We start from the raw sequence: 230,686 nt of genomic DNA, 5'->3' as shown, positions 1-230,686 counted from the left end.
TCATTTTCAAGTTCCTTTATACCTTCCCTCACTGGTGCCCTGCTAATGCCCAATGCTTGGGCTACTTCAGTTTCTAATATATGGTCCCCTTCCTTATATACACCTGCCAAAATAGCTTCTTTGATATATTCAACTACAATACTGCATAAGTTCTCTCTTTTATATTCAGATGAGCTGATTATCATAATTCACCTCCTTGTGTACAAGATATTCACTGAATGTAGTAATCATGACGAAAATCATTAGTCTATTGTCGACAATCTACATGTCTATGCAAGTAAATATTCAACATTATTTTTCATAATCCTTCTTCTATTTCTAATTTTTAGAATTTTTATTTTTCTCCCTAAAAGCTTCCACAAAAAAGAGTAAAAACTTTTTGAAATAAAAGTTTTTACTCTTTTACATAATGAAAAATATTCATTTGCATCCTTGTTTCATCGCTGATCTAGCCAATTTGCTCCATCTGTTTTTGATAAACAGGTGAAACCGCCTTTACAAATTTTTTCTGGTAATCATTCCAATGCCCCAATATCTTCTTGGCCTTGTCGCTTTGGGTATAGAGATAGTGCTTATGAATTAAGTCTTTTACCAGTTGCACGTCCTTTGGGCTCTCAAGGCGCTCTATACTCACCATGTCCAGATTACATCGATCTCTAAACCCATTTTCTTCATCCAACACATAGGCGACCCCACCACTCATACCTGCACCAAAATTTCTTCCTGTTGTGCCGAGGATCACGACAACGCCTCCTGTCATATACTCACAGCCATGATCTCCAACGCCTTCAACTACTGCAACGGCACCGCTGTTTCGTACACAAAACCGTTGACCTACTCGCCCAGAAATATAAGCTTCACCAGCGGTGGCTCCGTACAGCAGCGTGTTTCCAGCAATGATATTTTTACTAGGCTCAAAGGTAATTCCCTCAGGAGGAATCACGATGATCTTTCCTCCTGATAATCCCTTGCCCAAGTAATCATTGGCATCTCCCTCAAGCATTAGGGTTAAGCCCTTTACCGTAAAAGCACCGAAACTCTGTCCTGCTGACCCTTTTACTCCGATCATTACTGCATCCTCTGCCACTCCCTGCTCCCCATAGTATCGTGCAATTTCCCCACTGAGCATGGTTCCAAAGGAACGATCTGTATTTCTGATCATCAAATGGTGGACGATATTCTTTCCTTCTTCCAATGCCAACAGAGTATCTTTTAAGATTTTATTATCTAATAACCCGTCCTTATTAAACTTCTGAGGAGCTCCGCATTTCCCTGCAATACGAGAAGGTAATTCTGGTTTATATAATAAAGAATATAAGTGGCAATCCTTAAGTTTTCCCAAATTGACCTTCTCAATCTCCAAAGCATCTACTCTGCCAATCATTTCATCCATGGTCTTGAATCCAAGCTGAGCCATGTATTCTCGGACTTCTTCTGCTACAAAGGTGAGATAGTTCATCACATGCTCAGGCTCACCCTTGAAGTTTTCCCGTAATTTAAGATCCTGGGTTGCAATACCTGCTGGACACTTATTGAGGTGGCATTGTCTACAGACCACACATCCAGATGCAATCAATGGCGCCGTAGCAAATCCATACTCCTCTGCTCCCAACAGGGCGGCAATCACCACGTCTCTTCCTGTTAGCATCTTTCCATCCACCTGAAGGGTCACTTTACCTCTTAAATTGTTTAACAAAAGTGTCTGCTGGGCTTCTGCCAACCCTAACTCCCATGGCAATCCAACATATTTCATAGAACTAATGGGCGCTGCGCCAGATCCTCCATCATGACCACCAATCAGTACAAAGTCTGCATGGGATTTTACAACGCCTGCTGCTACGGTTCCAACGCCCATTTGAGACACTAGTTTTACGCCCACCCGTCCTTCTGGGTTTGCATTTTTTAAGTCAAAAATCAACTGGGACAAATCCTCAATGGAATAGATGTCATGATGTGGAGGTGGTGAGATCAAATCAATCTCAGGTGTTGAATGTCGAACTCTGGCAATTTCAGGCGTTACCTTATCGCCTGGCAGATGACCCCCTTCCCCGGGTTTCGCGCCCTGAGCTACTTTGATTTCTAGCTCGTTACAATTCACCAGATAGTTGATATTTACCCCAAACCTTCCTGAAGCCACCTGTTTTACAGCACTCTTGAGGTCTTGGCCTTTTCCATTCAAGGCATATCTCCGTGGATCTTCACCGCCTTCTCCACTATTGCTTGCGCCACCCAGCCTGTTCATGGCAACGGCCAAGGTTTCATGACACTCCATGCTCAATGAGCCAAAGGACATTCCTGAAATTCGAAAGCGTTTTAATATATTTTCTACTGGTTCTACCGATTCCAGTGGAATGCTGTTTATCTTTTTAAAGTTCAATAGACTGCGAATGGTAGCTCTCTTTTCATTTTGTGCATTCACCTCATGGGCATATACCCTATATTTCTGCAGATCTCCTTCTATACTTGCTTTTCTCAAGGCACGAATAGCATCGGGATGCAGGATATGATATTCTCCATCCTTCCTATAAGATAATTCTCCTCCTGCATCCAGCTTTCCAAATTCACGATAAGCGCGTTGATGTCTAGCCAGCACTTCCTTGGCGATTTCATCTAATCCAATACCTGAAAGTACTGCCGGCGTATCTGTAAAATATTCCTCGATCACCTCTTGATGGATTCCTATGGCTTCAAAGATCTGGGCTCCACAATAGCTCTGTAATGTGGAAATTCCCATTCTTGAAATAATCTTCAGTAATCCTTCAGAAATCCCATCTCTATAATGGATAAACGCTTCTTCCAAGCTTGTAAGTTTTTTATTTTCCTTCTTTTCCACCATATGGCCGATAGACTCAAAAGCCATGTAGGGATGAATTGCCTTGGCACCAAATCCAACCAGCAATGCCATGTGCATTACATCCCTTGCATCCCCCGCCTCAACGATTAAATCTACGGCTGTTCTGAGCTTCTTTCTCACCAAATGGTGATGAACAGCTCCTAATGCCAATAAGCTGGGAATCGGCGCATTGTACATATCTACATTGCGATCACTTAAAACGAGAATGTTGTAGCCTAGCCGTACGCTCTCTTCTGCCCGCTTACATAAATAATCCAAGGCGTGTCTTAATCCATTGCCTTCATGGTCTGCCTGAAAAATACAAGGAATGGTAGCAGAGCGGAAGTCCTCTGTATACAGACTGCAAATACCTTCCAATTCATGACTCAGAATGACAGGGTGTTCTAGTAAAATGTATTTATTATCTTTTTCAGTTTCGATTTCATCCAACAGTTTTCCATGGGTGCCTATGAACTGGATCAGAGACATAATCAAGGCCTCTCGAATTGGATCAATGGGTGGATTGGTTACCTGAGCAAATTTCTGCTTAAAATAATTAAATAATAGCTGAGGACGCTCAGATAGTATGGCAAGTGGCGTATCTATTCCCATGGATCCAATAGGTTCTTTTCCATTTTCAGTCATATAACAAAGAACTTTTTCTAATTCTTCCTTTGTAAACCCGAAAACCAACTGATTCCTATGCAAGGTTTCAAAGCTCATTTTCTTTCCATCAAAAGGCTTCTCAATGTCTTTTAATGTCATTCGATTTTTCTCTACCCAATTGCCGAAGGGCTTTCGTTGATAAGCCGCTGCTTTTATTTCTTCATCTGAAATAATTCGACCTTCTTCTGTATTCACCAATAAAATCTTTCCTGGCTGAAGACATCCCTTTTCTAAAATTTTCTCGGGTGCTATGTCTAAAACGCCGATTTCTGATGCCATAATCACCAAGTCGTCCTTGGTTGTGATATATCGAGCGGGCCTCAATCCGTTTCGATCTACAGTTACACCCACTTTTATCCCATCAGTGAACGCAATGGTGGCAGGTCCATCCCATGGCTCCATCACCCTGGCATGATACTCATAAAAACCTCTTTTTTCCCTGTCCATTTTATAGTCGTTTTGCCAAGCCTCTGGGATCAACATCATCATGATGTATTCCAGTGAGTGGGCATTGGCTGCAAACAGCTCCACCGCGTTATCAAAGGACGCCGAATCACTTCCTCCTGGCTCCATGATAGGTAATATTTTAGAAAACTCTTTGCCAAATCGCTTTGAACGCATCACGCCCTCCCTGGCCTGCATCCAATTGATATTCCCACGAATCGTATTGATCTCCCCGTTATGGGCAATATAACGGAAGGGCTGTGCCAGCTTCCATGAAGGAAAAGTATTGGTGCTATATCTTTCATGGATCATCACAATAGCCGTCTTCATCATGGAATTTGTCAGATCTGCATAGAATTCCTGAAGCCTGCAGCCAGCAATCAAACCTTTGTAAATGATGGTTCGACTAGAAAGGGAGCAGATATAAAAACTCTCTGTATAGGGTTTTTGTGTATCACGGATCGCTTTCTGGGCCCGCTTTCTAACCATTAGAAGCTTTCTTTCAAATACTTCTTTGGTTTGTTTATTCCTATCGATAAAGATTTGTACCACCACGGGTCTGGTGGCTCTAGCTGCTTCACCACAGGCCTCCTCTTCGATGGGTACAGTTCTCCAACCCAGTAGTTTCTGTCCTTCCTCCTTCAGAATCCTTTCTACAACCCCCTCACAGAATATACGACTGTGGGGCTCTCTAGGCAGAAAGATCATTCCTACCCCATAATCCTCATATTCTGGCAGCTCAATATCCAGCTTTTTGGCTTCTATCTTCAAAAAATCATGGGGAATCTGCATTAAGACACCTGAGCCATCTCCAGTAGTAGCATCTGCGTCCACAGCCCCACGGTGTTGTAAATTTTTTAGTATTTGTAATCCCTGTTGGAGAATTTCATGGCTCTTCTTCCCTTTGATATGCGCGATAAACCCTACCCCACAGCTGTCCTTTTCCATACTAGGGTTATACAACCCCTGCTTCTCTGGTAATCCATTTCCACTCATTTTATTTCCCACCCTTTCAGATTGCAGTATATGGAAAGCCAAAACTGCTGGATCATAGATTTTGTTAAATTTTTATAATTTTCAGAAAAATTTTATAGAAGTTATTTTATCATATTTATTCATTCCATTCAATAATATTCGAATAATTTTTCATCCAGCTTTTCTTTTCAATCCAAGTTCTTTCAACGAATTTTATGAAAACGTTATCCTGGCACAACGATAAATTATACTATGTTTATGCATTTTTATTCATTATTTGTATAATCATATCCTTCTAAACGATCTAATAAGCGCCTGCATGCTTATATTTCAGATTGACATGTCTGCCACAAGCTGTATGGATTACGCAAAGAAAATAGTGCTTACCTTGTATTCCTTCACTACTTTGCATATAATATCAATTAGTACATATAAGGATGTGAAACCATGGGTCATAGAAATCTTTCGTTGAGTCTATTCCTAACTTTAATCCTGACTTTTTCAATCTTATCTGGGTGTTCTGGACTATGGGAGAAATCAGAGACTCTACCCGAAGCACCTATAGAAGAGAACGAAAATCCACCTGAGGAAACAGATCCTGCCCAAACCCTATTGGATCAGATGAGCCTTGAAGAAAAAATTGGTCAGATGTTAATTGTTGGCTTTCAAGAAGCTTCTCCTACGCCACAGACGCAACAACTGATTCAGGAGAATAAGGTCGGTGGCTTCATTTTGTTTAAAAGAAATTATAAAGATTTTGATACAGCCGTCAGCCTGACAAATCAACTCAAATCCTGGAACAGCCAAAATCCTTTGCCTCTTTTCATTTCCGTAGATGAAGAGGGCGGTACCGTATCACGGCTGCCCGATGGAGGCACCAAATTTCCTGATGCTAGGCTCCTAGGACAGATAGATGACCCCAATTTAACCTATCAAATGGGACAAGTCATAGGCAGTGAGTTAAAAGCGATGGGTGTCAATCTCAACTATGCTCCTGTCTTAGATATCGTTCTATCGAAGGAGAATAAGCTGTTGATTCGCAGAGCCTTTGGCAGCACCCCAGACATTGTTACAAGACATGGATTACACTTTATCCAAGGTCAACAGGAAGCAGGCGTTATTGCAGCGCCCAAGCATTTTCCAGGCCATGGTGATACTGTGGTAGATTCCCACGGGAAGCTTCCCAAAATCATGATTGAGAAGGACCTGCTGCATCGTCGCGAACTCATTCCTTTTCAAGCAGCCATTGAGGAGGGTGTGGATGCACTCATGGTGGGTCACTTGGCCTTTCCTCTCATAGACCCATCAGAATTGCCCGCCACTAAATCTGCACTGATGATGAAAGACCTATTGAGAACGGAATTGGGCTATGGAGGCTTAATCATCACCGATGATGTAGAAATGTCAGCCTATGTAGGGAAGGAAAAAGATTTAAAAGAATCCATCTTGTTGTCCATAGATGGCGGCGCAGATCTTTTCATAGCAGGACATACCTATGATACTCAGATAAAAATTTTGGACATTATCAAAACAGCCGTCCAAGATGGCCGTATTCCTGAAGAACGAATCAATGAATCTGTTCTAAGGATCATTCGAACAAAAAGCAAATACCAACTGACCAATGAGGCTATCGATGTGGAACAAGCAAAACAAAATTTTGGCACAGGAGAAAATAAACAAGTACTTGAAGAAATCACAAGCCGATCAAAAAACAGAAAATAGCCAGAACCTGGCTATTTTCTGTTTTTGCTCAAAATCTTAATGGCCTACCGTCGTAAAAAACTCAAACTATTCGGATGGACTATAGGGGCGTGCATTGCACGTCCATTTTCGTTGTCAATTATTCTTTTAGGCACCCAATGGGCGCCCCTAAAGCTGGGAAACAATCACGTCCGTCTCCAACTCTCAACCTCATCCTATTTTTTTACTACATCATATAATGTCGTCCTTCGATGTTGCAAAAGCGGCAGCTCTCTCCGCACTTTCTTTACCAATTCTAAATCGATCTCACCATAAAGAATAGTTTCTTGCGCATTGGCTTGAGCGATCACATCTCCCCAAGGGCTTACGATACTGGAATGGCCATAGGCATGGTAGGATGCTTCCATATTTCTTGCAGGGGATGCAGCCACAAAGTATACTTGATTGTCTAATGCTCTAGCCTTTATCGTAATATCCCAATGGGCCGGCCCTGTGGTCATATTAAAAGCCGCAGGTACGATGATAACTTCCGCGCCCTCCAAGGCCATCAGTCTCATCAACTCTGGGAAACGCATGTCGTAGCAAATGGCAACACCCATTTTACCAAAATCCGTATCCACCACGGTAATATCCTCACCATAGCCTAGTGTATCAGACTCTTTGAATCGTATCTTACCTTCCACATCGATATCAAAAAGGTGCATCTTTCGATGTCTGCCAATCAATTTCCCTTTTGGGCCAAATATGAAAGATGTATTATAAATGATATCCCCTTCCTGCTCTGGTATAGAACCGGCTACTAGATAAATTTCCATCTCTGATGTCAAAAGGGATAGGCGTTCTGTCGTTTTTCCCGGATAGGTTTCAGCATATAAAGGAAAGTATTTGTTCTCGTAGGGACAGTTAAACATTTCTGGTAAAACAACCACTTTCGCACCCTTTTCTGCTGCTTCTCGAATCATCGATTCCGCCTTTTCTACATTTTTCTCCTTATCTTCCGTCACCATCATTTGACAAATGGCAATCTTAAATCCCATTCTATCTCCTCCCCTATATAACATTCCTTATGTTCTTATTATATCGTTCTTTTCTTTAATAATAAATATTCTGTATATAGCTAGTTCCAGAGTATCTATGGACAAATGGTGGTATAATGATAATATATTCTTTTTTAAATCAATGAAGGGAGTGCTGCAAATGAGCTTAAGTGCATTACATACACTGCTCCAGGAGAAATTTTCTCAACTACACGGTGAGTTTATTTTAGAAGAAGATCATATTCAATGGATTTACGAAACAGCAACAGCGGAAGAGGGACAGGATGAAAGATGGGATGCATACTGTGAGGTGCGAAAAGCCATAGAAACTTTGATCGTAGAGTCAGGCTATCGCATCACAGAGGTAGGCGATTATGATCAGATAATATATTTCACCATTTATGAAGCACTGCCTATGGAGTAATTTATATGTATGAAAGAAGCTATAGCACAGCTATAGCTTCTTCCTATTTATGATCTTGGTTTTATAAACATTTGTGTCCAGTAGGTACTGCCTTTGCTGTTGACAGCATAGCCCACACCAATCTCAGTGAAGTTCGGACTTAGTATATTCTTACGGTGGCCTTCAGAGTTCATCCAGCCTTTCACAACTTCCGCTGGTGTTCTCTGTCCCATGGCAATGTTCTCACCGGCATAAGAATAACTGATACCAAATTGTTTCATCATATCAAATGGTGACCCATATGTTGGTGACGTATGGGAGAAATATCCCTTGTCCCTCATATCCATCGATTTATATCTTGCAACTCTAGATAACTCCCAATTTTCCTTTAATGGCTGTAAACCATTCTTTGCTCTCTCCACATTAACCAATCGTACTACTTCCTTTTCGAAAGTTTCCTCAGGGCTGTCAGCAGGTATATTTACTTTCATCCCTGGATAAATCAAGTTGGTATTTGAGATTTGTGGATTTGCTTGAATGAGCTCCTTCACACCTACTTCATACTTCACTGCGATCTTCCATAATGTATCTCCTGATACCACAGTATGGGTACTGACTGCAGCTTCAGCGTTGATTGTATTTGCTGAAACAAATAGGAGACAAGCTAATGTCGAACCAATTAACAGTTTTTTCATGTCTTATTCCCCCTTTTGTACAAGTATAAACTATATACCTACCGGGGGTAACCCTCAAAATATGGAATGCAATGAATTGTTAACCAATTCGTTGCATTTTATTAACAATTAGAAACAGACATAGATAGCACCTCGAGCCGCATAGGTACCGATCACGGGACCCATGGAATGTAGGAGTATCTCCTTTGGATTGACCTCTGCCTTTAACATTTCTATGAATTCGTTTGCCCGCTCTAAACAATCCGCATGGGTAATCCCAATCACCCTATCAGAGAAATCAATATTCTTATTTTTAATTGCATCAATGATATATCTTAAGGCCTTCTTTTCGCCTCTTATTTTTTCTCTTACCTTAACCGATCCCTCTTCCTTATCTACGTAAACAATCGCCTTTACATTCAACATGCTGGCAGCGATATAGGAGAATTTGCTTACCCTTCCGCCTTTTACCGCATTTTCCAAGGTCTCTAAATACACAAGCGTATCCATACTCTCTCGATATTCCGTTAATCTCTTTATGATCTCTGATTTAGATAATCCCTCTTTCACCAACTCGCAGGCTTTTAATACCTGCATCCCTACCCCTAATGACCCATTTTTTGTATCAAAAGCTGTTAAAGCCTCGCCAATAGTTTCTTTCAGCATATTCACCGTTTGATAGGTTCCACTAAGGGCTGAGGATAGGTTGATGGAAAGAACATGGGTATATTCCTTCAGACTTTCTTGAATCATATGTAACACATCTCCAGGTGCTGGCTGGGATGTCTTCGGCAAAGTCTCGGCAGTACTACACTTCTCATAAAATTCTTTATGGGTAATATCTTTGCCGTCGGTATAATCTTTTCCGTCTATAAAAACATGTAGGGGTGCAACACCGATATCATACTGCTCAACCAAATGTTTTGGCAAATCACAGGAACTATCCGTTATAATTTTTATACGCATTTTGATCCTCCTAAAGATATATAGTTTAACTTTAAACGACAAGAATCGATATTGCAATTATTTTTTTAAATTATCTCAAAATATAAATTCTTCCTATCCTTTATCTTCTATCCTTTGGAAACATAAGGATTCCCTTTGATGAAAAATCGCCATTCAAAGTCCCTGGCCTCCTCTGCATAGTCAATATTGATTCTTTTAGACACACCTATATCAAATTCCTCTTTCAAATTTATATTCTCGATAAAAATTCTATCTCCCGTCAAAGGCTCACCATAATTGTTCTTTGTGATTCCCATGGCCCTGCATAGCTTTCCTGGTCCATTGGTCAGATTAATGATTTGACTTCGTTTTAATGTTTCAAGGGGCTTTCCATAACGATTGATACTCATTTGCTCGATTCCCTGTACAGGTTCCAACCCCCTTAGAAGCACCGCTGCACCTTCCCCTTCCCTGCCCGTCACCACATTCATGCAGTAGTACATTCCATAAATCAAGTAAACATACACATATCCTCCAGACCAAAACATAACCTCCGTCCGTTCTGTTCTCCGATTATTATAGGAATGGGCAGCCTTATCTATGGCTCCAATATATGCTTCTACCTCCACAATTTTTCCTTTTAATTCCACACCCTCATTCCGATGGACCAACACCTTCCCCAATAACCCCTTTGCTACTTCTAATGTATCTCCTTCGTAAAAGCTTTTCGGAAGCTTGCCCATGTTTGTCATCCTTTCTTATGTGAAAACACTACTTTTTACTGATATTTTATTATTTATTTTATCAAAAATCATTAAATGTAATCAGCCTCTTTTCCATCATCATTCTTTCGAATATATACTGCTAAAAGTTAGAATGTTTATTTATATTTATATTTCTAATACGCTAGTATATGCTTGTTCTAACTCCTCCTAGGCTGACTCTCACATTGAATATCCATAGAAAACACCTTATTAATCAGAAAAGCCACATTGCTAATGTAAACATTCCTTCATTAAATATGACTAATTCTTATTATTTTCTTGCAATAACTCAACTTTGCGAAATAACATAGTCACTGATTGGATCGTTAACTTAGTAGGCGTATCGATTTGAGCTTAGTAGCCCTGACAATTTATCTTTGTAAACATCTTACATGATAAACCTCGCTATCTTAGAGTCGTGAAGTGCATATGTCTACTTTAATATTTTTCAAAGAAATTCGACATAGAAAAAGGGCCAACGATTATGCCCTTTTTCTGTAAACCATTATTCTAAATTTTGTTCTTCACATCAATTCGCTGATCTCCTAGTCCTCGGACTCCATCTACACGCATTTTTTTATAAACTCTACTAAAAATACACTGGCTGCATTACTAAATAAGTTGGATGTAAAATCAATTGCATGAGTTTTAATAAAATTTATCAGATTATTCCTATCTTTCTTTATCGTGTATTTATAAGCATCTTTAACGGAATTCAATTCATTTGAATCCTTAGGCAGCTTATGTATCATTTCAAAAAGCTCATTTTCTAATAAGTCCCAGTTAACAGGATCTTTGTGAATATGTGCCTGAACTATATTTCCATTCCCAACAGTAACAACAGAATTAATAATATTCGTGTTTTGTCCCATAATGGTTTCCCCTCAATCATAATTTTTCTACTACTACACGATTTTGATCTCCCATTGTCACAACAGAATTTTGAAAATCAATGATGACATTCGAATTCCTATTATTAGCACAACTTTGCAATACTTCCATTACCTCATCTAAAAATTCCCTATTTTTAAAATTAAACCTAAATACACTACCAGAGTTCAACCCAATAGTCAGATTATCTCCTCTGTTAGCATTTCTAGTATGAACCTTATACAGAATATATCCTCCATATCCCGCAAGTAACATTCCCAACATTACACCAAAACTGCTATCCACCGTAAACAGCATAAGTCCAAATACAATTAATACAAAAGCTAAAATAGGATATGGTTGTTTTGCTACGGGTGCTATTGAAACTTGGGAAATGTTGCTAATCTGTATGAAGTAATCTTTAAAAGATAAAACATTCCCCTTAATTTGCAAGCTAGGTGTATTAATAGCCTTCTCTTCATTTTGTAATAGTTTTTCAAAATTGTTTAGTAGTTGTTCAAAGTTCATATGTACCTCCTTATATACGGGTAATCGCTATAACATTTTATTTATAAAAAATTATATATATATTATTCAACATGCAAGATACTACACCTTCAACAATCATGCGACAAATAACCTCAATTATCGACAGCATTTTCATAGAAGTTAATGTAAATAGCAATTTATAGTTACTTATTGTCCTTTACTATTTAAATATCCTAAAGAAATAGTACTTCCGTGTCATATGGAAATTTTATACCACACCTAATCACGACATGCTAATACTATCCTGAATTTCATAGAGGCGGGGGCTGGAAGGGAGTCCTCATATCCAATCAAAAGAAAAAAGCCTTATATAGAGAGTATATTACCCTATACATAAGGCTCTGTATTAGATGCTAATTGTAACAATATCATTCTAGAGATATAGAATATCAAAAACTCCTGATGTTGTTTCTCCTACATACCTCTGATATGGAGGGTGGTGCGTTTTTAAATAAACTCAACTTATTCGTCTGCCTAAATCATTGTTTGGGTTTAAGTGAATCAATACCAATTTTAATAGATAGTTTATCTAAGTCTCCTAATGAGTCCCATTTAAGTCCTTTTTCGATTATTCCTTTTAATCTATCATGCTTAGTCCTTAATACTAGAAAATCATTAATTTTATTATCTGGCACTATCTCTTCAATTTTCTCCAATAGCTTATTTAGTTCCTCAATGTTAGATGTAAGATTATTATCTTTTATTGATTTATACACGTTTTCAGAGTCTATTTGGCTTATTGTTCCGTCATATAACGTTTCGTATTCTTTTACTTGTTTATCATAATCTGACGTACACGACGTTAGGATAAAGACAATCATAAACATACTAACAATTAAACTTAGACTTTTTCTATTCATATCACCAGTACCTTCCTTTGAATACGTGTACTTTATTTATTCAGGTATCCCAATAAATGGTGTTATATCAAAGCCACTAGTTTCGTAGATTACTTCTTTTAACAAATAGGCTATTATTATTAATATGACTCCTGCTATTATATACTTCATTGACCTTGATGCAGTAACAAAAACTGGGAGCTTCAAGGATGCATAATATAGAGAAGTTCCTATCCATAAAGCAAAAACAAAACTCATTATTTTTATCGGAAATAAATATCTAATGTCAGGCACTCCACTGTATATAAGCGGAAATATATATCCTACAATATATCCTATTAAGTAATACTTCCATCTTTCTTTAACAACATTGATTAATTTCTCCTTTTGCACCATATCACTCCTATTTTTCTAAAAACCTTGGTAATCTTGATCTAAAGAATCGCTTTATCACAATGCTCACCAGCGTATCTTATAGAGTTTTCAATGATTTTCTGCTTCTCTAGGATGTTACCCCATTCGTCATAGGAGTACCTATTTACTATATTACCATTTTCACCCACCAATTGCACTACATCGCCATGACCGTAAAAAAGCCTTAAATATAGAGAGTATATCCCATATACATAAGGCTTTATTTTAGATTCTCATTATAACAATATCATTCTGATATGCAGAATATTAAAATCTCCTGAATAAGGTTTTTATTACAAGTCAAAACTCTTCACATTAACTTGTAACATATGCTTTATAATATGCATCTAAGAATTTATCTGGTAATCGTAATCTACAGTAATCATCAACTATTTTTAAACTTTCTCTTATTGACTTCTCATCACTATTAAGAGAACATCTTTTTCCTAGAAATTCTGTTATAGTCGCTTCTTGAATTCCAAATACAATCCCAGCTCCAAATCTCCCATATCGGTCATCTAGATTGCATTTAAGTAAGAAAGAATTATATAACATACAGGCTACTTCCTTCTTATCTGTATCTAAATACAACATATTTGCCTTGTATCCAAAATAAGTTTCAACCAAATCATATAGTTTATTAACGTCCATTATTACACCTCACTTCCTTTACTTTTTAGGAGTCATAGTCATTGTACTAGGATTATACACATAACCATTTTTTTTAAGATAATTATATTCCATCCCCAACGCTCCAGTATCTCCTATAGGATTATGAGAGAATGAAAATGTTTTTCCTGCATTAATCCCATCATCAAGAAATGGCTCGTTAAACAATTTAAACATGCTATCGTTAGTTAAACTAAATTTTGTCTTTATTTTACCCCATTCCTCGCCTAGATCAAAGTATGCATATCCTAAATCCTTTGCTTTTTGAATATAGCTCGTTGGGCCTCCACCATCATATTTCCCAAGCATAACCTTATTACTATATCCATTATGTATTCCACTATTATTAATTTCAGTATAGTCTTTTATTGGTATTTTAGGAACACGACTAAGCAATCCTTCAGCAGCTGCTAAAGTAAGGTTAATTACTGCTTGCTTTATAACTTCTTTAGATGCCCCACTTTGTTCAAAGTACGCCTGAAAATTGTTTAATGCATCAAGTTGCTGTTGCTGTGTAAGTTTAAAGAAGCCTTCATCAAACATGTCAGAATGGTCCTCTGAACTATTCTGATATATTAAATAGTATTCTGGAGATTGCATTGCTTTTAATTGCTCTTTAGTTATGGTGATTTTAGAGCTTGGTAGTAAATCATCATAATCTTGATAAAAGCTTATTGTAAGAGTACCTTTGCTATCTATAGTTTGAATAACAAAAGAGCCATTATCGCCTTTAATTGTAGTACTCTTACTCGTCCCACCTGCAAACATTCCCGTTAATGACAAACCACCAGTAGAGGCTAATAAAACCGGTCTTTTACCATTCATTACATAATTGCCAGTTGCTAACGATGAATAGTAACCTCCTGTACTTGATGTACTACTACTTCCATCCACATCATCTGTACTCTTCCTATAATGAATATTGGCCGCCATTACTGCATTAGAAACTGCGATACCCACTGGATTTCCAAAGAAGCTACTTATGACTGTTCCAAAACTACCAGTAACTTTGGAAGAATCTTTACTACTACTTTCACCACTTCGGTCTCTATCTCTATCTTTCGTTTTTTCTGCACCGCCACTTATTGCACCTGCTATTCCGCCCGCTATGCCACCTGCTATCCCTCCTATTATTGCACCTATTCTAGAATGGCCTGTCGGGTCGATATACATGATTGGCTCATTGTGAGCGTAGGTATAGAGATTTAGACTTAATGGGTCATTTAACTGACCTTTATAAGTATCCTCTGTCAAGAATCTTGCTATCTTTGGATCGTAATATCCTTAATGAGATAATAAGTGCTTCAAGCCATTGATTGTCCTATATTATTCAATTCAATACTATTCCTTGGGTAAAAGTTCTCTTTTAATTGATTTTCCAGTGCTTATTAAGAGTAAGGCCAACGAACGTTGTCCGTTGACCCTATGTTTAGCTATTCAATTGTTAACTCACTACAGAATTATTATTATGCGACGAGTTTAAGTGCTTAATGTATCTGACAAACAGTACAATTGAAACATCTTGATGGGCAGTCTTACTAGGTCTATGTTTTTGAAGCCACTTTTGATTTAATTATGAAGTGAGTAAGAGGAAGTTAGCCCTGTTAAAACAATAGACTAGACAGCACCATTTTCTCCCGTCTTCTTGTTATTCTCTGTCATCAATGTAGAGAGCCATTTTTGATAAAAAGAGTAGTAATAATCTTTGGAAACTAACTTAGGTCAAGAGTCTTCCATCCAGCTAAAATGATTTCATTTTGGAGACAATTAAAAGCTTCTTTTGGGTCTGGATATTCATCTGACTCTTTAAACTCAAATCTTGTAAATGGTCTTGTAAAAAACTCAATAAAGATTGGATTTGCACAAATATCCCTTTGCCCTATGCATTTATCATTGTTTTTTATGTTAGCCAACTTTTCATCATCAAGTTTTTCAGTTCTTTTCCTGTACTGTATCCAATTTTCATTACATTCTTCGAAATCAATGAATTTTTCTTCACCAGCTTCATCACTATAATTAATACCTTTAGATGTAATACTTTTAATTATTTTCATAAATCCTCCTCAAATGCTCATTAATCTCCCCAGAATTGGTCTTCATTAATGTAATTTTTCCATCGAACTTCACTCCAGTCAGGAAGTCCTGTAGGCCCATTTCCCTGTCTAACTTTAATTTCTACAGGTATCCCTGTTTGCTGACTTGCAGCATACCTATGATGTCCCTCGACTATATATCTACCTTTCCCAGGTATTTCTACAACTTCAATAGGCTCTATATATTGCCCTGTTTTGAGTTTATTTGCATATTCTAACACTTTTTCTGGATTAACTATGTCTTGGGTGGGCTTAATATCATTAAAAGTACTTCCAACGATATCCCTGCCTTTGCCAGTTGTCCCATAGGCTTGCTTATATGTTTGCCCATAATCTGCTACTGGCTTTGACGGATTTGATGATGTTGCAGTTGACTTTGGCCCTGCAACAGCTTCAGCTGTCGCAACTGTCACCATTAGGTATTGCTTGGATACTACTCCTACATCATATGCTGCATAATACTGGTCATAGTTCTTTTCGAATGGGAAATTGTAATCTTGTGGTCTTTTCGGAGCATATGCGGCACCATCAGTGAACCCAGTCATTATAGCTCCATCATTCTCTGTCACATACCAATCATATGCAGTTGCAGTAAATCCATATTTTGTAACAAGGGCATCTGGATTAGAACTTCCAGACGTCTTAGTAGAGCTACTACTTGTTCTAGAACTTCTGTCCTCTTTTTCCTTTTTTGAAGGTTCAACAATATTTGTTGCTTTGCTTTGTGAACTTGTTGTTGCTGGTTTAGAAGTTTGCGTACTAGCTGGCTTAGATTGTTGCCTACTTTCTTGTTTTTCTCTTTGTACATCTGCTATCGTGAGGTCTACATTCGGCTTACTAGTCGTTGTTGGTTTAGTAGTTGTAGTAGTGGTGGTTTTTGTGGTGGTTTTTGTGCTGGTACTAGTCTTACTGCTTTGACTCGTACTACTTTTACTGGATGTACTCTTAGTTGATGTACTTTTACTTTTCTCTCTATCATCTTTAGTGATTCCAATAGTTTCCTTATGTCCACTTGGGTCTATGTACATGATTGGCTCATTATGACAATAGGTGTATAGGTTCAGACTCAGTGGGTCACTTAATCTTCCTCTGTAAGTATCCTCTGTCAAGAAACGTGCGATCTTAGGATCGTAATATCTTGCATTGAGATAGTAGAGATCCATTTCTTCATCATAGCGATATCCAGCATAAGTATATGGATTAGGTTTTGAATATGTCTTTTCCTTGATATTTCCAAAGGCATCGTATTGATAAGTTCCAAGGACCTTGCCTGTTTGATCTGTAAGGGCTGTCACATCACCATGGGCGTTATAAAGATAATATGCCCGCTCATTGTTGGCCGTTCTCGTGATAAGATTGAGCCCATAAACATTTTCTGCTAAAACCTTACCCGACCCATCGGTTTCCAAAATGACCTTCGTACCATCATATATATAGTTAGATTTTTCTTCGGCAATTCCTCCTGTTTCAGCGTTTACAGAGGCAATAGATTTTTTATCTCTAAGACCTTCCATGTTATATCCATAAGTGATGGTCTTATTCCCTGTGACTGTCTTCATCATCTGGTTATATTCATCATACTGATATAACGTGATTTCAGTGGTTTTTCCGTCTCCTGCTGTTGAGAAGAATATTCCCTCTAATTGATTCTGGTTAACAGCCTTTATTTCATGGATTGCCTTGCTCACAAGGTTGCCGTTGGCATCATATCTATATTCTGTTTCTGTGGTCTTGCTTATTTAAGACAAAAAAAGAATAATGCGACAGGGTAGAACCGTCCCCATGTCGCATTATTAAAAACAACAGGGACTTCCTACAGCTTTCCCTACCGTTTATCTTAGTGGCAGACTGCACAGCCTTTGTTTCAAGCTATTTTTTATACTGCATAGTATATTTACATGTTCCTAAATACATATGCTGGCTAAAACTTATTTTAAAGCGTCATCCCAGGCAACAGATACGTAAAAAAATTCCCCCCAAAGAAAAAAGCCCTATATATAGAGTATATTACCCTATACATAAGGCTCCGTATAAAATTCTAATAGTAACAATATCATTACAGAATATCAAAATATCCTAGTGTCGTTTCTCCTGCATACCGTTGAAATGGAGGGTGGTGCGTTTTGTTATTTAGATGAAGTAAAAGAATCAATTATTGACTGACTACAGAATTTAGTGCCATTTACTCCATCCCCTCGACATCTGATGGCAACTATATTTATACAATAAGTGTATCAATATTAATGTAAGCCAATGTCATTATTCTTCTAAATCCCTATAATTATTGTTCAATTCAGTTAATTTTACAAATAGTTCCGTTGGTGTTTCCATATCCCACCCCCATACTCTAAATGCATTTGCGAAAGAATTTAAATATCTATCTGCTTTTGGGGGCAAATTTCCCACTTTAGCTTTTTGTAATAATGCCTCTAATTCTGGTAAAATGACATTTTCAAGCTGTTCCATAGTACTTTCTCCACTTATATCCTTTTTTCTTTTAACTATTTCCGCCTTGCACAAGTTAATACAATTTATAATATCAACTTGAAAACTATTAATTGTATATTTCATGAGATGCCTCCTCTTTTATTTTGGTATTACTACCGTTGGATTAGGAACATAAAACTGGTATCCTCCACCAGGTTGCCCAAAATTGGGGGCTACAGTACCCTCAAGTATAGTCGTACCTTTTGGGATTACATACGTATCCATATATTGATATGTGTTACCTGATGGTAATGCTAAGTCTGCACCGGGGTTTAAAGTTTGATTGGGAGTATACCAATAACTTTTTCCACTTGATGTTCCACCATGATAGCGATATACTGTCACATCATCTGCTAGAGTTGTCACCTTAGCATCAGATGTAAAAGCATTTTTAACGTTTTGTTGGAAATTGGAATTTACATTTGTTTTTATAAAGTCATCGACAGTATTAACCGTAGCCTTTGGAGCACGACTAAGATATCCTTCAACTACTGCAAAAGTAAGGTTAATTACTGCTTGCTTTATAACTTCTTTAGATGTCCCACTTTGTTCAAAGTACGCCTGATAATAATTCAATGCATCAAGTTGCTGTTGCTGTGTAAGTTTAAAGAAGCCTTCATCAAACATGTCGGAATGGTCTTCTGGACTATTCTGATAAATTAAATAGTATTCTGGGGACTGCATAGCTTTTAATTGCTCTTTAGTTATGGTGATCTTAGAGCTTGGTAGTAAATCATCATAATCTTGATAAAAGCTTATTGTAAGATTGCCTTTGTTATCAATGGTTTGAATAACAAAAGAGCCATTATTGCCTTTAATTGTAGTACTCTTACTCGTTCCACCTGCAAATATTCCCGATAATGACAAACCACCACTAGAGGCTAATAAAATCGGTCTGTTACCATTCATTCCATAATTGCCAGTTGCTAACGATGAATAGTAACCTCCTGTACTTGATGTTCTATTGTTTCCATCCACATCATTTGTGCTCTTGCTATATAATATGTTGGCAATATTTATTACATTGGAAATCGGAATATTAACTGCATTTCCAAATAAACTACCTATAGCTGGATTAAAATTTCTAATATCATCAGATGATACAGAACTACTTCCGCTACGACTATCTCTATCACTTCTATCCCTATTACTTTTATCGTTCTTCCATTCCTTGTCCATCATATGGCCGCCACCACTGGTATTTGTAGCCTCTTGACTGTAATCGGTGTAGTCTTTGTCTCCAGATGTGGTGCCTATGATTTCTCCAAATCGATTCCACACATAGGCAAAGCCTGTGGGGTCATAGTATCTGATTGGATTATTAGCACAATAGGTATAGAGATTTAGGCTTAGTGGATCACCAAGACTTCCCCTGTAGGTATCCTGGGTGATGAATCTGGCGATCTTAGGATCGTAATATCCTTAATGAGGTAATAACGTCGCTTTATTAAAAAGATGCATCTGATTCTACATCTTTATGTCTAGTCGTATACGATTTCAAATACCATTCCTAAGTCCATTCTTTCTCGAATAAAGTTTTCTGCAATAGTCCAGCAACCGTCTTTATTCTTTTGCAAGGAACAGTCTAAACAATGTTCTAAGATCGACTTGGTAGCATGTTCTGTTATTATGAATGAATCAATACCTAGTATTCTTCTATCAAGCTCATGGCATCTCTTTATAACATCTATAGCATCTTCAGCCACAAATAGATAAGTATTCCCACGGATAGTTGCTTTACTTGAATATTCATTTTCAATTTCATCCATATGACCGACCCCATTCCGATTGCCTATTCATAATTTCTGTCTTTACTAAAGTGGCATGCTCTTTAGAGCATACCACTATCTGTATTTTATCATGCTGTTTATTTACTGGAAAGAGTTGGATGGACTTACTCTGTCTTATTCTTCATCATTCCATAGATGATATTGACTAATCTTCTCATGATACAGATTATGGCTTGATGCTGAGTCTTTCCTTCTGACATTTTCTTTTATTAGTCGTCCTGCTTTTGCACTATTTCAAGCTCTTAATTTCAAAAGAATATCTACATCAAGAGACTTTACACTTTCAAGTTTACTGTTTACAGTACAAGGAACGTACTTTGAATTATCAGCATTTTTATACTTGGCTATTTCATCATCACTAATTCCAGTAGCGTCTTGAAAAAGATACATTGCGTTTACTGCCCTTGATAAAGCTTCGGTATCTAATACTGATATTTCAATTTGTGGTTTACAATCTTCAAGCATTGAAGAATAATCCATTACAAAAAGTGCCTGTTCTTTTTTAATTTCCTCCATTAGCCAGTCTTTTGTAATCTTTATATATCCCATTTCATCAGAAAGCGGTAAAATAAAGTTATAATCATTTTTATGACTGGCGAAAACCTTTATTTTAGTTGCAATATTCGATATTGGCTTCTTTGAATCCTTATCTAAAACTAAAATTTTTATTGTATCTGGAAATATACTCACTGGTTTTACCTACTTTCTACTTTAATTTGAATATTTTACTCAAGTCAACAGGTATTGACTGTTCAGTAATAAGCTCTACACCTGTGCCACCTTCAACATTACCGCCATATCTGAATTTAATGCCATTGGTATTAAATTCAACCCTATACATCGGCGATTCTGTAGCTCCAAATGGATTTTGTTTACCTATTTGAAGCCCTTCTTCAGCACCAGCAACAGTATCATATTTTACTGGAGATACAAACACATCTTTAAGGTTTCCTGCCCTATCAGTATTCGGTATTGTTCCAGTCTTTTTTATTACATTTAGCTCGCCTTCACTAACATATCTATAACCAGTGCTTGTCGTTCCCTCACCTGCTTTTTTATATGCATCTTTATAGTCTGCTGCTGGCTTTGTTGGATTACTTGCTGTATTGTTCTTAGCAGTATCGCCTGATCCTGCTCCCAATAGCTTTGTGGTTTGATATACAACTGAATGTTGCTGTCCTAGGAAAAACATGTCAAGATACTCGCCAGGATATCTTTCCATTAAATCTTTTAATCGTTCTTCTTGCCATACTACTTTCACGTCGTATCCATTGGGTTTGAATGTAATCTCTTGCTTAGTCAATGGTTCGTTGGGACTGGCTACTCCATCAGAATATGGACTATTATACAACAAATATACATCTTTCAATGTTACTTTCTGACCTAAATACTCGTCCGCTAGAACATAGTCTCCATGTACTTCGATATATATGTTTCCTTTTTTATCTAAATACACCTGATTTCCATATTTCGTTAGCTCCCCAGCATCTTTATGGACTATTGTTGGATTTTTATAATTATTCGTCTGGTAAGAATAATACATTACTGTACTTTGTGCATTATTTCTATTTTTTGTATCATCCACATCATTTGTGCTCTTCCCATATAAGAAATATGTCGCCTTTAATACATTGGAGATGGAGATACTCACTGGGTTTCCAAAGAAGCTGCTTATAGCTGTTCCCAAACTACCAGTAACATTGGAAGATACTTTGCTGCTACTTCCACTGTTTTGGTTTTTATCTCTATCTCTTTCCCTATCCTCTCTCTCATCATCTTCAATCCTAGTTCCTCTGATTTCTTTGTGTCCGCTAGGGTCTATATACATGATTGGCTCATTGTGAGCATAGGTATAGAGATTTAGACTTAATGGATCGTTGAGGCTTCCTTTGTAAGTATCCTGTGTGATGAATCTGGCAATCTTAGGATCGTAATATCCTTAATGAGGTAATAGGTCTTTTATTTTTAACGGTGTGCTTTAATTACACACCTTCATTTTATCATGCTGTCTGCTTACTGGAAAGAGTTGGATGTACATACTCTGTCTTATTCTTCATCATGCCATAGATGATATTGACTAATCTTCTCATGATACAGATTATGGCTTGATGTTGGGTCTTTCCCTCTGACATTTTCTTTTGGTAGTAGTCATAGAATATTGCATTCACAGGCTTATCCTTGTTCCTCCCACAGCATACTTGCCTTGATGCTAAGTCATGAAATAGGGCATACAGCTTTCTATTGCCCTGTCTATTTCTAAAGGACTTATCCTTATCCCCTGAGGAATATTTAACGGGTGCGATTCCTGCATACTTTGCCAGTTTATCTGCATTTGAGAATCGGTGTATATCTCCTATCTCAGCCACCAAGGATGCAGCTGTTACTAATTCTATCCCTATCATGGTTTCTAATTTGTAGCCTAATCTATCCATGATATTCTTGATCTCTAACTCTATCCTTTTGATTTCTTCATGGTTCTGTCTTAGCTGTCTTACTGTTGTAGATACCATAAAATCTCTGCTGTCTTGTAGTTCTGTGGATGTGTCTCCATCTCTTTCTATAATGGATAGGATTTCCTCTGCCTTCTTTGTGGAGAAGAATCCACTGCTATGGACTCTAAGTAATTCTCCTAGAATTTCAACTGTCACACCCTTTAGTTTAGAGGGGGAGGGATAGTGTTCCCAAAAGGCTAAGGCAGAGTTAGAATCAAAGACACTAAAGAACTTCTTATAGCTTGGGTAGTGATGGGTGATATAGTTGTGAAGCTGATTTTTTAATGCTGTGGACGCCTTTACGATAGCGCTCCTTCTCCCCACTAACATGGATAATGTCCAGCATATATCTTGTGGGTCTGCGTTAGGAAGTTCATTTAGTCTGCTTACTAGCACCCTTGCTACACATAATGCATCATGACTGTCTGTTTTATGGGTAATGGATTGATTCTTTCTCTCTGAGCTACTTAAAGACGCATCCACCTTCTTTACAATCTTCTTCTTTCCTAGGAGATATACTGCTAATGCTCTCCCTGATCCTCCCGTATCTTCTAATCCAAAGATTGGTGTCATTCCCTTCCCTGTATGTTTCTTGACTTCTTTCAAAAGTTCCTCATAGGCAGGGGGAGTGTTTTCAAAGGTTATCTCTCCTAGCTTTTCACTAAAACAATTAACAATAACAGCGGTATGCGTTCTTTTATGGGTATCTACCCCCACATAAATCTGTTTCAGCTTTGGATGCATATCAATTACCTCCTTCTGTATTGTTTTTTCAAAGTTGTTTCCCTGCGTACATTTTAGAATGTCAGCACCCTTAATAACAGCGTAAAGCAGTATGCTTCGCATCGATAGTTAAGCTAATTCACTCTTCTGCAAGGTTAAAAAGTTCTTACATCTACTATCAATGATTGATACTACATGTAAAGACTTTTAATAGGGGTACATCCCTTTAGGTTTTATTAATGGCACTTGCATTGTAGTGTAAGTCTTTAGAACCCACAAAGATATTAACAGCCAATTTATTTCAACCTAAAAGGAATGTGATCTAAAACACCTTACTTCCCCATCTATCTATTTATCATTCTATGGATATTATATTAAGAGCCATTTGAAAATAAAGAAATCGAAATAATTATTTTGGGAAAGGATACTATTTCACAATTCTATTTCTCTTTACGCAGTTTTTGAACTTTGTTGAAGAGGGGTTTAGATATTATAGAAGGGATAGAAGAAGTGTTTTTAATTCTATTTTTTTCTTTTCTACCATCATAAGTCATAACTCCAATGTATGTGCTATTGGTCAATATATAACATATTGAGGTTCTACTCCATCTCTTAGGATATGCTCTAGAACATCCAGAACTGTCTCCAGTGATGTCAGATGTATTATTTAAATGTTCTGCTATATAACGATAACTTTTTCCTTCTGAGTACATCTTAAAAATTGTCTTTATAATCTTTGCTTCATCTTCTTTCACTAAATATTTACTGTCTTTAACCTCATATCCGAATGGAATCTTACCACCTGCATATTTACCTTCTCTCGCTGTAGCTAATCTTCCTGTCTTTGTTCTTTCATTGATAAGATTTTTCTCAAACTCTGCAAAACTACCTAACATTTGAAGTATGAGCATCCCTTGCGGTGTCGACGTATCAAAACTTTCAGAGACGCTAATAAATGCAATCTCATAAGGTTCCAACTCATCTTCAATCATTATTAATAGATTCTTCAAATTCCTATGAATTCTATCTGCTTTAAAAACTACAATAGCATTTACTGAGCTTTGTTCATCACTAATAAATTCTAGCATCTTATTGTACTGTTCTCTTTCATCAGTTGTGGAACCGGATTTTGCTTCATCATAGAATATATTTATTAGGTTCCAATTTTGGCTAATACAATATGCTTTAATTCGCTTTATTTGTTCATGAATAGAAGTATTATCTTTTTGTGATTCTGTACTAATACGAGCATATCCCACAACGTTCTTAATTTTTAATTCCATAATAAAAAAACCTCCCTAATACAATGACCATATGCTTTCATATGGCCATTGTACTGGGAGAGGAAATTATTGTACATAATATTTTTGAATAAATCTATTTTTTCATTATCCCATCTTAATCTATCTTGTGATATTTATTATTGAATCCTACCTGATTTGATAAATACACGCCAAAGCTAGTATAATAAGACTAAGACAGAGGTGTACTTTCGACTCCGAATTATGGCTACATAATTTCAAATATTTTGCCATAATATCAAACATACATATTGAAAAGGTTATGATCTGAATACAATTTAGAATTTATTTTCCCATCAATTAAAAGAAGGTGCCATACATTTGAGAATATGGCACCTTCTGCTATAGCTCTTTTGTTGTACTAATACTCAAATTAGGAATCTTTGATTTAATTTTATCAGCAAATGCTTTCAGTTCAAAATCAACTGCTGTTTTGCTAATCGTCTTATCAGATTCAGAGCGTTTTAAAATAATGTGATTTAAGCTATCATTATTTCGATAGCTAATCATTAAAAAGTTTCGATAAACCTTATCAACTTTATTTTGTCCTGTCATTCCTCCTACTACTGCGCCAGCAGGTCCTAATAACGCTCCCCCTACTAAGGCCCTTTTTAAAACTCCTTTATTAGTATTAATTATTTCAGATTCTGACTGTAGTGCTACGTTTTCTATCTTTTCTAATGATAATTTTACATTTCGCTCCTGATGTCTAAACATTAGATATTCGTTATACAACTCAACTATGTACTCTACGTTATTAATATCTAATCCCTCTATACATATCAGCTTTTTTAGAACAACCAACCCACTCTTTTTAGCTACTATCTTACCAACTATTGCTGCAATAAGAACAGCAACTAATAAAAAAAGTAGGAAATACAATAAGAAAACTTCCATCTACTTTAAACCCCCTTAATTTGATTGACTAAATTCTTAATAACATGATTGTACCACAATACGTGCTACTTTTTGTGATATTTTTTGTGTTATATTATTACCTCTTTTTTTATAATATACTTTCAACTAAGGGAGGTCTTAGAATGGATAAAAAGATAATATTAAGGCCAAAGACGGATACTACAACTACTTTTACTGTAAGAATCAAACGGGACTTACTTGATAAATATGACTCATTAGCAGAAAAAAGTGGCTATTCTCGTAATGAATTAGTGAATATGGCAATGGAGACCTATATTGATCAGGTTCAATTTCTTCCTAATGATTCTAATCCTAGCAGTTTAAAACTCAAAAAAGTAAAGAAAAGAGAAGATTAAATGAGTTCGTCGCTTTTAAACACCATTATCTTCTCTTTTGCTGTTTTTGCTATTTGTAGATACTTCATTGTTGGCCTCTAGAGCTCTCAGATGCTCTTAAATCGTTCTCTAACTTCATTAATCATTACTTCATCATACCTTTAAATTAAAATTGACAGGATAGTCTGTGTAGCTCTTAAATAGGTTTTTTATTTGGTATTTAAGCATAATTTTCACTAATAAATGCTCTCGTGAAAATTATCAAGTCTATTATACAGGAAAATCTCATCAAAAAATCTTTTCTTGTGTTCAGCTAAAACAACGATTATCTCTTCTTTATTTATTTCATCAGTATCATTTATAATTTCAAGTAGGTTCAAGCTGTCTCTTCCTTGTGTTTTATTAAGTAACACTAATTTCTTTTCTTCAAATAGCATTTTACTAAGAACATCTATCATTGGATTAAGAAGCTCTTTATTTAGTTTTTCAATATTTTCAATCAGTTTTTTTATGTTTATACCTTCTTCGGATTTCCAATAGGCATATTGTAGAATCCATTTATATACAGAACTATTCCCAAAGTTAAACATGCTATGCTTTTTAGTAGATTTTATATATTCAATTTTTTCATTCCTAAATGAAATATTTATAAATCTAAAACAATGAAAGCATAATAGTGACTCTTCATTCTTCTCTAAAATGTATTTTCCACTGCTGTCACAATAAGGACATTGAATCTTTTCTATTCTTATATCATTCATTTTTATACTCCTACTTTCTTAAATATAATAATAGGCTACTAAAGAAAAGAATCTATAGAAGTTTAGAAAGAGTATTTTTTAAAAAAGAAAATGGTGAAAAATCGAAGATTTTTCTATGTTATATTCTTTTTCTTTATATTTTTATTTTAATATTTTTTCTAAGTATTATATTTAAATATTATCATAAAATGACTACCATAACTTATTAAGTGTCTACCTAATTCATAAAATGTCTATGTTTTTTTACAAATAGTCTACCTTTGATTATAAAATGTCTCTTTAATTGCAGAACTAGACCTTATATACACATAGAATGAATACCTAAAAGAAAAGAGCCTTATGTTTGTTTTCTAGGCTCATCTATCAAAGCATCTTTAATGAGTTCGTATTCTGTTTTTTTACCTCTACCATTTCCTGTATGCTTTTTTATAAGTTGCATTTCTTCAAGAGTTTTGAGATTTCTTTGTAATGTTTTTTCATTTAACCTTAAGTCATTGCATATTTGAACATTAGAAATTCTATTAAAACCTCTTTTTATGTTATATGCCAAGTAATAATACAGTATTTCCAGTAATGCGCTTGGAAAGTATCCATTATAAAAAAAATCTCTACATATTCTTATGAATTTACAGTTATCGTATAAATCAATATCACCATAAATTGGATTTAATCTTAGGCGTTTTCCAAACTCATAATCATTAAATCTATATCTAATACTATAAAGATTACTTTCCTCAACTCTGTAAACCTTAATAACTTTCATTTCTTCAATTCCTTTCAAAACTTTTCTTGCTGTCTCAAGATGCCTCATATTTATATATTTAGCCACTTTCTTGAGATGAATTTTGGGTTTCTTATCCCGAATACTTCTATTTTGAAATAGTTTTATAATCCCTAGCTGAATTTTGTAATTTCCATCAAAGTTATTCGAGTACAGAAATTCTACCGGTATTTTTACAAAGTTGCGATCGTTCTTATTTACAATTATGACTTTTTTAATTTTCTTTTTACGTTTACCTTTTTTATTGTTTTCTCGAAACTCTGGTAGGTTAATAAATTCCATTATACTCATCGCTTTATTTGTATTCAAAATACTACCTCCTTCTCTTCATCTGTCTATTAATATTATATTAATCGCTCTTTAAATATAAAAAATCTTAAGAAATTTATATAACAGAATCACATTTAAGAAATGATCATCTCAAAGCGGATTATCAACATTTATTTATCTAATGTAATACATATCCTGCCTATCAGTATTAAATCTTGCATAGCCTTCGCTTTTCCTTTTTCAAAATGATAGGGAGTTGAGATGGGATTACACATATCCATTTAAAAGGAAAAAGCCTTATATATAGAGAGTATATTCCCCTATACATAAGGCTCTGTAGTAGATTCTCATAGTAACAATATCATTCTAGAGATACAGCATATCAAAATTTCCTAGTGTTGTTTCCTCTGCATGCCATGAATATGGAGTGTGATGCGTTTTTAAATTCACCTTAATACACAAACACCAAGTATTTTGCATGTATTCTTTAAAATCACCACACAAGATATGGCTTGCACTAGTATTGCGATATACTATATATATTAAATTTATTTATGCATAACCTTCATCATTGTTTTGGCTTAAATCTATCAATGCTATCTTTAATAGATAGTTTATCTAAATCATCTAGTGATTCCCATTTAAGCCCACCTTCAATTACTTTCTTTAATATATCATGTTTTGTTCTTAATAACAAAAAATCATCAAGCTTATCATCTGGCAAGATTTCTTTAATATGCTCCAATAATCTATTTAGTTCATCTAGATTAGATGTAAGATTATTATCTTTTATTGATTTATACACATTTTCCGAATCTACCAAACTCATCGTTTCATCATATAACGCTTCATATGCTTTTACTTGTTTATTGTAATCTGAATTACACGAAGTTAAGATGAATACAATCATAAATACACTAATTATCATGCTTATATTTTTTTTGTTCATGTTTTCACATCCTTATCTTAGTTATTAATCATTTACGCACTCAGGGGATAGCCATGAAATCCATTCTTTAACTTTTCTAATTGCTTTTCAGCTTCTTTTTTAAAATACTCTTCAGTTTCTCTCCTTACACTCTCCTTCAAAATTTCATAGTTTGTTTTTGATTTTTCATAATTACTATTAATCAATTTAACTTCCATAATTCTTGTAAGAATCTTAGTCTGCAATATTTCATTATTAACTTTTTCGTTATATACTTTAATATTGGTTTTTGAATGTTTATCAAATTGTAAGTCTAGCTCCTGCATAAAAGTATTTCTTGCATACTTATCATGGATTAAATATTTATAGTCACCTAAATTCTTAATTTGATTAATAGTAACCGTAATCTCTTTTTCCATTCCGTACTTTATTATATCACTTAAATCGACAGCGAACTCATCAATATGGTTTGATTCAAATTCAGAAATAAATTCTTTCAAGTTTTTTGATTTAAAATGCTCTATATAGTTAACACCCGATTTTAAATTATCTATATAATCAATCCCTTTATATCTATTAAGTTGAGTTTCGAGGTCCGAAATTCGATAAGACAAAACCGATTCTTTAAATAAATATCCATCATTTTCAAGTAAAATCCTTTCTAGTAGATCATTAACATATTGATTTGCTCGAGCTTGTATTTCATCCTCTGATATTCCAATTGGCACTGAGCCTGCCTTTAACTGTTTAATGTCTTCTAGCAATGTTTTATGTTTATATTTAGAAAAATCTGGATCTATAGAAGCAATTATTGCACTCCACCTTGTTGTGCTGCTACCTAAAATCGATGACCTACTGCTTCCATCCACATCACTTGTACTCTTTCTATAGTGAATTTTGACCGCCTCTAATACATTAGAAATTGCCATACCTACTGGATTTCCAAAGAAACTACTTAGGCTAGGTCCCAAACTACCAGTAACATTGGAAGAACCTTTAGTACTACTTTCACCACTTCGGTCTCTATCTCTATCTTTCGTTTTTTCTACAACGCCACTTATTGCACCCGCTATTGCGCCCGTTATGCCACCTGCAAGTCCTCCTGCAATTGCACCTGTGATTGCATCTATTCTTGAATGTCCTGTCGGGTCGATATACATGATTGGCTCGTTGTGAGCGTAGGTATAGAGATTTAGACTCAATGGATCGTTAAGCTGTCCTTTGTATGTATCTTGCGTGATAAATCTTGCAATCTTAGGATCGTAATATCTTGCATTGAGATAGTAGATATCCATCTCCTCATCATATCGATATCCTGCATATGTGTATGGGTTTGACTTTTGATAGGTCTTTTCCTTGATGTTTCCAAAGGCATCATACTGGTAAGTTCCAAGAACCTTGCCTGTTTGATCTGTAAGGGCTGTAACATCACCATGGGCATTATAGAGATAATATGCCCGCTCATTGTTGGCTGTTCTCGTGATAAGATTGAGCCCATAAACATTTTCTGCTAAAACCTTACCCGACCCATCGGTTTCCAAAATGACTTTCGTACCATCATATATATAGTTAGATTTTTCTTCGGCAATTCCTCCTGTTTCAGCGTTTACAGAGGTAATAGATTTTTTATCTCTAAGACCTTCCATGCTATATCCATAAGTAATGGTTTTATTCCCTGTGACTGTCTTCATCATCTGGTTATATTCATCATACTGATATAACGTGATTTCAGTGGTTTTTCCGTCTCCAGCTGTTGAGAAGAATATTCCCTCTAATTGATTCTGATTAACAGCCTTTATTTCATGGATTGCCTTACTCACAAGGTTGCCGTTGGCATCATAACGATATTCTGTTTCTGTGGTCTTGCCTGAAATCTGTGCCGCTTCATTTACCAACTGATTTAGATTATTGTATGTATAGTTGGTAAGTTTAACGGTTCCTCCTACTACTTCTATCTGGGATGTTCTGTTTCCTGCTTTGTCAAAGTCAAAAGTAGTCTTTGCTCCATTCGGCTCGTTTACTTCTTTTAACCTATTCATGCTATCATAGGTATAGACTGTAATTCCCCTTTTATCGATTTTGGTCAGCTGGTTTCCATTGTCATCATAGGTATAGGCATATTCTTCAATGATCGTGCCATCTGCCTTTTTATTCACGAGTTTTGTTACTTCTCCCCGTTTGGAATATTCATAAGTTTCCGATATTCCTCCAGGGTATTTGATTTCTTTCCTGCTGCCATTATCGTAATAGGCATACTGTGTTGCTTCACTCTTATTCTCTACAGTCTTTAGCCTTCCTGCTTTGTCAAAGGTCTTAAACGTAATATTCCCCTTTGGATCCGTTACAGAACTCTTTATTTCTCCAGTTGCTACACCCTCTATGAGGTCATAGGTATATCGAATGATTCCTTGTCCTGGAACATCTTTCGTAAGCAACCTATTTTCCGCGTCATAGCTCATGGTTGTTGTTCCTTGGGCATCGGTCATTAGAAGAATATTGCTATTTGAATCATAGGTATATTCTTTCTTTGTTTGCCCATTCACAACTTCCCTTTTAACCCTGCCATGAATATCATAACCATAGTCAAATTTCTGTCCTTTTTGATCTACCTTTGATTTCAGATTTCCGTCACCATAGTATGTATAACTGATTACCTTGTCAGCTTGATAAATGTAGTTCCCTTTTTCACCTGATCTGCCTTCGGGCATGATTTCCTTAATCAATACATTACGGTTGTTATATTCATAGGTTACGGTATTACCGTTTCCATCTGTCTTTGTGATCATGTTTCCATTGAAATCATATCCATACTTTGTCCTGCTTCCATCAGGCGCAGCAACCTCAATCAACTTATTATCCTCATTATAGCTGTAGGATATGGTTCTGTTATTCTTGTCTGTTTTCGCCACCATATTTCCCACATCATCATAGGAAATACCTTCAATTTTTCCCATTGGATCTTTGGTGTAAATCAACCTGTTGTTTTTGTCGTACTGGAATTCAGTTATATTTCCAAGGGCATCTACGTCTTTGATCTGTTGATGATTATCGTTATATTCTAATTTCCGTATGACCTTTCCGTATGGATCCTTCTCTTCAATCAATCGATCAAGAGGATCATATACTTTCGTATACTGATTGCCTCGCCAATCTGTTGTGAGGATGATATTTCCATTCAAGTCATAGGTATATTGATTAAGCTTATTGACGCCTGCTACCATGTAGGATTCTGTCTTCAATCGATTTAATTCGTCATAAGTAAATGTTGTTATATTTTGATTTCCGTCCATTTCACTTAATTGATTTCCATTATGATCATAAGTATATTTTATGGTAATGGCATTTTCGTTGTTTGATCCGCTTGTGGTTTTGCTTAACAATCTGCCCAGTTCATCAAACACATTTTTTGTTTCTCTTCCTGATGCAGCGTTTGTACGAATCAATCTTCCTGCTTTATCATACTGGTAGCTTTCTTTATATCTCTCGATGGTATTATCAAAAGGATATTCGACACTGGCTATACTTCCAAAGGTAGTGTAAGTATACGTCATCGTGTTGCCATAGTGATCCTTTTTACTTATCATGTCGCCTAGATAATCATAGGTGTTTTCTTCTAAAATGATCTCCGCTACATTACTGTTCTTTTGTCTGCTAATACGCAGCATATTCCCATCTGTATCATATTTGTACTTCGTAATGACACCCTTGCCGTTGGTTTCTGATATTTTCCTTCCCAAGGCATCATATTCATACTTCATGCTATAAGGTTTGTTTCGATCTTTAGACACAGGCTCAACAACTGTTTTTAGATTTCCTCCCAAATCATAGGTCATGAATGTACCATAACCATTCTTATATCCTAAAGCATCCATTTCTTTTGTTACTTGTCCCATCCTATCATATTGATAAGCTTTGGATACGATGCGTAACCACTGACCTTGTGTGTTCTTATAATAATATTCTTTTGTCAGCACTCTTCCCATCAGATCATAGGTGTACACCAAGCGATTCATTTGATCAAAACCAAGGAGTGCATCATAATTCTTAGGCGTTACTTCTCCTATTTTTCTTCCTGCAATATCATATTGATAATAGGATACTGCACCTAGTGGTTTCTTTGTTTTAACAAGGAGGCCCCTTTTGTCGTATTCATATTCCGTAACATTTCCATTGGAGTCAATCACTTTGATAGGCTGACCCTGATAGTCGTAGAATGTCTCTGTCGTAATAGCTACTGGCTTTCCGCTTTCATCTATCCTATGATTGATGATCTTCTTCTGATTATTGTTTTCATCATATTCGTAGGTTACTTTTATGCCTTCAGCATTGATGACTTCTTTTAAATTTCCATTTTTATCATAGGCATAGGTGACTGTTAAAGGAATCGTCGTGTTACTTCCACTGTCATATCCATATATATCCCCGCTTCGGACTTGTAGGGTTTCTGTCTTTTTCTGCTTACGATGATTGTATGTATACGCTGTAATCTTTTTATTCTGGTTGTCTATGTATTCTTCTTTTTTGATCGGATTTCCATCTCCGTCATATGTGTAGACAATCTTTCCTCCACTGCTTCTTCGTTCCTCACTTATCCTTCCATTTTTGTCATAGAGGTAACTGAAAGTAATAAGATTCTGAGGTTCATCCTCAAGATAAACGCCATCTATCCCTATCTTTACCCCAACTTTTTTCCCAGATCGATCATAGCTATAGGCTCTATATGTATAACGCAAGTTATCATTCGTATGATCTAGGGGGATATACTCCTTGATTAAACGGTTTAACGCATCATAATAATAGTATGCAGTACTACCGTTTTTCAGTGTCTTGGATTTAAGCTTTCCATTTAAGTAATAGGAGCTACTTTCAGCGTTTCCATCGGGATACTCTACCAAAGTAACATTGTCCATATAATCATAGCTGGTGATGGTAACTGCCTTATCCTTATGATTAAGATATTGGGTATACTTGACTTGCTTTTTGTTATCGAAGGTCTTTGCGTATTCGTACTCTTCTAAGGTTTTCGCCTCTCCATTTGCTGCTTCACAAAATTGCACCTTCGTACGTCTGTCTAATTTATCATAAGTATAAAGATACATTCCTCCAGAAGGAAGCAGCTTGGTCTTCATGTTCCCATAAACATCATAAGTATATTCCGTTCTATGGTTCATAGGATCGATTTCTGCCTTTAGAAGTCCATTTTCAAAGTACTCGTATCGCCTGCCATAATTTCCGTTATATCCATAGTTTATGGTATCATCATCTGCGGCTGCGTATTGATTTGGTTCTATTTCCTTTATTTTTCTTCCAAGCACATCATATACAATTCGTTTTGTTTCCCCCTCGTGTTCTATGATCTTTACCAGTTGTCCATTTTTGTTATACAAATAATTCGTGGTGTACCCTTTCGGTGTTACTTCTTTTGTCTTCCAGCCAATGGCATTATAGTAGAGAGTCGTTACATGATTTTCAGCATCCTTTATGGTCTCAATATTTCCATATTGATCGTAGCTATATGTAGTGATATTCCCTTCCGGATCTGTTTCACTTTTGAGCAATCCTTTTGCTTTCCAACCGTTGGCTTGACTCTCAGCATTCGAATAGTACGTATAGGTGGTTATTGCATAGTTTTCTGGATTGATGACATCATTTGGATTTACAGTTAGTACACTCAGCGGTGAAAGCAATTGTTCTAGGTTCTTTTGTTCTTCGCCATATACCGATTCAAGAACCGTAGCTTCATTTTCATCCTTCATTTTCCAAGAAAAGAGATCTTCGATATCGAACTGATTAATATGCTTTTGCTCTTTCCCATATACAGATTCAAGAATCGTAGCTCTGCTTTTGTCCCCTGTTTTCCACGAAAACATATCCTCTAAGCTGAGCTGTGTCTCTGCTTCTCCGTAGACATAACTGGCAACCGTATAGCTTTGAGGAATAATGACTGTATCCAATGCTTGGTCGCTACCAATAAAAGATTCCAGTTTTTTTAATAGATATACCTTGCTCTCATCGTAGATGTAATAGATTACTTTTCCTTCTTGATCTGTTTCTTTAATAAGATTGTTTTTCTCATCATATGCCATGGTCTTGGTGCTTCCATCGGGATAGGTAATTCTCGTCACATTCCCTTTCAGATCTATGTCATAGAAGGTTTGGTTACCGTATTCATCTTTTTCTGATTTTACGTCACCAAACTTATTTTCACCATCTGTTAGATGGTATTGGGTTTCTTTTACACGTCCTTCCGGGTCCTGCAGTTTTGTAATATAATTGCTCGCATCATACCAATAGACCCAAGTCCGAGCACTGCTATTTTCTACAACCGTTGTCTTTTTATTTGTCGTGTCATACGTATACATAGCCACACTACCATAAGCATCCACTGCCTGAATCACTTTTCCTTGATCATATCCGGTCGTATGATTATAGGTCAGCTTTTCTATAAGGGTATTGTTGTGATCCCTAATTTCTGTAAGGTAACCATGGCTATCATAGCTATACCTCATCTTGCTTCCTGCAGGGTCTGTAACCACGCTGAGTAGCCCATTCTGATAATCATATACTGTGATTCTGCCTATTGGATCCTTGATTTCACGAATCTGTCCGCTGCCATTGTAAGTAACCTGATAGGATCGTCCCAACTGATCCGTTATAGATGCTATTTTCCCAGTGCTGTCCACATTGATATTTACTTCGTTGCCCCTGGGGTCCATCATACGTGTTAAGAATCTCTGTTTATTAAAATAATATTTATATTGATCCTTTGTAGTCAGTGTATAGGTTTCATCGGCATTTTTGATAAATATACTTCGATTGTCTTCTGGCTTATAGGTACCGTCTGATTGCTTTTTAAACATCTGTACACTGCCATTCGGAAGGCTTACCCTGATATTATTTTCCCCAAATATGCTGCCTTGAAAGCCAAAGGTCCAGCCCCGGCCCATACTTCCTTTTTCTTCATCCTTGGCATTATATGTCCTACTAATATTAATCTTAAATCCTGGGGCATCCATCTCCATATCATTGACTGTAAAGGAATAGTTCCCGGTGGCTGGATTTACACCACTTTCTCCATAGTGGATTTGTTCTTTAATTTTAGAAAGCTGATCCATCGTATACCAAGAATCATTATTAAACGCATTGTCTCCAGGGTCTAAAGGATCTCCCTCCGGATTCACATATGGATCTGGCTGTGGTTTGACATTGCTTAGAACTCCATATGCATCCATCCTGCCGTTTGAAGTTACCTTTCCTTGTAAGGTGTTGCACACTACAGCATTGTTCATGATTCTGTCTGTAATTTCCCTGTAGTTAAGATTTTTTTCATAGCTTTTTAACAATGCTGCAACACCCGTTACCAGAGCAGTACTGGCTGAAGTCCCTGTAAAAGGTCCATAATTATTTTCTGGCATTGTCGTAAGTAGCTGTTCCCCTGGTGCTGCAATATCAATGTATTTCCCATAACCAGAAAACTTACTCCTCACCCCTTCATTATTGATGGATGCAACACCCAGTACATTCGGCAAGTTGAAACAAGCTGGATAGGTAGGATGTGTCAGGGTATCTCCGCCTCGATTTCCAGCAGCCGCGATAAACAGTATCCCACTATTTTCTATAGAATCCTTTAAGGCATAATTGTTATCTGAGCCTCCAAAGCTGCAGTTTATAATCTTTATTCCCTTCGACATGGCATATTCAATGGCTTTTATAGCATCACAAGTATAGCCTGTTGTGCCATGGATAAACTTCAACGGCATAATTTTAACTTCCGGTGCTACACCTATCGTTCCCTTTCCATTCGCCTGCGCTGCGATAACGCCCGCCACGGCTGTACCATGCATATCAAAATTTGCACCGTCATACACACTGTTATCCCCATTAAAGAAGTCCCAGCCATGTACGTCATCTATATATCCATTGCCATCATCATCAATACCATTGCCTGCTATTTCACCAGGGTTAGTATATATATTCCCTTTCAAATCTTCATGATTAACATCTATTCCTGAATCAAGCACCCCTACAACAATCTCCCTGCTGCCTTTTGTCAGATTCCAGGCGGGAAGGACATTAATATCAACACCTGCCCTGCCAATTTCTCCTCCTATTTCCTGCCCAACATTATATAGTCCCCACTGCTGTTCAAATAAAGGATCTGCTGAGGCAGCCACTATGGTAAGTTTATAGTTCGGCTGTATATATTCAATTTCTGATGCCTTGTTCAGCCTTTGGACCAACTTATTCAGATCTTTTTCTTCTGTCTCAAGCACATCAATATTTAAATGTTTGAAACGATACCTTGTATCAAGTCTTCTTAGTTTCAATTCATCTTTTATATTTGCTTTTAGTTTCGATATTCTTTCCTCTGCTTGCTTGGGCTTTTTATCTTTATCAAGATAAGAATCTAAATTCATCAAAATTTGACTGCCAGCACTTTTAGAGTCTAAATCGGATGTGTCCTTATACTTAACAATAATCTGATTTGTTTTGTTGTAAACAGCGCTCATTACAGTTTCTTCAGGTATATCTCCTAATAATTCTATTTCTTCGTTTTGGCCGTATACACTATCAAATACTGTATCCTCTATTTCATCATCTGTATTGTTGTTGGAAGCCTTCATCTGCTGAATGAAGCCGGACACATCTATTTTACTTAAAGCGGATACCGTCTCCACTGTAAAAATATTTGTAAAAAGAAACAGACATACAAGCAGCCTAGCAATATATGTAAATTTTCTTTTCATAGGGTCCCCCTTTCTACCTACTTAGTGGTATATGTTATGATTACTTCATTTGTTGTCTTTAGCTTGAATCGTATGCTGTTGATTACTCCTGTATAGGCTTGTCCTTGGGGAATAATCATATGTTTTTTAAACTGCAATATTCCCAGTTGATTTTGTATGACTTCAATATCTGTCCCTATGATGTTCCCTGAGTTTTCATCTTTCTTTGCAGTCAAACTCGATACGTCTGTAATTTCCAGTTCATCTGGGTTATAGGTTAGCGTAAATACATGGCCTTGGAAGTTCGTAATATTAGAAGCTGTGACAACCAGATCCCTTTCTTCTCCAACAGCCCCAATTGCTCTAAACGCTTGGGTAGAACTACTGGTCATAGCAGTTACTGGCTCACTCCATGGACTGACACCAGTCTTGTTTTTACTCCGTACTCTATAGGTATATTGGGTATTTGGTGTCAAACCTGTATGAAGATATTTGAGGGATGCTCCAACCCCTTTGACTACATCTCCAATCTGTACCTCGTATTCTTCTGCATCAGCTACACTATTCCAGGTTAATAGTACTGTAGATGTTGTCGTTGCTGCTGTTATATTGGTTGGGATTGCAGGATCTAGCGACATGGTTTTGATCGTTATCGGTTCACTCCATTGACCAGGTAAACCTGCTTTTATACTTCTTACCATGAAGATATGGTCTGTATTGGGAACAAGGTTTTTATGGGTGTAAGCCGGGGTAGTTAAATCAGTTATGATTTGATCGCCAATTTTCACTTCGTATCCATCAGCTCCCACAACATTTCCCCAAATCAATGCGATTTGATCCTTTGCTCGAATGGCCCCTATGTTTTGTGGTACCGTATTGCCCTCGCCTTGGGTTAATACAAGTATAGGTGTTGTAAATGCACTGGTTCCCTGACTATTGACAGCTCTTATGCTAATACTATATTGTGATCCTTTCAATAACCCTGTGATTGTATAGGTAGTACCATTGATGTTTCTGATGGTATTTCCATCTACTTTTAATTCATAGCTTTCGGCATTGGCTACACGATCCCATGATAAAGCGATTTCTGTCTCTGCACCGTTGGCTATTACATTTTGGGGTTGGCTTAACGCATAGGTAGAAATTGTGAGTGGATCACTCCACTGACTTACCTCGCTATCGTTCTTAGCCCTTACTCTATATGTGTGGCTAGAATTAGGACTCAGGCTCTCATGAATAAATGAGGTATTGTTTCCGTTATCAATAACTACACCATCGGAATCTATCTCGTAGCTTTCTGCATTAGTTACTGCATCCCAAGAAACCGAAATCTTTGCATCATCGGCTTTTCCTTGAATGTTTGAAGGTACTGTAAAGATATCTGCCTTTGTTCTTACAATAATGAGCCTGCTCCAGTCACTGTAGCTGCCATCCTTTACTGATCTTATCCGGTAGGTGTGTTCTGTATCTGCTATCAAATTATCGTGTACATATTCTGATAAAGCTCCTGTATTTTTGATATTTCCATCTGCTTCTACCTGATAGGTTAACCCCGGAATCATGCTCCAAGTGACAGTTATCTTTGTTTTTAATGGCTCCACCACTATGTTCTGTGGTATAGGGAGGGCTTCATCCTGGGTGATGACGGTTAGCATGTTACTCCATTCACTCTTCCCTGCGGGGTTAATACTTCTTACCCGATAGCTATGGCTAGTATTGGGTGTAAGTCCGGCATGTACATAGTTTGTACTGTTTCCGTTGGATAGGATATCGCCATCTACCTCTATATCATAGGCTGTAGCTCCGTTTACGGAGTTCCAAGTCACAGTAATGTTATTTCTTGTGGCAAATGTATTGATATTAGCTGGTGCTTGCGGTGCTGGTGGAAGGGTTGATTTACTGATGGGCTCACTCCATGGTCCTGCTACATTTCCATTTTTACCTCGAACCCTATAGATGTGTTCTGTGCCTGTGATAAGGCCTGTATGGGTAAAGCTTGTCCCCTGTGCCGTGCCAAGGATGACTCCATCCCCTTCTATCTCATAGGAGGTTGCATAACCTACTAAATCCCAATGAATTGTAATGCTGTTCATCTCTGCAGTAGCAGTAAGCTCTCCCACCTTTGGTGGCGGCGTAGCCAAAGTCGTACCCGTAGCTGGAGCACTAAACCCGGTTTCAACCCCTGCCTCATTCTTTGCTTGTATTTTATATGAATAGGAAGTTTGAGGAGATAGATTTCTTACAGTCTGTATTTTGTTATTGGGTCTTATCCACGTGGGAATCGTTGTCTCATCTCCAGCAGACGTTAAATACTTATTGGTAGCCGTATTCACGATCTGGTATACGGTAGCTATTGGATTCGTATCATTTATTTCAATATCCAGTGTGTAAGATGTTGCATTCTTGATAGAAAGATTGGGCATAAGAGCTTTTGTATAAATTGTTTGAGTGGTGCTAGATGCAATATTACTAATTGCATCCCTAGCTTCAAATTTCACCGCATATCCTGTATTAGGTAATAGAGAACCTTGCGTGTAGGATGTGCTAGTAATCCATGAACTAATATTTGATCCTATAGTATATCGATAGGGCGTAGCATGTAGGCCTGAAAGGCTATCCGTAGCAGATCCTGTTACCGTTATTTGATTTGGAGAAGAGTTAACACTTACAGTTCCCAAGACGGGCGACGACTTATCAATCTTGAATCTAACAAGTGAAGTGACAGTAGCTATTCCATCACTTACTTCGAACTTAATCGAATGATTTCCATCACTTAATGAAGTCATATTTATTGGATTAAAATTTACTGTTTTAGCTGTAGCTGTATTAGTTACAGTTTTTACCTCCCTTGCTGTGGTCTCAGTATCAATATAGTATTTACATGTCACATTATTATTATCTTTGTCGGAAACTATAATGGACGGTACAACGCTAGTATCATTCTTACCATAATATTTATTTTCGATAGGATTATTTACACTTAAAGTAGTTAGATTATTCTTTACTGCTCTTTGTATTGTAATATTTGCGCTTCCTGAACTATATGGGTAAACCAAAATAATGCTATTACTTAGACTAAAGTCAATAGCTCTATTATACTGATAAACATCAATCTGCCCTGGACAATAAATAGTTACACTACTACTTCCCGATACTATTAACATACGATAGTAATATGTACTCTCATCATATGTAATTCCAGTATCTGAAGAACTCTTAAAGTATTCTCTATCATCATCCCAACTTGATGTTGCATATACTTTTCCGCCAGAAAATTTGTATCCTGAACCGCTACCTCTCGTTACATTTGTTAATCCTGGAATATCTTCCCACACAAGATTTGAAGGCTTTAATGCTCTTTGGATTGTAATATTTGTACTATATGAAGCATTTGCCATATATACAAGGATACTCTCAGTGCTTGGTATAAACTCTACAGGTTTGTTTATTTCAAAAATTCTAACCAATCTATCTCTGTCCTTAAGTATTTGAACACATGGACCATTATTCAACTTGATAACACGATAATAATATCTGCTATCATCGTAAGTAATACCTGTATTAACTGAGTTTTTAAATCTTTCGGTGTCTCCAGTATCTTCCCATTGACCTTTATATACTTTTCCGCTACTGAACCAATAGCCTGATTCACATAAATTTACATTAGTAAGACCAGGGACATCTTCCCAGACAAGATCTATTGCCGAAGCCTCTGCATTGTGAGGTATTAAAGCAAATACACTAATAACTATCATCATCAGTGCAAGACATTTCTTACCAAAATGTCCATTTTGCCTTTTACTTTCTGCTCTCGATATTCTTCTAAAACCAAATATTCTCAATGCTTATCCCCCTTTTCAACTCTTTAGTTTTGAATGTCTTTTTGACTTAACAAATTAGCTTCTCTCCTGAACTCTCTCTGCTCAGAAAACTGCCGTTTACTATGTTTACTTGGTGGTATAGGTTATAGTAACTTCATTGGTTGTTTTTAATTTGAATCGAATACTGTTGATCACACCGGTGTATGCTTGTCCCGCTGGTATATTGGTTAGCTTTTTAAACTGCAGTATTCCCGGTTGATTTTGGATCACTTCTATATCTGTTCCGACAATATTGCCAGTATTTTCGTCCTTTTTAGCGGTTAAGCTTGACAGATCCACAATTTCTATTTCATCTGGATTATAGGTAAGTGTAAAGGTATATCCTTTAAAGCTTGTGATGTTAGACGCTGCGATTACTAAGTTTTTCTCTTCTCCTATGCTACCCATTACCCTATATTCCTGCTGCGTGCTGTTTGTTGTGACTGTAATAGCATCACTCCATGGGCTTAAACCTGTTTTATTTTTACTTCTTACTCTATAGGTATGTTGACTATTGGGTGCTAATCCGCTATGTAGGTATTTCGTAGTGAGTCCAATGCTAACAATTTCATTGTCTATTTGAACTTCATATTCTTCTGCATCTGATACACTATCCCATGTTAGCAGTACTGTAGAAGTAGAAGCTGCTGCCGATAGATTACTTGGGATGCCAGGGTCTTCCGTCATGGTTTTTATGCCTACAGCTTCACTCCATTGTCCAGAACCATCTGCCGTAGCAATTCTAACCCTATAGGTATACTCCGTATTCGGTTGTAGGTTCTTATGAAAATATGTATTACCTGTTATTCCTGTGATCACCTGATCACTTATTTTAATCTCATATCCCTCGGCGCCATTGATTTTCTCCCATATCAATGTAATTTGATCCTTGGTCGTAATAGCAGATATATTTTGAGGAATTCTAGTGCTTTCTCCCTTTGTTAAAACCGTAATAGGTGTGGTAAACCGACTTGTCCCTTGGGTACTTACAGCACGGATAGATACAGTATGCTGGGTTCCCTTCAAAAGTCCCGTAACTGTATAGGAAGTTCCTGTAATGTTTTTGATGCTATTTCCATCTACCTTTATTTCATATCCATTGGCGTTTGATACTGGACTCCAAGATATATTCAATTCTGTCTCTGTCGTATCTACCACTATATTTTGTGGCTCAGGGAGTATATAGGTTGTTATGGACAAAACTTCACTCCATTGACTTACCTCTCCGCCTCGTTTGGCTCTTACTCTATAGATATGATTTGTACTTGGTACAAGCCCTCTATGAATAAAGGATGTGTTATTTCCATTACCAACAACTACCCCATCCACTTCTATTTCATAACCATCGGCATCTGTTACAGCTTCCCAAGACACCCTTATCTCCTTATCACTGGCATCTCCTTGAATGTTTGAAGGTACTGTAAAGATATCTGCCTTTGTTCTTACGATGATTAGTCTACTCCAATCGCTGTAGCTGCCATCCTTTACAGATCTTACCCGGTAGGTGTGTTCTGTATCTGCTATCAAATTATCGTGTACATATTCTGATAAAGCTCCTGTATTTTTGATATTTCCGTCTGCTTCTATCTGATATGTGAGGCCAGGAACTGTATTCCATGTGATAATTACCTTTGTTTTATATGGCTCTACCTCTATATTTTGTGGTATGGGGAGGGCTTCATCCTGGGTGATGACGGTTAACATATTACTCCATTCACTCTTCCCTGCGGGGTTAATACTTCTTACTCGATAGCTGTGACTGGTATTGGGTGTAAGGCCAGCATGGACATAGTTTGTACTGTTTCCGTTGGATATGATATTGCCATCTACCTCTATATCATAGGCTGTAGCCCCATTTACAGAGTTCCAAGTCACAGTAATGTTATTTCTTGTGGCGAATGTATTGATATTAGCTGGTGCCTGAGGCACTGGAGGAAGGGTTGATTTACTGATAGGCTCACTCCATGGCCCTGCCACATTTCCATTTTTACCTCTAACTCTATAGACGTGCTCCGTACCCGTGATAAGGCCTGTATGGGTAAAGCTTGTTCCCTGTACGCTACCAAGGATGACGCCATCCCCTTCTATTTCGTAGGATGTTGCATAATTCACCAGATTCCAATAGATTGTAATACTATTCATCTCCACGGTGGCAGTAAGCTCTCCCACCTTTGGCGGCGGCGTAACCAAAGTCGTCCCGGTAGCTGGGGCACTAAATCCCGTTTCAACCCCTGCCTCATTCTTTGCTTGTACCTTATATGAATAGGAAGTTTGGGGAGATAGATTTCTTACAGTAAGTATTTTGTTATTGGGTCTTATCCATGTGGGAATAGTTGTTTCATCCCCAGCAGATGTTAAATATTTATTGGTAGCCGTGTTTACGATTTGATATACAGTGCTCGCTGGGTTATTATCAGCAATTTTAATATCCAGTGTATAGGATGTTGAATTTTCAATACTAATCCTTGGTACTTCGGCTTTTGTATAGATCGTTTGTGTATTAGATGCAATATGTCCCTTCGCATCCCTAGCTTCAAATTTTACAGTGTAGGCCGTATTCGGTGTTAGAGATCTTTGGGTATAGGTTGTACTGGTAATCCATGGACTAACATTGGACCCTATAGTATATCGATATGGCGTGGCATTCAGGCCTGAAACGCTATCTGTTGCAGAGCCTGTAACCGTTATTTCATTTGCAGATGAGTTAATAGTTATAGAGCCTAAGATAGGTGCTTTATCCACTATGAATTTGGCACTGGAGGTGACAGTAGCTAGTCCATCCTTTACTTCAAATTTTATAGTATGAGTTCCCTCGCTTAACGAGGCGATACTTATGGGGCTAAAATTAACCGTCTTAGCTGTAGCTGTGCTAGTTACAGTTTTTACTTCCCTTGCAGTGGTTTCCGTGTCAATATAGTATCTACACGTCAGCGTTTCATTCTCTTTATCTGAAACGACAATGGAGGGTATGATGTTGGTTTCATTCACACTATAATATTGGTTTTCAGTAGGTGCATTGATTGTCAATGTCGGTTTTGCATTGCTTTCAACGAACCATGTTTCTCCATTGTCCAGCATAATCATACTGCGTCCGTCGGCCAAGCGTACCATCGGATTCCTATCATCTTTAACCTCAATTGGAATAGATATGGTACTCCATTCGTTTTTATTGTAGTTGTATATATATCCTGTCTTTTTTTCATCATTGCCAAGCACAAGTATGTGTTCATTATCCAAGATAGTGCTTACAGATGCATTGTTGTAGCCCATGGATGGGTTATCCAGCATTTTAACTTCATTTGTTACAGGATCGTAGATATTAATACGCCCTCTCTCAGCGATAAACACCTTTCCATCTTCCATAACTTCCATAGTAAGGCTAGTAGACTCCCAAAATCCTACCAATGTTGATTTTTTTTCCCATTTTGTTTGACTCGGATCATATATCCGAATATCGTAAGTACGAGAATCACGTCCAAGATCGTTATTGCGAATATATCCCCCGGCAACCATAACTCTCCCATCTTTTAAGGTTTTCTGCCTATGATGATATATGTACGCAACCGCCCCTCCCCAGCTGAATTTATTGGTAGACGGATCGTACAACCAAGTTTGATCGCCTGCCTCCAAATCTTGAATCCAACTCTTCCATCCGCCCGTAATAACGACTCTGCCATCAGGAAGGGTACTTTGTTGATGATACCGCCTATTTTCAGGTAAGTTTGGACCTTCTGTCCATGTGTCGGTCTGCGGATTGTAAAACCAAGTTTTATTTCCTCTACATGTTGCACTGTCATATTCTCCTCCTGTAACCAAAACTCTCCCATCCTTAAGTACACTTACTCTAGCCCCACTGCCAGCTGCCTTGGCTACTTCTGCAGGCATATTACTGCCCTTTGCAAATGTCACCGTAGGGGCCTCTGCAAAGGCTATCAATGATCCTTGAATGCTAATACCCATAATGGCCACCATTAACATTGCTATTCTGATTAAAGTTTTCATGTCAAAATGTTCATTCTTTTGTTTGCTTTTCGGACCCATTTTTCTAAAGTTAAGCATTTTCAATATTTTTTCCCCCTTGCTTTATATTTACTTCACACCTCGGACCACTTGCATAAGACCAAATGTTTCCATAATTTTTTACATAATAATACATTTTATATGATATATGTAATTTTAAGAAATATCTAACAATTATTTTCGCAACTTTCGACAGCAAAATCTATTACTTTTGATTGACACTCCCCAGTTTCTGCTATATGCCCTTCGTCTGCTATTATTCAAACAATACCTCCATAATCTACTCAAAGCTGAATTACAAATACCAATGCTTCATAAATATCATTATCCTGGGTATTGCTTTCAGATATCGTTCTAGTTGACAATATCTTCTTTTTCAATATGTCCCTTTTCATCCAAACTGCATAAATTGATATGGGAAGTAGCTTTGAAAAAAGGTAATATATAAGAAGATTCATGGAGGTGTGATTGTGTTGGGCGGTTTGGTTCCTTTTGGCAGAAGACCTGGCGATTTAGAACGACTATTCGAAAGAATGTTCCAAGATGATTTTGGTTTGGGCTATCTTGCAACGGGTATGAAGATGGATGTAAAAGAGAACGATGAAAACTTTGTTGTGGAAGCTGAAATTCCAGGGATCAACAAAGAACAGATCCATCTTGACTATCACAACGATTATCTGACCATATCTGTTGAAGAAAATCGGGAAGTAAACGTAGAAAAGAATAGCTATGTAAGAAAAGAAAGAAGATCTGGAAGGATGGCAAGATCCGTCTATGTAGGCCCCATCGCTGAAGATCAGATCAAAGCAAAGTATAGCAATGGCATTCTGACCATAATACTTCCAAAAACCAAGCATCCAAAGATAAAAAAGGGTATTCACATTGAATAACAATAAAAAATCCCATGTTGTCAATACAACATGGGATTTTCATTATGCCATCAATAGCACCAAAATACCTAACAATATTCGATAGTATGCAAAAGGTGCCAACTTTTTCCTTTTGATATAGCTCATAAACAATGCGATGACCAGCAGGGCCACAATAAAAGATACCACGGTTCCTACCAGTATAACCATCCATTCATAAGGTGTATAAGCAAATCCAGCCTTCATAAGCTTATAGGCCGCAGCCCCCATTAGGGTCGGTATGGCCAAAAAGAAAGAGAATTCTGCTGCCACTTCCCTGGATAAGCCAAGGAATAATCCCCCAATAATGGTAGATGCAGATCGTGACATGCCCGGTATCAGGGCCATGCACTGAGCCACCCCAACAATGAAAGATTGACTGAAGGTCAACTCATCCGTGGTACGTACCTGTACCCTTTTTAATTTTGCCTCTGCAACCAGCAAAAGAATTGCCCCCACAATCAAAGCAATAGAAACTGTCGTTGGATTAAAGAAATGGGCATCGATATAATCATCAAATAAAAATCCCAGTATTGCTGCAGGGATAAAACCTACAATAACCTTGGTCCATAATCGGAATACGCTCCTTGCCTGTCGAATATTATTGGCCTTTGGAAAAATCTTATCTTTAAAGTATAGAATTACTGCAAAGATTGCACCCACTTGAATGGCCACGTTGAACACGTTGGCAAATTCCCCTGTAAAGTCTATGTACTTACTGGCGATAATGAGATGCCCTGTAGAAGAAACTGGTAAGAATTCAGTCAGTCCTTCAATAATGCCAAGTATAATTGCTTTTAAAATCACCGTATTTCCTCCTTTTTCGTTATTACCTCCATTAGCGTATCACGATAATATATGTAAATCAAGGGCAAGAAATTCCATCAGAGTCTTTTATTGCCTTACTCTTTTGAATCAATTCAGTGGTATGGACTTTTGAAAATGTTGATAATCCTTCATGGTCTTCCACTCGCCACCCCAAGTCCATCCGCGATCCTTGAAAGCCTTGTAGCAGACATCCCCCTTGATGATCATTCCTTTTCGAATCTCCCCACGATCCAGATAGCTTTTCCCTGCTGCAGGCGATACTTTTTCCCCTTTCATATAGGGATTTTGTATGGGATTAATATCGATGGCAACTCCATAGCTGTGCTTTGATAACACCCCCTTGCTGTCTGCCACATCTCTGAAATTAAATGCCGATGTATTGTTATTCTCCATGGATAAATCGTCATTTCCTTCATATTCATCCACCAATCGTATTTTCTCTATAGGAAACTTTGCTTCATATAAGATCTGAAAAATCTCCATGATCTCTTTAGCAACAGTCTTATGGACCACCAGTTCTCCTTCATGGCTCTGGTCATCAAATCCCCAATATAATACCCTCACATAAGCCAGCTGGTCCATAGCCACAGGACTTTCAGGCTTCCAGGATACACCATTCATATTCTTCATTACCCCATCAGGCAGAGAAGCAACCGAAAAGCTTACTCGTTCTTCTTTTTTGCTGACTTCAACGGTACTTTCTTGTGATACATGGGTATCCGCTGCCTTTACGACTTCCACTTCTTGAACCTTGGTACACCCAACGCTCACAAGCAAAGAGGCTATTATCACAACAATTGTTAATATATATTTCACAGCATAAGCCTCCTCATAGATACGTGATTGTAAAAGCTTATATTTTAGACGAACAATTCACAACGATCCCCTACAGGATAAAATACTTTCATCAAAATCTACAAAACAAGCTTAAGAATAAATGAAAATAGAGGAGTTACAAATTTTCGCACTCCTCTAAGCATATCATATTTAACCTATAGAATAAACAGCGCCACAATCAAAGTTGCCACAAAACCAATACAGACAGGTATTATGTTTTTTCTAACCAAATCCAGAGGGTTTACATTACAGATGGCAGCCACAGGAATAATTCCCCAAGGGATAATGGTTCCTCCCCCAACCCATATGGCTGATATTTGCCCTAAAACAGCTAGAGCTCCTTTATTTACCTCAATGGCAGATGAAAAAGTCTGAGCCAAGGCACCTACCAATGGCAGTCCTGAGAATCCTGAACCATCTAAACCAGTGATCCCACCAATCACCATTTGAATTACAGCCACTGGCAGTTTAGAGAGCTGAATCCGATCTGCTAAATATAACCCCATATCCGATAATAACCCCGTAGCATTTTCACCAAGAATTTCTTTGGCTGTACCTTCGCTGCCCAAGAAAAAGAATGCACCGATGATAATGACTGGAGCAAACACCTTAATCCCAAATCCAAATCCATCTCTAATATAATCGGTAATTTTTTCAAAAGAGCTAATAAAATTATGCTGTATGATTGCTGTAAAGCTCATAATTAAGATGGCTGTACCGCCTACCAATGCCGTTGCATCTCCACCTCGTAGTTGGTACTTATACATGATAAAAACATCTACTAGGAATGCCAGCGGCGTACTCACCGCCACCAGCCAAACACCCATGGATAATTTTGCAGGCTTCTCCATTTCAGCTGTTGCCGCTACGGTCTCAAAGGTCTTCATCTCCTTGCGCATCATGAAATAAGAACATCCCACCGTTACAACACTCATCGTCAACCACAAGGGTATGCTGGCCTGGATCAGTTCCATAGGATTTGCTATGGCAGCTGCCTTTGCCGTAATGGCTGGTGCTCCTTGGATAAAATAGTCACTGGATAAAGCAACACCATGGCCGAAAATATTCATGGCTACAGCTGCCCAAATGGCAGGTAAACCAGCTCTAATAGCTCCCGGCAGCATGATCGCCCCTACCAAAGCCACGGAAGGGGATGGCCATATAAACCAAGAGAAAAGCATCATGACAAAGCCCAGTCCAAAAAACGCCACCGTTGGATTCGTCATCCACTTCTTAATAGGACGCATCATCAGTTCGTCTGCACCAATATCTCTCAGTGCATGGGACATGGCAACAACCAAGGAAATAACCACGATAATTCCCCAAAACTCTTTTCCTGCGGCAATTAGCGCATTGTAGATTACCTGTACACCCTTCACAAGACTTCCTGAGGATGCATAACCCATGACAAAGAGACCTATGATACATGGCAATACCGTATCTTTTCGAAAAGCCATGGTCACCATCACAATCAAAACCATAAAAATGTAAATATAATGCAGCGCCGTCAGTTGAACCATATCTTTTTCCCCCTTATTGATATTGCCTGCTTTGATTTCTAACCTTATCTATAAAATTATGAACAAAGTGGTGTTTCTAAAATCTCAATGTCTACTTCTTCAACCAGCTTCATGTTAAATACATCTGTTAATCCCAACGCCTTCACCCTGTCTTTGAGTATCTCTACCTCTGTGGTATAAAGGCCTTTCTTTTTCATTCTCTCGAAATAGATGGAGCCTGAGAAGGTATACTTTTTTCCCATTCCCTCTTCTGTAGCCATCATTTCCCTTACAAAGGCAATGGCATCCCCGATAGCCAATTCTGTTGGCAGCTCCAGCAGTTCTTTTTCAATGACATATCGAACGCTATTATGACCCGCCAAAATCCCTGTCACAATGGCTTCAGTGTGACCAACCAAGAGCCCTGCCTTTTCTCCAGCGCAGAAAAGATTGTCGATTCCGTCTACCTTCAAGTCATTACCACGAGGTGCCATGCTGAAGTATCGCATGGAGTTTCCTTTTCCGCCAGCATAGGGATCTTCATATCTTGCATATTCAAAACCTGGAACTTTTCTTAACTTTTCCAGAGGAAAAAATGGTCCCATCAACTTCGCATGGCCTGTATCCAACAGAATGATATTATCTTTAAACTCAGGAAGCGCATACTGTTGACAAGCTTTTGCGTCCAAATGGTTCTCAATCAATTCCTCTGGCAACGGAACGATAACCACACCTTCTCGATTTAATTCTTCTTGTATTTCCTGGGAAAGTGATTCCTTATAGAGCTTGCATGCGCCACTCATGGCACCTATCGTACCATCTGCCTTCTTTCCAACCATCTCTTCAACCCCAGCCAGTTTCGCAATGCTTACACGGCCTCCAAAGCTAGGACATCTTAGAATGCACATGGCACAACCATTTCCATATTTCGAACAGTTCCCCATAGGTCCAGCAGTTCCCGTCGTATCGATGAAAGCATCCCCTTGAAAGCTACGTCCAGTTTGGTCACTGACTGCTACTATTTTTGAGCCATCCATCTTCACTTTATCGACTCTGGCTTCAAATATGATTTCGACACCTAATTCCCTTAAGTGAGTCATCACAGCCCCATGAGTATCGGCAATGTCATATAAATTTACATGATGATGACCTGGAAATTCAATATTTTTATGTCTTGCTTGCTGATCACATATTTGAAATAGATCTCCACCGCCCATGGCGATCATTTCTTCCGTAGCAGCAAACCTACCATTGTTTCTCATGATTCCACCAACAAGTCCTGTACCTAGAAGCATATCTGTTCTCTCTAATAGCACCACTTTGGCACCAGCTTTTGCAGCACCAACGGCAGCAGCACAGCCTGCCCATCCTCCACCAATTACCACAACTCTTGCCATGAATAAACGCCTCCTTCGTATTTACACAAAAATAAAAGCAATTGGCGCAGAACACCAATTGCTTGTCTCACAAAAACAGCACAAAAAAGCTTATGAACACAAACAAGATAGCGCTCCACCAGCGTCACTGGTGACAGTCGCAGGACTCTTAACCCTGAAACCAGGAATAAACTCTAGAGCGAATTTATCCTTCGGTGCCATCCCCTTTCCTCTAGGATCTTCGACTGCTCTACCGTCTTCCCTAGACTACTCTTGTCAGGCACACCTCTATCATGCATAATTATAAAGTTATTTAATATAATAATACACATTGTACTTTATGTCAACACAAATTATAGAGCCTAGGTACTCTACCTAGGCTTACACATTAGAATCTTACCTTATTATGGATGGCCTGGTAAATCTGTTCTGGAGTTAGTCCTGACGCCTCAATAATAGAAGTCTTTGCTTTCAGACCTTTTGACAGGTTCATATTATTTAAGTCTGATACAACGATGGCTTCATAGGCATCACTGGTAATATCATCCAAAGTATCATTTCTATACATGGTTCGTACATCATATCCTTTTTGCCCCAGATAATCCCTTACTTCTTCTAAATTGTTTTCTACAACAATTTTCTTTTTCATCCTATCTATACCTCCTACTTTAGATTATTCTCTATTATTATGTGCATTCTATTTTGAATTATATGTGGCAAACCTATAGATTTTGTAGTAGGATATAACTGAAATTAACATTTGGAAGAAGGTAGTATATGGATTTACATTATCTCAAGCTGTTTCATATTGTAGCAACAAATCTAAGTTTTTCCAAAACTGCTACCCAGCTGCATATCAGTCAGCCTGCTATTTCAATGCAGATAAAAAAACTTGAAGATGATTTGGGCATGCCTTTGTTTGATCGCCTCGGCAGACATATTTATCTCAATGACCATGGTAAGCTTCTTTATGAGTATACGAATAAAATTTTTCATCTTATAGAAGAAGCTGAAAATAAAATGCAAGAAATGGAAGACAACATCTGGGGCAGCTTATTTATTGGATGCAGCAACGCATCCGCCATTTTTATAATGCCTGAAATTATCAGTCAGTACAAATCACTTTATTCACGGGTAAGCATCAATCTTCAGCTTGGCAATACCTACGAAATCCACAATCTGATGAAGCTCAATCAGATAGATTTTGCTATTATCGGTGGTGCTGTTGCGGAGCATCCAAACATCCGTTATCATAAAGTTTGGGAAGATCGCGTGGTTTTGGTAGCTTCCCCTGAAAACAGTCTAGCGAATTCAAATGCACCAAACCGCGATCAACTACTGGAGCAAAATATTATTACCCATGATTACCAATCCAAGCTCTATGAATTCGCGGAGTTGATTTATAAGGATCTTTCCTTGCACTTTCAGCCCTCCATGCTCATTGGCAGCGTAGAAACCATCAAATACTTGGTGGAAGCAAATCATGGCATTGCCATCCTGCCCTATATTGCAGTAAAACAAGAGCTCAAAGACGGCCGCCTCAAAGAAATTAAACTGAAAGATAAATGTTGGAAATATGATTATCACATGATCTATCATAAAAGCAAAGAAACTGTTCCTTCTATGATAAAACTTATCCATTTGGTGGAGAAGTATTTTGAAGAAAATAAGGAAAGACTTACATATAATGAATAGCTCAGTAGAAAATCATGTGCCCATAATTTCGTATATATTGAAAAAACTCACCATTTTGGTGAGTTTTTTCAATATATCGTCAGGCATTTAAAGGCAATTCTATCTTAAATACTGCACCTTTGTCCCCATTGTTATAGGCTATGATTTTCCCTTGATGGCCTTCCACAATAGCCTTGGTAATGGATAATCCGATGCCTGTATTTCCATTGTCTCCCTTGTAGAAGCGTTCGAAAATCTTTTTCATTTCCCCAGACTTCAAGCCAGGTCCATCGTCCATAATATATATTTCTACCTTTTTATGTAGAACATTACATTCTAAACGGATGTCCTTTTCCGCATACCGAATAGCATTGGATAAAATATTGATAAAAGCTCTATTCAACTTTTCCCCATCGAAGCAGCCTATATGATTCCAATCTCCTCCTAAATGAAAGTGGATCCCCTTTTCATCAGCCAATGCCTTTACACTCTTAATCGCAAGATTTATTATTTCTTGAAGGCTAACTTTCTCGTAACAGAAGGTTTCTTCTACATTATCCAATTTCATAAGGTACATCATTTCATCTACAATTTTCTTGAGTCGTTGACTTTCGTCAATGATGATTTCTAGACTCTCCTCCATTTCTTTCCCCTCGACAACGCCATCTTTGATGGCCTCTGCATATCCCTGAATAGACATGAGAGGTGTTTTGAGCTCATGGGAGGTGTTCTGCAAAAACCGTTTTTGCTGATTATCATACTTTTTTAGCCGGGCTGTCATGTCTGAAAAGCATACTGCCAGTTCTTCAATTTCATCTCCAGTTTTAATAGATACAGTATCCTTATCGTCTTGCAAAGAGAAATAGGTCATGTGATGTTTTAAATCACGAATAGGCTTCGTAAGTTTTTGCTGCAGAAACATACCCAAGACTATAGCAATAATTGAAGCAACAACAAAGCTTGCCATTTGTGTTCTATTCAATAGGCGATTTAGTTCCATCAAGTCTTTTACTTTTGAAAACAGTATTACATTCCCCTTCAAATTTCCCTTTTCATTGGTAATGGGCACACGTTCCATCACATAATCTCTCGTTACAACGCTGTTCAGATCACCCAGCAACCTCAGTGTTTTTTTGTCTACCTCTTCTATGTTTGTATAGACGACACGGTCATTTTGATTAAATACAATCACTTTGGAATCAATGAAGCGCCCTGCCACCTTTAAGTTTCGTTTAACAATAATATTTTGCCTAAATTTTGGATCTTCTAGAGATACTTTTTTTAGTGTTTCAGCAATGGATTTGGCCTCTATTCTCATTTGATCCCTTGCCTCATTTATCAAATACCGATGAAGTAATTGTCTGAAGGTAAGTCCTGTAATTAAGAAAGTGACAATCAAAAGGATAAAATAAGTGATCTGTATTTTCTGTCCAATTTTCATAGCTTTACCCATCGATACGGTAGCCGTATCCCCATACGGTAGTAATTGTAAGTATCGCCTCTACCTCTTCCAGTTTTTTTCGCAATCTTTTCACAAGATCATCGATCACCCGCATATCGCCTAGGTAATCATAGCCCCATACCTTTTCCAGTAGTTGCTCCCTGGTAAAGGGTACATTTTTATATTTCACTAGAAATTCAAACAAGTCGTATTCCTTGTTTGTCAGCTTTAGTTCAAACCCATTCTTTTCCACATAACGTCGATCACAAATTATTTTGATATCCTTCACTATCAATTCTTCTACTTTATCCATAACACCTTTATCCAGACGCTTAAATATATTCTTGATCCTCACAACCAGTTCTCTTGGACTAAAGGGCTTGGACAAATAATCATCTGCCCCTAGCTCTAAACCTAAAATACGATCTACTTCTTCATCCCGAGCTGATACGAATATGATAGGAATCTCGCTATTCTTTCGAATCTCTCTACACAACTCCAATCCATCGATTCCAGGCATCATGATGTCGAGCACGAGTAGATCTGCCTTTAATCTTACAATTTCCGAAATTACATTTTGTCCATTTTCAAAAAGTGTAACCATATAGTTCTCTTTTTCCAAATATTTTTTAATCAAATCTCGAATATTTCGTTCATCATCAACAACAAAGATATGCTTCATCCCATCACCTCCACAGCCTCATTATATCATGAACTTTCTTCCATCCGTAATTTTAATATTCTTTTACCATAATCATATCAAGGGGATACTCCGTAAAGTATCCCCTTGCCTGCATTCATTGTCCTATGAAAGAATATTGATGATTTCTTCCAACAGGTTCACCTTATCACTCAGTTTGTTATCAAACTCTTGACCCAAGGAAATAATTTCATTAGCCAAGGTTTCTGCATGATCTGTATCTCCATTTTTCTTTGCTTCCTTTAATGATTGTCGTGCCGTCTTTATCTGGTTATGTACTGCCTGAAGCTCGTCGTTAAGGTCTTTAAGCTGTGCTCTCACTTCTTTGGCTGCCACCAACGACTCCTTATTGCCGTTTTCCTTTGCTTCAATGTAGAGGTCTAGCATGGTGTCATGTTTTTCGACAATCTCTTTCCGCACATCAAGTCGTTCCATTCTTAGCTCGTTGATCTGATGAATTTCATCCTGCAGTGCTCTGAGCATTTCCACTTTGGCAGTTTTTGCTTGATTGTCTGCAGTCTCTGCTGCATAAGCACTTCCCATACTGGCAAAAACCATTATTCCTACCAAAAACATCATTAACATTTTCTTCATTTTTTTCTCTCCTTTGCATTTGGTTTTGGTGTTTGTTACAACCTTATTATAAGAAGAGAATTGGGAATAAAATTATGACAAATGTGGAAAAAGTATGTGAAAATATATTTATACCATATCATTTCACCCCATAGAACTCCCTGGATTTCTCTAATACCTTTGCTCGTTCTTGAATGCAATACATATAGACCCTATGGAGTGCTCTGGTAATTGCTATGTACAATAGCTTTATATCCATCTCCGTATCTGCATAGGTCGATGGATCTACACGATGGATGAGTACCCCATCAAACTCCAATCCCTTGGATAAGTAGGATGGAATCACCACAACCCCTCCATGGAAATCTGTTACATGGTCACTGATCAAATGAATATCCTCAAATTGATCCTTTAAGCACTCATATACCATTTCTGTGCTATGGAGATCTTTACAAATCACAGCGATAGATCCGAAATCTTCCTGCTGCAATGCCTTGATTTGATAAACCATCTGTTGGAGAACTGCTGCCTCATCTTTACATTGATGAAGAATAGGCTTCTCCCCATGTCTGAAAATAGGTTCAGCCAACACAGCCTCCAAACCCTTGCATTGTTTAATCACTTCATTGGCTAAAGCTACGATTTCTATGGTTGACCGATAGCTGGTCGTGAGGAGATGATAGTTATACTCCTTGTCTTTAAACACCTTCTCCATGGTTTTTTCCCAGTTATTGATCCCTCTGTAGGAATAAATCCCCTGGGATAAGTCACCTACGAAGGTGAAGGAATCATTCATGGATATCTCCCGAAGCACGCTCATCTTAAACTCATCCAGATCTTGTGCTTCATCCACTACGATATGGGCGTATCGATTTCTATCCTCTATGCCAAAGAGCTTGATATGGATATATGCCAGAGGGCCTAAATCCTCATTCTCATAGACATTTTTGATAAGCTTCTCCAGGGTATGACGGCAAACCTCTGCATACATATCCTGCCCTATTTTGTTAGCAAATGCCTTCTCCAGCTCTTCGTCCTTATCAAATAGACTTCTATAGAATTGGAAGGTATCAGGTTGCACAATTTTTCCAATGTATTCTTCTATGACAACAGGAAGGTTGTCTTTGATCTTTTCAAGCTTTCTATCCCTTTCGTCGTAGAGGGCGATGATATCCTTTCGAATGGCCTCTATATCTTCTGCTTGATTTTTTATGGTACGGATCTTTTGATCATAAATTGCTTCTATTCTTTCATGAACTTCCTTGATATCCTTTTTCAATCTTCCTTTCAGATAATCATGCAACTTGCCAATCCTTTGCACCAAAGACAAATGTACACTACTGGTCAGAAACACCTCCTGAATTTTTTCGTAGGTAAGCAAATCTATACCTTCCATCGATAAATTCACCGAGGGCAACAGGCTGCGTTCCAATTGCTTCAAGCGGTTATCAATAACTTTCTTAAATAGTAAAGAGCCCTTCATCCTCGATGCGAGAGTGATCGTCTCCACTTCCTCTGTATTTCCGTTCATCAGCAAGTTTAATTTATCTGAGCTTTGGGTGATCCCGATCTTCTTATGAAGCAACCCCAAAGCCCAATCCTCGAAGGTTGTTTGAAAAACATTTTCTACGCCTAAATCTGGTAATATGTCGGAAATATAGTTCAAAAACAATTTATTCGGTGCAATGACCATGTAATTTGCATCGGTGTTTCTTCGATTGTTATAAATAAGATAGGCCATCCGATGGAGCGCAATGGTGGTCTTTCCACTTCCCGCTACGCCTTGCACCACCAATGGTCGAATCATTTCACTCCGAATGATCTTGTTCTGCTGATCCTGTATGGTGGCCACAATCTCCTTGAGTCTTCCTTGTGTCGTCTTGTTCAGGGCCTCTGTCAGGAATCCGCTCCTCCCCTTTAGGCTGTCTTCAATTCTATCTTCTGAGGTCTTGTCATCAAATATTTCCTTTAGTTCCCCCTCATCGATTTCATATCGACGTTTTAGAAACATGTTCCCCTTGATTTCTCCAGAGGGAGATTTATAGGAAACCTCCTGGCTATGGCTACTATAATAAATATCTGCAATGGGTGCTCGCCAGTCAACCACCACTGGAACTTCTCTGTCACGATCGTGAAGTCCATATTTTCCAATATAAATGGTTTCTCTTTCTTCCCTTCGATTTTCTTGAAAATCAACGCGTCCGAAATAAGGATTGTCTTTGCTCCTGTTTAGGCTCCCAATATCCTTGGTAGCAATGTTATAGAGCTGCTGATTGGCAATCAATCTTTCATCGGTTAAACTCCTTACGGATTTTCGTATTTCTTTTAACCGTTCCTTTAGAATCCCCTCATATTCCTCAAGGAACTCTTTCTCTCCTTCGATCCATTCAATCGTTTCCTCTAAATGATCTTTTTCTAACTGATAGTCAGGATGATTTGTCACCGGCATATCCTAAGCCTCCTCTTCTTTCAATGTAAAACAATTTTAAGAGAAAAGCGCTATATTTTCAAATCTCTCCTTATCTTTTGTCATAGGCTTCAATTCTTCAAAATAATGTATGATGTTTTTTTCTTAATTTTTCACATTTTTTCTTGCCTATTTGGCATTTTTTTGATAAGATAGTGATGTTCAAATTATCTTTTTTTAATGACATGAAAGGACAGTTCGTTACGACGAACTGTCCTATTTAAATGAACAAAGTTGCCTATCGGCAATTTGTTTTCGCTAGGAAACCCTAGGTTTCCTTCGACGCCTGCGATGCAGGCTGAGCACCTTCCTAAATACGGCAAAGGGGAATCCCCTCTGCACACCCCATATCTAGGAAATTGAAGAGCATAATTTCCTAGATATTAAAAAACTATGCTTGCATATGATTTACTTTTATTCCATCTAAACCTTCCAACTGGTCTGCCATGTTCCGAATTCTTCCCATGTCTGATCGAATATTGAGGGTGATCAATCCATGGTTTACTTCTCCAGGATCATGAATCCCAAACCTTCCAATGATAATATCTCCATTCTTGGTTAATATTTCTTGTACCTTTGGCGCAGAATCTGTCCGATGGTCTACGCGGATGCTCATAATACTTAAATGATCCATACCTCTACCTCCTATCTCGTTTTATCTGGTATTTTAGACAAATCCCACAAAATATATGCATAGACTTTAAGCGATTCCATAGAGATAAAGATAGAAAATGAAAAATATCAAACATCCAAATACAGAAGATAGGAAGTTTACCATATTGTTTTGAAGCCAAGCAATCTTTTGAATATGTCTATACACCCCCTCAAAATCCTTCTCATTTTCGAATATTCCCAAGAATGAATCGAAAAAACCACCCAGAATCCCACTGATAGAAATTAATCCGTAGATTTGTCCCGCTATCGGAGGCAACCATCCCAGCCAACTCAGGATATAGACCATCATAAGATAGCCTAGAAATCCTATGTAGCCTCCCAGGGTTCCTCCAAGCGTGATCCCTCCAGATACCCCTTGGGGTACCACCTTTAACTTATAAAGAGAGTAAGTTTTTGCTGGAAAAAGCGTTCCCGTCTCAGCACACCATGTGTCGAAAAGGTTGACAGCGATGGCTGTGATATAGATATAATAATACACAGGCTCATGCAGCAGAAAATAAAGAAAAGCCGACACAGCTGCAAGAAATCCGTTGGCAGACAATTGTTTCCAGTTTCTCGCTGATTTTTCCTTAGATTTAATCCTTTTTTTATAATCTGTTTGCAGCTTGGTCAATAAGCTTCCCGTTAACAAAAAGTAACCCAATGGAAAGAGCCAGAAAAATCCGTTTATGCCGCTGGCTAACCCAATTAACCACAGGGCAGCAAGAGCATCCAGGGTGATCCATTTTAGTTTATATATACTCCAACCCACAGTAAAGATAAGGATGGATATACTAAAAATATAATATGTACTAGGCATGATAGCCTCCTTTATGATAAAACGATCTTAATATTTTATGTCATATTGTTATTTATTTTATCAACGAAAATATTTTCTAAAGATAGACGATATTATATACTAATACTATAGTAAAGTTAATCAATAACATTAACTTCAATATTTAAGGCAGGTGAATCCATGGAATTTGAAAAAATGAAAGACACCATCCATCACAGAATATCAAAGCCAGAAGGAACCTTTCAACGTTTCTCCATCCTGGTTCCTATTGTTAAAGTTCAAGGAGAACTTCACCTTTTGTTTGAAGTTCGCGCAGCTCATTTAAGAAATCAACCGGGAGAAATTTGCTTTCCTGGTGGTAAAATAGAGAAAAACGAGACGCCTGAAGAAGCTGCTCTTCGTGAAACCTCGGAGGAATTAAATCTCGGCATAGAGGATTTAGAAATGATTGGTCCATTGGACTATGTGGTCACTCCATTTAATACCATCCTCTATCCCTTTTTAGGTACCCTACTTCAAACAAATGTTGAAGAAATTCATTTTAATCCGTCGGAGGTTGGCAGTATTTTTACAGTGCCCTTGGATTTCTTCTTTAACACAGAACCTGAAAACCACTTTATTTATATCAATGCTTCTGTTCATGATAATTTTCCCTTCCATATGATTCAAAATGGCAAAAACTATAAATGGAAAGTAGGAAAATATCCGGAACTTTTCTATGAGTATAATGGCCACATCATTTGGGGAATGACCGCACGAATTGTAAAAAATCTAGTGAATATCTTAAAGGAAGAAATGTAATTTTTCTTCCTTTTTTATCACTTCATAGATGTAATCACTTCATGAAGCACTTGAATATGGGCCGGTGTGGTGCCACAGCACCCTCCGATGATGTTTATCCCCAACTCCGCAAACCTTCTGCCATAGCAGCCCATTTCTTCAGGTGTAAGGGAATATACCATCTGATTTTCAATTTTCTTTGGCATACCAGCGTTAGGCTGGACAATCCAATATCCTGAAGAAGTTTGAATCATTTTTTCCATCACCATCAGCATATCCGAGATATCACTGCCACAATTGCTCCCTATAATATCTGCCCCCTTCTCCATAAGACATTGAACAACTTTTTCCGGAGTGCTGCCATCGAAAGTCTTTAAACCCTTGCCAAAGCTCATGGAGCAAATGGTAGGTATGTCTTTTATATCCTTTACAGCCTTCACTGCCAAAAGAGCTTCCCTTAAGTCTGTCATGGTTTCTATATTGATCAGTTCTACACCTTCGTCGATCAGAATCTTTGCCTGCTGATAAAATGCCTGGTAGATCTCTTCTTCCCCTACATCATTCCACCGCTTTCCGACCGGGCCTATGTTTCCTGCTACGAAGCAAGCATCCTTAGCAGCTTTGTAGGCAATGTCCACAGCCTTTTGATTGATATCCATCAGCTTGCTTTCCATCTGAAAATCTTTGAGCCGTATACGGTTTGCACCAAATGTATTAGTCTGAATGATATCCGCACCCGCCTCAATATATTCTCTATGAATTTGAAATATAATGTCAGGGCACTCCAAATTGAAGCCTTCAAGGCATTGTCCCATTTTCAAGCCTCTCGCCAATAGCATGGTTCCCATGGCCCCATCAAATATTAATACCTGTTCTTCCATGCGACGGTATAATTTCTCCTGCATCATCCTTTTCTCTCCATTCTTTCTTAAGATGATCTACTCCTTTACAGCTTTTCCTATTTCTTATCCTTTCAGCAGTTTTCCTAATAATTCCTGCAAATATCCAAGATATTTTTTGCATTCGGGAAGGATTCTATGGAATTATTTCGAATATCTAAATATCATACTGTTGTAGGAGGTCTGATCTATGAAGAAAAATATTCTGGGTGCTACGGGCATCGAGGTAACCGAACTATGTTTCGGGGCATTGCCTATCGGTCCCCTTCAAAAAAATGTTCCTTTGGAAGAAGCCGCTGAGGTAATTGCCTTAGCGCTAGAGAAAGGAATTGGCTTTGTGGATACGGCTCAAATGTATAAAACCTATCCTCAAATTCGCCGCGCTTTGGAAAAGACAAACATCCGCCCTGTCATCGCTTCGAAATCTACGGCTTCTTCTTACGAAGAAATGGCCGCTGCCATAGAGGAAGCCTTAGAAGAACTTAAATTGAACTATATTGATATCTTTCACCTTCATGCTGCCCGTCCTGGTATTGAGGTATTTGATGATCGAAAAGGTGCCCTCCAATGTCTGCAGGACTATAAGGCAAAGGGTTTGATTAGAGCTGTTGGAATCGCCACCCATAATGTGGAGGTTGCCAAGTTCACGGCCAATCGAAACGACATTGATATCCTTTTTCCACTCTTAAACTATGAAGGCAGAGGCATTCTCGGCGGAACGTCTGAAGAAATGCAGAAGGCTGTAGAACAAAATGCTGAAAACGGGAAAGGTGTCTATCTGATGAAGGTTCTTGGGGGTGGTACCTTGATGAATAGCTTTGCCCATGCCATGGAATTTGGAAGAGGTGTAAAAGGTTCTTCATCCATTGCCCTAGGTATGGTGAGCAAGGAGGAAGTCCTATATAACGTTGGATATTTCCAAGGAGAAACGAATCTTGAGGGTATTCTCCAGATAAGGAATATGAAAAATCCAAAGGTTACGAAATTTAACTGCAATGGATGTAGGAGCTGTATAAAAGTCTGTCACAGCAATGCCATCACCATTGAGGATGATGGGAAAGCCCATATTCACACCGATCGATGCATCCAATGCGGTTACTGCATGTCTACATGTCCTCAGTTCAGCATACGGATGGTATAAATATAAACAGATAAGCTCTGGATGACGATCCAGAGCTTATCTGTTGGAGCAAATGCAATCCGACCTATTCCTTTAAGGCGTATCAGCTTCAATGGGGAGAGAGCTGGGAATCAAGAAAAATAATTATTTTATTCTTTTGAGCATGGCTTTCACCACATCATCAAAGGGTAGCTGCCCAATTTGCGCCATAATATTGTCGATTTCATTTTTTTCCTCTTTTTTTAGAGACCCCCTGAGTACGATACTTACCACTTGATCTGCGTCGACCAGTACAGAAAACACATTTAAAGACCCAGCTAAAATCCCCAAGATCACGAGGGCCTGGGCTGTAGTCAAGCGTCCGTTCACTCCTACAAGATTATTCTTCCTGCCTATTTTCCCTTGTCCCTTCAGATCATGTTTTCCCAACTCCGCCATGGCTTCCTTCATCAGCATATCCAACTGATCAGGTGAAAACACAAAAACGCCTCCTTAATCATGTCTGTAGTATCTATCCTGGTATAACGATGGGAGCCGCTGGGCCTGGCGTTCCCCGGCCAGTTCCGAAAATAAAAATCAATGCAATTAGAATAATCCATAAAAAATCAATTTTAAAATCCTCTGCATTGGACAATATACTCCCTCCCTTTTATTAGTATTATATTAATTTTCTACACGTCTGTGACTAAATTAAAGAATCTGTTAGGCTATTATATTGATTTTCAATAAAAAAGGACCTGCTTTTTATACATGCAGACCCTTAATGGACAATAATCAAATATAGTATCACAACCGGACTGGAAATCTCGCTCCTACTGTTGTGATCAATACTTCGTAAGGATCGGCGCCCTCGCCGTTCCGTGGTTTTGAATCCCTATCTTTTTCGGAACGATGGGGGCATCACTCCTCACTACAGAAACATGATTTGCAGTGGTTTTGTAGGGTTGGACGGCCCTGTCCAACCGTTATTGCTATGTCACATTTCCCTGCAATTATTCATTGGTCTGTTCTATTGCTAATTTTCTTTCTTCTTGAATCAATTCCAAGAAGGTCTTCAAAGAATACATGCGGGGTACGCCTTCTACTTCCTGATTGTAAGGCTGATCTCGAAGGTATACGTTTACTTCACCTTCCATCAATTCCTTTACAAAAACTGGGGAATCATCGATGGCATAATCAATATCCAAACCCTTGCAGGTTTTTACCTTATCTCTTCTTGGAACGACGCTGATGCCTTTACCTATATGCTGTTCGAGCCATTGGTAGCATTGTAAAAGCACTGATTTTCCAGGGGTCTGGGGTCTCGCTGTAATCGCATAAAACTCATACTGGGGATCTCGGATCATTTCCTGTAGGATTTCTCTTTCCTCTTCGGTAATGATTGGCTCCAAGCCTTCCCACATATTTTCTATACTTAAGATGGTTTTCCACACCTCCATGGCCATTTCTTGGGAAAGACCAATGCCAGCCTCGGAATAATTCCAATGGGTTACCACCGGTACAAGGGGGGTTCCATATTTTTCATGGGCAGCAGATAGATAGAACTTTGTAAAATTCGATAATACACCATCCATATCCAGCATGATGCGGATCGGTCTATGAGCATGAAACATAGCTGTCCTCCTGACTATAAATAAATATAATTTATATCATTAAAGCCTTTTAATAAATCAAGTTCTCTCTTTTGACATGTGAACAGGATCACTTGATGATTTTTTGCATATCCATAAAGATAATTCAAAACAGCTCCCAGTCGGCCCTCGTCATACTGGACAAAGGCATCATCCATGATGACTGGCACTGCTGCTCCGTCAAAAATCAACTTCGTAATTCCCATTCTCATGGCGAAATAAACTTGATCCCAGGTACCATTGCTGAAATAGTCCATTTCCTTGATCTTATCCTCCACTGGATCTACAATCTTCACATGATATCCTTCTGAAATCTTGAGTTCATCGTATTTTCCCCGGGTGATTTGTCCTAAAATTTCTCCCACAGAATCGTTTAGTCTTGGTCCAAAGCTCCGCTGAATCTCATGAAAAGAGTCTTCGAGCACCTCCAGGCTGCAATCTATGGCAGCAGCCACCTCTTCTAGCTCCAAGATTTGTGCTTCCACGATCCCTATCTCTTCTTCAAGTTCTGCCACGCTGCGACTATGGGAAAAGCGATGCTGGATGTGATGCTCAAGGTCCTTGATTTGCTTTTCTAGTTCAATCAACTGCTGATGGCATTCCTTCAATTTTTCTTCCAAAGCTTCCTCTGTTGTCCCTTCCTCTAATACAATCAGATCTTCAAAAGCCTTATGCTCCTCCTGAATAGTCTCAAAAGATCTCCCTTTTAACAGGCTTTTAAAGGTATCCTCCAAGGAGTTCTTGTTTCTCTCCAGGTCGCTGATTTCCTTTAAGCCCTCCGACATTCTGGCTATACCGTTTTCTATCTCTGTCTCATCTATTGTGATGAGCTTCAATTGATTCTGTAAATCCTTTTCAATTTCTTCTCTTTGCAGCTCAATCTGCCGGATCTTTTCAACGATATCTCTAAGTTCTTTCTCCGTCCTTTCCTGTTCAGAAAGAATTCTCTTATAGTTTTTAAAACGCTCACTGAAGGTTTCTAGACTATCACAATCCCATCGGGTAAAAATTCTTTGCATATCGCCCTTCAAAACCTTCAGTTTGTTTCTTAATTCCTGTGTACTCTCCCCATTTATATTTTTCTTACGCTCTTCGATACGAATCCGAAGTTCTTCCATGTGATTCTTCTTCTCTGTGTATCTCATCATGTGGGTCCGAAATTCTTGGAAATCCATGATTCCAAGGCGATAGTATATCTCTCCAAGCTTTTTTCGAATCCCTTCCATTTCTTTCGCTATACTATGACTATCTCCAATAACAGAGATTTCTTCCTCAACATCTATCAGTTCTTTCCATACCTTTCTTCTAGCGAACCATCCGGAAATCCCTAGCAGCAAACCGATCCCACTGGATATGTAGAAGGAAGGGTTCATCTTCAAGCCGCCAATAACGCCTACGATCAAAGCAAGGATACCTATCCCTAAGGCGAAAACACTATTCTTTATTTTGCTTTTTAACATCTTCCGTTTGAGTTGAAGATGCTCTCTTTGCTGGTCTCCAGACAATTTCGCCTTCAGTTCTTTAAGCTGTTCTTCTTTGTCATAAATGTCCAATTCCTCATTGGGAGTCACGTCCTCAAATTTCCTTAAGACGCCTAAATTGTTTCGCTCCCCCCGTAATTTCATCTCCAGTTCCTGGATTTCGTCTACCAGAGCATCCCAATTCATTAGGCGCTCTTCTAATTGTTTCCTCTCATGAATCATTTGCGTCAGCTTGATCTCCAGATCCTCTTCTACATCATCTTTCTGGAAATGCTGGAGATAGGCTCTTTTCTCTTCATACTCGGCTTTTATCATTCTCGATAGTTCTGTGAACTCCACACCTTGTCTTTTCAATTCCTTCCATTGTCTAAACTGGTGTCTTAAATCGAGGATATGAGACTCATTGATCTCCTTAAACACCCTCTGTTTTTCCTCAAGGGCCAACGTCAACGCCTTGATCCGATCTGAATAATGACGTAACTCCAGATACTCTCGTTTCTGCTCTATGATGCGAAGTTCCCTTTTTTTCTTCTCCAAATCTATGATCTCATCATTTAAGGCTTTCTTTTGTTCGCCAATACGATTCAAAGTCATCTGATCATGAATGTTTTCTTCTTGGAGGTTCTTTGCGGTTCCCCAGGCTTCCTTTAATTTTTCATAGGCTGCCTTCATCTCATCCAATCTTCCCATTTTCCGCTGGCCTATCAAACCTTTGCGGGCCAACTGTAAAGCACTCATGGCCTTATGATATGAGGTATCTTCATCTCCCGTTTGATGAAGATTGGTTAATCGCTTCATGATCTCATCCTCTTTGTCCCGTTCCACTTGACTATGAAGCTGCTTAATAAATACTGTCTTTTCAAAGGCCTCTTCCCCCATACCAAAAAAAGATAGGCCTGGTTGGTCTCTATCAACAAAACTTATTTCATCCCCGGAAATGGGATCTAGAATAAGGATGTCGTCCTTCTTTTTCTTTTCTCCAAAGCTTCTTTTAATCAGAAACTCTTTCCCTTGATCATCTTGGAAAAGCAATTCACCTGCTGCGTCGTCTCCATTCCAAGGCAAAAACCGCTTCCGCTCATTATCCCTGATCTCTTTCTTGGAAGACCCCAGCCCATACAGCATCGCCTTCATAAAGGTTTGCAGTGTTGTTTTCCCTGCTTCATTTTCACCGTAAATAATATTTAATCCATCCTCCAACTGTATCTCCAGATCCTTCAATTTACCAAAACGTGCAACCCGTAGACGTTTTATCTTCACTCAATGTTCACCTCCCCTGTACCCAATGCTTGAATTCCTAGCTTCAATGCATTCTTTATCCGCTTCTTTGTTTCTTCATCTTGAGTTTGACTTAACCTCTCCATCATATTTCGAATGAAGATGCCCCGAAGAGAAAATTCATTGGCCAAACCTTCATAATCCAGGGCTAGCGTAGTTTCATCCACGATTTTTACATTGTGAAACGTAGAAAACAACTTTTCTCGCAAAACTTCTGGATGGATGGTAAAACCCTCTTTTACTTCCCCAGTTAGTATGATCTTATATAAATTCTGGGTTCTCTCAGAATCAATAATTTGTTCCTTGATCTTTTCTGAAATTTCTTCATAAGTATCTAACCCCTCTATGTCCACTTTGACTACCATATACTTACGTTTGCAAATCTCTCGATAAACCAAATCACATCGACTCTTTTCCAAAGTACCCAGGAGAATTCCCTTGCTGCCTACCTCATCGAAGCCTCTTCCTTCTGGATTTCCACTATAGGCCCAGAAGGTCTCCCCTGCCCTCATGATGCCAGAAAAACCATGCTTATGTCCCAAGGCCAGATAATCCAATCCACTATCACTGATCATCTTCTCGGTAATTGGATTGTAATCACTCCCTTGTCCCTCGGATACCACCTCACCATGAAGTACCATAATGTTGAGCATATTTTTGTCTTCCACTTGAAATCCTTGGATTAAGGACTGCTTTTCATGGGATTTTGAAAAACCCACCCCATAGACACATAGATTTAGTTCCGGAATGACAATCCCCTTTAAATTTGAGTCAAAGATATGGACATTCTTGGGCCACTGTACAAGATGATAATAGGATTTGTACGTATAGGGATCATGATTGCCTGGAGAGATAAATACCCGGACGTTCGAAATCTCTTCAAATTTTTTCATGATATGATCTAGGCTTGTTTTCATGACCCGATCATTATCAAAAAAATCTCCGCTGATCAGCAGCACGTCCACCTGTTCCTCCTTGACCATCTGCACAACCCTGCCAAAGGTCTCTCTTAAGTCCTCCTTGCGCTTTTCAGCCTCTACACCTGCCAATTCACGAAAGGGCGTATCAAAATGAAAATCTGCACAATGCAGTAGCTTAACCTTTTCCATACCCATGCCTCCAAATGTTGTAATGACTATCTCCATTCTAACATAAAAGCATTAAACATTGAAATAGAGTGCCCTCTGGGCACCCTATTTCAATCGTAATCCATCTTCTGTTTGCTCTACCTTATTTTGTTTCAACAAGGCTCCTATAGCTCGCTTAAAGGCTGCCTTGCTCATGTTCAAATGATACTTAATCTGCTCAGGACTGCTGTTATCGTTTAAGGAAATAAATCCGTTCTTCTTTTCCAAAATCTCCAGCAGGGTCTCTGCATCTGTTTTCATTTGCTTATAGGCCGCCTTCCGAGGAGAAAGGGTCAGCTTTCCATCCTCCCTTGCCGTCACTACTCTGGCTTCAACTACATCCCCATTCCGTATATCATGGAAATATTCATTCTTAGGGATCAGACCTACATAACGATTATCCACCGCTACAAAAGCGCCGATTTCCTTTTTCACCTGATAAACCGTTCCTGTAACTTGATCTCCATTCTTATAAGGACTGTCTGTGGTTAAATACTTTTCAATGTCAGTGGTGGAACTAATCCGCCCGCTTTTATCGATATATAACCTTACAAGATAGCTTCTGCCCTCTTGCACCTTATATTTTTGCTCTCCAAAGGGCAGAAATAAATCCTTTTCTAAACCCCAATCTAAAAACGCTCCAATATCAGAAGTTTGTACTACTTTCAAGTATGCCAAATCGCCCACTTCTGCCAAAGGCTTCTTCATCGTAGCGATCAGTCTATCCTTGGAATCTCTATAGATAAATGCCTCTAATTCATCACCTTCCTCAACCTCTTCTGGAAGCTGATTATTGGGTAGCAATATGTTATCCTTTGGGTCCTCTGTACCTGCATCTAAATATGCACCAATTGCAGTGAAATTTGCTACTTTCAATTTATTAAATCTGCCGATCTCAACCATGTATTGTTCCACCTTTTCCTTTTTCAGCTTTAGTTATAGGTTTTCCTGAACCTACGACTTTTAATCAAATTCTACCACATCTTACCCATAATGCAAACAGATTCATGGGAAGGAAGAAAGAATTGATATACCATTCCATGATTTGATATAATGATACATAATCTATGAATAATCAAAGGAGAGAGAGGATGAATCCAGTGATTTGTATCGACGGTGTTGTAGGCTGCGGCAAAACAACTTTAGCTGAAATTCTTGAACAGGAACTAAATATTCCAACCTTCCATGAACTGTGTAATCCTGATACAGAGATTCTCTTGGATAAGTTTTATCGGGATAAAACCCGCTGGGCCTTTACCATGCAGATTCATTTTCTCAACGAAAGATTTCGAATGATTAAAGCCGTACATAAAAACGGCGGCGGTATTCTAGATCGTTCTATTTTTGGTGATCGTATTTTCGCCAGCATGCTTTACGAAGATGGCTTCATGAGCAAGGAAGAGTACACCACCTATGTTACCTTATTAGATAATATGCTGGAGCATTCCCTTCCGCCTCGGCTAATGATTTATTTAAAATGCTCTGTAGATCAAGCCATCAAGAATATTCAGACCCGAGGCCGTGAATATGAGCTCATTGTACCCCGTAAATACTGGGAGAGACTAAATGAAAAATACACCCAGTGGCGCCATGAATACGCTTTATCACCCTTGATTGAAATCGATGTGGATGCAGTGGACATTCTTCAAGAAAAGGACAAGATTGTAGAAATCATCGAAAAACACTTGGCTTCATCCCTGTCATCGCTATGAAAGAACAAGGACCAAAGGACATGCCCTTTGGTCCTTATTGATATTCTATTCTTTAAAACTTTCGTGCCACACTTCCTGTAACTGGATAGGAATAATCTACCCCATCACAGGATTTCACCACGGCTATGATTGGGAAAATCAACGCACCTACAAGCAATATCAATAAAAGAGGAATCCCGATAAGTAGAATGGATAGAATGCCAAATACAACGGTCAGAATCCCTACCCCAATCTGAAAAATTAAGGCTTCTTTTGCTTGATTTTTTACGAAGGTATCATTGGTTAATATCAAGATTACCAATGGTGCCAATATGGGTAAAGCCACCACCCACCCAAGGTGGGCAATCGCACACAATAATTTTTGTTCTGTGGTCATCATCATCTTTCTCCCCTTTTCACTTTAATCTTTTCCTCTATATATTATTACGGATGATTACTTGAATTGTCTAGTTTTCTATAGGAAATAAAAAAATGTAAAATTAGGTATTTGGAGAACAGTATAGAAAGAGGGCTAAAACTAGCCCTCTTTCCATCGATTTTTTCATAGATTCATTCATAAATAACAATCTCACACTATGCTTATAGGCACCTGTAACCTTTTGATAAAAATTCGACTCGTTGTAGGTCACCTTCATTATTTCTTTTTCAAAACCGGTATCCATATTTCGCTTCTAAAAGTTGGTGAACTTACATCTTTATGCTCGTTCCACAAGATTTCTGGCCCTTCTGTCTGCTCATAGTTTGAGGATGGGAACCATTCGGAATAGATACGCCCCCAGATATCTTGCAGCGTATCAGGAAATGGTCCCACTGCTTCGAATACAGCCCATGTTGAGGTAGGAACTTCGAGCTGCGCCAGGTTATCTGGACACTCATTCTTCGTTGCCACGCCTATATAATGATCAAGCTCTCCTTTTTCCTCCATTCGCCCTTCAGAAAAGTTCGTGGATGCTTGAATCAGCCCCAAAGGCGCCACATTGGAAAGTTGTTTAAGTTTATTTATTAACTCTTCATTTAAAGTTTTCCACATAGCGGCAATCTCTGGATTCACGCCGTGGAAGATGATAGGCACTCTTTTCTTGATACCCACTATGCGAAATGCGTCTTTTTCTTCAATGCGATAGTTCATTTCACTTCCTCCTTTAATAGATAATTGAAAGGTCATTCGTGGATAGGCTTTTAGTGATTGACCATTATTTCTAGCCTCTGACGGTGTTACACCATGCAAACTTTCAAAAGCTCTTGTAAAAGAGTCTGGTGAGTTGTATCCATATTTAATTGCAAGATCAATAATCCTTATGCTGCTGTTGTTAAGCTCAAATGCTGCAAGGGTAAGGCGTCTGCGACGGATATACTCCGACAGCGTAACACCTGCAATGAAAGAAAACATTCTTTTAAAATGATATTCCGAGCAGAAAGCCAGCCTAGCTACTTCTTTAAAATCAATATCAGTCGTAAGATTTTCTTCAATATAATTTAATGCCCCATTCATTTTTTCAAGCAAATCCATTTACATGACCTCCCTCTCATGAATAGCATAACAGAAATTAAATCTACCGATCCGACATTTCGTGCACAATTATGTAGGGTTCATTCATTTTCACGCGTATAACAAGCAAATATGCAGACATAAAAAAATTATTCAAAACGCATAGTGTGATAACAGGTAAATTTATCTAGAAATTTCCATGTCCTTTATAGTAAAACACTTTCAACTATGATATTATATTTAGAGAGTCTAAATATTTATTTTCTCTCATATATTCACTATAATTCATTTTCGAAAAGAGATGTTTACGATGTACAAAATGCTGGAAAAAAAAGATCGACTCTTTGCTCTATTGTTTTCAAATGCTGTGCGTAAGGATGTTATCACCATCGCCTGGCCTGTTTTGATTGAACTGCTATTGGGTTCCCTGTTTGGAATGATCGATATGATGATGCTGGGTAGACAGAGCGATCCTGCAGTTGCAGCTGCCTCTGTATCCGCTGTGGGAATTACCAATCAGCCTGTTTTCATCGGGTTATCCCTCATTCAAGCCCTTAATGTGGGCGGAACAGCCATGGTGGCTCGTTATCTAGGAGCTAAACAACATGAAAGAGTTGAAGATACAGTAAAACATATCATCTTATTAAATCAACTTTTATTGGCTTTACCCATTTCTCTATTGGCCATTATTTTTACTGATCCCATCATGGCTTTCGTGGGTGCGGAGGCGGATACCCTTGCCATCGGCAGAAGCTACTTTAGGATCATCATGGTTGGATTCATTTTTCAAGGCTTTACCTTTGCCCTATCCGCTGCCCTTCGAGGAGCCGGAGACACGAAGCTTCCAATGAAAGTCAATCTACGGGTAAATTTTATAAATGTCCTCGGGAATGCCCTACTGATCTATGGTCTATTGGGTTTTCCTAAGCTGGGTGTAACGGGTGCTGCCATCTCTACTGCAGTTTCCAATGTGTTGGCAAGTATTATCCTTCTTCGATATATTTTGAATGGCAGAAGCATTATTAAAATCAACCTCACAAGTTCCTTTCGATTAAGTAAGGATATCATATATAATCTGATAAAAATTGGTGTTCCTGCATCCTTAGAGCAAATGGCTCTACGAATAGGTATTTTTCTGTTCGTAAAAGTAGTTGCCGCTTTGGGAACAGTTACCTTTGCAGCCCATCAGATCTGTTTGAGTATTTTAGGCCTTTCATTTCAGCCAGGTCAAGCTTTTGGCATCGCTGCCTCTTCCCTTGTGGGCAGAAGCTTAGGTGCTCAAAAACCTGATAAAGCCCAGGAATATGCCCGAGAAACAAGAAAAATCGGTTCTATCATTTCCTCCTTCATGGCGTTTATTTTCTTCGTATTTGGTCCTCAAATTGTGGGATTATATACAAGAGATCCTGAAATCATCCGAAGTGCGTCCACGGCTCTAAAAGTTATCGCTCTGGTTCAGCCCTTCCAATCTTCTCAGTTTATTCTGGCGGGTGGACTCCGTGGCGCAGGTGATACCGTATTTCCTCTGTTCTCTACCTTTATTGGTGTTTTAGGAGTCCGTGTCGTACTCTCCTATATATTGGTCAGCGTCATGGGTTATGGCCTTGTTGGCGCCTGGATGGCCGTTTTTGCCGATCAACTGGTCCGTTGGGCCCTCGTATATTTTCGCTTTCAATCTGGAAAATGGAAATTTGTCACCATCCGTTAATTTCCCATGTCCTAGTTTTCACGGTCTTATACTTCTTTTCTAGGAACAACATCCCATTTTATTTTTGTGACCTATACCTTATTGAAAAAAATCCTTAGTCATATACAATAATATTAAACCCCAGTCCTCTAACTGCATTGTACCATTAGATTTTTCTAGGAAAGGTTATGGCAAAATGGATAAAATCACTTTATTAAAAATGATTTACGAGAAAGAATCTGCAGTCAATCAGGTTGATGACCAAAATATATCATTAGAAGACCTCATAAGCGGTGATCGTAAACTTAGAAAGCTTATTTCTGACTTGCAAAGTGAACAATTGGTACAGTATACAAATTCAAAGATTACCCTTACCAATATGGGTAAATACCTAGCAAAGATTCTATAAGAGCTGGCATGAACTGAATAACTCATCCCCTCAAAAATAGACAAGGCTTTCTATCTTTTGCATAGAAAGCCTTGTCAACTTCTATAGAAACGGTTGTATCCGTATTCCATTTAAAATAAACCTATCGACGCTTTTACTCGAATCCTTCCACCTCTTCAGGCATTGTCATCTCTGTGATTTCCACCTTTCCTAAAGCTGTAGATATTTCTACTTCTTCCCTTGTTCCATCGATCTCATAGGCAATCTTTAAATGCCTGCTATCGATCATAGATATCTCGAAATGATCAATTTGCTCCTGGTGCATAAAGTCTTCTCGAATGCGATCTCTCAAGCTCTTTACCATGAATACATCAAATCCTGACAGGTCACCCAGATAACCAGATATAAACTCTCTTAGTCGTTCATTGACTGTAAGGATATGCTTTAGGGTCATATCTCTACGAAAATTTTCCAAAGTGACAAATAGTATCATTGTAATGAATCCTGCAATAATAATAGAGCTCAACATATCCTATCCCACCTTCACTAAAAAATTTTCTTATTAAAATTTTACCCAAAAAAACCATATACAAGCAAGCAATAATAAAAATCTTTTGAAAATTAAACCAACGACTTCTTATGTCCATTTATTTTGATTCATACTTTAATTCAAAAGTATTAGCAAAAAATACCTTGTTTTTTTGTTTACTTCGTTGGTAATCTAGAATATGATAGAATATACTATAAATACCACATTTTTCTTAGGAGGTGTCTATGGGTACAGTCGCTGCTTTTTTTGATATTGACGGAACCCTTTATCGTGATTCTCTCATGGTTGAGCATTTCAAAAAGCTCCTTAAGTATGAAGTAATTGATGCCGCCCTTTGGCATCATCATGCAAAACATACTTATGAAGACTGGGATAAACGACAAGGTAACTACGACGATTATCTTTTAGAATTGGCCCAGATCTATATTGATTCCATGAAGGGTCTGAATAAACACAACATAGATTTCATTTCTGATCAAGTTATCAATTTGAAGGGAGATCGTGTTTATCGATATACCCGTGCTAGGATCGCCTGGCACAAATGCCATGGTCATAAGGTGATTTTCATCTCTGGAAGCCCCTCTTTCCTGGTAGAAAAAATGGCAAAAAAATATGAAATCACTGATTTTAGAGGCACAGAATATCTTCTAGATGAACAGGATAACTACACTGGAGAAATCGCGCAAATGTGGGATTCTGAAAATAAGCACAAAGCCATCATGGAATTTGTTGATCAATATCAGATTGATTTATCCCAAAGCTATTCCTACGGTGATACCAATGGCGATCTTGCCATGTTAAAGCTGGTGGGTCATCCGATTACCATCAACCCTACCAAAGAACTCCTCCAAAACATCAAGCTGGATGAGGAGCTGAGAAAAAAAATTACCCTTATCGTTGAACGGAAAGATGTCATTTATAAGTTAAATGCGGATATTGAAATCTTATAGATAATGATCGAGGTGCTATGCTTTCCCATAGCACCTTGTTCGTTTCTTGGAAATGAAGGAAATACTACAAATGGTATCGAATACTTTCAGCAAAGAGTGGAAGGAGGATCATCTATGAAATCAAATATCTATAGTACCTTACTCAAGCTTGTCCAATGTCCAAGTATTACTGAATCACCTGATGAAAAAAATATGGCCCATGTCATATATCATATATTAAATGAATTCCCTTACTTTCATGACAATCCCAATCATCTTGTGCTCCACCATATTCCCGAACATGATTTGTATTCCATCATTGCCCTACTGAAAAATCCTAGCCCTACAAAGAAAACCATCATCTTACTGAGTCATTTTGATGTGGTAGCCGTTGATGAATATGGATATCTCAAAGACTATGCCTTTGATCCAGCATCACTGATCAAAGAGCTCCACAAGGTGAATCTTCCAGATGATGCTCGAGCCGACTTAGATTCTGGAGATTGGCTCTTTGGCAGGGGAACCATGGACATGAAATGTGGCCTGGCCATCGAAATAGAGCTTCTCCGTTACTATGCTATCCATCCCGAAAAATTGGATTGCAATCTGTTATTGCTAGCTGTACCTGATGAAGAGGGAAATTCCAGGGGGATGCTGGGATCATCTTCAAAGCTACTAGCCCTGGCTGATGCCCACGATCTAGATTATCGCTTGGTCATCAATACAGAGCCTTTCTTCCCTTTATATACGGGAGATACAAAAAAATACCTCTACACAGGCTCCATTGGTAAGCTTCTACCCATGATTTATTGTGCTGGGAAAGAAGCCCATGTGGGTGAACCCTATTCTGGTCTTAACCCCAATTTGATTCTTTCAGAGATTAACCGACGAATCGAAGCAAATGCCCAGTTTTGCGAATCCTGGGGCAGCTTTGTCACACCACCTCCATCCTGCCTTAAACAAAAGGATTTAAAGGATTCTTATTCTGTACAAATTCCAAGGGCAGCAGTGGCTTATTACAATTGGATGATCTTACGGGACACACCCCAAATCATTCTAGATAAGCTGAAAAAAGTTGCTGAAGAAGCGATTGCTTCTGTTCTTGATGAAAGAGCAAAGCAAGTAACGGCTTACCTCAGTAAATCCTCTTATCCGCTTCAAATCCCTCCATGGAAAGTAGAAGTAAAAACCTATGAAGAAGTCTATCAGAGAGCCCTAGAAACCCATGGGGATGTGTTGATTCAATATTTAAATCAAAAAATTCCTCAATGGATTGAAGCAGGCGTGAAGGATGAACGGGAATTGACCATCAAAATCGTTGATGCAACCTATGCCTATTATCCTGAGAAAAATCCTTTGATTATATTACTCTTTGCACCTCCCTATTATCCCAGTTGTTTTAATGAAGGACTAACCAATGATGAGGCAGCGGCCTTAGCCTTGGTGGATGAGCTCATTGCCTATGCCCAATCTGAATTTGATACAACCCTTGAGCCGTGTGCCTTTTTCCCAGGGCTCTCTGACAACAGCTATTTTGGGGTAAAGAATGGTCAATCCATTGTCCATGAATTCAAACCTAACATGCCTCTATGGGGAATCTCCTATGATCTGCCCATCGATACGCTGGAAAAGCTCAATGTTCCTGTGATCAATATCAGTACCCTGGGTAAGGATCCCCATAAATACACAGAACGGTTAAATCTTCCTTATTCTCTGACCGTAACACCGGCAATGATGATGAAAGTCTTAGAAAAAAGATAATAATGCCATGGGGCCGAAGGACCCCATGGCATTATTGTGTAGCTGTCTCTACGATGCTAATTTGTCTGTCCGTCGCATTTAACTCCCCTTTGACGCCTAAGGGAATCGTCAGCTTGTAGTTTCCATGACCACATTTCCAACCCATGATGGCAGGTTTATTCAATGGCACAACCAAATCACTGATAACTTCCTCCAAAGTTAAGCTATCTTCTGGGTTTTCTGGTTCATAATCCAAAAATTCCCCCAAAATAATTCCTGCTGCCTCCTGCAGCTTCCCTGCCAGTCTCAACTGATTTAGCATCCGATCTATGCGGTAAACACCTTCGTGAATATCCTCTAAGAAGAGCAACTTTCCTCTTGTATCCAGTTCAAAAGGTGTACCCATGGTAGATGTGACCAAGGCAAGATTTCCTCCGACGATTTCTCCATAAGCTCGCCCTTCTACAATGGTTTTCATAGTGTCCTCCTCAGGATTTTTCAACTTTCCTAAAGGCTTCTCCCAAGAAATTGCTTTTAAAAATGCTTCCCTCGTATACTCGTTAAAACCCTCTGTAATCATATCTGAGGTCACCATAGGCCCGTGGAAGGTCACTAGCTTTGCTTCCTGTAAAAAAGCAATATGCAGTGCTGTAATATCACTATAGCCTACAAACACTTTAGGATTTTTTGCAATCACATCGTAGTCAATGCGATCCAGAAGCCTTCCGGATCCGTCCCCACCACGCATGCAAATGATTCCTTGCACCCCTTTATTCTGAAACATCTGATGAATATCCTTTAGCCGAATATGATCCTCTCCAGCTAAATATCCCCTTTTGTGAAATACAGATTCCCCCAATGTCACATGAAAACCCATGTTTTGAAGGACTTGAACGCCTCTCTCCAATTCATCTCTAGTCGATGGTCCTCCTGGGGCGATGATGCCAATGGTATCTCCTGGCTTTAATGGCTTCGGTTTTGATTTCATTCTTATTCCTCCTGTTGTATATGCTCCATATCAATTGGTTTTGACACTAACCTAAACAATATCAAGGTTACACCTGCTGCTAAAAGCAAATTAACCCACACTGGCAATCCAATCGCTACACCTACGTATCCTACAGCAGCACCCACGGCACCCATTAAGGCATAAGGTATCTGGGTATTCACATGATCCATATGATCCGATCCTGTAAACATGGAGGACATGATGGTAGTATCAGAAATGGGACTACAATGATCTCCAAATACAGAGCCGCCAAATACAGCTCCGATGGTGGCAAATAGGAACGTCATAGGATCAATCCCAGCTGCCAAGGACGACTCATGGATCATGGGTAATACAATGGGCATCATCACAGCAATGGTTCCATAGGTGGTTCCCGTAGAGAAGGAAATCATACTGGCAACGATAAAGGTAATAAGTGGTATAATCCCTGGAGAAATAATCCCCTGGGTAATACTGACAATATACTTTGCTGTTCCCACTTCTTTGATGGCAGAACCGATGCTCCATGCAAAGATTAAAATCAATGTACCATAAACAATGGCTCGCATTCCTTCCATACAACCTTTGAATATCTTGTTGGTAGAAGCAAGGTTTTGTATTCTATAGAGTACAATGGTGATAAACAATGCGCCAAAGGAACCCCAGCACAAGGCAATAGACGTACTGGCATCGGCAATAGCCGCTGTAATCGATACGCCAGGCCATCCTCCAGTCTTTATCATAAGGAAAAGGATCAGGAACACCAATGAGCCAATGGGAATAAAGAAGTTCATCAGCCTTCTTGGACATTGATGAGAAGGTATCAGTTCTTCATCCATCTTTGTTGCACTTAGAGGCTGCGCACCATCCCGAAGAATTTTCCCTGTAGAAATAGCTCTCCTTTCAGCTGCAAGCATAGGTCCATAATCTCGTCCTGACCAGATGACATAGGTAAGCAGAATGAGGGCAACAATATTATAAAAAATGTAAGGAATAGATTTTACATAAGCACCATAGGTTGAATAGGTGATACCCAATGCATCAAATTGTGCACCGATCTGCCCCGTCATATAAGCAATCCACGAGGATACCAAAGCGATACAGGCTACTGGCGCCGCTGTAGCATCTACAATATAAGAAAGCTTTTCCTTGGAAATTTTATAGTCTGCTGTAATAGGACTCATGGCGGTTCCTACCACCAACGTATTTACATAATCTTCATAAAATATAATGAATCCTGCAAGTTCCGTGGCCAGCAATGCTCCCTTTCTGCTTTTGATTTTTGATGTTATCCATTGGACGACGGCATCAATACCGCCACCAACCCACATAATCCCTACTAAGCCACCCATGGCCAAGCCTGTTAATACAATACGGGCTCCCCAGGGATCTCCTAGATTGTTCCATAGCATTTCCACCGTTTTTCCAAAGCCTGTTACAGGATTTCCGCCTGCCAACATGGTCGCTGCCACCCAAATTCCAATGAATATCGATGGTAATACTTCCTTTGTAACAAGACATAATATGATTGCAATCAATGGGGGCAGTAAAGAAAACATGCCAAAGCTTGGTGCTGGTGCTCCTTCGCCACCATCTGCAAAGGCTGTGCCTCCCATGACCAATAGGAAAACAGCCATGATCATCACCAGTACTAACCCTAATCCTCTGGTTTTCATACTTCTCATAAATACCCTCCTTCTCTTTATTGGATTCTATAAAATCAACTTATCCCCTCCTTTCTTCAAATTCTTCCACAGCTTCATCACATATCCACCCTTCAGCCACAAAGGTTGTCTCGCCTGTCAGATAAATGTTTTGAACTTTTGGGACCATCTGCCCGATATTTATTTCAAGAGGCCCCCCCATAGTCAAAATTTGTACGGAAGCCCCTTTCATTTTTCCCTCCAGTGCCAAGGCGATCGCCACTGAGGCAGAACCTGTTCCACAGGCCAAGGTGATATCCTCTACACCTCTTTCATAGGTCCGTACAAGAACACTGTTATCTTCGAATATTTCATAAAAGTTTATATTAGCACCCTTCGGAAAGCTCTCATGATAACGAAGTCGCCTTCCTAAAGCCTGCAGTTCACCTAAAGGTGTATCTTGCAATCCTTTGAAAGATACCACTGCATGGGGCACGCCCGGGTTTCCCAATTCTATGTAGGTCCAAACCATAGGCAGCTCTAAATCTATATTCTTTTTCATTTCAATGACCGAAGGATCATTTAGCTTGATAGATACTTCCCTCCCTTGAACTTTCGCTTCTACATGTCCTGCCAAGGTGTCAAAAATCATATGCTCCTTTCCAATCCCTTTTACATAGGCATATCTTGCCATGCATCGGGCCCCATTTCCACACATTTCACCCTCGCTCCCATCGGCGTTGAATATACGCATGGTAAAATCGACTTCTGTTCTGGAAGGTTCCAGTAAAAGCAGTCCATCTGCCCCTAACCCTAAGCCCCTTCTGCATGTAGATTTGGCTATTTTCTTCAATATTCTGTCCTCAAACCTCCTATCTCGATGATCAAGAATAATAAAATCATTTCCAGTACCATTCATTTTTGTAAATGGAATTAGCTGTTTCATGGGTAGTCCTCCTTTATCATGTCGAAAAAGAAACCATTTTTATCAGTATATGTGCCCCCTTATAAGGATGTGACTCTTATTTTTTAAGATTCATCCCTCCTACCATTGAACACTTTTCTTTCCTTGGGAATATGATAGTAAAAGGCATATTTATTCCTGTTACTCCGTTATCACAGGTTCGCGGGAAAGGAGACGACTTATCATGTATTTTATTCGCAATAAGATTGCCGACCGTTTAGGCGGTAAGGATTTTGATACATCGAAAAAAAGCTATAAGTTTATGAAAATAAAAAAGGCCAAGGCTGAAGCCATGGCTAAACATCCGGAGATTCCTATTATAGACCTTGGTATAGGCGAGCCTGATTTCCCTGCTGATTCCATGGTGGTAGACACTTTAGCTGCTGAAGCCGGTAAGTCAGAAAATCGATGGTATGCAGACAATGGTATTCCGATCTTTCAAGAAGCAGCCGCCAAGTATTTACAGCAGGTTTATAAGGTAAATGATATAGATCCCCATACAGAGCTTCTTCATGGGATTGGAGCAAAATCCATCTTAGCCATACTCCCCCTATGCTTTATCAATCCTGGAGATATTACCCTTACGACAGTCCCTGGATATCCTGTCATTGGGACCAATACAAAACACCTGGGCGGCGAAGTATATAATCTGCCCTTGTATCAAGAAAATAATTTCTACCCTGATTTTTCAAGCATCCCCGATCACATTTTAGACAGAGCGAAGCTTCTATATATTAACTATCCCAACAACCCCACAGGTCAAGTAGCCACGAAAGAATTCTACAGGCAGGTGGTGGACTTTGCCTATAAAAATGATATCATCGTCATTTCCGATGCTTCCTATGGTGCCATCACCTTCGATGGTTACCAGCCCTTAAGCTTTCTATCGGTGGATGGGGCAAAAGAAGTGGGTGCTGAGGTTCACTCTTTATCCAAAGCCTTCAACATGACTGGCTGGCGCCTCGCCTTTATCGCAGGCAATGCCAAGATCATCGAGGCCTATGGCAATGTGAAAAACAACGCTGATTCTGGTCAGTTTATTGCTATTCAGAAGGCCGGGATCACTGCTTTAAATCATCCAGAGATCACCCAAGTCAACTGCGATCGGTATTCCAGAAGACATGAATTACTAGTAAAGGCCTTACGAGAAGTAGGCTTTGATGCAGAAAAACCCAAGGGCACCTTCTACTGTTATGTACCGATCCCCAAGGGTACCAAGTCTGGAATTGTCTTTCAAAATGCAGAAGAGGTCTCCAACTACTTGATCAAGGAAGCCCACATCTCCACCGTTCCATGGGACGATGCAGGCCCATTTCTGCGATTGTCTGTTACATTTGAAGCAAAGGACTACGAGGAAGAGAAGAAGATTATTGAAGAGCTTAAGGATAGATTGTTAAAGCTTGAGTTAGTATTCTAATCTAAAAAGACCATATTATCATACGGATAATGATGGACCCTGCTTGCCTTAAACTTTAATTAAGTCAATCAGGGTCCATCTTCATCGTATATATACAAAATCACCAATATATGTAATAAAATGGTATAATGGTATATAAAAGTTATATCTTATTGTAAAAAGATGAGACAAACTTAACGGTCAGAAGGAGTCGTCCGATCCTTGTAACACAGGAAATCATAACTTTTTGTAGGGAATGCCCCCTGTGGCATTCCGTTTATAAAGCAGGGATATAAGCTAAGATCAGATACAAACTAAATTTATAATTCTTATCAATACTCAAATGCTATCCCATTAATTTTGTAATCTCTTTACTACTTAGGCTTTTGGATAGTAATTCAATGAGATATTCATCATCTTTGTCTCTGTAACAGTTTGTCGTCTTTTCCCAGTCAGTATATGTCCCCCAAATAAATGATGACCAGGTTTGATTTATAGTACTGTCCTTTTTTATTACTGTAACTAGCATCTCTTGAAGCAACAAATCAAAGTGTATCGAAAATTCTTTGTTTGATAAAAACAATACATTTTTTATAGTTGTCGTATTTGCTGGACCATATTCAGACAAAAAATTCAGTATTTTTTTGCTAAAATCGGGTAAAGAGGCGGTTTGTTGCTTATGTGGCTTAAGTAGATAATACAGTTCTTTAGAAAGATACGTAGTCCTTTTTCGATAAGCTTTACAGTGAAATACTTCACGTTGCTCTATTAAAGTTATTATTGCATTCCAATTTCCACCAACCTCATCAATAGCAGGCAAGTATTTATTAAGATTGCAAGAAAGTATTCCATACGTATTCATATAGTTTTGCAGATTATTTACAGCTAACTCATCAGAAACTTGATCCGTATTCACAATATCACCTTGCTTTCAATTATTTTTCAATAGATTTCTTCACTAAAATAATATATTTTATAGTTGTATATTACTATACGTCTATAAAAACTCCTTTATTTTTTCCTATGTAGTAAACACCCATATCCTTTTGAATTCGTATATGGAAATGAATAAATTTTTACATAGTTCTTCTGGGAGGGTATCAAATGATTAGTGTTAGCCAATATTGGAATCCCAAACAAGCATTATTAAAACAAGCTTTAAAAGAAGGTCAAATTGAAGAAGCAAAAACATTATTACATACATTGCATTCTGCTGTTCATTCATCAGAAATTTATGAAACACAGGATTCTTCTTACATGGATGAAATCTGGGAAGACTTGAATGAAAAAGCTTTCCGCACGATGCCATCCATAAAAGATGTTACAATTGCATGGAATATTTGGCATATAACTCGTATAGAGGACATAACCGCCAACCTTTTAATAGCTGATACAGAACAAATATTAAATGATGAATGGCTAGAAAAATTGAACACCCTCGTTAAGGATACGGGTAATGCAATGAGCGATGAGGAAATCATTTCTTTCAGTAATGAAATAAATTTGAAGGAATTGCAAAACTATCGTAATTCAGTTGGTGTTCGAACAAAAGAAATCATTGAAAACTTGAATCAGGAAGATTTAAAACGTAAATTTAGGCAGGCTCAGATAAGTAGAATATTGACTGATGGTGGAGTCACAGAACATCCCAAATCTATTTGGCTGCTGGATTTTTGGAGAAAAAAGACCGTGGCTGTGTGAGTTATCAAAATATATGACAAAAACATAGGATATAAAAAGAACACCCGGGAAAACATGGGAAGCCTTGGGAAGTCTGGGGAACAGGCGGGACAACTCAAAACTAATTGACAGCTATTTTGAGAACTGTAATAGAATTGTAACATTTAATATTAAAGTGTTCTTAAAGCCTTTAAATATAAGACTTTGAGGACACTTTTTATTTTTAAGCAATTCCGCAAACGGAGCAATCTTCTCTATTTTATTTAAGGTGTGCACACGCGGCGTTACTGAGCGTTAGTCTTAAAAATTATAAAAGAGTAAAACACAGGAAGGATAAGCGTTAGAAGAAATTTAAAAAGCTAAAAAGAGCGTTAATGAGTGCGTAAAAATAATTAAAAATACTCAAAAATCAAAGTGACAAAACTCTCTTTTCTATACAAATGTGTCACATAGTAATAATATCAAGGCTTTCAGCAATTTTAAAAACTGAATTTTAGGATGCAGTAAAAGGACAAATTTCATGTATAGTCATTGTATATTATGAATAATTATGCGTAAAATTTCTTCCTGCAATCAGCTTAAATTCCTATATAAGAAAAGTCAATACCTTATAATACATGAACTAAAATTCAGAAGTGCTTTGTATGTATTGGTATTGTGAATTGATTGTATAATTTAGACATCAAAAGAAAAGGGGGTTAGGGTATGAAGGATAATTTGATAAATGAATTAAAACAGAAATTGACCCCTGATTTAATTCCCTATCCATACAATGAATGGGCGGAGATAATCGGGTCGGAAAATTTATACGAACTTGCTCAAGAATTAGGAGGAGCAACTGTCTACATTCCTAAACCTGAAATACTAATCAGGGAAGTGAGAAATAAGTCAATTCAGGAGGAATTTACAGGATTTAATTACGGAGAGTTATCCAAGAAATACAGACTGTCAGAAAGATGGATAAGAGAAATATGTGATAATAAGGGAGGAAAATAAAAATGATAATCAATCAACAGAATTTAAGAGACCTTTTTACGAACTTCAATGCAATCTTTAACAAGACCATTGAGGAAACGGAACAAAATTATTTAAAGGTTGCAATGGAAGTGCCTTCAGCAAGTAGTGACGAAAATTATGCATGGTTTGGACAAATTCCAAGCATGAGGGAATGGATTGGAGACAGGCAGATTCAAAATTTAAGTGCCCATACTTACACCATTAAAAACAAGGATTTTGAGCTTACTATTGCTGTTAATAGAAATGACATTGCAGATGATAAAATCGGCGTGTATAAGCCTTTAATTCAGGACATGGCTCAAATGGTACGCCGTCACCCTGACGAGCTTGTATTTACATTGTTAGGACAAGGCTTTACAAACAAATGCTATGACGATAAGATTTTCTTTGCAGACAATCACCCTCAAGGGGATAGTAAGTTAATTCAGAGCAACAAAGGAACTAAAAAGCTAAGTGCTACAACCTATGCAGAAGCAAGAGCACAAATGATGACCATTAAGGGAGATAACGGAAAGTCGTTAAAAGTCATTCCTGACCTTCTCGTTGTAGCTCCACAAAATGAAGCGGTAGCAAGGCAAATTTTATTTGCTGAGACCATCGGAGGAAGTACCAACGTCAATAAAGATACTAGTGAGCTTTTAGTTGTTCCAGAGCTTGCAGACCACCCTGACCAATGGTATCTACTATGTACTAAAAGAGCTATAAAGCCTTTAGTATTCCAAGACAGACAAAAGCCTAAATTCGTTTCTTTGGATAAGGATAATGACGATAATGTATTCTTTAGAAAAGAGTACATATATGGCGTTGATGCTCGTTGCAATGCAGGCTATGGATTGTGGCAGTTGGCTTATGGCTCTACAGGAGAAGTTGCAGAATAAACAGAAATATAGGGGCATCTCTTGCGGATGCTCCCTCCCCTATCACTAAGAATAAAAGAGGTGAAAAGCGTTGAAAAACAATCTATTAATAATCGCTAATACCATTGATGTAAAGGGCGTTCCTGATGAAATTAAGATATTGCCTTTAGGTTTTGTAAAGTCTCAAAAAGGTGACTTCTATGTTGATGAAAACTCCTACTACTCCATGAAAAATCAATTTAAGAATAGAAACATAGATTTAGTGGTGGACTATGAACATCAAACATTAAAGGACGTGCAAGCTCCTGCGGGCGGTTGGATAAAGGAATTAATTTTAAAGCGTGACGGTATATATGCAAAGGTTGAATGGACACAAAGAGCGAAAGAGTACCTACAGAACAAAGAATATAGATACCTCTCCCCTGTTGTGTTAGTCACCAAGACGGATAAAAAAGCCGTAACGCTTCACTCGGTTGCTCTCACAAATACCCCTGCCATAGACGGTATGGAGGCGATTATAAACAGTATGAACAATACCATTGAAGGAGTTGAAAACATGGAAGGATTAGAGGAAACTAAGAAAGCTGATGACTTAAACAAAACAACGGAAATGTCAGAGAATCTTTTTACGGTTGCTGTTGAGTTGGGACTAAAGAAAGATGCAACCATAGAGGAAATATTAAAGGCTATCAAGGACTTAAAGAAAGACAAGACAGAAAGTGAGATAGTAGCCAATAAGCTGAGACTTGAGAAAACTCAATCAGAAAGTCAAGAACTGGTGCAAATAGCTCTATCCATAGGGCAAATATCAGAGAGTCAAAGCGATTGGGCAATGCAAAGGTGTATTGATGATGTGGAAGGCTTTAGAATGTTTGTAAATGGAGCATTTAAAAAAGAATGTGACAACCTTCTGCAAATGGCTCTAAGTAGTGGCAAGATAGCTCCATTCCAAAGACAATGGGCGGAACAACTTGTATTAAAAGATATTGATAGCTTTAAAAAGTTTGTTGAGCAGGCGTTGCCAGTCGTACCAACGGGAGAACTGCAATATTTGAAAGATGACAACTATTCCAAGGGTGGAAGTATTTCCAAGAATGGAAACAGTGTAAGTGATTTATTAGGACTTACAGAGGCAGAAGTCAAAAAATATGGAAGATAAGCTCTAAAATGCCCTGTAATTTAATTTTAGATGCTTGAGTGATATTTCATATCTAAAAATAGATTTACACCCGTTAACACGCGTGCTAACGCTGTCAAAAATGATTTTTAAGTGGACAGGGGGTGCAATATGAACAGCATAAGATTAGAGGGTGACGTTGCAAGGTTGACAAAGACTTTAAAAAACATGGAAAACACTGATTTTAAAGGCATTAACCAAGCAATAGCAGAGAGTTTGAGAACTACCACAAGGGAAAGATTTAAAGACCAAAAATCACCCTCGGGAAAAGAATGGAAAAAGTCTATCAGAGCAAGGGAGCAAGGTGGAACAACCTTGTCAGATAGTGCAAGACTTAAAAATTCCATTAGGTCAAAGTCTGATGAGAGCAGTGCAGCAGTCGGAACAAATACCATATATGCACGCACTCATCAGTTTGGAGATAAACGGACTATAAGAGCAAAAACAAAGAATGGATTAAAAATCAGAGTGGGAGGTAAATGGTTTACCAAAAAGCAAGTAACGATAAGAGTTCCTGAACGACCTTTCCTTGGTATTAGTAATGAGGATACAAAAGAAATTCAATCAATCTTAGAGGACGCTCTGAGAGATAAATAAATCTATCGTTATCCTATTCTTATTCTCAAAATATTTGTCAAAAATGTTTCACGTGAAACATATAATATATGTTTAAACATAAAAAATATGTTTACAAATGCGTGAAATTTGATATAATAGGAGTAGGAGGTGAGCTTGTGGCAAGAAAGACATTTACAACAACTATAGATGAAAATGTTCAAAAGGATTTCAAGATGTCTTGCGTTAAGAACGAAGTCAAAATGAATGATGTTCTTGAAGCTTTCATGAAGGCTTACTCAAACGGAGAATTTAAAGTTGAGATTGAGTTAAAAATTAAAAAAACCAAGTAAAAAGGAAGTCCACCCTGTCGCCAAACAAGAATTGGACTCCCTACTACGACAACACCCGTAAGGGCATTGCTATATTTTATTTTAGCATACTCCGCGGGGTTATACAAGGAGGCGTGCAAATGAATAATCTTATCGTTGATGAGAAATATTTAGAAAAACTCGTTACTATACTCAATGAGTTTATTGACGAAATAGGTCTAAGTAGTAGTTTAAAAGTGGTAATAATCGAAGCTGAAAACAATCTTGATAAAAAGAGAAGGACAAGGCGAGACTACGGCAAATTTAAGGTTAAGACATCACCATATATTGAAGATGTAAAGAAAATGCTAATAGATGGAATGAGTTATGCCGATATTTCAAACTTTTTAAAAAGCAAGGGCGAAAGTATTAGTAAAGCTTCTGTAGGTAGATACGCTCAAAGATTTTTCGACAACTTAGAAAGTAACAATCCTCCAACGAAGGGAGGAGCTTTCTAATGACAGATGCAGAAAGACAACAAATGTTTCAGAATACGGAATTCGATTTAATGGCTATAAAACAAAGTGGAAATTACTTGGTAGCAAAGTTTAACAAGCTTTCCGATAGGGACAAAGAAGATGTTTTGGACTATTTGAATATGAAGCTGTCCCATGAGTCAAAAAGAAATGTCAATACCCATGAAGTATCTAAAAAAACTGTTAAAGACAATGTTATAACCTTAGATTTTGCAAGCAGAAAGCCCAAAAGAAAGGGGGCTTCTGTATGAAGGTTGCAACAGTAGAGCAATTCAAGGTATTAGAGTTTATTAAACAAAATTTTGAGGTTGAAAAAGTATCGTTGGAGCTACTGAATAGGTACTCTATCAAAGTAACTGACAAAACAGGTCAATCCCTTGTTTTTAAGTATTCAGAGAATACAATTCTTTGGGAGCAAGGAGGGAGCTTGTAATGGATACTATTCAAAGAGAGAATAGCGTATTATCAAATATCTTTGAAATAAGCGTAAACTATGACAATGCAAAAGAGCTTGTTTCAAAATACTCCAAGCTTCCCGAGTATTGGAAAAATGAAATATACAACAAAGTAATAGAGTTGTTTTCTTTAGAACCAAAGCAAAAAGGTAGGAAACCAACAAGCATTGGAGGTCTTTATGATAGACTTTCCCCAAGCTCAAAAAGAGAGGTAGCTAAACAAGTAAATAGAGCCTTGGAAACTGAATTGAAAAATAATAGGTCATACACAGAACCAATACCAAAAACAGTTGCAACAAACAACGTCATCATGTTAAACTTTAAGAAAACAAGAGGTAAAAACAAGGAGACGAGAGCGGTGTCTAATAGTTTTGTTGCTTATGAAACTGATTGGTGTTTTGGAGTTAAAGGATATTTAAGGCACAAATTCAATTGCAAGGATAAGAGCAAAGACAACTTGGATAATTTAATACAAGACATGGAAACGGCTTTAAGAGGGATAGCGAGCGAGGAGACTATTAAAAATGACCCGAAATATAGACAGTGTGCTAATAGTCGAGCACTCGATATTCCCATAAGTCAAACCGTGACAGAAGCTCAAAAGAGAATCCTTCAACGGATACAGAGTACTTGTGAATCCGAGTTGCTTATTGACTTATGTAATGACAATACAATCAGAGTTAAAAACAATTGGAATGCGTGCTTAATATTTGAGTATGTCCCCTCAAATGGCGAAATAATAATCAGAGGAAACAATTTGGACGTTGAGAACTACCTCAGAGGGTTAAATGTATATTTTTAACACAAACCAATAAATAATAATTAAGGCGAAAATGTATATTATGTACATATTCGCCTTAATTTATACATTAAATTTTTGACAAAAATCTTGAGACTTTTTGCCAAAAATTTTGAGCGGCTACAGGCTGGTATACTTCTTATGCCTATTACTCGTCATCAAATTGTCCACTTAAACGATTGTAACAAACTAAAAAATAAATGTAAAAATGTCGTATGAAATGAACATGGCTTTTTTAAATCGTAGCCCCTGTTCTTTATATTGTGCAAATAGAAGTTAATATTTCTAAAGGGAGGAAAGAACATGTCCTATGCTACCGAAGTAATAGTAAACTCGCTAGTAGATCGTATTTCGACAATGCAGGAGGTGCAATCTATTGGTATCAGCGGTAACAAAACGCCACTCCCAAAAGCGGGTGAGGGTGATATCGATATTTTTATATATTGTGATTTAATACCCGAGCTTGAGAAAAAACATGCTTTGATAGATCCATTGGCTGACCTATTACAAGAAAGGAAACTCAATGTTTTTGAAGGAGAACACTGGGGAATTGGAGATTTTGTACTCATAAATGGTGTTGAAACCTGGTTAATGTATTTTACCGTAAATGAAACTTTAAGTGATATAGAAGCTATATGCAATGGAGATTATCCGGACAAATTGGATAATTACTATTATCCGATAGGCCGCTGCGCCATGTTAAAAAATATTAATGTTTTATATGATAAAAATGATTTTCTCTATTCATTGAAACAAAGATTATTCAAATATCCTGATGAATTAGCAGAAAAGCTTATACAATATCATCTGAATAAACTAGAAGATGTAGAAGATTTAGAACGTGCTGTAATTAGGAAAGACGTACTGTTTTATCACTTTGCAATGGATATAGGGATTGATCATTTTCTTCAAGCCCTGTTTGCTATGAACAGAACCTATTTTCCTAGTCGAAAAAGAACACTGCATTTCATTAAGGATTTTAATATAAAACCTGAAAAATGTGGTGAAAGATTATTAAAAGTTATTCAATTAGGTAGTTATTCTGAAGGTATTGAACAATCTTATGCATTGTGGAATGATATGACCAGTGAACTGAAAAAAATTCATATTGGTTAACTTATTCCTTCTCACTGTCTCATTTGGTGTACATTGGTCGTTTCATTATACATCATAAAAATTTATTTGGAGGAAGATAAAATGGATACTATCCCAGAAACGATCCATAAGGTATTAGAACAATATTTTCTTTTACTTGAGATGAAACTACCTAATTTCCTTGAAGCATACTATCTTTACGGTTCTACCTCATTAGGAGAATTTTATGATGGATTTAGCGATATTGATTTTATTGCGCTCGTAAAGCGGAAAGTAACTGCAACAGATATGCGTATTCTGAAAGAAATTCATAGAGATATGCAAAGAAGGTTTCCCAAAGCAATTTTAGACGGAATGTATGTAATGAAGGATGATTTAGAATCTCTAAATAATGGCGAAGCTTCATGTCCTCGCTTTAATGACGGCAAATTTCAAGGTTTTAGGACATTTGACCAAAATTCAATAGATGCTTATCAATTAAAAAAATATGGCATCGCTATGAAAGGTCCAGGTGCTGAGTATTTTACCTATGCTGTAAACTGGGACATCTTAATGAATAATATGAGAGATAATCTTAACACCTATTGGCAGAATTGGGTAAATGATTGTAAAAAGTTCTGGTCTATCAAATATATAGGTCTATTTACCAGTTTAGGAATGATTGAATGGGGTGTTCTAGGGGTTTCTCGTCTTTATTATACATTCAGAGAAAAAGATATAACCTCAAAGATCAGAGCAGGTGAATATGCGCTAAAGATAGTTCCTCAAAGATGGCATAAGATTATTTATGAATCAATGAGATTACGGAAAGGTAACAAAAAGTCTTATTACAAATCTATTTTTGAGAGACGAAAGGATGCTTTAGGCTATATCGAATTCATGACACAAGAAAGTAACAGCCTTTTTGATGATAAAAAGCCCCTATTAAAGAGAGGATGATATTTTTGAAAAATAGCAATCTGCAAACTAGCGTCTATACCATTGGTATGTTATTCGTCATTATTATTGCCTCTATGAATGTTTTAAATTATACAGTTCCTAAAATTATTTCTTATTTCCTTCTACTCGTAGCAGGAATACACTTCTTCCTGCTATTTACAGGAAAATATAAATAAATGTAGTTTAAATCCTTAAATAGTGCGAAGCAGGCAAAAGGAACGACGAGGGCGTCGTTCCCTACACTACACCAGATTCTGTGATACTAAACGTACGCCCTTCACAATTGATTTCAGCCATGGTGCCATATGGCAATACGGTAATCGGCGCCGTATGGCCAAAGTTCATGTTATATAGAATTGGTAAATCTATCAGCCTCAACTCATCTCTTATAACTTTTAAAATAACTTCCTTATATTCTTCGTAGAAAAGATTATCATAAGGTTTTGCAAAAAGAATTCCGTTGATTTTCTGTAGTATCCCTTGTGAGCCATAGTTTCTCAACCAGTACTCCACATATTCGGGGCTTGGTTTATCCTCGGATGTTTCTAAAAACAAGATCTTATTCTGCCATTCATCAGCTGAAGGCCAAATTGCTGTTTCTTTTAACATCTCAAGCACCTCGATACAACCACCGATTAAGGGGCCGTTGGAAAGCCCCTGGCCTTGTAGAACCTCGTATCCATTGTTCGGCTGAACTTTTCTCTTAGTATTCTTGTTTTTTTCTTCCCATGCTAAATACTCACTTGTCCAAATTGGAGATGGTTCAATTTTTCCGATTACGGCATTATCGAACAGCACCTTTTCAATCCAATGCTTGGTATATGGAAACATCTCAACATTTTCAGCAAAATCCGCTAGGATAGATGGGCCATAGAAGCTTGAAATACCAGCTTTATAGCAAATCATATGAGTTACTGTAGTATCGGAGTATCCCATGAAAATTTTAGGATTATTTCTGATCACATCGAAATCAATGTATGGCAGCATCCTAACGCTTTCATTCCCTCCAATACAGGAGAAAATTGCCTTTATGGATGTATCTTCAAAAGCGCGCATGAGATCCTCTGCCCGTTTTTCTGGATGGTTATACACATACGTTGAGCCTTTCAATGTATGGGGCATTTCAACAACCTCCAGGCCAAACTCGTCCTGTAATCGCTTCTTGCCAATGTTATAACGCCATAAGATATCGCTGTCTCCAGCACCGCCCCAAGACAGACTGACCGTTGCAACCTTATCTCCACAACTCAATTTTTGGGGTTTTATTAAGCTCATTTGCCTTACCTCCTTTATCAGTAATTTACTTTGCAGGCACATAGCCTGTTTTTTCAACAAGGCTTTGGCCCTCGTCGGATAAGATCCAATCCATAAGTTTACCTACATTTTCATTGGTATTGGATTTCAAGGTCACAGCATACACTGGAACGGTAAAAGGATATTCTTTACTTCGAACGGTTTCTGTGGTAGGTTTAACTCCGTCGATAGAAATGTATTTAATCTGGTTGTTTTTGATCATTGTAGACGAATAGTACATAAAAGAATATCCAATCGCATTTTTCGCATTCTTATAGCTCGATACTTCGCTGATGATCTCCCCCATGCCTCCTGCATAAGTTTTTTTGGTTGGCGCCAACATTTTAACGTCCTTCATCACCTTGTTTTCCATGATCGTCTGGCTTCCAGAGTTTTCAGGGCGTTGATAGGGCAATATCGTTTTGCTTTTCCCACCCACTTCTTTCCAATTGATGATCTTACCAGCATAAATATCCTGTATCTCCTGGATGGTGAGATTCTCCACTGGATTTTTTACATTTGTGAAAAATACAAAGGCCTCGCTTCCAATGGGTGTCAGTACAAACGCATCGCCCTTATCTTTTATCATCTCCACTTGGGCTTTCGATGGTTCTGCCACAAAAATAATATCGGACTCCCCATTTATCAATCTTTCGTAAGCACCAGTGGTCTTGGAGCACTGGACAATATTAAAGGGGTACTGCTGACTAGAAACAAAGGCCTCGTAAACATCCTTTTCATAATTATCCATATTGTTCTTATAGTAATCGTCAAGGCCTTTGTATACGGCTTCCACAAAGGCTCCATACACTGGATAGGCTGCTGTGGCTCCATCTAGTCGCGGCATTTCATCTAGTTTCTCAAATTGAAGGGATGCTTTTCCATCTAATCTGGCCAACCCATTATTCTTCTTAAAAGGAGCTATTTCCATCAAATCAAATTCAGTCAAATCATTTCCCACCGTTGATTCGCCGTACTGCAATTCAGTGATACCATCCCGTATAATATCTTTATTGCTGATACCAATAAAGATGACCACAACTACACTTAAGGCAGCAAATGAAATTTTCAAATTTCTCGCCATCTCATCCTTTATAGATGTTCTTGCTATCCGTTCATTTAGAAGAAGGCCAACGACAAAACCTAAATATCCCGATATCTCTGCAACTGGCATAATATAATGGAGGCCAATAAAGGCAAGAATAAAATCAAAAATAATAAAGAATGGGTTTTTAAAGGCATAGATTCCCCACCACTGCGAATTGTAATTGCCATTTGAAAGGGCCACCGCAAGAACTGCAAAGATTAGGGCATACACAATAGGAAATAGGGGTGTCAAATACCTCACTTTGGCAGCATCTGTTTTCTCTTTAGACTGCTTTGAGAAAATATATCCAACCACGCCTCCTACGATGAAGGAGCCTAAAAAAGCCAGTAGGATATACATGAGGCTTGCAGCATCCTTTCCCAGACCTGATATCCTTAAAACCTGGCCCAGACCGATAAGCCCTAACGTAAGTAAAATGGGAATCATAATCATCTGGGCTGCCAGGGTAGAAATAATGTAGTTTTTATTCGATTTCATAACGATCCTTCCTTTCTATAATCCTTATATATTAGACAACTCAATAAAAAATCCCTTCTTAATTCCTAAAAAGGAAATAAAAGTAAGGTCTTGAAAGATTTTTACAAGTATGATATAGTTCTAAATAATTTAAGGAGTGAAGGAAATGAAACGATCAAAACAATCTAACAACCTATTCATCCATCATCATCACAGCTAGGCTTGTTTTATGGAAGAAATTAAATTCTCCATAGATACAGGCCTATAGGTATTTGTAGGAATTGTATCTGTGGTGATGGGATTACATTATCGTCGTATATTTACCCATGCAGATACAATAACTGCATGGGTTTTTATTTTCACAAAATGAGAGGAGCGATATATAATGAAATTTAGTGCAAAGCCAGTAAAAGGAACCTTTGATGTCTTACCAGAGGATATGGAGCTTCGTAATTGGGTTAGAAACGTGATTAGTAATGCTTACCTTTCAAGAGGGTATACCCAAATCGAAACGCCTTGTATTGAGAATCTAGATTTGTTAACCAACAGTGAAGGCGGGGAAAATCTCAGTCTTTTGTTTAAGATCCTCAAACGCGGCAATAAGTTGGACTTCAACGACCTATCTGAGAATGCCCTATGTGATCTGGGACTAAGATTTGATCTGACATTGCCATTAAGTAGATTCTATGCCAATAACAGAAATGAATTGCCCATGCCCTTTAAAGCTTTTCAAACAGGCTATGTATGGAGAGCTGAAAGACCTCAAAAGGGTAGATTCCGCCAATTTACCCAGTGTGATATAGACATTATTGGAGATAAAACAATCTATGCTGAGATCGATTTAATGCTAACCGTACCAAAAGCATTATATGATTTAGGATTTAGAAACTTTACCATAAAGATTAATGATCGAAGATTATTGAAAGAATTGGTATTGGCTGCTGGATTTACAGAAAGCCAATTTGATACCGTGTGCATTTCTTTGGATAAGACAGATAAGATAGGTACATCTGGTGTAATCAGCGATCTTCAAACGAAGGGATTCGAGGATGATACCATCCGACAATTAATCAGCAGCTTAGAAATTGATTTAGAAAACTTCGATAGCCCTTATGCTAGAGATTTGAAGAAGATTATGGATGTCACTGCTAAATATTATTCGATTTTATTTGATCCCACCCTGGTAAGAGGTATGGGCTATTATACAGGGCCCATATTCGAAGTTGTCAGTGATGAGTTTAAAGGTTCCATCGCAGGAGGCGGAAGATATGACAATTTACTAAGTAAGTTCCAAAATGAATCGGTTCCTGCCGTCGGTTTTGCCATTGGGTTTGAACGAATCGTTGCCATACTAAAGGAAAGGGGCTTTACCATACCCAAACGAGATAAAAGAAAAATTGCGCTTATCGTGCTTGATGAAACATTTACAGATAAGGCCATTGCACTTTCTGAAAGCTTAATCGCTCAAGAAAATATCGCGGCTATTCATTATGTAAATAAAAAGAAACTGGGAAAAAAGATTGAAGCTTTAGAAAAGGAAGGCTACGAAAAGATTCAAATCGTTGATGAGAACACCACAGAGGAAAGCTTTAAATCTATATAAACAACAAAAGGATCATTTGCTTTATGTTAAAGCAAATGATCCTTTTACTATGTCAACAAACATCTCTACAGCTCATTAAAAAGTCTTGTATTTCTCTTTTTTGGCACCACAAACGGGACATTGGTCTGGCAGATGATCGGCAACCGTATGTCCGCAGATCGGGCAGACATGAATATTGCCAACTTCCATATCCTTGCCTTCCTTTGCTGCATTTTGAGCTTCCTGGAAAAGTTGGGCATGGATTTTTTCAGCCTCCAGTGCATAGTGGAATGCTCTCTCTGCGCCCTTTTCTTCCTGGAATCGGGCTGTATGTAAGAAAACTGGATACATTTGCTCAATCTCATGTAACTCCCCATCAATGCCACCCTGCAAATTTTGAACTGTTTTTCCCATACCAAAAACTGCACCAGCCGTTACACTGAAATCTACTTTCTTATCACCCAGTTCACGGAAATGGTTATCTGCATGAGCCTGCTCTGCATATGCAATCGCTCTAAAGAGTCTTCCTATATTTGGAAAACCTTCTTTTTCTGCTGCATCACCCCAGATAAGATATCGCATGTGGGCCATGCTTTCTCCGCCATAGGCCGATCTTAGGAAATCCGCTGTCATATCATTCTTTACCACCATGTATTGGTACCTCCTTATAGCTTTTATTCACTACAGGAGTATTTCCAAAGTACTCTTCCGCTAAACAAGTATGAACAATTTTCTAGTTTTTCATCACCATTCGAAATTCTTCTGTGATTTTTCCTGCATTTCCCTTCGTGCATTTTCCGCAGTATATCGGTCGTTGAATTCTCCTGGTACTTTTATAGATGCTTCCACAACGTTTACAGGCATAAGTATATCGATACATCTCTTCATTAAATTTTGCTGTGACACAATGACTGTTGAAAATGTTCTTCAATACCTTTGTGAAAATCTCCCCATGTCCATGCTTCATCTTTCCTTGCTTATATAGATAATAATGGGCAAGCTCATGCTTTAGAATCTCAATCAATTCTCTTTTCCCGAATTTATCTGCATATTGTTTGTTCACATGGATGATGGCTTGATCTAACTTGGGTTGATATCGGATATTGGCACCAGAGGTTTTCAACCGATTGGACCATGTTACTTCTCCTCTATATTCTCCCTGTGCATAATAAGCATAGATCTTTTTTGTTATCCACAGCAAATCCCGTTCATACAATTCATCGATTTCTGAAATCTCTTGCAATAACGCCTCTGTAAAAAGATCACCTTGCTCCAATGTGCTCTCTCCTTATGATGTGAATGTTTCTTTTTCCCTTGTGCATAATAATATTATCACATTCTGAATAGAATTGTTGAATACTTTTTAAGGAGGATGGCTATGACAAGGAAAACCAAAAAAGGAATTGTGGGTAAAAAAATACCTACCCTCGATGACCGAGAAGAAGTAGGTGTTGGGATTAGCTTTACACAAGAACATGTAGCCGATGGCGATGCCATTGAAAACCTTGTAGAGAAAAAGAAAAAACAGCAGGGCTTAGAATAATAGATGCAAAAAAATTTGGGCACGATATCGTGCCCATTTCCATAGCAGTTTTCCGAACTTGAAAGAAAGGAGTAATTTCTTTCATGCTTTATTAATTCTAGCATTTTCCAAAAATCCCTTCCAATTTTTCAAAAAATACAAAAAAATCTTTCAACTTTATTCGCCATTATCCTCATCTTCAGTTAGAATCCTGTCGTAATTTCCAGGCTGCTTATGGCATATGCTATGATATTCACAATATCTACAGATTTTTACATCTGTTTGCTCTTTATGATAAGCATCGAAATCAAATGCTTTTATTTCCTTAATCATACTTTCCAAAAATTTTTTATCCTGTTCATACAATTCAGTGGTATATGCAAGCTTGATAGCTTTACCTGGATGGTTGGGCTGCCAATAAATCATGTGAATATTTTCAGGTTTGACAGTTTCTCTAAGTATGGCAGCACCTGCTTCCACCATCAAAAAGCGATAAAGAATGGTCTGAAAGCTCCGTTGTACTTTGGGCAAGGAAAGAATTTTTTCCTCTGTCTTCCAATCGAAAATGGTCACTTTTCCCTCTCGATCTACCCTGATGAGATCATATTTTCCCTGGAGCTTTACCTCCCCTTTGTGTAGTCGCAGCTCAAATTCAGGAAAATACTGATTTTCTGGGAGCACTGGCAGAAACAGCTTTAATGCCTCCATCCATTGATGAAGGGTCTTCTCCTGATGTATTTTTTCAATACCTGTAGGAATACCTAAAAAATAGCGTTCTGCCAAAATATGAAAAAGCCTGCCTTGCTCCTGTCCATGGAATACATCGGAATTCGCCAATCTGTTTAATTTCCAAGTCAGTCCCTCTAAATATCTTTTTTTAAATCGTAAGGGACAGCCTTGAAATAGCTGAAGTCCATACTGACTAAAATAAAGCTGCTCAAGTCTAGTTTCCTTCATTGGTTCGCTTCTCCTCAATGTAGTTTTTCAATATATGAAAATAGTGGGAAGGTGTCACGTTTTTTCTCCCAAAATCTGAGTCATAGGCTTCGTGGCAGGAAAACAGCAGATTTTCCTTTGCCCTGGTAATCCCCACATAAAGAAGCCGCAGTCTTTCCTGAATGGTTTCGACGCGGGCCTTCTCGATAGGAGATAGAGAATGGACTTCTCCTAAGAGCACATCCAGCTCTGCCTTGGCCACAGCCGTAGGATTCTTATAATCTTGTTTGAGAAACCAATAATCACTTCGAAATTTATCCTCCAGCTTTGCTGGGAATTCCTCCGAGGTCATACAGGTAAGGTATACGGTATCAAACTCTAATCCTTTGCTTTTATGATATGTAATCAAGTTGATGGTACCTGGTTCTGCCATAAATCCGTTTCGCTCATAGACTAAATTTGCGAAATAGTTGTAAGTATTTCTTATGTATTTTAACTGGGCGGCCAGCTCTGCCATTCTCCAATTTGGATTGAGAAGCATCATATATTGAACATCCAAGGCCACCTTTTGTGCAATAGCTATTTGTTCTTCATCAAAATGCAGGCATTCCGCAATATGCAGTATCAAGGCTTCTGGCTCCACTGTACTGGCCTCCATAAATCGCTTCAACATATAAATATTTTCTAGCAGCTGCTTCCAGTTAGGACTGTCCAAAATTTCACGGGGTACTTCCCTTTCCAAGATATCATGGTCCATAGGATAGAAAATATTCTCTAAGTAACAGTTGGATAGGAATTTCAGTAAGCCCTCATCTTCCTTTATCTCTACCTGCAGGTACTGGATCAGCAAATGGATAAACTTTTCTTGGTCATCGGGATGGGCAAGATAATCAAGGATACATCCCAAAGCCTCTGTTGCTCTCGCTCGTTCCTTAGGAAAACTGCTGACCTCCCTATAGGGGATCTCCTGCTGATCCATGATTTCCTTCATTTCATCCATGATATATCCATTTGGAATCAATACTGCAATGGTTTTTCCCTTATCCCGTTGTTTTTCAGCATTCTTGGCAATCTTGAACAGTTCTTCTCTCCGGGTTTTGGCTAGGATTTTTCCAATGGTATAACCCTCAGGTTTGGGGTTTGGGAAGGGATCATCCTCTCCGACGGGAGAAATCATCTGGGGTTCGAGACTATCTCGGCATAATGCCATGGGATGCAGCTCCTGGGACCATTCCACCAGATAATTGGCAGTATCAATGATGTCCTTTGAGTTTCTACTGGAAACTAATATTTTACTGACTTGGGTTTGGGGCTGCTCACAATATCGTTTAAACAACTTGGGGTCTGATACGGTAAAGGTTGACATGATACTCTGATTGCTATCTCCTACCCGAGCTAGATTTCCCCTTTTTTCTGCAAGTATTCGCAATAGTTCCTCTTGGAGAATACTGGAATCTTGTGCCTCATCTTCAAAGATATAGGTATATTTCTCCTGAAATCTTTCCCTCAAGCCCTCATCCCGCTTCAATAAATCTATGGATTTCACGATAAGATCATCAAAATCAATCATTCCCATATGACGTAAATACCGTTCATATTTATCGTACACCGCCAAGCACATCCGTAAAAGGGAATGCTGGGGCAGCTCTTTTGACAGCTCTGGAATGCGGTGAATATCAACACCTCTACATTTCAAATAGGAGATCATTTCTTTGCATACATTGTTGATCTTTTTCGTCCATTGATCGACTTTCAATTTCACCTGCAGACTTTTATCCTTTTCGTGAAAAGCAATGAAGCTCTTAAAAATAGCATCATTTTCTTCGATCCACTGGGCTGTTTCTCGCTGAAGAATGCGGTTCTGCTCAATCTCATCCAAAGGGATAAACGCATCTGTTAGAAATAAAGCCTCCGGCTTTTCTTTGATAATCTTCATGGCCAAGCTATGGAGGGTCATGACGTCAAAACCCTTATTTCTGGGAAGCCCCTGCTGCTCCAGCAAATCTCCTATTCGGATCTTAAAGTTGGTGACCGCCGAATTCATGTAGGTGACAATCAGGATCTTTCCAGGTAAATGTCGCTCTTCCTTGATGAGGTTTGCCGTCAGCACAGCCAAGGTGAAAGTTTTTCCCGCCCCAGGTACAGAAGGGACCCCTAACAATCCTCCGCGATAGTCACAAACCTCTTTTTGTCCTGGTCTTAATTGAATGTCTCTCATCGACAAATTCCTTTCTTCATAGGTTTTTCTTCACCCTATGATTTCAATATTTTCCTGCCGCAGATTTCCCATAATTCAACGCCCAATATCCCCTCCTGCTCATACCCATGTTTGCTGTAGAGGCTCTGCGCAACAATGATTCTTGCACCACATCGATTCATCAATCTATTCACTGTAATTCCCAGCTTTCTTTTTCTATGATACTGGTCAACATCATCATTCCACGGCTGATCACGATCCCACTTGGGTGAAAATACATGGGGATTGGTTAGCTCCTTCACGTCACTGCTGGCCCATTCCTCAGACAAGACATCACTCCAAATTTGAATTTTTTTCTGATACCCAAAGGATAAATATGTATAGGGTGTCACTAGAATTACCTGCTCTGAATGCCGCTTATGATCAATTTCTTCCAGGGTTTCTGCGGATTTCATCCCCTTTTTGATGGCATCGATGAACCATCGATTGATTTCAATATCTTTATCTCCAAGAGAAGCCATGACCATCCGGAAGTTCCCAGCCGAATCGATGAGTTGTTTGCACAAGGACCCTTGTTTCTCCGTATGGGGTAAGAAAATAAGCACTTCCCCAAAGAACTTCTGAAAGAAATATTCAATATCTTGGATTCCTCCATTTATATAATTCATAACCCAGCTCCTCAGCAGTTCATATCTCTTTAAAGCGGCTTGTCCGATCCTTCTTGCAACGGTCTCGTCTATGTTTTCTACCATGGGAAGCTGATAAGGTCTGTTCTTCATGATTTCCTTTGTCAGCAACTGGCTGCGGATGAGGTCTAGATCTAATAGCACCGACAACGTTACAGCCACATCCTCGGGGTTCGTGTAGCAGTCCCATTGGGGATGGGCAAGAGATGCCATCGTAACCAGTGCTTTGATATACACCTGATCCATTGCCCTTTTGTTTCTAGCAACACTAACCAAATCATACCCCGCTTTTTCCAATTGATGCCGTAAAGTGTACGCTGTTACACTGTCCATTGTTGGGCATATGACTGCAATTTCCCCAGGTGCCACCCCAGACTTTAGCAAGGATAGAATTTTCTCTCCCATACTATTCAGCATCTCACTTCTCAAATCATTTTCTATCCATTCTAGGTTGGGTATATCCATATTCACGGATTTTTCGTGAAATAAGATATGATTTTTCAATTGATACCCTAGCCGATGGAGATTGCCTTCACTGGTATGACATATTTTTAGCTCTACTTGTTCACATAAAGGAAAAATCGTTTCCTCTATCAGCTCGGGACATGCCCCTAGCGCTCGAGTCACTTCACCATCGGTATTATAGGACAGCACACTCCCCTTCGTTCCATCCAAGAGGTCATGGATGAATCGAACTTCTGCTGGTACCGCCTCTTCCAGATCATCTATAATCAGATAAGGATTTTGTCTTTGCAGTATCTCTCGATATTGCTCTATACCTCTTAAATATCGATCATAGATATAGACTGTCATGCCATAATCCAGAACCCCTTTTTTAAAGGTCTCTTCCATGTACTGGTTACAGATTGCCTGCATCTCTCCATAAACAAGGGGATTTATTTTTTCCTGGCTTGCCTGGGTGCTAAATAGAACTTCTCCAATCCTTTCCAAGTCCACATTTCCCATGGCCGCCTTGGACAAATTATGTATCAGCTCCATGGCGATCCGATCCTGGGCAGCCCGAACATCTAGCAGGCGGCCTCTCCTTCTATGCTCGTCCACAATCCGCCCCATGAGGCTTTGAGAGGTCTCTATGGTCATAAAAACAGGTTCTAACCGGTGGGATTCCATCCATGGTATTTCCTGCTGAATCAATGGCCAGTATTTTTTCAGTTCCTCCTGAGCAAACCCGAAATAGGAAAATAGTTTAAGCTTAGCCGAATAGCTAGGGCAAATGGATTCTTTCCACAGCTGTGATTGTCTCCGATTTCGCAGCAATACCAGAATTTGGTGGGTGCTGATGCCTTCTTCTATCCAGCTCCTATATTGATTCATCAGCATGGTGGTTTTGCCACTGCCTGTCATGCCTCTATATAAAGTAATCCTTCTTGCCCTCATTCAACATCCCTACTTTATCAATGGTTTTCTAGCTTCTATTTTACCATAAGTTCACATCTTTGGTATCAGTATTCCTGCCATGGGCAATACTTGTAATACATATTACACTTGGAGAGGATTCTTTTATGGAACAACCGATGATACACAGCTATAAAATGTATTTTATCCACCCTTTTATCTACGAAGACAGAAATTACGCCAATATTGTCAAGTGCCTGCTCCATGAAGAAAGCCAATGGAAGCTAAAGGTTTATCAAAATAGCAATGTTGAGGATCATATCCGTACAGAATACTTCCTTCCCCACATTATAAAATTTCTGTATCCTACCATGTACTTAGATGAAAAAGAAAGAAAAGATGTGGCGTCCTTACATCCCCATATGCTGAAGGAATTGAGCAGTTTGGATTTTACATTAAAACCAAATATATTAGAGACCTATCGATCTTTCGAAGTCCTATGTGATGAAGCTGCCTTTCCTCTAACCTTTGAAAATATCTATCTAAAAATATTTCATGGTGGTGTAGGTTTTCTCTATTTCTCCATTGCCTGCAATAAGGAACAATTGGCTCTAAACGATCTGATTCAAATCAATCAACTGATGCGTCCCATTCGTCCCCTCTATAAGGACTATCCTATGGCACGAATACAATTTAAGAAAAACATATCTTTGTTCACCCTAAAGGATCTTCTGGATACCCTTCTTGGTGAAATTAATGTCTATGACCATAAAGAAAATATCTATAATATTTATATCGATCGACTGATTTTTTATAGTTATGTATGTGTAAAAAAAGATTCCTTGGCCACAGACCAATGGATTTGCGAGCGAACAGACCTATTGGAAGCTTTAAGAAGCTGCAGTCTGTATGAACCAGAAAAAGAAAATATGACGTTGTTAAGCCAATCAGATCAGGATCAGGTCTATTTTTCCCGCCATAAATCCTCCATCTACGGCTTTAGCAAGGAAGGTGGTATTCTTTTAGCTGTAGACAGGGACCTGAAAGGCGATGAAATCTTACCAAATATCTGTGAAGCCTATATTCCCTGTTACTTTTCCACCTATTATCTAGACATCTTGATCCTTGGCCTATATCAGCGTATTTCACTGATTAACTATTGTAGAAAACTCAGTATGTTAAAATCCCTCATTCACTATAAACAAACGATCGAACATATTCGTTTTGAAATCCTTAAGTTCACCAATACAGCCTGGTTTACTCAAATTACAAATTCAGAACTAGGTATGGCCATCTGGAAACACTGGTTTACGTTATTTGAGAATGAAGCTCTTTACTGTGAGGTAAAACAGGGTCTGGACGAACTGGATGATTTCCTAGAAAACAAAAGACAACACCGCTTCAGCCTCAAGCTAGGTCTCATCACTGCCATCACCATCCCGCCCACATTGATTTTTAGCTATGTGGGTAATGATTTTGATCGATTAACCTTTTCACAATTACTTCATCCCAAGTTCTTAATCAGCTCATTCCTTTTGTTCCTGGGAATGCTAGGCTTACTCTTTGCGATTGATAAGTTCCATAAAAATTGAAATAGAATAGAAGGGATGTCCATAGACACCCCTTCTATTCTATTTCCCTATATTCCATATTTCCATATTTTTTCATACAAGCTAGATCGACTGATATTTAATATTCTGGCAGTCTCGGTCCGATTTCCACCCGTATTTTTCAAACAATCAATAATGGCATCTTTTTCGGCTTCCTCTAAAATATCCTTTAACTCCCGTTTTCCACCACTATGGATACTGGCCTCTGACTTTTTCAGATATATTGGTAAATGATTGATTTGAATCTCTTTTCCATAGTCTACCAAATTCGCAGCTCGTTCCAGGACATTTTCAAGCTCTCGGACATTTCCTGGCCATCCATGGCTTTTGAGCTGCTTCATGGCTTGAGACGATATACCTGTTACATAGTTTCCAACTTGTTCACAAATTTTTGTCATCAAATGCTGAATCAAGAGTTCTAAATCCTCAGATCTTTCTCGTAGGGGCGGGATCGTGATGGTCATCACATTTAAACGATAATACAAATCCTCTCGAAACTCTCCTTTTTCCACCATCTCTTCCAGATTCCTGTTGGTGGCAGCAATAATTCTTACATTCAATGGAATATTTTCTATACCGCCTACCCGTTCAATCTCCTTTTCTTGAAGAACCCGCAGCAGTTTTGCCTGCATGCTGTGGGGCATATCACCGATTTCATCTAAGAAAATACTTCCTCCGTTGGCTAACTCAAATTTTCCCTTTTTCCCGCCTCGCTTTGCCCCAGTAAAAGCGCCTTCCTCGTAGCCAAAAAGCTCTGACTCCAATAGTTCAGCTGGTATTGCCGCACAATTCACCTTGACAAAGGGTCCCATGGCACGATTGCTTCGACCATGGATCGCATGGGCGAAAAGCTCTTTTCCAGTACCACTTTCCCCTCGAATCAATACATTGGAATTGGTATGGGCCGCTTTTTCACCTAAATATTTCGCTTCTTGTATCTTCTCGCTGCTCCCTACAATGCTATCAAAATTATATTTTACACCACTGGCTTGTCGCAATGCATCTTTATAATACTTTAATTCTTTTTCGATTGTGTTGATTTTATTTGCCAAAATACCCACTTCTTTCAAGTCCTTAAACATAATCTTCCCAATAACACCAACCACTTTTCCTGCCTTTATGATAGGAATACGCATAACCACAATATTTTTACCCTTTATCTTTTGAATCTCTCCAATTTCTTCTATACCTGTCTTAGCTACAATATGGAGTCGGCTGCTCTCAATAACCTCTGTCACGTGTTTCCCAACAACATCCTCTTTCTTCACCCCAAGATAGTCAGCATAGGCGTTGTTCATCATGGTGACTACACCATTTTCATCTACTACTACAATACCGTCATAGGCATTGTCTAATATGGTCTTTAGTATTTCTGAAATATGCTTTTCCATTTCCAATTCTTGAGTAACTCTTTTTAAATCTGTGATATCTTGAAATACCGCTACCGCCCCAATAATTTCTTTCTCCTTGATAATGGGTGTCCGATGAATCATCAGTTGTCTATCATTAAAAACTTCAATCTTTTCCAATTCCGCTTTACCATTTTTTATGACTTCAGGCAGCCTTGAATTCGGCAGTACTTGATATATACCTCGACCCAGACTAGCTTCCACTTTCGCACCCAATATCTTCTCAGCAAAGTTGTTGTAAACAATGATTTCATTGTTTTTATTGATGGCAACAATGGCATTGTCTGCAGAATCAAGAATCGCGTTTAATATGTCATCGTGTTCTTTTACAAATACTTTTTTGTTATCCAAATGATCTTTCACCAGCATAGGATATGCCTCCCTAAATGTGCCAAGCTTATAATTTTATTATATCATAATTCTAAAATCTCCAATGGAAAACTATGCAGCATCACGATTTGTTAAGAAGTGCCATATAAAATTTTTTCCTTTCATACAAATTCTTGGTGCTACAGTCAACCATTGTTTTCATAGGTCTCGAATATTTGGTGAATACTAAAATATATCTATGAATTTTATCCAAAATTTTATAGATATTATAACATCATTCCCTGTCCATCAAAACAATGGATTCATCCTAAAGGAGGGATAATGGATGAAAAAAATAAATCCATCATTAATCACATTGGCTTTGGCCTTCATGTTGGTCGGTGGAGGCGTAACCAATGCTTTCACGCCTATTGAAACTAAAAATCTCGTATATGATCGCGAAACACTATTCAAAGCTCATATGCCATCCTATTCCAGGCAATGTTAGTCTTTCTTCCTTTCTCTATCCCTATACAGAAGAAGAATATCACTTTATAATATAAAACAAAAATATCTTGTGACGAAAATCACAGGATATTTTTGTTTATAACATTGACAATCATTCTCATCGAGTGTATGATTATCTTGTAATAAATGCACAACTTGTGCTGTTCTGATGATAATGATTTTCATTACAGAATTGTATTAATTATTAATTTTATTTATAGGGGGTACATAGCATGACATTAGATTTAGCCACAAAAGGTCAACAAATTGAAGTGGTTACCATTCCCGATGCAACCATTAGAGCCCAAGCCATTCGATTGGGAATTTATGAAGGTGCGAAACTGATCTGTTCAGAAAAACTTCCTGCTGGTCCTGTAATTTTGCAAAATAGAATGCAGGAAATTGCCATAGGAAGAAATTTAGCCAAGAAAATAGCGATTAAAGCGTTATAAAAACAAGGGGGTACTACAATAATGCACTGTCATAATCCTGTTTGCACCATGGAGATTCCTGAAGGGGCTCGAAAAATCGTCCTAGCTGGCAATCCAAACGTAGGAAAATCTGTATTCTTCAATGCATTAACCGGCATGTATGTTGACGTTTCAAACTTTCCTGGAACAACTGTTGATATAAGTGTGGGCAAATATCAAGATGATGTGGTCATGGATACACCGGGAGTTTACGGCATCTCCTCCTTCAATGATGAAGAAAGGGTAGCCCGTGATGTTATCCTTTTTGCTAATGTGATTCTTAATGTAGTGGATGCTGTCCATTTGGAGCGAGATTTGTTTCTAACGCAGCAAATTATCGATATGGGTACTCCAATGGTGATTGCCTTAAATATGATGGATGAAGTAAAAAGAAATGGACTAAAAATTGATATAGATCTTCTTTCCAAGGAGTTGGGTGTGGAGATTATTCCTACAACAGCCATTAAGAAGGAAGGCATGGAAGAAATGAAAGCTGCTTTGGGCAGAGCTAAAGCAGGAAATCAAATTCCTGAAATAAAGGCCTTAATGGAAAAAGTTATAGATCAAGTTGATGTAAATGCAGAAGCACTTCTTGTAGTGGAAGAAGACGAAAATGTTCTTGAACGCCATAATCTAAAGAATCAATATGGTAATCGTGAAGAAATCTATAAACTTAGAAGAAACCGAATTGATGGAATAATCGAGGCCGTTGTCTCTACTACGGATCAAGGAGCATCCTTTCGGACAAAACTTGGCCGATGGATGTTGAAACCGATCACAGGTATCCCGATTCTTTTCCTAGCACTGTATTTAACTTACCAAGCAATAGGCGTGTTCGTAGCGCAGACCGTGGTAGGCATCACAGAAGAAATCATCATGGGACAGTATTACTATGATTTCATCATGGGCATCATGACAAAGATTGTAAGCGAGACCTCTTTTATAGGTCAGTTGCTAATCGGTGAGTTTGGCGTTCTTACCATGGCACCCATTTACCTGCTAGGTTTATTGCTGCCTTTGGTAGTTGGTTTCTACTTCATCTTATCCATCATGGAGGATTCTGGATATTTGCCAAGGATTGCAGCCTTGGTTGATCGTTTACTCACGGGATTAGGCCTCAATGGCCGCGCTATCATTCCTATGATCCTTGGTTTTGGTTGTGTAACCATGGCCACCATTACTACGAGGCTATTGGGCTCTAAAAGAGAAAGATTTATCGCCACCATGCTATTGGGGCTAGCAATTCCTTGTTCTGCCCAATTAGGTGTTATTGTGGGATTAATTGCACCTCTAGGCGGAAAGATTGTCCTTCTCTATTGTGCAACCATTTTCGTTGTTTTCGTACTAACTGGAACGGCACTGAACAAAATTATGCCTGGAGAATCAACAGATCTGCTGATCGACCTTCCACCGTTGAGAATTCCAGTTCTATCAAATGTTTTAAGAAAAACATATATCAAGTCCAAAATGTTTATCATGGAAGCAGGTCCTCTTTTCGTACTAGGTGCGATAGTAGTAACTGTACTTCAATATAGCGGTGCTTTGGATGCCATCATGAATACTTTTGCCCCAATCACCGAAGGCTTCCTAAAGCTTCCAAAGGAAACTGCTCAGACCTTTATCATGGGTATCATTCGCCGTGATTTCGGTGCAGCTGGATTAAACGACTTGGTTTCTCAAGGGCTATTAAATCCATTGCAAACGGTTATTGCCTTGGTTGTGATCACATTATTCGTACCTTGCATTGCAGCCATCATGGTAATCTTTAAAGAAAGAAGCTGGCAGGAATCCGTCTTGATCTGGATTGGAAGCTTCGTGATTTCCTTCCTAGCTGGCGGTTTACTGGCACAATTCGTATTATAAAGGTCTAGCCCTTCGGGCTAGACCTTTTTTATAGACATACAATATAAATGATGCATCTTCTTTATTATTTGCTGTAATAGCAGTCTTCCATCCATTTTAATGGATTTGTTTCAATATACGGGCAAATATTTTGATATTCTTGCTCATTTCGTATGACATGATCATAAAACAATTTCTGCCATATTGAATAACCTATCTGCTTTGTCACAAATCCCTTAAATTGATTAATAATCCGTGATATGGTAGGGGCGTGCATTGCACGTCTATCTTCTTTGCCACGTAATACTATAATCATATGTATATGGTTAGGCATAATGGCATACTTGTCAATCATGACATTTTCATATATTCTTGTTATGTTTTCAATCCCTGCTGCTACAATAGTCCCGATATTGGATAAATTGGGACGCCCACTGGGCGCCTCTACATTATCTTCCCATAACATACAGCGTTTATCCTTAACACATATAGTAATAAAGTAATAGCCTGCTTGCGAATAATCATAATTCTTCAAACGTACATTCTTTCGATATATCGGTTTGCTCACATCATCACCTACTAAAGGAAACATAGATGTTCTGAGTTTTAAACAAAACCTCTTTTTATCTAAACAATACTTCTATATAAGCCTTCATATATTCCGGCAGATCCGGTGGACGACGGCTGGATATGATGTGACCATCTACTACCACAGCCTCATCCAGCCAGATGCCTCCTGCATTTTCCATATCATCCCGAATACCTGGCGTACTGGTGATGTTTCTTCCATTGAGGATCTTTGCAGATATAAGTACCCATCCGGCATGACAAATCTGTCCGATAGGTTTTTTCGCTTCGTCCATCTTCTTTATCATCTCCAGTACTTCAGGAAACCTTCTAAGCTTGTCAGGAGCCCATCCTCCTGGCACAAGGATTCCATCATATTGGGCTGGATCTACCTCTCCAAAGCTGTAGTCTGAATAGGCAGGCACACCGTATTTCCCAACATACTGTTCCTTTGCCTTTTCCCCTACAACATCCACTTGAACACCCTCTTCTCTCAGCCGTAATATGGGATACCACAGTTCCAGATCCTCAAAATCATGATGGATCAAGGAAATTACCTTCTTTTTTTCCCCTTTCATCTCTTCCCCTCCAAACACATTTAAGTTATTCAACTTTCACACATTATTTCTTTGCTTTACTATTTCTTCATAAAACTCTCTTTCCCTTCATCTCTATGGCTTTCCCATTCACTTTATTCCTCTTGTTCTAGCATCCTTGCTTTTCTATTGCACGAAAACATTTCTTCTCCTCTTGCTGTTCTAATATGAACATGAGGATGGTGAAAACAATGCCTACACAACCCATAAGAAGCCACGCCAGCTCAATACTGGCATAGTTCAAAATCTGCCCCATGCCAATGGGTCCTAAGGTCTGCCCCATACCAAAAATCATTGGAATCACAGCACTCATTCTTCCTCGATGAGATGCTGGTGTGTGGTTGGCGATAAAAGGTGCCGTGCTGATGGCCAGCAAAATTTCTCCCAAGGTAAAGATGAAAGCAGATACAAAAAAGTGGGCTAACCCATTGAACAGGCCCAGCATACCAAATCCGATGGCATAGAGGCCTCCCCCATAAACCATTCGTCGTATGCTTTTTGATTTTTGAAAGTAGTAGGTCACCAAGGGTGTAAAAAGAATGACAATCAATCCGTTAAAACTAGCCAAACTGCCATAGTACTCCGCCTTATGGGCAGGAAATTTCTCCAGCATGTGGAGGGGAATCAAGAAAGACCACTGAGAGTAGACAAAGTTAAACCCAAAGATAATCAATGCAAAGTATACCAAAACTGGCCTTTTTGCAAGAACTGCAAATATGGATCCCTCTTCCCTTCTCTCCAATGCACGGCTTTCGTCGGTAATTTCCTCCTCTGCTTTATGGATCGTTTCCTTAATAAATAGAATCACCAAGCTAAGAGACAACAGGGCAGTAAATGCATCCCCAAGAAATATCAATGGAAGATGATTCTCATAGAGCATACCCCCAATAAAAGGTCCTATGGCAAAACCAAGATTCCAGCCCATGTAAGAAAGGGCATAGGCGCTTTCTCGATTTTTGGGCGTAGTGATATCCGCCATGAGGGAATCATGGGCAGGCCCTGCCGTCACCAGACAGGCAGCAGCAGCCATAATCATATAGATCATTTTCATAGATGGTGCCATGAAGCTACAGATGATGTAGAACAAGGCCGCCATACAATCGAAGAATACGATCACTTTTTTTCTTCCTATGGTATCTGCCAGTTTTCCGCCAAGCATAGAAGCTGGTAGAAATAGCAGTCCTACAGCGCTAATATATACTCCTGCCAGTTGATCTGATAACCCAATGCTATCTTTCAGTATAATAGTCATCAACGGCATCACAAAGCAACCTAATGCGTTGATGATCCTTGCAATAAAAATCACATAGACCTCTTTAGGCAGTCCTTTGTAGGGATTTAATAGTTGTTTCAAATGCTTCATGTACTTTGTTCCCTCCTTTTGTGGTTAATAGTTAGACGATAGTGGTTTGTATTTTCACCACTAACTACTAACCTCTATCCTCAAACGAAAAAAAGCCACAGCTCACCCCTATGCTCTAGAAACACAGGAATGCTCTATGACTTTTCATAACAACATATAGATATCACAATCTATACAACATGTAATTAAAAAGCCATAGTGTCGCAACGACCCTACGGCTTAAAATATCAGATAATGAAGAATACTCTAATACCCTTGATGAAGGTCGTCTTTCTTATTCAAAAAATCAAAAACTTCTACGTAAACAATCAAAGTATTTCTCATAAAACGCGACCTCCTTCTCATAAAAAGTTATTTTCATATATAATATACCACAAACTGGTAAACCTGGTCAATCTTTTCCTAAAATCATTTTATTTCATTAGCTTCTTCAGCCAATGAATCCGTTCCCCATAAGGTGGAAATGCCAATGGAATACTGAATTTTGTCGTTTTTCTCATGATGCTCTTATGATGGGAGAAAAGATCGAAGCTATTTTTTCCATGATATGCCCCTATCCCCGATGCCCCTACCCCACCAAATGGTATATAAGGAGATGCCACATGGGAGAGGGTATCATTGATGCAGCCGCCACCAAAGGAAATTCTCTGCATAACTAGATCCTGTATTTCGCGATTTTCCGTAAACAGATATAAGGCCAATGGCTTTGGCCTCTGATTGATCCTATGAATTACATCATCTAGATCGTCATAGGGTATGATTGGTAAGATAGGTCCGAAAATTTCATCGGCCATCACTGGATCTTCCCATGACACTTGATCCATAAGGGTAGGAGCCATATACAAATCATCGAGATCATAATTGCCGCCAGTAATAATCTTTTCCTGTTCTAGAAGATTCACCAGCCGTTTCAAATGTTTTTTATTGATAATCCTACAGTAATCGGGGCTAGAGGCTGGATTATCACCATAAAATTTTCGTATCGTCATGATAAGTCTTTGCATTAGCTCTTCTTTGACCTCCCTATGTACCAATAGGTAATCAGGAGCCACGCAGGTTTGTCCTGCATTTACAAATTTTCCCCAAATAATTCGCTCTGCGGCAACCGCCAAATTTCCATGCTTATCTACAATACAAGGACTCTTCCCTCCAAGCTCCAGCGTCACGGGAATTAAATGCTTAGCTGCTGCCTCCATCACAATCTTGCCGACAAGTACACTGCCCGTGAAGAAAATATAGTCAAAATCACTGTTGACCAGGGCTGTTGCCAGTTCCCTATCACCGATGATCATCCGGACATATCTCTCATCAAAACATTCTCCGATCATTTTTTCCATGACCTTTCCAACATGGGGTGCGTATTCTGAAGGCTTCAGCACGATGCAGTTCCCCGCAGCCATGGCTCCAATCATCGGTTCAATCATTAATTGAAAGGGATAGTTCCATGGTGCAATAATCAATACAGTACCATAGGGTTCTGGATGGATAGCGCTTCGGGCACCAAAGTGTACCATAGGTGTCTTTACCTTTTGTCCCTTGGCCCACCCTCTGATATGTTTCAGTGTGTATCCAATACTATCTTTCACATAACCGATCTCAGTGGCAAAAGATTCGAAAGGGGGTTTTCGCAGATCTTTATGCAGAGCTTCCATGATTTCACCCTCATAGGATTGGATGGCATCCTTTAATCGTTTCAATTGTTCTATGCGAAAATCTACATCTTTCGTTCGTCCCGTTTCAAAGTAATCCCTATGAATTTTTAAAAATCCTTTTATTTCATTGCTATAATCCGTTCCCACGGAACCCACCCTTTCTTTATCATCATTCCATTTTACTCATTCCTCAATCTTTTCTATTTAAACAGTATTTTACTGTAGATTTCTGCGATATATCGGCACATAAGTTAAAGCCCCTTGGATGCGGGTACTCTCCATCAAGGTGATAGCCTTCACCCCTACAGTCTTGGACTCCACCATGATCTCTTTTGACAGCTCTCCAAAAATTTTTTGTAAAACAATCTCTCTCCCTAAAGTGATGTGGGGTTTTAATCCTTTTTCCTCCCGAGGATAGCCTCTTTCTTCAAGGCTCTTCTCCAGCTTGGCAAAGAGCTGCTGAAGAATCTGCCTTCCTTGATCAATTCCAATCCAGAGGATTTTTTTGTTTCCCCTGGGGAATTCCCCTAAAGATCCTAATGTCATTTGAAAAGAATTTGTCTTCTCAGCCGCTTCTTCCATCGCTTCCTTGATTTTCTCCACATCCACCGTAGAAACTTCTCCAATAAATCGCAGGGTCAGATGTAGGTTTTCTATCCTAGTGAAATTCCCCTTTTCACTATAATTTCTTACTTTCTGCTGTTTTTCCCTTAAATATTCTTTTAACACCTCATCAAGTTCTATGGCAATAAATACCCTCATTTTCTCACACTCCAATGATTTATAATATCTTTCATTATTTCCATTTTCTAATCAAATTCTAATCTTTCTTTAAAGATACTTTAATGCTCCTATTCTATACTAACTATATCAAAACAATGATAGAAAAACATTGATTTTCAAAAACCCTATTATCCTAGTCGTTTCTTCTATCAAAAAATATTTGGAGGGATCAATATGTCAATCACATTAGAAAAGATCGATTTATTAAGGGAAAGAGCCAACGTAAGCTACCAGGATGCTAAAGAAGCTTTGGAACAATGCAACAATGACCTTGTAGAAGCATTGGTATACTTGGAAAAGGGAAGCAAACTTCGTCCTGAAAAGAAGACCTACTGTGAAAGCAAGTTTGTAGCCACCGTAAAGGATGTTCTTCGAAAAGGGAATCAAACAAAATTTGTCATCAAAAAAGATACTGAAAATATTATCAATCTATCCGTTACAGCTGCCGTCCTCATCACCATCGTAGCTACACCGGTTGTAGTGATTGGATTACCTGTAGCTTTACTCACAAAACATAAGATCAAGATTGAAAAAAATGATGGGGAGGATCTGCAAATCAACAAGGTATTAGATAAAGTATCTACAGCCGTTAATGACATGACAGATAAGCTTCGCAATGAGGTTTCTCCCCAAACAGAAGAAAAATAATAAAACCTGAATTCTTTATCTGAAATAACCTACATGGCTATGTAGGTTATTTATGTTTAATTGTGAAAGAATACGATATAATGGAAGAAAGAGTATGGATGAATAGGAGTGAAGTACATTGGAGGCCCCCAATATTTTGATCGTAGAAGATGAAGTAAAAATTGCCCGCTTTTTAGAATTGGAACTACAATATGAAGGCTATGATGTGACGTTGACCCATGATGGCCGATCAGGTTTAGAAAAAGCACTCCAGGGAACTTTTGATCTTATCATATTAGATGTGATGTTACCTGGGCTCAATGGGATGGAGGTTTGCCGTCGTATTCGCCAAAGCATGGAAACTCCAATCATCATGCTTACTGCCAAAGATGACACGATGGATAAGGTCATGGGGCTGGATCTAGGTGCCGATGATTATGTTACCAAACCCTTTGCTATCGAAGAACTCCTGGCTAGGATTCGAGTAGCCTTAAAACGTAAAAAAAGCCAACTTCAATCGTTGAAGCCGCTTTCTGTCAGCGGTTTAAAATTAGATTTAGAGCAACATCTAGTGACATTCCAGGATGAGATCATCGACTTAACCAAAAGGGAGTTTGATTTGCTAAAATACCTTATGGAGAATCAGAATATCGTCATGACGCGAGATCGGATCCTGGAAGCAGTATGGGGATACGATTATCTTGGAGATACCAATGTTGTAGATGTATATATACGATATCTACGAAGTAAGATCGATGAAAAGTATCGTCGAAAATTCATCCATACCATTCGAGGGGTGGGATACCTTTTCAAAGATGAATAGTCTAAAAAAGATTTTTCGACTGCTATATCAGCTTATTCGACTGATTTTTTATGGCATAAAAGTACTGTTCAAAACTCTTCCTCATTTTTTCACTGGTATGGGTCAGATTTTGCATGTTGTGGGAAAGATATTCAAAGGGGCTAGACAGCGAATTCGGCGACTTTTTCGCTTCTCCATCACCTTTAAAATCACAGTAGTCTATGCTTTCATTATATCTCTCCTGTTGCTCTTGTCTAATGCCAGTATTCTCTTAGGCTTTCGCTTTTTTCTATTAGAACAGCTTGGCAAGGATATAGAGCGAAATAGTCAATTTATCTTAACGGATTATATGGATGATACTGGTCAAATCCCCCAAGAAAAAATTGCCAATTTAGCGAAACAAGAAAATCTACAGGTTCATATTTTTGACGGCAAAAATGAAATCATCTACACCACAAACAATGACGCCAATAATCTCCAACTCATTAGGCAGCTAGATACCCCTATCGTCTTGGATCAAAGGGATAGCCAATCCATGATACTAACAAAATCCGTTTCCATAAATGATGAAGACTTCTTCCTTCAGGTGGAAAAAAATATGCAAACTGAAAATACGTATATTCAGATTTTAGCCCTTGTATTGCTGATCGTAAACGGTGTAGGCGCCATCATTATCCTCATCATCGGCTCCCGCATTAGCAGAAGAATGTTGAAGCCCATCGAAACCATGACTGAAACCGTTAAGAACATTACCATCTATGATCTGAACCGTCGATTGGATGTAAGGGGCTCCCAGGATGAATTGAAGGAGCTGGCGGAAACCTTTAATGAAATGTTCGATGGCATCCAGTCCTCCTATGATCGTCAAAATCAGTTTGTATCCGACGCTTCCCATGAGCTAAGAACACCTATTGCAGTGATTCAAGGCTATGCCAACCTGTTGGATAGATGGGGAAAAGATGACAAGGCCGTATTAGAAGAGTCCATCGTTGCTATCAAGGGTGAAGCAGAAAATATGCAGTCCCTTATGGAAAAGCTGCTATTTCTAGCTAGAAGTGACAAAGGCCTGCAAAAGCTAGAGATAGAAGAGTTTGTTTTGAACGACTTAATGCATGAGGTTGCCAAGGAAACGCGGTTGATTGATACTGTCCATGATATCCAGTATATATCAAAAGAAATGATTGTCATTCAAGCAGATCGCAAGACGCTGAAACAGGCATTGAGAATTTTTATAGACAATAGTGCAAAGTTTACCCCTCCAGACGGGATCATTCGCCTAGAGACCTATCTTCAGAAAAAGCATATTGTTATCGTTATTGAGGATACGGGAGCCGGCATACCAAAGGAGGATATTCCCCATATTTTTGATCGTTTTTATCGCTCAGATAAATCCAGGACAAAGGCCAGTGGTGGTCACGGTCTTGGATTGTCCATAGCCAAGTTGATTATTGACAGGCACAAGGGACGTATTGAGGTAGAAAGCACTGTTCAGGTTGGTACCAAGATAAGAATCTATTTGCCTGTGTCACAGGTAAAAAAATGAAAATGTTCCTATTGTAGGGTCGGACGACCCTACAATAGGAACATTTTGTCATGCAAACTACCAGCGGATGGGCAGAGTCGTCCATCCCTACAGCCTCATCATTCTACGACAACATCCAATACACCCGATTATTCTCTACCTGGGATCGAATTTTCTTCTGGTCTGACAGGGCACCAAGGTGGGCCATGATGGTGGTATGGAACAGATAGTATTGGCCTAGATTGGTACACTGAATCTCGTAGGCATCACAAACGTTTTGTACAAGTTCTTCAGAAGATTGCTGCTCTACCAGAAGAGCTTCAATACACTGATCGATCTCCTCCAACACCTGTAGATTTATTTCTGCGATTCCTCTGGCATCTTGAATGGGTCCACTGTGGGAGGGGATATACCATTCATACGTCGTACCCTTCAACCAATGCAAAGTTTCCCTATGTTTCTGAATATCCATATTAAATGGAATCTTGTGTTTACGCAATACTTCCTCTGCAACAAAAACATCGCCGCAGAACAGCACATCATCGATTTCAATACCAATTTGATTCATGGAATGACCTGGTAAAGGCAGAATTTTTAGGGATATTCCCAGTACATCCAAAGTCTGTTCTTCCCTTCCAATCACATAGTCCACAGGGGAAGGCTTCCCCATCAAAAACTTGTTCTGTAGTTCCTTCACTGGGTTTGCCCCTGAGAAAAGATACATGGGTTCAAAATAAGGATACTTGATGGCCGCCTCTTCTATGGCAGGAGCATAGATCATCGCTCCTGTTTTTTCTTTAATATAGGCATTTCCACCAAAATGGTCCGCATGGGAATGGGTATTGATCACCGCTCTCAGGGTAAGTCCTTCTTTTTCCAGCAAGTTCACAATCTTCTTCCCTACCCCGTCCTCTAAGCCTGTATCAACGAGGATCGCATCTGTACCATTGACAATACAGCCTATGTTCACCACATTGGGTATGTAATAAATCTGATCCTTAATCCTCTTTAGTTCCATTGGCTTCCCTCCATTTTCAAAACATCCTTCTATAATTTCACAAATCATTTTATTGTTATTCTTTTGTCATAAATAAGCTTATTCTCTGCCCATATCATCTCCATATCTTTCTGAATCCCTACATAAATAACAGAGAAACCCCAGCCACGGTAATCAATGCTCCGATAATTTCCTTCATAGACACCTTTTCCTTAAATACAAGGATAGAGACTGGAATGATCAATATCCGATTGATGGACATGATGGTGGATGCAACCCCTGTGGTCGTATACTGCACCGCCAAAAGGGAAAATGATACTCCTAAAAATGGGCCAAAGAATGCCCCGATGGTTGTATTTCTCATAGCAGTAAAATCCTTGAAGGATTCATAAATTTTACCCCAGCTTTTCGCAAATGTAACGACCACGGCAAATCCAATGATTCCTGCGATAATTCGGATCTGGGTAGCAGCAAAAGCATTATAATCACCCATACCATATTTGCTTAAAATCAATCCAAAGGCTTGACCCAAAGCACCGATGAAAGCATAAAACAAACCCTTTATTGGATGGGAAAGCTCTACCTTTTTCTCCTCCGTTGTTCCTCTTACCAGAATAACCAAAGCAATACCGCCTATGGTGATAAACATTCCCAACAAATCCATCAGGGTTAAGGTCTCTCCCATGAGGATAAAACTTGTCAATGCAGTAATAGGTGGCACCGTAGCCATAATCAACATAGAGATTCTAGAACCAATCTCTACATAGGCTTGGAATAAGAATAGGTCCCCTATGACGAAGCCTACCATCCCTGACAGAGTCAGCCAAATCCATGCTTCCCGGGTAGCATCCAAGGGTAAAAACATACCCCTAGAAAAAGAGGTATATAAACCAATCAAAACAAAGGCTATAACAAGACGAATAATATTTACTGATAATGACCCAATTCTACGACCCGCGCTTTCAAAAGCCACTGCTGTGATCGTCCAGCATACTGCCGTAATAACAGATGCTACCTCTCCATAATGTCCTTGAATCATAGTTTTCCCCCATTTCCGAAATTATTTTACCTATTCACACCCTAAATCAATATTTCGATATACGAATGATTGATGAAAAAAATAATTTCACTTCTACATAAAATGTTTACAAATACGTCTATCTACATCATTTTTATGAAATCGTATAACAGCTTAAGCCCATAATAAATAATAATACTTCCGCAGATCCAATTGATCCAACGCAGCACCTTACTATTGATCATACTTCTAAAAGTAGAAACAACAGTCGCTAAACCCATAAACCATGTAAAAGATGCAGCACAAACACCATATATAAATACTTTGGAAGCCTCTGGTGGCAAAGATGCGCGAAATCCTCCCAGAAGAAGAGAACCGTCTATCAACGCCTGGGGATTTAACCAGGTTACAGCAAAACAAATTGCCGCTGTTTCTAAGAGTGTTTTGTTAACATTTACACCTTGATGAATCTTCGGCACTGATCGTATCAACCCAAAACCTATGTAAATTACTGCTGCACCTCCAACCAAAAGAATCCCCTTTTTTAAAAGAACAAATTGATCCATTAATAGCCCCATGCCAAAGAAGCAGGCAATAGCAAGGGAAATGTCAAAAAAGGTTGTAATCAGTGCCACTTGATATGCCCGCATTCGTTTCATACTTACAGCGGTATTGATCACATATAAGTTCTGCATCCCAATGGGTGCCACATAGGCAAGTCCTAGCATAAAACCCTGCAACAAATATGAGTACATGTTTCTCCCCCTTTTAGATCTTCCTTGATATCCAGCCGTTTCTGTTCTCTCTTCTCCAAGAGAAAATTCCTCCCCTCCAAGTTCATAAACAATCCATATTGTAGTTATTATAGTAGTGCTTACACTTGATGTCAATAACTTCTAAATCAAAAGACGTCCACTTAGGACGTCCCTGTCTATCGATGTTTACTCAGATCGAATAGCCTCTAAAGAACTCAGATTCATAGCCCTTCTGGCTGGAGAGAATCCAGAAATAATGCCTACCATGGTAGAAAAAGCTAAGGCGGCCATGGACAGCTGAATGGGAATCACTGAAATACCTGTGCTGCCACCCATACCGCCTAAGAATCCACCCCCGATCTTATTCAGTCCTAAGGAAATCAAATAGCTTAGCAACAGTCCCAGCAGGCCGCCGCCAAAACCAATCATTCCTGCTTCCAATAAGAACAGCTTTCTGATATCTGTCAAATCTGCACCTAAGACCTTCATCACACCAATCTCTCGAGTTCTCTCATAAATACTCATCACCATCGTATTGGTAATGCCGATGGCGGCAACAAATAAGCTCACTGCTCCGATGCCTCCAAGAATGGCTTGCATCTTCCTTGAAGTTTCTTTCATGGATTTTAACATGTCCGTCAAGCTAAAAGCTTGGAAACCCATGGCTTTGATCTGTTCCTGCACGGCTTCTACCTGGTTGATATCTTTCACCTTTACACTCACTCGTTCATACTGATCGTCTTGGCGGTTTCCCCTTCGTCGCTGCGCTTCTCCAGATTCTGTTCTTTCGCTTTCCTCGATAATTTTTTTCAAAGTATCCATATGCATGTAGGCATTATAGTCCTGTTCATTCTGGCTTTCCTGAAGAATTCCTACTCCTTTCACTTTATAGAGCTTTGGTGGCTTCTGATCAGGATTTCTCTCGGCGCCTGCCATTCGCCTTTCTCCGTAGTCCAAGCTGGTGGTTAAAGTCAGCTTATTTCCTATCAAATCCACCTTAGGAGGTTCTGGCCCCATAGGTCCGAACTGTGGATTTCGAAGGCGAGGGTTATAAAAATTCATAGCCGTTTGTTTGCCGAAGACAATGGCATCTTTATCCGATTCCATCAATAATCGTCCTGTCTCCACCTTAAAATCAAAAACCTCCATGAGTTCTGGTTGAATACCAGTGACAGGAAGATTTCCCACCATTTTTCCTGCTACAATACGCACATAGGCTGTCTTGATAGGCATGACTCCCTGAACGCCTGGAATCTGACGAATACTATTCACTGCATTGTCATCCAGCTTGAGTTCTTTTCCTCCGCCAGGTGCCATACCCTCTCCGTAAAATCCATAATTGTTCACGTCGATCAAATTTAAACTGCCCATTCTGGAAAGCTGCTCTTTAAAACTGTAATCCATGGCAATACCTAAAGATAGCATGACAACAATGGAACTGGTTCCAATCACGACACCCAAAATCGTAAGGAGGGTTCTGGTCTTTCTTCGCAGCAAGTTGCCTAAGGCCATTTTGAATAAATCCTGATTATTCATCGGCTGTCACTTCCTCCAGCTTTTTCTTACGCTTTCTAAACCAAACAAATCCGCCGCCACCGGCTCCCAGTAAGATCGTAATCACAATTGCCCAAGTTTTTTTAGATAATCCCTTTTTGGATTGGGGCATCTCCATGGCAGGATCATCCATGGATTGTTCCGGCATTTCCATGACCTGAATTTGAAATTCCTTTTCTTGGATGTAATGCTCACCGATCTCGTTATCATATTCAAAGATTACTCTACCCGTTAAAGTCCCTGTCTTGTTAGGAATGATGGTTGCATCATAATAATCGTCCTTACCAGCTTCTAAATTCCCTACATATAGACTACCATCCCTTATTTCAAAATCTCCCTCCGTTCGTATCATCAAATTCCGAATTAGAGCTCTTCCTACATTGTAAAAATCCATTGAAATTCCTGTAGCTCCCCCCACAAAATTCTCCGTGGGCACTTCCGCATCCGATACAAGAAGCTTTACCTCTTGTATAACCGGAATACTGATGACCTCCTTGGCCGCCAATTTTTCTCCTTTATGATCCTCATATTCAATGTCTGCTGTTACATTGTAGGTTTTGTAACTGGCATCTATCTTAGGCTTCAGTGTTAGGGTCTTTTGTACCCTTCCGCCAGCAGCAATCTCATCGATATAAAAGGAATTGCTGCTGCCAACAGGAGAAAATATGTTGTCATCGGCACTAAGACTTACCTTTATATTTCGCACGGCATTTCCTCTGTTCGTATTCAAGAAAGAAAGATTTAGAGAAAAAGCCTCTCCTGCTTTTACAAATTCTCCATCGTAATCATAATTATCAATAATAATCTTGGGTACACCACTCTTGGAGCCCTGATCATTGACCAATACACCCACGTATTGACTGATGCTTTCGGTAGTTTTTGTCTTTCCTTTCATCACGTCATAGGTAACGTTGATTTTTACTGGGTAATTCTTTGATTCAATCCCCTCTTTGCCAAATAGGACGAACTCAAAATTCCTGCTTTCCCCTGGCATTAAGCTCTTAATATTTTTTACCGGAGATGATTTGGGCAAAATCTCATTTCCCCCATCAACACTTACTTGTATTCCTTTTGCTTCTGAATCACCAATATTTTTCAGATCAAAGGAGATCTTAAAGTCACTATTTGTACCAATCGTTCCTTCAGGATATGTAATGTTATCAAAAGAGAAATTATTTTCACCCTCTCCAATGCCATCCACAGGAAGATATATCTTGGTCTCATTCTTATAGGTTTTGTTATATTCATCCTTATAGTTCATGGTAAGATCTAAACTATAAGTCCCGCTTTCCATGTCGGAATCCGCAGCAATTTCAAAAACAACACCTTGCTGTTTTCGTCCCTCTAGCACTTTTATACTTTTGGTGTCTACAGTGTTTCCCAAGATTAGCCCGTCATTGGTGAAGCCCCCCAATCCCACGTCTATATCCTTTACAGTCAAATCTCCTGTATTCTCAATATGCAGGGTAACGGATTTCGTCTTACCACTAGTCAGCTTTTTACCTTCTATCTCTACCCTATTTAGGTGTAAAGAAGGTATCTTCAGCTTGTTTTCTATCTTTACATTTATAGTAATTGATTGATTGTACGTGCTTCCGCTTCGACTGGAGTATTCAATGCTAAACTTGAGAGGATAAATCTTCTCTTCCACATTGGTTCTGACTTTAAAATAGAAAACTGCCTCATCCATAGCATAGCCGTTTATTTGGTAAATCTTCCTTTTGGTAGCCATCTCATCAATGTCAAAAGGGTAGCTATTTGGATCATCGATGACAGGTGTGACCATTACATTTCTCGCTAAACCGCTGCCGTTGTTTTCTATGGGGATTGCCAGCCGCACCTCTTCTCCTGCTTTGAAGACAGGCATTTTTGTATTTTTCCCAATCACAAGATCAGGACTTCCCGTTCCCCCTTCAGCATCCACAATACTTATAGGGTAGGTTGCCATTACAATTATAAAAATAAGTATATAAATAAGTTTCCTTTTCATTCCTGTTCCTCCGCTTTTATCAGACTCTTTTCTTCGACTTTTTCAATGTTACCATCCAAAATATATACAATGCGATCTGCAAATTCGGCAATGCTTCGGTCATGGGTGACAAGGATCAGAGTCTGTTCATATTCCCGCGCCATCCTGAGCATGAGAGACATGATCTCCTCTGTTGTTTTTGAATCAAGATTGCCCGTGGGTTCATCGGCAAAGATAATAGGTGGTTTACTGACAAAAGCCCTGGCAATACCCACCCGCTGCTGTTGTCCTCCGCTCATCTGAGATGGTTTATGGGCAACGTGTTTTTTGAGGCCTACTGCTTCCAACATCTCCAGCGCCATTTGCTCTCGTATCTTTTTCGGTATGCCCCGAAATGTTAGGGGTAGACTCACATTTTCCAGGGCAGTCAAGGCCGGTAGAAGGTTATAAGACTGAAAGATAAATCCAATATTCTTTTGGCGAAACCTAGTGATTTCCTTCTCACTCATTTTTTCAATTTGCTTTCCCCGGATTGCAATGGTACCTTTTGTTGGTTTTTCCAAACCTGCCATGATATTTAAAAGGGTCGATTTCCCTGAACCAGAAGTACCCAAAAAGCAGCATATCTCCCCTGGATGAATCTGTAATGATATATCGTTTAATGCCACAACCCTCTCTTCCCCTACCCTGTACACTTTCCGCACATTCTGGATATTTACCATACTTGTAATAGGGATCCCTCCTTTTAAAAACAGTATAAACTGGCACAATAAATCTGGACTACCAGATAAAATGAAATAGCCTTCTCTTTTAAAGACGTATTTCCTGTCGATTTTGTTTCACTTTTCCAAGAAATTGTTGAAAAATCAAAAATAAAACCCTTGAAACATTCAAGGGCAATCTTTTAAATGAATATTTCTTCCTGATGGCTCCGCTTCATGCCTAGACCTTCGAAGAGTCCTGCATATTCCTGAGGTGACTGGGTAAACAATACTTCCTGCTCATTTTCTTTTGCAAGCTTTAGGATTTCACCCACCATGGCAGTGCCCACTCCTCGCCGTCGGTATTTATCCTCTACACTCAAGAAATATAGTCCTTGTGCCGTATCGTCCATTGCTAACAAGGCAGCCGTAGCTACGATTTCTCCGTTCCACTTTCCAACATAGCACTTATATCGAGATTCTCCATGGGTCATCATACCCATGACCATAGATTGTGCTTCGTTCTGTTTCTCCTTAGGTACATCATAGTTTTTTACCACCCTACCACACCATTGATACAGCGTATCTTCACTTTGTATTTCCTCCAGTTGCACTTTTATGTCGAGAACACCTTGACCCTTATATCCATAAAGAAAAATGTATCGTCCCTCATAGGCTCCTTGAGGAATAAAATAAGTACCCTTTCCATCTTTTGGGAAGCTTTGCAAGAATAATTCCTTTTCCCTATTGTTTCCCTCTATCAATTCCTTTGGAGTACCTGCCACAATACCAAACCATGTTACTTTTCCCCACTCAACAAAACCACACTTTTTTGCCAAACCGGGAGACATATTATTTCCTTCCACAATCTGGAGAAACGGCATTTTCCCCTTTTCTATGGTCTTGGATGCAAGATCAATAGTCACATCTACGGCATATCCCTTTTTCCTGTGGGTATCCTTGGTGTACATGATTCCCATGGAATCATCATCATGGATAAGAACCCAACAGGCGATTTCTCCATCCACATAAATCGCTGAAGAGGGTCGCTCTTGTATATCCCTCCGAATGGTTTCCAGGCTCTGTTCATTTCGATAAGTGTAAAAATGGTCTACAACGGCTGCATCCTCTAGAGCAATAGACTGTACAGGATTCTTGATAAGCTTCAAATTTAAATTCTCCTTTGGCATATAGTAAAGGGTGCACGGGCTCGTCCAGGTCACATCATATTTCTTCATAATTTTTTCTGCAATATATCCTTCTATCCCTGAAAACCCATAAAACCCTTCTCGAAAGAATTGATCCATCACGGCATCAATAAAATGGTCTTCTTTCGTATAAAGATAATGGAAGTAATCTTTTTTTATAAGTACACCCCTTGGATGCTCCACATGATCTACATAAATTTCTACATGAGGAACGTTATCTAATATCCCTAAAATATTGAGATTGACTGGTAAGTCTGTTCTCAAAAATTCTAAAATTGTTTGAGATATTTCCGTTTTTATAAGCATATCTATCTACTCTCCTGGTTTCTCTTCCTCAAGATTTGTATCTACTTTCTCTTCCAGTCCAAGAACCTCTGGAACTGTTACAAACTCATACCCATTTTCTTTTGCCAGTTGAATGATTTCTGGTAAAGATGCCAGCATGTTTTCCATAGCCTGCTTTTTACCGCTGCTATGCATGAGTACAATCCCACCGGGTTTTAATTGCATCTTTACGTAATACAAGATCTTTGACACGGGAATGCCACTCCAGTCCTTTGTATCAACCGACCAATTTACCACATTATAGCCCGCAGCGTTTACCCTTTCCAAGGTTTTTTTATTCATTGTTCCAAACGGCGGCCTAAAAATATTGGCATGATATCCTGCAATGGAATCGATCAGATCCTCCGTCTTCTTCAATTCCCTTTGAACCTCCCATGGCTGGAGCCATGTAAATTTTTTATGCCCCCAGCTATGATTTCCAATCACATGTCCCTCCTGGGCAATACGAGCAACCACATGAGGATATTTCTCCACATGGGCACCTATAAGGAAAAAAGTTGCTTTAATCTGATGCTCCTTTAAAAAGTCTAGCAGCTTCTCAGTATAATAAGGATCTGGTCCATCATCAAAGGTAAGAGCAATCTTGTTTTCCTCTCCACTTCCTTTATATAAAACCTGATTCTTTACAGTATAATACGCTGGCTTTCCTTTACTTTCTTGCTGCTCAGTAATTTCTTCTCCATTGGCAGGCAATGTTTCTACCTCTAGATCAACTTGACCTTGGCTGCTATCTTGTCCTTCGGCTAATGAAACGACTAGGGTAGATAAAGGACGCTTCTCAGTTTGTCCATAAATGTTCATCCCATTCTCTACCATTTTAAACTGGACAAACCACATCGCCCCCATGATCATCATGTACAAAACAATGTATTTATTTATCTTTTTCATCGATCTCACACCATTTTTCATATATTTTGCAAACTGCTCTTTTTCACTTCTTCATAATCATATATATCCAAATATACTTTCCGCTACCTTTTTTTTATGTTCCAAAAGATCACGAATATAAAAATTACGATGCCCATGTTAAACAGAATAAACCCTTTATAGGAAAAGTCTTCTTGTTTCTTTGTTTCTGCTTTAACGCCTTCTTCTACCGATTCTTTGGATGTTATCACCTTTGCGTCACTGTCATCAATGTCATATTTCACTTTTATTCCCTGGGGTAAGGCTTGTTGTTCTTGATTTGCCCATAGCCTCAGTACATTTCCATACACATTTCCTTTGGTCATTCGATTCAGCATTTGTATATACTGATCCAAGTTTCCCGAGGTCTTATAGAGCTGGCTTAAAAGGTATAGATTCCTATCCTGTAATAAGCCATTAAGTTTCAAATAATAAATGGCACCCTCCGTATCTCCCCGCTTCATATGGATCAATCCACGATAATAATCAAGGAAATTGGACACCTCTAGGGCATAACTGGCGATTTCCTCATCCCCATGCTCCTTATAACTATTTACTTTCTTTATTGCCTCCAAAGCTCGTTCATCATCGCTAGACATGTAGGCTTTGTATGCTGTCAACCCATACTTTTTTATCATATCCTTTTCCTTGTTCTCCCCATTGTCAACTGAATCAAAAATTAAATATCGTTGCCTTTCCATAGGTTCTTGATAATATAACTCAATATTAAAATCGGGTTCCAAATCAAAAAATTCCCAAGTGATTTTATTATCTTCAGGGTACACTCCGATTGCGACATTGGGTTGATTTTCATATTCTTGATAGTCCACAATATTTATATTTTGAGGATCTATCTTTTGATCAAAACGAATGCTCACCTTTCCATATCCAATGGAGTTTTTCCATGTAGCTCCTGTTTCCAGTATGTATTTTACTGTTTTACCTCCAATAGAATCATATGAATTTTTTATGCGGTAGGTGTTGACTACCCTTCTTTCCTGACCCTTATCAAATTTCATTTCCCATACATACCAGTTGGCATAATACATCCTTCCTAGATTGTTTCCTTCTTCTTTTAAGCCTTCCTTTATGACCGTATTCTGCTCTTTCCCATCCACATAAGTCTTAAAGTCATAGAGTTTTTCATCATCTCCAAAGGATGCTCGGTCTTCTCTGGGCGGCAATGTCCCATAGGCTGGAAAACCTACCATAACAGTTTCTTTTTCTCCTGCATTTCTAAACAGAAACTCACATCGCACAAGGGAATACTCACCCTTTACCTCAATATCCACATGCTCAGACAACATCTCCACCTGAGTATCATATATTGGATAGACCGTATTTCCTCTTCCCCCCAGCACAGCATCATCTCCATAAACGGCCGATCCCATGCATAATAATAATATAAAACATACGATCATCGATTTTTTCATTTTCGATTCTCCTTTGGTTGTTCATCTTTTTCCTAATTTATACATTTCTACAACATTAACACTTCTTCCTCTTTTTCATCCATAGAATGTCTCAAATAGTATAAAAGAAAAAAGCCCGAGATATTCTCAAGCTCTATTGTATAATTTGACTAATAAAACGCCATTGTCCATTCTCTTTCTTAAGTTTCAACTGATAGGATGCTGTGGTTTTTGCATATACTTCCGCAACGCTTACCAAGGTCACTCCATCCTTTTCCTGTCCAACCTCAGAAAACTGTATCTCTTTCAACGTATTTTCTGGATCCTTCCTATGCTTCATGGCACTTCTCAACCAATATGTAGAAAATTCTTCTGGTAGGTTTCTTTTATAGATATCACCAGATACCGAATATAAAAGTTTTCCAGCATCCTCATAGGATAATTCACCCCTCGCTGTCTGGAACATGATTTCTTTCCAAATATCTAAGGCTTGTTGAAGCTCCTCCATATGTTCTGTATGGATTTCCACAGAGGGTTGTTTCTGTTCTATTGGACTTTCTATTTTGGTTTCTATTTCCTCGGTATTTGCTGGCTTCTCATTTTTTTGCTCCAGCTCTTGATCAAGTGTCTTAAACTGGTTCCCTTCTATCTCCGCGTCTACAGCATTGCTCATCAAATAGTAACTGGTTGCCATACCAACGGTACCACCCATGAGTACCATGGTTAGGATCACAATAATTCCTGTAATTGCTTTGTCCCCCTTCATACGTTCACCCTTTCACTATGTTCTCTAAATTATATTATGAATAATCATTGCTATCACATCTTCATCTTCTACGACATATTTTACCACATGTCGTCAATTTATGCATTCTATTATTGTTAAATTCCTACTACAGTTCTACTTGTAAAAAACGCTTAGAAATCTAAGCGTTTTTTACATTACACTTCTTCCAGGAATAATCATGTTCACAATACCGATAGCCAGAGCTGCCAAGATGGCACCCAAAAAGCTTACGGTTACACCAGCCACCAAGTATCCTGTTAGATAAATAATTATTGCTGCCACAATAAATCCTGTAACTCCTCTGCCAAAAGGTGTTGCATCAAAACCTGTAAACCTTTCAATCAAATAATCCAATACACCAATGACTACTGCAGCCAAAAGCAATGGTACAAATCCTCTTATCGAAAAATAAGGGGTAAAAAATGCTACAACTGCAAGTACGATCATGGAAACCAGAATTCTTACAAGCATTTGTCCTATGTTTAGTCGTCCTTCTTCTGTTCTTTTTTCAACCATTGATTACACCTCCATATTTGTATATAAACATTATTCTCCCCTTGACCTCTTTTTATGTATACATTTCAATGCAACTATACTTCCACAGAAATATCACCTTGCACCAAAGCTTGACAAGCCAAGCGCAAATCCTTCTTTAGGTTTGCTTCTCCCAGCTTTGCCAATTCCTTTTGATTCGGATTGCTTAAGTTTTCTTGCCCTTTCAATATCTTACATCGACATGTACCACAAAACCCATTGCCTCCACATACATGATGATGATCAATATCCTCTTTTAAAATGGCCTCTAGAATCGTTGTATTCCGATAAACCATGGTTTCCTTTTCAGATTTATGAAATTTCACCTTTATACGCATCATCATTCCTCCTCTTATCAAAATCAACTATAGATTATATAGCCACTTTTCCAAGTCAATAAACTGTAATATATTTCCTCTGCCTAATTAATAAATTCATTGGGAGCACATATAATACAAATGGAATTATTTTTTCTGATTCGTCAGGTATCTTCATAGGTATATATAATCTAGAAATAAATTGACTATGTCAATTTGTTTTCACTAGATATCAAAATTCAACAGAGGAGTGGTAATTTTGGCAAAAAAAATAACCCTCATGCTTGGCGGTATCCAAGGCGAAGGAATCGTCAGTGTTGGGGATACGCTTATCCGTGCCCTTTCTCAAGCAGGCTATTATGCATTTGGCTATAGAACCTTTTCTTCTAGAATAAAGGGTGGACATTCAAACTATGTCATTGATATACATAGACATAAAATATTGAGTTGTGAAGATTCATTAGATATTTTGATCGCCGCTGATCAAGAATCCATCAAAATAAATCTTCCAAAACTAAAAAAGGGTGGTTTACTTATCTATGATGACATCATCTCCGTAAAAGAAATCCTCGCATCCATCGATCCGTCATCCTATACGATTCTCCCCATCCCTTTCACAACCATTGCAAAACAATATGGCAATACGATCATGAAAAACACAGGAATTATAGGCTTCCTTGGACAGCTGTTTCATGTTCCATTGGAGTCCATCGCCAACGTAGTCTTAAAGAATTTCAAGCGAAAAGGAGAAGAAATCGTTGCCAACAATATGAAGGTGCTAACGGCATGCTATGAACTTCCTCTACAGCATCATTCTATTTCACAGCAATATACCCTGGAACCTGCTCAAGACAATGAAAAAAGAGCATCTATGATTGGCAATGAAGCCATTGGCTTTGGCGCCCTCATGGCTGGATGTCGATTCATGGCAGCATATCCCATTACGCCTTCCTCTGAGATCATGGAATACTTAACCAAAAAGTTTCCCAGCTATAATGGAATCATGATTCAAACAGAAGATGAAATCTCTGCCATTACCATGACGATGGGTGCCGCTTATGGTGGGGTACGGAGCATGACAGCAACTTCAGGCCCTGGAATCTCCTTAATGATGGAGGGTATTGGCCTTGCGGGTATGACAGAGACCCCTGTGGTGATTATAGATGTGCAACGAGGTGGTCCTAGTACAGGATTACCTACAAAACATGAGCAAAGTGACATTGATTTCCTATATTATGGTGCCCATGGCGAAATCCCGACGATTATCGTCTCTCCATATACGGTTGAAGAATGCTTTTATCAAACCATATGGGCCTTCAATTTGGCAGAACAATATCAATGCCCTGTGTTCATATTAAGTGATCTTCACTTAGGCTTATCCCGACAGACTATAGATACGTTGGATTCTTCAAAAATTCAAATTAACCGGGGAAAATTGCTGAAATCAGAGGAGCTTGCAGAAACGAACCTTCCCTTTAAGCGATTTGCCTTTACAGCCGATGGTATATCTCCCAGAGCCGTTCCAGGACAACCCTTTGGTATGCATCATATAACTGGCATAGAACACATGGAAGCCGGTAAACCCTTTGAGGGCAGTGAAAACCGTAAAAAGATGATGGATAAGAGACTAGATAAGCTCCAGGGATTAAAAGATCTGGAACATATAGATCTTTATGGTCAACTGGAAAGTGATTTGTTGGTTCTCTCCATCGGTTCAAATTATGGGATGATTCGACGGGTAGTGGAGGAAGGACAACATCCTGTGGCCTATGGTATGTTCAAGATGATTAAACCTATGCCTGTGAAACAATTGGAGGCATTATGTTCTAAATATAAGAAAATACTGGTCATCGAAGGGAATGCTACCGGTCAATTGGCATCCATCATCAAAAAAGAAGTGGGCTTCCATGATAAAATAGAAAGCCTTTTAAAATACGATGGTACACCATTTAAATATGAAGAAATCCATAATAAGATCAAGGAGCTGATATAATGGGAACTGCAAAAGATTATAGCAATCAAACTACACCCACTTGGTGCCCTGGCTGTGGAGATTTCTCAGTGCTTCGTTCCTTACAGGCAGCAGCGGCTCATCTGGATATTGAACCCCATAATCTAGCCGTTGTTTCTGGTATCGGATGCTCTGGACGGATCTCAGGCTATATGAATGCCTACGGCTTTCATAGTATTCATGGAAGATCTCTACCTGTAGCCCAAAGCATCAAGCTTGTGAATCCTAAGCTTACTGTCGTCGCCTCTGGTGGCGACGGGGATGGTTTCGCCATTGGCACAGCCCATACCATCCATGCTTTTCGGAGAAATATTGATATGACATACATCGTCATGAACAACCAGATCTATGGTCTTACAAAAGGGCATACATCACCATTAAGCCAGACGGGCTTTGTCACCAAGAGCACCCCCTATGGCTCCATCGAGACACCAATAAAGCCAGGAATCTTAGCCCTAGCTGCAGGGGCAACCTTTGTGGCCCAAGGCTTTTCTGCCTATCAGGATCAGCTGGTGGATATCATCATCAAAGCCATTCAGCATAAGGGTTTCTCCTTTATCAATGTTTTTAGCCCTTGTGTGACCTTTAATAAGACCAATACTTATCAATGGTTTAGAGATCATTTGGTCAATCTGGATGATGAACCAAATCATGCTATTGGAGACTTTCAAAAAGCCATGAACAAATATATCGAAACAGACGGCCTCTTCACAGGCATTCTGTATCAAAATACCAATCCTGATTATTACAGCAAGCTTCCTGGCGAGCGAGGTACTTCCGTGGTTGAACAGGATCTTGACATCCGTCATAAGTTTGATGAGCTTATGGAGGATTTTATGTAAGGAAATTAAAGACCATAATTTCCTAGATATTAACAAAATGGACGTGCAATGCACGTCCCTACGATTTTTTCCTATGCACTTAGGTACACATCCTTTATTTAATATCTCCATGCTTTTCAATCTCTGCCAATTCAAGAATTCTATTCTCTTCATCCACAAATACAATGCTCGGCTTTAAAGCTCTTGCTTCTTCAGGACTCACCCAGCAATAGGCGATAATGATTACATTATCCCCTGGCTGCACCAATCTGGCAGCTGCGCCGTTTAAGCAAATCACGCCACTATTGGCCTCCCCTTCGATCACATAGGTCTCTAGGCGGGCACCATTATAGTTATTTACAATTTGCACTTTTTCTCCTGGAAGAATATTTGCTGCATCTAGAAGGGTCTTATCTATTGTAATACTTCCCACATAATTAAGATTTGCCTCCGTTACCGTAGCACGATGAATCTTTGATTTAAACATATTTAGCATCATTGGTTTATACCTCCAAGCGTATATTGTCAATAAGCCTTGTCTTCCCTATTTTCACGGCCAGTGCAATGAGGACATCACCCTTGATTTCTTCGATCTCCTCCAAGTTCACTCCATTAACAATTTCTACATAATCTATTTTCGCCAAAGGTTCACATTGAATCTTCTCTTTGATCCAATTTCTTAGTTTTCTTGCATCAAGTTCTCCATTTTTAATCATTTCCTCAGACTGAAAGAGGGATTGTGACAATATTAGCGCTGCCTTTCTTTCCGCTGGACTTAAATAAGTATTTCTTGAGCTCATGGCCAGTCCATCGGCTTCCCTTACAATGGCACAAGGAATGATCTCTATATCCATGTTCAAGTCTCTTACCATTTGCTGAATCACAGCCACCTGTTGCGCATCCTTTTGTCCAAAATAAGCTCGATCTGCCTTCACCATATGGAAAAGCTTGCTCACAATCGTTGTTACACCTCTAAAATGTCCTGGTCGAGATGTCCCGCATAGCTTAGCAGTAATGTCCTCTACTTCTATGTAGGTTTTATACTCTGAAGGATACATTTCTTTCACGGTAGGATGGAAAATGACATTAGCCCCTGCCTGTTCTGCAATATCACTATCCCGTGCCAAATCCCTGGGATAGGTTTCGAAGTCCTCACCAACACCAAATTGGGTAGGGTTTACAAAAATACTTACTACCACAAATTCATTTTCTTCCTTTGCTCTTCGAATCAAAGAGGCATGTCCCTCATGAAGATATCCCATGGTGGGTACAAATCCTATCTTGTTTCCTCCCTTTCTAGCTTTGGCTACTTCTGCTCTAACCTGTTCAACCGTTTCAACGATCTTCATTGCCTCTCCTCCCATGCTTAATACAATTTTGACAACACTTCCTCATCCATGGCAAAGGTATGCTCCTTATCAGGGAACTCCATGGTTCTCATTTCCTCTATATACTGCTTGCACGCTATTTTCATATTTTCTCCTAACTGAGCATACTGCTTTACAAATCTTGGTTTAAAATCTGAAAACATACCCAGCATATCCTGAGTTACCAATACCTGCCCATCACAATATTTACCTGCTCCAATCCCTATGGTTGGAATGCTCAACTTCTCCGTAATCAGTTTTGCTAAAGCTTCCGGCACACACTCTAATACGATGGCAAAGACTCCTGCTTCCTGAAGTAACAAAGCATCTTGGATCATTTTTTTCGCCTGTTCTTCACTTTTCCCCTGTACCTTAAAGCCACCAAAAAGGTTCACCGATTGAGGCGTCAGACCCAAGTGTCCAATCACAGGAATTTGTGCTCGTACAATGGCCCTTACTTTATCTACAACTTCTTCTCCCCCCTCTAGCTTTACTGCATGGGCATTGCCCTCCTGAATCATTCGTCCAGCATTTCGTACACTTTCTTCTACACTGACATGATAGGAAAGAAATGGCATATCCGCGATGATCAGGGCTCTTTTGGCTCCCCTTGCCACTGCCTTACAATGATGAATGATATCATCCACAGTCACCTGCAGGGTATTTTCATACCCCAACACCACCATTCCCAGTGAATCTCCTACCAAAAGGCTGTCCACACCAGCCTCATCCAATAGTTTTGCTGTAGAATAGTCATAGGCTGTGAGCATTGAAATTTTTTCATTTTTCTTTTTCCCTTCTATAAATGACGATGTAGTAAATTTTTTTCCAGTCATATTTACACCTCTTTCAATATATATTCTAAAGCTGCTATTTTCTCTTTATCCTTTAATTTTTCCACCGATGCCACATCCAAGGTCATTTGACCCATTCTTTTATAAAAAGCCACGGACTCAGACATTTGATTTTCTAAAATCCTTATATGGCTTTCTATAGTAAGCTGATCGCCTCTGGCAATAGGACCAGTCAAGGCCTTGGCTGTTCCCATGGCTTCTATATTATGTAGTGTACCCATCATCAAGGGAAGCACTGCCTTAAAACCCTCTTCTTGATCAATACCTATCCGCTCCAAATAATGCAATCCTTCATCTACCAACGTCACTAGATAATTTGAGAATACACAAGCAGCTGCATGGTACAATGCCTTGTATTTTGTTGCAATTTTAAAAATTGGATTCCCAAGCTTTTTAAACAATGCCTCTATAAGGTGCATTTTTTCAAGATCACCCTCAATACTAAAATAAGTACTCTCTAAGTCTTTCAAAGCCTTCTCTATTTCAGCAAAGGACTGTAGTGGATGAATGGAATAAATATGACAGCCTCGTTTCTGTGCCTCCTTTAAGAGAATAGAAGGTGCTGCACCGCTCATATGGGCAACGATCTGCCCTTCCCGAAAAAGCTTCCTTTCTGCCAGATGATTACACACAGCTTGAATCTCGTCATCGGGTGTGGTAATCCACAAAAAATCTATTTCAGAAATTAACTGTTCTACTTTCTTATATGCCTGGCTATTTGTCTTTTCTGCGGCAATTTGAGCAGAGATGTGATTTCTACTGAAATAACCCTGTATCGAAAAGCCTTTTTTTCTGAGGTACATGCCAAAGGCTATTCCAACCTTTCCAGCTCCAATAAATCCAAATTTCATTTCCTCACTTCCTTTTCCTTACAGTAGAAATCACACTCCACTGCAAGCATAACAAAACAGAGGAGTGTGATCTTAGTTTTCCCAAAAAGGCAACAAAAAAAGCCTTTCTGAGCATCACACAAAAAGGCATTATCATCCATCTTACCTTTCCTGTCTCGGTCCTATTGGCTCAGAGCAGAATTCATCTTTTTGATTATCTTGACGATCTATAACAACGGTATAGCTCTTTCGATACTATCCACGCTTATTCTAACACATTCAAATTTATCCTACAACAAAGAATTTTTCTAATTTTTTCTACTATTTTCCAAAATACTGTGGAATATGTCTGCCCATACTAATAGTAGTTTTTATAGCTTATAAGAAAAGAGGTGAAATACATGACAAGACGACCAATGGTACCAGAAGCCCGAGCTGCGCTGAATGAATTTAAGGCAGAAATTGCTGGAGAACTTCATATGGACATAACCAATAAAAGCTTTGGAGGCGAAATCACGTCCAGGCAAGCAGGACAAATGGGTGGACAGCTTGGTGGCGAAATAACCAAGCGACTGGTTGAAAATGCATCCAACGGTATGGTATATACAAGCGATCAGCTCCCCCAGGATTTAGATTAATGGAAATTTCGATAAAAAGGACACAAACAATGTGTCCTTTTTATCGGTAAAAAAATTTTTATATATTTATAAAAACAATGCAACTTTTTCCTTTTTTTTACGTCTATATATGTGGGGGAACGACGTAGGGGGTATTATCGTGAAGAAGTTATTGCTGTTTTTTATTCTGGGCATGATTAGTATGTTTGGACTCATTGGTTGTACTGAAGATGAATTGACCAGTAATATGAAGGATTTTAAGATTATTTATGATGTGAAGCAGCTTGAGCCTGAGGTACAGGAATGGATCCAAACTACCCAAGGAAGTACAGGCATTTATAAGAATCAGTTTACCTGTGGCAGCTTTATTTTAATTAGCTTAGGAGATCATCAAGAACACTTGATTAAGGATATTAAAGTTAAGAAAGACAATTATGGCTACATTTTTAACATCACACTGAAAGAATCTATACCTGATCGTCAGCCATTAGATCATATGCTGGTTTCGCCTATTATCTTAGAAACCAGCGCTGCTGATGACACCGCCCGATATGATGTGAAAGTAATCTACCAGTAAGCACTCCTCCTTTACATATATATTACAACAAACAAAAGCATTTCACTTATTTAAGCTGAAATGCTTTTGTTTATGTTTTTATATAGATACGTATCCTTAAACGCTTATTATCTCTAAGCATATTCAAGCGCAAAGGATGACTTTCTAATTTCATAGTCACACATCTATATTAATTCGCTAATCTTCTTCGACGTCTTTATCTTCCATCTTCCCTTCTCCCTTATAAACAGTAAATCCTCAACCTCTTTTCCATGGCCTATGATGGCGTTGTCCTTTTCCAGAGAGTACACCTTAAGTGCTCGAACCCAAATACCATCTGGAGTAGGATAGTAAATATCCACCTTATAATTCAGCTGTTGATAGCTATATTCTCTCCATTCGTTCTGCAAAGCTTCCTTTAACAGTGCATAATCCCTTGTTTTATCATCTCGATATACCTTGGCAATGTTTTTCATATATCCATTTAAATTCTTCTTTATTGTGTTGCTTGTTTGCACTTCTAAGATGTTCCATATCTCTTTTTTGATTTCCATGAAATAAGCCTCATCCTCTTTAGCTCGGAGATACATATTGGCGAGTTGATCCTGGTCTGGATAAAGGCTCTGGATATTCATGGTCATTCCTAGATAGATCAAAAGCATAATCATAGCCACTAGTATATAAAATCTTTTCATGGAGGCTTCCTTTCTGTACAATATAAAAAGCTACAGAGAATCATTTCTCTATAGCTTTCCTCATTTATGGAATAAATATTTAATCTCCAACCACAGTAATCAATCGATTGCCTACATCCCTTAGCTTTAGCTCTCCAAGGGATTCGAAGGAAACCACCAAAATCGTCTTGATTACACTCTCATCCTCGTCATATTCATAAGCATAATAGTATGCCAGTAGATCTTCAGGCAATATTTCTTCAATCTCAACGGCATATTCATCGGCCTTGTTCATCAATTCTGAGACAAAGGCTTCCTCATCTTCATCAATGTCCAATTCCAGCCCTTCTTCTTCCAAATCCTTCTTTAATGCCTCCGCATCGCATTGCAAAATAAAGGCAAGTACATCCTCTCGCTTTGTCCGGGTAGAAATATCCATGGTTACATCAAACTCTGTATTGTCTTTAATCAGCTTAGACAATTCATCAAATGCATATTGCTTTTTTCCATCTCGAATATAGCTCATACAGCATCCCTCGTCTTTCATATGTATTATTTAAGAAACTGAAAGATTCATGTTTCTCTTGGATTTTTGAAATATATCTTCAGCTTATCCTCTGATTTTAGTAAATTGTATCACATTCCTTCATTTATAACAATCATCTTGAAAAGGAAAAGACAGCCCGATAAGCTGCCTCTTCCTTTGATGAGTTGTGGGTGGGAATAAGGTGTATTTAAAAGTCATTTGACTTTTAAATCGAATGTACTTTTCTAATGTCATTATTTCCAGCTCTATTCATTTTATACATAGTTTTTTGAATTTTATGTAATATCTTCTATCTGTCGATTGTTGTCCTATGAAATATGTACTATAATATATGTGTACACATAATACATGGACAACTTTCTTTCCTTAAGGAGGACAACATATGAAGGGTACAGTAGTATCTACATGGATCAAAAGCTTAGAAAAGCTCTACGGCAAATCTACCGTTGAAAAAGCTGGACAAAAGATCGACTGGGAAGTAGATCGCGTAATTACCCCTTTAGAAGATATTCCTGACCATGAGCCAAAGGCTCTTATAGATGAAGTGGCAAAAATTGTCGGTAAATCTGCTGGTGAAGTCTGGCGAGAGATCGGAAGAAGCAATATTGAGACCTTCAGAACCTGGTTTCCTTCCTATTTTGAACGATTTAGTCTAAAAGGCTTCCTCATGATGATGGATGATGTGCATGCACAATTGACAAAAATGATTAAGGGTGCACAACCACCTAGACTGATCGCAACTGAAATTGGGGAAAAAGAAATCGAAATCCTTTATGAATCAAAACGAGGGATGTTCGATTACTTCTTAGGATTGTTAGAGGGCAGTGCTGGGTTTTTTCAGGAAAAAATCGAAACAGAAATACTTGAAAAAGGTACATATTCCGATGGTAGAGCTTATTTAAGAATTAAAATTAAACTAGAAAAGGATAACCGTCAGATTACCAACTATCCCGTTAATCGCCTGCTTTCTTTTGGTTTTGTAAAGAGCATTCCATTTAAAATTGCAGCTGCCGTTACCTTGCTCTCCGTGATCATTCCCTATATCAAAATAGGTAACAATCCATTTGTAAACACCGTACTTCTTCTAGGCTTTGTATTCGTTATAACCTTGGTCGTCAGTACCCTGTTGCTCGCCCCCATTCGCTCCATCAAAAACGAATTGGATATGTTATCTGACTTAGATTTTGCCAACAGTTCGCAAATCAAAACAGGGGATAATTTTGAGGATTATTTGAATCAAATGAACGATATGAAAACAAAAGTAAAGAAAGACTTTTTATTTCTTAAGGGCGGCACCGATGATATGTATAATTTCACCGTAAAGTTTTCGGAGATCGCTCAGGAAATGAAAGGTGTATCCGATGGCATTTCCGATTTGGTGCAAGAGGTTGCTAGTGGTGCCATGCATCAAGCAGAAGAAACTGAACGATCCGTTTATATATTAAACGATAATATCGATCATTTGAATAAGTTGGCTGAACAAGAAGCGGGAAGCAAGAAACAACTTGAGAAAGCTGTAGGAGATATACGAACCTCTTTTCAAGAAGTCCAAGGTGTAGCGGCAATGCTCCTCCACATGAAGGATGATTTTGCAAAGGTAAATGCCCAGGGTGATGATTTGTCCAACCGGGCTCAAAGCATCATAGACATCGTCACCACCGTGGAACAAATATCTGACCAAACCAATTTACTTGCACTAAATGCTGCCATTGAGGCTGCTCGCGCTGGCGAAATGGGCAAGGGGTTTACCGTAGTAGCTGAAGAAATACGAAAGCTGGCTGAGAATTCCAAGGATGCTGTAAAAACCATTAACCAAAGCCTTCAGATTTTTACATCTGATGTGAAAGGCATGGTAGAACAGGTTACGAATCAATTTCATCGTTTGGAAGAAAGCAACAAAACGTTGGCCGCTGTCGCCTCCGATAACGAAAAGGCTACAAACGAAATCACCTTTGTATCCAATCAAATTGTTCACTTGGTAGAAGCTTTATCTATAGAAACCAAACAGATTTCAGATGTATTCCAAAACATCCATTCTCTGGCCGCCATCGCCCAGCAAAACTCTGCGGCCACCCAGGAAATGAGCGCCAACGTTATTCAGTACTCCAATCGAATCAAGGACTTAACAGATTACATCCATCAATTAGAAACCTTAACAAGCAATTTAAAAATCGAACTCAAAAAATATAAAATCTAAGTGCAGAAAATCTGCGCTTTTTTCTTTTCCTTCCATAATATGCTACGGATGTACCGTGCGGACGATTCATGTTTCATTGGAAGTCGGAAATAATACTATTGAGGTGATAAAATATGAAAAAAATATTAAGTATCTTCATAGTGAGCGTTCTGATTTTCGCTGCTTGTGCACCTGCCCAACAGAAGCCTATGATCACGCCACAGGCATCCTCCATCTTTAAGAAAGGAAATGTGGATAAAATCCAAATTATTGCCAATCAGGCCCCTCTTCGAACAGGTCATTCTGCTGAATATCCAATTATCCGGCAGCTTCCTAAAGGCAACGTATACAACGTTCTTCGAGACACAGAGGAATGGTATGTGGTAGAGACAGATGACGGACAGGTAGGCGCCATCGAAGCAAAACAAGCAAAGCCTCAAATCGACCCTCCTTCTATGGAAGGTCAACAGCAAAGTATTACTCAGCTTACACCCAATGAAGAAGATATGCTGCGCCTGCTAAATGCAGAAAGAGTTAAAAAAGGTCTGAATCCATTAAAGATAGACATGGAAATCACAAGGGTGGCAAGACTTAAATCCCAAGATATGATCGATAACAATTATTTCAGCCATAATTCTCCTACCTATGGAAGTCCCTTTGACATGATGAAGCAATATGGCATCAAATATATCTACGCAGGAGAAAACCTGGCTGGCAATCCATCCATAGCCAATGCCCATGAGTCACTTATGGATTCCCAAGGGCATCGGGAGAATATTTTAAACCCTAATTTTACCCACATAGGCATCGGTGTAAAGGAAGGCGGCCAATACGGCAAGATGTGTACACAAATGTTCGTAGGCAGATAGGATAAGAGAGGAGTTACGCTATGCAACATGAAATTGATGACCAGAAACATCATAATAATTTATTAAAAACTGTAGAGGGAACAGCTTGGATTTTATGTGATGCCCTTAAGACTATGGCCCATTACAACATCGTTCCTGACGAAGACGCTTCTGAACGAGCCGAAAACAAGCTAGCACAACATCTTGCAGAAATATTCGAAATTATCTCAGAGTGTGAAGAACCCAATGTCATTGATTACACAGCCGACAAGATGCTGCAATTTGCAAACAATGAGCAAAATCAGTTGATCGCGTATGTTGAGAAATATATGGGTGATAATCCATTAGGTGAACGTATTGTACACAGGAAATATGAATCATAAAGTCCAGATTTACTGGGCTTTTTCAGTTTGATCTTTCTTTTTAATTTTTACGCCTTCCTTCAATGTCTCATCTGGTGATATAATCACTTCTTCTCCTACTTGCAGGCCCTTTATCACTTCAACCCGCTCCTCACTGTCCATTCCCTTTTCAATTTTTTTCAGTGATGCTACGCCATCCTTATTTACGAATACATGGTCTGTTCCTTGATATTCAAAGATAGCATTCTCTGGTATCCAGAGGACATTCGGTTTTGTTTGTGTGATGATGCGGATATCCATGTCGTAATCCGGCTTCAATTTCAGCTCCATTTGGGGCAAATCAATTTCTACTTTCACTCGTTTTTGCTCGATCCCTAAATCAGAAATCTTGCTAAAGGCTTTGGGATGTATTTTCCTCACCGTCCCCTTTACTTCTCCAATGCCCAAATCATCATTCCAAATAACTACAGTACCACCTTCCTGCACATCGCCGATTTCGCTCATCAATACATCGCTCTCAATATATACATTTTTATTGTTTCCGATCTCGAATACTGCCATTCCTGGTTGGATGTAGGTACCATTCTGAATCTCCTTTGACATAATCATGCCATCCTGGGTTGCCTTGATTACGAAATTCGTTTTTTTCTGGTTTTGTAAATCAATTTGTGCTTGCACTTGATTGATTCTCGCTTCAAATTCCTTTTTCTGCTGAGTAGAAATACCCTTTTGTGCTATTTCCAAGTCACTTCTAGCACTTTCCAGTGCCGCTGTCTCCAGTTCCAACTTGGCTGCAGCACCCTTATACGCCTCATGGCTTATGGCCCCTGCTTCATAAAGCTTTTTATTGTTCTCTGCAGTTCGTTTTGCTTCTTCAAAATTGATTTCAGCAGTTTTTACCGCTAATTGAGCCTTTTTTATGACTTCTCCGTCGCTGGGCCTTAGTGCATCTTGATATTGGGCCAAAGCAGCATCCTTCTCTGCCTGAAGTCCTGCCAACTGAATGGCCATTTCCTTTTCATCCAACTTGGCTAAAACATCTCCCGCCTTTACCATATCCCCTACGCTGACCATAAGTTCTACTACCTTACCTGTTTCAGAAGCATAAATGGTGGTTTGCTGTTCCATTTTTACAGTACCCACTTCTTCAATGAATTTTTCAAGCTTGCCTGTTTCCACACGAAAAGTCTCTACTTCCAACGTTTGATTTCTTCCTGCTGCAAAATATGCAATACCAATAATGCCTATAACCGCCAAGACAATCCATTTGATTTTTTTCTTCATTTTCTTCCCTCCTAGGAAACACGATTTTTTAGAGCTTCTATGAAATTAAGGCTATAAATTTTCTTTAGGGTAGCTAGCTGTGCAATGAACACAAAACCAACGGTAGCAATAGCTGCTGTGATAAATATTTTGGGCGTTAAGATTACTGGAATAGAAAAAATATCTGTATTAAAGGCTTCCGCAATACCGTTACACATTCCATATCCAATCGGTATTCCAAGAATAATGGCAATAACCGTCATCAGCATGTTTTCCTTGGTAATCATCTGATATATATTTTTCTTCTCAAACCCTAAAACCCGCAGGGAAGAAAATTCCATGCTCCGCTCTGCGATACTGATAATCGTAGAGTTGTACACAATGGCAAATCCTAAAATTCCTCCAAAAAGCATCATGATTCCGACGGAATATTTTGTGGCATCCAGAAACTGCAAAAAGCTGTTTTTCATATCATCCACCGACTGTACAACAGAAACATGTTTGATATCCTTTACTTTATCCTGTACACGATCCTTTGATCTGACATTTACCCCCGTAATCATACCCTTTTCGGTTAAGGTATTTTCCATCTCTACAATGTTCATGTAAGCATTGACGCCCAGATATTGCTTCACAATTCCTTTCACTTCCACTTTGACATCGTCTTTCCCTGGAATAAAGTTCTTGATGGTTATTTGATCCCCCTCTTTAACATGCAGGGCCTTTGCCAAGCCTTCTGTAAGAAATATTCCTTTTTCATGAAGCTTTACAGATTGCTGACGATTATCTTTAAAATCATAAAATTGTGTATCCTTAGGCACCCCTATAATGCTTACCACCTTTTTTCTCCAGCCTGTTCTGAGTTCAAAGGGATATTCCAGTTTCGGTTCAATATAATCAACCTCCGCCAATTGCTTTACTTCAAGCATGGCCTTACGATTCATGGGTTTATTAAAATCAATGCTATAATCCATCTTTTGAAACTCTCCATAGTGGAGGGTAAACATGTTGGTCATGGCACCGCCTTGAAAGATGGGAACAACCGTAATCCCATAGGTCAACGCAATCCCCAGTACCAAAAATGCAAATCGTCTTTTGCTTCTCGCAATATTTCGAATCACCATTTTCCAGCTAAAACTCACATATTTCCAGAACCATCGAATTTTTTCTAAGAAAATTCGACCTCCTGTTTTGGGCGACTCTGGACGCATGGAATCAGCTGGCATAATGTCCAACACCGGTTTGGCGCCTATAAGCCCCGCAAAGATGCAGAAAATACTGGTCAATAGAATGGCATACATCATATACACATAATAAATTTCTGACTTCAATAAGGGTAGATTGTAATACATCACATACACTTGAGCCAATAAACCTGAAAGCATCACCCCAGTCACATTCCCGATCAGAGCCCCCGTAATCCCGATCACCAAGGCAAACTTCACATAGTGAGACAATATTGCATAGTTTCCATAGCCTAAAGCCTTCAACACACCGATATAGATACGGTCATTTTTCACGATTCGAATCAGCATGATATAAATAATAAGGGCTGCCACCAACAGAAAGAGCAAGGGAACGGTCTTAGAAGTCTTCCCTAATTGGGTAACTTCTTCTGTCAACATCCGATTGCTTAGTTGGTCCTTTCGTTCGATGATTCTCTTTACACCATATCGATCTAATCTCTCTTCAAGCTTTTTTACAATCTCATCCATTTTATCCTGGTCTTTTATTTGAATCAAAAGCTCATTGTAACTATCCTGATAACCAAAGGTCGTCTGGGCAAATTCTTCGCTGACATAGACGACACCAAATTTCTCCGGTGCAGGCAGCAGCGCCTGTTCATTTTCCATGAGATACACATACTCAGAACTGGCTACGATCCCAGACACATCCAGCTGCGTCATTTTCCCATCGATATAGGCGGTCATTTTATCTCCTACAGCAATTTTTCTTGCTTTTGCAAACTGCTCCAATACTACCACCTTTTTGGGCTGTCCCTCAACGATTTTCCCCTCCAGAACATACAAGTCATTGATTCTCTTCTCCGTATCTGGAAGAGATACGATTCGTATCCTTACCTTTTCTTTATCATTTTCCACTTTTAAAGGAACATCAAAACTTACCCGTCCCTGTACAACCTCGATCCCTTCGATTTCTTTTAATCTATGCAACGCACTTTCAGGTATTTTAACGGCCTGGACAAAAATATCTCCGAAGTTCGTCAGTTCATAATAATAATCCACTGTATTCTTCAAATTCATGGCTGTCATACTAAACGAAACATAGATACATAGGCCTAGGGCAACGACGATGGCAATGGAAATAAACTGTCCCTTTGAATTCCTCAATAGTCTCAATAGTCGTATATCCAGCTTTCTCATTACCACTCAATCCTTTCTGGCGGTATCGGATTTGTGTTTTCCTTTACTTCAACAATCTTTCCGCTGCGCATTTTAATCACGCGATCAGCCATTTCCCCAATCGGTGTATTGTGGGTAATAATAACTACCGTCTTGTTAAACTGCCGATTGATTTTATGAAGCAGCGATAAGATCATAATACCTGTTTGAAAGTCCAAAGCGCCTGTAGGTTCGTCACAGAGTAAAAGCACAGGATTTTTAGCAACTGCCCTTGCAATGGCTACCCGTTGCTGTTCACCTCCACTCATCTGGGATGGAAAGTGGTCCTTTCGCTCTCCAAGTCCCACATCCACCATGATCTCATCAATATTTAAGGCATTCTTGCAAATTTCCGTAGCCAACTCCACATTTTCTCTAGCTGTTAAATTTGCCATCAGATTGTAAAACTGAAACACAAAGCCCACATGATCTCTGCGATAAACTGTCAGTTGTTTATCATTATAATTGGTTATCTCCTCATCATGGATGAATACTCTGCCCTCTGACGGAGAGTCCATTCCACCTAGAATATTCAGAAGTGTACTCTTTCCAGATCCACTGGGCCCTAAAATTACAACAAATTCTCCTTCAAACAGTTCAAAACTTGCATCCTGTAAAGCGTGGACCTTTACTTCTCCCATTTGATAAGTTTTGCTTACCTTTTCTACTCGCATTAAAATTTCTTTCTCCACCTTGATCACCTCCTATATCCACTCATCCCATTTGATATTTTTCTACCCCTTACCCCTTCCTAATAATCCATACTTAAAGAAATCATAAATATTCTCTACCAGCCAGCTGACCCCTTTTTCCTCATTTAAATAATAAGGATTTGCAAATATCCTTTGCCAGTCAATGTTTTCTGTTAAATCTGATAAAAAGTGAGATACGAAATCCACATCCATGGGTCGCATCTCCCCTTTATTTACCCCTTCCTCCAATATATTTTTCCATAGTACCAATACCTCTTTTTTCTTATATTCCCCTAGTCGTGCGATGATGTAAGGAGACTCCATAATGTCTTTATATAACACGAAGGGCATTTCTTTCGAAACGCTTGCGCCAAAGGAAAACATGTATTCTATCTTTTCAACAGCAGTTGGAATCTTATCTAAATCTGCATGTATTATTGATAGAATCTGATCGCTCCACTGTATGATCACTTCTAGCAATAGGTCTTCCTTGGAAGAAAAATACTTATATATTGTCATCTTACTAATCCCTGCTTCTGCTGCGATCTCATCCATGGTCACGCGCTTATATCCTTGTGTAAAAAACAACTCTTTTGCTTTCTCCATCAATCTTCTGTATTTTTTGGAACTCTGGGTTGTCATATATCCCCTTCCTTTCTCCAAATTTAGGACATACTGTACTTTTGTACTTTTTGAGTACAATATTATTATACGCCTAATTCTTTCCAAAATCAATGTAAGTTCAATGAATTATTTCCATGCTTTAAAAGATAAAAAAAATCCCCCGATATTCGGGGGACAAAGTAAGGAAAATGTTTGAAAACTAGACCAATCACCTTCTATAAGGGAAACAAAAAACCCTGCCGGAAAGACAGGGTATATATTCAGTAGAATCTACTTTCCTGACCTTCCCTCCGAAGGTAGTGATATCAGCAATAGGCAGGTCTCCTGGCTCATGAATCAATCTACTTCCCCAGCCTTCCCGATGGTTCAGTGGCATTTGTTGGGGTTTCGTCATCATTTACAGTAGCGGGGGCTGCGACGGTTTTACACCGTACTTCCCTATTATTCCCTAAGGAAACCTAATGCAAAAATTATTCACTTATAAAAAATATATCATAATCTTTTGAGCATGTCAATCTAGTTACTACCATCTTATAGCGTCTCCCTTCCTTTTCTAAATCTTCCTTTCAGCATATCGTTTAATAAAATTTGTACTGTTAAAATTTTTCAACAAACAAAAGAATTATTATTATCTCTGCAAATATCTGAAAATATTTTTGCATAAAAATAGGTAAATTTCCACCTCCTTCATTCAGTTTTTATGATAAGATTGACATTTTTGTAACAATTTTATCATTTATTTAATATATATCTTAGAACTTATTTCCAGTATTTCTCTGGATTTCACGATCACATATTGAATAATTATTCATATTTTTATATAATTTATACCTTTTATAACGAATACTTTGATAAAAAACAAACAATTATTTCCCAATTATAAACATTCAGAAAAGTAAAAATAATCATTGCTAATTTTTTTGAAACTAATTATAATGGAAGTTGAAATAGAAATCATACAATTTAAAAGGAGGGAGCACTCTTATGAGCAATTCAAGAGAGAACTGGGGATCCAAATTAGGTTTGATCCTTGCTATGGCCGGTAACGCCGTTGGCTTGGGTAACTTCTGGAGATTCCCATATCAGGCTGCTAGCAACGGCGGCGGTGCATTTATGATTCCTTATTTTGCAGCACTTATTCTTATCGGTATTCCTGTTATGTTGGTAGAGTGGAACCTTGGCCGTTACGGTGGTAGATATGGTCATGGTACATTAGGACCAATGGTTTACTTACAGGCAAGAGAAGGCACAAAACCAAAAACTGCTCTTATCATTGGTTCTTTAGCAGGTATGATTGCCTTCGCCGTAACCTTGTTAGTTAACTCCTACTACAACCATATTATCGGTTGGACATTAGGATACAGCTTCCTATCTGTTACAGGTGGATATGCTGATACAGCAGTATCTACAGGAGAAGTATTCGTAAATTATATTCAATCGCCAGGTATGGTATTCACTTTCTGGATCATCGCTCTTGCAGGTCTTGGTTTTGCAGTTATGAGGGGTATCCAAAAAGGTATCGAGGCTTGGGCAAAATTAATGATGCCAGTTCTTTATGTATTTGGTATCGTCCTTGCTATCCGTGCTTTAACTCTTGGTAGCCCAGTAGATCCAGACTGGTCCTCCATGAAAGGTTTGAATTATATCTGGAACCCAGACTTTTCAGCTCTTAGCTGGAGATCTGCAATCGCTGCAGCCGGACAAATCTTCTTCACATTGTCCATCGGTATGGGTATCATTTGTAACTATGCTTCTTACTTGAAAGCTGACGATGACGTAGTTGTATCATCCTTAGCTACAATTTCATTGAATGAATTTGCTGAGATTATCCTTGGTGGTACAGCGGTTATTCCAATCGCTTATGCATTCCTTGGTCCAGATGGCGTAGGTGCTGGTGTTGGTCTATCCTTCATCGCATTGCCAAACGTATTCAGAACAATGGCTGGCGGTCAGATCTTCGGAGCATTATGGTTCTTACTATTGTTCTTCGCTGGATTCACATCTGCCATCGCAATGTACAACTATCTAGTTGCCCTAATGGAAGAAGATTTAGGTGTAACTAGAGGTAAAGCTGCTTGGATGGTATTCCTTGGATACATCATCGTGGGTCTACCAGTTGGTTTAGAGCCAATCTTAACAAAGACTGCTGACTTAGCTTACTTTACTGAGGTTGATAACTGGGTAGGTTCAAACCTGCTGATCGTATTGGGTCTAATCGAAATTATCGCAGCTGCTTGGTTGATGGGTGATGGTGCATTTGAAGAGATGAACCGTGGTGGAATCTGGAAGGTACCGAAATGGTTCTTCAATGTATTCCACAAGCTAGTAACACCTATCGTAATCATGGTTTTAATCTTCTTCTCCTATTTAGACTTCTACAAGGCTGGTTACTTCAAAGCAGTTCCATCCTTCGTTGCAAACTCTCCACAGTTGGTTCCTTGGGTAAATGGCGCAAGAGTTGTGGTATTTGCAGTAATGCTTGTTGGTTTCATCCAGTCATATAGATCTATCAAGACTAAATATGCCGATGAGATTGAAACTAACAAAATAACAGTTCGTATATAATTCAAAAGGAGGTAATGATATGACAGGTGCAGCTTTGGGATTTATGGTTACTACATGGTCTCTAATTTTCATAGCCATCGCCGTAACAATGAGACCCCTTTTGAAGGGAGATAAATAGTTTAGGGATAAAACCCCACCTTAGGTGGGGTTTTATTATCGATTCCGTTTCATATCCTATCAGTTTTATAGCAGTCCATATACAACAAAGGTCAGAATATGATACACTAATATCAATCATACTATAGTTATGAAATGATCAGCAGATAAGGAGTGATTCCATGCATACATCTCATTTAATGGATATCATGAAAGAATTGAATACCCTGGCAGCAAATCCACAAGTGATTGCTCCAAGTAAAGGCGATAAGCTTCGCAATGAGCTAGCTTCTCTGGAAACAAACTATAAGAAACTGGAAGTTCCTGAACGCTATGAAAACGTATATGAAGCATTGTGCAAGAAAGGCAAGGAAACTGTAAAAATATTGAAAGGAAGTAAAGATCAAAAAGAAAACCTAAGCAAACTAGAAGCCTATGTGAGATATCTCCATGCAGCCAAGGGCGATTTTGAAGGGAAAACGCAGGAGGTAAACAAATACCATAGAACCTTCCTTTTTACTTCGGCTCTGTTTTTAGCTCTTTCTCCACAATATTTCGGCTTTATTCTTCCTGCTGTATTTTTTGTACCTATATTCTTAGGTACACGGGGTGTAAAAAATCGTTCCATTAATGGTTTGTATATGAGCCTTTCCATCGTTCCGGTAGCCTTGATGACATCATTTATTTGGATACGCTATGGCATCTATGCTTTATCTAACTATCAGCAGGCCGTCAGCCAAGTACTGGCAGACACAGGTCGTTCTGTTGGCGTGGCAAAAGCACTGGTGACGGTTCCTCCACTATTGGCCTTGTTGCTATTTGCCTTGGCTAGCTTACAGGCTTATCGAGGTTTCAAGAATAAAAACTTATTTGTCTAATTGTCCATTGAAGCACACTTTATTTTCATAAAGTGTGCTTTTATATTTTTTTGGGGAATCCTAATGATAGTCATAAATCTTTCTTCATACATTTTTTCTTATTATTTCGAACCATTACAACAATTAATCCTTAGATACATGCAACAAAGTTTATATATATTGAATTTTTGAAATAACTATTACATAATTGACACACTTTTTTATCCATGATACTATCTCTTTAAGACGTTTCGGGGAATTTTGAATGATTAGGCTTCATCTTGTATCGGATCATTTCTGAATCAGCCGTTTTTATCTTAATTAAAGGAGGTTTACTGAATGGACAAATCCTCTCTTCAAAGAGATTCCTTTGGCAGTAAATTTGGAGTGATTGCTGCTGCGGCTGGCTCTGCCATTGGCCTAGGAAATATATGGAAATTCCCATATATCACGGGCGTATATGGTGGCGCTGCCTTTATTGTCGTTTATTTGATTTGTATTGTATTGATCGGCTTTCCACTTATGCTCTCTGAATTCTTGATTGGTCGTAAAGCCCAAAAGAATGCCATTGGCGCTTTCAAAAAGCTGGCGCCGAATACACCTTGGTTTTTAACAGGCTGGATAGGCGTAGCTGCTGCTTTTGTTATTCTTTCTTTCTATGGGGTCGTTGCAGGTTGGTGTATGGAGTATATATTCAAAGCAGCTGCAAATACCTTCGCCGGTCAATCTCCTGATCAGATAGGTGGAATATTTGGAGGATTTATAAGTTCTGCATCGAAACCAATTTTCTGGCAGATCGCTTTCATGGCATTAACCGCTTGGATTGTTGTGGCTGGTATTAAAGATGGCATTGAAAAGTATTCGAAGGTATTAATGCCTATGTTGCTTGTTATCATCATCATTCTTGATATCCGTGCAATTACGCTTCCTGGTGCAGAAGATGGTTTAGCCTTCTTATTCAAGCCAGACTGGTCAAAAATAACAGGAGAAGCGGTTCTTGCTGCATTAGGTCATGCTTTCTTCTCTCTCAGTCTGGGAATGGGCACCATGATCACCTATGGTTCCTATATCAGTAAAAAAGAAAATCTTGGGGAAACAGCTATCCAAGTTACGATCGCCGATACCTCCATCGCTTTATTAGCTGGTATAGCCATATTTCCGGCAGTATTTGCCTTTGGTATCGAACCCAACGTAGGGCCTGGTTTGGTTTTCGTAACACTACCCAATGTATTCCAACAAATGCCTTATGGGCACGTCTTCGGCATTCTATTTTTCGTCTTACTTGCTGTTGCTGCCTTGACATCATCTATCTCTATCCTTGAGGTTGTTGTTGCATACTTTGCAGAAGACTTAAAAATGTCTAGAAAGAAAGCCACGATCATCGCTGCTCTAATCATCACAGTAATTGGTATATTCTGCTCTTTATCCAATGGTCCGTTGGCCGAGGCAAAACTATTTGGATTAGCTTTTATGGATTTATTGATTTGGTGTTCAGATAATCTATTACTGCCTTTAGGTGGATTATTCATCACACTATTTGCAGGGTGGTATATGAAGAGATCATCTGTCGAAGAAGAAGTGAAAGCTGAAGGTGTGAAGGCAGGCTATTTTGGAGCGTTTATCTTCCTTACAAAATTCGTAGCACCCATTCTCATTGCCCTTGTATTCTTAAATGGGATCGGTCTTCTATAATTTAAAATTATACACAAACAGAGAGGATGCATTTACACCCTCTCTGTTTTTTCGTTCTTCATTCTCTCTATTTTTCCTTTTCTTTCTTACCAGCCTCCTGAATATCCGAAGCATTATTGCTAAAATCAAACATCCATCCCCAATAGCCCGTATCTAAGGGTTTCAATTTGATTTTTCCATCGAATTTTTTTTGGTTTTTTGGGGAAACCATCCCTTTGATAATCGTCTCGCCTTTTGTGATTAGCTGCTTTACCGTGGTCTTGGTCATCTTTTTCTTATATTTAGCCATTAGCTTGTCTTCTTTAAAGAGGCCAAATTTACAGCCCTCCTTGTAACGGCTGCAATAAAAACTTTTATTACCCTCCAAAATCTTTCCTTGCTGACAAGCAGGACATGATCCTAACTCTTCCACAATCCGATTCTCTGTCGTATTTTCTCTAGATGATCCTTTTTTCTTTTGTCTTGCAAATTGAAGGCTCGTCTGCCTTTCATAGGCATCTCTTACTAGGAAAATGGTAAAGTTGCGAATTCCCTCCATGAATCGTTCTCGGTCCATTTTTCCCTGGGCAATCTGGTTCAAAGCTTTCTCCCATTTTCCTGTCATTTCAGGGGAAGATAATTCTTTTGGCACCAAGGCGATAAGCTTCATTCCCTTATCTGTAGGAACTAAATTCTTTCCTTCTCGAATCACATATTCTACCTTGATTAGCCTCTCGATGATGGATGCCCGGGTGGCAGGCGTACCGATACCACTTTCCTTCAGCTGCTCCTTTAACTCTTCGTCCTCCACAAATTTTCCTGCATTCTCCATGGCTGATAGCAGCATGCTCTCGTTGTATCTTTTGGGTGGCTGGGTTTGCTTTTTTTCTAGCTTTACTTCTTTTACTAAAACTTTTTGGTTTTTCTTTACTTGTGGAATATTGGGCTCCTTTTCCTCATCATCCTGCTCCAAGGTTCTCCATCCCATTTGCACCACCATTTGCCCGGTGGTTTTGAAAGGTTCTCCTTCTACCTCTGTGATAACCGTCGTACTATTGTAAATATAATCAGGATAAAATACTGCTAAGAAACGGATCACAATCAAATGAAATATGCTTTTTTCCTCAGCAGATAGCTTCTCTATATCCGTTTTTTTATCCGTAGGAATAATAGCATGGTGATCACTGACCTTGCTGTCATCTACAATCCTTTTGGTAATCGGCAGTTTTTCAAGTTTTAGTAGATCTAGGGTGTGCTCGCCATATTTAGTATCCTTTAAGTTCTGAATTTTCCCCCTAAGGCTTTTCACGATATCCTTTGATAGGTATCTACTGTCTGTCCTAGGATAAGTAATGGCCTTCCTTTTCTCATATAAGGATTGGGCGATATTTAACGTTTTTTCTGCCGTATAGCCATAGCGTTTGTTAGCATCCCGCTGCAGTTCTGTTAAATCATATAGAAGGGGTGGCTTCTTCACCACTTTCTTTGTCTCAATCTCGACAACAATCCCTTCTTTACCTTCCACCTTCACCCTTAAAGCTTCGGCCCTTTCCTCCAATTCAATTTTTGTTTCTTTTGTCTCTCGATCAAACCATATCCCTTGATAGCCATCAAAGTCACATTTCAGTTCCCAATAATCCTTTGGTACAAAATGTTGAATCTCATTTTCACGGTTTACCAATAGAGCTAAAGTAGGGGTCTGAACTCTACCGATGGTCAGCAGATCTTTATATTTGATGGTATACGCTCGGGTAGCATTCATCCCCACCAACCAATCGCTTTCACTTCGACTTCTAGCGGAATGGTATAGCCTATCATATTCCTTGCCATCCTTCAAATTTCTAAAACCTTCTTGAATGGCCTCATCGGTAAGAGATGAAATCCATAATCGTTTGATAGGCTTTTTACAATGGCAGAGTTGATAAATATATCGAAAAATCAACTCTCCCTCCCTTCCTGCATCGGTGGCACAGATAACGGTATCCACTGTCTTATCTCCCAGGAGCTTCTTCAATATGGTAAACTGCTTATAAGTCGTACGGATGGGCTTTAGCTTCATTTCCTCAGGCAAAATGGGCAGGGTTTTCATCGACCATGCCTTGTATGTCATATCGTAATCCTCAGGCTCACAAAGGGTTACCAGATGCCCTATGGCCCAAGTGACAATATAGTTATTTCCTTCCAGATAGCCATCACCTTTTGCTTTGCATCCTAATACCTTGGCAATATCCCTGGCTACACTGGGTTTCTCTGCGATTACAAGATTCTTCATTGATTTACCTCTTCCTTCGAATTTGCGTTCGTATGGTATTATCTTATAAAAATGCACTCTAAAAAGCAAGTTAGAAAAAAACATTTCCTTTCAAATTCTAAAATGAAAGGAAATGTTTTTGCCCTTTAATCTAATCTTTTCTTAAATCTCACAACGGCTACAGTAATCAGCAGTACCGTAAATAAAACCAACAGTATCACCTGCTGATAGAAATATTTCATTCCCACACCTTTCAGTACAATACCTCGTATGATTTCTAAATAATAGGTTAAGGGAATCGCAAATCCCATGAGATAAATAGGTTTCGGCATAGCTTCTCGAGGAAATACAAATCCTGACAGTAATACACTGGGCAACAAGGCCAGTAACGCCATCTGCATGGCTTGCAATTGCGTTTTAGCTACTGTGGAGATAATCATCCCCATGGCCAATGCACAGATCACGAAACAGGCAGACAACACCAATAAAAGGGGTACGTTCCCTTGAATATCCATATGAAACACTACAATTGCCAGCGTCATGACCATTCCAAAGTTCATAAATCCGATGAGTACATAGGGGGTCAGCTTACCTAATATTAACTCAATAGAACGAATCGGTGTGATGATCAGTTGCTCCAGGGTTCCTCGCTCCCTCTCTCTGACCAAAGCAAAGGCCGTCAATATAATGGTGATGTTCTGAATTACCAAGCCTATTAAACCAGGTATGGTGAACTTAATGCTATCCATTTCCTGGTTATACAGCACCCTTGCCTTTGCCACCACACCAGACTGCCCTCCAGATGCCATATATCCTCTTTTTTCCATTTCTGCAGTCTTCAGCTGCACAGAATAATTGTTTGCTGTCATAACAGCACTGGGCAAGGCCGTCTTAGAGACTGTCGAATCACTACCATCAATTAGAAATTGTACCTCTGCCTCTTTTCCTTTATGGATGTCTTTTTCAAATCCTGAAGGAAAGATCACAGCCACCTTTACCAATCCACGGTCAATTAGGTCAATCGCCTCCTGGTCACTTGACACGTAATACTTATCTATAAAATAATCTGTGTTTTTGAGCTTCTGTATAAATTCTCTGCTGGCTGTGCTTTGGTCCCAATCTACCACTGCCATTTCTACATTTTCAATATCTAATTTCACTGCAAATCCAAATAAAAATAGCATCATAAGCGGCGCAATAAAAGCAATAATCATGCTGGCCCTATCTCGCCTGATATGAATAAATTCCTTCCGAACAATAGACATAAATCGCTGGAAACTCATGGAGTCACCCCTATTCCATATGATCCTTCATATCTTTGAAGGATCCTCTAACTTTAATATCACTGATTTTCTCCACATAAGAAATAAATATGTCCTCTATACTTTTGCTGTCGTTCTCTTCCATAATCTCCTTTACAGTTCCCAGGGTGATGATCTTGCCTCGATAAATGAAGCCTAATAAATCACAGCTTTCCGCCTCATCCATGTAGTGGGTCGTCACGAGAATTGTAATCCCTTCTTGAGACAGCGTGTGAATCACTTCCCAAAATACCCTTCTAGACACAGGATCCACTCCTGCTGTCGGCTCATCCAGAATGAGTAATGCAGGTCTGTGGAGCAAGGAGCACCCAAGGGCCACCCGTTGTTTCCATCCTCCAGAGAGTATTCCAACAATGGCATTTTCCCTTCCTCGCAAGGCACATAAGTCTAGAATTTCATCGATGCGATGACTTAGCTGCTTCTTAGGTATACCATATATGGCAGCAAAAAATTGAAGGTTTTCTAGAATCGTTAAATCCTCATAAAGTCCAAACTTTTGAGACATGTAACCGATATTTTGCTTGATTCTTTCTGCATCTTGAAGGATATCCAGTCCCAAAACAGTTCCTTTCCCCGAAGTGGGTCTTAGGACACCACACAGCATGCGAATCGTCGTTGACTTTCCTGAACCATTGGGTCCTAGAAAACCAAATATCTTTCCTTTGGGAATAGAAAAGCTAATCCCGTCTACGGCCACAAAGTCTCCAAATTGTTTTTTCAAGTCCTGAATTTCTATGGCAAATTCCATTTTTTCACCTTCTTAATTTGAGTTCTCTATGCCTAGATCTGCGTCTAGAACCATACCTGGATTCAACTGTGCTGCGCCCTCTATCACCTTCACCTTTACCTCGTGCACCCTATTATGACGATCTTCCTTTGTCGTTACATTCGATGGAGTAAATTCCGCCTGAGGCGAAATAAATACTACCTTTCCTTTCATTTTCTGATCTTTTACTGTATCCGAAAGTAAATTCACTTCCTTACCAATTTTGACTTGGTGGATATCTTTTTCAGGCACATAAATCTTCATCCACAAATCTTCCGTATTCATTAAGGTAACGATAGGTGCCCCTGCTGAGAGAAATTCTCCTTTATGGTAATACTTATATAAGACAACCCCCTGATTGACTGCCTTCACATTCACCTTTTCCTTTTGGATCAAAGCCTGTTCATAGGCATATTTTGACTGGGCTACGCTATACTCGCTGCTTTTAACCGTCTCCTGCGTTGCACCTTTCTTCACCAACGCAACCTTTGAACGCATTTTTTCGATACCTTTTTCTGCATTTTGTACATTCGCCTCTGCTTGATCCAGCTGAAGCTTGACATCTTTCAGTTGCTGCTCATTCACTGCCCCTTCATTAAACAAAGTCTTTGTATTGTTATAAATATCTAGTCGATGGCTATACTGCTCTTTCGCTGTTGTTAAGGCGATTTCTGCTGTTTGCAGTTCTTGTTCCGCAATGGCGATTTCCTCTTCCCTGGAACCTTTCTTAATATCATTCAATTGCTCCTGCTTCGCATGATAACCTGCCTCCTGCTGTAATGCACTATAGTTCAGCGTATCATCATCCAAAAGTGCCACCACTTTGCCTGCTTCTACAGTATCTCCTTCTTCTACATAAAGTTCTTTGATCATCCCTCCGATGTCCGTTGTCACATCATACTGAGTAGCCTCTATTGTGCCTGTATACCTCAAAAGGTCATCTTCCTTTTGTCCACAACCCGCTAGGACAAATAGGATCACAAGAGCCATCCATACAATTCTTTTCATAGATCATTCCCCCAAATGCTATTTTAATATTCCCTTCAAGAATATTTCTACAGTTTCCTCCAGTAACTGATCTGGACTTATATTCTTTGAAAACACCTGTATGTTATTCCCTAGCAAGTTGCTCGCTGCAAATCCAAGCAAGGTTAAAGTCATCGTCGTAGGAGGAATATTCTTAAATCGCCCTTTTTTTATTCCCTCCTGAAAAAATTCATCGATTATTCCTTTGACAGGCTGAATTACTTTTTCAAAAAATACACCTTGCAGCTCTGGGTGATACTGAGTTTCATTCAATACCACTTTTATTAAAGGCATATGCCCTTTGATAAGAGCTACTCTATTCTGTATGAAAGCCATAATAACTTCCCGATCACTTTTTTCTTCATGGTTTTCAAATATTTCTTTCAATCCGCTTCCTACAATTTTAGGCCCTACTACTTCTAGCATTTTCAGTAAAATCCCATAGAGAATATCCTTCTTCTTAGGAAAATAGCGAAATATGGTGCCTTCTGCAATGCCTGCTCTTTGAGCGATTTCCTTTGTTGTTGTACCATTAAACCCTTTTTGACCAAAGATCTCCACCGCAGCTTCTAAAATTTTCTGCTCTGTTGTCATAATTTCTTCTTCCATATCAACACCTCCAAAATGAGTGATTACTCACTCTTACATTCTACTCCTATTCATATGCATGTGCAAGTTTTTTATGATAAAAGATATATAAAGTTTTGTCGTTTTCCCGGGAAATATGGAAAATAAAAACCATCCTTTTGGATGGTTAACAATTTTTATTCTGCTGTATTTCCAATCATATAATTGCTTGTCCAGCAGGCTTTGCACTTTTTCTTGATTCTACTGGCATATTCAGCCAGGTGAGAAACGCTGTCAAAATCTCTATGCTCATTTGTCACTACAGCAATGGATAAGCTCATCAATGGAAACTTTTCGATAGCGCCATGGCGATTTTCAGCCATAATATAGCCCTTTTTCCGATCTATTTCTGAATAGAAATCAAGGATTCGCTTATCAAATTTCTCGATGATTGCCTCACATAGCCTGTGCACTTGATGATTTTCTACGATGGCCACAAAGTCGTCCCCCCCTATATGCCCTAGAAAACCTCTATGAAAATCAAGAGCTTTCATTCTCTGTCCTATCACAGCAGCAGTCATCTCAATAATCCTATCTCCATTTTCAAATCCATAGACATCATTGTAGGGTTTAAAATTATCTAGATCAAAATATAGTACTGCATATTTGTTCTTCGATGCAATCACATTTCTAATTCTCTGCTCTATCATGATATTTCCTGGCAAGCCCGTTAATGGATTTGCATATTTGGCACGATTCAATTCGATTTCGGTCATCTTCTGCAGCAAGTCCTTCACTGTAACAATACCATAATACTTGCTATCTTTTGTTACAATAATATAGTCGTAAAGGGCTTCTTCTTCCCGCATCATAGCGATTTCAGAAACACGATCCAAAGGTGTATCATAATCCACCACCAGCGGTCCTTGATCCATTAAACGTTCTATGGTTCTTTTCATAAAAATAGCATATCCATATTGTTTTCCTAAATATTGATAGAACTTATCCTTCATCACCAGCCCCACAGGTTTGTCTCGGTCAATCACTGGCAGCCCTTGAACTGTCGACCCTTTTTGAAAAATCAGATCTACATCTTTTCCCAGGGTATCCACACAAATATGGGGTACAAGCTTACTAATCTCACCAATTTTAGTGTTCGTAATATTCGTTAACTTGATGTCCTGTTTTGCCAGATTTCTCTCTAAAACACGAGTTTTTATGCTCGGATGGATGTTTAGGAGTTCTGAAGATGGTTTTTGGATATAATATCCCTGTCCATAATGAATCCCTAAATCAATTAGTACATCCAGTTCCTCTCCATTCTCAATGCCCTCTGCAATCAGTTTAGAGTTTGTATTGTCAGCAAACTCCACTATGGCCTTTAGTAGCGCCTGCTTAAAAGGCTCCTTATGAATGTTGCGTATAAGCTCCATATCGATCTTCATATATAGGGGTTCCACATTGGCCAACAAATTTAAGCCTGCATACCCATTCCCCACATCATCTATGGCGATATCCACGCCAAGTTTCTTATATTTATGTAAGATATTGCAAAAAGATTTATAGTCTTGAATACACGTATGTTCTGTTATCTCGAAAACAACATGACTAGAATCCTTATTCTCCAACGAAAAAAAATCATCTAATAACTCTCCATGACTACTATCCAAAAAACAGAGGGGATCAATGTTTACAAATAGCTTTAGACCATCGCCTTTTCTATGAAACTTCTCCATAGCTTTTCTTTTGCACATTCGTTCCAATGCCATAATTTTGCCATGCCGCTTTGCCATATGGAACAATTCCTTGGGATCTTCCAAGATGCTTCCCTTAGGTCCCCTGCATAACGCTTCATAGCCTAATACACTCCCATCCTTCAAAGAAATGATACATTGAAACACATTGTCAATGTTCCCTTTGACGATGATTTCTTCTAACTGCTTGTAGCTCAAATCCTCAGCTTTGTGATGATCCATTTTACTCACTCCATAAAAAATCTTCAAAATTAGGAATTTTGTCCTGCTTAATTTTATTATATACTAGTCCATCTCCCCCTAAGTTAAAAGCTTGTAAATTCGATGAAAATATGTTGTTGTCTTAAGCCATCAAAATATCCAACATTTTTCGTGTATTGTTCAAGAAGTTTCTCATGATTTGGTAATGCTCCGTCTCTTCATAGCTCACCACTTGAAAATCCTCTTTTACCCCATAAAAAAAACTAGGGAAAGCATCCCTAGTTATCCTTGAAACTCAATTCGTGATATTTCTTTCCTCTTTTGATCATCTCATCCAGTACAATCCATACATCTTGACGTTCAAAACCTCGTCTCCAGGACGCAGTCCCTGCTAAACCATACTTCTCTACCAAAGTAGTCTTCAATGCAATAGATTTTGAATCTTCAAGCCAAATTTTATAGGTTGCTCCTTCTTCCTCATATTGGGCATAGTATTGTCCAAGCTCCTCATTCCAAATAACCGCTGCATTTTTCTCATCTATGATCTCTTTGGCTCTCACCATAGATACTGCTTTGGATTCCACCTTCAATTTTCCATTTTCGTTTTTATATTCTTTCCAAACCCGTGTATAGAATGGTAGTCCTAAAAATAACTTTTCAGATGGAATGTTCTCCATGCTGCGAATAATTCCACGCTCTACCCACGGCATAGAGGCTACAGATCCGCTGATAGGACTAGTAGCCCAGTGTTCATCATAGGTCATCACAGCTATATAGTCAACATGCTCCGACAGTGCCTTTCGATCATATACCTTTGACCATTGCTCACTGCTGGAGGGTACCGTTACATCCATGGATAAAATGATATTCTGTTTGTTCGTATAATATCTCAATTCTTTTACAAAGGCTACCAAAGCATCCTTATCTTTGTAGTAAATGTTTTCAAAATCGATATTGATCCCATCTAAATTATAAATGCTTGCATACAGCAATAGCTGTCCAATGACTTTTTTTCTTTTCAGGGGATCTTCTAGAATTTTAGAGGTCCGTTTTGGGTCAAAACCATTGTCAACCAATCCCCATACTTTATAACCCTTTTTATGGGCTTCATTCACATAACGCCGATCCCCTTTGTTCATCACAATCCCCGATTCATCTGCAACACTAAACCATGTGGGCACAACCACATCAAGAGATTGAATCCTGCTTTCAGCACCTATGTTAGGTGACTTTTCATGGACATATTCCCAAGCCACATTTATCTTTTTGCTCCCTTGGTTTTCCAGCACTCGTTTTGTATTCATCTGCATCATAGGCTGCTCCGCTGGGACTAAAACTTCAATATTCTTTTTTTCTATATAACCCAGATCTCCAGTATTACTTCGAATACGATACCAATCATTGACTTCACCCAATACTGCAACCCGATCTCCTAGCCTTAGTTCTGCTTTTGAGAAGCCTAATGAAGAAGGTTTTTCCTTTATTCCGACTCTGTTTTCTTTGATCTCACCCTCATTTTTCACTATAGACACTGGATCGATAATAACAGTTGCCGCTTCCTCAATATAACGGATTTGGATTCCTAACATCTCTTTTAAGAGCGTAAGTGGTATAAACACAGTTCCTTCCTCTATCCGAGTCGGTATATTCACTTGAATATCGTTCTCCTTCACAAACCCTGTGAGTTCCTCATCCTCTAGCTCTGCCTTTGTGTCTCGCAATGGAACATATACTCTTTTCTGATCTTTACTGAGGATGATATCTTTACTGATGTGATTGCTTACAATATCATAGGGCATGTACAAAATATCGTCACTATAACGGATCCAGGGTTCTTCTTCAATCTGTTGATCTCCAATCACAAGTTTGGCCTTTCCCTCATAGATCACCGGGGAAACCTCTTGGGATTGAAAGATCATAAATATGAATCCTGCTGATAAAGCTGTAATCAATATAAACCCGATCATCCAGTGTATCCTTCTCATCCTTTTCCCCCTCTCCTAGATTCCCCATCATTCTTACCTTCCCCCAAAGCTATGCTCTTCTACTATTATAAAGAGATTTCTCTAAAGTTCAATGGTTTTGCCATGGTAGTTTTCTCCAACCCTTCTGAATATCCATTGGTTCTTGTTACAGCAAACAAAAAGAGCCTCCACTTTCTCATGCAGGCTCTATATCCATAACAAATAAATATTGCATTCTATTCATTGCACCGCTTTGCTCATGATTATAATTCTCCACTGACGCCCAATGGGCGCCTCTACTGATCTCATCCTGCCCATGCTCTAAAATAATATAGCTCCCATTACACCAGCCGCGATAATTCCTAGAATCGGATTGACTTTAAATCGCCAAATACCCAAAAACACAATAACCGCTACGCCAATGCTCTTCATGTCAACAAAAGCAGTTTTTCCGATAGAGATCCCTGCGCTTAGAATCAATCCCAAGACCGCAGGACGAATTCCTTTGAACACAGCCTTGGTTTCCTTTGCGTCCTTGATTTTCATAAAGAACTTGGCCAACAACGTGATCAGCATAAAAGAAACAATGGCTACTCCAATGCTTCCAGCAATGGCACCTGGGACCCCTGCCACCTTGTATCCCACAAAGGTAGAAGCGTTCACTGCTATAGGTCCTGGTGTCATTTCGGAGATAGCCACCACATCAATGAACTCCTGGGCTGTAAGCCATTGATGATTGTGTACAATTTCCTCTTCTATCATGGGCAGCATTGCCAATCCACCCCCAAAACTAAAAGCACCGATCTTGGCAAAGGTTAAAAATATTTCAACGAGTATTCTCATCGTTTTTTTCTCCTTTAAATAGAATATACCCTGCGATTCCTGACATTAGAATAATCAATATGGGATGCACACCCAAAAAGGTAATGGTCAATGCAACGCCAATCACCCATACTAGATTTATAGTATCTTTGGGCAAAGGCTTCCCTAGCTTCATCACTGCCACTAAAATCAAGGCAACCACAGCAGGTCGGATACCACGGAATATGGACTCGATAAGGGGTAAGCTTCTAAATTGAATAAAAAAGGTGGCCACTAGCAGAATAATGATTACAGATGGCATAATGGTTCCCAAACATCCCACTACAGCACCTGGAAAGCCAAACAATCGGTAGCCAATGTATGTAGAAGAATTGATCGCCAATGCTCCCGGTATGGTCTGAGAAAGTGCGATGATATCAATGAATTCTTCGGTCTCAATCCACTTATTCTTTGCGACGATCTCCTCCTCGATTAAGGGAATCATGGCATAGCCACCCCCTAAGGTAAAGGCACCGATCTTAAAAAAAATAAAAAACATTTTCAGCATTGCTTTCATAGATTCTATCCCTTTCTCCACGTATCTGACATTCCTTACTATGTATATTCTCACCCTTTAAAAATTTTATATAATTTCCACTGAAATGTCAAATTTACATAGATATACCATAAACTGCCGCATAGGGCTGTCTGACCCTTATCAAAAAGCAAGAGCAGAGAAATTCTCTCTGCTCTTGCTGTGGCATCGCTTATTTTAAATTCTCTGGGTTTAAGCACGCTAGCTCTGGAATCACAAACAACCCATCTTTTCGAATGAGCACATCATCAAAATAAATCTCACCGCCGCCATAGGCTGGTGTTTGAATGCATACCAAATCCCAGTGGATGGCGGATATATTCCCATTGGATGCATCTTCATAGCATTTGCCTGGGGTAAAGTGGAAACTTCCCATGATTTTCTCATCAAAAAGTGTGTCTTTCATTGGTGCTAGGATATAAGGATTTACACCAATAGCGAACTCACCCACATACCTAGCCCCTTCATCGGTATTGAATACCTCGTTAATTCGATCCGTATCATTGGCTGTGGCGTTGACAATCTTCCCATCCTTGAATTCTAATTTGATATTTTCATAGGTAAAACCTTGATATACAGCAGGGCAATTATAGGACAATATCCCATTTACAGAATCCTTCACCGGTGCTGTAAACACCTCTCCATCAGGAATGTTCAGTTTTCCATCGCATTTGATGGCTGGAATGCCTTTAATAGAGAAAGTTAAGTCTGTTCCTTCCCCTTTAATATGTACCTTATCCGTCTTTTCCATCCTCGCGACCAAGTGATCCATGGCCTTTGACATCTTTCCATAATCAAGATTACATACATTGAAATAAAAATCTTCAAAGGCTTCCGTGCTTGTGTTGGCCAACTGAGCCATGGAGAAGTTTGGATATCTTAAGACTACCCATTTTGTATGGTTCACCCTTTGATCAGAGTGAACAGGACTTAGAAAATGCTCCGCATAGATTTTCATCCTATCACCAGGCACATCACTTAATTCCATGGCGTTAAATCCAGCCCGCAATCCTATATAGGCATCCATATCCTTCATTCTCTCCAACTCGTACCTTGCCATCATTTTCATTTGTTCTTCCGTACATTCTAATAGAATTTGCCTGAGAAGCTGGTGATCCTTTACTGTCACGAAAGGAACAGCACCCACTTTATAAGCTTCCTTTACCAATTGTCTTACCAGAGGCACCTCATACCCCATGGCCTCGATCAAAATTTTCTCTCCAGGCTTTAATTCAGTCGAATAGTGAATAAGGTTGTAGGCTAATTTTTCAATTCTTGGATCTAACATAAAATCATCTCCTTTATGAATTTTCTCTATTGATCTTCAATATATCATCTTTCATGGATAGCTGATATATCGTATTTATTATACATATGAAGTATTTTATACATATTATATCATTTTCAGATGCTGTTTTCCTGTTAAAAAATAAAAATATTTAATATTTTAAAAATTCCTCATATCGCTCAGAATCATACATATACATAAATATTGAAAAGGATTTTTATTTTTTTGTTTAGAATCACCTTATGGTGGGTAAAATCAAATTAGATTGTTGCTTTAATGCTTAAACATGAAAGGAGAAGGTCCAATGCAAAAATACAGATGTATTCCATGTGGTTATATTTATGATCCAGAGGTAGGCGATCCAGACGGCGGTATTGCACCAGGTACTGCTTTTGAAGATATCCCCGAGGATTGGGTATGTCCAGTCTGTGGCGTTAGCAAGGATATGTTCGAACCTGAAGAATAAAACCATACATATGGGGCACACAAAGTGTGCCTTTTTGCTTTTTTGAATATGTTTTTCATTCTTTCTCATCTATAAAATATCTAGTTTCTATGGTAAAATATTTAGGTACTAGAAATATTATCAAAGGGGAGTATATAATGAAGAAACAGCATCAAGCCGATCTGGCCCTACTTGGTGTAACCTTGGCATGGGGTATCTCTTTTATCTTATCAAAAAATTCCCTTGAAACCCTGGAGACCTTCAACTTTCTAGGAATTCGTTTCTTAATCGCCGCCATTACCTCCGCCTTAATTTTTCATAAACGTTTGATGAAATTGGACCGGGCTACTTTAAAATATGGCCTCTTCATCGGCATCATCATGTTTTCCGGCTATGGGACCCAGACCCTTGGACTAAATTATACCACAGCATCAAAATCCGGCTTTATCACTGGATTCTCCGTGGTTATTGTCCCTATTTTTTCTGCTTTCGTTTTAAAGAAACTGCCCAAGTTTTCTGCCATCATCGGCGTGGTATCAGCAATTGTAGGTTTAGGCTTATTAACGCTAGATGCTAACTTACAATTAAATATCGGTGACTTTTATACCTTAATCGGTGCAGTTTGTTTTGCCTTCCACATTATTACCGTGGGCAAATATGCTGTGCAGGTAGACTCTATCAACTTAGCTATTCTCCAGATTGGTGTCGTAGGAATTCTCAGCACCATTGTTAGCCTTTTATTTGAGACTCCTGTCATTCCTACTGCTGCCAATGCTTGGTTTTCCATTTTATTCCTAGCATTTGTATGTACCTCTGGCGCATTTATCGTACAAAACGCTGTGCAAAAGTATACCTCCACCACCCATACTGCTCTCATTTTCACAGGAGAGCCTGTTTTCTCCGCCATATTTGCCTATCTTCTCCTTGGAGAAGTCATGAATCATCGGGGAATCATCGGTAGTATCTTAATTGTAGGAGGCATGCTGGTGGCAGAAATAGATTTTGACCTGCCTTTCTTAAAAGCTAATAAACGAAAGGTTGCAGAAGAATAATGAAAAGGAACAGCATACAGCTGTTCCTTTTTCATTACATGTATAAAATCCTATTCTTCTTCCACTTCTTCACTTATATCTGCCATGTTTTCCTCATCTTCAACGGGCAACTCATCCATACCATATAACTGATGCCCATTCACCCTGAAAATCTCATGAATCACAGACCAAAGTTCGTCTTTTCCCTCTCTGGTTTCTGCGGAAATTGGAATCAAAATATCTTCCTTCTTCATTTGCAGGGTCTCGCGAATTTCTTTCAAATGTTTCTGCCTTTGTCCACGGCTAACCTTATCTGCCTTGGTAACCACCACAATACCATTAAAACCAAAATGCTTAATCCAACTATACATTTGCTGATCCTGATCCGTGGGTTTATGGCGAATATCCACCAATTGAAATACCTCGAGCAAGTTTTTTCTACTGGTCAAATATGTCTCGATCATCTTTCCCCACTGCTCTTTGTTACTCTTAGATACCTTTGCATAGCCATAACCAGGGAGATCCACCAAATTAAATTCATTGTTAATGCGATAAAAATTAATCGTCTGTGTTTTTCCTGGGCTTGAACTGGTTCTTGCTAATTTTCTTCGGTTTGTCAGCATATTGATACTAGAAGATTTCCCCACATTGGATCTTCCTGCAAAAGCAATCTCAGGAATATCTTCTTCTGGGTACTGGGACGGCTTTACGGCACTAATTACAATCTCTGCACTCTTAATTTTCATTGACTTCTTCCTTCCTGATAAGGGTATGCTCCAGTACTTGGTCCATATGCTCCACAAATACTAATTCAAGCTTTTTCCTTACATTTTCAGGAATTTCTTCCACATCTTTTTGGTTCAACACGGGAAGCAGAACCTTCTTTATTCCTGCTCGATTGGCTGCCAGTACCTTCTCCTTGATGCCTCCCACAGGTAACACGCGACCTCTTAGGGTAATTTCACCTGTCATAGCAATCTCTCTATGAATTGGCATATTGGTCAAAGCTGAAATTACTGCTGTAGCCATGGTAATCCCTGCCGATGGTCCATCCTTAGGAATGGCTCCTTCAGGAATATGGATATGGATATCTAAGGCTTGATAAAAATCATCCTGTAGCTTTAGCTCTTCCATCTTGGAACGAATATAGCTGATACCTGCTCTGGCAGATTCCTTCATCACATCTCCCAATTGCCCTGTGAGAACCAGCTTACCGTTTCCTTTCATGGTAATAACCTCGATAGATAGCGTGTCACCACCTACAACTGTCCATGCCAATCCTGTGGCAATACCCACTTCATTTTTCTCTTGGGCTTTTTCATATCTAAACCTTGGGATACCTAAATAATTTTTAAGATTCCCTGGCTGAATTCGTACTACTTTGGTCTTTTCCTCCAGCATCCTTCTTACAGCTTTTCTACAGATCGTAGCCAATTGCCGCTCTAGATTTCTTACCCCAGATTCTCGAGTGTAATAATTGATCACATCGCGAATGACTTGTTCAGAAATCTGTAGATTTTCTGGTGTCATCGCATGCTCTTTGATCTGCTTTGGCAGCAGATATTTCTGGGCAATTACCAATTTTTCTTCCTCTGTATATCCTGAAACATCAATGACTTCCATTCGATCCAATAGAGGCCTTGGAATGGTACCTAGGCTATTGGCAGTAGTGATGAACATTACCTTTGACAAATCAAAGGGCACTTCCAAATAATGATCGGTAAAATCTTTATTTTGCTCTGGATCCAGGGTCTCCAATAGGGCAGCTGCTGGATCACCTCTAAAGTCACTGGTTAGCTTATCGATTTCATCGAATAGGAATACAGGATTCTTTGAGCCTGCTTCCTTAATGGCAGATATGACTCTTCCTGGGATCGCACCGATATAGGTTCTTCTATGCCCCCGGATTTCTGCCTCATCCCGTACGCCTCCTAAAGACATTCGCACGAAATTGCGATTTAAAGATCGGGCGATGGATTTAGCAATCGACGTTTTTCCAACCCCTGGAGGCCCCACGAGACAAATAATCGGCCCTTTCATTTCCTTGGCCAGCTGTCGAATCGCCAAATATTCTAGGATTCTCTCCTTGACCTTCTTTAGCCCATAGTGATCTTCGTCTAATATTTCTTTAGCGATTTTAATATCCAGGCGATCTTTCGTCTGTTTGTTCCACGGTAAATCTAATATCCAGTCCACATAAGTACGAATGACACCACTTTCTGCTGATCCTGGTGATAACCTGGAAAGCCTGTCCACTTCCTTTATAACCTTCTCCTCCACTTTTTTAGGAAGTTTTGCTTTCTTGATCCGATCACGATAATTCTCAATCTCATCGTCAAATCCACCGTGGTCCCCTAGTTCTTCTTGAATCACCTTTAATTGTTCCTTCAAATAATATTCCTTTTGGACCTTGTTGATTTGTTTTTTTACCTTCGCATTGATCTCTCTCTCAATCTCTAAGATTTCAATCTCTCGCAGCAATAGGCGATATAATACTTCTAGCCGATCCTTGGGGTGAAAGGCTTCTAGTATTTCTTGTTTTTGCTCAATTTTCAAAAGCATATGGGATGAAATAACATCCGCCAATCTTCCTGGCTCTTCAATGGCCGTAACGGACATGAGAATTTCCGGTGAAATACGATTACTAATGCTTACGTAATTTTCAAAGGCATCCAGTACTGTCCGCATAAGGGCTTCCAATTCCTTGTCTATTTCCAATCCCTCTTCTGACATTTCTTCCTCAACCTCTGCCTTAAAAAAAGGCTCTTCTTGGGTCAGCTGAACAATTCTAGCTCTACTGATGCCTTCTACCAACACACGAATAGCATCTCCAGGGAGCTTTAGCATTTGTTTAATCTTAGCAATCGTACCTACTTCATAGAAATCTTCTGCCGTAGGTAAATCTGTCTCCGCTTCCTTTTGGGTTGTTAGAAAAATCAATTGATCATTGACCATTGCATCTTCCAAAGCATTGATTGATTTTTCCCTTCCTACATCAAAATGTAGTACCATATATGGAAAAACAGATAGTCCCCGAAGTGGTATCAAAGGCAGTACTTCTTTTTTTGTCTTTTGATCCTCCATAGTTATCAACTCCTCATTTATTAAGGATTACCTTTTTATTTTTCTCATTGTTTTTCTTTATATTCCTATAGATAAGTGTTTAGTGAATATATACACCTTTTACCGCATGTTAAATCTTCTTTCGTGCAATTCATAATTATATATAAAACATAAACTCTTTTCAATAGTCATTCCCACATATTTCCCTAGATTCTATCTATTGTACTACAAATTACAACAAAAGCCAAGAACAGCACGCCTAAGAAAGGGTGCTGTTCTGACTGTCTAATCCTTGAGCCATGACAATCATCATAGGATTGACAGGCATAGACGCTACTTCAATCTGTTCTTTGACCACTGCATGTTGAATGACTTCCTGAATATCTTCTACTGTAATCACCTCTATTCCAATGTCTTTAAACCGATCCTGCCAATTCTCACTAGGAATAAGAACCTTGGTGCAACCAGCCAATCGAGCGGCTTCTACCTTGGCTACTACGCCACCCACAGGTCTCACCTTTCCCCGAATGGAGATTTCACCAGTCATGGCAATACGATGGTCTATTTCTTTATTTGTAATGGCTGAGTAGATTGCAGTTGCCACTGTCACACCTGCCGATGGACCGTCCACCACCATTCCCCCTGGAAAATTCAAATGAATATCATAATCTCTTGGATCGATTTGACAGTTTTTCCGTATCACAGTCATTACATTTTCCACGGATCCTTGAGCTGTGCTTTTTCTCTTTAATTTTCTTCCCGTAGAGGATACTTCTTCTTCATTCACAATCCCTGTAATGATAATCTTGCCTGTCCCCTTATCTGTAGGTATGGCAGTAGCCTCTGTTTCTGATACAACCCCTATATTGGGCCCTACCACAGCCAATCCATTGACGACACCCACTTGAGGTGCCTTTGCAATTTTTGATTGAGGTCTTGGGTGATATTGCCCACTTTCTACAACCCACTCCATATCTTTTTTAGTCAGTGTCTTTCTCCCTTCATTTAAAACTACGCCACTGGCAATCTGAATCATATTAATGGCATCTCTGCCACTACTGGCATACTTTTTTACAATTTCTACAGCTTCATCTTCTATTGAAAATTTTACCTTTTCCGCAGCATTCCTGCTGATGATTCCTATTTCCTCAGGTAGTAAAGGCCTAAAATAGATTTCCACACATCGAGAACGAATGGCTGACGGAATTTCATTGGCAGTTCGTGTAGTTGCACCCACAAGCCTAAAGTCTGCAGGCAGCCCATTCTGAAAGATTTCATGGATATATTTGGGTGTATTGGAATCTTCCGAGTTGTAGTATGCACTATCTAAGAATACCTTTCTATCTTCTAATACTTTTAACAGCTTATTCATCTGTACCGGATGCAGCTCTCCAATTTCATCTAAGAATAAAATGCCTCCATGGGCTTTGGTCACAGCACCAGGTTTTGGTTGTGGGATTCCTGACTGCCCTAAGGGTCCTGCTCCTTGATAGATGGGATCATGAACGGTTCCCATCAGCGGATCTGCAATACTTCGCTCATCAAATCTTAAGGTTGTGGCATCCATCTCGATAAATTTGGATTGATAATTAAAGGGTGAATGCTGTACCTTCTTTGCTTCCTCTAATACCAGTCTTGCTGCCGCTGTTTTTCCTACCCCTGGAGGTCCATATATCAATACATGTTGGGGATTTACACTGCATAGGGCAGCTTTCAGTGCTTTGATCCCGTCCTCTTGCCCAATGATCTCTTTAAAAGACTGGGGTCTCGTCTTCTCCGAAAGCGGTATCGTTAAGGATATGCTTTTTAATTCATTTAGTCTTTCCAGTTCTTTTTTTGATTCCTTCTCTATAGCAGATTTATTTCCACTCTGGTTCCTCAATAGATTTAAAAAATATAGCCCAATAATCACCGCAAAAAAGAATTGAACTAAAAAAAAGGCACTAGGCAATTTTGTTTCCTCCTTTCTCGGCTTTTCTGGCGATTCGTGAATCGCCCCTACAGATCAACCTCAATCTTAAGTCATGCGGGCGAACACTGTTCGTCCCTACAACTTTCAACCTAATTTTGAACTTTATGTAGCTAAATTTAGTATGTCTCTTCAGAATCTTTATATAATGCACAAAAATTGGAGGAATAAATTAAAAGAAGGCGAATCTACCGATTCGCCTTCTTGCTAAGAAGCAGTCTCTTCTTTTTTCTTTTTGCTCTTTCTTTTCTTCGCATCGGAAAGAACCAAGGTAGGCTCTGTATTGTTCTCAACAGTTTCTTTGGTCACAATACACTTTTCAATATCCTCGCGGGATGGAATATCATACATTACATCCAGCATAAGATTCTCAACAATGCTTCGTAAACCTCTAGCTCCCGTCTTTCTCTCGATCGCCTTTTTCGCGATGGCCTTCAATGCTTCTTCATCCATTTCCAACTCTACATTATCCATCTCAAAGAGCTTCTTATATTGTTTGATTAAAGCATTTTTAGGCTCAATCAATATTTTCACAAGAGCTTCTTCATCCAGTTCATGTAGCGTTACAATCACAGGTACACGCCCTACAAATTCAGGAATAAGACCATATCTTAACAGATCCTCTGGTTGAATTCGATTCAATAACTCTCCAACGTCCTTCTTTACATTGCTTTGAATATCTGCCCCAAAGCCCATGGACTTTTGCCCAGTACGTCTTTGGATAATCTTATCAATACCATCAAAGGCACCGCCACAAATAAATAGGATATTGGTTGTATCAATTTGAATAAACTCTTGATGAGGATGCTTTCTTCCTCCCTGAGGCGGCACACTGGCCACGGTTCCTTCCAAAATTTTAAGTAGCGCCTGCTGAACTCCTTCCCCGCTTACATCTCGGGTAATAGAAGGGTTATCTGATTTTCTGGCAATTTTATCAATCTCATCGATATAAATGATGCCTTTCTCAGCTCTCTCTATATCATAGTCTGCTGCTTGAATCAACTTTAATAAAATATTCTCAACGTCTTCGCCCACATATCCTGCTTCTGTAAGAGAAGTAGCATCTGCAATGGCAAAAGGAACGTTTAATATCCTCGCTAATGTCTGAGCAAGCAATGTCTTTCCTGATCCTGTAGGCCCCAACATCACGATATTGCTCTTCTGAAGCTCTACATCATCAGGTTTACCTTCTCGATTAATTCTTTTATAGTGGTTGTATACAGCTACCGCCAAAGCTCGCTTTGCCCTATCTTGGCCTACAACATACTGATCTAATACATTTCTGATCTCCTGTGGCTTCGGTAAATCAGTCATTTCTAATTCGATGTGCTCATCAAATTCCTCTTGAATGATTTCCTGACATAGCTCGATACATTCGTCACATATATACACACTAGGCCCGGCAATCAATCTTCTGACTTGATCTTGGGACTTACCACAAAAAGAGCATTTCAGCTGCTTCTTCTCATCAAATCTCGACATTTTTCCACCTCTCCTGTCTTATTTCCTAGAAGTGACCACCTTATCAATCAAGCCATATTCTACAGCATCAGCAGCTTCCATAAAGAAATCTCTATCTGTATCTCTCGCAATCTTTTCTAACGGCTGCCCTGTTCTCTCACTTAAGATACGATTAATCGTATCTCTCATTTTCAAGATTCTTTCTGCATGAATGCGGATATCTTCTGCTTGCCCACGTGTTCCCCCTAATGGTTGATGGATCATGATTTCCGCATTTGGAAGAGCAAGTCTCTTACCCTTTGCGCCAGCCGCCAATAAGAATGCACCCATGCTTGCAGCCATTCCTATACAGATTGTGGATACATCTGGTTTAATATACTGCATTGTATCAAATATCGCCATTCCAGCAGTGATAGATCCTCCAGGACTGTTTATGTATATATGAATGTCCTTATCAGGATCTTCAGATTCTAAAAACAGTAACTGGGCTACCACTAAGCTTGCAGTATGGTCATTGATCTCATCCCCTATGAAGATAATTCTCTCTTTTAATAATCGTGAATAGATATCATAGGATCTTTCTCCTCGATTTGTTTGCTCTACTACCATTGGAACTAAAGGCATAGGTTCTGACCTCCATTCATTATCATTATTCTACGATTGTTGCACTTCCCACAAGAAAATCAATCGTCTTTCTTACCTTTATACCCTCTTTGATATTCTTATAATCGGAATCTCTTAGAGAAGATTTAAACTTCTCCATTTCTGTATTATACTGCTTTGCATACTTTTCGATTTCTGTATCAACCTCTTCTGGAGTAACTTCAATGTTTTCAATATTACCAATTGTTTCAAGGGTTAACTGAGTTTTTACTCTATTGTATGCATCTTCTCTCATTTGGTTTCTAATATCTTCTGGTTTCTGATTCATATATTGAAGATAAGTTTCCAAATTCAATCCTTGGAATCTCAGCTGATAATCTAATTCATTCAGCATATCATCTAATTGATGCTCTACCATGATTTCTGGAATATCTACTTGCACGTTATCTGTCACTTTTTTTACCACTTCATCCCTTGTTTCTCTTTCAGCTCCACTTTTTGCAGTTTCTTCTAGCTTCTTTCGTAGATCTGCTTTTAATTCATCTAACGTGTCATGTTCACTAACATCCTTTGCAAATTCATCATCTAATACAGGTAATTCCTTTTCCTTAATCTCATGAATTGTTACCTTAAAAATGGCCTCTTTGCCAGCTAAATCTGGTGCATGATATTCTGTAGGGAATGTCACATTTACATCTGCTTCCTGACCAATTGTTTTACCAACCAATTGCTCCTCAAAGCCAGGAATAAATTGGCCTGAACCAATAACCAATGTCTGTTTCTCGGCTGTACCACCTTCAAACTGTTCCTCACCCACAAAACCTGCATAATCAATAATTAAAGTATCTCCGTCTTGAACAGGTCTTTCTACAGCAATCAATCTTGCATTTCTTTCTTGAAGCTTTTCAATTTCCTTTTCTACCTCTGCTTCTTCTACATTATACTCTTTTTTACCTACTTCTATACCTTTATAGTCGCCAAGGGTTACTTCTGGAACCACTGTAACGACAGCAGTAATTACGAGGTTTTCTCCCTTTCCTACTTGTTCAATGTCAATGGATGGTCTGTCTACGGGCTCTAAATTATGCTCTTTAACGGCCTCGTCATATACTTCAGGGAAGATCTCATTAATGGCTTCCTCATAGAATACGCCTTCACCATACTGAAGCTCGATTAGCTTTCTAGGAGCTTTACCTTTTCTAAATCCAGGAATGTTAAATCTTCCTTTCATTTTCGTGTAAGCTTTTTGAACCGCTTTTTCGAAATCTCCAGCACTTGCTTCAATTCTTAATGTTACTTCATTATTTTCCTTTTTTACTACAGTTGAACTCATTGAATTTGTTCCTCCTCTATATTTAAAATGAGCTTAAAATTTACAAGGGAATTAGAATAGTTTTTTCATACAGGTATGTATAATCCTTACTATTATAACATAAAAATGCCATGTAAACTAACTTTTTGCAGCATATTCCATTTATGTTCGGTCTCTTACCCTAGTAATTTTTTCCTATCGTTAGGAAAAGTATACAACATCATAAAGACCAATGGATTCTCCCATTGGTCTTTTATTCATTCTAAGTCTTTTCCATATCCATTATATCACTAAAGTTTAATTTGTAAACGACTAAATCAAAATATTATTATTTATTCATAGTGCTTTCATTTTCCAGGCTTTTGTAACCTTTTTTCCTTTTTCTCATATTATTATAATCCAAACAATGCCTCCATCAAAAAACGGAATGCCACAGGGGCATTCCCTACAAGGGATGACAGGTGGATTGGTATCTATAGTTCAAGGGCGATTCGTGAATCTCCCCTACAACCTATCTTCTCTAGCAAAAAAAGATAGCTGGTTCTTCCTGTGTTTCCATTACACTGAAGAACCAGCTATCCCGCAGACTCTAAATCACCCATATTACTTAAGTCGATTACCATCCATTCCTTTCTTTCTAGTCAAATACTCTTGATTTGCTAAATTATTAAACTACCAACTTCTAAAAACCAATGTGCACTGCCAAATGACTTGAAGAAAACTAAACCTAACAAATGATCCTTACCTTCCACTACTGTGAATTAGAATCTGCTAGAAGAATTTCTTCTTATAGTTATTATACCATTATACTGTAAGCTTATGCAATATATTTCTGAATATTTTATATATTCCATTTTCTTTCTTTTTATCTATTTTTCCCTATCATTGGTTTCCTTTGATACTTCTATTTGATTTTTCCATTTTTACTGTATATGATGTATATATGAAAATCCAATGAAGGAGGAGTCTAAAATGGATATGATTTTACATAATGGAAGGATTATTACCATGGATGTTGCATTTCCTGAAGCAGAAGCGGTGGCCATTCGAGGCAATAAAATCATTCAAGTAGGTAGAAGTGATGAAATTATCAGGCTTAGACAAAATCATACCGAAATGATTGATCTTCAGAGCAAATTACTCGTGCCAGGCTTTCATGATAGTCACATGCACCTAGTAAATTACTGTCTTAGCCTGCATCAAGTAGACCTGCGAGGCACCACATCCATTGAAGCATTGATTCAGAAGGGAATAGATTTTTTATCTTCCATTGAAAAAAAAGATGGATTTTGGCTTCAAGGCAGAGGGTGGAATCAAGATTACTTTACAAAAAAAACCTTCCCTACCCGTCATGACCTGGACAAAATATCGGCGGATTATCCCATTGTCTTTGCTCGTGCCTGTGGCCATGTGGTTGTGGTAAATAGTAAAGCTCTTTCTTTGGCAGGTGTTACCAAGGTCACTCCCCAATTGGAAGGAGGGCATTTTGACGTAGATCTAGATGGGGAACCCTTAGGTATTTTCCGTGAGAACGCAATCCATCTTATTTATAAGCATATTCCTGATCCAAATCTTGAAGAGATAAAATCCATGATCCTTCAAGGTGGACACCTTGCCCTTCGACAAGGGATCACGTCTGTTCAATCCGATGATTTTGAAGCCTTGCCTGGTAAGGATTTTATAAAGATTATTCAAGCTTATGAATCCTTGCGAGATAATCATACATTGCCCATAAGGGTCTATGAACAGTGCTTGCTTCCTACTCTTGAAAAGCTCCAACATTTCATGTCCCTGGGCTATGGTACAGGGCAGGGAGATGATTTTTTTAAATTAGGACCTCTCAAACTGCTGTGTGATGGTTCTCTAGGCGCGAGAACGGCTTACCTGAGAGAGCCCTATAGCGACGACCCTAGCACTTGCGGCATCCCCGTTTATAGTCAAGATGAGTTGGACCACTTAGTTCTTACCGCCCATCAAGGTGGTATGCAGCTTGCCATTCATTGTATAGGTGACGGTATCATGTATATGGTTTTTGAGAGTATAAAAAAAGCATTGGAAGCCCACCCCCATGATAACCATCGTCATGGCATTATTCACTGCCAGATCACAGATTCTACATTATTAAATAAATATGTGGAATTAGATGTGATCGCCCATATTCAACCGATCTTTCTAGATTATGATCTTCATATCGTCGAGCAGCGCATCGGAAAAACAAGGGCTAAGACCTCCTATAACTGGCGTTCCATGATGGAATTAGGGATTGCCGTGGCTTGTGGTTCCGATTGTCCCGTAGAGCCCTTCGATGTATTACCTGGTATCTATGCTGCTGTCACTAGAAAAGATCTAAAAGGATACCCATCCCAAGGTTGGCTTCCTGAGCAAAGACTTTCTGTAGCCCAGGCCCTCTATGGATTTACTATGGGTGCTGCCTATGCCTCCTTCTCTGAAAATATCAAAGGATCTATTACCCCAGGGAAATTGGCCGATATGGTTGTATTATCTCAGGATATCTTTACCATCGAACCCGATTTCATCAAAGATACCGAAGTTTTGATGACCATTCTAGATGGAAAGATTGTATATAAAAAATAGAATCTTCTTCCAAAAGTCATTTTTTAAAATTCCATCATATACTGGTAGTGGAAGGGGGCGGATATATGAAGCATCATGGCCACATCTGGTTAAAGGACGGCTTTTTAGGTTCAGAAATTCTTCATTCCAATACAAAGTGCAAAACGGGATATTATAGAATCATTTTTGCAGGTGCCGAAGGAACGGGATGTGATCATCCATGGAGGATCAATTTCATCTTCAGCTTCATATGCACCTCGGATGTAGGTTCCAGCGTCGATTGTCACGGGGCATCTAGTGCCAACATGTATGTAGTTGCTAAGCCTGGAGATATTATTAGATTTGATCGTTACCTGGGCATTCTGGGGAAAGAAACAGTGGAATATGCACCCAATGATTTCGGCCTATGCGATCGCTTCTATTCAGTGCAGCATATAAAACTTCTTCAAATCGAAACTGATTATATCCAATACGAACTTCACTGTAGCTAAAATAATTTAAACGACTTGATGGAGTCAGTCATCAAGTCGTTTAAATTATTTTTTGATTGCATCTATTTCTATAAAGGTAAGAATAATATTATAAAAGAAGGAAGGTGATGAAATCATGATAAAGTTTTTTAGTTGGTTGATCGTATTTGCAGGCGTCATCTATTTTGCGGGAATTTTTATTCTTCCCTTTCTAGCGACTACGTTCTTTCCTTTCTTCTTTTCTATAGCCATAGGACTTGGTATCATCGGTGCTGTGGGTCTTTTGATTGCAGTCATCCGGGAAAGAATAAAAGATCAGAAGGAGGAAGATGAAAATGATCTTAGTAAATACTAACGAGATTGTAGGAAAAGAAATCATAGAAACCCTTGGTTTGGTAAAGGGGAGCACGATTCGAGCGAAACACATTGGGAAAGATATCATTGCAGGCTTTCGTCATCTTGTGGGGGGAGAATTGAAGGAATATACAGAAATGATTGAAGAAGCAAGAAAAATAGCCATGAGCAAGATGGTACAGGAAGCAGAGTCTTTAAATGCCGATGCTATTGTCTCAATTCGATATTCTACCACAGCAGTGATGCAGGGTGCAGCAGAAATCATGGTCTATGGCACAGCCGTCAAATTAAAAGACAAATAATAGCCAAGGAAGGAAACTCTTCCTTGGCTATTATGCCATACTACCACGCTCTTCTTTCAAACACTTTTTGGCAAAGCTTATTACATCTCTTTTCTGTGCTTCTCCGAGCTTTTCATAAATATGAAGTAATTCTTCCGCTCCATCTTCTACCTTTAATCCGATTATATCCCCAGGTAAATGTTTTAGATCTGCATCTGTGAGTTCTGGGGAATTCATCAAAATCTTGTATACCCGGTCCATGAAATGATTTTTATCGTTCATGATCCCACCTCCTTATAAAAACTCTTCTAGTTTTATTCTATTACGAGGTGGTCTATTTTGATCATATTTTCCGCTAATTACATAAAACACTACATAAAAGACATTGCTATTCACATATTCTACTAACCTGCTCGTCCCACAGTAGGATTATTTTATTCCTTAGAAGGGATTACTTCGTGGATAAGTTTTTTCCATTTCTCCACATAGTTTCCTGTAGCCCACTCCGCCATTACCACAGTTTCCCCCTTCAGAAGTTCAATCTTTTCCAAAGGCTTTCCCACTAGTTCCCCTTTCATAATTCTATAAGCATAAATGAAGCTTTCTGTAATAACGACAGCCATTTCCTTATTAGGCGAAACAAAGGCATCTATTGCTTCTGGCACCTTCTCCTTAATTTTATTCCATGACACATACAATTCATCATAATTTACAATCTTTGATGGAGGAATCATATTGATGCTGTATTCAAAGTAAGGAGTTTCTTCTTGAATATCTGAATAATACAGTCTTCCTTTCATCATCCAATGGCCATTTCTACGATCCAACGTAAAATGATCCTCCCGAATTTTGTCCTCTAGCTTGCTAATTTCATCTCCATGTAGATTAGATAAATAACCCTGGGCAGAATTTAGAAGAATCCCTTTCCCTTCTTCTCCTGCAACATCTGAAATAAAGATACCTTCTCCATTATTGATATTGTCAATCGGCATAAGTTGTAAATAAATTTTTTGAGCAGCTTTTTGTTCCCATGATTGATGATACTCTATGGCTGCATAATCATTACCAATAAAGCGAATCCTCTTGAACAGATTTCCATGAAGTACCCTTTCTTCCTTCTCCACAGGTTCTTCACCAAAACTGTCTTCATACTGCTGAGGAGCCCTTCCTTTTATCTTTTTAGATCTATCTACCTTGCTTTCCACAGAATGGGCCGTAAGATGATCTTCCAAATAGTCTTCCTCTTTTTTGCGGTCAATAGCAACAATCCAAAACCCGTTTTTCCTTGGAACGAGTAGATTCTTTATCTCTTGTGAGTCATATAGCTTTCTATTTTTCGCGGCAATCCATAGGGTCCGATAGGCCGTTTCCTCCCCTCCCCAATCTTTTCCTGGGGTTTCTGATCCATCCATGGCAACAGGAGCTCTTAATCCCAACAATACACCTGATCGGAGTAGGCTTGGCTCTACCACAGGAATCTCTGGATCATTGCGTACATTTTCTTCATCGATCTTATCTATCATTCTTGGATCAACGTCTGCACTTATGTGCTTCAGATAAAAAAAAGCGTCTTCCTTGTGGACAATCAATTGCTGATCACTTATCAAAATGAAATCATAAAAATGCTGTCCATTGGCTGTAACAGAAATGATCTCTATCATAGTATCCATGGAACCAATGGTCTTATAAGGAATCTGATAGGTATATAAAAAGTAGTCTTTTGCTCGAACACTTCTGATTTTATACTCTGGATTTTCACAGACTTCGTTACCGAGTAGTACCATGTTCTTGTCAAAGGCTGCTTGTTTCCCCAACAAAGGATTTTGAGAAGATTCTCCTTCGTCCGAGTTTTTTATCTTCTTCATCCCCTCAATGAGCCAAGTTCCTTTGATAGGAATTAACTTATTTTGAGGCGAACCGATGGCCTCTCCTGTATCCACCTTAACCTCTGTACACCCTTGTAATAGCACCACACTAGCCCATAACATTGCCAACAGTATTATTATTTTTTTCATGCTTTTTCTCCTACCTCTTTAAAGCCATTTATATAGGGAAACGGATGCGTACTGTCGTTCCCGCACCCAGTTCGCTCAGAATCTCAAGATCACCCTGGTGCAGCGCCATGATCTCATCACATACAGATAGCCCAATCCCGTTCTGAGATTTACTGCTTTTTCCTTTATAGAATTTTTCTTTGACCTTGGGTAGATCTTCCTCACTGATACCGCAGCCATAATCTTTTACAGTAATGAGCATAAAACCACTCTCTTCTCGTACAGAAAGGTATACTTTCCCTCCTGGATCTGTAAACTTAAAGGCATTATCCAGCACATTGATCAAAACCTGTTTGGCTCTATTTTCATCCAACCATAGGACAGGCAGCATTTTTTCACATTCCACAACAAAGTCAATCTCATCCCGCTCCGCCCGCGGTGCCATATAATTAACAATATATTGTATCACTTCTTCAATATGGGTTTCTTCTTTGTTCAAGGTAATCTTTCCCGAAGCAAATTTTGAAAAGTCCAGCAGCTCTTCCACCATAGCGGTGAGCCTCTCGCTTTCCTTCTCAATGATACTTAATCCTTCTTGGATGGTCTCCTGATCTCTGATCTCCCCCTTATTTAAAACAATCGCCCATCCTTTGATAGCAGTAAGGGGTGTTCGAATTTCATGGGAAACAGAAGAGATAAAATCATTCTTCAGCTCATCCTTCTTTATAATCTCTCCTGCCATATAATTCAACGTATCAGAAAGCTTTCCAATTTCGTCGTCAAACTGTTTTTGACTCCTGACCCGAAAGTTCCCTCCCGCCATCTTTTCTGCCGCTTGGGTTACCTCTTGAATAGGCCCTATAATGCTATTTGCCAACACAAAACTTACAGCCCCTGAAATCAAGATAACCAGCAATCCAATACCGATAAAAATTTCGGATATTCTTTGAATCCTGGCATCGGCCTCCCTTAAAGATGTAATAAAGCGAATAACCCCTATGATTTTCTCTTCAGATTTTAAGGGATAGGATACCATCATCACCGACGCATCATCATAATCCACCGGTCCAACCCAAGTTCCTTTTTCACCCTCCATCGCCTTTTTGAAGTCATTGCTATCTATAGGTTTTTTTATAGACAAACCGATGGAATCCATTAAAACCTTTCCATCGGGATTGATAATTTGTACCTGGGCGGAAGTCTGCTTCCAAAACACATCCACATTGTCTAAAACATTATCCTCCAGCGTGGTATTTGTAAAATACCTGGAATAAAATTGTGAGGACATCATGATCTGATTGGTGAGGACATCTTCTACGCTGGCATAGTAGTAATGCTTGACAAAACCAATCAATATTAGCTCTAATATGATGACGCTAATCAGTATAACCAGCATAAAGTCGAATGCTAACCGCTTCTTTATACTTCTCATTGTTCCACTTTCCATCTATATCCCGTACCCCATACGGTCTCAATATAGATAGGGCTGGAGGAATCATCTTCTATTTTCGTTCGCAGTCTTCGAATATTCACATCTACAATTTTGGTATCCCCAATGTAATCCCATCCCCACACCACATTCATCAGTTCATCCCTCGTAAAGGCTTTTCCAGGATTCTCTAAAAATAATTTCATTAAGAGGTATTCTTTTGGGGTCATTTCAATCACCCTTCCTTCTTTGAATACCTTGCGTCCCACTATATCAATGGCAAAGGGCTGTCTTTCAATATACTTGCTTTCCGTAGTCTTTGTTCCGCCTTCCATACGCCGCAGCAAGGCAGCAACCCGTAACGCAAGCTCCGTAGGATTGAAAGGCTTGATTACATAATCATCTGCACCAAATTTCAGTCCACAGATTTTATCCGTATCTTGACCTCTGGCAGTCAACATGATGATCCCAATGTTACGAAACTCCCTTCGAAGCATTTCGCAAACCATAAACCCATCCATCCCTGGCAGCATTACATCCAGAATCACCACCTGAGGTTCCTCAGCCCTAGCCTTTGATAACCCCTCTTCTCCTGTTGCAGCCTCAATAATTATATAATCACTATGGAGCAGGCTTACCTTCAGCAAACTTCTGATGCTATGCTCATCTTCCACAATCAAGATTTTGTGCTTCATAGAAAAACTCCTTCGCTTCAGTCTATCTACTGTTATTATATCACTAAGAAATCCCTTGTCTCTATATTTACATGGCAGATAAAGCTGGCAATTCTTGTTTCCCATCTTTTTTTCCAAGGAGATGATGCAGCTTACCTTTGGCTCTATTGATTCTAGTTTTTACAGTTCCACAACTTAGATTCAACCTTTTTGCAATATCGTTATAGGGCAAATCATGATAGTATCTTAGAATGATAACATTTCGATAATGGCTATCCAGTCCGTTGATTGCTGCCTTTACCTGGTTAAGATCCAATTTTGCCACTACCTCGTCTTCCACTGTATAGCAGGATTGGATCCATTGCTCTACAGATGCAACAGGAGAAATCCTATGATTCTTTCTTATATAGTCTCTGGCTAGGTTTAAAGCAATACTGCAAATCCAACCTTTAAACTTATCCATGTCTTTTAACATATAAATCTTCTGAAAAGCTACTAAGTAGGCTTCGTTGGTTAATTCTTCAGCCAGTTCTCTGTCTCTGCATAAATGATAGACGGTATGATATACATTCTTATGATAGCGCTCATAAAGCATCTCCTGCTGCTCTAGATTCAAGCCTTGTTGAACAACCGCTCCTGATAAAGCTTCCATCCTTTTTCCACTCCTTGTGCTCGTATACAATCTTGATAGTTATATTGTATAATGCCCACCTCATCGAATGGTTACAAAAGAGTTACGAAAAGCTGTCATTTTGATTCCAAAAGAAAAACTCATGGATGGGCTCCAAGAGTTTCATTTTCATTCCTATGTATGTTATGTATATACTTTTCTCTTACCCTATGTTAAACCTACGGACTCCTCTACGAGCAATCTTTCCAATGCATCGGGAGGTAAAGGCTTACTGAACAAATACCCTTGGGCTTTATCACAGCATTGCTCTTGAAGAAACATATATTGGTCCTTCGTTTCAATGCCTTCTGCTGTCACAATAAGACTCATGCTATGGGCCAAAGTAATCAAGGATTTGGCAATTGCCTCTTCATTAGATCCCATGGTAATGTCATTTACGAAGCTCTTATCTATCTTTAAGGTATCAATAGGCAGCTGTTTTAAATAATTTAAAGAAGAATAACCCGTCCCAAAATCATCTAAGGCTATTTTAATTCCCAGAGATCTAAGCCTCTTCAGAATGTCCACAGTATGCTCTAAATCTTTCATAGCCAGACTCTCCGTGATCTCTAATTCTAAATGTTGGGGTTCTAGCTCATTTTCTAAAATAATGCTATGTATCATTTCCACTAAATCCTGCTGTTGAAATTGTTGAGCTGAAAGATTAACTCCAAATCCTATAGAAGGGTAACCTGCCTCCCTCCATTTCTTGCTCTGACTGCAAGCCTCTCGCAATACCCATTCCCCAATCGCCATAATCATACCTGTTTCTTCTGCTATGGGAATAAACTTTACGGGTGACACCATTCCCCAGATCGGATGATTCCACCGAACGAGGGCCTCTACACCTACAATTTTACCCTTCTCTAAATCAACTTGAGGTTGATAATATAACAATAATTCTTTGCGCTCTAGGGCACGTCTTAAACTATTACTCATTTCAAGCTTCTCAACAATCTTTTTGTTCATGTCCACTGTATAGAATCGATAATTGTTCTTCCCATAATCTTTCGCACCATACATGGCCGTGTCTGCATTTCTTAGAAGCGTATGACGATCTTCCCCATCCAGCGGATATGCAGCGATGCCAATACTGGTTGTAATATAGAATTCTCGGTCATCCAATATCCACGGGTTTTGAAATGCTGCCAGAACTTTCTCTACCACTGGAATGACTTCCTCTTTACTGTTAATACTTGATAAGAGGATACAAAATTCATCACCGCCCACCCGGGCAACAATCCCCCGCTCGTCAAGGCATCGCTTCAATAGTTCTCCCACATTCTTCAGCAGCAGATCTCCAAAAATATGCCCCAACGTATCATTTACCATTTTGAAATTATCCAAGTCTAAATAAAGTAATGCGGTCATCTCCCTCTTTGCTTTTGCTTCCTCCAAAACAGTAGAAAGACTTTCATCAAACACAACCCGGTTTGGCAGATCCGTCAGACTATCATAATAAGCCAATCGATAAATTTTTTCCTCCGCCAATTTCTGGTTGGTTATATCTTTGTGGGAGCCTATCATTCTAACAGGATTTCCATGCTCATCCCAGACAGCTTTTCCCCTACTGGCAATCCATCGATATTCTCCTGTCTTCGCTCTCAATCGATACTCATGCTCATAGGAAGGTATCATTCTACTTAGATATTTACTTCTTATTTCCATTGTCTCCACAATATCTTCAGGATGAATGATGCTTTGCCAGCTTTCTAATGTATTAGGCATCTCATCTTCTTCATATCCTAGAATTTCTTTCGTACGGTTGAATACAAAATTTTCTTCCTTGGTTGTATCATGAACCCAAATACCATCGCTGGTCCCCTCCAGGGCCAATCGATATCGCTCTTCACTATCCTTCAACGCGATTTCGCTTTTCAAAAGGGCACTATATTTCTCCTTTAGCGCTTCCTCTGTAGCCATAAGCTGACCATGTACGGCTTCCAGTTCTTCATAGCTTTGAATCAACTTTTCACTCCAATAATCACCTTTTTTCAGGCTGTTTCCTATCATAAAATAGATCATAGCCCCTGTAATCAAGATAAAAAGCCAGCCCTTTAAGGTCTGTATAATCGTCAAGGTTTCTATATGGGTGAAAAGTTGAGAGAGGATTTCATCGGATAATATGATCCATATCCCACCAATAATTAGATAGAGCAAAGCAATTTTCAGGGGCACAAGTGTTAACTTCGGTTTTTTATGTAATTCCAACGGGCGGTCCGGCTCATCGGCTTTATGATCAGTATTGTTGCTCTGGGTTTGTCTCTTTAATTTCTTCTTATTTGCCTTGTTCATTTTAGAACACCCTTCATCTAGAGATTTATTCCTTCCCATCTACGGGTAAGCCTGAAATGTAAAAACATTACTTCTCTATCCGTCATCTCATGGATGCTTATCAGTATTATATAGTATTCATTGACAATTTTCTACATAATTCTCCATATTTTGCACTTTATTTTTATTCTTACACCTTTCTCTTACTTTTTTATTTGGCTCATTCTTCATAGCTTAACAGATATGATTTGTGATATACTATAAGTAAGAGGTGATGATTGATGAAAAAGAACAAATCTATTAAAAGAGAGTCATTCCATCTTAATGGAAAAAAAGCTTTTATTCATGCTGCCAATAAACTCAATCGCAGCATGCCGGAAGTATCTCGGGGTTGTGGCGTCATAGGAGATGAGAAATATAATCGTCAGAAAGTAAAAAGATCCGTCCAAAAGGAGTTAAGAGATGATTGGACGGATCTTTTGTTTTATTCTTTCTCTATGGTAAATCATACGATTTCCAAAGTCTCTTTTACGGATCATTCCATGATCAGAGGGTTTTATTGAATAAGTATTTGAACAATCTCATTCATACTCGTTCCTCTTTTGATTATCTTCTTCCCAGGAATCACTTTTTTCCCTTCTCTCAATATGCCCATGATATACGCTAAACTCTCCTGATCGTCTATTAGCTTAGCTTCATACATCTTTTCTGCAGCCTTATCATACTTTTTTGATACAGTGCTAAGCAATTGAGTAATTTTCCATCCTCGGCTGATGATGCCTTGGTCTGTTAGCACCTGTCCAGCTTTCACCGTATCCAAGGTTTTTAAGTTCAGAAGAATTTTAAAATCCTCTTTATCAGCGATTAATTGATTTTGATATAGAATTTCTGCTATTTCCTCCGAGGATAAACCTTCCTTTATCAAAATTTCCACTGTCTCGGATTCTTTGTTCTGTTCTTTCTCAGCTTCCACTTGAACCTCTTCTTTTTTCTCTTCTCCTTGATCTTTGCTGGTTTCTTCCTCTCCTACTTGGTTGGCAGCAGCGAGCCTTCCCATGACCTCATGTTGGTAATTAGCCATCTTATTTCCTACCAAGCCTAGCAGAGAGGCAATAATCAAGCCAATTCCCACTCCCAATATAAATATATATCGTGCATGCTTTTTCAATTTGTCCTCCTTCTTCTCTTCCGTTACTTAATAAATAGTCTCCATATTATTATATCGTCAGCATCCATAAAAACTAAAGAATTATTTTTCATTTCATGGGATACCATTTCGTGGAAGTGTTCAAAAAATAAAACAAAGCCTGTAGTTAGCTACAAGCTTTGTTATTGGTGCTATTCTACAGTCAATTCAGTTTTTAGCCCCCTCTTCTTTTTCCAGTTTTCTATGAAACCTTCAAATATGCTATACACAACAGGTATTACTACCATCGTCAAAAATGTAGAAACGATTAGTCCAGACATCAACGCAATCGCCATGGGACCAAATAAGCTGCTTCCTGAAAGTGCCAAAGGTATCAGTCCTACGACGGTTGTCGTTGCACTCAAAATAATGGCGTTAAATCGCTTATCCACTGCATCTATGCAAGCTTCTTCTATACTGCAGCCCTGCTTTCTTGCATCATTGATATATTCTATTAACAGTATTCCATTCTTCACGACCAGTCCTATCAGTGCGATAATTCCCAGGAATGCCGTCAAGGACAAAGGGTTATTCATTAGGTATAATCCTGCTATTGAACCGATGAGGGATAACGGTACAGTAAGAAGGATCACAACAGGTTGTATAAAGGAGTTAAACTGTATCAACAAGATAACATAAATAATGAAAACACAGAGCAAAGCTAAAATGCCCACAATACTAAAGTTCTCACTTATATCTTCCCTTTCTCCATGAAAGCTGATCGTTGTTCCAGAAGTGTCCACTTTGGGAAGAATTTCATTTTCAATGATGTTTTCTATCTCAATAGGGCTATAACCAGGGAGTTCATTTATCAAGATTTCAACTGTTTGCTTTCTCTTATAAGTATTGATCCCATCCATTTTTCTTTCATGCGTTACCGCGGCAAACTGTTTTAGCGGTACCTTTTTGTTCGTTGCTGAAGATTTGATTCCCATATTTTCCAACTCTGATACACTGTTAATATTACTCTTCAATCGAATGTTGTATTCATTTCCTCCTCTACGATATACGGATGCCTTATTCCCATATAATGCCATATTTACTTGCCTTTGAATATCATATTGGGTAATTCCAAAGCTGCTGGCCTTTTCCTTATCTACTTCTATTTGTAACTGTAAACTCTTATCCTTCATATCATGTCTTACATTTGTAGTTCCTGGAATGGTCGCTATTTCTTTCTTTAACGTGTCGGCAACTTCTCTCAATCTATCTAAATTTTCTCCTGAAACTTTTACAATTGCCTTCGCTTCAACAGGTTTTGCATTTGCCAATAATCTTGCTGAAGTATGTCCATTGGCTATATTTTCATCTAATTTTTTTTGTATATAGTCAACGAATTCCTCTTTGTTTTTGAATCTTCGCTCCTTTTTATCACCAAGATCGAACTTGCACACCATCTGTCCAAAATCTGCAGAAGGCATAGCAGGTTTCATGGTAACGTAAAATTTGGGCATTCCTGTTCCGATTGCCACTGTATAGCTTGTAATCTCTGGCTCATTAGACAAGAGATTTACAACTTCATCCGTTAATTTTTCTGTAGCCTCAATATTTCCTGGGACTTCCGATTCTATTTCTATATAAAATATATTTTTATCTGTATATGGGAAAAATTGAGAAGGCAGCTGAGGCATTAAGATAACAACTGTGCATACGAAAGCTGCTATCATTACGCCCACCACCAGGGCTTTCCGTCCCAAGGCGAATTGCAGCATATTATAGAAAAATTTCTTTATCTTATTTTTTTTATCTTCTTTTACTTTGCTTTTCTTAAACAGTACCGCCGCCATAGCTGGTGTTACAAACATGGCGACAAGGTATGCAGCAATGATAGAGATAATTAGTACAATAGGAATAGCACTTATAAATTTCCCTGCTGCGCCTGGTAATCCAAGCAGTGGTGAAAATGCTGCAATTGTCGTTAAAGTTGCTGTAAAAATCGGTATGGAAGATACTGTCGTCCCATTATAAGCGGCATCCAGTTTTTCTTCTCCCTGATCCATTCTCACTTGAATCGTATCACTAATTACAATAGCATTATCTACCAATACGCCTAGAGAAATGATCAATGCTGTTAAAGACATTTGATGAATTTCAATTCCCATTAAGAACATTACGCCAAAGGTAATCAATACAGATAGCGGAATAGCTGTAGAAACCACCAACGCATTTCGTAATCCCATTCCTAGAAAAACGACGATGATGACCAAAATGATTCCTTCTATTAGATTCATCATAAAATCATTTACTGATTTTGATACATCATCTGGCTGATAAATCACTTCTTCTACAATCAAATCCTCTGGCAATGCAGCTTTCACCTCGTCGATTGCAGTCCTCACATCTTTACCCACAATGACTATATTTTTGCCTTTTTGAAAATATCCTGTAAGCAGAACGGCATTCTTTCCATTTTGCTTATACTTTTGCGCATCTTCTTCCAAATCCATATAGACATCGGCTACATCTGATAGTTTAGTGACGATACCCGTTTGAGAGGATACACCAATGATCGTGTTTCGAATATCGTCTAGCGAAGTATATATCCCTGGCGTCTTTACTGTGATTTTTGTATCTCCATACTTAATATTTCCTGAAGGTATCTCTATATTCTGGGCTTGAAGAATCTGGCTTATATCTACAATAGAAATACCTAATTGATTCAATTTAGCAACATCTATATCAACTTTTACTTCTTTATCCAATTCTCCTTCGATACTAAATTTTGAAATTCCCTCTATAGAAGCCAATTTATCTTCAAAAAGCTCTCCAAAGGATGCTAACTGCTCATACGTATAATTTTCTCCTGAAAGGCTAATAATAATTCCAGCTGTATCTATCAAATCTGTATCCACTTGACTAGGCAACGCCCCGCCGGGCATATCTGACTGTACATCTACTACTGCATTTCGCACATCCTGTAGTGCTTTATCACTATCGACATAATCTTGAAACATAACAACAACAATAGACACACCCTCTTTTGATACTCCAATGGTTTTATCATAGCCATCCAACTCAGCCAGTTCATCTTCGATCTTACTGGTTACAAGTTCTTTGACATCATTTGGAGATGCACCAGGATAGGGAGTGATAATCATAGCAACAGGTACAGAGACATCTGGATTTTCTTGTCTAGGGAGTAAATAATAGCTATATGCACCTACAACTGCAATGACTACTGCTAAAAATAATGTAACTCGCCTTTCCTTTATTAGCTGCTGAATCAATTTGTTCATAATTCCCCCTCCTACTCTACAATGCTAACTTTTGAACCATCATTTAAGTTTTTCATTCCATTAATGGCCAATAACTCTCCCGCTGCAATTCCACTAACTCTTACCTTGTCATCGTTTACATTCAATATTTCGATGGTTCTTTTAAATGCTCTGCTTTCTTTCACGATATAAACATAATCTTCTCCATTGGAAAAAACCGCAGTCATAGGTATCCATATTCCCTGCTGCTCTCCAATCGCTACCTCAGCTTTAGCAATCGCTCCCAGTCTAAAGTCTTTTTTCGCTACTTCAATCTCAGCATGATATGTCCTAGTCGCTGTATCTGGTGCTTCTGCTATATATGTAACAATCCCTTCTGTCGTTTCTCCGTCTACGTCAACCAACACCTTAGCACCTATTTGAACAGCCTTAAGATCTTGTTGAGGAATTCCCACATTAATTACCTGCTCTCCGCTTCTAACTGTGGCAACTGATTGACCTCCATTTGCCCTTTCATTTTCTTCAAATAAAACATCTACAACCGTACCTTTTTGTTGCGCATAGAGTTTCGCATCTTGTATCAAGGTTGTTTTATACTCATAATCTGTTTTGGCGGCATCATATTGCGATTTTGCCTGATAATAGCTGGTCTCTGTTACCTCTGTTTGCAGCTTTGCTTGATCATATTGATCCTTTGATATGGCACCTGCTGTATATAAACTGTCCATTTTTTCAAATAAGTCTTTATTATATCGCAAGGAATCCTCTGCTTTTTTGATGTTCAAGGCTGCCGTATCCATAGTAGCCTTTGCTGCGGCTACTTGAAATTCTAAATCCTGTGTATCAATTTCTGCTAAGCATGTTCCTTCTGTCACGTGATCCCCTTTTTCTACATAAATTCTTTTTACCTTCCCGCCTACTTTAAAACTATAAGCGGTAATCTCTTTTGCATCTACGGTTCCTATGTATTTTATTGTTACAGGTTTCTGACTTTCTTTTATTTCCAAGACTTTTACAGCCGCAGCCCTCTCTTCCGATGTTTCTTGCTGATCTGCACTAGAACACCCCACTAGAGAAACTATCATCATTAGCATAACAACTACAGCAGTAACTCTTTTCATGCCATATCCTTCCTTTCAATTTTATTATGTCTTTGTTTTTATTCATATTATTTGAATGAACGTTTTTTCATTTATTTATAACATTAAAACGCATGCTATTTTAAATTGATTCTCACATTTAAATAAATGATTATTCATTCATTTCATGCTTAATTTTAAAATACTATCTATCCTAGCGCATTAAAACAAATCTTTGCAATTCGCGCTGCATGTTCCTTTTGAAAAAAACGTTCATGATGATCTTCTTTTATCTTCAATAGTACATATCTAAACGGTATCGTCATAAGTATTAGAATAATATCTTCTTCATCAACATGCTCACCAATTTCACCAGTAAGCTTCCCTAGTTCAGTGATTCTTTCGATCGCCTTACTCTTAAATTCTTTATCTCTTTGACCCATTATTTTCTCGATATCTACATCCAAAACTAAAGTGGCTAACATTTGGGCATAAATAGTATCTTCTATTGCCAATCTGAACACTGTATGAATCAAATTATAAACAAACTCATAGATTGTGCTGCTTGCCATTGCATCTCCCAAAAGTTCATTTTTAATTTCGCCTAAGTGGGTATTCATCAGATCTTCAAGCAACTCTTCCTTGCTTTTGTAATAGCGGTATAAATATCCTACTGATACGCCTGCTTTTTTTGCAATTGATGCAATGGACGCACCACGGTAGCCGTACTCTACCACAATTTCCATTGCAGCTCTTTTTACATCTTCGATTTTCTGCGGATCAGTAACTCTGGCCATAATATGCTCCTTCCTATTCATTAACTCAAATTAATGAATGAATCTTCAATTATTATAATATATTAATGAATTCCTTATGTCAACTCCTTTTAAAGATAGGACACGCTTAATTTTTATAGTAGTGCACTTTATTATGCTAGATAGTCTTATAAAAACGATTATATTAATGTGTTACATTAACCCCCAAATATGCAATCTCGGTAGCTTTTATGCAAAGCAAAAAAACCTTGGAAATCCAAGGTTTTTATTTTTGGTGCGCCCTGAGGGACTCGAACCCCCGACCAACTGGTTCGAAGCCAGCGACTCTATCCGACTGAGCTAAGGACGCATGATCTATAGATATCATATCATATGTTTGCGGTTAGCACAATATGCTAACCGCCATATAAATGGTGAGCGCACAGGGATTCGAACCCCGGACACACGGCTTAGAAGGCCGTTGCTCTATCCAACTGAGCTATGCACCCATAATTTGGAGCGGATGAAGGGAATCGAACCCTCACGATCAGCTTGGAAGGCTGAAGTTCTACCACTAAACTACATCCGCATGAAATTTTGGAGCGGAAGACGAGATTCGAACTCGCGACCCTCGCCTTGGCAAGGCGATGCTCTACCCCTGAGCCACTTCCGCATATGTTTGGTGCGGATGAAGGGACTCGAACCCCCACAGTCTTGCGACTACTAGAACCTGAATCTAGCGCGTCTGCCAATTCCGCCACAACCGCACACTATTAAGTTGTAGGTTGCAAGTTATAAGTTGTAAGTTACTTGGATTATGTTTTCAGGTGTTTTTAACCTTCAACCTGTCTCTTTCAACTTTCAACTATGTTTTTGGTGACCCATCCGCGGCTCGAACGCGGGACACCTTGATTAAAAGTCAAGTGCTCTACCTGCTGAGCTAATAGGTCATAATGGCTGGGGTAGCTGGACTCGAACCAACGAATGCCAGAGTCAAAGTCTGGTGCCTTACCGGCTTGGCTATACCCCAAGAATATTCAAATGGGGTGGCTGATGGGATTCGAACCCACGAGTGCAGGAGCCACAATCCTGTGTCTTAACCGCTTGACTACAGCCACCAAAATAATGGTGAGCCCACAGGGATTCGAACCCCGGACACACGGCTTAGAAGGCCGTTGCTCTATCCAACTGAGCTATGGACCCATGTTTGGAGCGGATGAAGGGAATCGAACCCTCACGATCAGCTTGGAAGGCTGAAGTTCTACCACTAAACTACATCCGCACGTTTGGTTGTCAGTTGTCTGTTGGCGGTTATCGGTTATTTTCAAGTCATTCCCTAGGGTCTTTTTTCTCTAGATACTTACCCAAGCAACCGTAAACTGTCAACCTTGAACTGTCAACTGTTTTTTGGTCGGGGTGGCAGGATTTGAACCCGCGGCCCTCTGGTCCCAAACCAGATGCGCTACCAAACTGCGCTACACCCCGAACTGACAAAGAATAGTATACTTCATATTTAATCTTTCGTCAAAATTCATTACAAGGATTTAACAGTGACTAGCGCTTTCTAATCTTATTTTCCTTTCGATATATCTCTTTTTCGAGTCATATCTATGTTATTTATATGCTTTCCATGTTTTACTATCCTATTATATACCGTTTCAACAGTCCTTATACCATATCATCCCGTTATCACTGCATTTCTTTCCTATAGTTCAATGATATAACTATAGATTTCTGAACCATTGATATCTACAATACCATAAGAAGGCTTAGACCCACCCCTAGGCAGACTAAGACTTCCAGGATTCAAAATCATCACATTTCCAAAGGTCATGCTGACAGGGATATGAGTATGTCCATAAAGGACTAGATCACACTCCAATTCAAGGGCTCGATAATACAGCCGATTTAGATCGCTTTTTACCCCATATTGATGTCCATGAATCAATAGTATTTTATGTCCTTCCACCTGGTAAACCATTTCGTCTTCCCCTGATGAATAACCATCACAATTTCCTCGAATGCCTATTAAGGGTATCTTGATTTTATCTTTCAGTTTTATACCATCTTCATAGTGATCCCCCAGATGAATGATCAAATCCAGATTTTCCATCTCTCTGATCACTTTTTCTGCAATCGCTATGTCTCCATGGGTATCACTCATCACCCCTATCCTCACGCTAAATTCCTCCCAATACCCTTACAAATTCCCGTTTTAGTTTTTCTAGAGCTTTTGCCCGATGGCTAATTTTATTTTTAATCTCTGCACCCAATTCAGAAAAGGTTCGATTATACTCCGGCACGATGAAAAGAGGATCATAACCAAAGCCATGGCTGCCCTTTTCTTCAAAGCCAATAATCCCTTCGCATTCTCCCCTGACCACAATCTCCTTCCCACTTGGGAAGGCAACAGAAATCACAGAGACAAAACGAGCTGTTCTTTTTTCAAAGGGTATATCTTCCATCATTTTTAATAGTTTAACATTATTTTTCTGATCCGTGGCACCTTCTCCAGAGAACCTGGCGGAGTATACCCCGGGCTGATTATTCAAGGCATCTACCTCCAGGCCTGAGTCGTCAGCGATTGCAATTCTTCCTGTCAGTGCCATTATCTCCTTGGCTTTTTTCATGGAATTCTCTTCGAAGGTCTCTCCGTCCTCGACCACCTCCAAATGGCTTAATCCCACTTCGTCCATAGACTGGACCACCAAAGGCAATTCTCCCAAGATGTCTTTGATCTCTTCCAGTTTATGCTTATTCTTAGATGCGATTACCATGTTCAGCATTGCCAGTTCCCCCTATTTCTTCTTCAACACCTATCAGGCTTCCGATTTCACCCAAAGCCTCTTTCTGTATTTGAATCAGTGCTTCATTACCCTTTTCTCCTAATTCTAAAAGCGCCATCAAATCTTGACGACTAAAAGGTGCCTCTTCCCCAGTACCTTGTACCTCAATAAACTCCTTCATATCCGTCATCACAATGTTCATATCTACTTTGGCATTGGAATCCTCTTCATAACATAAATCCAGCACAGGGATTCCCTCTACAATTCCTACACTTACGGCGGCTACATAATTTCTAAGAGGTAACGTTTGGATGACTTTCTCTTCATAGAGCTTATGTAAAGCTTTTGCCAGAGCCACAAAAGAACCAGTAATAGATGCGGTCCTTGTTCCCCCATCAGCCTGAATCACATCACAATCTATCCAAATTGTTTTTTCCCCCAGGGCTTCTAGATTAACTACCGAACGCAGGGCTCTTCCAATGAGTCGTTGGATCTCCTGAGTTCTTCCCTCCACTTTTCCTCTGCTTGACTCCCTAGGCTTCCTTGTTTGGGTTGATCTTGGCAGCATAGAATATTCAGCAGTCACCCAACCACTGCCCTTGCCTTTTAAAAATGGTGGAACTCGATCCTCTATAGAAGCTGTACAAATCACCTTGGTATTTCCCATTTCAATCAGTACAGACCCTTCTGCATATGCTAAATAATCCTTTGTAATTTTCACTGGCCGCAATTCATCTACTTTTCTTCCATCAAATCGACTCATGTGTATCTTCCTCTCTTTTGTACTTCCTAGGGAAGCATTTTTCATATACCATATTGTACCATATAATGATTGGGATTACATCTTTGATTATTCTATCCTTTTCTATCAGCATTTATGAACAGTAAAATATAAAAATCCCAGTGAGTAATCACTGGGATTCGATTTTAATGTTGATTTGCGAAGGTAGGCACTGCCAAGGGTTCCTCTTCCTGGGAAGTCCCTATTTCTACTTCCTTGCCATTGGCAAGGATCTTTACTGCTGCTACATCATTATACTGCTCCTTCAAGGTAAGGGCTATAGATTTTACCACATGCTCTGCAGTTTCTTCACTATCTTTGATTTTCAGTATCTCCTCATTAAAGTTGACATAGGCGATGGCATTGTTCACATCCACACTAATCACCTTAGTTCCTTTTGGGATCTGAGTATATAGACCTAATCCTTCTGGTGGCCCTTCTACCAATGCATCCAATGCATCGATCACATTCACCCCTAGATCATCGCTCTTGGTGATGGCCTTGGTTACAGGCACAAAATAAGTTTCCAACCCGTTGGTTGTTCCCTCGTAATATACGACAACCTTATCCTTGCTTTGTTGGGCGCTGACATAGTTGATGTTGTCCCGAGTGATTGGCTTGCTGACTTCTGTGCCAAAAGGAAGCTTTTTCTGGACCTTTCCATCAATCATAAGCTGAACACGGTCAATCGTAACAAATTCGGTCAATGTATATACCACAGCTCTTATCAAAGACTCTTCTTCCTCTTTGCTGGCATAATTTAAAAAGTCATTAGAGAAATCTACCTTACATAATCCGTTCTCAATATTCATCCCATGAATCTGGGTATTGGCTGGAATGACAGGTAGCAATCCAATGCTTTCCATATCTTGCCGATTGGCTGGGTTATCGACCAAAGATGCCAATGTTGATTTCGCAATTCCCTCAGTCCAAGGTATTTTTCTCATAACAGGAATTAAAAAACCTTTATCATCTTTATAATACAATACTGTATCTCTAAGCTGCACATCTCCTTGACCATTTGGGTCGTTTTCAATGATGGTAGAGGCAGCCTGTTCATCATCACCAAATAAGTTTTTAACCATGCGAATAGGGTTTGCACACCCGGCAAGGCTTATCATCATGCATAGTATTAGAAATAATGCAATAACCCGATTGCGTTTCATTGATTAACCCCCTAACTAATCTTCTTTAATAAAATTATATTAGCCAAGGGGTCATACTATGTCTAAAACAATAAATTTCCTTATTTTCTTTTCATTCGCTGCATGTAGCCACCTCGAATATCCTTGGTATCCATGACAGTAATAAACGCTTCGCTGTCGAACTCCTTCATGATTTGAAAGAATCTTGCCAGCATGTTTCTTTTCAAGGCAATATGAAGAATCTGTTTCACACCATTTTTCCCATACCCCTGCACTACTGTGACACCAAAGCCTTCACCCCGAAGAATTTCCACCAGCTGACTCTCATCCTCTTTTGTGATCACCTGAACTGTAGCATCCCCTAGCGCCATTTTTTGCTCAATAAAGATCCCCACAATCTGTCCTGTTCCAAAGCCCAAAGAATAAGCAATTAAGTTTCCTAAGTTATCTAGCTGTCCCATGATTTTCGTTAATACAGTAATATATATAAAAACCTCTATGCATCCCAATGCAGCAGCCTGGAACTTTTTCCCCCTTACCATGAGCAACGTTCTAACTACTGAAATTGAAACGTCTACAATCCTCGCTGAGAATATCAGCAGATATCCTAATATGAACGTCATTCTTTCTCCCTCCTTTTATATACAATATTATATTATCATATCTACCCCAAAGAGTGGGCTTTATTAAAAAATTGTAATGACTATATATTCAAAAAGATGCAGCCCTAGGGCCACATCTTTTTGGTTCTTATTTTAATACTACCTCATCGAAATATCTCGTAATACCATTGAAGAGGGCCTGAGCAATCTTCTGACGATATTCCTCCGATGCAATCTGTGATTCCTCCCATTCGTTGGATATGAACCCCATCTCTCCCAATACTGCAGGCATTTTGGTTTCTCGAATCACCACAAGATTCGGTCTTTCTACGATCTTTCTATCTACAGCACCAAGTTCCTTCAAACTTTCCTCTTGCATAATTCTTGCGAAAGTTTTGCTGTCTCGACTTGGGTCAGCATTGTAAAGCATTTGTACGCCTGTCACGCTAGGATCAGGGTGCCAGTTAAAGTGGATACTTACGAAAGCATCCGCACCTAAATTGTTAGCCATTCCTGGTCTATCATAGAGACCAATATACGTATCATCCGTTCTTGTCTGAAATGTCATAAATCCTGCGTCTTGAAGTAATTTCTCTAGTCTCTTGGAAACATCCAGGGCTAGCTCTTTTTCCTTTAGTCCTAATTTCACTCCAGAGGCACCTGGGTCCTTGCCACCATGCCCTGCGTCCAATACGACGATTTTATTATTATATTTTGAATTGCCAAGGTTATAGTTTTCAAAACCAAGCACAATATGATTTGAAGACTCTCCTTGGTCTTGCACTGTATAACCCGTTCCTGCTGCCAGCCTCAACTTCACTTCATAATAACGATTATCTGACTCGCCATCAATTTCAATGGATTCCACAATTTTATCAGAAATATTTAGATTTGTACTTTCCCAATTAATTCTGCTTTTCTCTATTCTTACATTTAACTCCCTACTGCTTTCATTGTAACTGATACTAGCTTCTCCTCGATTCTGAAGACTCATTTTTAGCACTGATTTACTAAAGGTCTCTTTTCGGTAATCAACACCTTCTAGCGGTCTACCACCCACATAAATCAGAATATCTTTGTTCTCATCCTCAATCACTACATCATCTATGCTTTGTCCGGGCTCTAAATCCAGTACGACCCGTACAATTTTTTCGTCTGCACTATAGTTTTGATCTGGCGTAAACACAGCACTTCTAACCCTGGATACACTACCTCTTGATACGGACATTTCTGTCTTAGATGCTTTTAACTGGGCATTCAATACATCAATGACTACCCGATTGCCTAAATCCATTACATTATATTGGGGCGTATCTTCTGTTCGAATCACTACAGCATCCATGTTATTACGCTGTTCCAAAGCGATTTCCTTCACCGTATTTAATGGATTGTATACGTCAATTTTCAACTCATTAGTAGCTGCATCAAACCCTATATTAAAGCTCTTCTTTTTTTCCAAATCTACTACTAACCGCACAACATTTCTAGGTGCCGGTTCAAAGACGGACGCACGGACAGCGCTGACCCCATCGGCGCCTATAGGCTTCCGCAGGAGTCCGTTACCTTCTACTGAGATCGAGCTATCCTGAACATTCAATACGGCGCTCGGTATGTCAACGACGATTCGATCTTGTCCGCCAACTTTGCTTCCTTCCAAATACATAGAAGTATAACTTACTTTTCCAGTGGTCTTGAAACGAATCTGAGAGTTATTGCTTCCTTTGCTTTCATATGTAATTCCTGTAATCGATTGTTTTTCTAAATCCACTGCGGCAGTTCTTGTTTCTGCAATCCAGTTTACGTTCATCCCTAACTGTTCCGAAACAAACCTTAAAGGTACCATCGTTCTAAAATTCCCTTGGTATCCCAAAAGCTTTGCCGGTACATTATCGGGAAGCGTTGTTTTCGATCCATTTACATAGGCCGTAGCACTATCAATCTTTAATACGATGGTTTTGTCGCTGGTCGTGATGGTCGCTTCATATTTGTCTTGATTCCATTGAATTTTCGCCCCTAGATTTTCTACTACGAAGGCAATAGGGACCAGCGTACGGTTCTTATAAAGCATTGTAGGTACATCTGTCAGTACATCTTTTCCACCCATAAGCAAGTTGGCTACATATACCTCTTGTTTCTTGTTGGTTGGTCCGTCTACAACTTCGATGGTATCACTTTCAAACTTTGCACCATAAACAGTCGTCTGCATACCAAGCAACATCGTGATTACCAGCAAAAACGATAACAGTTTTTTCATCTTTCGTCCCCCTATTTTATTTGCCTGCCTCCTTTGTCGAAACGAAACTCGACATTCCTTTGATACATATTCGACATATATTCCCCGACGTAATCTGTATGTAGAAACCCCTTATTTTTTTCGACAAAACACTCGTCCTAATTCTATTTATATCACTTGTATAAAACTTATGTCAACTTTGTTTGCCGTTTTGTAACCGAGATGTAATATCTGTAATTTAGCTTAAAATTAAGGATAAAAAAAGCGCCTAAGGGCGCTATCGCAGTCTGTGGTCCTCAGGCAATTCATGAATCGCCCCTTCAATCTCAATCTTATACCACCTTATACAACTCATCGCTTTCAGGCGGTGCAATTTCTAATTTTTCTTTCCCATCTATTAAGAATCTGCCTCCAGTAGTAACTCTACCGATAACGGTCCCTTGAATTCCCTGCTCTTTAAGAGCCTCCAAAAGATCCTTCTCTTTATCCATCGAGATGGTCATCAACATACAGCCGCTGGAGATCAATCGCAGAGGATCAATACCAAAGTATTTGCATACTCTTTCTGTCTCTGCGGCAATAGGAATCTTATCCATATAGATTTCTATTCCTACTCCCGCTGCCTCACATAACTCCCATACAGCGCCAAGTAATCCGCCCTCAGTGATGTCATGCATGCTGCTGGTTCCTATTGCGCCTCCAATCATTCCTTCAGGTACCACGCTGATTTTATCCATCATAATCTTTGCGCTGTTCACCATATCCGGACCCATATATGCAATCAATTGATCTGCCTTTTCATGAGCAATAATAGCTGTTCCTTCTAGGCCAGCTGTCTTGGTCATCAATACCAGATCACCTACTTGTGCACCACGAGTAGCTACAACTTTACTTTTGATCTGTCTACCAATGGCTGTGGCTGATACAATCATTCGATTTACCGCCGTAGTAATTTCTGTATGCCCACCAATAATCTCCACATTTAACTTTCCGGCTTCTCTGCCCGCCTGTTTCATAATTTCCTCAATCTCATCCGCTGTAGTTCCCTCTGGTGCCATGATCGTCAGCATCAATCCCAAAGGTTCTACCCCATTGGAGGCCACATCATTACAGGAAATATGTACGGCCAACCTTCCTACTTCACTGGCTGTCCCGGTTATGGGATCCGTAGAAAGCACACATGCATAATCTCCAAAATCTACTACGGCACAGTCTTCCCCTACCCCAGGCCGAACCAGTACTTCTTCTCTCTGAAAAGTTATATGTCGAAATACGATCTTTCGCAGCAAATCAGTGTCTAGCTTTCCTACCTTCATTTTTTTCTCACCTTTCCCCATGATGTTTACTAGGTACATTATACCCTAAACTTTCGAAGCTTTATAGATTTAAGTAAGTTTTCTGTTTTATTTGCATATCTATAGTATAAATGAATTTTCTTTAAGGTGGTGAAAAAATGATTTTTCAATCGACGTTAGATGCTTTTGATACTCCTACCATGGAAAGCATAGAAAAACAAGCATTGCTTTATTCTTTTTCAAATGTCTTTTCCCTAGCCCTTCTATCAGATATGGGCATAAGTGCAGATTTCTCTGAAGAAATCTATGATAAGCTTCATAAGCTGCTGCCAGGTGCTGAAGATTCATCAAGTCATTCCATAGATCTAAATTATGCACTTTTCCCTTTAAGAGCTGTATATAGTCGAGGTAACTTAGGCTTCGCCGATATGCTGGGCGCCCTTAATGCTGAGAAGAAAGATCTACACTGGAACAAAGAACATTTTAAAAAGAATATTTCTCCACTAGATCAAGCCCTTCTCATCAACAGCGAGATTCAATTATCTAAATATCTATACCATCACAGCCTATCAGATTCAAGCCGCTCCTCCAGCGGCCATGAAAAATTTATTGGCCTTCTTTTCCTTCATGGGGCCATGGAGCAGGGAGAATTTTGTCATCAGCACCTAAGAAACAACCAAGGCCTATTTATTGAAAAAAAGGATAAGTCAAAATACAAGGATCATATCCTCTTGAAAACCAAGGATCATCCGATTCGCTGGTTAGATCAAATCCATATGATGCATGCCTATGCCAGCCTTTGTGAATTATTGAATGACTATAATCATTACCCTAACTACTATGATACGGAACAAGCCTCCTACTTCGGTGAACTGTCCTCTCAGATTCTTCATGTATTATGCCATCAAGAGGATGATCTATATGATCTTAAGACAAAGGATCTCACCTTTATCATTCCCTTGTTGGTTAAAACGGCACACCAACTGCACCAGCAGGAGGCCCTTGAGCCCTTGGTCATCAAACTCTGCGCAGAGTTGAGTGCCAGAGAAGTCGGTGGTGGTAAATTATCCAGAGATCGACAAGGTCTTAAAATCAGTTCTCTGGCAACCCACGGCAGAGCAATCACGGCCCTCATAGAGGGATATAAATTTACCCAATATGATCGCTTCTATGGAGAAGCAAAAAAATTGTACCATTACCTCAATTCACGATGGAACGGAGAAATCAATCTCTTTGGTCATAATAAACGAAAAAAAATAAAGTATTCAGCAATGGATATTGCTTCTATATTAAATGGACTCCAAAGCCTCTTATCCGTTGAAACAAATGCTAATAATACGGCCTTATTGCGTAAACAGCTCTGTGCTTTTTTCAATTCATCCATCAATATTTCAGGTATACAAGTGAGTCCGCCATCAATTTCTGAGCTTTCAAATATGCGAAGTATGGGAAATCTTGATCCTGTATCTCCAGACCTTCTCATGTATGAAGAGAATAGCTGTGTCTTTACTAAAGAATTCAAAATCAATCCTAAAAGGGATAGAATTTATCTCCAAAGGGATCACTATGAGACACAGCAAGCGCTTTATGCTGCTCTGGTTCTATCTAATCTTTGTTCAAAAACTTAAGTTATAAGCTAAAGGGCGCTTATTCGGCGCCTTTTAACATTTGCAAAATTTTTTTCTCCATTCTTCCACTGTCAACATCTGATGATCCGATAAAATGTATTTAATCTCTATATCCTTCGGATGAATGACATGCTGAATTAAAACTTCTGCATCATAGCCTTTCTTTCGATCATAACGATATCCTTGATTTTCAAGAAAGCTTAAGGAAGTATCCCAGTATTTTATCAACAAATTTCTGCCCTCAGTTTCTAAATAATTTCTGCATTGGCAAAAACCATCTATCTCCTGAAGTATAAAGGGCTCATAGATTTCATTGGCACAGTTTTCATTGGCAATCCAACATTTTTCAGGCTCGATTTTAAGGGCTAGTATGGCAGTATGAGCGTGGAATTTATGATCTTCTGGATAATTGAGGCTTGCAAAAATCGCTTTTCTTCGAATAACCCATGAAGGAATATTTTCAGTTTTGTGATCATCAATGAGTTTATGAAACTCATAATACTTTGTTCGATAGGTCACCTTGTCATCATATTGAATGCCATGTCTTAATACATTTTTCAAATCATTCAAGCTAACGATGTGATATACAACACCAGTTTCCTCATATTCTGGAAAAATCATAGGATCACCATCCTTAATCCCTATTGAAAATTAAAGGTTGTAAATTGAAAGTTGAAGACAGCTTGTATTTTCCATCTTAGATTATGAAAGTCATCCTCTTTCTATACGTCCTTAATCATTCCTTATATGATGTACAAAATGAAGCATAGTATTCTATATAAAAACGCCTTCATCTCTTTATACATTTTTTACATATCATGAATTCATTGAAAGTACAAATACTACATATAGGGAGGCGATCAGATGATGAATATTAATTGTGCTCTCAATTGTTTTTTTCAAGAAGACGGTAAATGTGCACTGACTCATATCATATCTGCATCTTCATCTCCACATCCGGAGTGTATTTACTATCGGCCTCATAGTTATGGACAGCATAATACAACTGTGGAATCTACTCAAAACTCAGAATAGGAATACTACGGAGGGTTCATCGCAAATAAAATACTTATATTCGCTTTGCTTAGATTTTGTATTGTTATTTCGTAGAATAATATGCCATAGCAACAACGGTTGGACAGGGTCGTCCAACCCTACAACAGATCAAGAAATGATGACACTTCGTAGGAAGGACCCAATCGTTCTGAAGGAAATGTAGAGGCGCCCATTGGGCGTCTGTAATGGGCAATGATAAAAAAAGCAGACGTGCAATGCACGCCTCTACGGTTATATCGTAATATTTATTCATAATGTAATCAAGGGAACCTCTGTTTGAGGTTCCCTTAAAATACTAATTCTTCAACCTATCAAAGAGATTAAATCAAGAACATAGCCACAATTGTAGTTACCACCAATCCTATAACTACGGGTATGAAATTTCTTCTTGCCAAATCCATAGGCAGCACCCTACAAATGGCAGCAGCTGGAATCAAGCCCCATGGTACAATAGTACCGCCGCCTACCCAAATAGCCCCGATTTGTCCTAAGGCTGCTAAAACAGGAATACTTCCATGGATAGCCGTACCAAATACTTTCGCCAAAGAACCTGCCAAGGACATGCCAGAGAATCCTGAACCATCTAATCCTGTAATGGCGCCTACAACCATCTCGATGGATGCTGCCACAGGACGATTCATAGGAACAACAGAAGCCAAAGCACTACCCATGTCAGATAGAATCCCTTGAGAACCCGCTGGCAATGCACCTTCACCTAGCACCGCTTGAAGGGGTGAAACTTCTCCCATATAGAAGAAAGCCGCAATAGGAATAATGGGTCCAAATATTTCCATACCAAACATAAAGCCATCTCGAATGTATTGAGTAATCTTATCTAATGCATTCTGCTTATATTCCACTACGCAGATTATGATCATGATCAATACAGCGGTTCCCCCAATAAGGGAGGTTGCATCTCCACCACGAAGCTGAAACATAACCATTGCGACAATATCCAACAGAAATGCTATCGGCACCAAAAACGCCGCAAATTTTGCAATTCCCCTTGTTTCCTGCACCTCTTCTACAACTGTTTCATCCATCATTGGCTTTTCAAGCTTTCCGTTCTTCATATCTCGCCTCAGCATGATATAGGCGGTAATGATGGTGACAATACCCATGACGAAGAACAATGGAATCCCTTTCACCATCACTGCTTCTACAGGAACACCCGCTGCAGTAGCAGTAATCGTAGGTGCCCCTTGAATCACAAAATCCGTAGATAATGCCAATCCATGACCGAATAGATTGATTGCCATCGCAACTCCAATGGCAGGCAAACCTACCCTTAACGCCACGGGCAGCAGCACAGCTCCCACCAATGCTGTTGCTGGGGAAGGCCAGAAGAACCAGGAAACCAGAAGCATCACGATTCCGATAAACCAAAATGCAATATCCGGTCCCTTGATAAACTTCTTGAAAGGCGTTACCATCAACCGATTGGCACCAATTTCCTCCAGCAGTTTTGACATGGCAACAATACAGGAAATGACAACAATAATACCTAACAACTCCGTGCCTGCTACAATAAATGAATCAAATACCGCTTTGGTTCCGCCTAGTATTGTTTTGGTTCCAGCTAAACCAAGGAGAAACACACCAAGAATACATGGAATGATCGTATCCTTTCGCATGATCATCACGCCAAGGATGACCAACACCATAACTACATATATCCAATGGAGTAATGTTAATTCAACCATACCATAACCTCCTTTATTATGACTTATAATTATCCTATTCAACATAGAAAGTTATGGTGATAAAAAATGCACACTGTGTGTGCTTCGCTAGGGGAACCTAGTTTCCCTCCGACTACGGCATGGGAATACTTCCCCTGCACCCCATCTTTTTTATATTATAAGAAAGTGTACTTTCTTATAATATAAAAAAGATGGCATCCGAGGATACCATCTTTTTTATATTATTTTTTTTCAACAGCTGTTACGTTACCAAAGTACATATGTCCAAGTAGAGTTCTTTCCCAACCTTTAACATAGTCTTGGATCATCATTTGATCTGTGTAGTAGTAAAGTGGACAAACGATCATTTCTTCCATCATCATGTTTTGAGCTTGGTATAATAGATCGAATCTTTCCTTGCCAGTAGCTAACTTGGAACTTTCGATTAACTTGTCATACTCCTTGCTCTTCCATTGAGAATCGTTGTTACCAGAGTATGAAGTCCAAAGGTCAAGCATTGTCATTGGGTCAGCATAGTCTCCTAACCAACCAGCTCTTGCTACACTGAAGTTTCCATTATGTCTTGTATCTTGGAATACAGCCCACTCTTGGTTTGTAAGCTTCACGTTGATACCAAGATTTTGCTTCCACATTTCCTGAACTGCTTCAGCAATCGCCTTATTACCTTCGTTTGTATTGTAGATTACTTCGATTTCTGGGAAGCCTTTACCATCTGGGTATCCAGCTTCAGCTAATAACTTCTTCGCTTCTTCTACATTCGCTGCATTTGGATCAATACCATAATCTCCAGCAACCTTTTGGAACTCATTGCCATCAGCATCTTTCAATGCTGGAGGAGTAAATCCTGTAGCAGGAAGCTGTCCGCCCTTCGTTACCTTTTCAACAAGCGCTTTTCTATCTACTGCTAAAGTAAGAGCTTTTCTTACTAATTTGTTATCAGTAGGTGCCTTCGCATTATTAAAGATATAGTAATAAGTTCCAATTTGTGGGAAGTTGTAGAATGTAGGATCTTCAGCTTGAAGTCTTGGAATCTCTTGTGTTGGCATATTATCAATGATATCCATTTCGCCAGACTCATAAGCTGTTAACATTGTTGATTCTTCCACGATCATCGCCATGTTGATCTGATCAAGCTTCACATTTGCAGCATTCCAGTACTCTGGGTTCTTAACAAGAACGATCTTGTCTCCCATAGCATACTCTGATAATTTGAAAGGTCCATTACTAACTGCTGTTTCTGGGTTTTTCGCCCATCCTTCTGGATCCTTTTCAACCATGTCTTTTCTAACTGGCATATAAGTATAGAATGAAGTTAACTCTAAGAAGTAAGCTGTAGGTGCTTCTAATGTTACTTCTAAAGTCTTATCATCAATTACCTTAACGCCTACATCTTCTAATTTACCAGTTCCCTCAAAAGCAGCCTGACCGCCTTTGATGTAGTATAATTGGAAAGCATACTCAGAAGCAGTAGCTGGATCTAAAGCTCTCTTCCAAGCATATTCGAAATCTTGAGCTTTTACTGGCTGGCCATCAGACCATTTTGCATCTCTTAGGTGGAAAGTATACACTAATCCATCTTCAGAAACATCCACTTTTTCAGCAGCAGCTTCTACTATCTTGCCCCCAACCTCTCTCATCAAACCTTCGAAAGTTTGGTTGATTACGTTACCGCCATCATGAGCACTGTTTAACTGTGGATCAATTGTCTTAGGATCTGCACCTAGGTTGAAGTTTAATACGATTGGTTCTTTTGCTTCTTCTGTTGGTGCTGCTGGAGCTTTAGGACCACAACCAACAAGACCAGCTGTGATAACAAGCGCCAACATTAGTACTAATGCTAAGCTTTTCTTGAACAAAAAAATCCCCTCCCAGTTTTTTTAATGTTTTTCATCATCTATTTCATTGATACAATGAAATCTTGGTCTCCTACCTCCAGATCACCTCCTTCGGTATTAATACATATTTATTTAAAACTTTTAAAAAAATGTACAACTTTTTGTTACCATCCTGTAATCATGCTGAATAATCTGAATTATTATTTCAAAAAAATATACAGCAATATCTTAAATAGTATTCGACAAAGAAAGCTGAATCCCTGCCAGAATTTTTTTTTATATATAATTTTTTTCGTGCTTTTCTTAAGAAAATTATATTCGCCGTTTATTCGTTTAATCCTTCTCTTTATAAAAAATTTGAAATGGGGTGATGGGTAGAATATCACCCCAGTCATTATTCCTTTTTAAAGCAGATGACAAGCAGCCATATGCCCACCGCCTACATCCTTCATTTCAGGCATAGCCTCAGCACATTTTGGCATGGCGTACTTACATCTTGTTCTAAATCTACAGCCTGATGGTGGATTCAGTGGGCTTGGTACATCGCCCTCTAATAAGATTCTTTGGTTTGCTTTAGACACATCAGGGTCTGGAATTGGTATAGATGATAACAGCGCCTGGGTATATGGATGAACTGGATTTTTATACAATTCCTCACTGTCTGCAAGCTCTACCAATTTACCCAAATACATAACCCCTACACGATCAGAGATATGTCTTACCATGGATAAGTCATGGGCAATGAACAAATAGGTTAAACCTAGTTCAGATTGTAAATCCTCCAGCATATTTACCACCTGAGCTTGAATGGAAACGTCAAGAGCTGAAATCGGTTCATCGCAGATGATAAACTCTGGTCTCACTGCCAAAGATCTGGCGATGCCGATTCTTTGTCTTTGTCCACCACTAAATTCATGAGGATATCTCACCGCATGGTCTGGATTTAATCCAACCTTATGAAGTAATTCATGGATAATTTCTAATCTCTCTTTCCCTGTAGCCAAATTATGAATGTCTAAAGCCTCTCCTATGATATCGCCTACCGTCATACGACTGTTTAACGATGCATAGGGGTCTTGGAAGATCATTTGCATTTTCTTCCTGAAAGGATGAAGATCATTTTCCTTCATGTGACCAATTTCCGCCCCACCAAAAATCACTTCACCCGCCGTCGGGTTATAAAGTCTTATAATGGTTCTACCAGTAGTGGATTTACCACAGCCGGACTCTCCAACAAGTCCTAGTGTTTCGCCTTTTCTTATGAAAAAGCTCACATCATCTACAGCCTGAACATACTGGGTTTGCCCTCCAAAAAATCCTTTTCGAACGGGGAAATATTTCTTAAGATTTTTTACTTCTAACAAGATTTCATTATTTTTTTTGCTCATTATATTCTCCCCCTTTGCACACCCGTTTCAACTTCCACTTGAGGAGCATTTTCATCCTGTAACCAACACAATGTTCTATGGTTTTCACCCACTTGATAGAACTCTGGCAGCTGCTCCATACAAATTTTCATGGCATAGGGACATCTAGCTGCAAATGGACATCCTTTTGGCGGCTTCAATAGATCTGGTGGTGATCCTTCGATTGGTACCAGCCTCTTTTTTCCACCCAGGTCTAATCTTGGAATAGACTTTAATAGCCCCCATGTATATGGATGCTTTGGATTATAGAAAATCTCTTCTGTTGTCCCTTCCTCCATAATCAAACCACCGTACATTACAACAATTCTGCTGCACACATCGGCCACAACCCCAAGGTCATGGGTAATCAATATAATCGATGTATTAATTTTTTCTTTTAAATCCTTCATCAGTTCTAGAATTTGCGCCTGAATTGTAACATCCAATGCCGTTGTCGGCTCATCGGCAATCAATAAGCTTGGTTCACAGGAAAGAGCCATGGCGATCATCGCTCTTTGTCTCATACCGCCGCTGAACTCATGGGGATAGTTATCTACCCGTTTCTCTGGTGAAGGTATGCCTACTAGTTTTAACATCTCAATGGCTTTTTTTCTAGCTTCCTCTTTGTTCAAACCTTGGTGTCTACGAATCGCTTCCATGATTTGATCCCCAATGGTATATACGGGATTCAAAGATGTCATTGGATCTTGGAAAATCATAGCAACTTCATTTCCTCGAATGGACTGCATTTCTTTATCTGATTTTTTTGTTAAATCCTGTCCTTTAAAAAGAATTTCTCCATCAATTACTTTTCCTGGGTATTGTAGTAATCCCATAACAGACAGGGAGGTAACACTCTTTCCACTGCCAGATTCACCTACGATACCTATCGCTTCGCCTTTATCTAAACTAAAACTAACCCCTCTTATGGCCTTTACTTCCCCAACATGGGTAAAGAAGGAAGTTCTAAGTCCTTTCACTTCTAACATCTTCTCATTTTTCATGTATCGTCACCCCTCTTCTACTTACGCATACGTGGGTCAAGAGCATCTCTCAAACCATCGCCTAGGAAGTTAAATGCCAGCATCGTGATACAAATCGCGATTGCAGGTGAGAACAATTGGTAAGGATAGGATCTTAATCCGCCCAAAGCATCGGATGCTAGAGAACCCCAGGAAGCCATCGGTGCGGAAACCCCTAAACCAATGAAACTTAAGAAGGACTCTGTAAAGATTGCGCCAGGAATCATCATGGTTGCTGTTACAATGATAGGTCCCATAGCATTTGGGATTAAGTGTCTAACCAATATTCTCCATGTGCTTGCACCTAATGTTCTTGCTGCCAGCACATATTCCTGTTCCTTTAAGCTGAGTACCTGACCTCTTACAACCCGAGCCATGGTAACCCAGTAAATGGTACCCAGGGTAATGATGATACTTTTTAAACCAGAACCGATAACAACCATCAAAATAATGGCATATAATGTAACGGGTATTGTAAAAATAATATCTACAAGACGCATCAAAATATTATCCACTTTTCCGCCGGCATAGCCTGAAATTCCGCCGTAAAGCACACCAATAAAAAAGTTAACAACCGTTGCAACTACTGCAACCAATAAAGAAATTCTCGCACCATATAAAACCCTTATATACATATCTCTACCAAAGTTATCTGTTCCAAACCAATGCTCCCCGCTAGGCGCCTCATTGGCTCTTGTTAAATCCTGATCTGAATAGGTGATATCGGACACCCATGGGCCTACAATTGCTATAGCAAATATAAGTATAATTGTAATAAGACCCAGCATGGCCAATTTATCCTTCTTTAATCTTCTCCAAGCATCCTGCCAGTAGGTCATGCTTGGCCTTACAATTTTTTCACTGTTTCGCTCCTCGCTGGAAACTGGTTGCCACATATCTGCTATTACAGCTTTGTTTACTTCAGCCATTTCATAACCTCCTTCTATTCTCCAACTTTGATTCTTGGATCAATTAAACCATATAATAAGTCTACTACAAGCACCATAATAACAAGGAATAATGCATAAAACACTGTCATTCCCATCAACACAGTATAATCACGATTACCCACGCTTTCAACAAAGTATTTTCCCATACCAGGGATGGCAAAAATTCTTTCTACAACGAAGGATCCTGTTAAAATACTAGCTACCAATGGTCCCACATAAGTAACAACAGGGATAATCGCGTTTTTAAGTGCATGCTTTCCTATAACAACAAATTCTGAAAGTCCTTTTGCCCGAGCTGTACGAATATAATCCTGCTGAAGGACCTCCAACATACTGGATCTCGTCATCCGTGCCACGAAAGCTAAGGAATAACCACTTAAAGCAATCACAGGCATGATATAATGCTTCCATGATTTTAATCCAAAGGATGGCAGTACATTCATTTTGGCACTAAAGACAAAGATAAGAATTGTCGCCAAAACAAATCCCGGAATCGTAATGCCTAAGGTTGCTAGAACCCGTATCACTTGATCCTGCCATTTTCCATTTTTCAATGCGGATATAATCCCTAACGGTACCCCTAAAGCCAGAATAAATAATACAGATATACCACCCATTTTCCCAGAAACAGGGAATCCAGCTTTGATCATATCTGTTACTTTTACACCAACCTTTTGGAAGGAAGGCCCTAAATCGCCCTTTATAACCCCACCTAAATAATCTGTGTATTGCTTCCATAGCGGCTGGTCTAAATTGTATTTTGCCTCTAACGCTTTAATAACAGCCGGCGGCAATGCTTTCTCCCTCGTAAAAGGACCACCTGGAACTGCATGCATCAGGAAAAAAGTTAATGTAACTACTAACCATAAGGTAACGAACATAGATACTACCCTATTAAAAAGAAATCTGCCCACACAACTCAACTCCCTTCATAAATTAAACGATAATTGCATCTAAAGCTGATAATTCGGTAAACCGCACCTCCATTCTATCTTTCTGCCTATATTGTATGAAAATTAAAAAAAAATAAAAAACATTCATCTTTTTTAAAATCAAAAGAATAAGATTGACTGCGTTCATTCGAAGTCAATCATTTGCTTTTATTTCCCTTAAACAATAAAAATGCACGTTTCAGACTGAATCGGGGAATTTTTCTACGATACCCCTTTGCTTTTTTTATTACAACAAACTGCATCAATTGCAAACTGTCTTGCATTTTTCCGAATATTAATTTTGATTTTTCTTGTGGAGTTCTTAGATTTATAATAGCTGAATTTTTCTAACTATTCAACTGATTTACCGTAATAGTAAGTTTAAATATTTGTAACATTTTTGTCCCGCATAGCATTTCCAAGGATTACAATAAATACTATTCTATGTTTCTGTTATGTCTTTGTAAAGTCTTTCACGTCAATGTCCTTTGCAAGTTTTTTTTTATTCTCATACCTTTATCTTACTTTTCAATTACTTTGGACAAGCTTTTTTTAAATTTTGATACTTTTGCAAGTATAAAAAAGGCATACTTCGTATGCCTTTTCACAGTTAATCCAATTACACCTATATTCTTACACCCCTAGAGCATCTTTTCAAATTCATTCTCATCGATTACTTTCACACCCAGCTCTACTGCCTTGTCTAGCTTAGAACCAGCCTCTGTTCCAGCCAATACATAGCTGGTCTTTTTACTCACACTACCCGAAACTCTACCACCTAGTCTCTCTATGATCTCTTTTGCCTCATTTCTTGTATATTTCTCTAGGGTACCTGTTAGCACGAAGGTTTGCCCTTCAAATTTTTTCTCTACTTGCTCATCATTGATGGTTTGGTTCTCCATATTCACACCGGCAGCCTTAAGTTTTCCAATGATATACAAATTGCTCTCTTCCTTTAAGAAAGCCACCAAACTTTCAGCCATTTTATCACCGATCTCCGGTATTGCCGTAATCTCCTCATAGCTTGCATGGATCAGTCTATCCATGGACCCAAAGGCATCTGCCAATAATCCCGCGGCCCTTTCTCCAACCAGCTTAATTCCTAGACCAAAAATCACCCGTTCCAAATCATTACCTTTTGATTTTTCAATGGCGTCCATCAAATTTTGAGCAGACTTTTCTCCCATACGCTCCAAGGGAATCAAATCCTCTTTCTTCAAATAGTACAAATCAGCCACATCTTGAATTAGCTTATTATCCAATAGCAATGCTACAATGGATTCCCCCAAACCTTCAATATTCATGGCATTCCTTGAAACAAAATGGATAATTCCTCTTCTTAGCTGGTCAGGACAAGCCGCATTCATACATCTGGTTACAGCCTCTCCTTCAAGCCGCGTCGTCTGATGCCCACAGGTAGGACAAGCCTTTGGCATAACAAATTCCTGCTCATGCCCCGTTCGCTCATCAAAAATAACGCTCACTACCTCAGGGATCACATCACCGGCTTTTTGGATCCAAACTCGATCACCAATGCGTATGTCCTTTTGACGAATATAATCTTCATTATGGAGGGTAGCCCTACTGATCACCGACCCAGCCACTCTTACAGGATCTAAAACCGCTGTAGGCGTTAGAGCTCCTGTTCGCCCCACTTGAACGACGATATCTTGAACAAAGGTTTTCTGCTGTTCAGCGGGAAATTTATAGGCGATGGCCCATCTTGGACTTTTAGATTTGCTCCCTAGCTGCTCCCTCAATTGAAGATCGTTCACTTTAATCACCAAACCATCAATATCAAAAGGCAATTCATTTCTTTGTCGAGCCCACTTCTCACATTGTTCAATAACCTCGTCTATATCCTGACAAATCTCATACATAGATGTTTTGAAACCCTGAGATTTCAAATATTCCAATCCTTCCGAATGGGTCTGAAACACCTTATGCTCCATAGTTTGTATATTGAAAACAAAAATATCTAAAGGTCTCTGAGCCGTAACCTTTGAATCCAGTTGCCTCAGAGATCCAGCTGCAGCATTTCTAGGATTGGCAAATAGAGCCTCCCCTTTTTCCTCTTGTTTCTGATTTAATTCTGCAAATTTTTCCCGGGAAATATAAACTTCGCCACGAACCTCCAAATCTTCCTCTTCCTTTAGCTTAAGAGGAATGGATTTTATGGTACGTAAATTCAGGGTAATATCCTCTCCCACATAGCCATCGCCGCGGGTAGCCCCCTGCACAAATCTCCCATCCTCATATCTTAATGCGACAGATAGTCCATCTATTTTTAGTTCGACAACATATTCAACCCTTTCTCCTATGGCCTTACGAATTCTTTTGTCGAACTCCCGTAAATCCCCTGGATCATAAGAATTGTCAAGACTCAACATAGGTATCGTATGGGTTACCTGCTGAAAAGCCGAAAGAGGCACACCTCCCACCCGCTGACTTGGAGAATCAGATGTCATCAATTCCGGAAAAAGAGTTTCTAGATCAATAAGTTCCTTCATAAGCTGATCATATGCATAATCACTGATTTCCGGAGTATCTAATACATAGTAACGATAATTATGATGATTGATTTGTTCCCTCAGATTATTTATTTTGGCTAATGCTTCTTTTTGATCCACTGGTATACCTCCTTTTATAGCTACTCGGTGACAGGTGACAGCGGTTTTCAGCCTTTCCCCTGTCTCTTTTTTCCCTTCCAATCATAATCATGCTTCACGGGCGAACACTGTTCGCCCCTACAACCTCTAACCTCTAACCTCTAACCTCTAACCTCTAACCTCTAACCTCTAACCTCTAACCAATAAGCTGTATCGGTGCATAGCCCAATGCCAGTTTCTTAATCCCCGCACTGTCGAAAGCAATGGTTAATTCTGCTTTTTCTCCGCTTCCCTTCACAGTAATCACCGTTCCGATGCCAAACTTATCATGTTTTACTTTACTGCCTGGTTTGATTTCTCCACTATTTTCCGGATTTACAGGCTTTGGTTTATCACCTAGACTTACACCTCGGTAAATGCCAGGTCCTGGCGCCAAAGCTTCCCGCTCTTTCCGTTGGATCTCTTTTCGATCCATGGCGATTAGGTCGTCGGCAATTTCTTGAACAAATCGGGACATTGCATTATAATTGGTTCGGCCATAGAGTGTTCTAATCATGGCATGGCTGATGAACAGACGTTCTTCAGCCCTGGTTATCCCCACATAACAGAGTCTTCTTTCCTCCTCCAACTCCCTGTCATCGTTAACAGCCCTGGAAATTGGGAAAATTCCTTCCTCCATCCCCACAAGGAATACAACTGGAAACTCTAACCCTTTGGCACTGTGGAGGGTCATCAATACCACTGTATTTTCATCATCGGACATATTGTCGATATCTGATACCAGAGAAATGTTACCTAAAAATTCTTCCAAGGTTTTGACCTCACTGTTTTTTTCAAAATCCATAGCTACAGACACAAATTCCTGGAGGTTTTCGATTCGCGATCTTGCTTCTAAGCTGTTTTCTTTTTGGAGTTCTTCGATATAGCCCGAATCCTCCAAAACACCAGTGATCAGCTCCGTCACAGCCATCTCATGCTTTCGATCATAGTATTTTTGGATGATATCAGAAAAATTTTCAATCCCAGCTTGTACCCTTTTGGAAAAGTCCTTGATCGTACCAGGCTCCAACAGGGCACTGAACAAACTTTCCCCTGTTCTACCCGCATATTCTTCAATCTTCTCGATGGTACGATCACCGATTCCCCGTTTTGGCACATTGATGACCCGCTTGACACTGACGTCATCTACGGGGTTTTGAATAAGTCGTAAATAAGCAATGATATCCTTGACTTCTTTTCTGCCATAGAACTTTAATCCGCCAAAAATTCTGTAGGGAATATTGGCTCTTAATAACATTTCCTCTATCACACGGGATTGAGCATTGGTTCTATACAGAATTGCAAATTCCGAATAGTTTCTTCCATCCTCTTCGATCATGGATCGAATCTGACTTGCTACAAACTGAGCTTCGTCATGCTCGTTCATAGCACGGTAGTAGTCAATGATGTTTCCTGTTTTATTATCTGTCCACAACACCTTATTTTTTCTGCCCATATTGTTGCGAATGACACAGTTGGCTGCATCTAGAATTTTTTGAGTAGAACGATAATTCTGCTCCAGCTTGATGACCATGGCATCGGGAAAATCGTCCTCAAAATTCAGTATATTACGGATATCTGCTCCTCTCCAACTGTAAATCGATTGATCATCATCCCCCACAACACAGAGATTTTGATGCTTCTTTGCCAACAGGTTCACTAGCTTATACTGAGCTTGGTTGGTATCCTGATATTCATCCACCATAATGTACTTGAACTTGTTTTGATAGTAACTCAGTATATCTGGGTTATTCACAAAAACTTCCACGGTCTTGAAGATGAGATCATCAAAATCTAATGCATTATTCTTTTTCAATTTCTTCTGATATAATTCATAGATCTGCCCCACCGTTGCCATTTGAAAATCCCCTATGTATTCCTGTAAGAACCGCTTAGGTGTCATCAAACGATCCTTGGCATCTCCAATTTTTCCCTGTACCATGGATACAGAAAATGTGTCTTCATTGATATTTAATTCTTTTAAACAATCTTTGATCAAGGTCTGCTGATCCGATGCATCATAGATGGTGAAATCCCTTGTGTATCCAATCTTGTCAATATCCCTTCTCAATATTTTTACACAGGCTGAATGAAAAGTACTCACCCATATGTCCGTAGCTCTTCCAAGAAGGGTCTCCACTCTATCTTTCATTTCCTTGGCCGCTTTATTGGTAAAAGTTATTGCCAGAATATTTCCAGGATACACGCCTAAGTTCTCTATCAGATGAGCAATACGGTGAGTCAATACCCTGGTCTTACCCGATCCTGCTCCCGCTAGAATCAAGAGGGGTCCTTCGGTTTTTTCTGCAGCCATCCGCTGCATTGTATTTAAAGATGATAAATCCATTTGATTACTCCTTTCAAATTCTATGAATGTTAATTATATAACAACCACAGATTTGTTCCTTTGTTTTTCCTATATCCATATTATAAAAATTTCAGAAAAGATGCAAATGTTTGTTCGATGGATACACTGACATCTTTCTCCTGTATTATTATCTAAAAATGTAGGGGTTATAGCAAGCAGAATCATGCGTTGAGCATAAAATAAAATTTTTCCATAATTAGGTATGCTTATTCCGCCCGTTTATCCCACGGTGAACAAAGTGGCCTATCGCCAATTTGTTTTCGCTAGGAAACCCTAGGTTTCCTTCGACGGCTGCAAAGCAGTCTGAGCACCTTCCTTAATACGGCAAAGGGGAAAGTTCCTCTGCACACCCCATATCTAGGAAATTGAAGACCATAATTTCCTACGATATCAAAAAAATCGGGCGAACACTGTTCGCCCCTACAACCTTACTATCCATCAATAGATCATGACCACCAAAGCGATGGCTAGAACCACTGCAAAGGAAAAGACTGAAAACATCAAAGTATTCATATTTCTTCCTATTTTCTGCATCATATCTGACAGACTATATATTTCTTCTTCAATATCATGAACCACATCCTGGACATATGCCTTTGTTTTCATTGAAAACTCCGTTGCTCTTTCCCCTGACGGAGCCTCCTCCATAGACGGCAACGGTTTTTGAATAAGACTCTTGGTCAGCTTATTTTTCAATTCCCGAAAGCGATTTGGCCGTATTTCAATATGTTGTAAGGCAACGATCCATTCGCTTGTTGTTTTAACCAGACGGATCATGCTTTGATCGATAAAATGGAACATATCAGAAATCAGTTCAAACAGATAAATACCCAGGGGTATATATACATGGTTTTCAAGGTTAAACCAGTTTAATGCAGGATTCACATACAAGCTTTCTTCACCAGTGCCTTTTCTGAGGAATCTTCTCACAAAACCGAAATAAATAACAATACCTAGCAAAATGGTCATTCCAGAACTTTTCAAATTGCCAAGGGTATAAAAATTGGCCTCCAGATGACCATAACCATCAAATGCTTCTACAGCCCCATCCAGTACATGGAGCAAAGCAAAAGGTCTCACACCAATCGCGATAATCATGCCACCAATGATTAAGGCAGGAATAATTGCCCTGGCACGTACCTGACTTTTATACTGTCCATTATATCTTTCGTTCTTTTCCATAAATACTGCTACAAATATTTTCAGTAGGTAAGCCACGGAAAAGGCACTACTAAGGGTAAATATAATTTCTGCCGTTGTAAATCCGATACCCGGGTACAGATGATGTGCTTCTGCCAAAGCTTCATGGAGCAGTGTCTTACTGATAAATCCGTTAAAGCCCGGCATCCCGGCGACAGCTAGAATACCTATCAAAAATACTATCTTCAACATTATTTTATTTCTTCCAAAGCCTCTGATTTCATTAATGCTTAGTTCCTGTAAAATCATATAAATAATCCCCGCGCCCATAAATAACAACACTTTGAACAGCGCGTGATTGACAACATGATAAAGGGCACCATAGATGGCCACAGCCTTATGATCCTTTAAAATCCCCATCAAACCTACTCCCACAAGAATATAACCAGCATGGCTCATACTACTATAAGCAAGAATCCGTTTTATATTTCTTTGGAACATAGCTAAAAAGCCTCCAAGAAACATATTCATTAAGCCGCCGATAAATATAATCATTGAGAATATTTTATCCTCCTTCATAATATACCCAGACAGAATCATAATACCGAAGATACCTGTCTTAACCAAAATTCCCGATAACACGGCCGTCGCTGGAGCCGGTGCAGCCGGATAGGCCTTGGGAAGCCACACATGTAGAGGGACCATACTCGCTTTAATACCAAATCCAATGAGAATCAATGTGCTGATTAAGTACTTTAACTCCCCCATTTCAGCCATTTTTAGCGGGTATTCGCTGATATTTAACGTACCTGTATAGTCAAATAGCAGAAATATGCCCAACAGCAAGATTAACCCACCGCCGATAGCCATTCCAATATAGATTTGTCCCGCATCATGGGCATACTGATCCTCATCATGAATCACCAACGCATAGGATGTAAAAGACATAATTTCGAAAAACGTAAACAGATTCAAAATATTCTCCGACATAAAAACACCAATGGTACTACCTAAAGTCAACATAAAAAATGCATAATATCGATTGCGATTCTTATATTTAATCAGATATTGGGTAGAATAGATGGTGGTCAAAAACCAGATAAGACAAGTAATCCAAACAAATATATACCTGAACATATCCAATTTTAGATATAGTCCCGTGACCATAATATCTGGTATAAATAATTCTACCGTTCTGTGACTTACGATCTTATATAAATACGTAACCAACAAAAATTCCAATCCTGTCATCGCGATATTAAACAGATCTCGATACGATTCTGGCATCTTCTTCCCCAGCACATAGCCTATTAAAGAACCAACTATAGGAAGGAGAAGTACAGTCATTAAAAGTATTTTATCCACTTTTACTCATCCACCTTTCTTTAAATGATCTCTCCGGCTATACTTTTTATAAATTGAAGGACATGGTTCGGAAATAACCCTAAAAAGACAGTCACTCCCGTTAATACAACAATTGGGACTAAAATCTTCAAAGGCGGCTCTTTCTTCTCTACAGCAGTCTTTTCTTCTCCCTGGAAGAAAGCCGTTACAACAATAGGAAGAAGATAACCCGCCGTTAGAAAGGCACTGAACAACAGTATGATGACGAAAAAAAGCTTATTTTCTGCAATACCACCCAACGCCAGGAACCATTTGCTTGCAAATCCATTGGTTGGTGGTATTCCGATCAGGGAAATGGACGCAATACTAAAGCAAAGCATTGTAATTGGCATTTCTCTGCCAATTCCTTTAATTTCATGAATATATTTCTTTTCTGTAGTAAAATATATAGCACCCACAATAAAAAACAAAGTAATTTTAACAACGGCATGGTTTATTAAATGAAATAGTCCGCCAATCAACGCATTTTTATTCAGCAGCACAATTCCAAGCAGTACATAGCCCAGCTGACTGATGGTGGAATAGGCCAATCGCTTTTTTAAATTGTCCTGGTGAAGAGCCATCAAGGAACCCAAAGCAATGGTAAGAATAACCATTCCATTAATCCATAAATGTCCCTTCATCCCACGCAACACATCTGCCCCAAAGATAAAATAACTGACACGAATAATCGCGAATATACCAGACTTCACGACAGCTACTGCGTGAAGCAATGCGCTCACTGGGGTCGGGGCTACCATGGCCGATGGCAGCCATGAATGGAAGGGTACCAGAGCCGCTTTGACACCGAAACCAATAAACATGACAAAATAAGCAACCATAAGCATGGTCTCGTTATGAGCATCTGCCTTTCCAATGATTCCGTTCGCTACAAAGTTTAGATCATTGGTCATACTATACAATAAAATCATACCCAGCAATATTAAGGTTGCGCCAAAGAAAGAATAGATCAGATACTTTTTCCCGCTATATAATGCATCCTCAGTCTCCGCGTGGATAACCAAAGGATATGTAGCCAACGTCAATAATTCATAAAAAATATACATGGTAAACAGATTTCCCGAGAATGCAATACCTATGATAATGCCGAGATTTAAAATAAAGAAGGAAAAAAATCGCTTTGTATTTTGCTCATGATGCATATATTCCATAGAAAAAAACATGGTAAAAATCCATAAAGTTGAAGCTAACAATGAAAACAATATCCCCATTTTATCAATGTGAAAATACACATCTACAAACCGATCCAGCCTTAACAAGTGAAGGGCTGGCAATGGATCGTTCTGAAGGGTTAATATCAACAGCAGAAAATTTCCTATGATCGCTGTTCCTATAAAAATTTCTCTATGTTTATCCTGTTTAAAACGGACCAATCCATATAGTACAGCATATATGCACGGCAGAAACACGGGAAACAACAGAATAAGATGGTTCAAAAGCTTCTCCTCCTTATTTTAATCCTTGACTAAATAACTGAATCAAAGGCTCTGAAGCCAAGCCTACAAATAACATCGCTATGGATAGGCAAATTACTGGCAGCATTTCCTTGACAGGTTTTTGTTTTGATTTGTAAATTCGTTCTTTCAAATTTTCTTCTCCAAAGAATCCATGGATAACCACTGGAAAATAATAGAGAGCATTCAGAATACTGCTTATCAATATAACAGCAATCATCATAGGTTTACCCGCTCCGATACTGGCTAATGCTAAATTCCACTTGCTGATGAAACCTGGTAAAATCGGGATCCCTACCATAGACAAAGCCCCTATGGCAAAGAGCCCCAGAGTAATTGGCATTTCTTTTCCAATTCCCTTCAATTCTTCTATTTTCTTTTTTCCTGTCATTTCTATCATTGCCCCTACGGATAAAAACAGCAATGCCTTTGTCACCGCATGGCCGAAAATATGATAAACAGCTACTGCTACTCCTAACTCACTGGCCAATCCGATTCCAAAGAAGATATAACCGATCTGGGCCACGCTGGAGTATGCAATCATCCGCTTGATTTCTTTTTGAAGAATAGCAAAAATGGAACCCATAATCATCCCAAGGCTGCCTAATATCAAAATCATATCCAATATTGGAAGTTCTTTCACCAATGTAAATCCCAAGGCTCTAAACAAGATCTTAATCAATAAAATCACAAATCCTTTTAAGACCAAAGAAGACAATAGAGCACTGGAAACCGACGGCGCACTGGAATGGGCATCAGGTAACCAAGTATGGAGGGGAAACATGGCTGACTTCACACCAAGTCCTACAGTAAACAAAACAACGGAAATCAAAATCACATTTGGGTATACATCTTGCACTTTCATAATTTCTTTATAGATAAAGGTCATATTTAAATTTCCTGTAATGGAGTACAGAAAAGCGATTCCCATGAGAAAAAGTCCAGAACCCAGACAGCTAAGAATAAGATATTTTAATGCTGCTTTTATATTCTCTTTTTTGTCTTTGATAACCACAATGCCGCAAGATGCCAGGGTACTGATTTCTACAAACACAAAACAGTTAAAAATGTCATTGGAATAAACAATACCTAGAAGCGCACCAATTAAAACATTCACCAAAAGATAGTAAAAACGCAACTTATCCAAAGCGATTTCCTTTTCAATACTGTATAAGGAATACCATAGAATTAACCCTGCAACCCATGTAAACAGTACACTAACCGCCGCTTCCATAGGCCCGATATAAAACTCAATACCCCAGGGTGCATCCCAATGCCCAATGCGGTAGAAAAAACTGCCCTTCTTCAGAACATAAACCATCGTCATCATTGACAGACCTGCTGCCGTCGACATTGTTCCTATACTGAGTCCTTTTACAACAGCGTTCTTTTTCACGAGAGGCATCACAAAGGAACTAATCATTAACATCAATAGGATCATTAAAGGGAAATTTTTTGATATCGCCAAACTAACCACCTCTTCTTTCAACAATTTTGTCTAATTCTACCGTACCATACTTCTCATAAAGCTTTACTGTTAAGGCCAATGCAAAAGCCGTTGTACTGACTGCCACAACGATCCCAGTCAGCATCAAGGCAGAAGGTACTGGATTAATATATGCATCCACACCTCTATGAACACCTTGAATGATCGGTGCTTCCCTTCCCGGTATGTACCCTTTGGCAATAAAGAATAGAAATATGGCTGTGTCCATAATGTTCATTCCAATAATTTTCTTAATCAGGTTATTGTGCAGCAGGAGGGTAGCAAAGCCTACCCCAAACAACATGATAGCACCCGTTTCAAAGTAGTTCGTCAGTAATTTCTCCATTTTAGAGTTCTCCTTCATAGAACAATGTAAAAAGACAATATATGGTCACCGTGACTGTGGCACCCACCAAAACATTTAGGGGAAACAGATACCCTCCACTCAACACATTCCCTGGAATACCGAGGGGCAACTGGGGTAGATGGCTATGATTCCCCCCCGTAAGAAAACTGTAGCCTTTTAGAATTCCATAGAGTATCAATGCATAGCATAGCAGACCCATCATAAAATCATAGGAAAATTTTTGTCTGGTCCGTTCCTTTCCATAAACGATACGATAAAAAATCAGGCTAGCACCTATGATCGTCCCCCCTGCAAAGCCTCCTCCTGGAGATAAATGTCCAAATACGATTACATATATACCAAAGACCTGAATAAAAGGGATCATAATCCTGCTTACAACTTGCAAAATGGTATGATTCATCCTGTTCACTCCCTTTCATTTCAACTGATTATCTTTCATCTTTCCTATTTAGCACAACCATCACAGCAATGACTCCTGTAAATAAAACTGTGGCTTCGCCAAAAGTGTCAAAGGCTCTATAGTCTAAAATAATGTCCGTTACGATGTTTAAACCTCCCGCTTCCTCTACACCTTTTTCTACATATCTCTTCGATACATAATTATGGGCAGGGTTGTCTGGATCCCCGAATTCAGGCAGTTCACTGACCCCTATCAATAATCCAACAATAATAATCGTGGTTAATAAAATAGAAAACACAATTCGTAACATCTATTTCTTCTCACCCCTTATTCTTTTTAACGTTAGTACAAAAAGAACCGTTGTCACACCAGCCCCAATGGCAGCTTCTGTGATTGCCAGATCTGGCGCATTTAACTGCTGCCAAAGAATAGCCATCACAAGACTATATGTCATAAACACAATTACCGCACCTAGAAGGTTTCTTATCATAGATACAGCGATGGAGGAACCCACTAAAAATAGAATCATTATCATACTAAATATTTTCATCATTTTTCACTCCATTACAGATCTTAGCATTTTTTAAAAAAGCGACCCTTCCAATCAAATGGGTGGCTGTTGGATTTGTAATCCAAATAAACAGGACAATTAGCAGAAGCTTCAGTGTCGTAAAGGTCCATCCACTGTACACCATGGCTGCCATCAACGACATGACAGCTCCAAGGGTGTCACATTTGGCAGCGCTATGAGCCCTGCCAAATATATCAGGAAGTCTCAAAAGTCCTATCGTCCCTACTGTAAAAAAGAATAATCCACCTGTCATAAAAAAAACAATTAAAATAATTTTCATTTGTGTCCCCCACTTCCATCTTCAATAAATTCAGCAATAACAATAGAAGTAAGAAAGCTGATCAATGCATAAACCAGTGCCACATCAACAAAATAGGTTTCCTTCAAGATTAAAGAAACCAAAGCAATCAATACGATTGTTTTTGTTCCAATCACATTTACAGCAATTAACCGATCGGCGGCTGTAGGGCCAATGATTGCTCTCATCGTGCATAAAATGATTGTCAAAGTAAGAATGATCAAGGATATTACAAAAATATTATTCATTTTCCTACTCCTCAATTTCTAAAAGTATCTTTTCAAGCTTTGAATTTATGACGCCTTCGGCGTACTCTTCTCTTAAACAGTGGATCGTAAGAACATTGTTTTGTAATTCCATTGTTAATGTACCTGGGGTGAGGGTGATGGAGTTTGCTAAAACAGCCCTATGAAATTGAGACTTTAGCTTCGTTTCATAAGTAAATATGGTAGGCGAAATCGTTATCCGTGGGCTTAATACAATTTTTGCTACTTGAATATTAGAGGTAATTATTTCTCTTATCAGAAGACATAGATACACCAAGTATTTACTCACACTACTAATATTCAGAACTTTTTTGTCATCTGCAGGAATTTTAAATTCTTTACATAACAAATATATAATAAAATTTACTGCCAATCCAAAGGCTACAGATTCAAAGGTAATCCTTTCAGATAATGTCATCCAAAACCCAACAATCAGTATTGACACAATCATCGTTTGACGCATAAGTTCCTCCTAATGCAAATTTCTTTATAATTTTTTATAAATATACATTGCAATTTTCATGCCAACCTATTCAATTTTAATGCCCATCGATTTCACCCGTTGATTTAACTGAACTTCACCTCTTATCTCTCTAAAGCAAAAATGAAAAAAAGTTGACCTAAAGTCAACTTTTCAAAGTAATGTTTCATTTTGATACAATTGTCAGAGAATTCACTTGTCCTACAATGTATAATTTTGATACACATGATCCATTTTGATACACTTAGACTATTTCAACAAATGCTCCAAATTATATTTCTCAATTTTTCTGTAAAGAGTACTCCTTCCAATTCCCAGGAGTTTTGCCGTTTGAGCCATATTTCCTCCTGCATGGTCTAAGGCTTTCATGATTGTATTTTTTTCTATCTCTACAAGGTCAAAACTATCATTTTTCATCCCCCACCTTTGCTCTTTGATAAATTCACCAGACCTCATGTAGCTTGGCAAATCTTCATAGCCTATATCCGCTTTGTCCTCAACCATATTCATGACTAGTTCCATCACGTTCTGTAGTTCCCGAACATTGCCAGGCCAATCGTATCGAATCATAGCTTTATAAAAGCTATGGTGAACATCCTTGATTTCCTTCCCCATTCTTCTACTGAATTTATCTATAAAATAGTCAATAAATATTTTGATATCCTCTTTTCTGTCCCTAAGTCTTGGAATCTGAATAGGCATAACATTCAATCGATAATATAGATCACTTCTGAAGTTTCCCTTCTCCACTTCCTTCAATAAATCTTTATGGGTGGCAGCAATTACCCGAACATCAGCAGGAATTACATCATGACCGCCCACCCTTACCACCGCTTTATTTTCCAATACCCGCAGCAGGTTCACCTGGGCATCCAGAGGCATGTCTCCAATTTCATCTAGAAAAATCGTTCCCTTATCCGCCAGCTCAAATTTTCCTGGGTGTCCTCCCCGTTTTGCACCAGTAAAAGCTCCCTCTACATAACCAAACAATTCGCTGGCTACCAGATCTCGAGGAATGGCACCACAATTTAAAAATACGAAAGGTCTTTTCCTACGGATACTCTCATTGTGAATGGCTTGGGCAAACATTTCTTTCCCTACACCACTTTCTCCCAGCAAAAGAATTGTCGTATCCGTATTGGCAGCAATGGATGCAACTTTAACGGCTTCTTTGATTAATTTACTGCCGCCCAATATGTCCTCAAAGGTATAGATGGCTTCTGCTCCCACAATTTTATTGACAAGACTATGGACCTTCTTGGCAGCCCGAAAGGTAAAGACCGTCCCCTCCACTTCATTACTATCCTGCCCCTTAATGGGCGTTACATTTACAATACAGGAGATTCGCTTTCTCCTTTCACTTTTAAAATGCATCTCTTCTTCTTCGTATTTTTTACCATTATGAATCATATCGATGATCTTGCTCTCATGAACCTCATCCAATATACAGCCAATATGTTTTCCAATGATCTCTTCTTCCTTTATGGCTAGCAATCTACGGGCAAAAAGATTGATGTCCATGACAATTCCCTTGGAATTGACGCAGATCAAACCCTCAGAGATGGATTCCATAATGGCATAAAAATGTTTATTGGCCACATCCAGCCTTTTGTTGGTTCTTTCCAACTTGATTTCATTTCCAATGGCCTCTGCCGTCGCCACCACCATTCCTAATGTATGGGGATGCACATTGGAACTGGGACCCGTCATGCTGAGAATACCAATAATTCTTCCATTTTCGTTTCGAATAGGACATGCGGAAGAGGTCCAATTATGAAATTGCTTACAATAATGCTCTGCTCCAAAAACCTGAATAGGTCCACCAATGGCTAATGCTGTGCCAATGGCGTTGGTGCCGATGACCTCTTCCTTTGTATTGCAGCCCTTATACATACTTAGATTGCCATAGGTTTTCACAAGATCCTGGTCTCCGATACATTCCAGCACATAACCATCCTTATCGGTCAATCTGACGATCAGACCTTCATTTCCAACCAATTTATACAAGCTGCTCATAAAAGGCTTCGTGGTTTGAACCAAAGCCATAAATTGATTATATCTTTTTTGCAGTTCTTCATGGGATAGCGTTACCTCTATCTTTTGGGATAAGGGATCTACCCCATGCTTCCTACTTCGTATCCATGAATCAGCAATCACAGTCCGAATCAATTCTGTCTTTAATATACCTCTCGCTATATAGGTTTCCCATGCTTCCAGAAAACCTTCGTTTTGCTGTAAAAGTTTTTGTCCTGGCATTCAACCACCTCAATATTATTCTTCTCAACGAACCTTATATCAAAATAGATGAAACGATTGGTCGCTTCATCTATTTTATGTATGTAGTATTCATTTTCATCCCTACTTTTTTTCTTCTTCTAGCTTGTCCAAAATCAAATTATATCCATCCGCCCCATAATGTAGACAACGGTTGATTCGGCTGATGGTAGCCGTACTGGCACCTGTTTTTTCTTCGATCTCATGATAAGTTTTATCCTGGCGCAGCAGTTTGGCAACCTTCAATCGCTGGGCCAGAGCTTGTATTTCTTTTATCGTGCAAATATCTTCAAAAAATCGATAGCATTCCTCTATGTCTTCCAATAGCAATACAGCCTCAAAAAGTTCGTCAACAAACTCATTCTTTAATTTAGAATGATAGGTCATTTCATCACCTCAAATATCAATCTTGATAGTTATATTCTATATTTGTCTAGTATATCCTTTTTAAACCAAAATAATTTTTTTAAATATATATTGACATCGCTCTAAAAAGTCCGTATACTCAATATTAGTTTAACAAGCATAAAAATTAAATACGTTTGGATATCTCTTATCCAGAGAGGTGGAGGGACTGGCCCTATGAAACCCGGCAACCGGCTTTATTTAAAGCAGCGGTGCCAATTCCTGCGGTACATTTGTACTGGCAGATGAGAGAAAGCAGCATGTATGTTTATGCCTCTTTCTCTGTGAAAGAGGCTTTTTTATTTAAAACGAACACTGCCTATGTATCGATAGGTAGGTAGATCGAGTACTTTTACATTTTAACACTATACAGTTATAAAGGAGTGAAGTTATGATTCAAATTAAACAGCTTTCAAAAATCTATAGCAAAGGAAAAAACCAGGTTACTGCCTTGGAAGATATTAATTTAACCATTGAACAAGGAACGATTTATGGAATCATCGGTCTTAGCGGTGCTGGTAAATCCTCTCTGATTCGCTGTATCAATCGAATTGAAGAACCTACGAGCGGAGAGGTTTGGATCAATAAGGTGGATATCACCCATCTTTCTCCAGGAGAACTAAGGAAGGTTCGTAAAAAGATCGGGATGATCTTCCAGAATTTCAATCTTCTCAGTTCTAAAACAGTCTTTGAAAACATTGCTTTTCCATTACGTCTAAATAAAACACCAGAAAATGTGGTGAAGGAGAAGGTCATGGCCTTACTGGAATTGGTTGACTTGAAGGAAAAAGCCCATGTGTATCCTTCTCAGCTTAGCGGCGGACAAAAGCAAAGAGTTGGTATTGCAAGAGCATTGGTATCCGATCCTGATGTCCTACTCTGTGATGAGGCCACTTCCGCTTTAGATCCTAAAACTACGAAGCAAATTCTGTCTCTTTTGAAAGAAATCAATCAGAGCTTAGGCCTCACCATCGTCATCATTACCCATGAGATGGAAGTCATCAAAGAAGTTTGCACCGATGTAACCATCTTGGAAAATGGTAGAGTGGTTGAGCAAGGAAAAACTATTGATATTTTCTCAAAACCGGGAAATGAAATTACAAAACACTTCGTGGATCAAATTCAACATCTACCTACTCATTTGCACAATGGTACACTCCTTAGTTTATCCTTTACCCAAGGGAGTGCTGGTGAACCCGTCATTTCTAAGCTGATCAAAGAATTACAAGTAGATGTAAATATTTTGGCAGGTAAAATTGAATGGATTCAAGAGAAACCCATCGGTAAACTTACCGTGGAAATTGATCGAAATACAGTTCCTTTGAGCCAAATCATTGATTATTTCGAAAAAAATCAAGTGAGAGTGGAGGTATTTAATTATGAATAGTCTCATCGAACTTCTTTTACCATCCCTATGGGATACCCTTTATATGGTGTTTACTTCCCTTTTATTTACCATCCTGTTGGGTTTACCTTTAGGTATTGTACTTGTTGTAACAGAAAAAGATCACATTTTGCCTAATTCCATTGTTTATAACGTACTTTCCTATGTGATCAATATGACAAGATCTTTGCCCTTTATTATTTTGATGATTTTCATTATCCCGTTCACCCGCCTCATCGTGGGTACAACGATTGGCACCACCGCTGCCATTATCCCTCTGGTGATCGCAGCCATTCCTTTCTTTGCCAGAGTGGTGGAAAGTGGCTTGAAAGAGGTGGATTGGGGTGTAATTGAGGCATCCATCGCTATGGGCGCTACGCCCCTTCAAATCATTGTTCATGTGCTAATTCCTGAAGCCATGTCATCCTTAGCTTTAGGCGTTACGATTACATTGATAAACATTTTAGGCTATTCGGCCATGGCCGGCGTCGTAGGAGGTGGTGGATTAGGAGATTTAGCAGTTAGATATGGCTATCATCGTTTTCAAACAGAAGTAATGCTTGCAACAGTACTTGTTCTCATTGTACTTGTGCAAATCATTCAATTATGCGGCAATAAGGTCGCAGAAATTTTAAATAAAAAATAGGAGGTTTTTCACCATGAAAAAGAGCATTCTCATATCCATCTTAGGTTTGATCATTTTATCCTTTGTGTTTAGCGGTTGTACACCTGCAGCACCAGCTGCAGAAAAAGATGTTGCAAAAGATGCTACACAAGAAACGGCTGCAGTGACATTAAAAGTAGGCGCTACACCAGTTCCCCATGCAGAGCTTCTTGAATTTGTAAAGCCGTTACTGAAAGAGCAAGGTATTGAATTAGAAATTGTAGAGTTCACTGATTATGTGAACCCAAACCTGGCTTTAGATAGTAAAGAATTAGACGCCAACTTCTTCCAGCATGTACCTTACATGGATACTTTTTCAAAAGAGAGAGGCATCGAGCTTGTTAGTGTTGGAAAAGTTCACGTAGAACCTCTAGGATTGTATTCTAAGAAAATAAAAACGATTGATGAATTACAAGACAAAGCTGTAATCGCCATTCCCAATGATCCAACCAATGAAGGTAGAGCTTTAATCTTATTAGATACAGCTGGTATCATTAAACTGAAAGATGATGCAGGCTTAGAAGCGACAGAAAAGGATATTGCTGAAAATCCTAAAAATCTTGTATTCAAGCCAATCGATGCTGCCCAGTTACCAAGAACTTTAGAAGATGTTGATGCATCCATCATCAATACAAACTATGCACTGGAAGCGGGATTAAATCCTGTGAAGGATTCTATTATCATTGAAGGCAGCGATTCTCCTTATGCAAACATCGTAACAGCTCGTCCTGATAATCAAAACGATGAAAATATTAAAAAGCTGATAGAAACTTTACAAACACCAGAAGTAAAGGATTTTATTGAAGAAACCTACAAAGGTGCCGTTGTTCCAGCTTTCTAATAACTAAAATAAATCAGTTCATTTTATTCACATATCTTTTTTCTCTACAGCCATAATAATATTAAGGTATGTTTTAGGATCTTGTTAATTTTCGCATTATAAAATAAACCTCATAAATAAAGAATGCGCAATAAAGTGCCAAGGTCAAGAAAATTGTAGGGGCGTACATTGCACGTCTGTCCTGCTTGTCAATGACTCCATGCAGACGCCCAATGGGCGCCCCTACAATCTTCTAAAATCATACTAGAAAAGAAGGTTCAATAAATAGGGAGTGAATCAAATGGCTGATAAAAATACTTTATCCTTTGGTGCCAATGAGGCCCAGAATCTCATTGACAGCACCTATAATAAAAAAGACTATCCAATTATTGAAAAGACACAAAACGCATATCTAATGCCTGAGCAAATGCAGCGGGATGTGGACTACATCGATAGTCTGAGATTCTATGAAGATACCACAGAATTCACAGAAAAATTAGGCATCGAAGGTATTCCTGCCAGTCCCGAAAGCATGAAGAATACAAAGCTAAGATAAAAAGAACGAGTCTTTTCATTGACTCGTTCTTTTATCAATCATTACTTTTCAATAGTGACTTCATCAAAGTACAAATAACCAAGAATTGACTTCTTCCATCCCTTTACATATTCTTTGATGAGCATTGTATCTGTGTAGTAGTAAATTGGCATTACAATGTAGTTATCCATCAGTAGTTTCTCTGCATCATACATTTTTCCAAATCGTTCTTGACCTGTCGTTGTTTTAGCTTCTTCGATGAACTTATCATATTCTGGGCTCTTCCAACCAGTAGTATTTTTGCCTGAATAGGAAGTCCATAGATCAAGGAACGTCATCGGATCTCCGTAGTCACCAAACCAATTTCCTTTTCCAAGTACGAAATTTCCTTCAGTTAAAGTTGTCTGGAATACAGCCCATTCCTGGTTTGCTAAGCTTACATTGATACCAAGATTTTTCTTCCACATTTCCTGAATAGCTTCAGCAATGGCTTTGTGAGATTCACTGGTATTATAGAGCAGCTCTATTTCTGGGAATCCCTTTCCATCTGGAAAACCTGCCTCTGCCAACAGTTTTTTCGCCTCTTCTATGTTTGCTGCATTTGGATCGATACCAAAATCACCATTGGTTTCTCTAAAATCCTTTCCATTTGCATCAAATAACCCTGGAGGCACAAAACCAGTAGCGGGTTTTTGTCCAGCCTTCAAAATATTTTCAACAATGGCTTTTCTATCAATGGCCAGCGTCAGCGCTTTTCTCACTCTTACATCATCAACGGGTTTCTTATCCAACCTAAAAATATAATAATAGTTGGCCAAATATGGCAATGCCACGAAGTTAGGATCATTGGCTTTTAGTCTTTCAATTTCTTGATTGGGAATATCATCAATTAAATCAATATCTCCAGCTTCATAGGCTGTTAGTGCTGTTGAAGCCTCTACAATCATTGCCATATCCACTCTATCCAGCTTTACACGATCTTTGCCATAATAGTTATCATTCTTTTCAATAACGATGCTTTCTCCCATTTTATATTCAGTCATCTTGAAAGGTCCATTTGAAACAGCTGTTTCAGGGTTTCTTGCCCAGTTTTCAGGATCTTTTTCTACCATATCCTTTCTGACGGGGAACAGGGTGAAAAAGGCTGTAAGCTCAAGGAAGTAAGGTGTTGGTGCTTCCAGTGTTACCTCCAATGTCTTATCATCTACTGCCTTTACACCAACCGCATCTGCATTTGCTTGTCCTTCGTTGAATTGCTTTCCATTTTTTAAATAATATAACTGGAATGCATATTCTGAAGCTAATGCAGGATCAAGAGCCCTTTTCCATGCATATTCGAAATCTTGGGCTTTTACTGGCTGCCCATCAGACCATAACGCATCTCTTAAGTGGAAAGTATATTTTGTACCGTCTTCCGATACTTCATACTTTTCTGCCATTCCAGGTATTGCTTTTTCATTTTTGTCCAGTCGCATTAAACCTTCATAGGTATTCACAAGAACGATACCTGCATTGATTACACTGTTTAATTGTGGATCAAGGGTTTTGATGTCTTCACCCAAGTTGTACTTTAACACCATTGGCTCCCCTTTAGCCTCTTCAACAGGTGGTGTTGCCGTTGGTTTCTGTCCACAGCCTGTCAGCACCCCCAACACCAGCATTACGATGAGTAACCATGTAAAACTTTTCTTTAACACATTATTCCCCTCCTAATCTCCTTTTTTTCCAATGAACATGCCTTTTCGAAATCCTCCCAACACCCCCTTTGCTTATATGTCTGTCAACTTCTCAATTCTATCGATACCTAGGCCTGGCTTATTGGACAAGAGTAATCGAGGTCCTTTCACTTCCAAGCCTCCAACCACAGGATCCTCTGCCAGCAATGCGGGTGCATCCAAATCGAATCTCGTAATATTTTTCTTTGCTCCAGCTAAGTGAGCTGCTGCAGTGATGCCAATCTTTGTTTCAAGCATGCTGCCCAACATACACTCTACACCGCAGGCTTCAGCGATCGCAACGATTTTCAAGGCATTATGAATACCTCCACACTTCATTAACTTAATATTGATCAAGTCTGCAGCGCGCATACTCAAAATCTTAAATGCATCATGAGGACTAAACATACTCTCATCAGCCATGACAGGCGTCTCCACATGATCCGTAACATACTTCAAGCCATCTAGATCCCATGCCTTTACCGGTTGTTCAACCAATTCGATATCCAGGCCTGCATCCTCTAGTCTGCGAATTCCTCTGACCGCTTCCTTCGGCTGCCATCCTTGATTGGCATCAATTCTGATTTTTATATCATATCCGACGGCCTCACGAATAGCCTTTACCCGCTGAATGTCTTTTTGGATATCCATTCCTACCTTTAGCTTGAGAGCTGTAAATCCATTGGTTACATAGCGTAGAGCGTCTTCACGCATTTCTTCTGGTTCATTGATACTTACGGTGATATCTGTTTCCACCGTATCTCGATATCCTCCTAAAAGCTTGTATATAGGTGCTTTATATAACTTTCCAAATAAATCGTATACTGCCATATCTATGGCAGCTCTTGCACTGCTGTTTCCAACGACAGCTCGATTGAGCTTATCCATAATTTGCTCAATATTCTCTATTTCCTCTCCAATCAACTGCTTGGAGATGTTATCGGCGATGGCCCCAATGATGGCTCCATTGGTATCCCCAGTAATTACCGCTGTTGGAGGAGCTTCTCCATAACCAACATTGCCGTCATCGGTTTCAATGATCACTACGGTATCCTCCGCTGAGGTCGCCGTGCGCAAAGCTGTCTTAAAAGGCTTAATTAAAGGAATACTAATATGTTTTAATGATATGTTTTTTATTTTCATTATGCTCACCTTTCTATCGATTAAAATATTTAACGCTCCAAAGAACAAAGTTGCCTATCGGCAATTTGTTTTCGCCAGGAAACCCTAGGTTTCCTTCGACGCCTGCAATGCAGGTTCCTGAGGACCTTCCTGAATACGGCAAAGGGGAATCCCCTCTGCACACCCCATATCTAGGAAATCGAAGACCATAATTTCCTACGAAAACATATATTGTATTTTACCGGGCTTAGACAATAACAATCTAAGCCCATTTACTCTAAATGTGCTAAATCAAGTGTTATGATTCCATTTAATTTGCGTTAAATTGCTTGTTCTTCTTTTTGAACAATATATCCTC

198 protein-coding genes, 11 tRNA genes, 3 pseudogenes and 3 riboswitches (1 of these 215 cut by a window edge) are annotated in these 230,686 nt (G+C 38.9%); of the genes and pseudogenes, 56 read left to right on the top strand and 156 right to left on the bottom strand.

The window, feature by feature from the left end; all coding sequences use genetic code 11:
• Both HNQ80_RS01055 and gltB read right to left on the bottom strand, forming a co-directional pair.
• Positions 1 to 185: the 5' end (the start) of a GntR family transcriptional regulator gene (locus HNQ80_RS01055; RefSeq protein WP_184307264.1), read on the bottom strand. It extends 484 nt beyond the left edge of the window; 185 of the gene's 669 nt are visible here — the first part of the coding sequence; the start codon lies at positions 183 to 185; its stop codon lies off the left edge, out of view.
• 263 nt (positions 186 to 448) lie between these two features.
• The gene (gene gltB / locus HNQ80_RS01050; protein ID WP_184307262.1) at positions 449 to 4,939 is read right to left on the bottom strand and encodes a glutamate synthase large subunit; all 4,491 of its coding nucleotides are present in this window, start codon (positions 4,937 to 4,939) and stop codon (positions 449 to 451) included.
• Positions 4,940 to 5,365: 426 nt separating this feature from the next.
• Between gltB and HNQ80_RS01045 the strand changes: the two genes are divergently transcribed.
• On the top strand, positions 5,366 to 6,640 hold the full coding sequence (locus HNQ80_RS01045; protein ID WP_184307260.1) for a glycoside hydrolase family 3 protein: 1,275 nt from the start codon (positions 5,366 to 5,368) through the stop codon (positions 6,638 to 6,640).
• A gap of 194 nt (positions 6,641 to 6,834) precedes the next feature.
• On the opposite strand, the gene HNQ80_RS01040 is transcribed toward HNQ80_RS01045, so the two are convergent.
• Complete coding sequence (locus HNQ80_RS01040) at positions 6,835 to 7,656, bottom strand: carbon-nitrogen hydrolase family protein (RefSeq protein ID WP_184307258.1); 822 nt, start codon at positions 7,654 to 7,656, stop codon at positions 6,835 to 6,837.
• A gap of 160 nt (positions 7,657 to 7,816) precedes the next feature.
• On the opposite strand from HNQ80_RS01040, the gene HNQ80_RS01035 reads away from it, so the two are divergent.
• A complete protein-coding gene (locus HNQ80_RS01035; RefSeq protein ID WP_184307256.1) occupies positions 7,817 to 8,080 on the top strand; it encodes a hypothetical protein in 264 nt (87 codons plus the stop codon).
• Between the two features lie 47 nt (positions 8,081 to 8,127).
• Here the strand turns inward: HNQ80_RS01035 and safA are convergent, their stop codons facing one another.
• From safA to HNQ80_RS00935, 20 genes and pseudogenes are all read right to left on the bottom strand, one after another.
• Positions 8,128 to 8,754 carry a SafA/ExsA family spore coat assembly protein gene (gene safA / locus HNQ80_RS01030; protein WP_184307254.1) on the bottom strand — a complete coding sequence of 209 codons (627 nt, stop codon included), beginning with the start codon at positions 8,752 to 8,754 and terminating at the stop codon, positions 8,128 to 8,130.
• 108 nt (positions 8,755 to 8,862) lie between these two features.
• Positions 8,863 to 9,699 carry a DegV family protein gene (locus tag HNQ80_RS01025; RefSeq protein WP_207726805.1) on the bottom strand — a complete coding sequence of 279 codons (837 nt, stop codon included), beginning with the start codon at positions 9,697 to 9,699 and terminating at the stop codon, positions 8,863 to 8,865.
• Between the two features lie 107 nt (positions 9,700 to 9,806).
• Positions 9,807 to 10,421, bottom strand: a complete 615-nt coding sequence (locus tag HNQ80_RS01020) for a DNA-3-methyladenine glycosylase (protein WP_184307252.1) — start codon at positions 10,419 to 10,421, stop codon at positions 9,807 to 9,809.
• A gap of 584 nt (positions 10,422 to 11,005) precedes the next feature.
• Positions 11,006 to 11,314, bottom strand: a complete 309-nt coding sequence (locus tag HNQ80_RS01015) for a hypothetical protein (RefSeq protein WP_184307250.1) — start codon at positions 11,312 to 11,314, stop codon at positions 11,006 to 11,008.
• 16 nt (positions 11,315 to 11,330) lie between these two features.
• The gene (locus HNQ80_RS01010) at positions 11,331 to 11,840 is read right to left on the bottom strand and encodes a hypothetical protein (RefSeq protein WP_184307248.1); all 510 of its coding nucleotides are present in this window, start codon (positions 11,838 to 11,840) and stop codon (positions 11,331 to 11,333) included.
• A gap of 500 nt (positions 11,841 to 12,340) precedes the next feature.
• Positions 12,341 to 12,721, bottom strand: a complete 381-nt coding sequence (locus tag HNQ80_RS01005; RefSeq protein WP_184307246.1) for a hypothetical protein — start codon at positions 12,719 to 12,721, stop codon at positions 12,341 to 12,343.
• A 36-nt stretch (positions 12,722 to 12,757) separates the two neighbouring features.
• Complete coding sequence (locus tag HNQ80_RS01000) at positions 12,758 to 13,093, bottom strand: hypothetical protein (protein WP_184307244.1); 336 nt, start codon at positions 13,091 to 13,093, stop codon at positions 12,758 to 12,760.
• 336 nt (positions 13,094 to 13,429) lie between these two features.
• Positions 13,430 to 13,765, bottom strand: a complete 336-nt coding sequence (locus tag HNQ80_RS00995) for a hypothetical protein (protein ID WP_184307242.1) — start codon at positions 13,763 to 13,765, stop codon at positions 13,430 to 13,432.
• 18 nt (positions 13,766 to 13,783) lie between these two features.
• A pseudogene (locus HNQ80_RS00990) lies at positions 13,784 to 15,052 on the bottom strand (hypothetical protein); the annotation flags it as partial.
• A gap of 443 nt (positions 15,053 to 15,495) precedes the next feature.
• Positions 15,496 to 15,837, bottom strand: a complete 342-nt coding sequence (locus HNQ80_RS00985; RefSeq protein WP_184307240.1) for a hypothetical protein — start codon at positions 15,835 to 15,837, stop codon at positions 15,496 to 15,498.
• A 20-nt stretch (positions 15,838 to 15,857) separates the two neighbouring features.
• Positions 15,858 to 17,564 carry an RHS repeat-associated core domain-containing protein gene (locus HNQ80_RS00980; protein ID WP_184307238.1) on the bottom strand — a complete coding sequence of 569 codons (1,707 nt, stop codon included), beginning with the start codon at positions 17,562 to 17,564 and terminating at the stop codon, positions 15,858 to 15,860.
• A gap of 571 nt (positions 17,565 to 18,135) precedes the next feature.
• On the bottom strand, positions 18,136 to 18,447 hold the full coding sequence (locus HNQ80_RS00975; protein WP_184307236.1) for a hypothetical protein: 312 nt from the start codon (positions 18,445 to 18,447) through the stop codon (positions 18,136 to 18,138).
• A gap of 15 nt (positions 18,448 to 18,462) precedes the next feature.
• Entirely contained in the window at positions 18,463 to 19,644 is a 1,182-nt protein-coding gene (locus HNQ80_RS26390; RefSeq protein WP_207726803.1) for a glycohydrolase toxin TNT-related protein, read from the bottom strand.
• 21 nt (positions 19,645 to 19,665) lie between these two features.
• Positions 19,666 to 19,770: pseudogene (locus HNQ80_RS26600) on the bottom strand (hypothetical protein); the annotation flags it as partial.
• Between the two features lie 74 nt (positions 19,771 to 19,844).
• Positions 19,845 to 20,132 (bottom strand): hypothetical protein, encoded by a 288-nt coding sequence (locus tag HNQ80_RS00960; RefSeq protein WP_184307232.1) that lies wholly within the window; start codon positions 20,130 to 20,132, stop codon positions 19,845 to 19,847.
• 255 nt (positions 20,133 to 20,387) lie between these two features.
• Entirely contained in the window at positions 20,388 to 20,843 is a 456-nt protein-coding gene (locus tag HNQ80_RS00955) for a hypothetical protein (protein ID WP_184307230.1), read from the bottom strand.
• Between the two features lie 16 nt (positions 20,844 to 20,859).
• Positions 20,860 to 22,077: pseudogene (locus tag HNQ80_RS00950) on the bottom strand (hypothetical protein); the annotation flags it as partial.
• Positions 22,078 to 22,153: 76 nt separating this feature from the next.
• Positions 22,154 to 23,389 carry an IS110 family RNA-guided transposase gene (locus tag HNQ80_RS00945; RefSeq protein ID WP_184307228.1) on the bottom strand — a complete coding sequence of 412 codons (1,236 nt, stop codon included), beginning with the start codon at positions 23,387 to 23,389 and terminating at the stop codon, positions 22,154 to 22,156.
• A 419-nt stretch (positions 23,390 to 23,808) separates the two neighbouring features.
• Entirely contained in the window at positions 23,809 to 24,651 is an 843-nt protein-coding gene (locus HNQ80_RS00940) for a recombinase family protein (protein ID WP_184307226.1), read from the bottom strand.
• A gap of 360 nt (positions 24,652 to 25,011) precedes the next feature.
• Positions 25,012 to 25,566 carry a hypothetical protein gene (locus HNQ80_RS00935; RefSeq protein WP_184307224.1) on the bottom strand — a complete coding sequence of 185 codons (555 nt, stop codon included), beginning with the start codon at positions 25,564 to 25,566 and terminating at the stop codon, positions 25,012 to 25,014.
• A 143-nt stretch (positions 25,567 to 25,709) separates the two neighbouring features.
• Between HNQ80_RS00935 and HNQ80_RS00930 the strand changes: the two genes are divergently transcribed.
• Positions 25,710 to 25,943: a ribbon-helix-helix domain-containing protein gene (locus HNQ80_RS00930; protein WP_184307222.1), complete on the top strand. Its 234-nt coding sequence runs from the start codon at positions 25,710 to 25,712 to the stop codon at positions 25,941 to 25,943.
• A 215-nt stretch (positions 25,944 to 26,158) separates the two neighbouring features.
• On the opposite strand, the gene HNQ80_RS00925 is transcribed toward HNQ80_RS00930, so the two are convergent.
• From HNQ80_RS00925 to HNQ80_RS00900, 6 genes are all read right to left on the bottom strand, one after another.
• Complete coding sequence (locus tag HNQ80_RS00925) at positions 26,159 to 26,683, bottom strand: hypothetical protein (RefSeq protein ID WP_184307220.1); 525 nt, start codon at positions 26,681 to 26,683, stop codon at positions 26,159 to 26,161.
• Between the two features lie 337 nt (positions 26,684 to 27,020).
• Positions 27,021 to 27,773 carry a hypothetical protein gene (locus HNQ80_RS00920; protein WP_184307218.1) on the bottom strand — a complete coding sequence of 251 codons (753 nt, stop codon included), beginning with the start codon at positions 27,771 to 27,773 and terminating at the stop codon, positions 27,021 to 27,023.
• A gap of 529 nt (positions 27,774 to 28,302) precedes the next feature.
• Positions 28,303 to 28,683, bottom strand: a complete 381-nt coding sequence (locus tag HNQ80_RS00915) for a hypothetical protein (protein ID WP_184307216.1) — start codon at positions 28,681 to 28,683, stop codon at positions 28,303 to 28,305.
• Positions 28,684 to 28,715: 32 nt separating this feature from the next.
• Positions 28,716 to 37,409: a S8 family serine peptidase gene (locus HNQ80_RS00910; protein WP_184307214.1), complete on the bottom strand. Its 8,694-nt coding sequence runs from the start codon at positions 37,407 to 37,409 to the stop codon at positions 28,716 to 28,718.
• A 17-nt stretch (positions 37,410 to 37,426) separates the two neighbouring features.
• Positions 37,427 to 41,230 carry a fibronectin type III domain-containing protein gene (locus HNQ80_RS00905; RefSeq protein WP_184307212.1) on the bottom strand — a complete coding sequence of 1,268 codons (3,804 nt, stop codon included), beginning with the start codon at positions 41,228 to 41,230 and terminating at the stop codon, positions 37,427 to 37,429.
• Positions 41,231 to 41,335: 105 nt separating this feature from the next.
• Positions 41,336 to 45,307, bottom strand: a complete 3,972-nt coding sequence (locus tag HNQ80_RS00900) for a fibronectin type III domain-containing protein (RefSeq protein WP_243182912.1) — start codon at positions 45,305 to 45,307, stop codon at positions 41,336 to 41,338.
• Positions 45,308 to 45,738: 431 nt separating this feature from the next.
• Between HNQ80_RS00900 and HNQ80_RS00895 the strand changes: the two genes are divergently transcribed.
• A complete protein-coding gene (locus tag HNQ80_RS00895) occupies positions 45,739 to 46,158 on the top strand; it encodes an Hsp20/alpha crystallin family protein (RefSeq protein WP_330602705.1) in 420 nt (139 codons plus the stop codon).
• 42 nt (positions 46,159 to 46,200) lie between these two features.
• Here HNQ80_RS00895 and HNQ80_RS00890 read toward each other — a convergent pair whose 3' ends face one another.
• From HNQ80_RS00890 to HNQ80_RS00870, 5 genes are all read right to left on the bottom strand, one after another.
• Complete coding sequence (locus HNQ80_RS00890; RefSeq protein WP_184307208.1) at positions 46,201 to 46,983, bottom strand: undecaprenyl-diphosphate phosphatase; 783 nt, start codon at positions 46,981 to 46,983, stop codon at positions 46,201 to 46,203.
• 108 nt (positions 46,984 to 47,091) lie between these two features.
• Positions 47,092 to 47,820, bottom strand: coding sequence for a M15 family metallopeptidase (locus HNQ80_RS26385; RefSeq protein ID WP_184307206.1), 729 nt, complete (start codon positions 47,818 to 47,820; stop codon positions 47,092 to 47,094).
• Positions 47,821 to 47,996: 176 nt separating this feature from the next.
• Positions 47,997 to 49,361, bottom strand: a complete 1,365-nt coding sequence (locus tag HNQ80_RS00880; RefSeq protein WP_184307204.1) for a hypothetical protein — start codon at positions 49,359 to 49,361, stop codon at positions 47,997 to 47,999.
• A gap of 56 nt (positions 49,362 to 49,417) precedes the next feature.
• A complete protein-coding gene (locus HNQ80_RS00875; protein ID WP_184307202.1) occupies positions 49,418 to 50,737 on the bottom strand; it encodes an FAD-dependent oxidoreductase in 1,320 nt (439 codons plus the stop codon).
• Between the two features lie 100 nt (positions 50,738 to 50,837).
• A riboswitch (Lysine riboswitch) is annotated at positions 50,838 to 51,015 on the bottom strand.
• A gap of 89 nt (positions 51,016 to 51,104) precedes the next feature.
• Positions 51,105 to 51,365, bottom strand: a complete 261-nt coding sequence (locus tag HNQ80_RS00870; RefSeq protein ID WP_184307200.1) for a YkuS family protein — start codon at positions 51,363 to 51,365, stop codon at positions 51,105 to 51,107.
• A 128-nt stretch (positions 51,366 to 51,493) separates the two neighbouring features.
• On the opposite strand from HNQ80_RS00870, the gene HNQ80_RS00865 reads away from it, so the two are divergent.
• On the top strand, positions 51,494 to 52,411 hold the full coding sequence (locus HNQ80_RS00865; protein ID WP_184307198.1) for a LysR family transcriptional regulator: 918 nt from the start codon (positions 51,494 to 51,496) through the stop codon (positions 52,409 to 52,411).
• 79 nt (positions 52,412 to 52,490) lie between these two features.
• Here HNQ80_RS00865 and HNQ80_RS00860 read toward each other — a convergent pair whose 3' ends face one another.
• From HNQ80_RS00860 to HNQ80_RS00835, 6 genes are all read right to left on the bottom strand, one after another.
• Positions 52,491 to 53,831: a sensor histidine kinase gene (locus HNQ80_RS00860; RefSeq protein WP_184307196.1), complete on the bottom strand. Its 1,341-nt coding sequence runs from the start codon at positions 53,829 to 53,831 to the stop codon at positions 52,491 to 52,493.
• Between the two features lie 4 nt (positions 53,832 to 53,835).
• Positions 53,836 to 54,513, bottom strand: a complete 678-nt coding sequence (locus HNQ80_RS00855; RefSeq protein WP_184307195.1) for a response regulator transcription factor — start codon at positions 54,511 to 54,513, stop codon at positions 53,836 to 53,838.
• Between the two features lie 123 nt (positions 54,514 to 54,636).
• Positions 54,637 to 55,125, bottom strand: a complete 489-nt coding sequence (locus HNQ80_RS00850) for a hypothetical protein (RefSeq protein WP_184307193.1) — start codon at positions 55,123 to 55,125, stop codon at positions 54,637 to 54,639.
• A 118-nt stretch (positions 55,126 to 55,243) separates the two neighbouring features.
• Positions 55,244 to 57,553, bottom strand: a complete 2,310-nt coding sequence (gene helD, locus HNQ80_RS00845) for an RNA polymerase recycling motor HelD (RefSeq protein ID WP_184307191.1) — start codon at positions 57,551 to 57,553, stop codon at positions 55,244 to 55,246.
• 409 nt (positions 57,554 to 57,962) lie between these two features.
• Positions 57,963 to 58,205, bottom strand: a complete 243-nt coding sequence (locus HNQ80_RS00840) for a hypothetical protein (RefSeq protein WP_184307189.1) — start codon at positions 58,203 to 58,205, stop codon at positions 57,963 to 57,965.
• A gap of 66 nt (positions 58,206 to 58,271) precedes the next feature.
• Positions 58,272 to 59,045, bottom strand: coding sequence for a DUF92 domain-containing protein (locus tag HNQ80_RS00835; RefSeq protein ID WP_184307187.1), 774 nt, complete (start codon positions 59,043 to 59,045; stop codon positions 58,272 to 58,274).
• Positions 59,046 to 59,204: 159 nt separating this feature from the next.
• Here HNQ80_RS00835 and HNQ80_RS00830 point away from each other — a divergent pair, with 159 nt between their 5' ends.
• Positions 59,205 to 59,825, top strand: coding sequence for an NUDIX hydrolase (locus tag HNQ80_RS00830; RefSeq protein ID WP_184307185.1), 621 nt, complete (start codon positions 59,205 to 59,207; stop codon positions 59,823 to 59,825).
• A gap of 17 nt (positions 59,826 to 59,842) precedes the next feature.
• Here HNQ80_RS00830 and HNQ80_RS00825 read toward each other — a convergent pair whose 3' ends face one another.
• On the bottom strand, positions 59,843 to 60,712 hold the full coding sequence (locus HNQ80_RS00825; RefSeq protein ID WP_184307183.1) for a homocysteine S-methyltransferase family protein: 870 nt from the start codon (positions 60,710 to 60,712) through the stop codon (positions 59,843 to 59,845).
• Between the two features lie 181 nt (positions 60,713 to 60,893).
• Here HNQ80_RS00825 and HNQ80_RS00820 point away from each other — a divergent pair, with 181 nt between their 5' ends.
• Positions 60,894 to 61,844 carry an aldo/keto reductase gene (locus tag HNQ80_RS00820; protein WP_184307181.1) on the top strand — a complete coding sequence of 317 codons (951 nt, stop codon included), beginning with the start codon at positions 60,894 to 60,896 and terminating at the stop codon, positions 61,842 to 61,844.
• A 123-nt stretch (positions 61,845 to 61,967) separates the two neighbouring features.
• On the opposite strand, the gene HNQ80_RS00815 is transcribed toward HNQ80_RS00820, so the two are convergent.
• From HNQ80_RS00815 to HNQ80_RS00795, 6 genes are all read right to left on the bottom strand, one after another.
• Positions 61,968 to 62,303 carry a hypothetical protein gene (locus HNQ80_RS00815; protein ID WP_184307179.1) on the bottom strand — a complete coding sequence of 112 codons (336 nt, stop codon included), beginning with the start codon at positions 62,301 to 62,303 and terminating at the stop codon, positions 61,968 to 61,970.
• A gap of 31 nt (positions 62,304 to 62,334) precedes the next feature.
• Entirely contained in the window at positions 62,335 to 62,457 is a 123-nt protein-coding gene (locus tag HNQ80_RS26180) for a hypothetical protein (protein ID WP_279288937.1), read from the bottom strand.
• Between the two features lie 358 nt (positions 62,458 to 62,815).
• Complete coding sequence (locus tag HNQ80_RS00810; RefSeq protein WP_184307177.1) at positions 62,816 to 63,436, bottom strand: 5' nucleotidase, NT5C type; 621 nt, start codon at positions 63,434 to 63,436, stop codon at positions 62,816 to 62,818.
• 14 nt (positions 63,437 to 63,450) lie between these two features.
• Complete coding sequence (locus tag HNQ80_RS00805) at positions 63,451 to 66,195, bottom strand: ATP-binding protein (RefSeq protein WP_184307175.1); 2,745 nt, start codon at positions 66,193 to 66,195, stop codon at positions 63,451 to 63,453.
• Entirely contained in the window at positions 66,192 to 67,322 is a 1,131-nt protein-coding gene (locus tag HNQ80_RS00800; protein ID WP_184307173.1) for a metallophosphoesterase family protein, read from the bottom strand. The genes HNQ80_RS00805 and HNQ80_RS00800 overlap by 4 nt, the downstream gene beginning before the upstream one ends.
• A gap of 84 nt (positions 67,323 to 67,406) precedes the next feature.
• Complete coding sequence (locus HNQ80_RS00795; protein WP_184307171.1) at positions 67,407 to 68,243, bottom strand: CvfB family protein; 837 nt, start codon at positions 68,241 to 68,243, stop codon at positions 67,407 to 67,409.
• Between the two features lie 188 nt (positions 68,244 to 68,431).
• On the opposite strand from HNQ80_RS00795, the gene HNQ80_RS00790 reads away from it, so the two are divergent.
• A complete protein-coding gene (locus HNQ80_RS00790) occupies positions 68,432 to 69,052 on the top strand; it encodes a deoxynucleoside kinase (protein WP_207726802.1) in 621 nt (206 codons plus the stop codon).
• Between the two features lie 52 nt (positions 69,053 to 69,104).
• Here HNQ80_RS00790 and HNQ80_RS00785 read toward each other — a convergent pair whose 3' ends face one another.
• Positions 69,105 to 69,431: a DUF4870 domain-containing protein gene (locus HNQ80_RS00785; RefSeq protein WP_184307169.1), complete on the bottom strand. Its 327-nt coding sequence runs from the start codon at positions 69,429 to 69,431 to the stop codon at positions 69,105 to 69,107.
• Between the two features lie 255 nt (positions 69,432 to 69,686).
• Positions 69,687 to 70,562 (bottom strand): AraC family transcriptional regulator, encoded by an 876-nt coding sequence (locus HNQ80_RS00780; RefSeq protein ID WP_184307167.1) that lies wholly within the window; start codon positions 70,560 to 70,562, stop codon positions 69,687 to 69,689.
• Between the two features lie 289 nt (positions 70,563 to 70,851).
• Between HNQ80_RS00780 and HNQ80_RS00775 the strand changes: the two genes are divergently transcribed.
• Together HNQ80_RS00775 and HNQ80_RS00770 are read left to right on the top strand one after the other, a co-directional pair.
• On the top strand, positions 70,852 to 72,249 hold the full coding sequence (locus HNQ80_RS00775) for an MATE family efflux transporter (RefSeq protein WP_243182866.1): 1,398 nt from the start codon (positions 70,852 to 70,854) through the stop codon (positions 72,247 to 72,249).
• A 175-nt stretch (positions 72,250 to 72,424) separates the two neighbouring features.
• Positions 72,425 to 72,637 carry a hypothetical protein gene (locus tag HNQ80_RS00770; RefSeq protein ID WP_184307166.1) on the top strand — a complete coding sequence of 71 codons (213 nt, stop codon included), beginning with the start codon at positions 72,425 to 72,427 and terminating at the stop codon, positions 72,635 to 72,637.
• Between the two features lie 133 nt (positions 72,638 to 72,770).
• Here HNQ80_RS00770 and HNQ80_RS00765 read toward each other — a convergent pair whose 3' ends face one another.
• Positions 72,771 to 73,145, bottom strand: coding sequence for a hypothetical protein (locus tag HNQ80_RS00765; RefSeq protein ID WP_184307164.1), 375 nt, complete (start codon positions 73,143 to 73,145; stop codon positions 72,771 to 72,773).
• A 245-nt stretch (positions 73,146 to 73,390) separates the two neighbouring features.
• Here HNQ80_RS00765 and HNQ80_RS00760 point away from each other — a divergent pair, with 245 nt between their 5' ends.
• Together HNQ80_RS00760 and HNQ80_RS00755 are read left to right on the top strand one after the other, a co-directional pair.
• The gene (locus HNQ80_RS00760; protein WP_184307162.1) at positions 73,391 to 74,116 is read left to right on the top strand and encodes an HAD-IB family hydrolase; all 726 of its coding nucleotides are present in this window, start codon (positions 73,391 to 73,393) and stop codon (positions 74,114 to 74,116) included.
• A 114-nt stretch (positions 74,117 to 74,230) separates the two neighbouring features.
• On the top strand, positions 74,231 to 75,856 hold the full coding sequence (locus HNQ80_RS00755) for a M20/M25/M40 family metallo-hydrolase (RefSeq protein ID WP_184307160.1): 1,626 nt from the start codon (positions 74,231 to 74,233) through the stop codon (positions 75,854 to 75,856).
• A gap of 31 nt (positions 75,857 to 75,887) precedes the next feature.
• On the opposite strand, the gene HNQ80_RS00750 is transcribed toward HNQ80_RS00755, so the two are convergent.
• The 3 genes from HNQ80_RS00750 to dapF are packed head-to-tail and all read right to left on the bottom strand — an operon-like array spanning position 75,888 to position 79,412.
• Complete coding sequence (locus HNQ80_RS00750; protein ID WP_184307158.1) at positions 75,888 to 76,823, bottom strand: S66 peptidase family protein; 936 nt, start codon at positions 76,821 to 76,823, stop codon at positions 75,888 to 75,890.
• Between the two features lie 2 nt (positions 76,824 to 76,825).
• The gene (locus tag HNQ80_RS00745) at positions 76,826 to 78,508 is read right to left on the bottom strand and encodes a Na+/H+ antiporter NhaC family protein (RefSeq protein WP_243182864.1); all 1,683 of its coding nucleotides are present in this window, start codon (positions 78,506 to 78,508) and stop codon (positions 76,826 to 76,828) included.
• A gap of 40 nt (positions 78,509 to 78,548) precedes the next feature.
• Positions 78,549 to 79,412: a diaminopimelate epimerase gene (gene dapF, locus HNQ80_RS00740; RefSeq protein ID WP_184307156.1), complete on the bottom strand. Its 864-nt coding sequence runs from the start codon at positions 79,410 to 79,412 to the stop codon at positions 78,549 to 78,551.
• Positions 79,413 to 79,614: 202 nt separating this feature from the next.
• Here dapF and HNQ80_RS00735 point away from each other — a divergent pair, with 202 nt between their 5' ends.
• Positions 79,615 to 80,847: an LL-diaminopimelate aminotransferase gene (locus HNQ80_RS00735; protein ID WP_207726801.1), complete on the top strand. Its 1,233-nt coding sequence runs from the start codon at positions 79,615 to 79,617 to the stop codon at positions 80,845 to 80,847.
• A 325-nt stretch (positions 80,848 to 81,172) separates the two neighbouring features.
• Here HNQ80_RS00735 and HNQ80_RS00730 read toward each other — a convergent pair whose 3' ends face one another.
• Positions 81,173 to 81,742 (bottom strand): hypothetical protein, encoded by a 570-nt coding sequence (locus HNQ80_RS00730; RefSeq protein ID WP_184307154.1) that lies wholly within the window; start codon positions 81,740 to 81,742, stop codon positions 81,173 to 81,175.
• 188 nt (positions 81,743 to 81,930) lie between these two features.
• Here HNQ80_RS00730 and HNQ80_RS00725 point away from each other — a divergent pair, with 188 nt between their 5' ends.
• The 12 genes from HNQ80_RS00725 to HNQ80_RS00670 all read left to right on the top strand — a co-directional run bounded on the left by HNQ80_RS00725 (position 81,931) and on the right by HNQ80_RS00670 (position 90,247).
• On the top strand, positions 81,931 to 82,527 hold the full coding sequence (locus tag HNQ80_RS00725) for a DinB family protein (protein WP_184307152.1): 597 nt from the start codon (positions 81,931 to 81,933) through the stop codon (positions 82,525 to 82,527).
• A 684-nt stretch (positions 82,528 to 83,211) separates the two neighbouring features.
• Positions 83,212 to 83,502, top strand: a complete 291-nt coding sequence (locus HNQ80_RS00720) for a Mor transcription activator family protein (protein WP_207726800.1) — start codon at positions 83,212 to 83,214, stop codon at positions 83,500 to 83,502.
• A 2-nt stretch (positions 83,503 to 83,504) separates the two neighbouring features.
• On the top strand, positions 83,505 to 84,401 hold the full coding sequence (locus HNQ80_RS00715; protein WP_184307150.1) for a Mu-like prophage major head subunit gpT family protein: 897 nt from the start codon (positions 83,505 to 83,507) through the stop codon (positions 84,399 to 84,401).
• Between the two features lie 70 nt (positions 84,402 to 84,471).
• On the top strand, positions 84,472 to 85,539 hold the full coding sequence (locus HNQ80_RS00710) for a phage protease (protein WP_184307147.1): 1,068 nt from the start codon (positions 84,472 to 84,474) through the stop codon (positions 85,537 to 85,539).
• Between the two features lie 129 nt (positions 85,540 to 85,668).
• Positions 85,669 to 86,154 carry a phage virion morphogenesis protein gene (locus HNQ80_RS00705; RefSeq protein WP_184307145.1) on the top strand — a complete coding sequence of 162 codons (486 nt, stop codon included), beginning with the start codon at positions 85,669 to 85,671 and terminating at the stop codon, positions 86,152 to 86,154.
• Positions 86,155 to 86,291: 137 nt separating this feature from the next.
• Positions 86,292 to 86,465, top strand: a complete 174-nt coding sequence (locus HNQ80_RS00700; RefSeq protein WP_184307144.1) for a hypothetical protein — start codon at positions 86,292 to 86,294, stop codon at positions 86,463 to 86,465.
• 119 nt (positions 86,466 to 86,584) lie between these two features.
• The gene (locus HNQ80_RS00695; protein ID WP_184307142.1) at positions 86,585 to 86,941 is read left to right on the top strand and encodes a hypothetical protein; all 357 of its coding nucleotides are present in this window, start codon (positions 86,585 to 86,587) and stop codon (positions 86,939 to 86,941) included.
• The gene (locus HNQ80_RS00690; RefSeq protein WP_184307140.1) at positions 86,941 to 87,210 is read left to right on the top strand and encodes a hypothetical protein; all 270 of its coding nucleotides are present in this window, start codon (positions 86,941 to 86,943) and stop codon (positions 87,208 to 87,210) included. The genes HNQ80_RS00695 and HNQ80_RS00690 overlap by 1 nt, the downstream gene beginning before the upstream one ends.
• The gene (locus tag HNQ80_RS00685) at positions 87,207 to 87,392 is read left to right on the top strand and encodes a hypothetical protein (protein ID WP_184307138.1); all 186 of its coding nucleotides are present in this window, start codon (positions 87,207 to 87,209) and stop codon (positions 87,390 to 87,392) included. The genes HNQ80_RS00690 and HNQ80_RS00685 overlap by 4 nt, the downstream gene beginning before the upstream one ends.
• Positions 87,392 to 88,216 carry a hypothetical protein gene (locus HNQ80_RS00680; protein ID WP_184307136.1) on the top strand — a complete coding sequence of 275 codons (825 nt, stop codon included), beginning with the start codon at positions 87,392 to 87,394 and terminating at the stop codon, positions 88,214 to 88,216. Before HNQ80_RS00685 ends, HNQ80_RS00680 begins: the two co-directional genes overlap by 1 nt.
• A 300-nt stretch (positions 88,217 to 88,516) precedes the next feature.
• Complete coding sequence (locus HNQ80_RS00675; protein ID WP_184307135.1) at positions 88,517 to 89,329, top strand: DUF4037 domain-containing protein; 813 nt, start codon at positions 88,517 to 88,519, stop codon at positions 89,327 to 89,329.
• Between the two features lie 66 nt (positions 89,330 to 89,395).
• Entirely contained in the window at positions 89,396 to 90,247 is an 852-nt protein-coding gene (locus tag HNQ80_RS00670) for an aminoglycoside adenylyltransferase domain-containing protein (RefSeq protein WP_243182861.1), read from the top strand.
• A 237-nt stretch (positions 90,248 to 90,484) separates the two neighbouring features.
• On the opposite strand, the gene HNQ80_RS00665 is transcribed toward HNQ80_RS00670, so the two are convergent.
• Together HNQ80_RS00665 and HNQ80_RS00660 are read right to left on the bottom strand one after the other, a co-directional pair.
• A complete protein-coding gene (locus tag HNQ80_RS00665) occupies positions 90,485 to 91,522 on the bottom strand; it encodes a S66 family peptidase (RefSeq protein ID WP_184307132.1) in 1,038 nt (345 codons plus the stop codon).
• A 25-nt stretch (positions 91,523 to 91,547) separates the two neighbouring features.
• On the bottom strand, positions 91,548 to 93,125 hold the full coding sequence (locus tag HNQ80_RS00660) for a PstS family phosphate ABC transporter substrate-binding protein (protein ID WP_184307131.1): 1,578 nt from the start codon (positions 93,123 to 93,125) through the stop codon (positions 91,548 to 91,550).
• A gap of 364 nt (positions 93,126 to 93,489) precedes the next feature.
• On the opposite strand from HNQ80_RS00660, the gene hisS reads away from it, so the two are divergent.
• Positions 93,490 to 94,707: a histidine--tRNA ligase gene (gene hisS, locus HNQ80_RS00655; protein WP_184307128.1), complete on the top strand. Its 1,218-nt coding sequence runs from the start codon at positions 93,490 to 93,492 to the stop codon at positions 94,705 to 94,707.
• A gap of 75 nt (positions 94,708 to 94,782) precedes the next feature.
• Here hisS and HNQ80_RS00650 read toward each other — a convergent pair whose 3' ends face one another.
• Together HNQ80_RS00650 and HNQ80_RS00645 are read right to left on the bottom strand one after the other, a co-directional pair.
• Positions 94,783 to 95,337 (bottom strand): rubrerythrin family protein, encoded by a 555-nt coding sequence (locus HNQ80_RS00650; RefSeq protein WP_184307126.1) that lies wholly within the window; start codon positions 95,335 to 95,337, stop codon positions 94,783 to 94,785.
• An 82-nt stretch (positions 95,338 to 95,419) separates the two neighbouring features.
• Entirely contained in the window at positions 95,420 to 95,962 is a 543-nt protein-coding gene (locus HNQ80_RS00645) for a SprT family zinc-dependent metalloprotease (protein ID WP_184307124.1), read from the bottom strand.
• Positions 95,963 to 96,064: 102 nt separating this feature from the next.
• Between HNQ80_RS00645 and HNQ80_RS00640 the strand changes: the two genes are divergently transcribed.
• The gene (locus HNQ80_RS00640; RefSeq protein WP_184307122.1) at positions 96,065 to 96,229 is read left to right on the top strand and encodes a hypothetical protein; all 165 of its coding nucleotides are present in this window, start codon (positions 96,065 to 96,067) and stop codon (positions 96,227 to 96,229) included.
• Positions 96,230 to 96,385: 156 nt separating this feature from the next.
• Here the strand turns inward: HNQ80_RS00640 and HNQ80_RS00635 are convergent, their stop codons facing one another.
• The 3 genes from HNQ80_RS00635 to HNQ80_RS00625 are packed head-to-tail and all read right to left on the bottom strand — an operon-like array spanning position 96,386 to position 101,425.
• Positions 96,386 to 97,165: a PD-(D/E)XK nuclease family protein gene (locus HNQ80_RS00635; RefSeq protein WP_184307120.1), complete on the bottom strand. Its 780-nt coding sequence runs from the start codon at positions 97,163 to 97,165 to the stop codon at positions 96,386 to 96,388.
• Positions 97,152 to 99,362, bottom strand: coding sequence for an ATP-dependent helicase (locus HNQ80_RS00630; protein ID WP_184307118.1), 2,211 nt, complete (start codon positions 99,360 to 99,362; stop codon positions 97,152 to 97,154). Before HNQ80_RS00630 ends, HNQ80_RS00635 begins: the two co-directional genes overlap by 14 nt.
• A 35-nt stretch (positions 99,363 to 99,397) precedes the next feature.
• Positions 99,398 to 101,425 carry a UvrD-helicase domain-containing protein gene (locus HNQ80_RS00625; protein WP_184307115.1) on the bottom strand — a complete coding sequence of 676 codons (2,028 nt, stop codon included), beginning with the start codon at positions 101,423 to 101,425 and terminating at the stop codon, positions 99,398 to 99,400.
• A gap of 125 nt (positions 101,426 to 101,550) precedes the next feature.
• Between HNQ80_RS00625 and HNQ80_RS00620 the strand changes: the two genes are divergently transcribed.
• Entirely contained in the window at positions 101,551 to 102,975 is a 1,425-nt protein-coding gene (locus HNQ80_RS00620) for a hypothetical protein (RefSeq protein ID WP_184307113.1), read from the top strand.
• Positions 102,976 to 103,022: 47 nt separating this feature from the next.
• Here the strand turns inward: HNQ80_RS00620 and HNQ80_RS00615 are convergent, their stop codons facing one another.
• The gene (locus HNQ80_RS00615) at positions 103,023 to 104,771 is read right to left on the bottom strand and encodes a sigma-54 interaction domain-containing protein (RefSeq protein WP_184307111.1); all 1,749 of its coding nucleotides are present in this window, start codon (positions 104,769 to 104,771) and stop codon (positions 103,023 to 103,025) included.
• A 286-nt stretch (positions 104,772 to 105,057) separates the two neighbouring features.
• Between HNQ80_RS00615 and HNQ80_RS00610 the strand changes: the two genes are divergently transcribed.
• From HNQ80_RS00610 to feoB, 3 genes are all read left to right on the top strand, one after another.
• A complete protein-coding gene (locus HNQ80_RS00610) occupies positions 105,058 to 105,219 on the top strand; it encodes a hypothetical protein (protein WP_184307109.1) in 162 nt (53 codons plus the stop codon).
• A gap of 232 nt (positions 105,220 to 105,451) precedes the next feature.
• The gene (locus HNQ80_RS00605; protein WP_184307107.1) at positions 105,452 to 105,670 is read left to right on the top strand and encodes a FeoA family protein; all 219 of its coding nucleotides are present in this window, start codon (positions 105,452 to 105,454) and stop codon (positions 105,668 to 105,670) included.
• Between the two features lie 21 nt (positions 105,671 to 105,691).
• Positions 105,692 to 107,551: a ferrous iron transport protein B gene (gene feoB / locus HNQ80_RS00600; RefSeq protein WP_184307105.1), complete on the top strand. Its 1,860-nt coding sequence runs from the start codon at positions 105,692 to 105,694 to the stop codon at positions 107,549 to 107,551.
• Between the two features lie 64 nt (positions 107,552 to 107,615).
• Here feoB and HNQ80_RS00595 read toward each other — a convergent pair whose 3' ends face one another.
• The 5 genes from HNQ80_RS00595 to thpR all read right to left on the bottom strand — a co-directional run bounded on the left by HNQ80_RS00595 (position 107,616) and on the right by thpR (position 112,470).
• Entirely contained in the window at positions 107,616 to 108,122 is a 507-nt protein-coding gene (locus tag HNQ80_RS00595; protein WP_184307103.1) for a transposase, read from the bottom strand.
• Between the two features lie 31 nt (positions 108,123 to 108,153).
• A complete protein-coding gene (locus HNQ80_RS00590; protein WP_184307100.1) occupies positions 108,154 to 108,675 on the bottom strand; it encodes a type 1 glutamine amidotransferase domain-containing protein in 522 nt (173 codons plus the stop codon).
• Positions 108,676 to 108,802: 127 nt separating this feature from the next.
• Positions 108,803 to 110,056 carry an MFS transporter gene (locus tag HNQ80_RS00585; protein WP_184307098.1) on the bottom strand — a complete coding sequence of 418 codons (1,254 nt, stop codon included), beginning with the start codon at positions 110,054 to 110,056 and terminating at the stop codon, positions 108,803 to 108,805.
• 413 nt (positions 110,057 to 110,469) lie between these two features.
• Positions 110,470 to 111,864, bottom strand: a complete 1,395-nt coding sequence (locus HNQ80_RS00580; protein WP_330602702.1) for an aldehyde dehydrogenase — start codon at positions 111,862 to 111,864, stop codon at positions 110,470 to 110,472.
• Positions 111,865 to 111,924: 60 nt separating this feature from the next.
• The gene (gene thpR, locus HNQ80_RS00575; RefSeq protein WP_184307094.1) at positions 111,925 to 112,470 is read right to left on the bottom strand and encodes an RNA 2',3'-cyclic phosphodiesterase; all 546 of its coding nucleotides are present in this window, start codon (positions 112,468 to 112,470) and stop codon (positions 111,925 to 111,927) included.
• 195 nt (positions 112,471 to 112,665) lie between these two features.
• Between thpR and HNQ80_RS00570 the strand changes: the two genes are divergently transcribed.
• The 3 genes from HNQ80_RS00570 to HNQ80_RS00560 all read left to right on the top strand — a co-directional run bounded on the left by HNQ80_RS00570 (position 112,666) and on the right by HNQ80_RS00560 (position 115,463).
• The gene (locus HNQ80_RS00570) at positions 112,666 to 113,139 is read left to right on the top strand and encodes a DUF4342 domain-containing protein (RefSeq protein WP_184307092.1); all 474 of its coding nucleotides are present in this window, start codon (positions 112,666 to 112,668) and stop codon (positions 113,137 to 113,139) included.
• Positions 113,140 to 113,257: 118 nt separating this feature from the next.
• Positions 113,258 to 113,941, top strand: coding sequence for a response regulator transcription factor (locus tag HNQ80_RS00565; protein WP_184307090.1), 684 nt, complete (start codon positions 113,258 to 113,260; stop codon positions 113,939 to 113,941).
• The gene (locus tag HNQ80_RS00560) at positions 113,934 to 115,463 is read left to right on the top strand and encodes a sensor histidine kinase (RefSeq protein ID WP_243182859.1); all 1,530 of its coding nucleotides are present in this window, start codon (positions 113,934 to 113,936) and stop codon (positions 115,461 to 115,463) included. The genes HNQ80_RS00565 and HNQ80_RS00560 overlap by 8 nt, the downstream gene beginning before the upstream one ends.
• A gap of 103 nt (positions 115,464 to 115,566) precedes the next feature.
• On the opposite strand, the gene HNQ80_RS00555 is transcribed toward HNQ80_RS00560, so the two are convergent.
• From HNQ80_RS00555 to HNQ80_RS00500, 12 genes are all read right to left on the bottom strand, one after another.
• Positions 115,567 to 116,460, bottom strand: coding sequence for an MBL fold metallo-hydrolase (locus tag HNQ80_RS00555; RefSeq protein WP_184307088.1), 894 nt, complete (start codon positions 116,458 to 116,460; stop codon positions 115,567 to 115,569).
• Between the two features lie 118 nt (positions 116,461 to 116,578).
• Positions 116,579 to 117,478 carry a DMT family transporter gene (locus HNQ80_RS00550; protein ID WP_184307086.1) on the bottom strand — a complete coding sequence of 300 codons (900 nt, stop codon included), beginning with the start codon at positions 117,476 to 117,478 and terminating at the stop codon, positions 116,579 to 116,581.
• Positions 117,479 to 117,600: 122 nt separating this feature from the next.
• Positions 117,601 to 118,212 (bottom strand): LysE/ArgO family amino acid transporter, encoded by a 612-nt coding sequence (locus HNQ80_RS00545; protein ID WP_184307084.1) that lies wholly within the window; start codon positions 118,210 to 118,212, stop codon positions 117,601 to 117,603.
• A 186-nt stretch (positions 118,213 to 118,398) separates the two neighbouring features.
• Entirely contained in the window at positions 118,399 to 119,748 is a 1,350-nt protein-coding gene (locus HNQ80_RS00540; RefSeq protein ID WP_184307082.1) for an ABC transporter permease, read from the bottom strand.
• A complete protein-coding gene (locus HNQ80_RS00535) occupies positions 119,741 to 121,756 on the bottom strand; it encodes a COG1361 S-layer family protein (protein ID WP_184307079.1) in 2,016 nt (671 codons plus the stop codon). The genes HNQ80_RS00540 and HNQ80_RS00535 overlap by 8 nt, the downstream gene beginning before the upstream one ends.
• Positions 121,753 to 122,403 carry an ABC transporter ATP-binding protein gene (locus HNQ80_RS00530; protein WP_330602701.1) on the bottom strand — a complete coding sequence of 217 codons (651 nt, stop codon included), beginning with the start codon at positions 122,401 to 122,403 and terminating at the stop codon, positions 121,753 to 121,755. The genes HNQ80_RS00535 and HNQ80_RS00530 overlap by 4 nt, the downstream gene beginning before the upstream one ends.
• Before the next feature lie 236 nt (positions 122,404 to 122,639).
• Positions 122,640 to 123,950, bottom strand: a complete 1,311-nt coding sequence (locus HNQ80_RS00525) for a GNAT family N-acetyltransferase (protein ID WP_184307075.1) — start codon at positions 123,948 to 123,950, stop codon at positions 122,640 to 122,642.
• Between the two features lie 6 nt (positions 123,951 to 123,956).
• Positions 123,957 to 124,877: a polysaccharide deacetylase family protein gene (locus HNQ80_RS00520; RefSeq protein ID WP_184307074.1), complete on the bottom strand. Its 921-nt coding sequence runs from the start codon at positions 124,875 to 124,877 to the stop codon at positions 123,957 to 123,959.
• Positions 124,878 to 124,960: 83 nt separating this feature from the next.
• The gene (locus tag HNQ80_RS00515; RefSeq protein ID WP_184307072.1) at positions 124,961 to 126,328 is read right to left on the bottom strand and encodes a hypothetical protein; all 1,368 of its coding nucleotides are present in this window, start codon (positions 126,326 to 126,328) and stop codon (positions 124,961 to 124,963) included.
• Positions 126,329 to 126,461: 133 nt separating this feature from the next.
• Positions 126,462 to 127,073, bottom strand: coding sequence for a hypothetical protein (locus HNQ80_RS00510; protein ID WP_184307070.1), 612 nt, complete (start codon positions 127,071 to 127,073; stop codon positions 126,462 to 126,464).
• 171 nt (positions 127,074 to 127,244) lie between these two features.
• Positions 127,245 to 127,610, bottom strand: a complete 366-nt coding sequence (locus HNQ80_RS00505; protein WP_184307068.1) for a phage holin family protein — start codon at positions 127,608 to 127,610, stop codon at positions 127,245 to 127,247.
• Between the two features lie 74 nt (positions 127,611 to 127,684).
• On the bottom strand, positions 127,685 to 127,966 hold the full coding sequence (locus tag HNQ80_RS00500; RefSeq protein WP_184307066.1) for a 2Fe-2S iron-sulfur cluster-binding protein: 282 nt from the start codon (positions 127,964 to 127,966) through the stop codon (positions 127,685 to 127,687).
• A 238-nt stretch (positions 127,967 to 128,204) separates the two neighbouring features.
• Here HNQ80_RS00500 and HNQ80_RS00495 point away from each other — a divergent pair, with 238 nt between their 5' ends.
• Both HNQ80_RS00495 and HNQ80_RS00490 read left to right on the top strand, forming a co-directional pair.
• Positions 128,205 to 129,938, top strand: coding sequence for a 2-oxoacid:acceptor oxidoreductase subunit alpha (locus HNQ80_RS00495; RefSeq protein WP_184307064.1), 1,734 nt, complete (start codon positions 128,205 to 128,207; stop codon positions 129,936 to 129,938).
• The gene (locus tag HNQ80_RS00490; protein WP_184307062.1) at positions 129,938 to 130,798 is read left to right on the top strand and encodes a 2-oxoacid:ferredoxin oxidoreductase subunit beta; all 861 of its coding nucleotides are present in this window, start codon (positions 129,938 to 129,940) and stop codon (positions 130,796 to 130,798) included. The genes HNQ80_RS00495 and HNQ80_RS00490 overlap by 1 nt, the downstream gene beginning before the upstream one ends.
• Before the next feature lie 94 nt (positions 130,799 to 130,892).
• On the opposite strand, the gene panD is transcribed toward HNQ80_RS00490, so the two are convergent.
• The 4 genes from panD to HNQ80_RS00470 are packed head-to-tail and all read right to left on the bottom strand — an operon-like array spanning position 130,893 to position 133,849.
• Positions 130,893 to 131,276, bottom strand: a complete 384-nt coding sequence (gene panD, locus HNQ80_RS00485) for an aspartate 1-decarboxylase (RefSeq protein WP_184307060.1) — start codon at positions 131,274 to 131,276, stop codon at positions 130,893 to 130,895.
• Between the two features lie 4 nt (positions 131,277 to 131,280).
• Positions 131,281 to 132,126: a pantoate--beta-alanine ligase gene (gene panC / locus HNQ80_RS00480; protein ID WP_184307058.1), complete on the bottom strand. Its 846-nt coding sequence runs from the start codon at positions 132,124 to 132,126 to the stop codon at positions 131,281 to 131,283.
• Positions 132,127 to 132,143: 17 nt separating this feature from the next.
• On the bottom strand, positions 132,144 to 132,980 hold the full coding sequence (panB, locus tag HNQ80_RS00475; RefSeq protein ID WP_184307055.1) for a 3-methyl-2-oxobutanoate hydroxymethyltransferase: 837 nt from the start codon (positions 132,978 to 132,980) through the stop codon (positions 132,144 to 132,146).
• Positions 132,981 to 132,982: 2 nt separating this feature from the next.
• The gene (locus HNQ80_RS00470) at positions 132,983 to 133,849 is read right to left on the bottom strand and encodes a Rossmann-like and DUF2520 domain-containing protein (RefSeq protein WP_184307053.1); all 867 of its coding nucleotides are present in this window, start codon (positions 133,847 to 133,849) and stop codon (positions 132,983 to 132,985) included.
• Between the two features lie 380 nt (positions 133,850 to 134,229).
• Here HNQ80_RS00470 and HNQ80_RS00465 point away from each other — a divergent pair, with 380 nt between their 5' ends.
• A complete protein-coding gene (locus HNQ80_RS00465) occupies positions 134,230 to 134,466 on the top strand; it encodes an alpha/beta-type small acid-soluble spore protein (protein ID WP_184307051.1) in 237 nt (78 codons plus the stop codon).
• Positions 134,467 to 134,605: 139 nt separating this feature from the next.
• Positions 134,606 to 135,022, top strand: a complete 417-nt coding sequence (locus HNQ80_RS00460; RefSeq protein ID WP_184307048.1) for a hypothetical protein — start codon at positions 134,606 to 134,608, stop codon at positions 135,020 to 135,022.
• A gap of 164 nt (positions 135,023 to 135,186) precedes the next feature.
• Here HNQ80_RS00460 and HNQ80_RS00455 read toward each other — a convergent pair whose 3' ends face one another.
• Together HNQ80_RS00455 and HNQ80_RS00450 are read right to left on the bottom strand one after the other, a co-directional pair.
• Positions 135,187 to 135,696: a hypothetical protein gene (locus HNQ80_RS00455; protein WP_184307046.1), complete on the bottom strand. Its 510-nt coding sequence runs from the start codon at positions 135,694 to 135,696 to the stop codon at positions 135,187 to 135,189.
• Positions 135,697 to 135,775: 79 nt separating this feature from the next.
• Positions 135,776 to 136,201 carry a hypothetical protein gene (locus tag HNQ80_RS00450; RefSeq protein ID WP_184307045.1) on the bottom strand — a complete coding sequence of 142 codons (426 nt, stop codon included), beginning with the start codon at positions 136,199 to 136,201 and terminating at the stop codon, positions 135,776 to 135,778.
• 403 nt (positions 136,202 to 136,604) lie between these two features.
• Here HNQ80_RS00450 and HNQ80_RS00445 point away from each other — a divergent pair, with 403 nt between their 5' ends.
• The 3 genes from HNQ80_RS00445 (at position 136,605) to HNQ80_RS00435 (ending at position 139,629) form a co-directional block, all read left to right on the top strand.
• A complete protein-coding gene (locus HNQ80_RS00445; protein WP_184307042.1) occupies positions 136,605 to 138,419 on the top strand; it encodes a heme NO-binding domain-containing protein in 1,815 nt (604 codons plus the stop codon).
• A 113-nt stretch (positions 138,420 to 138,532) separates the two neighbouring features.
• A complete protein-coding gene (locus HNQ80_RS00440) occupies positions 138,533 to 139,267 on the top strand; it encodes a CAP domain-containing protein (protein WP_184307040.1) in 735 nt (244 codons plus the stop codon).
• A 20-nt stretch (positions 139,268 to 139,287) separates the two neighbouring features.
• Entirely contained in the window at positions 139,288 to 139,629 is a 342-nt protein-coding gene (locus tag HNQ80_RS00435) for a hypothetical protein (protein ID WP_184307038.1), read from the top strand.
• Between the two features lie 9 nt (positions 139,630 to 139,638).
• Here HNQ80_RS00435 and HNQ80_RS00430 read toward each other — a convergent pair whose 3' ends face one another.
• From HNQ80_RS00430 to HNQ80_RS00415, 4 genes are read right to left on the bottom strand one after another with little or no spacing between them, the layout of a single operon-like run.
• Positions 139,639 to 140,892, bottom strand: a complete 1,254-nt coding sequence (locus tag HNQ80_RS00430) for an efflux RND transporter periplasmic adaptor subunit (protein ID WP_184307036.1) — start codon at positions 140,890 to 140,892, stop codon at positions 139,639 to 139,641.
• 11 nt (positions 140,893 to 140,903) lie between these two features.
• The gene (locus HNQ80_RS00425; RefSeq protein ID WP_184307034.1) at positions 140,904 to 143,255 is read right to left on the bottom strand and encodes an ABC transporter permease; all 2,352 of its coding nucleotides are present in this window, start codon (positions 143,253 to 143,255) and stop codon (positions 140,904 to 140,906) included.
• Positions 143,255 to 143,947, bottom strand: coding sequence for an ABC transporter ATP-binding protein (locus HNQ80_RS00420; protein WP_184307639.1), 693 nt, complete (start codon positions 143,945 to 143,947; stop codon positions 143,255 to 143,257). The genes HNQ80_RS00425 and HNQ80_RS00420 overlap by 1 nt, the downstream gene beginning before the upstream one ends.
• A gap of 60 nt (positions 143,948 to 144,007) precedes the next feature.
• Positions 144,008 to 144,607 carry a TetR/AcrR family transcriptional regulator gene (locus HNQ80_RS00415; RefSeq protein WP_184307032.1) on the bottom strand — a complete coding sequence of 200 codons (600 nt, stop codon included), beginning with the start codon at positions 144,605 to 144,607 and terminating at the stop codon, positions 144,008 to 144,010.
• Between the two features lie 279 nt (positions 144,608 to 144,886).
• A riboswitch (cobalamin riboswitch) is annotated at positions 144,887 to 145,066 on the bottom strand.
• Between the two features lie 507 nt (positions 145,067 to 145,573).
• Here HNQ80_RS00415 and HNQ80_RS00410 point away from each other — a divergent pair.
• From HNQ80_RS00410 to HNQ80_RS00400, 3 genes are all read left to right on the top strand, one after another.
• Entirely contained in the window at positions 145,574 to 147,154 is a 1,581-nt protein-coding gene (locus tag HNQ80_RS00410; protein WP_184307030.1) for a sodium-dependent transporter, read from the top strand.
• 278 nt (positions 147,155 to 147,432) lie between these two features.
• Complete coding sequence (locus tag HNQ80_RS00405; RefSeq protein WP_184307028.1) at positions 147,433 to 148,128, top strand: DUF485 domain-containing protein; 696 nt, start codon at positions 147,433 to 147,435, stop codon at positions 148,126 to 148,128.
• A 318-nt stretch (positions 148,129 to 148,446) separates the two neighbouring features.
• The gene (locus HNQ80_RS00400) at positions 148,447 to 149,799 is read left to right on the top strand and encodes a sodium-dependent transporter (RefSeq protein ID WP_184307026.1); all 1,353 of its coding nucleotides are present in this window, start codon (positions 148,447 to 148,449) and stop codon (positions 149,797 to 149,799) included.
• Between the two features lie 67 nt (positions 149,800 to 149,866).
• Here the strand turns inward: HNQ80_RS00400 and HNQ80_RS00395 are convergent, their stop codons facing one another.
• The 10 genes from HNQ80_RS00395 to HNQ80_RS00350 form a co-directional block, all read right to left on the bottom strand.
• Complete coding sequence (locus HNQ80_RS00395) at positions 149,867 to 152,050, bottom strand: DNA topoisomerase III (RefSeq protein ID WP_184307024.1); 2,184 nt, start codon at positions 152,048 to 152,050, stop codon at positions 149,867 to 149,869.
• 125 nt (positions 152,051 to 152,175) lie between these two features.
• Positions 152,176 to 153,312 (bottom strand): ABC transporter permease, encoded by a 1,137-nt coding sequence (locus HNQ80_RS00390; RefSeq protein WP_184307022.1) that lies wholly within the window; start codon positions 153,310 to 153,312, stop codon positions 152,176 to 152,178.
• 10 nt (positions 153,313 to 153,322) lie between these two features.
• Positions 153,323 to 154,099 carry an ABC transporter ATP-binding protein gene (locus HNQ80_RS00385; protein ID WP_184307020.1) on the bottom strand — a complete coding sequence of 259 codons (777 nt, stop codon included), beginning with the start codon at positions 154,097 to 154,099 and terminating at the stop codon, positions 153,323 to 153,325.
• 12 nt (positions 154,100 to 154,111) lie between these two features.
• Positions 154,112 to 155,125 carry an HlyD family secretion protein gene (locus HNQ80_RS00380; RefSeq protein ID WP_184307018.1) on the bottom strand — a complete coding sequence of 338 codons (1,014 nt, stop codon included), beginning with the start codon at positions 155,123 to 155,125 and terminating at the stop codon, positions 154,112 to 154,114.
• Positions 155,126 to 155,143: 18 nt separating this feature from the next.
• A complete protein-coding gene (locus HNQ80_RS00375; protein WP_184307016.1) occupies positions 155,144 to 155,752 on the bottom strand; it encodes a TetR/AcrR family transcriptional regulator in 609 nt (202 codons plus the stop codon).
• Positions 155,753 to 155,907: 155 nt separating this feature from the next.
• Complete coding sequence (locus HNQ80_RS00370; protein ID WP_184307014.1) at positions 155,908 to 157,686, bottom strand: GGDEF domain-containing protein; 1,779 nt, start codon at positions 157,684 to 157,686, stop codon at positions 155,908 to 155,910.
• A 257-nt stretch (positions 157,687 to 157,943) separates the two neighbouring features.
• Positions 157,944 to 159,650 carry a glycosyl hydrolase family 18 protein gene (locus HNQ80_RS00365; RefSeq protein ID WP_184307012.1) on the bottom strand — a complete coding sequence of 569 codons (1,707 nt, stop codon included), beginning with the start codon at positions 159,648 to 159,650 and terminating at the stop codon, positions 157,944 to 157,946.
• A gap of 300 nt (positions 159,651 to 159,950) precedes the next feature.
• Entirely contained in the window at positions 159,951 to 160,472 is a 522-nt protein-coding gene (locus tag HNQ80_RS00360; protein WP_207726799.1) for a chromate transporter, read from the bottom strand.
• Entirely contained in the window at positions 160,456 to 161,007 is a 552-nt protein-coding gene (locus HNQ80_RS00355) for a chromate transporter (RefSeq protein ID WP_184307010.1), read from the bottom strand. The genes HNQ80_RS00360 and HNQ80_RS00355 overlap by 17 nt, the downstream gene beginning before the upstream one ends.
• 190 nt (positions 161,008 to 161,197) lie before the next feature.
• Entirely contained in the window at positions 161,198 to 162,313 is a 1,116-nt protein-coding gene (locus HNQ80_RS00350; protein WP_184307008.1) for an aminopeptidase, read from the bottom strand.
• 304 nt (positions 162,314 to 162,617) lie between these two features.
• On the opposite strand from HNQ80_RS00350, the gene rd reads away from it, so the two are divergent.
• Together rd and HNQ80_RS00340 are read left to right on the top strand one after the other, a co-directional pair.
• Positions 162,618 to 162,779, top strand: coding sequence for a rubredoxin (gene rd / locus HNQ80_RS00345; protein WP_184307006.1), 162 nt, complete (start codon positions 162,618 to 162,620; stop codon positions 162,777 to 162,779).
• A 137-nt stretch (positions 162,780 to 162,916) separates the two neighbouring features.
• The gene (locus HNQ80_RS00340) at positions 162,917 to 163,810 is read left to right on the top strand and encodes a DMT family transporter (protein ID WP_184307004.1); all 894 of its coding nucleotides are present in this window, start codon (positions 162,917 to 162,919) and stop codon (positions 163,808 to 163,810) included.
• Positions 163,811 to 163,860: 50 nt separating this feature from the next.
• Here HNQ80_RS00340 and yihA read toward each other — a convergent pair whose 3' ends face one another.
• The 6 genes from yihA to tig form a co-directional block, all read right to left on the bottom strand.
• Positions 163,861 to 164,535, bottom strand: a complete 675-nt coding sequence (yihA, locus tag HNQ80_RS00335; protein WP_184307002.1) for a ribosome biogenesis GTP-binding protein YihA/YsxC — start codon at positions 164,533 to 164,535, stop codon at positions 163,861 to 163,863.
• On the bottom strand, positions 164,525 to 166,873 hold the full coding sequence (lon, locus tag HNQ80_RS00330; RefSeq protein WP_184307000.1) for an endopeptidase La: 2,349 nt from the start codon (positions 166,871 to 166,873) through the stop codon (positions 164,525 to 164,527). The genes yihA and lon overlap by 11 nt, the downstream gene beginning before the upstream one ends.
• A 238-nt stretch (positions 166,874 to 167,111) precedes the next feature.
• Positions 167,112 to 168,803: an ATP-dependent protease LonB gene (gene lonB / locus HNQ80_RS00325; protein WP_184306998.1), complete on the bottom strand. Its 1,692-nt coding sequence runs from the start codon at positions 168,801 to 168,803 to the stop codon at positions 167,112 to 167,114.
• Positions 168,804 to 169,028: 225 nt separating this feature from the next.
• A complete protein-coding gene (gene clpX, locus HNQ80_RS00320) occupies positions 169,029 to 170,303 on the bottom strand; it encodes an ATP-dependent Clp protease ATP-binding subunit ClpX (protein ID WP_184306996.1) in 1,275 nt (424 codons plus the stop codon).
• Between the two features lie 18 nt (positions 170,304 to 170,321).
• The gene (gene clpP, locus HNQ80_RS00315; RefSeq protein WP_184306994.1) at positions 170,322 to 170,906 is read right to left on the bottom strand and encodes an ATP-dependent Clp endopeptidase proteolytic subunit ClpP; all 585 of its coding nucleotides are present in this window, start codon (positions 170,904 to 170,906) and stop codon (positions 170,322 to 170,324) included.
• 25 nt (positions 170,907 to 170,931) lie between these two features.
• Positions 170,932 to 172,218, bottom strand: a complete 1,287-nt coding sequence (gene tig / locus HNQ80_RS00310) for a trigger factor (RefSeq protein WP_184306992.1) — start codon at positions 172,216 to 172,218, stop codon at positions 170,932 to 170,934.
• Positions 172,219 to 173,169: 951 nt separating this feature from the next.
• Here tig and HNQ80_RS00305 point away from each other — a divergent pair.
• The 4 genes from HNQ80_RS00305 to HNQ80_RS00290 all read left to right on the top strand — a co-directional run bounded on the left by HNQ80_RS00305 (position 173,170) and on the right by HNQ80_RS00290 (position 175,897).
• Entirely contained in the window at positions 173,170 to 174,792 is a 1,623-nt protein-coding gene (locus HNQ80_RS00305) for an amidohydrolase (protein WP_184306990.1), read from the top strand.
• A 65-nt stretch (positions 174,793 to 174,857) separates the two neighbouring features.
• Positions 174,858 to 175,262 (top strand): hypothetical protein, encoded by a 405-nt coding sequence (locus tag HNQ80_RS00300; protein ID WP_184306988.1) that lies wholly within the window; start codon positions 174,858 to 174,860, stop codon positions 175,260 to 175,262.
• 115 nt (positions 175,263 to 175,377) lie between these two features.
• Positions 175,378 to 175,596: a hypothetical protein gene (locus HNQ80_RS00295; RefSeq protein WP_184306986.1), complete on the top strand. Its 219-nt coding sequence runs from the start codon at positions 175,378 to 175,380 to the stop codon at positions 175,594 to 175,596.
• The gene (locus tag HNQ80_RS00290) at positions 175,577 to 175,897 is read left to right on the top strand and encodes a YbjQ family protein (RefSeq protein WP_184306984.1); all 321 of its coding nucleotides are present in this window, start codon (positions 175,577 to 175,579) and stop codon (positions 175,895 to 175,897) included. Before HNQ80_RS00295 ends, HNQ80_RS00290 begins: the two co-directional genes overlap by 20 nt.
• A gap of 30 nt (positions 175,898 to 175,927) precedes the next feature.
• Here the strand turns inward: HNQ80_RS00290 and HNQ80_RS00285 are convergent, their stop codons facing one another.
• From HNQ80_RS00285 to HNQ80_RS00260, 6 genes are all read right to left on the bottom strand, one after another.
• On the bottom strand, positions 175,928 to 176,158 hold the full coding sequence (locus tag HNQ80_RS00285; protein WP_184306982.1) for a hypothetical protein: 231 nt from the start codon (positions 176,156 to 176,158) through the stop codon (positions 175,928 to 175,930).
• 152 nt (positions 176,159 to 176,310) lie between these two features.
• Positions 176,311 to 177,891 carry a hypothetical protein gene (locus HNQ80_RS00280; protein ID WP_184306980.1) on the bottom strand — a complete coding sequence of 527 codons (1,581 nt, stop codon included), beginning with the start codon at positions 177,889 to 177,891 and terminating at the stop codon, positions 176,311 to 176,313.
• A gap of 28 nt (positions 177,892 to 177,919) precedes the next feature.
• Positions 177,920 to 179,317 carry a sensor histidine kinase gene (locus HNQ80_RS00275; protein ID WP_243182857.1) on the bottom strand — a complete coding sequence of 466 codons (1,398 nt, stop codon included), beginning with the start codon at positions 179,315 to 179,317 and terminating at the stop codon, positions 177,920 to 177,922.
• Positions 179,299 to 179,994 carry a response regulator transcription factor gene (locus HNQ80_RS00270; protein WP_184306978.1) on the bottom strand — a complete coding sequence of 232 codons (696 nt, stop codon included), beginning with the start codon at positions 179,992 to 179,994 and terminating at the stop codon, positions 179,299 to 179,301. The genes HNQ80_RS00275 and HNQ80_RS00270 overlap by 19 nt, the downstream gene beginning before the upstream one ends.
• 67 nt (positions 179,995 to 180,061) lie before the next feature.
• Positions 180,062 to 180,625, bottom strand: a complete 564-nt coding sequence (locus HNQ80_RS00265) for an RNA polymerase sigma factor (protein ID WP_184306976.1) — start codon at positions 180,623 to 180,625, stop codon at positions 180,062 to 180,064.
• A gap of 186 nt (positions 180,626 to 180,811) precedes the next feature.
• Positions 180,812 to 182,938, bottom strand: a complete 2,127-nt coding sequence (locus HNQ80_RS00260; protein WP_184306974.1) for a putative bifunctional diguanylate cyclase/phosphodiesterase — start codon at positions 182,936 to 182,938, stop codon at positions 180,812 to 180,814.
• A 260-nt stretch (positions 182,939 to 183,198) separates the two neighbouring features.
• On the opposite strand from HNQ80_RS00260, the gene HNQ80_RS00255 reads away from it, so the two are divergent.
• Positions 183,199 to 183,480, top strand: a complete 282-nt coding sequence (locus tag HNQ80_RS00255; RefSeq protein WP_184306972.1) for a hypothetical protein — start codon at positions 183,199 to 183,201, stop codon at positions 183,478 to 183,480.
• On the opposite strand, the gene HNQ80_RS00250 is transcribed toward HNQ80_RS00255, so the two are convergent.
• From HNQ80_RS00250 to HNQ80_RS00145, 22 genes are all read right to left on the bottom strand, one after another.
• The gene (locus tag HNQ80_RS00250; protein ID WP_184306970.1) at positions 183,474 to 184,085 is read right to left on the bottom strand and encodes a hypothetical protein; all 612 of its coding nucleotides are present in this window, start codon (positions 184,083 to 184,085) and stop codon (positions 183,474 to 183,476) included. The genes HNQ80_RS00255 and HNQ80_RS00250 overlap by 7 nt on opposite strands.
• A gap of 170 nt (positions 184,086 to 184,255) precedes the next feature.
• A complete protein-coding gene (locus HNQ80_RS00245; RefSeq protein WP_184306968.1) occupies positions 184,256 to 187,339 on the bottom strand; it encodes an efflux RND transporter permease subunit in 3,084 nt (1,027 codons plus the stop codon).
• 11 nt (positions 187,340 to 187,350) lie between these two features.
• A complete protein-coding gene (locus tag HNQ80_RS00240; RefSeq protein WP_184306966.1) occupies positions 187,351 to 188,439 on the bottom strand; it encodes an efflux RND transporter periplasmic adaptor subunit in 1,089 nt (362 codons plus the stop codon).
• Between the two features lie 167 nt (positions 188,440 to 188,606).
• Positions 188,607 to 189,194, bottom strand: coding sequence for a TetR/AcrR family transcriptional regulator (locus HNQ80_RS00235; RefSeq protein WP_184306964.1), 588 nt, complete (start codon positions 189,192 to 189,194; stop codon positions 188,607 to 188,609).
• 251 nt (positions 189,195 to 189,445) lie between these two features.
• Positions 189,446 to 189,522, bottom strand: a tRNA-Arg gene (locus tag HNQ80_RS00230).
• A 62-nt stretch (positions 189,523 to 189,584) separates the two neighbouring features.
• Positions 189,585 to 189,661, bottom strand: a tRNA-Arg gene (locus HNQ80_RS00225).
• A gap of 6 nt (positions 189,662 to 189,667) precedes the next feature.
• Positions 189,668 to 189,741, bottom strand: a tRNA-Gly gene (locus tag HNQ80_RS00220).
• Between the two features lie 9 nt (positions 189,742 to 189,750).
• Positions 189,751 to 189,825 (bottom strand) — tRNA-Gly (locus HNQ80_RS00215).
• 7 nt (positions 189,826 to 189,832) lie between these two features.
• Positions 189,833 to 189,919 (bottom strand) — tRNA-Leu (locus HNQ80_RS00210).
• Positions 189,920 to 190,026: 107 nt separating this feature from the next.
• Positions 190,027 to 190,102 (bottom strand) — tRNA-Lys (locus HNQ80_RS00205).
• A gap of 4 nt (positions 190,103 to 190,106) precedes the next feature.
• Positions 190,107 to 190,182 (bottom strand) — tRNA-Gln (locus HNQ80_RS00200).
• Positions 190,183 to 190,194: 12 nt separating this feature from the next.
• A tRNA-His gene (locus HNQ80_RS00195) sits at positions 190,195 to 190,270 on the bottom strand.
• 8 nt (positions 190,271 to 190,278) lie between these two features.
• Positions 190,279 to 190,355 (bottom strand) — tRNA-Arg (locus HNQ80_RS00190).
• A gap of 5 nt (positions 190,356 to 190,360) precedes the next feature.
• Positions 190,361 to 190,434 (bottom strand) — tRNA-Gly (locus tag HNQ80_RS00185).
• A 126-nt stretch (positions 190,435 to 190,560) separates the two neighbouring features.
• Positions 190,561 to 190,637, bottom strand: a tRNA-Pro gene (locus HNQ80_RS00180).
• 220 nt (positions 190,638 to 190,857) lie between these two features.
• Entirely contained in the window at positions 190,858 to 191,331 is a 474-nt protein-coding gene (locus HNQ80_RS00175; RefSeq protein WP_184306962.1) for a metallophosphoesterase, read from the bottom strand.
• A 1-nt stretch (position 191,332) separates the two neighbouring features.
• Complete coding sequence (locus HNQ80_RS00170; RefSeq protein ID WP_184306960.1) at positions 191,333 to 191,938, bottom strand: XTP/dITP diphosphatase; 606 nt, start codon at positions 191,936 to 191,938, stop codon at positions 191,333 to 191,335.
• Entirely contained in the window at positions 191,913 to 192,701 is a 789-nt protein-coding gene (gene rph, locus HNQ80_RS00165; RefSeq protein WP_184306958.1) for a ribonuclease PH, read from the bottom strand. Before rph ends, HNQ80_RS00170 begins: the two co-directional genes overlap by 26 nt.
• A gap of 164 nt (positions 192,702 to 192,865) precedes the next feature.
• Positions 192,866 to 193,885: a GerMN domain-containing protein gene (locus tag HNQ80_RS00160; RefSeq protein ID WP_184306956.1), complete on the bottom strand. Its 1,020-nt coding sequence runs from the start codon at positions 193,883 to 193,885 to the stop codon at positions 192,866 to 192,868.
• An 80-nt stretch (positions 193,886 to 193,965) separates the two neighbouring features.
• A complete protein-coding gene (locus HNQ80_RS00155; protein WP_184306954.1) occupies positions 193,966 to 194,487 on the bottom strand; it encodes a DUF2179 domain-containing protein in 522 nt (173 codons plus the stop codon).
• Positions 194,488 to 194,614: 127 nt separating this feature from the next.
• Positions 194,615 to 196,720, bottom strand: coding sequence for an N-acetylmuramoyl-L-alanine amidase family protein (locus HNQ80_RS00150; protein WP_184306952.1), 2,106 nt, complete (start codon positions 196,718 to 196,720; stop codon positions 194,615 to 194,617).
• Positions 196,721 to 197,031: 311 nt separating this feature from the next.
• A complete protein-coding gene (locus HNQ80_RS00145; protein ID WP_184306950.1) occupies positions 197,032 to 198,015 on the bottom strand; it encodes an AIR synthase family protein in 984 nt (327 codons plus the stop codon).
• A 137-nt stretch (positions 198,016 to 198,152) separates the two neighbouring features.
• On the opposite strand from HNQ80_RS00145, the gene HNQ80_RS00140 reads away from it, so the two are divergent.
• The gene (locus HNQ80_RS00140) at positions 198,153 to 199,622 is read left to right on the top strand and encodes a hypothetical protein (RefSeq protein WP_184306948.1); all 1,470 of its coding nucleotides are present in this window, start codon (positions 198,153 to 198,155) and stop codon (positions 199,620 to 199,622) included.
• Positions 199,623 to 199,655: 33 nt separating this feature from the next.
• Here HNQ80_RS00140 and HNQ80_RS00135 read toward each other — a convergent pair whose 3' ends face one another.
• The 21 genes from HNQ80_RS00135 to HNQ80_RS00035 all read right to left on the bottom strand — a co-directional run bounded on the left by HNQ80_RS00135 (position 199,656) and on the right by HNQ80_RS00035 (position 224,070).
• Positions 199,656 to 200,243, bottom strand: coding sequence for a hypothetical protein (locus HNQ80_RS00135; RefSeq protein WP_184306945.1), 588 nt, complete (start codon positions 200,241 to 200,243; stop codon positions 199,656 to 199,658).
• 755 nt (positions 200,244 to 200,998) lie between these two features.
• Positions 200,999 to 202,381, bottom strand: a complete 1,383-nt coding sequence (locus HNQ80_RS00130) for a hypothetical protein (RefSeq protein ID WP_184306943.1) — start codon at positions 202,379 to 202,381, stop codon at positions 200,999 to 201,001.
• 221 nt (positions 202,382 to 202,602) lie between these two features.
• Positions 202,603 to 204,237 carry a peptide ABC transporter substrate-binding protein gene (locus HNQ80_RS00125; protein ID WP_330602694.1) on the bottom strand — a complete coding sequence of 545 codons (1,635 nt, stop codon included), beginning with the start codon at positions 204,235 to 204,237 and terminating at the stop codon, positions 202,603 to 202,605.
• Positions 204,238 to 204,620: 383 nt separating this feature from the next.
• Complete coding sequence (locus HNQ80_RS00120) at positions 204,621 to 205,604, bottom strand: ABC transporter ATP-binding protein (RefSeq protein ID WP_184306941.1); 984 nt, start codon at positions 205,602 to 205,604, stop codon at positions 204,621 to 204,623.
• Complete coding sequence (locus HNQ80_RS00115) at positions 205,604 to 206,626, bottom strand: ABC transporter ATP-binding protein (protein WP_184306939.1); 1,023 nt, start codon at positions 206,624 to 206,626, stop codon at positions 205,604 to 205,606. Before HNQ80_RS00115 ends, HNQ80_RS00120 begins: the two co-directional genes overlap by 1 nt.
• 17 nt (positions 206,627 to 206,643) lie before the next feature.
• Positions 206,644 to 207,573 carry an ABC transporter permease gene (locus HNQ80_RS00110; protein ID WP_184306937.1) on the bottom strand — a complete coding sequence of 310 codons (930 nt, stop codon included), beginning with the start codon at positions 207,571 to 207,573 and terminating at the stop codon, positions 206,644 to 206,646.
• 14 nt (positions 207,574 to 207,587) lie between these two features.
• Positions 207,588 to 208,508, bottom strand: coding sequence for an ABC transporter permease (locus HNQ80_RS00105; RefSeq protein ID WP_184306935.1), 921 nt, complete (start codon positions 208,506 to 208,508; stop codon positions 207,588 to 207,590).
• 659 nt (positions 208,509 to 209,167) lie between these two features.
• Positions 209,168 to 211,156 (bottom strand): NAD-dependent DNA ligase LigA, encoded by a 1,989-nt coding sequence (gene ligA, locus HNQ80_RS00100; protein ID WP_184306932.1) that lies wholly within the window; start codon positions 211,154 to 211,156, stop codon positions 209,168 to 209,170.
• 175 nt (positions 211,157 to 211,331) lie between these two features.
• The gene (pcrA, locus tag HNQ80_RS00095) at positions 211,332 to 213,521 is read right to left on the bottom strand and encodes a DNA helicase PcrA (RefSeq protein WP_184306930.1); all 2,190 of its coding nucleotides are present in this window, start codon (positions 213,519 to 213,521) and stop codon (positions 211,332 to 211,334) included.
• 459 nt (positions 213,522 to 213,980) lie between these two features.
• Positions 213,981 to 216,047 (bottom strand): complex I subunit 5 family protein, encoded by a 2,067-nt coding sequence (locus HNQ80_RS00090; protein ID WP_184306928.1) that lies wholly within the window; start codon positions 216,045 to 216,047, stop codon positions 213,981 to 213,983.
• A gap of 20 nt (positions 216,048 to 216,067) precedes the next feature.
• Positions 216,068 to 217,522, bottom strand: a complete 1,455-nt coding sequence (locus HNQ80_RS00085) for a complex I subunit 5 family protein (RefSeq protein WP_184306926.1) — start codon at positions 217,520 to 217,522, stop codon at positions 216,068 to 216,070.
• Positions 217,523 to 217,535: 13 nt separating this feature from the next.
• Positions 217,536 to 219,008 carry a complex I subunit 5 family protein gene (locus tag HNQ80_RS00080; protein WP_184306924.1) on the bottom strand — a complete coding sequence of 491 codons (1,473 nt, stop codon included), beginning with the start codon at positions 219,006 to 219,008 and terminating at the stop codon, positions 217,536 to 217,538.
• Position 219,009: 1 nt separating this feature from the next.
• On the bottom strand, positions 219,010 to 219,372 hold the full coding sequence (locus HNQ80_RS00075; RefSeq protein WP_184306922.1) for a sodium:proton antiporter: 363 nt from the start codon (positions 219,370 to 219,372) through the stop codon (positions 219,010 to 219,012).
• Between the two features lies 1 nt (position 219,373).
• Positions 219,374 to 219,793, bottom strand: a complete 420-nt coding sequence (locus HNQ80_RS00070; RefSeq protein WP_184306920.1) for an MnhB domain-containing protein — start codon at positions 219,791 to 219,793, stop codon at positions 219,374 to 219,376.
• 28 nt (positions 219,794 to 219,821) lie between these two features.
• Positions 219,822 to 220,103 carry a hydrogen gas-evolving membrane-bound hydrogenase subunit E gene (gene mbhE / locus HNQ80_RS00065; RefSeq protein ID WP_184306918.1) on the bottom strand — a complete coding sequence of 94 codons (282 nt, stop codon included), beginning with the start codon at positions 220,101 to 220,103 and terminating at the stop codon, positions 219,822 to 219,824.
• Positions 220,104 to 220,343, bottom strand: coding sequence for a hydrogenase subunit MbhD domain-containing protein (locus tag HNQ80_RS00060; protein WP_184306916.1), 240 nt, complete (start codon positions 220,341 to 220,343; stop codon positions 220,104 to 220,106). It lies immediately after the preceding gene.
• The gene (gene mnhG / locus HNQ80_RS00055; RefSeq protein ID WP_243182855.1) at positions 220,330 to 220,644 is read right to left on the bottom strand and encodes a monovalent cation/H(+) antiporter subunit G; all 315 of its coding nucleotides are present in this window, start codon (positions 220,642 to 220,644) and stop codon (positions 220,330 to 220,332) included. Before mnhG ends, HNQ80_RS00060 begins: the two co-directional genes overlap by 14 nt.
• The gene (locus tag HNQ80_RS00050; RefSeq protein ID WP_184306914.1) at positions 220,641 to 220,910 is read right to left on the bottom strand and encodes a monovalent cation/H+ antiporter complex subunit F; all 270 of its coding nucleotides are present in this window, start codon (positions 220,908 to 220,910) and stop codon (positions 220,641 to 220,643) included. Before HNQ80_RS00050 ends, mnhG begins: the two co-directional genes overlap by 4 nt.
• A gap of 4 nt (positions 220,911 to 220,914) precedes the next feature.
• A complete protein-coding gene (locus HNQ80_RS00045; protein ID WP_184306912.1) occupies positions 220,915 to 221,391 on the bottom strand; it encodes a Na+/H+ antiporter subunit E in 477 nt (158 codons plus the stop codon).
• Between the two features lie 267 nt (positions 221,392 to 221,658).
• On the bottom strand, positions 221,659 to 223,665 hold the full coding sequence (locus HNQ80_RS00040) for a sigma-54-dependent Fis family transcriptional regulator (RefSeq protein WP_184306910.1): 2,007 nt from the start codon (positions 223,663 to 223,665) through the stop codon (positions 221,659 to 221,661).
• 102 nt (positions 223,666 to 223,767) lie between these two features.
• Positions 223,768 to 224,070 (bottom strand): YerC/YecD family TrpR-related protein, encoded by a 303-nt coding sequence (locus tag HNQ80_RS00035; protein WP_184306898.1) that lies wholly within the window; start codon positions 224,068 to 224,070, stop codon positions 223,768 to 223,770.
• Positions 224,071 to 224,233: 163 nt separating this feature from the next.
• A riboswitch (SAM riboswitch) is annotated at positions 224,234 to 224,340 on the top strand.
• A gap of 139 nt (positions 224,341 to 224,479) precedes the next feature.
• Between HNQ80_RS00035 and HNQ80_RS00030 the strand changes: the two genes are divergently transcribed.
• The 4 genes from HNQ80_RS00030 (at position 224,480) to HNQ80_RS00015 (ending at position 227,512) form a co-directional block, all read left to right on the top strand.
• Entirely contained in the window at positions 224,480 to 225,475 is a 996-nt protein-coding gene (locus HNQ80_RS00030; RefSeq protein WP_184306896.1) for a methionine ABC transporter ATP-binding protein, read from the top strand.
• Entirely contained in the window at positions 225,468 to 226,118 is a 651-nt protein-coding gene (locus HNQ80_RS00025; RefSeq protein WP_184306887.1) for a methionine ABC transporter permease, read from the top strand. Before HNQ80_RS00030 ends, HNQ80_RS00025 begins: the two co-directional genes overlap by 8 nt.
• Positions 226,119 to 226,131: 13 nt before the next feature.
• Positions 226,132 to 226,977, top strand: coding sequence for a MetQ/NlpA family ABC transporter substrate-binding protein (locus tag HNQ80_RS00020; RefSeq protein WP_184306885.1), 846 nt, complete (start codon positions 226,132 to 226,134; stop codon positions 226,975 to 226,977).
• A 280-nt stretch (positions 226,978 to 227,257) separates the two neighbouring features.
• Entirely contained in the window at positions 227,258 to 227,512 is a 255-nt protein-coding gene (locus HNQ80_RS00015; RefSeq protein ID WP_184306883.1) for a hypothetical protein, read from the top strand.
• A 41-nt stretch (positions 227,513 to 227,553) separates the two neighbouring features.
• Here HNQ80_RS00015 and HNQ80_RS00010 read toward each other — a convergent pair whose 3' ends face one another.
• Positions 227,554 to 229,188 (bottom strand): peptide ABC transporter substrate-binding protein, encoded by a 1,635-nt coding sequence (locus HNQ80_RS00010; protein ID WP_330602693.1) that lies wholly within the window; start codon positions 229,186 to 229,188, stop codon positions 227,554 to 227,556.
• Between the two features lie 72 nt (positions 229,189 to 229,260).
• On the bottom strand, positions 229,261 to 230,349 hold the full coding sequence (locus HNQ80_RS00005; protein ID WP_184306881.1) for a mandelate racemase/muconate lactonizing enzyme family protein: 1,089 nt from the start codon (positions 230,347 to 230,349) through the stop codon (positions 229,261 to 229,263).
• Positions 230,350 to 230,686 lie beyond the last annotated feature (337 nt).

The organism is Anaerosolibacter carboniphilus, assembly GCF_014205875.1.
GTDB lineage: Bacteria > Bacillota > Clostridia > Peptostreptococcales > Thermotaleaceae > Anaerosolibacter > Anaerosolibacter carboniphilus.
Note: the sequence above shows the minus strand (reverse complement) of the source record. Positions and strands in the feature narration are given on the sequence as shown.

Excerpts from the sequence above, each read along its gene's own strand:
- HNQ80_RS00005 (WP_184306881.1), bottom strand. The coding sequence starts at position 230,349 with ATGAAAATAAAAAACATATCATTAAAACATATTAGTATTCCTTTAATT.
- HNQ80_RS00025 (WP_184306887.1), top strand. The coding sequence starts at position 225,468 with ATGAATAGTCTCATCGAACTTCTTTTACCATCCCTATGGGATACCCTT.
- HNQ80_RS00775 (WP_243182866.1), top strand. The coding sequence starts at position 70,852 with ATGTACAAAATGCTGGAAAAAAAAGATCGACTCTTTGCTCTATTGTTT.
- HNQ80_RS00060 (WP_184306916.1), bottom strand. The coding sequence starts at position 220,343 with ATGAAAATATTTAGTATGATAATGATTCTATTTTTAGTGGGTTCCTCC.
- HNQ80_RS00340 (WP_184307004.1), top strand. The coding sequence starts at position 162,917 with ATGAAGAAACAGCATCAAGCCGATCTGGCCCTACTTGGTGTAACCTTG.
- HNQ80_RS00685 (WP_184307138.1), top strand. The coding sequence starts at position 87,207 with ATGAAGGTTGCAACAGTAGAGCAATTCAAGGTATTAGAGTTTATTAAA.
- HNQ80_RS00440 (WP_184307040.1), top strand. The coding sequence starts at position 138,533 with ATGAAAAAAATATTAAGTATCTTCATAGTGAGCGTTCTGATTTTCGCT.
- mnhG (WP_243182855.1), bottom strand. The coding sequence starts at position 220,644 with ATGAAAATTATTTTAATTGTTTTTTTTATGACAGGTGGATTATTCTTT.
- thpR (WP_184307094.1), bottom strand. The coding sequence starts at position 112,470 with ATGAGGGTATTTATTGCCATAGAACTTGATGAGGTGTTAAAAGAATAT.
- HNQ80_RS00415 (WP_184307032.1), bottom strand. The coding sequence starts at position 144,607 with ATGACAACCCAGAGTTCCAAAAAATACAGAAGATTGATGGAGAAAGCA.
- gltB (WP_184307262.1), bottom strand. The coding sequence starts at position 4,939 with ATGAGTGGAAATGGATTACCAGAGAAGCAGGGGTTGTATAACCCTAGT.
- HNQ80_RS00705 (WP_184307145.1), top strand. The coding sequence starts at position 85,669 with ATGAACAGCATAAGATTAGAGGGTGACGTTGCAAGGTTGACAAAGACT.
- HNQ80_RS00975 (WP_184307236.1), bottom strand. The coding sequence starts at position 18,447 with ATGAAATATACAATTAATAGTTTTCAAGTTGATATTATAAATTGTATT.
- HNQ80_RS00390 (WP_184307022.1), bottom strand. The coding sequence starts at position 153,312 with ATGAGTTTCCAGCGATTTATGTCTATTGTTCGGAAGGAATTTATTCAT.
- HNQ80_RS00260 (WP_184306974.1), bottom strand. The coding sequence starts at position 182,938 with ATGAACAAGGCAAATAAGAAGAAATTAAAGAGACAAACCCAGAGCAAC.
- panC (WP_184307058.1), bottom strand. The coding sequence starts at position 132,126 with ATGAAGATCGTTGAAACGGTTGAACAGGTTAGAGCAGAAGTAGCCAAA.
- HNQ80_RS00305 (WP_184306990.1), top strand. The coding sequence starts at position 173,170 with ATGGATATGATTTTACATAATGGAAGGATTATTACCATGGATGTTGCA.
- HNQ80_RS00245 (WP_184306968.1), bottom strand. The coding sequence starts at position 187,339 with ATGAACAAATTGATTCAGCAGCTAATAAAGGAAAGGCGAGTTACATTA.
- HNQ80_RS00760 (WP_184307162.1), top strand. The coding sequence starts at position 73,391 with ATGGGTACAGTCGCTGCTTTTTTTGATATTGACGGAACCCTTTATCGT.
- HNQ80_RS00070 (WP_184306920.1), bottom strand. The coding sequence starts at position 219,793 with ATGAATCATACCATTTTGCAAGTTGTAAGCAGGATTATGATCCCTTTT.
- HNQ80_RS00745 (WP_243182864.1), bottom strand. The coding sequence starts at position 78,508 with ATGAGAAGTATGAAAACCAGAGGATTAGGGTTAGTACTGGTGATGATC.
- HNQ80_RS00285 (WP_184306982.1), bottom strand. The coding sequence starts at position 176,158 with ATGAACGATAAAAATCATTTCATGGACCGGGTATACAAGATTTTGATG.
- HNQ80_RS01020 (WP_184307252.1), bottom strand. The coding sequence starts at position 10,421 with ATGGGCAAGCTTCCGAAAAGCTTTTACGAAGGAGATACATTAGAAGTA.
- HNQ80_RS00735 (WP_207726801.1), top strand. The coding sequence starts at position 79,615 with ATGTATTTTATTCGCAATAAGATTGCCGACCGTTTAGGCGGTAAGGAT.
- HNQ80_RS00830 (WP_184307185.1), top strand. The coding sequence starts at position 59,205 with ATGGAATTTGAAAAAATGAAAGACACCATCCATCACAGAATATCAAAG.
- HNQ80_RS00130 (WP_184306943.1), bottom strand. The coding sequence starts at position 202,381 with ATGGTTGAATTAACATTACTCCATTGGATATATGTAGTTATGGTGTTG.
- HNQ80_RS00365 (WP_184307012.1), bottom strand. The coding sequence starts at position 159,650 with ATGAGAAGGATACACTGGATGATCGGGTTTATATTGATTACAGCTTTA.
- HNQ80_RS00925 (WP_184307220.1), bottom strand. The coding sequence starts at position 26,683 with ATGAATGATATAAGAATAGAAAAGATTCAATGTCCTTATTGTGACAGC.
- HNQ80_RS00880 (WP_184307204.1), bottom strand. The coding sequence starts at position 49,361 with ATGGTTCAACTGACGGCGCTGCATTATATTTACATTTTTATGGTTTTG.
- HNQ80_RS00790 (WP_207726802.1), top strand. The coding sequence starts at position 68,432 with ATGAATCCAGTGATTTGTATCGACGGTGTTGTAGGCTGCGGCAAAACA.
- HNQ80_RS00540 (WP_184307082.1), bottom strand. The coding sequence starts at position 119,748 with ATGAATAATCAGGATTTATTCAAAATGGCCTTAGGCAACTTGCTGCGA.
- HNQ80_RS00870 (WP_184307200.1), bottom strand. The coding sequence starts at position 51,365 with ATGAAAAAGAAAATTGTTGTAGAAAACAATTTAGAAGAAGTAAGGGAT.
- HNQ80_RS00595 (WP_184307103.1), bottom strand. The coding sequence starts at position 108,122 with ATGTTTCCTTTAGTAGGTGATGATGTGAGCAAACCGATATATCGAAAG.
- HNQ80_RS00515 (WP_184307072.1), bottom strand. The coding sequence starts at position 126,328 with ATGAAAAAATCGATGATCGTATGTTTTATATTATTATTATGCATGGGA.
- HNQ80_RS01035 (WP_184307256.1), top strand. The coding sequence starts at position 7,817 with ATGAGCTTAAGTGCATTACATACACTGCTCCAGGAGAAATTTTCTCAA.
- clpX (WP_184306996.1), bottom strand. The coding sequence starts at position 170,303 with ATGTCGAGATTTGATGAGAAGAAGCAGCTGAAATGCTCTTTTTGTGGT.
- HNQ80_RS00750 (WP_184307158.1), bottom strand. The coding sequence starts at position 76,823 with ATGAAATCAAAACCGAAGCCATTAAAGCCAGGAGATACCATTGGCATC.
- panD (WP_184307060.1), bottom strand. The coding sequence starts at position 131,276 with ATGATGCTAAATATGTTTAAATCAAAGATTCATCGTGCTACGGTAACG.
- HNQ80_RS00605 (WP_184307107.1), top strand. The coding sequence starts at position 105,452 with ATGACATTAGATTTAGCCACAAAAGGTCAACAAATTGAAGTGGTTACC.
- HNQ80_RS00380 (WP_184307018.1), bottom strand. The coding sequence starts at position 155,125 with ATGAAAAGAATTGTATGGATGGCTCTTGTGATCCTATTTGTCCTAGCG.
- HNQ80_RS00120 (WP_184306941.1), bottom strand. The coding sequence starts at position 205,604 with ATGAGCAAAAAAAATAATGAAATCTTGTTAGAAGTAAAAAATCTTAAG.
- HNQ80_RS00945 (WP_184307228.1), bottom strand. The coding sequence starts at position 23,389 with ATGCATCCAAAGCTGAAACAGATTTATGTGGGGGTAGATACCCATAAA.
- HNQ80_RS00030 (WP_184306896.1), top strand. The coding sequence starts at position 224,480 with ATGATTCAAATTAAACAGCTTTCAAAAATCTATAGCAAAGGAAAAAAC.
- HNQ80_RS00115 (WP_184306939.1), bottom strand. The coding sequence starts at position 206,626 with ATGAAAAATGAGAAGATGTTAGAAGTGAAAGGACTTAGAACTTCCTTC.
- rd (WP_184307006.1), top strand. The coding sequence starts at position 162,618 with ATGCAAAAATACAGATGTATTCCATGTGGTTATATTTATGATCCAGAG.
- HNQ80_RS00545 (WP_184307084.1), bottom strand. The coding sequence starts at position 118,212 with ATGTACTCATATTTGTTGCAGGGTTTTATGCTAGGACTTGCCTATGTG.
- HNQ80_RS00820 (WP_184307181.1), top strand. The coding sequence starts at position 60,894 with ATGAAGAAAAATATTCTGGGTGCTACGGGCATCGAGGTAACCGAACTA.
- HNQ80_RS00360 (WP_207726799.1), bottom strand. The coding sequence starts at position 160,472 with ATGAGAATACTCGTTGAAATATTTTTAACCTTTGCCAAGATCGGTGCT.
- HNQ80_RS00960 (WP_184307232.1), bottom strand. The coding sequence starts at position 20,132 with ATGGATGAAATTGAAAATGAATATTCAAGTAAAGCAACTATCCGTGGG.
- HNQ80_RS00370 (WP_184307014.1), bottom strand. The coding sequence starts at position 157,686 with ATGGATCATCACAAAGCTGAGGATTTGAGCTACAAGCAGTTAGAAGAA.
- HNQ80_RS00160 (WP_184306956.1), bottom strand. The coding sequence starts at position 193,885 with ATGAAACGCAATCGGGTTATTGCATTATTTCTAATACTATGCATGATG.
- HNQ80_RS00910 (WP_184307214.1), bottom strand. The coding sequence starts at position 37,409 with ATGAAAAGAAAATTTACATATATTGCTAGGCTGCTTGTATGTCTGTTT.
- HNQ80_RS00500 (WP_184307066.1), bottom strand. The coding sequence starts at position 127,966 with ATGCGTATAAAGGTGAAATTTCATAAATCTGAAAAGGAAACCATGGTT.
- HNQ80_RS00050 (WP_184306914.1), bottom strand. The coding sequence starts at position 220,910 with ATGAATAATATTTTTGTAATATCCTTGATCATTCTTACTTTGACAATC.
- HNQ80_RS00375 (WP_184307016.1), bottom strand. The coding sequence starts at position 155,752 with ATGGAAGAAGAAATTATGACAACAGAGCAGAAAATTTTAGAAGCTGCG.
- HNQ80_RS00755 (WP_184307160.1), top strand. The coding sequence starts at position 74,231 with ATGAAATCAAATATCTATAGTACCTTACTCAAGCTTGTCCAATGTCCA.
- HNQ80_RS00985 (WP_184307240.1), bottom strand. The coding sequence starts at position 15,837 with ATGAAAATAATTAAAAGTATTACATCTAAAGGTATTAATTATAGTGAT.
- HNQ80_RS00900 (WP_243182912.1), bottom strand. The coding sequence starts at position 45,307 with ATGCTTAACTTTAGAAAAATGGGTCCGAAAAGCAAACAAAAGAATGAA.
- HNQ80_RS00610 (WP_184307109.1), top strand. The coding sequence starts at position 105,058 with ATGAAAAAAATAAATCCATCATTAATCACATTGGCTTTGGCCTTCATG.
- HNQ80_RS00255 (WP_184306972.1), top strand. The coding sequence starts at position 183,199 with ATGAAAAAGAACAAATCTATTAAAAGAGAGTCATTCCATCTTAATGGA.
- HNQ80_RS00770 (WP_184307166.1), top strand. The coding sequence starts at position 72,425 with ATGGATAAAATCACTTTATTAAAAATGATTTACGAGAAAGAATCTGCA.
- HNQ80_RS00695 (WP_184307142.1), top strand. The coding sequence starts at position 86,585 with ATGAATAATCTTATCGTTGATGAGAAATATTTAGAAAAACTCGTTACT.
- HNQ80_RS00765 (WP_184307164.1), bottom strand. The coding sequence starts at position 73,145 with ATGTTGAGCTCTATTATTATTGCAGGATTCATTACAATGATACTATTT.
- HNQ80_RS00680 (WP_184307136.1), top strand. The coding sequence starts at position 87,392 with ATGGATACTATTCAAAGAGAGAATAGCGTATTATCAAATATCTTTGAA.
- HNQ80_RS00630 (WP_184307118.1), bottom strand. The coding sequence starts at position 99,362 with ATGAGAGACATTCAATTAAGACCAGGACAAAAAGAGGTTTGTGACTAT.
- HNQ80_RS00275 (WP_243182857.1), bottom strand. The coding sequence starts at position 179,317 with ATGGAAAGTGGAACAATGAGAAGTATAAAGAAGCGGTTAGCATTCGAC.
- hisS (WP_184307128.1), top strand. The coding sequence starts at position 93,490 with ATGAAATTTAGTGCAAAGCCAGTAAAAGGAACCTTTGATGTCTTACCA.
- HNQ80_RS00940 (WP_184307226.1), bottom strand. The coding sequence starts at position 24,651 with ATGGAATTAAAAATTAAGAACGTTGTGGGATATGCTCGTATTAGTACA.
- HNQ80_RS00145 (WP_184306950.1), bottom strand. The coding sequence starts at position 198,015 with ATGAAGGTAGGAAAGCTAGACACTGATTTGCTGCGAAAGATCGTATTT.
- tig (WP_184306992.1), bottom strand. The coding sequence starts at position 172,218 with ATGAGTTCAACTGTAGTAAAAAAGGAAAATAATGAAGTAACATTAAGA.
- HNQ80_RS00560 (WP_243182859.1), top strand. The coding sequence starts at position 113,934 with ATGAATAGTCTAAAAAAGATTTTTCGACTGCTATATCAGCTTATTCGA.
- HNQ80_RS00785 (WP_184307169.1), bottom strand. The coding sequence starts at position 69,431 with ATGATGACCACAGAACAAAAATTATTGTGTGCGATTGCCCACCTTGGG.
- HNQ80_RS01005 (WP_184307246.1), bottom strand. The coding sequence starts at position 12,721 with ATGAATAGAAAAAGTCTAAGTTTAATTGTTAGTATGTTTATGATTGTC.
- HNQ80_RS00040 (WP_184306910.1), bottom strand. The coding sequence starts at position 223,665 with ATGCCAGGACAAAAACTTTTACAGCAAAACGAAGGTTTTCTGGAAGCA.
- HNQ80_RS01040 (WP_184307258.1), bottom strand. The coding sequence starts at position 7,656 with ATGGGATTTAAGATTGCCATTTGTCAAATGATGGTGACGGAAGATAAG.
- HNQ80_RS00585 (WP_184307098.1), bottom strand. The coding sequence starts at position 110,056 with ATGAAGCATTTGAAACAACTATTAAATCCCTACAAAGGACTGCCTAAA.
- HNQ80_RS01015 (WP_184307250.1), bottom strand. The coding sequence starts at position 11,314 with ATGGGACAAAACACGAATATTATTAATTCTGTTGTTACTGTTGGGAAT.
- HNQ80_RS00590 (WP_184307100.1), bottom strand. The coding sequence starts at position 108,675 with ATGAAAGGGGAAAAAAAGAAGGTAATTTCCTTGATCCATCATGATTTT.
- panB (WP_184307055.1), bottom strand. The coding sequence starts at position 132,980 with ATGACTGGAAAAAAATTTACTACATCGTCATTTATAGAAGGGAAAAAG.
- HNQ80_RS00355 (WP_184307010.1), bottom strand. The coding sequence starts at position 161,007 with ATGAAAGCAATGCTGAAAATGTTTTTTATTTTTTTTAAGATCGGTGCC.
- HNQ80_RS00420 (WP_184307639.1), bottom strand. The coding sequence starts at position 143,947 with ATGCGAGTAGAAAAGGTAAGCAAAACTTATCAAATGGGAGAAGTAAAG.
- HNQ80_RS00555 (WP_184307088.1), bottom strand. The coding sequence starts at position 116,460 with ATGGAACTAAAGAGGATTAAGGATCAGATTTATTACATACCCAATGTG.
- HNQ80_RS00470 (WP_184307053.1), bottom strand. The coding sequence starts at position 133,849 with ATGAAATTTGGATTTATTGGAGCTGGAAAGGTTGGAATAGCCTTTGGC.
- HNQ80_RS00135 (WP_184306945.1), bottom strand. The coding sequence starts at position 200,243 with ATGATTTTTCCAGAATATGAGGAAACTGGTGTTGTATATCACATCGTT.
- HNQ80_RS00280 (WP_184306980.1), bottom strand. The coding sequence starts at position 177,891 with ATGAAAAAAATAATAATACTGTTGGCAATGTTATGGGCTAGTGTGGTG.
- HNQ80_RS00915 (WP_184307216.1), bottom strand. The coding sequence starts at position 28,683 with ATGAACAAAAAAAATATAAGCATGATAATTAGTGTATTTATGATTGTA.
- HNQ80_RS00675 (WP_184307135.1), top strand. The coding sequence starts at position 88,517 with ATGTCCTATGCTACCGAAGTAATAGTAAACTCGCTAGTAGATCGTATT.
- HNQ80_RS00150 (WP_184306952.1), bottom strand. The coding sequence starts at position 196,720 with ATGAAAAAACTGTTATCGTTTTTGCTGGTAATCACGATGTTGCTTGGT.
- HNQ80_RS00635 (WP_184307120.1), bottom strand. The coding sequence starts at position 97,165 with ATGAAGGAAACTAGACTTGAGCAGCTTTATTTTAGTCAGTATGGACTT.
- HNQ80_RS00140 (WP_184306948.1), top strand. The coding sequence starts at position 198,153 with ATGATTTTTCAATCGACGTTAGATGCTTTTGATACTCCTACCATGGAA.
- HNQ80_RS00035 (WP_184306898.1), bottom strand. The coding sequence starts at position 224,070 with ATGACCTATCATTCTAAATTAAAGAATGAGTTTGTTGACGAACTTTTT.
- clpP (WP_184306994.1), bottom strand. The coding sequence starts at position 170,906 with ATGCCTTTAGTTCCAATGGTAGTAGAGCAAACAAATCGAGGAGAAAGA.
- HNQ80_RS00570 (WP_184307092.1), top strand. The coding sequence starts at position 112,666 with ATGTCAATCACATTAGAAAAGATCGATTTATTAAGGGAAAGAGCCAAC.
- HNQ80_RS00435 (WP_184307038.1), top strand. The coding sequence starts at position 139,288 with ATGCAACATGAAATTGATGACCAGAAACATCATAATAATTTATTAAAA.
- HNQ80_RS00650 (WP_184307126.1), bottom strand. The coding sequence starts at position 95,337 with ATGGTGGTAAAGAATGATATGACAGCGGATTTCCTAAGATCGGCCTAT.
- HNQ80_RS00395 (WP_184307024.1), bottom strand. The coding sequence starts at position 152,050 with ATGAAGAATCTTGTAATCGCAGAGAAACCCAGTGTAGCCAGGGATATT.
- HNQ80_RS00660 (WP_184307131.1), bottom strand. The coding sequence starts at position 93,125 with ATGAAATCGAATAAAAACTACATTATTTCTACCCTGGCAGCCCAGATG.
- HNQ80_RS00840 (WP_184307189.1), bottom strand. The coding sequence starts at position 58,205 with ATGGATCATTTAAGTATTATGAGCATCCGCGTAGACCATCGGACAGAT.
- HNQ80_RS00020 (WP_184306885.1), top strand. The coding sequence starts at position 226,132 with ATGAAAAAGAGCATTCTCATATCCATCTTAGGTTTGATCATTTTATCC.
- HNQ80_RS00015 (WP_184306883.1), top strand. The coding sequence starts at position 227,258 with ATGGCTGATAAAAATACTTTATCCTTTGGTGCCAATGAGGCCCAGAAT.
- HNQ80_RS00425 (WP_184307034.1), bottom strand. The coding sequence starts at position 143,255 with ATGAGAAAGCTGGATATACGACTATTGAGACTATTGAGGAATTCAAAG.
- HNQ80_RS00795 (WP_184307171.1), bottom strand. The coding sequence starts at position 68,243 with ATGGTTGAGATCGGCAGATTTAATAAATTGAAAGTAGCAAATTTCACT.
- HNQ80_RS01025 (WP_207726805.1), bottom strand. The coding sequence starts at position 9,699 with ATGCGTATAAAAATTATAACGGATAGTTCCTGTGATTTGCCAAAACAT.
- HNQ80_RS00550 (WP_184307086.1), bottom strand. The coding sequence starts at position 117,478 with ATGATTCAAGGACATTATGGAGAGGTAGCATCTGTTATTACGGCAGTA.
- HNQ80_RS00860 (WP_184307196.1), bottom strand. The coding sequence starts at position 53,831 with ATGAAAATTGGACAGAAAATACAGATCACTTATTTTATCCTTTTGATT.
- HNQ80_RS00110 (WP_184306937.1), bottom strand. The coding sequence starts at position 207,573 with ATGGCTGAAGTAAACAAAGCTGTAATAGCAGATATGTGGCAACCAGTT.
- HNQ80_RS00620 (WP_184307113.1), top strand. The coding sequence starts at position 101,551 with ATGGAACAACCGATGATACACAGCTATAAAATGTATTTTATCCACCCT.
- HNQ80_RS00535 (WP_184307079.1), bottom strand. The coding sequence starts at position 121,756 with ATGAAAAGGAAACTTATTTATATACTTATTTTTATAATTGTAATGGCA.
- feoB (WP_184307105.1), top strand. The coding sequence starts at position 105,692 with ATGCACTGTCATAATCCTGTTTGCACCATGGAGATTCCTGAAGGGGCT.
- HNQ80_RS00690 (WP_184307140.1), top strand. The coding sequence starts at position 86,941 with ATGACAGATGCAGAAAGACAACAAATGTTTCAGAATACGGAATTCGAT.
- HNQ80_RS00930 (WP_184307222.1), top strand. The coding sequence starts at position 25,710 with ATGGATAAAAAGATAATATTAAGGCCAAAGACGGATACTACAACTACT.
- HNQ80_RS00720 (WP_207726800.1), top strand. The coding sequence starts at position 83,212 with ATGAAGGATAATTTGATAAATGAATTAAAACAGAAATTGACCCCTGAT.
- HNQ80_RS00875 (WP_184307202.1), bottom strand. The coding sequence starts at position 50,737 with ATGGCAAGAGTTGTGGTAATTGGTGGAGGATGGGCAGGCTGTGCTGCT.
- HNQ80_RS00405 (WP_184307028.1), top strand. The coding sequence starts at position 147,433 with ATGCATACATCTCATTTAATGGATATCATGAAAGAATTGAATACCCTG.
- HNQ80_RS00385 (WP_184307020.1), bottom strand. The coding sequence starts at position 154,099 with ATGGAATTTGCCATAGAAATTCAGGACTTGAAAAAACAATTTGGAGAC.
- HNQ80_RS00455 (WP_184307046.1), bottom strand. The coding sequence starts at position 135,696 with ATGAAAAGATTTTATATACTAGTGGCTATGATTATGCTTTTGATCTAT.
- HNQ80_RS00800 (WP_184307173.1), bottom strand. The coding sequence starts at position 67,322 with ATGGAAAAGGTTAAGCTACTGCATTGTGCAGATTTTCATTTTGATACG.
- safA (WP_184307254.1), bottom strand. The coding sequence starts at position 8,754 with ATGAAAAAACTGTTAATTGGTTCGACATTAGCTTGTCTCCTATTTGTT.
- HNQ80_RS00490 (WP_184307062.1), top strand. The coding sequence starts at position 129,938 with ATGGGAACTGCAAAAGATTATAGCAATCAAACTACACCCACTTGGTGC.
- HNQ80_RS00350 (WP_184307008.1), bottom strand. The coding sequence starts at position 162,313 with ATGTTAGATCCAAGAATTGAAAAATTAGCCTACAACCTTATTCACTAT.
- HNQ80_RS01045 (WP_184307260.1), top strand. The coding sequence starts at position 5,366 with ATGGGTCATAGAAATCTTTCGTTGAGTCTATTCCTAACTTTAATCCTG.
- HNQ80_RS00075 (WP_184306922.1), bottom strand. The coding sequence starts at position 219,372 with ATGGAGAAATTACTGACGAACTACTTTGAAACGGGTGCTATCATGTTG.
- HNQ80_RS00295 (WP_184306986.1), top strand. The coding sequence starts at position 175,378 with ATGATAAAGTTTTTTAGTTGGTTGATCGTATTTGCAGGCGTCATCTAT.
- HNQ80_RS00410 (WP_184307030.1), top strand. The coding sequence starts at position 145,574 with ATGAGCAATTCAAGAGAGAACTGGGGATCCAAATTAGGTTTGATCCTT.
- HNQ80_RS00725 (WP_184307152.1), top strand. The coding sequence starts at position 81,931 with ATGATTAGTGTTAGCCAATATTGGAATCCCAAACAAGCATTATTAAAA.
- HNQ80_RS00780 (WP_184307167.1), bottom strand. The coding sequence starts at position 70,562 with ATGGATTTGCTTGAAAAAATGAATGGGGCATTAAATTATATTGAAGAA.
- HNQ80_RS00665 (WP_184307132.1), bottom strand. The coding sequence starts at position 91,522 with ATGAGCTTAATAAAACCCCAAAAATTGAGTTGTGGAGATAAGGTTGCA.
- HNQ80_RS00170 (WP_184306960.1), bottom strand. The coding sequence starts at position 191,938 with ATGCTGAACATGGTAATCGCATCTAAGAATAAGCATAAACTGGAAGAG.
- HNQ80_RS00835 (WP_184307187.1), bottom strand. The coding sequence starts at position 59,045 with ATGCCTAGTACATATTATATTTTTAGTATATCCATCCTTATCTTTACT.
- HNQ80_RS00715 (WP_184307150.1), top strand. The coding sequence starts at position 83,505 with ATGATAATCAATCAACAGAATTTAAGAGACCTTTTTACGAACTTCAAT.
- pcrA (WP_184306930.1), bottom strand. The coding sequence starts at position 213,521 with ATGGATTTATCATCTTTAAATACAATGCAGCGGATGGCTGCAGAAAAA.
- HNQ80_RS00935 (WP_184307224.1), bottom strand. The coding sequence starts at position 25,566 with ATGGAAGTTTTCTTATTGTATTTCCTACTTTTTTTATTAGTTGCTGTT.
- HNQ80_RS00810 (WP_184307177.1), bottom strand. The coding sequence starts at position 63,436 with ATGTTTCATGCTCATAGACCGATCCGCATCATGCTGGATATGGATGGT.
- HNQ80_RS00505 (WP_184307068.1), bottom strand. The coding sequence starts at position 127,610 with ATGGTTGAAAAAAGAACAGAAGAAGGACGACTAAACATAGGACAAATG.
- HNQ80_RS00235 (WP_184306964.1), bottom strand. The coding sequence starts at position 189,194 with ATGGCCAGAGTTACTGATCCGCAGAAAATCGAAGATGTAAAAAGAGCT.
- HNQ80_RS00265 (WP_184306976.1), bottom strand. The coding sequence starts at position 180,625 with ATGGAAGCTTTATCAGGAGCGGTTGTTCAACAAGGCTTGAATCTAGAG.
- HNQ80_RS00625 (WP_184307115.1), bottom strand. The coding sequence starts at position 101,425 with ATGAGGGCAAGAAGGATTACTTTATATAGAGGCATGACAGGCAGTGGC.
- HNQ80_RS00850 (WP_184307193.1), bottom strand. The coding sequence starts at position 55,125 with ATGAAGAAAATGTTAATGATGTTTTTGGTAGGAATAATGGTTTTTGCC.
- HNQ80_RS00045 (WP_184306912.1), bottom strand. The coding sequence starts at position 221,391 with ATGCGTCAAACGATGATTGTGTCAATACTGATTGTTGGGTTTTGGATG.
- HNQ80_RS00640 (WP_184307122.1), top strand. The coding sequence starts at position 96,065 with ATGACAAGGAAAACCAAAAAAGGAATTGTGGGTAAAAAAATACCTACC.
- HNQ80_RS00465 (WP_184307051.1), top strand. The coding sequence starts at position 134,230 with ATGACAAGACGACCAATGGTACCAGAAGCCCGAGCTGCGCTGAATGAA.
- HNQ80_RS00445 (WP_184307042.1), top strand. The coding sequence starts at position 136,605 with ATGAAGGGTACAGTAGTATCTACATGGATCAAAAGCTTAGAAAAGCTC.
- helD (WP_184307191.1), bottom strand. The coding sequence starts at position 57,553 with ATGCCGGTGACAAATCATCCTGACTATCAGTTAGAAAAAGATCATTTA.
- rph (WP_184306958.1), bottom strand. The coding sequence starts at position 192,701 with ATGAGTCGATTTGATGGAAGAAAAGTAGATGAATTGCGGCCAGTGAAA.
- HNQ80_RS00520 (WP_184307074.1), bottom strand. The coding sequence starts at position 124,877 with ATGAAAAAGATAAATAAATACATTGTTTTGTACATGATGATCATGGGG.
- HNQ80_RS00450 (WP_184307045.1), bottom strand. The coding sequence starts at position 136,201 with ATGAGCTATATTCGAGATGGAAAAAAGCAATATGCATTTGATGAATTG.
- HNQ80_RS01010 (WP_184307248.1), bottom strand. The coding sequence starts at position 11,840 with ATGAACTTTGAACAACTACTAAACAATTTTGAAAAACTATTACAAAAT.
- HNQ80_RS00155 (WP_184306954.1), bottom strand. The coding sequence starts at position 194,487 with ATGACGTTCATATTAGGATATCTGCTGATATTCTCAGCGAGGATTGTA.
- HNQ80_RS00825 (WP_184307183.1), bottom strand. The coding sequence starts at position 60,712 with ATGATGCAGGAGAAATTATACCGTCGCATGGAAGAACAGGTATTAATA.
- dapF (WP_184307156.1), bottom strand. The coding sequence starts at position 79,412 with ATGAAACAGCTAATTCCATTTACAAAAATGAATGGTACTGGAAATGAT.
- mbhE (WP_184306918.1), bottom strand. The coding sequence starts at position 220,103 with ATGTTACGAATTGTGTTTTCTATTTTATTAACCACGATTATTATTGTT.
- HNQ80_RS00510 (WP_184307070.1), bottom strand. The coding sequence starts at position 127,073 with ATGAAGGGGGACAAAGCAATTACAGGAATTATTGTGATCCTAACCATG.
- HNQ80_RS00240 (WP_184306966.1), bottom strand. The coding sequence starts at position 188,439 with ATGAAAAGAGTTACTGCTGTAGTTGTTATGCTAATGATGATAGTTTCT.
- HNQ80_RS00855 (WP_184307195.1), bottom strand. The coding sequence starts at position 54,513 with ATGAAGCATATCTTTGTTGTTGATGATGAACGAAATATTCGAGATTTG.
- lon (WP_184307000.1), bottom strand. The coding sequence starts at position 166,873 with ATGGAGGATCAAAAGACAAAAAAAGAAGTACTGCCTTTGATACCACTT.
- HNQ80_RS00300 (WP_184306988.1), top strand. The coding sequence starts at position 174,858 with ATGAAGCATCATGGCCACATCTGGTTAAAGGACGGCTTTTTAGGTTCA.
- HNQ80_RS00615 (WP_184307111.1), bottom strand. The coding sequence starts at position 104,771 with ATGCTGGTGAAAGATCATTTGGATAACAAAAAAGTATTTGTAAAAGAA.
- HNQ80_RS00400 (WP_184307026.1), top strand. The coding sequence starts at position 148,447 with ATGGACAAATCCTCTCTTCAAAGAGATTCCTTTGGCAGTAAATTTGGA.
- HNQ80_RS00525 (WP_184307075.1), bottom strand. The coding sequence starts at position 123,950 with ATGCTTATAAAAACGGAAATATCTCAAACAATTTTAGAATTTTTGAGA.
- HNQ80_RS00995 (WP_184307242.1), bottom strand. The coding sequence starts at position 13,765 with ATGGACGTTAATAAACTATATGATTTGGTTGAAACTTATTTTGGATAC.
- HNQ80_RS00290 (WP_184306984.1), top strand. The coding sequence starts at position 175,577 with ATGATCTTAGTAAATACTAACGAGATTGTAGGAAAAGAAATCATAGAA.
- HNQ80_RS00865 (WP_184307198.1), top strand. The coding sequence starts at position 51,494 with ATGGATTTACATTATCTCAAGCTGTTTCATATTGTAGCAACAAATCTA.
- HNQ80_RS00430 (WP_184307036.1), bottom strand. The coding sequence starts at position 140,892 with ATGAAGAAAAAAATCAAATGGATTGTCTTGGCGGTTATAGGCATTATT.
- yihA (WP_184307002.1), bottom strand. The coding sequence starts at position 164,535 with ATGAAAATTAAGAGTGCAGAGATTGTAATTAGTGCCGTAAAGCCGTCC.
- HNQ80_RS00270 (WP_184306978.1), bottom strand. The coding sequence starts at position 179,994 with ATGAAGCACAAAATCTTGATTGTGGAAGATGAGCATAGCATCAGAAGT.